The sequence below is a fragment of the Maribacter taeanensis genome (genome assembly GCF_047345145.1).
GTDB lineage: Bacteria > Bacteroidota > Bacteroidia > Flavobacteriales > Flavobacteriaceae > Maribacter_C.
On the sequence record NZ_JBLFER010000001.1, the window covers coordinates 912,791 to 1,143,476 of the forward strand.

205 protein-coding genes, 2 tRNA genes and 1 riboswitch (2 of these 208 cut by a window edge) are annotated in these 230,686 nt (G+C 37.1%); of the genes, 120 read left to right on the forward strand and 87 right to left on the reverse strand.

Annotated features, from left to right (window positions below; translation table 11 throughout):
* On the forward strand, positions 1-1,336 hold the 3' portion of the coding sequence (locus tag ACKWCD_RS04025; RefSeq protein ID WP_413982649.1) for a M28 family peptidase. It extends 227 nt beyond the left edge of the window; only the last 1,336 of its 1,563 coding nucleotides appear in the window; its start codon lies off the left edge, out of view; it ends in the stop codon at positions 1,334-1,336.
* A 172-nt stretch (positions 1,337-1,508) separates the two neighbouring features.
* Here the strand turns inward: ACKWCD_RS04025 and ACKWCD_RS04030 are convergent.
* A tRNA-His gene (locus tag ACKWCD_RS04030) sits at positions 1,509-1,584 on the reverse strand.
* 290 nt (positions 1,585-1,874) lie between these two features.
* Between ACKWCD_RS04030 and ACKWCD_RS04035 the strand changes: the two genes are divergently transcribed.
* Positions 1,875-3,968 carry an ATP-binding protein gene (locus ACKWCD_RS04035; RefSeq protein ID WP_413982650.1) on the forward strand — a complete coding sequence of 698 codons (2,094 nt, stop codon included), beginning with the start codon at positions 1,875-1,877 and terminating at the stop codon, positions 3,966-3,968.
* Here the strand turns inward: ACKWCD_RS04035 and bshB1 are convergent.
* The 5 genes from bshB1 to ACKWCD_RS04060 form a co-directional block, all read right to left on the reverse strand.
* On the reverse strand, positions 3,965-4,687 hold the full coding sequence (bshB1, locus tag ACKWCD_RS04040; RefSeq protein ID WP_413982651.1) for a bacillithiol biosynthesis deacetylase BshB1: 723 nt from the start codon (positions 4,685-4,687) through the stop codon (positions 3,965-3,967). The genes ACKWCD_RS04035 and bshB1 overlap by 4 nt on opposite strands.
* A gap of 27 nt (positions 4,688-4,714) precedes the next feature.
* Positions 4,715-5,890 carry a trans-sulfuration enzyme family protein gene (locus tag ACKWCD_RS04045; RefSeq protein WP_413982652.1) on the reverse strand — a complete coding sequence of 392 codons (1,176 nt, stop codon included), beginning with the start codon at positions 5,888-5,890 and terminating at the stop codon, positions 4,715-4,717.
* A 39-nt stretch (positions 5,891-5,929) separates the two neighbouring features.
* Positions 5,930-7,339, reverse strand: a complete 1,410-nt coding sequence (locus tag ACKWCD_RS04050; protein WP_413982653.1) for an MATE family efflux transporter — start codon at positions 7,337-7,339, stop codon at positions 5,930-5,932.
* A gap of 404 nt (positions 7,340-7,743) precedes the next feature.
* Positions 7,744-9,702, reverse strand: a complete 1,959-nt coding sequence (locus ACKWCD_RS04055; RefSeq protein ID WP_413982654.1) for a hypothetical protein — start codon at positions 9,700-9,702, stop codon at positions 7,744-7,746.
* A gap of 296 nt (positions 9,703-9,998) precedes the next feature.
* Positions 9,999-13,187 carry a cytochrome c biogenesis protein CcsA gene (locus ACKWCD_RS04060; protein ID WP_413982655.1) on the reverse strand — a complete coding sequence of 1,063 codons (3,189 nt, stop codon included), beginning with the start codon at positions 13,185-13,187 and terminating at the stop codon, positions 9,999-10,001.
* Positions 13,188-13,372: 185 nt separating this feature from the next.
* Between ACKWCD_RS04060 and ACKWCD_RS04065 the strand changes: the two genes are divergently transcribed.
* The 8 genes from ACKWCD_RS04065 to ACKWCD_RS04100 all read left to right on the forward strand — a co-directional run bounded on the left by ACKWCD_RS04065 (position 13,373) and on the right by ACKWCD_RS04100 (position 22,481).
* Positions 13,373-14,140, forward strand: a complete 768-nt coding sequence (locus tag ACKWCD_RS04065) for a Rossmann-like and DUF2520 domain-containing protein (protein WP_413982656.1) — start codon at positions 13,373-13,375, stop codon at positions 14,138-14,140.
* Positions 14,124-14,651 (forward strand): KdsC family phosphatase, encoded by a 528-nt coding sequence (locus ACKWCD_RS04070; protein ID WP_413982657.1) that lies wholly within the window; start codon positions 14,124-14,126, stop codon positions 14,649-14,651. Before ACKWCD_RS04065 ends, ACKWCD_RS04070 begins: the two co-directional genes overlap by 17 nt.
* Before the next feature lie 71 nt (positions 14,652-14,722).
* Positions 14,723-15,310, forward strand: coding sequence for a Maf-like protein (locus ACKWCD_RS04075; protein ID WP_413982658.1), 588 nt, complete (start codon positions 14,723-14,725; stop codon positions 15,308-15,310).
* Positions 15,311-15,347: 37 nt separating this feature from the next.
* Positions 15,348-16,295 carry a septum formation inhibitor Maf gene (locus tag ACKWCD_RS04080; RefSeq protein ID WP_413982659.1) on the forward strand — a complete coding sequence of 316 codons (948 nt, stop codon included), beginning with the start codon at positions 15,348-15,350 and terminating at the stop codon, positions 16,293-16,295.
* Positions 16,296-16,299: 4 nt separating this feature from the next.
* A complete protein-coding gene (locus tag ACKWCD_RS04085; RefSeq protein ID WP_413982660.1) occupies positions 16,300-16,860 on the forward strand; it encodes a mechanosensitive ion channel domain-containing protein in 561 nt (186 codons plus the stop codon).
* A gap of 78 nt (positions 16,861-16,938) precedes the next feature.
* Positions 16,939-19,473 carry a PIG-L family deacetylase gene (locus ACKWCD_RS04090; RefSeq protein WP_413983006.1) on the forward strand — a complete coding sequence of 845 codons (2,535 nt, stop codon included), beginning with the start codon at positions 16,939-16,941 and terminating at the stop codon, positions 19,471-19,473.
* A gap of 105 nt (positions 19,474-19,578) precedes the next feature.
* Complete coding sequence (locus ACKWCD_RS04095; protein WP_413982661.1) at positions 19,579-21,285, forward strand: sodium:solute symporter family protein; 1,707 nt, start codon at positions 19,579-19,581, stop codon at positions 21,283-21,285.
* Positions 21,286-21,446: 161 nt separating this feature from the next.
* On the forward strand, positions 21,447-22,481 hold the full coding sequence (locus ACKWCD_RS04100) for a substrate-binding domain-containing protein (RefSeq protein ID WP_413982662.1): 1,035 nt from the start codon (positions 21,447-21,449) through the stop codon (positions 22,479-22,481).
* Positions 22,482-22,608: 127 nt separating this feature from the next.
* On the opposite strand, the gene ACKWCD_RS04105 is transcribed toward ACKWCD_RS04100, so the two are convergent.
* Together ACKWCD_RS04105 and ACKWCD_RS04110 are read right to left on the reverse strand one after the other, a co-directional pair.
* The gene (locus ACKWCD_RS04105) at positions 22,609-23,460 is read right to left on the reverse strand and encodes a DUF2911 domain-containing protein (protein WP_413982663.1); all 852 of its coding nucleotides are present in this window, start codon (positions 23,458-23,460) and stop codon (positions 22,609-22,611) included.
* Positions 23,461-23,580: 120 nt separating this feature from the next.
* Positions 23,581-24,771, reverse strand: coding sequence for a T9SS C-terminal target domain-containing protein (locus tag ACKWCD_RS04110; protein ID WP_413982664.1), 1,191 nt, complete (start codon positions 24,769-24,771; stop codon positions 23,581-23,583).
* 186 nt (positions 24,772-24,957) lie between these two features.
* On the opposite strand from ACKWCD_RS04110, the gene ACKWCD_RS04115 reads away from it, so the two are divergent.
* The 9 genes from ACKWCD_RS04115 (at position 24,958) to ACKWCD_RS04155 (ending at position 32,840) form a co-directional block, all read left to right on the forward strand.
* Positions 24,958-25,455, forward strand: coding sequence for an SRPBCC family protein (locus tag ACKWCD_RS04115; protein ID WP_413982665.1), 498 nt, complete (start codon positions 24,958-24,960; stop codon positions 25,453-25,455).
* Positions 25,456-26,148 carry an SDR family NAD(P)-dependent oxidoreductase gene (locus ACKWCD_RS04120; RefSeq protein WP_413982666.1) on the forward strand — a complete coding sequence of 231 codons (693 nt, stop codon included), beginning with the start codon at positions 25,456-25,458 and terminating at the stop codon, positions 26,146-26,148.
* A gap of 1 nt (position 26,149) precedes the next feature.
* Positions 26,150-27,457: a cryptochrome/photolyase family protein gene (locus ACKWCD_RS04125; protein WP_413982667.1), complete on the forward strand. Its 1,308-nt coding sequence runs from the start codon at positions 26,150-26,152 to the stop codon at positions 27,455-27,457.
* 42 nt (positions 27,458-27,499) lie between these two features.
* The gene (locus ACKWCD_RS04130) at positions 27,500-27,916 is read left to right on the forward strand and encodes a DUF1801 domain-containing protein (RefSeq protein ID WP_413982668.1); all 417 of its coding nucleotides are present in this window, start codon (positions 27,500-27,502) and stop codon (positions 27,914-27,916) included.
* Positions 27,917-27,970: 54 nt separating this feature from the next.
* Complete coding sequence (locus tag ACKWCD_RS04135; protein ID WP_413982669.1) at positions 27,971-29,398, forward strand: amidohydrolase; 1,428 nt, start codon at positions 27,971-27,973, stop codon at positions 29,396-29,398.
* A gap of 15 nt (positions 29,399-29,413) precedes the next feature.
* Entirely contained in the window at positions 29,414-30,094 is a 681-nt protein-coding gene (locus ACKWCD_RS04140; protein WP_413982670.1) for a lysoplasmalogenase, read from the forward strand.
* Positions 30,084-30,491 carry a GNAT family N-acetyltransferase gene (locus ACKWCD_RS04145; RefSeq protein WP_413982671.1) on the forward strand — a complete coding sequence of 136 codons (408 nt, stop codon included), beginning with the start codon at positions 30,084-30,086 and terminating at the stop codon, positions 30,489-30,491. The genes ACKWCD_RS04140 and ACKWCD_RS04145 overlap by 11 nt, the downstream gene beginning before the upstream one ends.
* A gap of 22 nt (positions 30,492-30,513) precedes the next feature.
* Positions 30,514-31,515, forward strand: coding sequence for a pirin family protein (locus ACKWCD_RS04150; RefSeq protein ID WP_413982672.1), 1,002 nt, complete (start codon positions 30,514-30,516; stop codon positions 31,513-31,515).
* 77 nt (positions 31,516-31,592) lie between these two features.
* Positions 31,593-32,840, forward strand: coding sequence for a hypothetical protein (locus tag ACKWCD_RS04155; protein ID WP_413982673.1), 1,248 nt, complete (start codon positions 31,593-31,595; stop codon positions 32,838-32,840).
* A 205-nt stretch (positions 32,841-33,045) separates the two neighbouring features.
* Here the strand turns inward: ACKWCD_RS04155 and murA are convergent, their stop codons facing one another.
* From murA to ACKWCD_RS04170, 3 genes are all read right to left on the reverse strand, one after another.
* Positions 33,046-34,353 (reverse strand): UDP-N-acetylglucosamine 1-carboxyvinyltransferase, encoded by a 1,308-nt coding sequence (gene murA / locus ACKWCD_RS04160; RefSeq protein WP_413982674.1) that lies wholly within the window; start codon positions 34,351-34,353, stop codon positions 33,046-33,048.
* Positions 34,354-34,368: 15 nt separating this feature from the next.
* Positions 34,369-35,022, reverse strand: a complete 654-nt coding sequence (locus ACKWCD_RS04165; protein WP_413982675.1) for a DUF4290 domain-containing protein — start codon at positions 35,020-35,022, stop codon at positions 34,369-34,371.
* An 84-nt stretch (positions 35,023-35,106) separates the two neighbouring features.
* Positions 35,107-35,394, reverse strand: coding sequence for a DUF493 family protein (locus ACKWCD_RS04170; RefSeq protein ID WP_413982676.1), 288 nt, complete (start codon positions 35,392-35,394; stop codon positions 35,107-35,109).
* A gap of 87 nt (positions 35,395-35,481) precedes the next feature.
* Here ACKWCD_RS04170 and ACKWCD_RS04175 point away from each other — a divergent pair, with 87 nt between their 5' ends.
* From ACKWCD_RS04175 to ACKWCD_RS04195, 5 genes are all read left to right on the forward strand, one after another.
* Positions 35,482-36,048, forward strand: a complete 567-nt coding sequence (locus ACKWCD_RS04175) for an AAA family ATPase (RefSeq protein WP_413982677.1) — start codon at positions 35,482-35,484, stop codon at positions 36,046-36,048.
* Positions 36,045-37,943, forward strand: coding sequence for a RecQ family ATP-dependent DNA helicase (locus tag ACKWCD_RS04180; RefSeq protein ID WP_413982678.1), 1,899 nt, complete (start codon positions 36,045-36,047; stop codon positions 37,941-37,943). Before ACKWCD_RS04175 ends, ACKWCD_RS04180 begins: the two co-directional genes overlap by 4 nt.
* The gene (fmt, locus tag ACKWCD_RS04185; protein ID WP_413982679.1) at positions 37,936-38,892 is read left to right on the forward strand and encodes a methionyl-tRNA formyltransferase; all 957 of its coding nucleotides are present in this window, start codon (positions 37,936-37,938) and stop codon (positions 38,890-38,892) included. The genes ACKWCD_RS04180 and fmt overlap by 8 nt, the downstream gene beginning before the upstream one ends.
* A gap of 177 nt (positions 38,893-39,069) precedes the next feature.
* Complete coding sequence (locus ACKWCD_RS04190) at positions 39,070-39,342, forward strand: HU family DNA-binding protein (protein ID WP_138658570.1); 273 nt, start codon at positions 39,070-39,072, stop codon at positions 39,340-39,342.
* A 117-nt stretch (positions 39,343-39,459) separates the two neighbouring features.
* Complete coding sequence (locus tag ACKWCD_RS04195; protein WP_413982680.1) at positions 39,460-40,020, forward strand: YqgE/AlgH family protein; 561 nt, start codon at positions 39,460-39,462, stop codon at positions 40,018-40,020.
* On the opposite strand, the gene ACKWCD_RS04200 is transcribed toward ACKWCD_RS04195, so the two are convergent.
* Together ACKWCD_RS04200 and ACKWCD_RS04205 are read right to left on the reverse strand one after the other, a co-directional pair.
* Positions 40,017-40,871, reverse strand: a complete 855-nt coding sequence (locus ACKWCD_RS04200) for an aminotransferase class IV (protein ID WP_413982681.1) — start codon at positions 40,869-40,871, stop codon at positions 40,017-40,019. The genes ACKWCD_RS04195 and ACKWCD_RS04200 overlap by 4 nt on opposite strands.
* Positions 40,872-40,936: 65 nt before the next feature.
* Positions 40,937-41,320 (reverse strand): START-like domain-containing protein, encoded by a 384-nt coding sequence (locus tag ACKWCD_RS04205; RefSeq protein WP_413982682.1) that lies wholly within the window; start codon positions 41,318-41,320, stop codon positions 40,937-40,939.
* Between the two features lie 157 nt (positions 41,321-41,477).
* On the opposite strand from ACKWCD_RS04205, the gene ACKWCD_RS04210 reads away from it, so the two are divergent.
* The 3 genes from ACKWCD_RS04210 to ACKWCD_RS04220 all read left to right on the forward strand — a co-directional run bounded on the left by ACKWCD_RS04210 (position 41,478) and on the right by ACKWCD_RS04220 (position 43,754).
* A tRNA-Met gene (locus ACKWCD_RS04210) sits at positions 41,478-41,551 on the forward strand.
* A gap of 142 nt (positions 41,552-41,693) precedes the next feature.
* Complete coding sequence (locus ACKWCD_RS04215) at positions 41,694-43,334, forward strand: hypothetical protein (protein ID WP_413982683.1); 1,641 nt, start codon at positions 41,694-41,696, stop codon at positions 43,332-43,334.
* A 105-nt stretch (positions 43,335-43,439) separates the two neighbouring features.
* Positions 43,440-43,754: a hypothetical protein gene (locus ACKWCD_RS04220; RefSeq protein WP_413982684.1), complete on the forward strand. Its 315-nt coding sequence runs from the start codon at positions 43,440-43,442 to the stop codon at positions 43,752-43,754.
* Positions 43,755-43,757: 3 nt separating this feature from the next.
* Here ACKWCD_RS04220 and ligA read toward each other — a convergent pair whose 3' ends face one another.
* The 4 genes from ligA to prmC form a co-directional block, all read right to left on the reverse strand.
* Positions 43,758-45,752 (reverse strand): NAD-dependent DNA ligase LigA, encoded by a 1,995-nt coding sequence (gene ligA / locus ACKWCD_RS04225; RefSeq protein ID WP_413982685.1) that lies wholly within the window; start codon positions 45,750-45,752, stop codon positions 43,758-43,760.
* Positions 45,753-45,846: 94 nt separating this feature from the next.
* A complete protein-coding gene (locus ACKWCD_RS04230) occupies positions 45,847-46,428 on the reverse strand; it encodes an LOG family protein (RefSeq protein ID WP_413982686.1) in 582 nt (193 codons plus the stop codon).
* Positions 46,429-46,431: 3 nt separating this feature from the next.
* Positions 46,432-46,833: a Rid family hydrolase gene (locus ACKWCD_RS04235; protein ID WP_413982687.1), complete on the reverse strand. Its 402-nt coding sequence runs from the start codon at positions 46,831-46,833 to the stop codon at positions 46,432-46,434.
* Positions 46,834-46,882: 49 nt separating this feature from the next.
* A complete protein-coding gene (gene prmC, locus ACKWCD_RS04240; protein ID WP_413982688.1) occupies positions 46,883-47,761 on the reverse strand; it encodes a peptide chain release factor N(5)-glutamine methyltransferase in 879 nt (292 codons plus the stop codon).
* Between the two features lie 59 nt (positions 47,762-47,820).
* Here prmC and ribD point away from each other — a divergent pair, with 59 nt between their 5' ends.
* From ribD to ACKWCD_RS04260, 4 genes are read left to right on the forward strand one after another with little or no spacing between them, the layout of a single operon-like run.
* Positions 47,821-48,873: a bifunctional diaminohydroxyphosphoribosylaminopyrimidine deaminase/5-amino-6-(5-phosphoribosylamino)uracil reductase RibD gene (gene ribD, locus ACKWCD_RS04245; protein ID WP_413982689.1), complete on the forward strand. Its 1,053-nt coding sequence runs from the start codon at positions 47,821-47,823 to the stop codon at positions 48,871-48,873.
* On the forward strand, positions 48,866-49,471 hold the full coding sequence (locus tag ACKWCD_RS04250; protein WP_413982690.1) for an HAD family hydrolase: 606 nt from the start codon (positions 48,866-48,868) through the stop codon (positions 49,469-49,471). The genes ribD and ACKWCD_RS04250 overlap by 8 nt, the downstream gene beginning before the upstream one ends.
* Before the next feature lies 1 nt (position 49,472).
* Positions 49,473-50,336, forward strand: coding sequence for an EamA family transporter (locus tag ACKWCD_RS04255; protein ID WP_413982691.1), 864 nt, complete (start codon positions 49,473-49,475; stop codon positions 50,334-50,336).
* The gene (locus tag ACKWCD_RS04260) at positions 50,336-50,950 is read left to right on the forward strand and encodes an IMPACT family protein (RefSeq protein ID WP_413982692.1); all 615 of its coding nucleotides are present in this window, start codon (positions 50,336-50,338) and stop codon (positions 50,948-50,950) included. The genes ACKWCD_RS04255 and ACKWCD_RS04260 overlap by 1 nt, the downstream gene beginning before the upstream one ends.
* On the opposite strand, the gene ACKWCD_RS04265 is transcribed toward ACKWCD_RS04260, so the two are convergent.
* Positions 50,947-51,354, reverse strand: a complete 408-nt coding sequence (locus ACKWCD_RS04265) for an acyl-CoA thioesterase (protein WP_413982693.1) — start codon at positions 51,352-51,354, stop codon at positions 50,947-50,949. The genes ACKWCD_RS04260 and ACKWCD_RS04265 overlap by 4 nt on opposite strands.
* Before the next feature lie 208 nt (positions 51,355-51,562).
* Between ACKWCD_RS04265 and dnaA the strand changes: the two genes are divergently transcribed.
* Genes dnaA through ACKWCD_RS04280 form a run of 3 tightly spaced genes read left to right on the forward strand, consistent with a single transcriptional unit; the run spans position 51,563 to position 54,179 of the window.
* Positions 51,563-52,987 (forward strand): chromosomal replication initiator protein DnaA, encoded by a 1,425-nt coding sequence (dnaA, locus tag ACKWCD_RS04270; RefSeq protein ID WP_138659248.1) that lies wholly within the window; start codon positions 51,563-51,565, stop codon positions 52,985-52,987.
* 6 nt (positions 52,988-52,993) lie between these two features.
* A complete protein-coding gene (locus ACKWCD_RS04275) occupies positions 52,994-53,452 on the forward strand; it encodes a low molecular weight protein-tyrosine-phosphatase (protein WP_413982694.1) in 459 nt (152 codons plus the stop codon).
* 4 nt (positions 53,453-53,456) lie between these two features.
* The gene (locus ACKWCD_RS04280; RefSeq protein ID WP_413982695.1) at positions 53,457-54,179 is read left to right on the forward strand and encodes an SAM-dependent methyltransferase; all 723 of its coding nucleotides are present in this window, start codon (positions 53,457-53,459) and stop codon (positions 54,177-54,179) included.
* A 152-nt stretch (positions 54,180-54,331) separates the two neighbouring features.
* Here the strand turns inward: ACKWCD_RS04280 and ACKWCD_RS04285 are convergent, their stop codons facing one another.
* The 4 genes from ACKWCD_RS04285 to dapF form a co-directional block, all read right to left on the reverse strand.
* On the reverse strand, positions 54,332-54,970 hold the full coding sequence (locus ACKWCD_RS04285) for a lysozyme family protein (protein WP_413982696.1): 639 nt from the start codon (positions 54,968-54,970) through the stop codon (positions 54,332-54,334).
* Positions 54,971-55,119: 149 nt separating this feature from the next.
* Positions 55,120-56,163: an endolytic transglycosylase MltG gene (gene mltG, locus ACKWCD_RS04290; protein WP_413982697.1), complete on the reverse strand. Its 1,044-nt coding sequence runs from the start codon at positions 56,161-56,163 to the stop codon at positions 55,120-55,122.
* Positions 56,163-56,687 carry a GNAT family N-acetyltransferase gene (locus ACKWCD_RS04295; RefSeq protein ID WP_413982698.1) on the reverse strand — a complete coding sequence of 175 codons (525 nt, stop codon included), beginning with the start codon at positions 56,685-56,687 and terminating at the stop codon, positions 56,163-56,165. Before ACKWCD_RS04295 ends, mltG begins: the two co-directional genes overlap by 1 nt.
* Entirely contained in the window at positions 56,681-57,454 is a 774-nt protein-coding gene (gene dapF / locus ACKWCD_RS04300) for a diaminopimelate epimerase (protein WP_413982699.1), read from the reverse strand. The genes ACKWCD_RS04295 and dapF overlap by 7 nt, the downstream gene beginning before the upstream one ends.
* 132 nt (positions 57,455-57,586) lie before the next feature.
* Here dapF and ACKWCD_RS04305 point away from each other — a divergent pair, with 132 nt between their 5' ends.
* From ACKWCD_RS04305 to ACKWCD_RS04350, 10 genes are all read left to right on the forward strand, one after another.
* Entirely contained in the window at positions 57,587-58,984 is a 1,398-nt protein-coding gene (locus tag ACKWCD_RS04305; protein WP_413982700.1) for a S1C family serine protease, read from the forward strand.
* 114 nt (positions 58,985-59,098) lie between these two features.
* The gene (locus tag ACKWCD_RS04310) at positions 59,099-60,547 is read left to right on the forward strand and encodes a glyceraldehyde-3-phosphate dehydrogenase (RefSeq protein WP_413982701.1); all 1,449 of its coding nucleotides are present in this window, start codon (positions 59,099-59,101) and stop codon (positions 60,545-60,547) included.
* A 141-nt stretch (positions 60,548-60,688) separates the two neighbouring features.
* A complete protein-coding gene (locus ACKWCD_RS04315) occupies positions 60,689-61,309 on the forward strand; it encodes a tRNA (guanine-N1)-methyltransferase (RefSeq protein ID WP_413982702.1) in 621 nt (206 codons plus the stop codon).
* A gap of 43 nt (positions 61,310-61,352) precedes the next feature.
* Entirely contained in the window at positions 61,353-61,796 is a 444-nt protein-coding gene (locus ACKWCD_RS04320; RefSeq protein ID WP_413982703.1) for a GNAT family N-acetyltransferase, read from the forward strand.
* A gap of 18 nt (positions 61,797-61,814) precedes the next feature.
* Positions 61,815-62,489 carry a tRNA (guanosine(37)-N1)-methyltransferase TrmD gene (trmD, locus tag ACKWCD_RS04325; protein ID WP_413982704.1) on the forward strand — a complete coding sequence of 225 codons (675 nt, stop codon included), beginning with the start codon at positions 61,815-61,817 and terminating at the stop codon, positions 62,487-62,489.
* 141 nt (positions 62,490-62,630) lie between these two features.
* Complete coding sequence (gene rplS / locus ACKWCD_RS04330; protein ID WP_413982705.1) at positions 62,631-62,981, forward strand: 50S ribosomal protein L19; 351 nt, start codon at positions 62,631-62,633, stop codon at positions 62,979-62,981.
* 664 nt (positions 62,982-63,645) lie between these two features.
* On the forward strand, positions 63,646-65,862 hold the full coding sequence (locus ACKWCD_RS04335) for an NADP-dependent isocitrate dehydrogenase (protein ID WP_413982706.1): 2,217 nt from the start codon (positions 63,646-63,648) through the stop codon (positions 65,860-65,862).
* 125 nt (positions 65,863-65,987) lie between these two features.
* Entirely contained in the window at positions 65,988-68,384 is a 2,397-nt protein-coding gene (locus ACKWCD_RS04340; protein WP_413982707.1) for a TonB-dependent receptor, read from the forward strand.
* A gap of 4 nt (positions 68,385-68,388) precedes the next feature.
* Positions 68,389-69,249: a DUF4249 family protein gene (locus ACKWCD_RS04345; RefSeq protein ID WP_413982708.1), complete on the forward strand. Its 861-nt coding sequence runs from the start codon at positions 68,389-68,391 to the stop codon at positions 69,247-69,249.
* 2 nt (positions 69,250-69,251) lie between these two features.
* Positions 69,252-69,482 (forward strand): DUF6095 family protein, encoded by a 231-nt coding sequence (locus ACKWCD_RS04350; protein ID WP_413982709.1) that lies wholly within the window; start codon positions 69,252-69,254, stop codon positions 69,480-69,482.
* Positions 69,483-69,487: 5 nt separating this feature from the next.
* Here the strand turns inward: ACKWCD_RS04350 and ACKWCD_RS04355 are convergent, their stop codons facing one another.
* Positions 69,488-70,177 (reverse strand): DUF4294 domain-containing protein, encoded by a 690-nt coding sequence (locus ACKWCD_RS04355; RefSeq protein ID WP_413982710.1) that lies wholly within the window; start codon positions 70,175-70,177, stop codon positions 69,488-69,490.
* A 105-nt stretch (positions 70,178-70,282) separates the two neighbouring features.
* Between ACKWCD_RS04355 and ACKWCD_RS04360 the strand changes: the two genes are divergently transcribed.
* The gene (locus ACKWCD_RS04360; protein WP_413982711.1) at positions 70,283-71,371 is read left to right on the forward strand and encodes a M42 family metallopeptidase; all 1,089 of its coding nucleotides are present in this window, start codon (positions 70,283-70,285) and stop codon (positions 71,369-71,371) included.
* A 42-nt stretch (positions 71,372-71,413) separates the two neighbouring features.
* Positions 71,414-71,962, forward strand: a complete 549-nt coding sequence (locus ACKWCD_RS04365; protein ID WP_413982712.1) for an NUDIX hydrolase — start codon at positions 71,414-71,416, stop codon at positions 71,960-71,962.
* Here ACKWCD_RS04365 and hisS read toward each other — a convergent pair.
* The 5 genes from hisS to rpsF form a co-directional block, all read right to left on the reverse strand.
* Positions 71,957-73,333, reverse strand: coding sequence for a histidine--tRNA ligase (hisS, locus tag ACKWCD_RS04370; protein ID WP_413982713.1), 1,377 nt, complete (start codon positions 73,331-73,333; stop codon positions 71,957-71,959). The genes ACKWCD_RS04365 and hisS overlap by 6 nt on opposite strands.
* Positions 73,334-73,447: 114 nt before the next feature.
* Entirely contained in the window at positions 73,448-73,921 is a 474-nt protein-coding gene (locus ACKWCD_RS04375) for a DUF6495 family protein (RefSeq protein ID WP_413982714.1), read from the reverse strand.
* Between the two features lie 85 nt (positions 73,922-74,006).
* Positions 74,007-74,459 carry a 50S ribosomal protein L9 gene (gene rplI, locus ACKWCD_RS04380; RefSeq protein WP_413982715.1) on the reverse strand — a complete coding sequence of 151 codons (453 nt, stop codon included), beginning with the start codon at positions 74,457-74,459 and terminating at the stop codon, positions 74,007-74,009.
* 13 nt (positions 74,460-74,472) lie between these two features.
* A complete protein-coding gene (gene rpsR / locus ACKWCD_RS04385) occupies positions 74,473-74,769 on the reverse strand; it encodes a 30S ribosomal protein S18 (protein ID WP_138659270.1) in 297 nt (98 codons plus the stop codon).
* Positions 74,770-74,774: 5 nt separating this feature from the next.
* Positions 74,775-75,116, reverse strand: a complete 342-nt coding sequence (gene rpsF / locus ACKWCD_RS04390) for a 30S ribosomal protein S6 (RefSeq protein WP_413982716.1) — start codon at positions 75,114-75,116, stop codon at positions 74,775-74,777.
* A gap of 232 nt (positions 75,117-75,348) precedes the next feature.
* Here rpsF and ACKWCD_RS04395 point away from each other — a divergent pair, with 232 nt between their 5' ends.
* Positions 75,349-76,041, forward strand: a complete 693-nt coding sequence (locus ACKWCD_RS04395; protein ID WP_413982717.1) for a LytR/AlgR family response regulator transcription factor — start codon at positions 75,349-75,351, stop codon at positions 76,039-76,041.
* A 62-nt stretch (positions 76,042-76,103) separates the two neighbouring features.
* Here ACKWCD_RS04395 and priA read toward each other — a convergent pair whose 3' ends face one another.
* Genes priA through nadC form a run of 4 tightly spaced genes read right to left on the reverse strand, consistent with a single transcriptional unit; the run spans position 76,104 to position 80,837 of the window.
* Positions 76,104-78,560, reverse strand: a complete 2,457-nt coding sequence (priA, locus tag ACKWCD_RS04400) for a replication restart helicase PriA (protein ID WP_413982718.1) — start codon at positions 78,558-78,560, stop codon at positions 76,104-76,106.
* A 13-nt stretch (positions 78,561-78,573) separates the two neighbouring features.
* The gene (locus tag ACKWCD_RS04405; protein WP_413982719.1) at positions 78,574-79,014 is read right to left on the reverse strand and encodes a DUF2147 domain-containing protein; all 441 of its coding nucleotides are present in this window, start codon (positions 79,012-79,014) and stop codon (positions 78,574-78,576) included.
* Positions 79,011-79,979, reverse strand: a complete 969-nt coding sequence (locus ACKWCD_RS04410) for a YihY/virulence factor BrkB family protein (protein ID WP_413982720.1) — start codon at positions 79,977-79,979, stop codon at positions 79,011-79,013. Before ACKWCD_RS04410 ends, ACKWCD_RS04405 begins: the two co-directional genes overlap by 4 nt.
* Entirely contained in the window at positions 79,980-80,837 is an 858-nt protein-coding gene (gene nadC / locus ACKWCD_RS04415; RefSeq protein WP_413982721.1) for a carboxylating nicotinate-nucleotide diphosphorylase, read from the reverse strand. It lies immediately after the preceding gene.
* A 70-nt stretch (positions 80,838-80,907) separates the two neighbouring features.
* On the opposite strand from nadC, the gene rlmH reads away from it, so the two are divergent.
* Entirely contained in the window at positions 80,908-81,381 is a 474-nt protein-coding gene (gene rlmH / locus ACKWCD_RS04420) for a 23S rRNA (pseudouridine(1915)-N(3))-methyltransferase RlmH (RefSeq protein WP_413982722.1), read from the forward strand.
* A gap of 93 nt (positions 81,382-81,474) precedes the next feature.
* Here rlmH and serA read toward each other — a convergent pair whose 3' ends face one another.
* From serA to ACKWCD_RS04445, 5 genes are all read right to left on the reverse strand, one after another.
* The gene (gene serA / locus ACKWCD_RS04425; RefSeq protein WP_413982723.1) at positions 81,475-83,367 is read right to left on the reverse strand and encodes a phosphoglycerate dehydrogenase; all 1,893 of its coding nucleotides are present in this window, start codon (positions 83,365-83,367) and stop codon (positions 81,475-81,477) included.
* 187 nt (positions 83,368-83,554) lie between these two features.
* A complete protein-coding gene (locus tag ACKWCD_RS04430; RefSeq protein WP_413982724.1) occupies positions 83,555-84,334 on the reverse strand; it encodes an alpha/beta fold hydrolase in 780 nt (259 codons plus the stop codon).
* Positions 84,335-84,348: 14 nt separating this feature from the next.
* On the reverse strand, positions 84,349-85,047 hold the full coding sequence (locus ACKWCD_RS04435) for a DUF3307 domain-containing protein (RefSeq protein WP_413982725.1): 699 nt from the start codon (positions 85,045-85,047) through the stop codon (positions 84,349-84,351).
* Positions 85,044-85,655, reverse strand: coding sequence for a SatD family protein (locus tag ACKWCD_RS04440; RefSeq protein ID WP_413982726.1), 612 nt, complete (start codon positions 85,653-85,655; stop codon positions 85,044-85,046). The genes ACKWCD_RS04435 and ACKWCD_RS04440 overlap by 4 nt, the downstream gene beginning before the upstream one ends.
* 112 nt (positions 85,656-85,767) lie before the next feature.
* The gene (locus ACKWCD_RS04445) at positions 85,768-86,220 is read right to left on the reverse strand and encodes a methyltransferase family protein (RefSeq protein ID WP_413982727.1); all 453 of its coding nucleotides are present in this window, start codon (positions 86,218-86,220) and stop codon (positions 85,768-85,770) included.
* 67 nt (positions 86,221-86,287) lie between these two features.
* On the opposite strand from ACKWCD_RS04445, the gene ACKWCD_RS04450 reads away from it, so the two are divergent.
* From ACKWCD_RS04450 to ACKWCD_RS04465, 4 genes are all read left to right on the forward strand, one after another.
* Positions 86,288-86,872: a non-canonical purine NTP diphosphatase gene (locus tag ACKWCD_RS04450; RefSeq protein ID WP_413982728.1), complete on the forward strand. Its 585-nt coding sequence runs from the start codon at positions 86,288-86,290 to the stop codon at positions 86,870-86,872.
* 125 nt (positions 86,873-86,997) lie between these two features.
* Positions 86,998-88,791 carry a DEAD/DEAH box helicase gene (locus ACKWCD_RS04455; protein ID WP_413982729.1) on the forward strand — a complete coding sequence of 598 codons (1,794 nt, stop codon included), beginning with the start codon at positions 86,998-87,000 and terminating at the stop codon, positions 88,789-88,791.
* A gap of 77 nt (positions 88,792-88,868) precedes the next feature.
* Complete coding sequence (locus tag ACKWCD_RS04460) at positions 88,869-89,657, forward strand: carboxypeptidase-like regulatory domain-containing protein (RefSeq protein ID WP_413982730.1); 789 nt, start codon at positions 88,869-88,871, stop codon at positions 89,655-89,657.
* A 139-nt stretch (positions 89,658-89,796) separates the two neighbouring features.
* Positions 89,797-91,488, forward strand: coding sequence for an alpha-amylase family glycosyl hydrolase (locus ACKWCD_RS04465; RefSeq protein WP_413982731.1), 1,692 nt, complete (start codon positions 89,797-89,799; stop codon positions 91,486-91,488).
* A 9-nt stretch (positions 91,489-91,497) separates the two neighbouring features.
* On the opposite strand, the gene ACKWCD_RS04470 is transcribed toward ACKWCD_RS04465, so the two are convergent.
* Genes ACKWCD_RS04470 through ACKWCD_RS04480 form a run of 3 tightly spaced genes read right to left on the reverse strand, consistent with a single transcriptional unit; the run spans position 91,498 to position 93,097 of the window.
* Positions 91,498-91,863, reverse strand: a complete 366-nt coding sequence (locus tag ACKWCD_RS04470) for a VOC family protein (RefSeq protein WP_413982732.1) — start codon at positions 91,861-91,863, stop codon at positions 91,498-91,500.
* 5 nt (positions 91,864-91,868) lie between these two features.
* Entirely contained in the window at positions 91,869-92,396 is a 528-nt protein-coding gene (locus ACKWCD_RS04475; RefSeq protein WP_413982733.1) for an SRPBCC family protein, read from the reverse strand.
* A 44-nt stretch (positions 92,397-92,440) separates the two neighbouring features.
* Positions 92,441-93,097 (reverse strand): TrmH family RNA methyltransferase, encoded by a 657-nt coding sequence (locus ACKWCD_RS04480; RefSeq protein WP_413982734.1) that lies wholly within the window; start codon positions 93,095-93,097, stop codon positions 92,441-92,443.
* A gap of 36 nt (positions 93,098-93,133) precedes the next feature.
* Here ACKWCD_RS04480 and ACKWCD_RS04485 point away from each other — a divergent pair, with 36 nt between their 5' ends.
* Positions 93,134-93,829, forward strand: coding sequence for an SIR2 family NAD-dependent protein deacylase (locus ACKWCD_RS04485; protein WP_413982735.1), 696 nt, complete (start codon positions 93,134-93,136; stop codon positions 93,827-93,829).
* Here ACKWCD_RS04485 and ACKWCD_RS04490 read toward each other — a convergent pair.
* A complete protein-coding gene (locus ACKWCD_RS04490; RefSeq protein WP_413982736.1) occupies positions 93,792-94,265 on the reverse strand; it encodes a heme-binding domain-containing protein in 474 nt (157 codons plus the stop codon). The genes ACKWCD_RS04485 and ACKWCD_RS04490 overlap by 38 nt on opposite strands.
* A gap of 36 nt (positions 94,266-94,301) precedes the next feature.
* Here ACKWCD_RS04490 and ACKWCD_RS04495 point away from each other — a divergent pair, with 36 nt between their 5' ends.
* Both ACKWCD_RS04495 and purB read left to right on the forward strand, forming a co-directional pair.
* Positions 94,302-94,865 (forward strand): adenylosuccinate lyase, encoded by a 564-nt coding sequence (locus ACKWCD_RS04495; RefSeq protein WP_413982737.1) that lies wholly within the window; start codon positions 94,302-94,304, stop codon positions 94,863-94,865.
* 109 nt (positions 94,866-94,974) lie between these two features.
* Positions 94,975-96,318 (forward strand): adenylosuccinate lyase, encoded by a 1,344-nt coding sequence (gene purB, locus ACKWCD_RS04500; protein WP_413982738.1) that lies wholly within the window; start codon positions 94,975-94,977, stop codon positions 96,316-96,318.
* A gap of 71 nt (positions 96,319-96,389) precedes the next feature.
* Here the strand turns inward: purB and ACKWCD_RS04505 are convergent, their stop codons facing one another.
* The 6 genes from ACKWCD_RS04505 to ACKWCD_RS04530 all read right to left on the reverse strand — a co-directional run bounded on the left by ACKWCD_RS04505 (position 96,390) and on the right by ACKWCD_RS04530 (position 100,169).
* Complete coding sequence (locus tag ACKWCD_RS04505) at positions 96,390-97,193, reverse strand: mechanosensitive ion channel family protein (RefSeq protein ID WP_413982739.1); 804 nt, start codon at positions 97,191-97,193, stop codon at positions 96,390-96,392.
* 133 nt (positions 97,194-97,326) lie between these two features.
* On the reverse strand, positions 97,327-97,866 hold the full coding sequence (locus ACKWCD_RS04510; RefSeq protein ID WP_413982740.1) for a DUF4252 domain-containing protein: 540 nt from the start codon (positions 97,864-97,866) through the stop codon (positions 97,327-97,329).
* A 90-nt stretch (positions 97,867-97,956) separates the two neighbouring features.
* Complete coding sequence (locus ACKWCD_RS04515; protein WP_413982741.1) at positions 97,957-98,508, reverse strand: DUF4252 domain-containing protein; 552 nt, start codon at positions 98,506-98,508, stop codon at positions 97,957-97,959.
* 138 nt (positions 98,509-98,646) lie between these two features.
* Entirely contained in the window at positions 98,647-99,192 is a 546-nt protein-coding gene (locus tag ACKWCD_RS04520; RefSeq protein ID WP_413982742.1) for a DUF4252 domain-containing protein, read from the reverse strand.
* Positions 99,193-99,220: 28 nt separating this feature from the next.
* Positions 99,221-99,673, reverse strand: coding sequence for a hypothetical protein (locus ACKWCD_RS04525; RefSeq protein ID WP_413982743.1), 453 nt, complete (start codon positions 99,671-99,673; stop codon positions 99,221-99,223).
* Entirely contained in the window at positions 99,660-100,169 is a 510-nt protein-coding gene (locus ACKWCD_RS04530; protein WP_413982744.1) for an RNA polymerase sigma factor, read from the reverse strand. Before ACKWCD_RS04530 ends, ACKWCD_RS04525 begins: the two co-directional genes overlap by 14 nt.
* Positions 100,170-100,457: 288 nt before the next feature.
* On the opposite strand from ACKWCD_RS04530, the gene ACKWCD_RS04535 reads away from it, so the two are divergent.
* Positions 100,458-102,002, forward strand: a complete 1,545-nt coding sequence (locus tag ACKWCD_RS04535; RefSeq protein WP_413982745.1) for a S41 family peptidase — start codon at positions 100,458-100,460, stop codon at positions 102,000-102,002.
* Positions 102,003-102,073: 71 nt separating this feature from the next.
* Entirely contained in the window at positions 102,074-103,573 is a 1,500-nt protein-coding gene (locus ACKWCD_RS04540; RefSeq protein ID WP_413982746.1) for a S41 family peptidase, read from the forward strand.
* 58 nt (positions 103,574-103,631) lie between these two features.
* Here ACKWCD_RS04540 and ACKWCD_RS04545 read toward each other — a convergent pair whose 3' ends face one another.
* A complete protein-coding gene (locus ACKWCD_RS04545; RefSeq protein WP_413982747.1) occupies positions 103,632-105,491 on the reverse strand; it encodes a TonB-dependent receptor plug domain-containing protein in 1,860 nt (619 codons plus the stop codon).
* A gap of 86 nt (positions 105,492-105,577) precedes the next feature.
* Positions 105,578-105,799, reverse strand: a riboswitch (cobalamin riboswitch).
* Positions 105,800-105,905: 106 nt separating this feature from the next.
* Here ACKWCD_RS04545 and ACKWCD_RS04550 point away from each other — a divergent pair.
* The 6 genes from ACKWCD_RS04550 to ACKWCD_RS04575 all read left to right on the forward strand — a co-directional run bounded on the left by ACKWCD_RS04550 (position 105,906) and on the right by ACKWCD_RS04575 (position 111,203).
* On the forward strand, positions 105,906-107,051 hold the full coding sequence (locus ACKWCD_RS04550; protein ID WP_413982748.1) for an ABC transporter substrate-binding protein: 1,146 nt from the start codon (positions 105,906-105,908) through the stop codon (positions 107,049-107,051).
* On the forward strand, positions 107,052-108,083 hold the full coding sequence (locus ACKWCD_RS04555; RefSeq protein WP_413982749.1) for a FecCD family ABC transporter permease: 1,032 nt from the start codon (positions 107,052-107,054) through the stop codon (positions 108,081-108,083). It abuts the gene before it with no gap.
* Positions 108,084-108,100: 17 nt separating this feature from the next.
* Positions 108,101-108,862, forward strand: coding sequence for an ABC transporter ATP-binding protein (locus tag ACKWCD_RS04560; RefSeq protein WP_413982750.1), 762 nt, complete (start codon positions 108,101-108,103; stop codon positions 108,860-108,862).
* A 63-nt stretch (positions 108,863-108,925) separates the two neighbouring features.
* Positions 108,926-110,293, forward strand: a complete 1,368-nt coding sequence (locus tag ACKWCD_RS04565; RefSeq protein WP_413982751.1) for a DNA recombination protein RmuC — start codon at positions 108,926-108,928, stop codon at positions 110,291-110,293.
* Positions 110,290-110,655: a 6-phosphogluconate dehydrogenase gene (locus ACKWCD_RS04570; RefSeq protein ID WP_413982752.1), complete on the forward strand. Its 366-nt coding sequence runs from the start codon at positions 110,290-110,292 to the stop codon at positions 110,653-110,655. Before ACKWCD_RS04565 ends, ACKWCD_RS04570 begins: the two co-directional genes overlap by 4 nt.
* 2 nt (positions 110,656-110,657) lie before the next feature.
* Positions 110,658-111,203, forward strand: coding sequence for an acyl-CoA thioesterase (locus ACKWCD_RS04575; RefSeq protein WP_413982753.1), 546 nt, complete (start codon positions 110,658-110,660; stop codon positions 111,201-111,203).
* Here ACKWCD_RS04575 and pgl read toward each other — a convergent pair.
* Both pgl and zwf read right to left on the reverse strand, forming a co-directional pair.
* Positions 111,196-111,906 carry a 6-phosphogluconolactonase gene (gene pgl, locus ACKWCD_RS04580; RefSeq protein ID WP_413982754.1) on the reverse strand — a complete coding sequence of 237 codons (711 nt, stop codon included), beginning with the start codon at positions 111,904-111,906 and terminating at the stop codon, positions 111,196-111,198. The two genes, ACKWCD_RS04575 and pgl, sit on opposite strands and share 8 nt — an antisense overlap.
* Before the next feature lie 78 nt (positions 111,907-111,984).
* On the reverse strand, positions 111,985-113,514 hold the full coding sequence (gene zwf / locus ACKWCD_RS04585; RefSeq protein WP_413982755.1) for a glucose-6-phosphate dehydrogenase: 1,530 nt from the start codon (positions 113,512-113,514) through the stop codon (positions 111,985-111,987).
* 191 nt (positions 113,515-113,705) lie between these two features.
* Here zwf and gndA point away from each other — a divergent pair, with 191 nt between their 5' ends.
* Genes gndA through chrA form a run of 4 tightly spaced genes read left to right on the forward strand, consistent with a single transcriptional unit; the run spans position 113,706 to position 117,315 of the window.
* On the forward strand, positions 113,706-115,115 hold the full coding sequence (gene gndA / locus ACKWCD_RS04590; RefSeq protein ID WP_413982756.1) for an NADP-dependent phosphogluconate dehydrogenase: 1,410 nt from the start codon (positions 113,706-113,708) through the stop codon (positions 115,113-115,115).
* A gap of 26 nt (positions 115,116-115,141) precedes the next feature.
* Positions 115,142-115,822 carry a DUF6624 domain-containing protein gene (locus ACKWCD_RS04595; RefSeq protein WP_413982757.1) on the forward strand — a complete coding sequence of 227 codons (681 nt, stop codon included), beginning with the start codon at positions 115,142-115,144 and terminating at the stop codon, positions 115,820-115,822.
* A gap of 6 nt (positions 115,823-115,828) precedes the next feature.
* Positions 115,829-116,179: a GIY-YIG nuclease family protein gene (locus tag ACKWCD_RS04600; protein ID WP_413982758.1), complete on the forward strand. Its 351-nt coding sequence runs from the start codon at positions 115,829-115,831 to the stop codon at positions 116,177-116,179.
* Between the two features lie 14 nt (positions 116,180-116,193).
* Positions 116,194-117,315, forward strand: coding sequence for a chromate efflux transporter (gene chrA / locus ACKWCD_RS04605; protein ID WP_413982759.1), 1,122 nt, complete (start codon positions 116,194-116,196; stop codon positions 117,313-117,315).
* A 73-nt stretch (positions 117,316-117,388) separates the two neighbouring features.
* Here chrA and carB read toward each other — a convergent pair whose 3' ends face one another.
* Together carB and rpmH are read right to left on the reverse strand one after the other, a co-directional pair.
* Positions 117,389-120,241: a carbamoyl-phosphate synthase large subunit gene (gene carB / locus ACKWCD_RS04610; RefSeq protein ID WP_413982760.1), complete on the reverse strand. Its 2,853-nt coding sequence runs from the start codon at positions 120,239-120,241 to the stop codon at positions 117,389-117,391.
* Between the two features lie 116 nt (positions 120,242-120,357).
* Positions 120,358-120,525 (reverse strand): 50S ribosomal protein L34, encoded by a 168-nt coding sequence (rpmH, locus tag ACKWCD_RS04615; RefSeq protein ID WP_348370352.1) that lies wholly within the window; start codon positions 120,523-120,525, stop codon positions 120,358-120,360.
* A gap of 182 nt (positions 120,526-120,707) precedes the next feature.
* Here rpmH and ACKWCD_RS04620 point away from each other — a divergent pair, with 182 nt between their 5' ends.
* Both ACKWCD_RS04620 and ACKWCD_RS04625 read left to right on the forward strand, forming a co-directional pair.
* Positions 120,708-121,592, forward strand: coding sequence for a DUF6263 family protein (locus ACKWCD_RS04620; protein WP_413982761.1), 885 nt, complete (start codon positions 120,708-120,710; stop codon positions 121,590-121,592).
* 4 nt (positions 121,593-121,596) lie between these two features.
* Positions 121,597-122,112 (forward strand): DUF2892 domain-containing protein, encoded by a 516-nt coding sequence (locus ACKWCD_RS04625; protein ID WP_413982762.1) that lies wholly within the window; start codon positions 121,597-121,599, stop codon positions 122,110-122,112.
* Between the two features lie 107 nt (positions 122,113-122,219).
* Here ACKWCD_RS04625 and ACKWCD_RS04630 read toward each other — a convergent pair whose 3' ends face one another.
* On the reverse strand, positions 122,220-123,167 hold the full coding sequence (locus ACKWCD_RS04630) for a lytic transglycosylase domain-containing protein (RefSeq protein ID WP_413982763.1): 948 nt from the start codon (positions 123,165-123,167) through the stop codon (positions 122,220-122,222).
* Between the two features lie 68 nt (positions 123,168-123,235).
* Complete coding sequence (locus ACKWCD_RS04635; protein WP_413982764.1) at positions 123,236-123,898, reverse strand: alpha/beta hydrolase; 663 nt, start codon at positions 123,896-123,898, stop codon at positions 123,236-123,238.
* 164 nt (positions 123,899-124,062) lie between these two features.
* On the opposite strand from ACKWCD_RS04635, the gene ACKWCD_RS04640 reads away from it, so the two are divergent.
* Together ACKWCD_RS04640 and ACKWCD_RS04645 are read left to right on the forward strand one after the other, a co-directional pair.
* Positions 124,063-124,356 carry an N-acetyltransferase gene (locus tag ACKWCD_RS04640; RefSeq protein ID WP_413982765.1) on the forward strand — a complete coding sequence of 98 codons (294 nt, stop codon included), beginning with the start codon at positions 124,063-124,065 and terminating at the stop codon, positions 124,354-124,356.
* 126 nt (positions 124,357-124,482) lie between these two features.
* On the forward strand, positions 124,483-127,074 hold the full coding sequence (locus ACKWCD_RS04645) for a zinc-dependent metalloprotease (RefSeq protein WP_413982766.1): 2,592 nt from the start codon (positions 124,483-124,485) through the stop codon (positions 127,072-127,074).
* Between the two features lie 51 nt (positions 127,075-127,125).
* Here the strand turns inward: ACKWCD_RS04645 and mtaB are convergent, their stop codons facing one another.
* The 3 genes from mtaB to ACKWCD_RS04660 all read right to left on the reverse strand — a co-directional run bounded on the left by mtaB (position 127,126) and on the right by ACKWCD_RS04660 (position 130,118).
* Entirely contained in the window at positions 127,126-128,457 is a 1,332-nt protein-coding gene (mtaB, locus tag ACKWCD_RS04650) for a tRNA (N(6)-L-threonylcarbamoyladenosine(37)-C(2))-methylthiotransferase MtaB (protein WP_413982767.1), read from the reverse strand.
* 12 nt (positions 128,458-128,469) lie between these two features.
* The gene (locus ACKWCD_RS04655; protein ID WP_413982768.1) at positions 128,470-129,645 is read right to left on the reverse strand and encodes a GlmU family protein; all 1,176 of its coding nucleotides are present in this window, start codon (positions 129,643-129,645) and stop codon (positions 128,470-128,472) included.
* Positions 129,646-129,803: 158 nt separating this feature from the next.
* Positions 129,804-130,118 (reverse strand): type B 50S ribosomal protein L31, encoded by a 315-nt coding sequence (locus ACKWCD_RS04660; RefSeq protein WP_413982769.1) that lies wholly within the window; start codon positions 130,116-130,118, stop codon positions 129,804-129,806.
* 181 nt (positions 130,119-130,299) lie between these two features.
* Here ACKWCD_RS04660 and ACKWCD_RS04665 point away from each other — a divergent pair, with 181 nt between their 5' ends.
* The 8 genes from ACKWCD_RS04665 (at position 130,300) to ACKWCD_RS04700 (ending at position 137,955) form a co-directional block, all read left to right on the forward strand.
* A complete protein-coding gene (locus tag ACKWCD_RS04665; RefSeq protein ID WP_413982770.1) occupies positions 130,300-130,821 on the forward strand; it encodes a DUF4199 domain-containing protein in 522 nt (173 codons plus the stop codon).
* A 41-nt stretch (positions 130,822-130,862) separates the two neighbouring features.
* Positions 130,863-131,837: a glycosyltransferase family 2 protein gene (locus tag ACKWCD_RS04670; RefSeq protein ID WP_413982771.1), complete on the forward strand. Its 975-nt coding sequence runs from the start codon at positions 130,863-130,865 to the stop codon at positions 131,835-131,837.
* Positions 131,838-131,866: 29 nt separating this feature from the next.
* Positions 131,867-133,576, forward strand: coding sequence for a phospho-sugar mutase (locus tag ACKWCD_RS04675; protein ID WP_413982772.1), 1,710 nt, complete (start codon positions 131,867-131,869; stop codon positions 133,574-133,576).
* 163 nt (positions 133,577-133,739) lie between these two features.
* The gene (locus tag ACKWCD_RS04680; RefSeq protein WP_413982773.1) at positions 133,740-135,563 is read left to right on the forward strand and encodes an ABC transporter ATP-binding protein; all 1,824 of its coding nucleotides are present in this window, start codon (positions 133,740-133,742) and stop codon (positions 135,561-135,563) included.
* 320 nt (positions 135,564-135,883) lie between these two features.
* Positions 135,884-136,423, forward strand: a complete 540-nt coding sequence (locus tag ACKWCD_RS04685; RefSeq protein WP_413982774.1) for an RNA polymerase sigma factor — start codon at positions 135,884-135,886, stop codon at positions 136,421-136,423.
* 101 nt (positions 136,424-136,524) lie between these two features.
* Positions 136,525-137,037, forward strand: coding sequence for a hypothetical protein (locus ACKWCD_RS04690; RefSeq protein WP_413982775.1), 513 nt, complete (start codon positions 136,525-136,527; stop codon positions 137,035-137,037).
* Positions 137,030-137,491 carry a hypothetical protein gene (locus ACKWCD_RS04695; RefSeq protein WP_413982776.1) on the forward strand — a complete coding sequence of 154 codons (462 nt, stop codon included), beginning with the start codon at positions 137,030-137,032 and terminating at the stop codon, positions 137,489-137,491. Before ACKWCD_RS04690 ends, ACKWCD_RS04695 begins: the two co-directional genes overlap by 8 nt.
* Before the next feature lie 110 nt (positions 137,492-137,601).
* Complete coding sequence (locus tag ACKWCD_RS04700; protein ID WP_413982777.1) at positions 137,602-137,955, forward strand: DUF6515 family protein; 354 nt, start codon at positions 137,602-137,604, stop codon at positions 137,953-137,955.
* A 45-nt stretch (positions 137,956-138,000) separates the two neighbouring features.
* On the opposite strand, the gene ACKWCD_RS04705 is transcribed toward ACKWCD_RS04700, so the two are convergent.
* From ACKWCD_RS04705 to ACKWCD_RS04740, 8 genes are all read right to left on the reverse strand, one after another.
* Complete coding sequence (locus ACKWCD_RS04705; RefSeq protein WP_413982778.1) at positions 138,001-139,026, reverse strand: sialidase family protein; 1,026 nt, start codon at positions 139,024-139,026, stop codon at positions 138,001-138,003.
* A gap of 20 nt (positions 139,027-139,046) precedes the next feature.
* Positions 139,047-139,742, reverse strand: a complete 696-nt coding sequence (locus ACKWCD_RS04710) for an SCO family protein (protein WP_413982779.1) — start codon at positions 139,740-139,742, stop codon at positions 139,047-139,049.
* A complete protein-coding gene (locus tag ACKWCD_RS04715; RefSeq protein WP_413982780.1) occupies positions 139,717-140,325 on the reverse strand; it encodes a toxin-antitoxin system YwqK family antitoxin in 609 nt (202 codons plus the stop codon). The genes ACKWCD_RS04710 and ACKWCD_RS04715 overlap by 26 nt, the downstream gene beginning before the upstream one ends.
* 8 nt (positions 140,326-140,333) lie before the next feature.
* Complete coding sequence (locus ACKWCD_RS04720; protein WP_413982781.1) at positions 140,334-141,107, reverse strand: YHYH protein; 774 nt, start codon at positions 141,105-141,107, stop codon at positions 140,334-140,336.
* Positions 141,108-141,163: 56 nt separating this feature from the next.
* Positions 141,164-141,454 (reverse strand): EF-hand domain-containing protein, encoded by a 291-nt coding sequence (locus ACKWCD_RS04725; RefSeq protein ID WP_413982782.1) that lies wholly within the window; start codon positions 141,452-141,454, stop codon positions 141,164-141,166.
* A 223-nt stretch (positions 141,455-141,677) separates the two neighbouring features.
* Positions 141,678-142,184 carry a hypothetical protein gene (locus tag ACKWCD_RS04730; RefSeq protein WP_413982783.1) on the reverse strand — a complete coding sequence of 169 codons (507 nt, stop codon included), beginning with the start codon at positions 142,182-142,184 and terminating at the stop codon, positions 141,678-141,680.
* A 5-nt stretch (positions 142,185-142,189) separates the two neighbouring features.
* Positions 142,190-142,519, reverse strand: coding sequence for a hypothetical protein (locus ACKWCD_RS04735; protein ID WP_413982784.1), 330 nt, complete (start codon positions 142,517-142,519; stop codon positions 142,190-142,192).
* A 53-nt stretch (positions 142,520-142,572) separates the two neighbouring features.
* Complete coding sequence (locus ACKWCD_RS04740; protein WP_413982785.1) at positions 142,573-143,154, reverse strand: RNA polymerase sigma factor; 582 nt, start codon at positions 143,152-143,154, stop codon at positions 142,573-142,575.
* Positions 143,155-143,229: 75 nt separating this feature from the next.
* Between ACKWCD_RS04740 and ACKWCD_RS04745 the strand changes: the two genes are divergently transcribed.
* Positions 143,230-144,441: an RsmB/NOP family class I SAM-dependent RNA methyltransferase gene (locus tag ACKWCD_RS04745; RefSeq protein ID WP_413982786.1), complete on the forward strand. Its 1,212-nt coding sequence runs from the start codon at positions 143,230-143,232 to the stop codon at positions 144,439-144,441.
* Between the two features lie 134 nt (positions 144,442-144,575).
* Here ACKWCD_RS04745 and ACKWCD_RS04750 read toward each other — a convergent pair whose 3' ends face one another.
* Positions 144,576-146,174 (reverse strand): zinc-binding metallopeptidase family protein, encoded by a 1,599-nt coding sequence (locus tag ACKWCD_RS04750; RefSeq protein WP_413982787.1) that lies wholly within the window; start codon positions 146,172-146,174, stop codon positions 144,576-144,578.
* A 100-nt stretch (positions 146,175-146,274) separates the two neighbouring features.
* Here ACKWCD_RS04750 and ACKWCD_RS04755 point away from each other — a divergent pair, with 100 nt between their 5' ends.
* The 22 genes from ACKWCD_RS04755 (at position 146,275) to ACKWCD_RS04860 (ending at position 170,549) form a co-directional block, all read left to right on the forward strand.
* Entirely contained in the window at positions 146,275-147,087 is an 813-nt protein-coding gene (locus ACKWCD_RS04755; RefSeq protein WP_413982788.1) for an alpha/beta fold hydrolase, read from the forward strand.
* Between the two features lie 60 nt (positions 147,088-147,147).
* Entirely contained in the window at positions 147,148-148,203 is a 1,056-nt protein-coding gene (locus tag ACKWCD_RS04760) for a ligand-binding sensor domain-containing protein (RefSeq protein ID WP_413982789.1), read from the forward strand.
* Between the two features lie 10 nt (positions 148,204-148,213).
* Entirely contained in the window at positions 148,214-148,600 is a 387-nt protein-coding gene (locus tag ACKWCD_RS04765) for a hypothetical protein (RefSeq protein ID WP_413982790.1), read from the forward strand.
* A 184-nt stretch (positions 148,601-148,784) separates the two neighbouring features.
* Complete coding sequence (locus tag ACKWCD_RS04770) at positions 148,785-149,945, forward strand: hypothetical protein (protein ID WP_413982791.1); 1,161 nt, start codon at positions 148,785-148,787, stop codon at positions 149,943-149,945.
* Between the two features lie 152 nt (positions 149,946-150,097).
* Complete coding sequence (locus ACKWCD_RS04775) at positions 150,098-150,499, forward strand: endonuclease domain-containing protein (RefSeq protein WP_413982792.1); 402 nt, start codon at positions 150,098-150,100, stop codon at positions 150,497-150,499.
* Positions 150,500-150,764: 265 nt separating this feature from the next.
* Positions 150,765-151,367, forward strand: a complete 603-nt coding sequence (locus ACKWCD_RS04780; RefSeq protein ID WP_413982793.1) for a DUF6434 domain-containing protein — start codon at positions 150,765-150,767, stop codon at positions 151,365-151,367.
* Between the two features lie 92 nt (positions 151,368-151,459).
* On the forward strand, positions 151,460-151,750 hold the full coding sequence (locus ACKWCD_RS04785) for a YgaP family membrane protein (RefSeq protein WP_413982794.1): 291 nt from the start codon (positions 151,460-151,462) through the stop codon (positions 151,748-151,750).
* Positions 151,751-151,754: 4 nt separating this feature from the next.
* Positions 151,755-152,177 (forward strand): SRPBCC family protein, encoded by a 423-nt coding sequence (locus tag ACKWCD_RS04790; RefSeq protein WP_413982795.1) that lies wholly within the window; start codon positions 151,755-151,757, stop codon positions 152,175-152,177.
* Positions 152,174-152,593, forward strand: a complete 420-nt coding sequence (locus ACKWCD_RS04795) for a hypothetical protein (RefSeq protein ID WP_413982796.1) — start codon at positions 152,174-152,176, stop codon at positions 152,591-152,593. The genes ACKWCD_RS04790 and ACKWCD_RS04795 overlap by 4 nt, the downstream gene beginning before the upstream one ends.
* Positions 152,590-153,480, forward strand: coding sequence for an RNA polymerase sigma factor (locus tag ACKWCD_RS04800; RefSeq protein WP_413982797.1), 891 nt, complete (start codon positions 152,590-152,592; stop codon positions 153,478-153,480). The genes ACKWCD_RS04795 and ACKWCD_RS04800 overlap by 4 nt, the downstream gene beginning before the upstream one ends.
* 290 nt (positions 153,481-153,770) lie before the next feature.
* Positions 153,771-155,282, forward strand: coding sequence for an RNA-directed DNA polymerase (locus ACKWCD_RS04805; protein WP_413982798.1), 1,512 nt, complete (start codon positions 153,771-153,773; stop codon positions 155,280-155,282).
* A 134-nt stretch (positions 155,283-155,416) separates the two neighbouring features.
* Positions 155,417-155,953, forward strand: coding sequence for a hypothetical protein (locus ACKWCD_RS04810; protein ID WP_413982799.1), 537 nt, complete (start codon positions 155,417-155,419; stop codon positions 155,951-155,953).
* A 172-nt stretch (positions 155,954-156,125) separates the two neighbouring features.
* Positions 156,126-159,791, forward strand: a complete 3,666-nt coding sequence (gene purL, locus ACKWCD_RS04815; protein ID WP_413982800.1) for a phosphoribosylformylglycinamidine synthase — start codon at positions 156,126-156,128, stop codon at positions 159,789-159,791.
* 33 nt (positions 159,792-159,824) lie between these two features.
* A complete protein-coding gene (locus tag ACKWCD_RS04820) occupies positions 159,825-160,478 on the forward strand; it encodes a DinB family protein (protein WP_413982801.1) in 654 nt (217 codons plus the stop codon).
* A 999-nt stretch (positions 160,479-161,477) separates the two neighbouring features.
* Positions 161,478-163,250 carry an AMP-dependent synthetase/ligase gene (locus ACKWCD_RS04825; RefSeq protein ID WP_413982802.1) on the forward strand — a complete coding sequence of 591 codons (1,773 nt, stop codon included), beginning with the start codon at positions 161,478-161,480 and terminating at the stop codon, positions 163,248-163,250.
* A 42-nt stretch (positions 163,251-163,292) separates the two neighbouring features.
* Positions 163,293-163,541: a hypothetical protein gene (locus ACKWCD_RS04830; RefSeq protein ID WP_413982803.1), complete on the forward strand. Its 249-nt coding sequence runs from the start codon at positions 163,293-163,295 to the stop codon at positions 163,539-163,541.
* 102 nt (positions 163,542-163,643) lie between these two features.
* On the forward strand, positions 163,644-164,048 hold the full coding sequence (locus ACKWCD_RS04835; protein ID WP_413982804.1) for a hypothetical protein: 405 nt from the start codon (positions 163,644-163,646) through the stop codon (positions 164,046-164,048).
* 178 nt (positions 164,049-164,226) lie between these two features.
* Complete coding sequence (locus tag ACKWCD_RS04840; RefSeq protein ID WP_413982805.1) at positions 164,227-164,676, forward strand: MarR family winged helix-turn-helix transcriptional regulator; 450 nt, start codon at positions 164,227-164,229, stop codon at positions 164,674-164,676.
* A gap of 14 nt (positions 164,677-164,690) precedes the next feature.
* Positions 164,691-167,096: a 3-hydroxyacyl-CoA dehydrogenase/enoyl-CoA hydratase family protein gene (locus ACKWCD_RS04845; RefSeq protein WP_413982806.1), complete on the forward strand. Its 2,406-nt coding sequence runs from the start codon at positions 164,691-164,693 to the stop codon at positions 167,094-167,096.
* A gap of 37 nt (positions 167,097-167,133) precedes the next feature.
* Positions 167,134-167,487, forward strand: coding sequence for a four helix bundle protein (locus tag ACKWCD_RS04850; protein WP_413982807.1), 354 nt, complete (start codon positions 167,134-167,136; stop codon positions 167,485-167,487).
* 39 nt (positions 167,488-167,526) lie between these two features.
* Positions 167,527-168,717: an acetyl-CoA C-acyltransferase gene (locus ACKWCD_RS04855; protein WP_413982808.1), complete on the forward strand. Its 1,191-nt coding sequence runs from the start codon at positions 167,527-167,529 to the stop codon at positions 168,715-168,717.
* Positions 168,718-168,737: 20 nt separating this feature from the next.
* Positions 168,738-170,549 carry an acyl-CoA dehydrogenase family protein gene (locus ACKWCD_RS04860; RefSeq protein WP_413982809.1) on the forward strand — a complete coding sequence of 604 codons (1,812 nt, stop codon included), beginning with the start codon at positions 168,738-168,740 and terminating at the stop codon, positions 170,547-170,549.
* 63 nt (positions 170,550-170,612) lie between these two features.
* On the opposite strand, the gene ACKWCD_RS04865 is transcribed toward ACKWCD_RS04860, so the two are convergent.
* Positions 170,613-171,848, reverse strand: a complete 1,236-nt coding sequence (locus tag ACKWCD_RS04865; protein WP_413982810.1) for a hypothetical protein — start codon at positions 171,846-171,848, stop codon at positions 170,613-170,615.
* Between the two features lie 277 nt (positions 171,849-172,125).
* Between ACKWCD_RS04865 and ACKWCD_RS04870 the strand changes: the two genes are divergently transcribed.
* The 8 genes from ACKWCD_RS04870 to ACKWCD_RS04905 all read left to right on the forward strand — a co-directional run bounded on the left by ACKWCD_RS04870 (position 172,126) and on the right by ACKWCD_RS04905 (position 181,848).
* A complete protein-coding gene (locus ACKWCD_RS04870; RefSeq protein ID WP_413982811.1) occupies positions 172,126-172,911 on the forward strand; it encodes a hypothetical protein in 786 nt (261 codons plus the stop codon).
* Between the two features lie 51 nt (positions 172,912-172,962).
* Positions 172,963-174,405 carry a pyridoxal phosphate-dependent decarboxylase family protein gene (locus ACKWCD_RS04875; protein WP_413982812.1) on the forward strand — a complete coding sequence of 481 codons (1,443 nt, stop codon included), beginning with the start codon at positions 172,963-172,965 and terminating at the stop codon, positions 174,403-174,405.
* 6 nt (positions 174,406-174,411) lie between these two features.
* Complete coding sequence (locus ACKWCD_RS04880) at positions 174,412-175,938, forward strand: nuclear transport factor 2 family protein (protein ID WP_413982813.1); 1,527 nt, start codon at positions 174,412-174,414, stop codon at positions 175,936-175,938.
* A 6-nt stretch (positions 175,939-175,944) separates the two neighbouring features.
* Positions 175,945-177,108 carry an MFS transporter gene (locus tag ACKWCD_RS04885; RefSeq protein WP_413982814.1) on the forward strand — a complete coding sequence of 388 codons (1,164 nt, stop codon included), beginning with the start codon at positions 175,945-175,947 and terminating at the stop codon, positions 177,106-177,108.
* 62 nt (positions 177,109-177,170) lie between these two features.
* Positions 177,171-178,502, forward strand: coding sequence for a M28 family peptidase (locus ACKWCD_RS04890; protein ID WP_413982815.1), 1,332 nt, complete (start codon positions 177,171-177,173; stop codon positions 178,500-178,502).
* Positions 178,503-178,606: 104 nt separating this feature from the next.
* A complete protein-coding gene (locus ACKWCD_RS04895) occupies positions 178,607-180,217 on the forward strand; it encodes a M1 family metallopeptidase (RefSeq protein WP_413982816.1) in 1,611 nt (536 codons plus the stop codon).
* A 46-nt stretch (positions 180,218-180,263) separates the two neighbouring features.
* Complete coding sequence (locus ACKWCD_RS04900; protein ID WP_413982817.1) at positions 180,264-180,839, forward strand: Crp/Fnr family transcriptional regulator; 576 nt, start codon at positions 180,264-180,266, stop codon at positions 180,837-180,839.
* A gap of 589 nt (positions 180,840-181,428) precedes the next feature.
* The gene (locus ACKWCD_RS04905) at positions 181,429-181,848 is read left to right on the forward strand and encodes a DUF2147 domain-containing protein (protein ID WP_413982818.1); all 420 of its coding nucleotides are present in this window, start codon (positions 181,429-181,431) and stop codon (positions 181,846-181,848) included.
* 47 nt (positions 181,849-181,895) lie between these two features.
* On the opposite strand, the gene ACKWCD_RS04910 is transcribed toward ACKWCD_RS04905, so the two are convergent.
* Together ACKWCD_RS04910 and ACKWCD_RS04915 are read right to left on the reverse strand one after the other, a co-directional pair.
* Positions 181,896-182,843, reverse strand: coding sequence for a phosphoribosylaminoimidazolesuccinocarboxamide synthase (locus tag ACKWCD_RS04910; RefSeq protein WP_413982819.1), 948 nt, complete (start codon positions 182,841-182,843; stop codon positions 181,896-181,898).
* A gap of 4 nt (positions 182,844-182,847) precedes the next feature.
* A complete protein-coding gene (locus tag ACKWCD_RS04915) occupies positions 182,848-183,801 on the reverse strand; it encodes a PhoH family protein (protein WP_413982820.1) in 954 nt (317 codons plus the stop codon).
* Between the two features lie 288 nt (positions 183,802-184,089).
* Between ACKWCD_RS04915 and ACKWCD_RS04920 the strand changes: the two genes are divergently transcribed.
* The 3 genes from ACKWCD_RS04920 to dnaN all read left to right on the forward strand — a co-directional run bounded on the left by ACKWCD_RS04920 (position 184,090) and on the right by dnaN (position 186,637).
* Positions 184,090-184,920 carry an SAM hydrolase/SAM-dependent halogenase family protein gene (locus ACKWCD_RS04920; RefSeq protein ID WP_413982821.1) on the forward strand — a complete coding sequence of 277 codons (831 nt, stop codon included), beginning with the start codon at positions 184,090-184,092 and terminating at the stop codon, positions 184,918-184,920.
* Entirely contained in the window at positions 184,921-185,217 is a 297-nt protein-coding gene (locus tag ACKWCD_RS04925; protein ID WP_413982822.1) for a putative quinol monooxygenase, read from the forward strand.
* Positions 185,218-185,518: 301 nt separating this feature from the next.
* Entirely contained in the window at positions 185,519-186,637 is a 1,119-nt protein-coding gene (gene dnaN, locus ACKWCD_RS04930) for a DNA polymerase III subunit beta (protein ID WP_413982823.1), read from the forward strand.
* A gap of 71 nt (positions 186,638-186,708) precedes the next feature.
* Here dnaN and ACKWCD_RS04935 read toward each other — a convergent pair whose 3' ends face one another.
* Complete coding sequence (locus ACKWCD_RS04935; protein WP_138659374.1) at positions 186,709-187,071, reverse strand: DUF4870 domain-containing protein; 363 nt, start codon at positions 187,069-187,071, stop codon at positions 186,709-186,711.
* Between the two features lie 67 nt (positions 187,072-187,138).
* A complete protein-coding gene (locus ACKWCD_RS04940; RefSeq protein ID WP_413982824.1) occupies positions 187,139-187,630 on the reverse strand; it encodes a hypothetical protein in 492 nt (163 codons plus the stop codon).
* A gap of 23 nt (positions 187,631-187,653) precedes the next feature.
* On the opposite strand from ACKWCD_RS04940, the gene mnmE reads away from it, so the two are divergent.
* Positions 187,654-189,066: a tRNA uridine-5-carboxymethylaminomethyl(34) synthesis GTPase MnmE gene (gene mnmE, locus ACKWCD_RS04945; protein WP_413982825.1), complete on the forward strand. Its 1,413-nt coding sequence runs from the start codon at positions 187,654-187,656 to the stop codon at positions 189,064-189,066.
* Here the strand turns inward: mnmE and msrA are convergent, their stop codons facing one another.
* From msrA to msrB, 4 genes are read right to left on the reverse strand one after another with little or no spacing between them, the layout of a single operon-like run.
* Positions 189,067-189,561 carry a peptide-methionine (S)-S-oxide reductase MsrA gene (gene msrA, locus ACKWCD_RS04950; RefSeq protein ID WP_413982826.1) on the reverse strand — a complete coding sequence of 165 codons (495 nt, stop codon included), beginning with the start codon at positions 189,559-189,561 and terminating at the stop codon, positions 189,067-189,069.
* Positions 189,548-189,823, reverse strand: a complete 276-nt coding sequence (locus tag ACKWCD_RS04955; RefSeq protein WP_413982827.1) for a peptide methionine sulfoxide reductase — start codon at positions 189,821-189,823, stop codon at positions 189,548-189,550. Before ACKWCD_RS04955 ends, msrA begins: the two co-directional genes overlap by 14 nt.
* A gap of 46 nt (positions 189,824-189,869) precedes the next feature.
* On the reverse strand, positions 189,870-191,426 hold the full coding sequence (locus ACKWCD_RS04960; RefSeq protein WP_413983007.1) for a protein adenylyltransferase SelO: 1,557 nt from the start codon (positions 191,424-191,426) through the stop codon (positions 189,870-189,872).
* 17 nt (positions 191,427-191,443) lie between these two features.
* Positions 191,444-191,902, reverse strand: a complete 459-nt coding sequence (gene msrB, locus ACKWCD_RS04965; RefSeq protein WP_413982828.1) for a peptide-methionine (R)-S-oxide reductase MsrB — start codon at positions 191,900-191,902, stop codon at positions 191,444-191,446.
* 177 nt (positions 191,903-192,079) lie between these two features.
* On the opposite strand from msrB, the gene ACKWCD_RS04970 reads away from it, so the two are divergent.
* On the forward strand, positions 192,080-192,946 hold the full coding sequence (locus tag ACKWCD_RS04970; protein WP_413982829.1) for an aminotransferase class IV: 867 nt from the start codon (positions 192,080-192,082) through the stop codon (positions 192,944-192,946).
* On the opposite strand, the gene ACKWCD_RS04975 is transcribed toward ACKWCD_RS04970, so the two are convergent.
* The 6 genes from ACKWCD_RS04975 to ACKWCD_RS05010 form a co-directional block, all read right to left on the reverse strand.
* On the reverse strand, positions 192,943-193,299 hold the full coding sequence (locus tag ACKWCD_RS04975; protein ID WP_413982830.1) for a pyruvate kinase: 357 nt from the start codon (positions 193,297-193,299) through the stop codon (positions 192,943-192,945). The genes ACKWCD_RS04970 and ACKWCD_RS04975 overlap by 4 nt on opposite strands.
* Positions 193,300-193,376: 77 nt before the next feature.
* Positions 193,377-193,811: a COG2426 family protein gene (locus ACKWCD_RS04980; protein WP_413983008.1), complete on the reverse strand. Its 435-nt coding sequence runs from the start codon at positions 193,809-193,811 to the stop codon at positions 193,377-193,379.
* Between the two features lie 148 nt (positions 193,812-193,959).
* Entirely contained in the window at positions 193,960-194,679 is a 720-nt protein-coding gene (locus ACKWCD_RS04985; RefSeq protein ID WP_413982831.1) for a 4'-phosphopantetheinyl transferase family protein, read from the reverse strand.
* A gap of 10 nt (positions 194,680-194,689) precedes the next feature.
* Positions 194,690-196,015 (reverse strand): glycosyltransferase, encoded by a 1,326-nt coding sequence (locus tag ACKWCD_RS04990; protein WP_413982832.1) that lies wholly within the window; start codon positions 196,013-196,015, stop codon positions 194,690-194,692.
* Positions 196,016-196,039: 24 nt separating this feature from the next.
* Entirely contained in the window at positions 196,040-200,044 is a 4,005-nt protein-coding gene (locus ACKWCD_RS18955) for a non-ribosomal peptide synthetase (RefSeq protein ID WP_462037252.1), read from the reverse strand.
* 10 nt (positions 200,045-200,054) lie between these two features.
* A complete protein-coding gene (locus tag ACKWCD_RS05010) occupies positions 200,055-201,326 on the reverse strand; it encodes a HupE/UreJ family protein (RefSeq protein ID WP_413982833.1) in 1,272 nt (423 codons plus the stop codon).
* A 419-nt stretch (positions 201,327-201,745) separates the two neighbouring features.
* On the opposite strand from ACKWCD_RS05010, the gene ACKWCD_RS05015 reads away from it, so the two are divergent.
* From ACKWCD_RS05015 to ACKWCD_RS05035, 5 genes are all read left to right on the forward strand, one after another.
* Positions 201,746-201,973, forward strand: a complete 228-nt coding sequence (locus ACKWCD_RS05015; RefSeq protein WP_413982834.1) for a phosphopantetheine-binding protein — start codon at positions 201,746-201,748, stop codon at positions 201,971-201,973.
* Between the two features lie 16 nt (positions 201,974-201,989).
* On the forward strand, positions 201,990-206,132 hold the full coding sequence (locus ACKWCD_RS05020; protein WP_413982835.1) for an amino acid adenylation domain-containing protein: 4,143 nt from the start codon (positions 201,990-201,992) through the stop codon (positions 206,130-206,132).
* Between the two features lie 3 nt (positions 206,133-206,135).
* Positions 206,136-206,594, forward strand: coding sequence for a hypothetical protein (locus ACKWCD_RS05025; RefSeq protein WP_413982836.1), 459 nt, complete (start codon positions 206,136-206,138; stop codon positions 206,592-206,594).
* A 151-nt stretch (positions 206,595-206,745) separates the two neighbouring features.
* Positions 206,746-208,977 carry a TonB-dependent receptor gene (locus tag ACKWCD_RS05030; protein WP_413982837.1) on the forward strand — a complete coding sequence of 744 codons (2,232 nt, stop codon included), beginning with the start codon at positions 206,746-206,748 and terminating at the stop codon, positions 208,975-208,977.
* Positions 208,978-209,104: 127 nt separating this feature from the next.
* A complete protein-coding gene (locus tag ACKWCD_RS05035) occupies positions 209,105-209,845 on the forward strand; it encodes a tyrosine-protein phosphatase (protein ID WP_413982838.1) in 741 nt (246 codons plus the stop codon).
* A 71-nt stretch (positions 209,846-209,916) separates the two neighbouring features.
* On the opposite strand, the gene ACKWCD_RS05040 is transcribed toward ACKWCD_RS05035, so the two are convergent.
* The 6 genes from ACKWCD_RS05040 to ACKWCD_RS05065 form a co-directional block, all read right to left on the reverse strand.
* Positions 209,917-217,479, reverse strand: a complete 7,563-nt coding sequence (locus ACKWCD_RS05040) for a PKD domain-containing protein (RefSeq protein WP_413982839.1) — start codon at positions 217,477-217,479, stop codon at positions 209,917-209,919.
* Positions 217,480-217,813: 334 nt separating this feature from the next.
* On the reverse strand, positions 217,814-225,067 hold the full coding sequence (locus ACKWCD_RS05045; RefSeq protein WP_413982840.1) for a malectin domain-containing carbohydrate-binding protein: 7,254 nt from the start codon (positions 225,065-225,067) through the stop codon (positions 217,814-217,816).
* Positions 225,068-225,483: 416 nt separating this feature from the next.
* Positions 225,484-227,862, reverse strand: a complete 2,379-nt coding sequence (locus ACKWCD_RS05050) for a GumC family protein (RefSeq protein WP_413982841.1) — start codon at positions 227,860-227,862, stop codon at positions 225,484-225,486.
* Positions 227,863-227,885: 23 nt separating this feature from the next.
* Positions 227,886-228,665 carry a polysaccharide biosynthesis/export family protein gene (locus ACKWCD_RS05055; RefSeq protein ID WP_413982842.1) on the reverse strand — a complete coding sequence of 260 codons (780 nt, stop codon included), beginning with the start codon at positions 228,663-228,665 and terminating at the stop codon, positions 227,886-227,888.
* A 37-nt stretch (positions 228,666-228,702) separates the two neighbouring features.
* Positions 228,703-230,646, reverse strand: coding sequence for a polysaccharide biosynthesis protein (locus tag ACKWCD_RS05060; RefSeq protein ID WP_413982843.1), 1,944 nt, complete (start codon positions 230,644-230,646; stop codon positions 228,703-228,705).
* Positions 230,643-230,686, reverse strand: partial view of an aminotransferase class I/II-fold pyridoxal phosphate-dependent enzyme gene (locus ACKWCD_RS05065; RefSeq protein WP_413983010.1) — the 3' end only. Its footprint extends 1,048 nt past the window's final position; the window shows 44 of its 1,092 coding nt (coding positions 1,049-1,092); its start codon lies beyond the right edge, outside the window; it ends in the stop codon at positions 230,643-230,645. The genes ACKWCD_RS05060 and ACKWCD_RS05065 overlap by 4 nt, the downstream gene beginning before the upstream one ends.

Consider the following 230,686-nt stretch of genomic DNA (forward strand, 5'->3'; position numbering starts at 1 on the left):
TTTAAAAACGGCCTATGAAAAACTCGGTCTTCCTGCAGCTAAAAGTGATGGAAACTATTTTCAAAATGTTCCTTTAGAAGTGACTAAACTGCCAACAGGCTCAATGACTGTCGGGGAGCAAGAATATGTTATAGGAACCGATTTTGTAAGTTTTGGAGAATCACAAGCTTCTTTTAACGAAATTATTTATGTGGGTTATGGAATTGAGGAAGGTGAGTATTCAGATTATAAAGATTTGGATGTTTCTGGTAAATTGGTAATTTATAAATCAGGAGAGCCAATGAATGAAGATGGCACCTATGCCCTATCAGGAACTTCAGAGGCTTCTTCATGGGGAAGTGATAATGCAGTGCTTGAAACTAAAGTAAAATTAGCAGAAGAAAAAGGGGCAGGTGGAATATTAACGTATGCTCCAAAACTATACCCAAGAATTGCCGCTTATTACAATAGATCTGTCAACTCAGAGAGTGATCGTATGAGTATAAAAAGTGATGACAAGAGACTTTTTAGTGGCCTTATAAGTGAGAAAATGGCAAAATCAATAATAACTGATATTGACACCAATGCAATTCCGAAAGCGCAGTCAGTTGTATCTAAAGTAATGGCCGTAGGGAATTCAAAAACCATTAACTCCGAAAATGTAGTTGCCATTTTGAAGGGTTCCGAAAAACCAAATGAATATGTGGTAATATCATCACATCTAGATCATATTGGAGTTAATGCTGATGGAGAAATCAACAATGGCGCAGATGATGATGGCTCTGGTACGGTAGCATTATTAGAAATTGCTCAAGCTTTTAAAAAAGCAGCTGATGAAGGGAATGGTCCCAAACGCTCCATTGTATTCTTGCATGTTACAGGTGAAGAAAAAGGACTTTTAGGAAGTCAGTATTATACCGATTTTGACCCCATAGTTCCCTTATCCCAAACTGTTGCCAATTTAAATATTGATATGATTGGGCGCATCGATCCGAAAAGAGAGGGAAAGCGAAACTATATTTATTTAATTGGGTCTGATAAGCTTAGTACTGATTTGCATAGCCTTTCTGAAGAGGTAAATGCTAAATATGCAAATATTGAATTAGACTATACCTACAATGATGAAAATGATCCAAACCGTTTTTATTATAGAAGTGACCATTACAATTTTGCAAAGAACAATATTCCTATCATCTTTTATTTCAACGGTACTCATGATGATTATCATAGACCAACCGATACTCCTGATAAAATAAATTATGATTTACTTCAAAATAGAACAAGACTTATTTTTCATACTGCATGGGAGGTTGCCAATCGAGATCAACGGGTAATTGTTGATAAAGCTTCCAAATAAAATTATTAAAAAAACGAAGAGTAAAAAAAGCCTTATCTCAGGAGATAAGGCTTAAACTTTGGGTGGAAGACCGGGTTTACCTCGACTGAGCTCGGCACAGGCTTCTCACCCTTTCCTTTTAGTATAAAAACAAAGTCCCTACATTTTACTGCAAGGACTTTTACCAATTTCAGGGTGGAAGACCGGGTTCGAACCGGCGACTTCTGGTACCACAAACCAGCGCTCTAACCAGCTGAGCTACAACCACCATTTGTTAGCGGTTGCAAATGTAATTTTTTTTAATTGATCTTTCAAAAGAAACGCTTTAAAAAGAATAATGAAATAATCTAAATTTCTGATTAAGATTGCTCAGAATAGGCCTAAGGAAGGGAATTTTGAAAAAATTTCAATCAACAATTCCAGGTTCTTTTACTTCTTGCGAATTTAGTAAGTCATATGATAATCACCATCTTACATCTTATTTCAACCTTTTCACAACATAAATTGTTAGACCACACTCCTTTGAGCTACATTTATTTACCTAATGTACCCAAATCGGATGTATTTGACCAAAAGCAACGGAACGGCAGTATATTTTTCCAAACTAGTATTCTTTATACTTTTTTTGAGTTCCTTATTGTATCCTAATCTTTCGCGTGCCCAGCAGAATTCGAGGGATAGTTTAATCCGTTTGATTCAGAAAACTGAAGCCGAAAAAAGTTTCAGTAAAAAAGACTCTACGCATATAAATCTCTTAAATGATCTTGGGCAAAATCTACGTTTTTACAAAGCAGACAGCCTTTTAAGAGTAGCAGAACAAGCATTGAATCATAGTAAGTCAATTCAATATACCAAGGGGCATATCGAAGCCCTAGTTAATATTGGCCACTATTACTCAGACAAAGGAAATCATGACAAAGCAATAAAAAACTATCAAAATGCCTCTAAAATAGCGAATGAGTTGGGTGTTCTTGAGCTAATTCTCTCAACCCAAAATCAATTAGCAAATCAGTATACTTTTCATGGAGATTTTGAAAAAGCCTTAGAAGAGTATTTGACAGGTATTGAAATCGCGACCTCAGCAGATCATAAACCTATGATGGCAATTATCAATGAGAATATTGCTCTTCTATATGCTGATCAAAATGACTTCGATCAAGCCTTGGTTTACTTTAAAATTGTAAAAAAGCTAAACGAGGAAATCGGAGATGAAATTTCCACGGCATTTACTATCAGTAATATGGCCGATACGTATGCGGATATGGGTAATCTAGAATATGCCATGTTCCATATAACAAAGAGTATTACTGTCTTTGAAAAATATGAACTCATGGATTGGCTTGCATACGCTTTTGAGGTAAAGGGGAAAACGTATTTGAAGCAAGGCAAATACAAGTGGGCGATTTTTTGGTATAATCAAAGCCAATCGTTGCATAATAAAAGTGTAGAGGACGAGAGAAGTGAGATCAACCTTCTAAATGGAATCGCAGAAGCAAACATTGGCCTTGAAAAAGACAGTATATCTGAAAAGTATGCTCAAAATGCTTTGGAAATTTCTACTCGACTACAGGAAAGTAAGGGTATTCAAAAAAGTGCAGAAATACTATATAAAATCAGTAAGAAGAGAAATGATTATGTGAGTGCACTTAACTATCACGAGCTTTTTCAGAGGTTATCTGATACAATTTCGAAGAATGGCAGTAAGAAGAATCTTTTGATGTTGAAGACGAAAATGAATCACGAACAGCAGAAGAGAACTCTTATTGAAGAGAATGAAAAAGCACTCGCAAAGCAAAAAAACTATGTTTACGCCTCTGTTGCGATACTTTTGATTCTCATGGTTATTACTTTATTGGTTCGCAGAAACGAAAAAATTCAAAAGAACCTTAATAAAGAACTACACTCAAAAACCTCTGATCTTGAAAAAAATGAGGTAGAACTAAGGGCTATCAATGAAACGAAAGATAAAATGTTCTCTATTATTGGACATGATCTGAGAGGCCCTATAGGAGCATTTCAAGGACTTCTACAACTATTAAAAAATGGTGAAATTGATCAAAATGAATTTATACAGTTTATTCCAAAACTAAGAACTGATATTGATAATATTTCATTTACCCTAAACAATTTACTGTCCTGGGGACAAACACAGATGAACGGTACAATTACACAACCTACTGTAGTTTCTTTAGAACATTTGGTAAAAGATAACATCAATCTTTTGTCTGAAATTGCAGGAAACAAATCTATTAAAATGATCAGCCAGTTAAGCGAAAATACTTTGGCTTGGTCTGACGCCGATCAAATTGACATTGTGATTCGAAATCTGATGAGTAATGCTTTAAAGTTTACCCCTAAGAATGGAATGGTAACTATCAATGCAAAAGAAAAGAATAATTTCTGGGAAGTTTCGGTAAGGGATACAGGTGTTGGTATCGACAAAGAGGCTAAAGAGAAAATCTTCGCTAAAAACTCAAATGTGACTACTTACGGAACCGAAAATGAAAAAGGAACAGGACTTGGTCTATCTCTATGCAAAGAAATGGTAGAAAACAACAATGGTACTATTTGGGTTGAAAGTGTTCCTCGCAAAGGAACTTGCTTTTACTTTACCGTTCCTAAGGTAAAAAAGTCGTTTCAAAAAGCTAGCTAGATCAAATCACTCAGACTGTTGACAGCCGTATAGCGTTCCACATTAAAACCTTCAGCATGATCAACATTGATATACCTGCCTAAATCTCTTGCTCTGTACGTTACACTATCAATAAAATTTTTATTGCTGATTGGAGTTTCGGGCTCATCACTTTTCGGATCATAAAACTGAGAACTATAGGCTAAAATTGCTTCGTTCTTTTTTTCAATAAAACCAGAAACATCAACAATAAAATCTGGTTCTAAATTCTTCCATTGTATATAATGATACACCTGTTTTGGTCTCCAAGGTTCTTGCCACTGGTCATCACCTTCGAGTTTTGTATCTATTTTAACTAAACCACTTAAGAAACAAGCATCACTTACCAGTTTGCTTCCCTTTCCATGATCAATATGTCGATCTTCAATCGCATTACATAGCACAATTTCTGGGCGATACTTTCTTATCATTTTAATAACCGCTAATTGGTGTTCTTTATCATTAATAAAGAACCCGTCAGCAAACTCCAAATTTTCTCGAACTGATATACCTAAAATCTCTGCAGCGGCGGCAGCCTCTTTATCTCGTAGTTCAGCAGAACCTCTAGTACCCAATTCTCCTCTAGTTAAATCAACAGCCCCAACTTTCTTTCCTAAGGAAATCTCTTTGGCAATAGTGGCCCCTGCTCCTAATTCAATATCATCCGGGTGCGCGCCAAAAGCTAGTATATCTAATTTCATAATACTTGGTTTGATTAGTTCTACGGACTACTCTGTCGTAGTAACAACTTGACGCCTTACTTTTTGAAGCGCTTGTTCTATATCCGCAATAAGATCTTCTGACTCTTCGATTCCTACAGAAAAACGAATTAGTCCATCTTTAATTCCTTGTTCTGCTCTAACTTCAGCACTCATAAGGGCGTGGGAAGTATCAGCAGGTGAAATGAGCGTGCTTTCAACTCCTGCTAAACTCATTGATGATTTTATTAATTGTAAAGATTTTCGAAACTGCTTGGCATCATATGTTTCTTTCAATTCAAATGAGAGCATCCCACCAAAACCACGCATCTGCGATTTTGCCAATTCATGTTCAGGATGCGAGGGTAACCCAGGATAATATACAGCTTCAATATCCTCATTGTTATATAAATATTCCGCCATTCGCTGCGCATTAGCATTTTGTGCCTTAACTCGCAATCCCATAGTCTTAATACTGCGTTCTAAAAGCCAAACCGTATAATCGCTTAGACTTCCTCCAAAGTTCTTTGCCAATTGAAATATCTGCTCCATATGTTCTTCAGAAGCAGCAACTGCTCCTGCACAAATATCAGAATGTCCGCCCATATACTTTGTAGCACTATGAATTACCACGTCAATTCCAAAATCAATAGGGTTCTGATTTACCGGACTGGCAAACGTATTATCTATCATTGAAACAATACCATGCCTTTTGGTAATCTTCCCTATGGCATCTAAATCTGTTATCGTCAACAGTGGATTCGAGGGAGTTTCAATATATATCACTTTCGTGTTCCCTTGAATCTTGGCTTCAAAATCCTCTGGTTTCCATCCCTCCGTAAAAGAATAGGAAATTCCATATTTATCAAATTCCTCAGTTACTAAATTATATGTACCTCCGTATAGAGTCTGTTGAAGAACAATATGATCCCCAGCATGAAGGAAAGCCATCAATGATGTACTTACAGCAGCCATTCCACTTCCAAATATCAATGCGGACTCTGCATGCTCTAAAGCAGCGATTTTTTTAGCAAGTCCCTCTTGGTTTGGTGTGTTGAAATATCTCGGATAACGCTTCACATCAACATCTTCAAATGCATAGGAACTGCTCATATACAAAGGAGAAATAGCGCCTTTGAACTGCTCATCAACTATCTCTCCCACATGAGTACATATGGTATTCAGACCTTTTTTAGTATTACCCATCGTCACTAATTTATTGATTGTTAAAGTTACTAAAATCGATTAGACTTGAACCTTTTTCCATTTTCCTTTTTTAAACCAAATTATAGATACAATAGCCAAGAGAACTTCGGCAGCTGTTATAGCAATGAACACCCCCATGGCACCAAGTTCAAAAGTTATAGCCGCCAAATAAGCAAATGGTAATTGAAACATCCAGAAGGCAACCAGATTTATCTTAGTTGGCGTTCCGGTATCCCCTGCCCCGTTAAAAGCTTGAGTAACTACCATACCATAGGCGTAAAAGATATATCCGATGGCAATTATTTGAAGACAAAGTCCTCCATTTTCGATTACAACTGGATTATCATTAAACCAACCCACTAGGTCATGTGCGAAAAAGAGATAAATGATAGAAACTATTCCCATAAAATAGGCATTGTACTTTCCAGTTTTCCAAACGGATGTTTCTGCACGCTCTGGTTTTTTTGCCCCAAGGTTCTGCCCCACCAAGGTTGCCGCGGCATTACTCATCCCCCAAGAAGGCATTAGAGTAAAGAGCATGATTCTGATGGCAATCGTATAGCCAGCAAGCACTTCGCTTCCAAATTCTGCCATCATACGCATTAAGAATACCCAGCTGGAAGTACCAATTAAGAATTGGGCGATTCCACCCAGAGAAACTTTGATTAGGTTCATCATCACTTTCAAGCGAAGGACCATATCTTTGAACTTGATTTGAATCGTGCTCCATCCGAAGAACAAAATTGCCAACTGAAAAAGTACGGCACTTCCCCTGCCAATATTAGTTGCAATGGCAGCTCCCATTACTCCATATTCGGGAACTGGCCCCCATCCGAAGATAAAAATCGGATCTAGGATAATGTTTAATCCATTGGACAATACTAAAGTCCACATGGCGACAGAAGCATTTCCTGCCCCACGGAAAATCGCATTAATTAAGAATAGCAGAAGAATAGTAATATTACCCCCAATCAGGAGCTGTGTATATCCATAGCCCTCTGTAATAAGTTCTGGCTCAGCACCCATGAGTGCCAAAATTTCCTTGGCAAACAAGAATCCGAAAATGCCAACTACCAGCGATACTAGAACACCAAGTGCAATTGCCTGAACCGCAGCCTCTTTGGCGCCCTGTACGTCTTTTTCGCCAATTCTGCGTGCCACAACTGCAGTTGCTGCCATACTTAAGCCTATAGCAATGGCATAAACTAGCGTAATCACAGATTCAGTAAGGCCAATTGTAGCTACAGCATTAACACTGACTTGAGATACGTAGGCAATATCAACAATGGCGAAAATCGACTCCATCATCATTTCTAGAATCATGGGAATGGAAAGCATAAAAATTGCCTTGCGAATGCTTCCCGTGGTAAATTCATTTTCTTTACCCGTAATTGCTTGAATAAAATACTGGTATAATTTTTTAAATGTAAGTGTACTTGATGGTTTCATTGTAAAAAGAATTATGTGAGAAAAAGAGAAAGTATAGCGTCAGAGAGTACGACTGAAAGTCGACTAATTATTGGGCGAGAGCCCTATGACATCTATAAAAAACATAATTCTTATAACTTCATGATGAAACAAAGATGAATATTTTATTTTAGAATAAAAAATATATTGATTCAAGGGGTAAAGAATCAAGAACAAAAGAGCAAAGATAAAAGTCTCGTTTCATTATTCTTGTGGCCTAACAGTCTTGACTCTTTTAATATCACATCTTTGGGAGTTCTTTTTTTTGGATTTTCAATGAGATAATTAAACCCAATTTTGTCATACTCCCCATCATTCAAAAAATGTGGAAATCGATAAAACCTACCAAACTTTGCCCGTAAAAAATGAAGCTACTTACTTGATAATTATCTATTCAAAAACAAAATTATAGCTGTTCCCGAATTGGACGGCGATGGTGGTCCGTCCCCATTCTCAAGGCTCAATACGAGCGTATAGGTTTCGGTAGTGTCCTCTGGTATAATATAGGTCCCTGGCAATAGGTTGCCCGCACCATCAAAAAGTTCAATTTTCAATTTCACAGTTATAAACTGCACCCCCTTGCCTATGGTGGCCTCATCGAATTTAAATGTATATCTTATTTTCCGATCAGGTTCTCCTACCGGACCTCTGAGTGTTATGGATTCTCCAGTTGGTAACACGCCCAAATCGGTATCAGTATAGTCGGGTTGACGCAACATCAAGCTAAAATCAACCCTTGATAGAGCTGGACTCAAAAACCTTCCTTTATATGCTATGTAATAATCTCCAGGGGGAATGGACTCCTGGAAAACGGGCGAGATAAGTGTTCCGTCCGCATGGTATAACCCATAATTAATATATCCGCCACCTACATCTAATCTGCCCGGAAAATAGAGATAAGATCCTGTAGATCGATTAATTGTAAAATAATATCGGGCTTCCATATCAGGATCCAAACCGCTCTCATACTGCAAATTAAGTTGTATAGGATCCTCCAAGACACCTAAGTACTGATCTGAGGCTTTAAAATCGCCTACTTTAAGTTCAAATTCTTCTGGTACTTCTGTAAGTATACTTGGGTATACCTTTACTTCTATACGGTACCTTCCCTGCGCCAGATCTTCCCAGTAGACTGTACCGTAGTTGGCTTCGAGCGGCGGTATAGAAATCTCCATACCATCCCCATCATAAAAGGTATATGAATAGTCTGAGGGTCTATTGCTCATCTGCAATATGTGCAAAGCAAAATCTGCCGACTCGGCGAGTTCAAAAGAAATACTCTGTGTATCATTGGGTAAGGTCTCCGCAGTTGTAAACGCCCGGTCAAAGGGCAAGTTCAATGTCCCCAAATTCACATTGTTTTCAAGGGGTGTCATCAAGGTCAAAACCACGTTGCCATTTACCACTTCTGTAGTTTGGTTCTTTATCTCAATCTTATATGAACCAGGAGATAGCATACCCTCTTGGTTGTTACCCTCATAGACCGATTCCCCTTGGCTATTCAGCAAAACCAACGTTTCTGTGCCATTCGCGCTTAAGGAATATTCAAGGGTATCTAGAATAGAGAAGGCAAAATTAATTCTACTATCGGGTTCATCTGTCGTAATTTGATATTCCAAGGTTTCCGAATAAGGAGCTTCAAGTAATCCCAAGGTATTATCGGTTGCACCAAAATCAAATGTCCGGCTTATTTCTATCGGCTCAGTGCCTCCATCTGTTACCACAACACGAATCGTAATTGGATCTGAAACCAATGCTGAAAAATCTTCTTCATAGTTCACCGTACCTATTGATTGGCCATCAGGAATGGTACTATTCTCAGCAAGAACGATCTCATTTAGGTATACATTATAAAAGAGTTCATCGCCATCTGGATCACTGGCCGCTTTCCAACTTACCACCAGCGAACTGTAGGTGTCTGCGTTAAAGACAATTTCATCAAAATCAAAGTTGCTTGGGGATCTGTCTACAGTTACTGTTTTGCTAAATTTTCCCGTAGAATAAGCCCCTTCGGAATCATAGGCCTTTATCTCAATATCTAAAACTACCGTAATTCCTTTTGAGGTTTTATTAAAACCATCTAAATCAATTTCCAGTGATGTCTGTTTCCATGCCTTTTGTAGTACTTCATCATTAATGCTTATTTCATAAAGCACTTCTTGGTCATCTGGGTCAGTCGATGCCTCCCATGAAATAATAGCAGTTGCCGAATTGGGAAGTACAGTTACTATAATCTGTTCAGGTTCAGATGGTGAAAAGTTTTCCTGTTCGTCCGAATTGTTGTTACATGATAAAAGTGTCAATATTAGGAACCCGAGTACTAAAAAATGGAATTTCTTTTTCATTTTTAAACCGTTAGACAATTAAATATACCAAAAAAGTGTAAAAATTAAGGCGTGGATTTTCCATTTACCTATAACCAAGCCTAATTATTCGGCGTTTCTGACCCTTCATCGATTGCCAAGTGCCATTAGTACTGACGCCCTGAAAACTTTGTTTTATCTCAATTTCAATTCACCAAGCAATTCGATAGGGCCGCAAGTAGTCTTGTGTATGATTGTCATTCGACATCCTTTTCGGATGCTTATTTGTCACTACACTTTCAAGACTAATTAAATGGATCAAATAAGAAGAACGAAAGCTACTTTACTTTGGAATAATTGGCCTTATATCGCCAAAAGCTGACTCCACCTAAAACCAAGGCGGCTAAGACAATGTACCATACATAATCAGGCGTAATAGCTGCTGCCCCACTTTGTCCATAACTATGCAAACCGACCAAGTAATAATTTACACCAAAGTAGGTCATCATAATGCTGAAGTAGGCAATTACACTTAAAAAATTAAACGTCCATTTGCCACGTAAACCTGGAACTAATCTTGTGTGAATTACAAAAGCGTATACCATTATGGAAATCAAGGCCCAAGTTTCTTTTGGATCCCAACCCCAATAGCGACCCCAACTTTCATTTGCCCATTGGCCTCCTAAGAAATTACCAATGGTGAGCATAATTAATCCTACCGTCAAAACAATTTCGTTGATTATAGTCAGTTCTTTTATGTTTAATTCCATTCGCTTTCTATTGTTTTTAGTTGTCAAAATCATTAGCAATAAGCAGACAACACCTAAAATCATACCTACACTTAGTGGACCATAACTTCCAACAATAACCGAAGTATGAATCATCAACCAATAACTGTCTAACACGGGAACAAGTGTTCCAATTGTCGGATCCACCCAATTACGATGAGCAAAGAACAGCAACATTGAACACACAAAAGCTGCTGCGGATAAGGTCATTACATTTTTTCTTATAAAAATCATCCCAATGCCCATGGTAGCCCACGCTACAAACAACATGCTTTCGTAAGCGTCACTCCATGGGGCATGCCCTGAAACGTACCAACGTAGAATCAAACCAGCAGTATGCCAAAGAAATAAAATGATAATGGTTCCCTTTAGGACATATGAGGCGGCTTTCCATATTTCACGATCTTTAAAAATTTGTGAAATCAAAACAAAAAATAATATTACACCTACTAACGCATATAGTTGGTACAACAAATTGAATATGTTTAATTTATTGTAAATAACTTCAGTATTGATTTTGTTCTCTGAAGGTAACACCTCACTGCCGTGGTTTTCTTGGTTCTTTTTAAATGCCGCCAAAAGTTTATTTGCCTCAGCGTAATCGTCTGTTTTAATTGCTTTCCTCAAGGATATCAGGTAATACGGCACTGCATTTTTGATGAAATTACTGTAAAGCGAATCTGCTACAGGGTACTGTCCGCCACGGAATTCAATCGCCGATATCCATTTGTTATTCTCATCGTTAAGAAGTGGGAAAATTTTAATGATTTTTCCACTTAATGCTTGATCTAAAAGATTAAGTCGAATATTCGCATCTTTTAAATCTTGTTGAAATTTATTTGGAGCAAGTGCGGTAGTAGCGTCATCTAAGAATGGTGCCAATTTGTATTCCCCTTTTTCGTTGAAAAAATCAGTTGCTTTTATAAACTCTTGCCCTTTCGGAATGCCTAGGACGTTACGAATACTATCGTTTTTACCCTTTTTATCTACTGCAATGAACTCTGCGTTATACCATGCGGGAGGATTCAACATCATTGATAAAAAGACTTGGTCAGAATTCATATCACCAAACCTGTTTTTCAAACTTAATTTTCTGAGTAACTCAGAAGAAAAAGTATTAATAGGTTTCATACGACCAGCCTCGTCTTGAATCACCAACCTTCCAAAAGCTTCGGCATGTGCTTTAGAAACTATTGTAGTTTGTAAAATGGAATCAATTTGCGCCTGAGTTGGCGTTAAAGTATTATGGTCGTGGCCATCATCAGCAGTATGCTCTTGAGCTGATGCGGAAATTAAACTTCCAAAAACTACTGCAATTGTAAGTGCTGCCTTTTTGGCTTTTAATTTATCTAAAGACTTCGTTAGGTCTTTAAAGCGTGTTTTTCCAAAGAACATTATTCCCATCAAACCAATGTATAAAAGAAAATACCCTAAGTAGGTAATCCATGTCCCCCATTGGTCATGATTAACGGAGAGCACAGTACCTTTTTCATCAGGAGAAAAACTAGCTTGAAAGAAGCGATATCCTTTATGATCAAGAATATTGTTCATAAAAATATCGTAATCAAAAGGTCGTTCGTCTTCTACTGTGACCTTACTCATATATGATTTGTAACCCGCCTCTGTACCAGGGTACTTTTCGGCTATAAAATCGTTGAGTTTAACTTTAAAAGGCAGCTCATAAACTTTTGAACCATAAGCCAATGAAAAATCTAAACCTCCAACTGACAATTTCTCTGAAAAATTAGAAGTCCCTTTTCCACCTAACAACTTTTTTTGAACCGTTTCCCCATTTGAGGATATATCCACAACCAAGGCAGAAAGGCTATTTTTTGTAATTTCTTCCTCAGGAATTTCCACTACTCCATAAGAGCCTTTGGTTATAGGCTCGGGAATCACAAATTGCATTCCTGCCATGCTGTAAAGAGACCGCAATTGAAATTCTTGCAAGCTATCTTTTGTTAACTGACCTCGAAATTGATCAGCCATTCGCATGAAACTCCCTTCGAAAGTGGATTTTATCTGATATGTAGAATCAGTTGTGAATATATTGATTGCCCCGTCAGTGGGTTTATTTAGAGCGAAAAGAACATTGTGGACATTATTCACCTTATTATTTTCTAGATAATGTTCTTCACGCTGCCCTGTGCCCGCTTCAACAATTTTCAAAAATTCTTTTCCGTTCTCATCTAGAATCAGGCCTTCCTTTGCTCCTTTAATGAAATCAACATAAGAAATTGTGAACTCTTGTCCGTTATAATCAGATTTCCATGGTAGGTTAGATTTTAGAGCTTCCGGGGTTACAATTAAATCATCTTCTAAGACTTTTCTTTTGGGTTGTCCATCTATTTCACCGTCTACAAAAGCCGTTAAATATGTTTTATCAGAATAAAAAACCTTTTCTGAACTGCCCTCACGAATAGGCATCATTCCTTCGAAACTAATATATCGCGTCACAAAGGCGCCAATTATAATCAGAATCCACGACAAGTGTAATGTAAGTACTGGCCACTTTTTCCATGTAAATAATTTATATCGAAACATATTTCCAAGGAAATTGATGACAAAAAACACCATTATTGCTTCGAACCACCACGCATTATAAATCCAAATTCTAGCAGTTTCTGTACTGTATTTACTTTCGACGAAAGTCCCGATACCCATGGCGACACCAAAAACGATAAATAAGACAGCCATTAAACGGGTAGAGAAGAAAAATTTCTTAAGCAATTCTGTCATCAGAAGAAGCGTTGGTTTTCAGGATGCAAAAATACCAACTTTTTATGGTTTTCATTGCTGTAGCACCTTTTAAAAAGTTAAACAGATTTGTTAATCCTTTGTGAAAAATATAAACATGCCAAATATCCTAGAATTGTAGCACCACTGTTTTCGTAATTGGTAAATTATATACCTAAATTTACGATATGATAAAAGTCACCCTTATAGGAACGGGAACTGTCTCAACGCATTTGAAAGAAGTGTTCACAAAGACAGATAGTGTTGAGGTGATTCAAATCATTCCAAGTCGCGGAGACGCTTTGTCAAAAGCTCTAAAAATGTCACCAAGACATGACAAAGGTGAGCATAAAATTGAACAGTCAGACATTTATATTATTGCTGTAAGTGATGATGCCATAAAATCTGTTTCAGAGCAACTTAACAAATCAAATGTACTTATGGTTCATACTTCAGGGAGTGTTTCCATAGACGCATTACCCAGTGCCGTGAGAAAGGGAGTTTTTTATCCTTTACAGACGTTTTCAAAGGGAAGAAAAGTGGATTTTAAAACGATTCCTATTTGCATTGAAGCGGAAAAAAAAGGAGATTTGGAATTGCTTCTAAAATTGGCAGAATCCATTTCGGAATCGGTTTATGAGATTTCATCCGAACAACGGAAATCACTCCATTTGGCTGCTGTTTTCGTTAATAATTTCACCAATCACATCTATCAAATCGGAAATGAGATTTGCAAAGAAAACGATGTTCCTTTTGATATTCTAAAACCGCTTATAATGGAAACACTGCAAAAACTAGATACACTCTCCCCTCTTGATGCGCAGACAGGTCCAGCAAAACGAAGTGACCAACAAACCATTCAGCGGCATTTGGAGCAATTAAAGAACAAAACACACAAGGAAGTCTACCAGATACTAACCAAATCAATCAAAGAGACATATGCAGAAAAGCTATAAAGAATACCTGAAGAACATCACCACTTTTGTTTTTGACGTAGACGGAGTTTTTACTGATGGAACACTGCTAATTACGCCTGAAGGGGAAATGCTTCGTAAAATGAGCGTCAAAGATGGCTACGCACTGAAAACAGCTCTCCAAAAAGGATATAACGTCTGTATAATCACAGGCGGAACCAACGAAGGCGTGCGATTGCGATTAGCGGGATTGGGAGTAACAGACATCTATCTAGGAGCACATCATAAAGAAGAACCTCTAAATGAATATTTATCCAAACATGGAATAACTCCTGAAAATGTGCTTTATATGGGCGATGACATGCCTGACATTCCTCCAATGAAAATAGTCGGATTGCCTACCTGTCCGCAAGATGCCATTCCAGAAGTAAAGGAGGTTGTCAAATATATATCTCATAGAAACGGTGGCGATGCTTGTGTCCGCGATGTTATTGAGCAAGTTTTGAAGGTTCGTGGTGATTGGCATAGCAACTTTAGTGCTGCAAATGATTAGAAGATAGACCGTAGACCGTAGACCGTAGACCGTAGACCGTAGACCGTAGACCGTAGACGAAAAAATATAAAATGCTTCAAGACAAGTTAACCAATTATAAAATCATACTTGCCTCTGGTTCGCCTAGAAGGCAGCAGTTTTTCAAGGAATTGCAATTGGATGTGGAGGTGCGCTTAAAATCAGTTGATGAAGTATATCCTCCAGAACTTAAAGGAAGTGAAATCTCTGATTACTTGGCCCAATTAAAAGCATCTGCTTTTGAAGGTTCTTTGCTTCCAAACGAAATACTGATTACTTCTGATACCGTTGTTTGGCATAAGGGTGCTTCTCTGGCAAAAGCATCCGATGAAAACGAGGCTTTTCAAATGCTAAAAACCCTTTCTGGAGATTGGCATGAGGTGATTACCTCAGTTTCTTTTACCACTTCCGAAGAACAAAAAACAGTTCATCAAATCACTAAGGTGAAGCTAGCAGATTTATCAGATGACGAAATTTGGTTTTATATCAATACTTGCAAACCCTTTGATAAAGCAGGAGCATACGGCATTCAAGAATGGATTGGCCTCATTGCCATTGAAGAAATACAAGGCTCCTACACCAATGTGGTCGGATTACCCACGCATTTGGTTTACAAAACGTTAATTGAGATGGCGAGCTAGTTGGTTTTAAGTAACTTTATACTAAGAAAATCATATTATGAAAACATTTATAAAATCCGGACTTAGCCTTGTAGCAGCAATGGTTTTAGTTGCATTTACACAATCATGCAAAGAACAGACGACCAGCCAAAAGAAGGATTTAGCAATTAACACCGAGGTTGCACCTATGGTTGTTAAAAAGCCAATATCCGAGGAATTCAAAAAGTATTGGTATGCCGGAGAAGCTGAAATTACATCATACAAACTTGAGCAAGCGCGTTATGGTGAAATACGCGAAGGAAATTCCGTCTTGATATATGTTACTGAACCTTTCCACAACCAAAAACAGGTCAAAGCGGATAGAAGTAACACAGATAATATACCCGTTTTAAAACTGAATAGCACCAAGAATTACTTAACAGGCATTTATCCCTACTCAATTATGAGCAGTAGTTTTTATCCGGTTCATGACAATAGTCACGCAATAAAAGTTTCCTTTTCTTCGCAGGAATGGTGTGGACATGTTTATGCCCAATTAAATAACCGGGATGATTTCGAAATTATGTCACATTCTTATTTTGAATCCGAAAGTGATGTTAGTCGTACAATGGAGAAAACAATACTTGAAAATGAGCTTTGGAATAAGATTCGAATCAATCCTGAAGGTTTGCCAACGGGCAATTTAAAGATTATTCCTTCTTTGGAATATATAAGACTGACTCACAAAGAATTAAAATCGTATGATGCAATAGTTAGTTTAAGTACAAAAAACAAAATTACAACGTACAAAATCGAGTATAAAGAACTAAATCGAACACTTGAAATCAACTTTACTTCTGCATTTCCACATACTATAGAAAGTTGGTCAGATAGCTTTAAAGATGGCTACGGAGCAAATGCAAAAATGCTTACTTCTACGGGAACCAAATTAAAGTCAATCAAGAGTCCGTACTGGCGAAAAAACAGTAATGAATTTCTACCTTTGCGCGATAGTTTAGGACTTTAATTTTATGGAGGAATTTTTAATAGAGAATCAAAAGGAGCTAATCTGGACATTAGCCACATTACTTATTGTAATCATCTTTCGTTTCATTGGAAAAACAACGGTTCAACGTATTGGCCGTATGAGCGGCATTGCCGAAGCCCGAACCCTCTTAATCACCAAATATGTTTATGCAGTATTAAATTTTTTAGCCATCGGCGCTGTTACCTTTATTTGGGGTGTTAATTTTCAAGATTTAGGCCTACTATTTTCTTCTGTTTTTGCGGTAATTGGTGTTGCTCTTTTTGCACAATGGTCCATTTTGAGCAATGTAACTGCGGGAGTTATACTTTTCTTCTCTTTCCCCTTTAAAATAGGTGACTACATTCGAATTTTAGATAAAGAAATTATGGATGAGCAAGACGAAAATGAAAATATTTTTATCATTGAAGACATAAAGGCTTTTCATGTACATTTAAGAAGACATAGTGGCGAACTAATTACCTACCCAAATAATATGATGCTTCAAAAGGCTATTGCTTTAATCGAAACGCCCATTAAATCTGATGATGGCTCAGATGCTATTTGATTTGTTAAAGAAGTTCTAAAATAACATTTCTTCCCTCTTTATCTCTTTATCTTTGAGAGCCAACTTACAACAATAATGATGCGTCAATACCTAGTAGTATTTGTTTCCTTCCTATTCTCTATACAAATCGTTTTTGCTCAAGCCCCCAAAAAAGGGACTTCAGCTGAAATATATCATTCCGTTCAAAAACTGAATTTCTTAGGAAAAGCGCTATATGTAGCTGCGCACCCTGATGATGAGAATACCCGTTTGATATCCTATTTATCGAACAATGTTAAAGCAAAAACCGCTTATTTATCACTAACTCGTGGTGACGGAGGTCAAAATCTAATTGGTCCTGAATTACGAGAGTTGCTAGGGGTTCTTCGGACACAAGAACTTTTGGCCGCACGAAGAGTGGATGGTGGTCAACAATTTTTCAGCAGAGCAAATGACTTTGGCTACTCAAAACATCCTGATGAAACCCTTAAAATCTGGAATAAAGAAGAAGTGCTAGGGGATGTTGTGCAGATTATCAGAACCTTTAAACCAGACGTCATTATCAATCGTTTTGACCATAGGTCTCCCGGTTCTACACATGGGCACCACACTTCATCTGCTATGTTGAGTTTTGAAGCTTTTGATTTGGTAAATGACCCTAATGCCTATCCTAGTCAATTAGCGGCAACAGAGATTTGGCAACCAAAACGCTTATTTTTTAATACGTCTTGGTGGTTTTACGGAAGTAGGGAAAAGTTTGAAAAAGCGGACAAATCCAAATTAATGAATATGGATGTAGGCGTCTTCTATCCTACCCTTGGTGTTTCCAATAACGAAATTGCATCTTGGGCAAGCAGCCAACATTTATGTCAAGGTTTTGGAAGAATTACTTCTCGAGGAAGCGAAAACGAATACATCGAATTTTTAAAAGGTGATTTTCCTAAGGACAAATCAAACATTTTTGATGGAATCAATACAACTTGGTCAAGAGTTGTAGGCGGAGAAGCTATCGGAACCATACTTACCAAAGTTGAAGCAGATTTTGATTTTACAAACCCTGTGAAGCACCTTCCTCAACTTTTGGAAGCACATAAATTTATAAGTTCGTTAAGCGATGTCCATTGGAAAACCATCAAACTTGTAGAAATAGAGGCTATTATTCAATCCGTTGCAGGACTGTATTTGGAAGCCTCTGCTGATGCTGCAATAGCCAATCCTGGTAATGCTGTCAAGTTAAATCTTGACGTCTTAAATCGCAGTGATGCCAGAATTACCTTAAAATCGATAGGTATTTCCGACGTTGATGAAGGTCTTGAACCTCTTACTATTTTAGAAAACAACAAAAAGAACAACTTCGAGCTAAATCTCGATATTCCTAAAGAAACGAATTTCACGAGTCCGTATTGGCTTAATGAAAAAGGTAGCCTAGGCATGTATAAAGTGACCGACAAAAGTTTAATCGGCAAGCCCGAAACTCCAAGAGCTTTCCAAGCTAATTTTGTCTTAGACTTTGACGGTTATGAAATTACATTTCAGAAACCTGTGGTGTACAAATACGCTCGAAACGATAAAGGGGAATTGTACCAACCATTTGAAGTGCTTCCTGAGGCTACTGCACGTTTTGATGATAAGGTGGTCATTTTTGCAGATGGAAAGCCCAAGCAAATTGCAATAACTGTCAAAGCTCACAAAGATAATATCAAAGGAGATGTTCAATTTTGCTACTCCAAAGGATGGACGGTTGACCAAGAAATTAAACCCTTTGAAATTGCTAAAAAAGGTGATGAACAAATATTACAATTTACCTTGACTCCACCCACAAACGAGGATGAGAGTTACATTGCCCCTATTATCAAAATAGATGGAAATCAAATCACTAAGGAGTTAGTCACTATTGCCTATGATCATATTCCGACACAGTCGGTTTTACTTCCGGCAGAAGCCAAAGTAGTTCGTTTGAACATACAACGCTTGGGCGAAAACATTGGCTATATCATGGGTGCTGGTGACGATGTACCAACGAGTCTAAGACAAATTGGATATAATGTCGTAACCGTTGACCCGAACTCTATACAAGCGGGAAGTTTGGATAAATTCGATGCTGTAGTAGTTGGTATTCGTGGCTATAATGTTGTTAAAGAACTTCAATTCAAACAACGTTTTATATTGGACTATGTAAAGGATGGGGGAAACCTTATTGTACAATACAATACAGCTGGCAGATGGGACAAACAATTTAACAACATCGCACCCTACGAATTAAAATTATCTCGAGACCGAGTAACCGATGAGAATTCTAGTGTGAAAATTGTTGCTAAAGACCACGCGCTTGTCAATTTCCCAAATCCTATAAATGAAAAAGATTTTGAGGGATGGGTTCAAGAAAGAGGTTTGTATTTTCCAAACGAATGGAGTGATGAATTCTCCCCAATTCTTTCCATGAAAGATAACGGAGAATCGGCCAAAAAAGGAAGTCTTTTGGTTGCTCCCTACGGAAAAGGAAACTATATCTACACTGGACTAAGCTTTTTTAGAGAATTGCCTGCCGGAGTTTCTGGAGCCTACAAACTCTTTGCAAATATGCTGTCTATTGGAAAAGAAAACGTAGAAAAAAAACCAGCAGTTAAAGGATAAATATGCAAGATAAATTCATTTGGAAAAAAGAATATACTATGGTGCTTATCTTGAATGTGCTCTACATTTTAATCTTCTCCTATATAATGACTTCTTTTACTTGATATGGAAACAATAGACTGGATTGTACTGGCCGGAACTCTTTTATTTATTGTAGTCTATGGTGTTTGGAAAACCAAAGGAAGAAATAATGTCGAGGATTATGTTGGCGGTGGTAGAGATTCTAAATGGTGGACCATAGGCTTATCTGTAATGGCCACCCAAGCAAGTGCCATTACTTTTTTATCCACCCCTGGGCAAGCCTTTCACGACGGAATGGGCTTTGTACAGTTTTACTTCGGATTGCCTCTGGCTATGATTATTATATGTTTGGTATTCGTTCCCATATACCACAGACTTAAAGTGTATACGGCTTACGAGTTTCTTGAAGATCGTTTTGATCTAAAAACAAGGTCTCTTGCTGCTATTTTATTTTTGATTCAAAGAGGTTTAGCGGCAGGTATCACGATTTTTGCACCCTCAATTATCTTATCCGCGGTTTTAGGCTGGGATTTAAGAACCCTGAACGTAATCATCGGTGTTTTAGTAATTGCATATACTGTTTCAGGAGGTACAAAGGCAGTAAGTGTTACTCAGAAACAGCAAATGTTTATCATAATGACGGGAATGTTTATCGCATTCTTTTTTATACTTGGCTACCTTCCAGCCGACGTTACATTCTCTAAAGCACTTAAAATAGCGGGGGCAAGTGAGAAGCTTAATATTCTCGACTTCTCATTTGATACCAAAAGCAGATACACTTTTTGGAGCGGAATTACGGGTGGACTCTTCTTAGCCCTTGCATATTTTGGTACAGACCAAAGTCAGGTTCAACGCTATCTTTCAGGAAAGTCGGTCAGAGAAAGCCAGTTAGGCCTTATTTTCAATGGAATGCTTAAAATTCCAATGCAATTTTTCATTCTTCTTGTTGGTGTAATGGTCTTTGTTTTTTACCAATACAACCCTGCTCCTTTGAACTTTAATCCATCAGCAACTAAAATTGTTATGGAATCTGAGTATGCTGAGGATTACAAATTATTACAAGACGAACAAATAGAGTTAGAAGTTGAAAAGAAAATGGCTCAAAATAAATTTTCTGCGGCTTTAGAACTTAAAGAATATATTGCCATAGATGAGGCGAAGCAACAGATTATTACAATAAACAAAAGAGATAGCACAAACCGGGTAGCTGCAAAAGCACTTATTAGTCAAGCCGATAAAAATACTGAGACCAACGACAAAGATTATGTATTCATTCACTTCATCCTAAACAATCTGCCTAAGGGCCTTATTGGATTGTTGTTGGCTGTAATACTTTCTGCTGCAATGTCATCTACAGCATCAGAATTAAATGCTTTGGGTACCATTACCGCACTCGATTTATATAAGAGAAACAAAAAAGAAGAGGCCTCTGAAAAACACTACGTACAAGCGTCAAAATTTTTCACGCTAGTTTGGGGAATCATTGCAATTCTAATTGCCAATGTGGCTAACCTATTTGACAATTTAATTCAATTAGTCAATATAATTGGGTCTATATTTTATGGGAATGTCTTGGGAATTTTTCTTTTAGCCTTCTTCATCAAATATGTAAAAGGAAATTCCGTTTTTATGGCTGCTATTATAACCCAGATAATAGTGTTTATAGGTTTTTATTTCGACTGGATGTCATATCTATGGCTTAATGCTTTTGGTTGCGCTTTAGTAATGCTAATAGCAATTCTCTTAGAAGGTTTTGATCGTATGTTGAAGACCTCAAATATAGACTCGTAGTTCTGCAAACCTAAAGATCCTTGTTCATTTTAATTTAGTCCGATATATTCTTGATCCTATGTTAAACACAGAATGTTCTTAACAAATATTTAAGAATTATCTATATTTACAAAGCTTCTTGATAAGACATCCCCTTTTTACAGGCAAGATTAAAGTAATTAATGGATAAAAAATACACAATAAAAGATATTGCTGAGTTAGCAGGCGTTTCAAAAGGAACGGTAGACAGAGTTCTTCACCAACGGGGCAAAGTATCGTCAAAATCATTAGAGCAGGTTCAGAAAGTCCTTAAGGAAATAGATTACCAACCCAATCCGATCGCTCGCAATCTCAAGAATAATAAGGTTTATAAAATATGTATTTTGATGCCCGACCCTGAACAAGATGCCTATTGGTATCCAGCTGTTCAAGGAATTCGAAATGCAACAAATGAGTTCAAACCTTTTGGCTTGTCGGTAAGTAAGTTTTATTATGACCCTTATAATCGAGATTCATTCATTGAAAAATCTCAGAAAGCATTAAAGTCACCTTTAGATGCACTTCTAATAGTACCGCTTTTTCAAAAAGAAGCCCAAGATATTTATAAACAATGCCAAGAGAAAAAGGTATTGGTAGCTTCATTTAATAATACTATTGATACTTTTAATCCTGGAAATTTTATTGGTCAAGATTTGTATCAAAGTGGTCGAGTTGCAGCTAGTCTTATTGAAAAATTAGTAGATGAAAAGGCTATTATTGGTATTCTACATTTGGATGAAGAGGCGAATATGAAGCTAAGGGAAAAAGGGTTTAAAAGCTATTTTGAAAAGAAAACAAATCCTCCTAAAATTAGCACCTTCAGCCTAAGAACTTCGGATAGAGAAGCCTTTAAAAAAGAAGCTGTGGCCTTAGTAGAATCGAACTCTAAAATTTCCGCAATTTTCGTAACAAACTCGAAAGCTTATCATTTTATTCAGGCAATCGACCACTTATGCAAAGACATTACAATTGTTGGTTACGACCTTCTGGATGAAAACATCAATTTTCTTAAAACAGGTTGTATTGATTTTTTGATACATCAAAAGCCAAAACGTCAGGCCTATTTAGGTGTAGGTTATCTTGCAGAACATTTCCTTTTTGGAAAACCAATACCATCGGAAAATTTACTCCCAATTGATATCATAACTTCTGAAAATGTAGCATATTATTTGGATTGATTTTGAAGCTATCCTTATGGCGTATTTTGCATTGATAGAGCTGTAGAACATTTCACGAGGACAAACCATATTAACAAAAAAGCCCCAATCAAAAGGTTGAGGCTTTTTAATTTCATTAAATAAACAATTACATACCTCCCCACTCTTTCAAAGAGTCAGTATTCATTTTAACATAGTCCATATTACCTGCTTCTTTAGAAGCTGCCAAAGATTTCTTTGCAGTGGCAATAGCGCCTTTCTTATCCCCAGCTTTTGCCTGAATAAGTGACTGTTGACGTAACTGCCAAAAAGCCGGCTTTTCAGTCATTGCCATCGCTTTATCCATCCACTCTTTTGCTTTATTGATATCCTTTCCTTCGCTTGAGTAATATGTAGCTGCTGCATAATAGTCTCCAGCAGATGGCCCACCTAATGCTCTTGCAATGTCTTTCTCAACTGCCGCATCTGTTGGCACTTCAAAGTTCACAGCCACATAGATATCTGACCACATCATACCAAGATTGGCAGAGTTTGAAGTTAGATCATCAATTGTGATTGTGAAAGTTTCTATTACAACTCCCTCTGGCATCTTAATAGCAGGCACGTTTGCCTTAGCTACTACTTTACTGTCATCCCAGTCTCTTGGAGTTCCTCCCCCTTGAGTGTCCGTGTAGAAAAATACTTCCCATGAACTAGCTCCTGGTTTTGTAAAAACAGAGTAAGTACCTGCCTTTACATCTTGACCTCCAATTTTTATATCAGTACTGAAGGTGACAAGAGTATATCCATTAGCGCCTGTACGCCATAATTTATCATAAGGTACTAAATCGCCAAAGATTGTTCTTCCTCTCATAGATGGTCTAGAATAATCTATGGTAACGTCAGTAAGCCCGACCGTCTGCATCAATTTAGAAGCAGGACTAGGGGCTGGTGTGTTGATTTGAGCTTCTAAAGAAAAAGAAGCTAGAGCAACAAATAAGAATAAGGTAATTTTTTTCATTTCAAATAATTTTAATGTCATTCCCACAACGGTGGGAATTTGGTTTTTTGTGTATGACAAAGCTATACATAAACCATAGTCAGTATTGTTAAGAAAGTCTTAAATAAAGTATAACTAACCCTAGTCCTTGTAGAATGGTATGGATTTCTTACTATCTGAAAAATAGAAGGTTAAATAATAAATTCCATTTTGTAAGGTGGATAAATCCACACGATTATTTTCAATATCACTTCCCAAAACAAATTGTATTTCACGACCTAGAGGGTCGAAAATAGATCGCTTAAGGATGGTCTCTTCAAATCCAGATTGGTATTCTAAAAAATCAAACAATCTACCCTTATATAAGATAATCTCATCATTTCCCAATTCAGGTTCTGGTTCAGGCTCTGGTTCTGGTTCAGGTTCTGGTTCAGGTTCTGGTTCAGGTTCTGGTTCTGGTTCGGTTACATCAGTAATCTCAAACTTAAACAAGGTTGATTCTAAAGTAATTGATGGAGTTGTTCTAGAGAATGATTCCGAGGAAAAAAAATAGGTATCTTCATCTGAATATGTAATAGCCTCTACTTGTGCCAAACCAATATTCAAATTAGCTCGAACCGCTTCATTCGTAAATACTGATGTATTCGTAGTGGAAATTTCAAAGCTAGCGGTAAAAGGTCCTAATGTAGATGAATATCCGATTAGAAAAAGCACATTTGAAAGCGGATTATAAGTAGCTCCTGTCACTAAACCGTCAATGGCGTAACTATCAATCTTTCTGGCATTATGTTGGCCTGGAGTTTTGGGGATAGTGTAAGCATCGGTTCCGTTACTTTTCCATTGCTTCGTTAACACGATTAATTGATCATTCCAAATGAAAAATGCCTCAGCATCCCAATCACTATTTCCGGTATTCGTGAAATCAGTTTGATCTTCATAGCTGAAGTTGATTTGCTCCGCGGATACGGAATCACTTTGATCATAGTCTTGTTTGCTGATACGATGAATTCGAAGGTCGGTTCGGGTGCCAACATTATTCCCAAAATCGCCGATGTAGATATATTGATCATCCTGTGTTATATCCTCCCAATCGATATTTTCAACATCCATTATCGTCACGGTCCTTGTGATTTGATAAGATACCGTATCTATTTCAAAGAGTTGAGGGGTATTACCCGAGTCGTTGTGGGTTATAAGTTTTCCTCTATAAAATATCAAACCCGAGGTTTCAGAAACTTCACTAGGCAAAATACTCAGTACTTCTGCATTTTCTTGAGAAAATAAAGAAGCACTCCATAAAATTGCTAAAGAAAAAAGAAATCTTAGATTCATTGTCTAGGTTCTTGTCGAAAAATACAAAATTGTGGCCTTATGCTATAAAATATAAGCCCAACGGTACTCTTTTATCTAACGCTGGCAGAATTTCTAAAGTATTTAAAAATGAATCTCTTATATGTTGTTTAACAATATATATTTTTTGTTAAACAAAAAGATTCTATCTTTGATAAAATTGAATGAATGAAACTCTATCAACTCCACTCTAAACAAGCTATGCCTATTTCGCAAAAAGAAGCTTGGGATTTCCTTTCAAGTCCTTCGAACTTAAAAGTCATTACTCCTGATCATATGGGTTTCAATATCCTTGATGGAGCAGACAGACCTATGTTTCCCGGACAAATAATTCAATATAAAGTTTCCCCGTTTCCGGGATATTCTACCAAATGGGTAACGGAAATCACACATGTAAAAGAGGGAGAATATTTTGTTGATGAACAGCGCTTCGGCCCATATGCGCTATGGCATCATAAACATTTTATAAAACCAATTGAAGGTGGAGTTGAAATGGAAGATGTTATTGATTACAAGATTCCTTTCGGAATTTTAGGCCAGTTAGCACATCCTTTAATAGTAAAAAAACAATTGAAACAGATTTTTAAATATCGAGAAGAAAAATTACTCGAGCTTTTCGGTAAAATTGACGGAAGACCCAATGAACTTTATTTAAAATCCATATAAATGAAAAAAAATATACTTCTTATTGGAGGTTCTCAAGGCATTGGTTTCTCAATGGCTCAGAAACTTCATCAAGATCACAACCTTTATGTAGCATCTCGAACAAAGGAAGGACTAGAAGGGCTTCAAGCCAAACATATTCCTTTTGATGTCCTTACCGATAGCTTAGATGTCACTTTATTACCAGAAGAATTACACGGTTTTGCCTACTGCCCAGGCAGCATAAATCTCAAGCCGTTTAAGATGATGAGTTTGGAAACTTTTGAAGAAGATATGCAATTGAACTTTTTTAGTTTGGTAAAGGTTATTAAAACAGTTATTCCAATAATGAGCGAAGGTTCGAGCATGGTATTCTTTAGCACTGTGGCTGTAGGCACAGGAATGCCATTTCACACCAGTGTTGCCGCCGCAAAAGGTGCTATTGAAGGTTTCGCAAAATCAATGGCAGCTGAATACGCTCCGAAAATCAGAGTAAATGTGGTGGCACCTTCTCTTGTTGACACTCCCCTTGCAGGACGATTACTTAGTAATGATAGAAAACGTGAAATGATGTCTGAGCGGCATCCTCTAAAACGTGTTGGTGAAGCTGACGACATTGCCAACATTGCTGTATTTTTATTAAGTCAAAATAGCACTTGGATGACAGGACAAATTATTGGTGTTGATGGGGGAATGTCTACTTTGAATGTTAGCTAATATGAAGGAAAAAGTATCTATTTTCTGGTTTCGACGCGATCTAAGATTGCAGGATAATGTTGGGTTTTTAGCCGCCTTAAAAGGAGGATACCCAGTTCTTCCCATTTTTATCTTCGATAAACTAATTCTAGATAAACTTCCGAAATATGATGCTAGAGTAAGTTTCATTTTTGAGAATTTACAAAAAATGCGAACCCAACTGGCAGAATCTCACGCGAGTTCAATAGCTTTTTTTTATGGAAACCCAAAGAATGTCTTTAAAGCACTTACACAAGGTTATGACGTTCAATCTGTTTACACTAACAGCGACTATGAACCTTATGCCAATGAGCGAGATACCGCAATTGAGCAATTTTTAAAAACCAAAGAAATTTCATTTTCAAGATCAAAAGATCAGGTCATTTTTGAAAAAGATGATATTGTCAAAGGTGATGGCACTCCGTATGTGGTTTATACACCCTTCAAAAATAAGTGGAAAGAAACATTCAATGCTGATTATCTTGAGCCAAGTGACACGTATCCTTATTTCTCAAATCTTATTCAAAATACTAGTCTTCCAAACCTTACTTTGAGTGACATGGGCTTTACAAATTCTGATATCAGGGTACCGGATTACAATGCAAGTCCTGATGTAATCAATAACTACGAAGCAACCCGAAACTTTCCTGCAATACAAAACGGAACCTCTCGACTTGGTCCTCATTTGCGTTTTGGCACAGTATCCATTCGACAAATGATGACAAAGGCCATTGCAGAGGAGAATGAAGTTTTCTGGAATGAATTGATCTGGAGGGAATTCTTTATGCAAATATTATGGCATTTTCCGCATACCGTAAATAAATCCTTCAGAACAAAGTATGATCGCATTGAATGGAGAAACAACGAAGCAGAGTTCGAAAAATGGACAAACGGACAAACGGGTTATCCCCTGGTAGATGCAGGTATGAGAGAACTAAATGCTACTGGTTATATGCATAATCGTGTTCGTATGCTGGTAGCGAGTTTTTTGTGTAAACATCTATTAATCGATTGGCGATGGGGAGAAACCTATTTTGCTCAAAAATTGTTAGATTATGACCTAAGTGCAAACGTTGGTAATTGGCAATGGGCTGCTGGAAGCGGAGTTGATGCAGCACCTTATTTTCGAATTTTCAACCCTACCACCCAAATTGAAAAATTTGATAAGCAAAAAGAATATATCAATACATGGGTTCCTGATTTACAAGAGCTGACCTACCCTACTCCTATGGTTGATCATAAAATGGCACGCGAACGATGTTTAAAAGTCTATAAAGAAGCGGTCGCATAATCTCTTTTTACTATATTTAGGGACCTTGTAATTTGACCAACAATGTCCGAGAACAAAACCATAGCTACAACGGCTTCCGTACAGGCATTCTTAGATGCCGTCGAGAACGATACCCGGCGAAATGACAGCTATGCCTTACTAGAACTAATGCAAGAAATTACTGGATATCCTCCTGTCTTATGGGGCAATAGTCTCATCGGTTTTGGCAGTTATCATTACAAATATGATACAGGTCGCGAAGGTGATATGCTTATCGCAGGCTTTTCCCCTCGTAAGCAAAATCTTGCCGTTTACAATACGGGATTTGTACGATATCCTAAGATAATGGAAAGATTAGGAAAGTACAAAGCTGGCAAATCTTGCCTTTACATCAATAAGTTATCAGATGTGAATCTAGATGTGCTTTCTGAACTTATCAAAACCTCCTTTGAACATATGAATACAAAATATAATAGCTAACTCAAATAAATACAGATTCCTTGTTAAGCGGGAATTAAACTAAATCACTTAAGAATGAAAAAATGTACACTCCTGGGCTTACTACTGCTAACATTTTCTGCAGTATCGGCTCAAAAAATGACCAAAAACAAAAAAGCTGTTCAAGTATCTGTAGAAAAACACAAGGCCGAATTGATCAAAATTAGTGATTCGATTTGGGCAGCGGCTGAAACCGCATTTGAGGAATTAAAATCTTCAGAGATATTAGCCAGCTATGCAGAGAAAAACGGAATGACGGTAACAAGAGGTGTAGCCGATATACCAACAGCGTTTACAGCCACTTATGGCTCAGGCAAACCCATTATTAGTATTTTGGGAGAATTTGATGCCCTACCGGGGATATCTCAAAAGGCACAACCTGAAAAGGAACCTTACAAAGAAGGCGCAGCAGGTCATGGTTGCGGTCATAATATGTTCGGCACTTCAAGTTTAGGTGCGGCAATTGCCATTAAAGAGTTAATGGAAGCTGGAAAACTGACAGGTACAATCAAATTTTTAGGGACTCCGGCAGAAGAAAAATTTTTTGCTAAAGTATGGATGGTCGAAGCAGGTTTATGGAATGATGTTGATGTAAATCTTAGCTGGCACCCTGGGCCTCAAATTGAAGCTGATGTACAAAGTGGACTTTCCTTAATAGACTTTATTGTAGAATTTGAAGGACAGGCAGCACATGCTTCTGCTGATCCATGGAATGGGCGTTCTGCTTCCGATGCACTTGAATTGTACACTACAGGAATCAACTATTACAGAGAACATATTCTTCCTTCCTCACGTATTCATTATCATATTCAAGATGGCGGACAGGTAGTAAATGTAGTCCCTGATTATGCCAAATTATGGGTGCGTGTTCGCGATCCGAAACGTTCCAAAATGTTACCCACTTATGAGCGTGTAAAAGCAATGGCCGAAGGTGCAGCGATAATGGCTGATGTAGATTACAAGATTTCTTTGGTTTCAGGAATTTACGAAGTTTTGGTAAATCGTTCTGGAGGAGCCATTATGCAGAAGAACTTAGAGTTATTGGGACCTATCACGTACACGCCAGAAGAAGAAGCTTTCGGAAAAGCGATTCAAAAAGCTACGAAAAAACCGGAAGTCGGTATGGATGCTTCCATAAATCCTTTGCGAGAAACTCTTGAAACTCCTGGTGGTGGTTCTACCGATGTTGGTGATGTCAGCTGGAATGTGCCAAATATCAATTTAAGTGTTACTGTAGCTCCTAAGGATACGCCTTGGCACTCTTGGGCTGTTGTAGCCTGCGGAGGAATGTCTATAGGTCATAAAGGAATGGTTTACGCATCAAAAGCATTGGGAATGACAGCTGTCGATTTATTCGAAAATCCGAAACTAGTTAATGAAGTGAAAGCAGAATTTAAGCAGCGTAAAGGCGATGAAGTGTACAAGCCTATGATTGATGGGCCACCACCAATTCCTGCAAACTAAATTCTAGTTCAATAAATGCGGCTAAAAGAGAACTCATTTTTATGGGGCTATGTTCTATTGGTTCTTTTTGATTTAGCCTGCGGTTTCGAGGCAACTTCAAGTTTGCGGGTAATCAGTAAACCCTTGTTGTTACTCTCGCTTTTATTCTATTTTCTGAATAAGGCGAAAAGCAATCGAAACAGAACATTTTATCTCATGACGGGAGCATTATTTTGCTCCCTTCTAGGAGATGTCTTTTTGTTATTTGAAGACCGCTCAAGTATATTCTTCCCGCTAGGTCTCGCAGCATTTCTTATCGCACACCTCCTATTTGCATTGACTTTTACTAAAAAATGGAATAGAAAAGCATCTAAAAAAATTTGGTGGATTATACTATTGCTTTTTTCTTACGGAGGATTCCTATTCTATATTCTAAAGGATAATCTCGGCGCACTACAAATACCTGTGATATTATATATTTTGGGAATATTGACGATGGTCATTACCGCATATCGCAGAAAAGAAAACGTACCAAAATCTAGTTTTAATCTGGTCTTTATAGGTGCTCTTTTCTTTGTTTTATCCGATAGCGTTTTAGCTGTCAATAAATTTCTATTTACAATTCCCCTATCTCATATCATCATCATGGGAACCTATGCAACCGCTCAATATCTCATTACCATGGGAGTCTTAAAACAAGGAGATTTTGGAAATTAAACCTATATCCGCCAAAGAGACTTGGCCTTTGCGCCATGAGGTGATGTGGCCAAATATGCCCCTTGATTTTATAAAACTTCCTGAGGATTCAAATGGGAATCATTTTGGACTCTTCTTGTCTAATGAATTGGTAAGCATTGTGTCCCTTTTCGAAACGGGAAATCGTATCGCCCAATTTCGAAAATTCGCCACAAAAACTGAACTACAAGGAAAAGGGCATGGTTCAAAATTACTTTTGTACTTGATGGCCTTTGCTAAAGAAAATGACTTTCATACCCTATGGTGCAATGCAAGGGTTAATAAAACTCACTTCTACAAAAAATTCGGAATGGTCGAAACTGAAGAAACCTATGTAAAACAAAATATAAAGTTTGTGATACTAAGAAAGGTTCTTTAGCTTGTATCTCTAAATCATTAGAATGAAAAATGCTATCAAATCGGTTTTTCCCTTAGGATTTCCTTGGCAAACGCAAGACCCATTTTTATTTTGTGTCTATCATTTAGACCATTACCCAAAAGGAAATGAAGATATGACGCCAGCAGCCTCACTAGAAGGCCGCAACTTAGGCAACGATTTTGTTATCAAAGACGGATGGCGCATGTATCACGGACAAACCATTCCCGGTTTTCCTTCACACCCGCATCGCGGATTTGAAACCATAACCATTGTAAACAAAGGCTTCTGCGATCATTCAGATTCTTTAGGCGCTGCCGGAAGATTCGGTGAAGGAGATGTACAATGGATGACCGCAGGTCGAGGAGTTCAGCATTCAGAAATGTTTCCATTACTGAAAACAGAAGAAGAAAACCCTCTGGAATTGTTTCAAATATGGCTCAATCTTCCAAGCAAGAGCAAGTTCGTAGACCCGCATTTTGCCATGCTTTGGCATGAGGATATTCCAGTGATAAAAACAGAAAACGCGAGTGTAAAAATAGTTGCAGGAAACTATCAAAATACGAATGCTCCAAAACCTGCTCCCGATTCTTGGGCGGCAGATGCGGCAAATGAAGTAGCAATTTGGAATATTCATGTAGATGCAAATTCAAGCTATACCCTACCCAAAGCCGATTCGGAAGTGAGTAGAACCCTTTATTTTTATGATGGTTCAACCATTGAAATCGAAGAAAAAATCATTCAACCAAATCATGGTATTGAGCTCCACCCTTCAGAAGATGTAGAGATTAAAGTCAAAGGAGGAAAGGCACATTTTTTAATGCTTCAAGGAAAACCTATTGCTGAACCTGTTGTACAACATGGTCCCTTTGTAATGAACACTCAAGAAGAAATAAGAGCAACCATGAAAGATTATGGATTGACACAATTTGGCGGTTGGCCCTGGCAACATGCTGATAATGTGCACGATAAAGAAAAAGGTAGGTTTGCTAAGTATCCTGATGGAACTGTCGTTGAAAAAGAATAAATACTAGTTAACTTTATAGGAGGTATAATGAACATATGTTTATTATACTTACGTTGCCAAACATTTGAAAAAAACCAATGTATAGACATTCAAATCATTCAAAAATTTTTGGGACAGGTAGAATTGATGAAAGATTCCGCGCGATTTTCCAACGATTAAAACAAACAATTGAAGGAGAAACTGAAGATTATATTTTGAATGTAAATCCCACTGAATACTTAGAACATTTGACTGATTCAAATCAAATGGAAATTCCAGCAATTCACTACGAAGATGTTTATGCGGACAGCTATGAAGATGATATCCCAATGGAATATTTTTCGGCCAGATATGATAGATTTGGAGTTGATAAGGTTAGAAAAGAAATAATTCAATTTTTTATTCCAGTTAGTGGGAACGTTGATTTACTAAATTATAGTCCTGCTTCAACATTCTATCTTGGAGGTGGTGGAGATTTCAAAGTTAATAGCGATTCAATTTCTACAGAGTTCATAAATTTCGATAATGATGGACCAGCATTAAAAAAGCGTTTTGATAGCGAAGTAAGAGGTATTAGAAGTAATTACGACAGTTTGATAAGCGATATTGAAAAATTTAATAACTCTTTAAAATCTAACTTACATAGCGTTTTTAGTAAAAGAAAGAATGCACTACTAAATAAAAACAGTTTAATGTCTTCTTTAGGTGTGCCTTTAAAAAGAAAAAGCTCTACTACAAATACATTTTCAGTACCTAAACCACAACTGAAAGAAAAAATAAAAATCAGCAAACCAATAGTAACAGAAAAAGGATTTAAACCTGAACCAACTTTAAATGAAGAAAGCTACCGACACATTCTAAAACTTATAAATGATGTTGGAAAGAATTTTGAAAGAATGCCAAGTGTCTATAAAGGAAAAGGCGAAGAAGATTTGCGAGACCATATTCTAATGACTTTAGACCCTAATTTTGAACTCGGTAGCGCGAGTGGAGAAACATTTAATAAATCAGGTAAAACTGACATTCAGTTGCGTTACGATAGTTCTGTTATTTTCATTGCAGAATGTAAATTTTGGAGCGGAGAAAAAGGGTACTTAGGAACAATTTCACAACTATTGAACTACTTGACTTGGAGAGATACAAAAGCATCTGTAATAATGTTTGTTAGACAACAGGATTTTAGTTCTATTTTGGAAAAAGTTAAAACAAGTACAGAAAAACACGAGAATTATTTAAGTTATGTAAATAATACTGATGAAAATTGGTTTAATTATCGCTTTCACATTAACGGAGATAAAAATCGAGAATTAAAATTAGCAATACAGTTATACCACTTACCGAAATAAAAACGTGTGGCCACAATGTATATAAAAAATAGCGCAAGTCATTGCTAAAACTAAGGCTTGGGCGTTTTTGGAAAGTCGCCAAATTTTTAAATTTGACGATTTCCAATAAAAAAGATAAATAGTAAAATTTAAAAATTCGGCTTGTGTTTAATCCGAAAAGTAACGGCTTATTTTCAGCGCTACTTTTCATATACGGAGCCGTTAGCTATACCCGCTCAATCTTCGCCCCAATAGCTCTTAATCGCTCATCAATATTCTCATACCCACGATCAATCTGTTCGATATTATGAATAGTGGAAGTTCCTTTTGCAGATAATGCTGCAATTAAAAGAGAAACCCCTGCACGAATATCAGGCGAGGTCATTGTTGTAGCTTTCAATGTAGATTTAAAATCATGACCGATTACGGTAGCACGGTGTGGGTCGCACAAAATAATTTTTGCGCCCATATCTAACAGTTTATCTACAAAAAACAAACGGCTTTCAAACATTTTCTGATGAATCACCACTTCTCCCCTAGCCTGCGTAACCATTACCAAAATGATACTTAACAAATCAGGAGTCATTCCAGGCCAAGGTGCATCGGCAACAGTTAGAATTGAACCATCTATATAATTCTGAATCTCATAGCCATCTTTGTGAGCAGGAATGTAGATATCATCTCCTCTTCTTTCTAGTTGAATTCCCAGTTTGCGAAAAACTGATGGTATTTGCCCTAAATCATCCCAACTAACATCTTTGATAGTCAACTCACTTTTTGTCATCGCAGCAAGACCAATCCAACTTCCGATTTCAATCATATCAGGAAGCATACGATGTTCTGTTCCACCCAAAGCATCAACACCTTGTATAATCAACATATTAGAACCGACTCCAGAGATCTTCGCCCCCATTCGGTTCAACATCTTACACAACTGTTGTAAATAGGGTTCGCAAGCGGCGTTGTATATCGTGGTCTCACCTTCTGCAAGTACTGCTGCCATTACGATATTAGCCGTCCCTGTTACCGAAGCTTCATCAAGCAACATATAAGTTCCATTCAGTTTATCAGCTTCAACGCCGTAGAAAGATTCCTCTTTATTATATCTGAATGTAGCACCTAAATTGATGAAACCTTCGAAGTGTGTATCTAAACGACGTCTTCCAATTTTATCACCCCCAGGTTTTGGAATGTATCCTTTTCCAAAGCGTGCTAACAAAGGTCCAACCAACATGATAGAACCTCTAAGCCCTCTACCATCTCTTTTAAAATCGTCAGATTGTAAATAATCAAGATTGATATCATCAGCTTTAAAAGTATAAGAGCCTTTTCCTTTTTTCTCAACTTTAACACCCAAGTCTTTCAACAGGGCTATAAGTTTATTGATATCAATAATATCAGGAATGTTGGTAATCGCAACTTCTTCAGGGGTCAGTAGTACAGCGCATAGAATTTGTAACGCTTCGTTTTTTGCTCCTTGGGGCGTAATCTCACCTGAGAGTTGGTGACCGCCTTCAATTTTAAATGTTCCCATGTAAGATGGAGAATATTAGTATCGCTTCTTTCCGCGATTGTTATTATTTCTTTGGTTTTTCTTGTTCGAGCTCTTACGCACGGTTTTGGCTACTCTATTTTTCAAGAACTGCCCACTATCGGTCAAAACAGTTTCAGCGGTAAGATTGATTTGGCCATCAGATAACTCTACCAAATGCTTGAAAATTGCACTATCGTCAACTACATCTTTATTCCAGTTGAGATAGCACTTTTTCATGTGATTCGCAATGGCATACTCGAGTCCATCACGCATATCTCCTTTATCCCAACCAACAGCAACATCAATCATACGTTTGATATTATTACCGTAAAAACGATATTTCGGGTGGTTCTGTGGATATTCTAAAGGTTCTGGACGCTCTTGCAACGCTTCTTTCGAAGTAATTGGAAAAGGAGAATCAACATCTAATTTAAAATCAGACATAATGAACAATTGATCCCAAAGTTTGTGTTGAAAATCAGGCACATCACGCAAATGCGGTTGCAGATTTCCCATTACGTCAATAATTGACTTTGCAATCTTATTGCGTTCTTCTCTATCTGCAATAGATACCGCATGATCAACCATCTTTTGAAAATGACGACCGTATTCTGGTATAATGAGCTGTGAGCGCTCAGTATTATATTCTAAGTTTTCTACTAAATCCAAATTGAAATGTTTTTGTGTAAGAAGTAATAAGGAAGTGTTCTTATAACGCCTGCAAATTAGCAAAATTATAGTACAAATGCTATTTTAGAGTGATATTACCCCTTCTACCTTGCCGACCTCTTTATATTTCGCAATAACAGCATCAGGACTATCTAGGTTTACAGTCACTGAAATACTAGTGTAGGTTCCTTTCTTGGATTGCTTTGATTCGATGACAGCCCCTGTATTATCGAAGATATCTTGAATTTGCTTTATTTTATTTTCATCCGTGGGGACTATAAATTTATACAAGTAATTTGAAGGCCAAGAAGAAGTATCTGCCAATTGTCCTTTCAACTTTTTATAGAACTCGTCTGATTTGGTATTGTCCATACGTATTATTTTCTGCAAAGATAGTTCTTCAAAGTGTATTTTCTAATACTAATGGTTTCCGTACTTTTGTGCGTATATATAACACATTTGAATACCAAAAGAATAGTTGTCACTGGAGGTCCTAGCACAGGAAAAACAGCAGTCATAGAAGCTTTAGAGCAAAAGGGATATCATTGTCTAGAAGAAGTGATACGAGCTATGACCTTGGCAAAAAAAGCAGAAGAAAGCGAGGTTGTTTTTGAGTCCAATCCTATTGTGTCCGTGACTGACCCCATGGCCTTCAATCAAATGATTTTAAATGCTCGTGTTTCTCAATATGAATCTACATTAGAATCTACAGAAAAGTTTGTTTTCTTTGATAGAGGAATTCCTGATGTTTTGGCTTACATGGATTGTTTCAACCAAGAATATGACGAATCATTTACCAATGCCTGTAGTTTAAATAGATATGATTTAATTTTTCTAATGCCTCCTTGGAAGGAAATACATGTAGTTGACAATGAGCGTTTTGAAAGTTATGAGGAATCTCTTCGAATTAATGAATGCTTAGAGAGATCTTATACCGATTTGGGGTATAATGTTCAAATCGTTCCAAAGGATACGATTACAAATAGAGTTGATTTTATATTGGATAGCGTAAAGAATCTAACGTGAGTAAAAGTCCGAAGGAAGTTTTACAAGAATATTGGGGCTATTCGGAATTCAGAGGCTCACAAGAAAAAATCATTTCTGCCCTTTTACAAGAAGACGATGTTCTTGCCTTGCTTCCGACAGGAGGTGGAAAGTCAGTTTGCTTTCAAGTACCTGCACTAGTTAAAGAGGGAATTTGCATTGTTATTTCTCCATTAATTGCTCTTATACAAAACCAAGTTGATAGTCTAAAAGAAAAAGGTATGAAGGCTATTGCTTTGACCGGGGGAATTCCCTTCGATGAAGTCAGCAATTTGTTAGACAATTGTATTTTCGGAGGCTATAAGTTCTTATATCTGTCCCCGGAACGTCTTCAGCAAGAAATGGTTCAAGAACGGATTCAAAAAATGAATGTGAATCTAATTGCGATAGACGAAGCACATTGTATATCACAATGGGGACATGACTTCAGACCTGCCTATTTAGAATGTTCAAAACTACGAGGTTTACTTCCTGAAACTCCAATGATTGCATTAACAGCAACTGCTACAAAACAAGTTGCTTTAGATATTACGGATAATTTAAAGTTTCTCGACCCAGTTGTTTTCAAAGATTCCTTCTCAAGAAAGAACATTGCTTTTAAAATATATCATGAAGAAGATAAACGATATCGACTCAAACAACTCTGTTCAAAGTTAGAAAAGAGTGCCATCGTTTATGCTAGAACTAGGAGGTTGACGCAAGAAGTAGCCCAATATTTAATTTCAAACGGAATTAGTGCGTCCTATTTTCATGGAGGAATTCCGAAGGAAGAAAAAAAATCAAAACTCAACAAATGGCTTAACAATGAAATAAAAGTCATTGTGGCGACAAATGCTTTCGGAATGGGCATTGACAAACCCGATGTGCAGCTGGTTGTTCATTATCAGATTCCTGATTGTATCGAAAACTACTACCAAGAAGCAGGTAGAGCAGGTCGCGATGGAAAAGCAGCAGAAGCCGTTCTCATTACAAATAAAACGGATGAGGAATTGGTAAAGAAGCAATTTCTTGGTGTTTTACCAGATACTGCTTTTTTAAAACTAGTATACAACAAACTGAACAACTATTTTCAAATTGCCTACGGAGAAGGCAAGGATGAAAAGTTTCAATTAAACTTTAATGAATTTTGTTCTACATATAGTTTGAATACCTTATTGACGTATAATGCTATTCAAATACTTGATCAAAATTCTGTGATTGCCCGCAGTGAATCTTTTTCAAAAAGATCTAGCGTGCAATTTATCGCATCAAAAGATGTAGTTTTTGATTATTTCGAAAACAATAATTCCTTAGTGACAGTGGCACAAACGATATTACGCACCTACGGTGGAATTTTTGATTATGACACTAAGATCAATATTGATCTCATAGCCAAGAAAGTGAATACCAGTGAACGCAGGGTAACTGCGGTTTTAGAACAATTACAGAAAGATGAAATCATCAGCTATACGGCATCGCATAGCGATTTAGACCTTACTTTTCTTGTTCCTAGAGAAGATGATATTACCATAAATGTATTTGCAAGCAAGGTGAAAGAGCGGCAGCGCATAAAGACAGACAACCTAGAGCAAATGTTGAATTATATTAGTACTAATACTATATGTAGGAGCAAACAACTACTTTCTTATTTTGGTGAAACAGCACAAAATGATTGTGGAATTTGTGATGTATGTTCAAGTAAGGGAAGTTTAGATGATCAAACAACGACATCTCTTAGCAATCAATTACTTTTACTTTTAAGAGATGGAGCCAAAACATCTAGGGAATTAATTGAATTGAATGCTTCGGATAAAAAACACACCTTGTCTACTATTCAATTCATGTTAGAGGATGGTATCATAAAGATTAATACGAAAAATCAATACGAACTTGAGTAAGCAGGAAAAATTAAGAATTGTATTTATGGGTACTCCGGATTTTGCCGTGGGCACCTTGAAAGCATTGGTTGAAAATAAATATGAAATTGTCGGAGTAATAACTGCTCCAGATAGACCAGCAGGAAGAGGAAGAAAGTTACAAGAATCAGCAGTGAAAAAATATGCGGTTGAGAAGGACTTGAAAATACTACAACCTACCAATTTGAAAAATGAAGAATTTCTTGCTGAATTAGAAGCGCTCAAAGCTAACCTTCAAATTGTAGTAGCTTTTCGCATGCTTCCAAAACTGGTTTGGCAGATGCCAAAGTTTGGTACATTTAACCTTCATGCTTCCCTACTGCCTCAATATCGCGGCGCTGCACCAATTAACTGGGCAATCATTAATGGAGAAACTGAAACGGGAGTTACAACCTTCTTTATTGATGATAAGATAGATACTGGCGAAATTATCCTTCAGGAAAAAATTAAAATCGCTAAAGATGATACGGCAGGTTCACTTCATGATAAACTAATGCATCTTGGATCAGGTTTAGTCATTGAAACTGCGGCACAAATTGAAAAGGGTACAGTAAGTACTCAGAAACAAAGTGATGCTGAAGATTTAAAATCAGCGTATAAAATTTTTAAAGATACTTGTGAAATTGATTGGAATAAACCAATACATGAAATTTATAACCATATAAGAGGGCTTAGTCCATACCCCGCCGCTTGGACCACTCTTATAAATGGAGATGACTCTTTATTTCTAAAAATTTACCAAGTATCTGTAGTAATAGAAAAACACGACTTAAAAATAGGCGCGGCTATTTTCGATAAAAAAGAACTTAAAATTGCTGTAAATGGGGGGTATATAAAATTGAGTGAAATTCAACTACCTGGAAAGCGAAAAATGAAAACCTCAGATGTCTTAAACGGACTAAATTTAGCAAAATCAGCCTATGTCTCGTGAAGACCGATAGCCATTGGGCTGCGAGAAATGGCTAAAAACAGCCCACTTTATCAACAAACACCCTGAGTTATCAACAAAAACAGGGATTTCGCCCCTATTTACTTGCGTTCAACGCAAATCCGTATAAATTTGTTACAGGTTTAAAATTATTTTAACAACAATTAATTTAATCACATTATGAACAAAACAGAATTAATCGATGCAATGGCAGCTGATGCTGGCATCACAAAAGCAGCAGCTAAGAAATCTTTAGAGTCTTTCTTAGGAAACGTAGAAGGATCTTTGAAAAAAGGTGGACGTGTATCTTTAGTAGGTTTCGGATCTTGGTCTGTATCTAGAAGAAATGCAAGAGAAGGTAGAAACCCATCAACTGGAAAAACTATCCAAATTGCAGCTAAAAATGTTGTTAAGTTTAAAGCAGGTGCTGATTTAGGCAAAGCAGTAAACTAGTTCATACGAACACAATACTTAAAAAGCATCGGTCTTCTGACTGATGCTTTTTTTGTTATCTACCTTTTTGGTATTTGGAGGAAATATCCTATTTTAGAGTAAACTACTTATATACTAATGGTTCAGCTAAAGCCCAAAAAAGGAAAACTTCTCATTGCAGAACCCGCATTAACGGGAGATGTATCTTTCAATAGGTCGGTTGTTCTTTTGGCCGAGCATAATGAAGAAGGTTCGGTAGGTTTCATTTTAAACAAGCCTTTAGAGTATAACATTAGTGATTTGGTGACTGAAATTGTTTTACCCTTTCAAGTATACAATGGCGGACCAGTTGAACAAGACAATTTATATTTCATTCACAAAGTGCCACATCTTATTGGCAATAGTATCGAGATATCAAACGGAATTTATTGGGGGGGGGATTTTGAAAAGACCATACAGCTCATAAATGAAAAAACCATTTCAGAAGAAGATATTCGCTTCTTCTTAGGGTATTCAGGTTGGTCTTCTCTGCAATTAGACGAAGAACTCACTTCAAAGTCTTGGATTGTCGTTAAGAATGAATACGCAACTGAAATTATCAGAAAATCTTCAGATGCCTTCTGGAAAGAAAAAATGCTTGAATTGGGAGGCGATTATTTAATATGGTCTAATGCCCCGGAAAATCCTAGTTTGAACTAAGACAATCTTGCTACGGCGTTTAATTTGCCAATCAAATCTTTAGCTACCACATTGGTAAATTCTTTTTTTCTATATTTTGTTATGGAACGAATCCCGATAATGCTATTTGTCAAAAAAAGTTCATCCGCCTTTTGAAGATCGAATGGAGAAATGGAAGTTTCCTCAAGATTGTAATCTTCTAACTTACCCAGCAGACCAATTAGTTTTTTGCGTAGTATTCCATTAAGACATCCATCTCTTAAAGGAGGGGTTACGATGGTGTTTCCTTTTACCAGGAAAATATTCCCATTCAAAAACTCTACTACCTGCTTATTATGATTTAGAAGGATACAATTATCATAATCATTTTCCTTGGCAAACACACTTCCAACTACATTTATGATTTTATTATTCGTCTTTAGGTTGGACATCAGATCAGCATTCACATAGAAATCTTTGAACAATTCCACCTCATATCTTTCTTCTTCCAGAGCATAAAAATCTGAAGACAAGACGTTTGCCTCAATACAGTATGTAACTTCATTAGTTTCCGGAAGGTACAAGCCTCCATTATTTCTAAAAACAGTCAACCGAATTCTCGCCGTGGATTTTGACAGTCCATTTGAGGCAACAGTTTTTAGTATTTCTGCTTCAAGAAATTCCATTGTGAAATTCATGGGAATTTCCATCCGCAGAATTCGCATAGATGCCATTAGTCTCAGATAATGCTCTTCCCAAAAGAAAATTTTATCAGAAGAAACGCGTATGGCCTCAAACAAAGAATCTCCATAACGCAAACCTCGATTCTGATGGTTGAGGTAGTTCTCACTTTCAGGGAGTAGCTGCCCATTAAAATTGACACTTTTAATCATACACAGTCATAAAAAAAGCCTCGAAAAAATCAAGACTTAAATATATAGTATTTGGAATATTAAATTTATTTGGACCCCAATTGTTGTTTTAGGTCACCAACTTGATTCGTCCAAAGCATTTTTGCCTCTTCAACTTCATCTTCTTCGGCGAAATCAGTAATAAAAAGAGAAACATCTTTTGTTATTTCATCAACGATAATTTTCATTTCGAAATAGCTGTCATCTTCGCTTTCTTCCCATGCAAATTTTACAAAATCATCACTCTTCTTTTTGAGGAGCTTTGCTTCTTCCTCAGCACCATCCCAGATGAACGTAAACTTCTCTCCCCGGGAATTCACATCGTCAGCAAACCACTCTGAAAGTCCTGATGGGGTTGCCAAATACTGATATAGCATTTGGGGAGAAGACTGTATAACAAACTCTATTTGAAATTTAATTTTTTCGCTCATTCTAGTTAATGTATGTAGTGGCAATATATATATTTATAAATGATAAAAGAAATCAATCAAGAAGAATATTTTTAGCGAACTAAAGTTGATGAAGAAATAATTAAACTTTATATTTGCAGCCGTTAAAAAACCATGCCTAGAGCAGGCAGGTACCTTTGGCGAGGTAGCTCAGCTGGTTAGAGCGTCGGATTCATAACCCGGAGGCCGTGAGTTCAAGTCTCACTCTCGCTACTATAAAAACCCTTTCAAAAAATTGAAAGGGTTTTTTGTTTTCTTCAATGGTCAATCACTCCTAGTGTGAATCAAATTAAAAAGAGATTCGGATACCTTTTAGATTTGTTATCTTTCATTACTCTTTAAACCAACATCAAAAATGAAAAAGATACTACTACCGCTTTCAATATATCTATTGTTTTTCACCCTATCTGTAAAAGCGCAAAATGAATCTAATAACAAGTATCAAGATTTAGTAAGGCTTTTTAAGGAATGGCGTTCTTTCGAAACACCTCCAATAAAAGATGGAACTCCTGATTATACGGCAGAAACATTTGAACAGCGTTGGCCAAAATTTAAAGCATTACAGAAACAGTTAAAGGCGATTGATACGACGAATTGGGCAATTGAGAATCAGGTAGATTGGATGGTTGTCTGGGCTGAGATGAATGGTTATGATTTCAACCATCGAATTCTAAAACCCTGGACGCGCGATCCTGCATATTACAAAAGTGTTTGGACAAGTAGAAGCGATGTTCCAGCACATGAGGGGCCTACCAATCATGCAACGACGGAATTATGGACCTATTCCTTCCCATTGTCGAAAGAGGAAAAGAAAAGACTGTTGGCGGACTTAGCAGTTATTCCTTCTTTAACGACTCAGGCAAAGTTAAACCTGACCGGTAATGCCAGGGAATTATGGATAGCGGGAATCCGTGATATCGAAAGACAAAGCACTGTGCTGAGGAATTTCAAGGAAAAAGAAGAAATCAAAAATGATAAGAAAATTATCACTGCGATCAATATAGCAATGGAAGCGACTGATAATTTGGTGTCTTGGTTAAAGACAGAAGGAAAAAATAAGACGGGTCCTTCTGGAATCGGTAAGGAAAACTATACTTGGTATTTGCAAAATGTACATCTAGTTCCTTTGACTTGGGATGATGAGGTATTGCTTTTAAAAAGAGAGCTCTCCCGTGCTTGGACTGCCTTAAAATTGGAAGAGCATCGAAATCGAAAACTCCCTGAACTGCTTGACGCCGATTCACCTGAAGCCTATGATAAGATGGCTGACAATGCTGCAAAAAGTCTCATGGATTTCTTGGACCAACAGGAAATCGTGACCGTAAAACCCTATTTTGAACCTGCGCTACGGGAGCATTTAGGAGAATACATTCCCAGAGAAAAACGCAACTTCTTTTACATAGGAGAGCATTATGACCCTAGACCTTTGTACTCTCATTTTTATCATTGGTTCGAATTGGCTCGAATGGATCTTGAACCTCACAAAAGTGAAATAAGAAGGGGACCACTACTCTATAATATTTTTGATTCACGAAATGAAGGAACGGCAACCGCAGTTGAAGAGATGTTTTTGCAAGCAGGTTTATACGATGACAGTCCCAGAAGCAAAGAAATCGTCTATATCATGATTGCACAGCGAGCGGCCAGGGGGTTAGGTTCACTCTATGCGCATGCCAACGAAATGACTATGGAAGAAGCAGGAAGTATCCACTCGGAATATACTCCGCGCGGCTGGATGAAAACTGAAAAGGAACTATTGATTTTTGAACAGCATCTCTACTTGCGTCAACCCGGTTATGGCACTAGTTACATCACAGGGAAATATTTATTGGAAAATGCAATGGCGGAATACGCTAAAATGAAAGAGTCTCAAGATAAAGATTTTGCTTCACGAGAGTTTTTTGACACCTTAAATAGCATCGGGAATATTCCAATTTCTTTAGGGCATTGGCAAATGACCGGAAGCAATGCTCATCTTGCGTATCTTAAAAACTAAAAGCTTGATATAATGATAGGTACAATCTTAAAATATTGCTAAGAATTGGTTTGGAAACAAAAACCGATGTAAATATTTAGTATTTTTAATTCAAAGACCAACATCATGAAAAAGACTATTTTTATATTGTTACTCGTTTCTGGCTCATTGACCTTTGCTCAGCAATCACCAAATGAATCGAAGCTGAGTTTGAATATGCATCCTTTTGAACTAGAAGACTTTAAGTCAATTACTAATCCACTGAGCGAATTCCAAATAAAGCCAAACAAGGGGTTTCTAAAACCGTCAGACAACATGCCGATTTTTGAACCTAAAGGAAAGTTCTTTTTAGAAATTTATAAAGTAGAGGAGAATATCGACCATAAAATCAAAATTTTTGAGTTTGAGCAGTCAAAGTACAACTCGAGAAATCTTGGTTAACGCTTAAACCATCTCTAAAAAATCGTCTTCAGAAATAATCTGCACTCCTAAGGTCTCCGCTTTAGTCCGTTTGCTTGGACCCATGTTATCTCCCGCTACTAAAAACGATGTCTTTGAAGATACCGAAGAACCTACTTTGCCCCCATTATCTTCAATCAACTTTTTCAATTCATTTCGACTCACTTTCTCAAACACACCGGATACCACAAAAGTCTGTCCTTTCAGTTTCTCAGTCTGATTCTCTAGTTTCTCTGCGGATAATTCAAATTGTACTCCATAACTTTTTAATCGGGATATAATCTCCTTATTATTTTCGTTCTGAAAAAACTCAACAACACTTTGCGCAATACGTTCCCCAATTTCATCAACTGCTACAAGCTCTTCCTCTGACGCATCCATAAGAGTATCAATATTCTTGTAGGCTTTGGCTAATTTCTTAGCAACAGTTTCTCCCACAAAGCGAATTCCTAAAGCAAACATCACCCGCTCAAAGGGAATCTTCACAGATTCCGCAACGCCATTCACTAAATTTTCTGCTGACTTCTCAGCCATCCGCTCCAAAGGCATTACTTGCTCTTTTGTTAAGTTATAAAGGTCAGCGTAGTTTGTAATCAATCCTTCCTGAAAAAGAAGCGTTACGGTTTCACTCCCCATACCTTCAATATCCATAGCCTTACGGGAAATATAATGCTGAATTCGTCCTGTGATTTGAACTGGACAACCATAGTAATTTGTGCAATAGTGTTTTGCATCACCTTCTGTGCGAACTAGCTCGGTATGGCATTCGGGACAATGGTCAATATACTTTGTTGGCTCAGAATTTTGTGGACGTTTACTAAAATCTACACCGATAATCTTTGGAATAATCTCTCCTCCTTTTTCAACAAAAACAGTATCTCCTTCCCGAATATCGAATTTGGCGATTTGGTCAGCATTATGTAATGAAGCTCTTTTTACCGTTGTGCCAGCTAAAAGAACAGGTTCTAAATTGGCAACTGGAGTAATCGCACCTGTTCGCCCAACTTGATAGATAATCTCATTCAAAACCGTAGAAACCTGCTCCGCTTTGAATTTATAAGCCATTGCCCAACGAGGTGATTTTGAAGTATGCCCCAATTCATCTTGTTGTTGTAAACTATTCACTTTTATTACTACCCCATCCGTTTCGTAAGGAAGGTCATGTCGGTGCACATCCCAGTATTCAACAAACTCCATGACTTCCTCAGTTGTATTACAAAGCTTTGCTACAGTTGGGACTTTAAATCCCCAATCACGGGCTTTATCAAGCATTTGCCATTGCGATGTGATTCCCGTATTCTCACCAACAATTCCGTATAACAAACAATCTAAAGGACGTTTGGCAACTGCAGCGCTGTCCTGTAATTTCAGACTTCCTGAAGCCGTATTCCTTGGATTCATATACGGCTCTTCTCCGTTTGCAACTCGTTCCGCATTCATTTTGGCAAACCCCTCAAAAGGCAAAACAATCTCTCCCCGGATATCAAATTTTGGAGGGTAATCTCCTTTTAACTGCAAGGGGACAGAATTGATAGTTTTGATATTCGTGGTAACATTATCTCCCTGAAATCCATCACCTCTTGTAACCGCTCTCACTAACTGACCTCCTTCATAGGTAAGACTAATAGAAGCACCATCGTACTTTAACTCACAAGTAAATTCCACTTCAACATCGCCTAAACCTCTTTGAATTCGTTTTTCCCAATCTTCTAAATCTTCTTTGGAATACGAATTATCTAAGGAATACATTCGTTGGTCATGGGCAACCGTCTCGAAATTTTTGGTCACCATGCCCCCTACTCGTAAAGTTGGGGAAGTCGGGTCATGAAACTCGGGATGTTTTTCTTCCAAATTTTGTAACTCCTTTAGCTTCATATCAAAATCGTAATCTGATATAGTGGGCTTATCTAGAACATAATAGTTATGATTATGCTCACGGAGTTCTGTTCTTAGGGATTCAATTTGTTGTTTTATTTCCATTTAAATCTGTTCTTCTTTATAAACTAGGAGGAGTTTTGAAATAACCATTCTGCATGACCCACCCCGCCTTCGGCACCCCTCCTAGGAGGGGATACTAAACCTGTTCTTTTTTAATCCATTTGGGAACGGGCAATGGTTTGTAATTTTCCATTTGAGTCAATAAACCATCTATGGTATCGTCTACCAAAATCATATCGTAATTTTCTTTTTTCACAAAACCTTGGTCAACCATTTTGGCTAACATATTCATCAGCTCTGTGTAAAATCCGTTTGTATTTAATATTCCGATAGGGTATTGATGTAATCCCAATTGTGCCCAAGTCAGCATTTCGAAAAATTCTTCTAAAGTCCCGTAACCTCCAGCAAACATAATAATACCATCAGAAAGGTCATGCATTTTCAACTTGCGCTCATGCATGTCTTGGGTTACAATTAACTCGGTTAATCCCATATGAAACACCTCTCGGATTTTTAGAAAATCAGGAATTACTCCGATTACTTTTCCATCAGCTTCTAAAGCTCCTTGGGCGATTGAACCCATGACACCGATTTTGGCTCCCCCGTAAACCAACGTGATTTCTTGTTCGGCTAGGGTTTTGCCTAGGCTATATCCTTGCCGAATATATTCAGGGTTCGTTCCTTCACTGCTTCCGCAGAATACTACAATGCTATTCATAAGTTATTCGGTTATGATATCTTTTACGGCTGTCCCCGTTATTTTAATTTTTCCACCAAAGGGAAGTGCCTCTGCTTGGTATATGGTACGAGCAGGTCTTTTGCCTTCTGCAAAAAGCTGCATAAAAATCGTGTTTACTGTCGGCAAATCTTTTAAATCGTCGAATGCGATGTCAACAAAAACAACATCATCCTTTTCAAAACCAGCATTTGCCAAAGCAGCAAAAAAATTAGCGAAAGCGAGTTTGGTCTCCCTATGAACGGGACCTTCAACATAATTTCCGCTTGAGTTGACCGCTAGTTGTCCACTAACGAAACACATATTGTTGACCACCACGGCATGACTTATCGGATTGCTCCAGTTGGGCAAACCTTCCCCTTCAACAATATATTTTTTAGCTGACATTACTTTCTATTTAATCTTAGCAATTCTTAAAACCTAAACCTACTTCAACTCACCTACTACTATGCAGCATCGCCTTCAGCATTCGGTCATTGCCAAACATATCTTTTCGGAGTTCAATTTCAGAAAAATTATGGTTTTTAAGAAGCTGTTCGGTTTCTTTTCCAAAATATTGATTGATTTCAAAAAAGAGCAAACCATTTTCTTTCAGATTTTTGACCGCAAACGCTGTAATTCCCTTATAAAACACCAAAGGGTTTTCATCGGAAACAAACAAGGCCAAATCAGGCTCGTGTTCCAAAACATTAGTCTGCATTTCTTTCTTCTCCAATTCTCTCACATATGGCGGATTGGAAACGATAATATCAAAGTTCGTGTCCATTGATTCCAACGCTAAAATATCATCTTTTAAAAAGTCAATATCAACATTATTCAACTTAGCATTTTTTTGCGCTACTTCTAAGGCTTCCGCCGAAACATCCAAGGCATACACTTTTGCCTTAGGAAGGTTCTTCGCCAATGAAATGGCAATACAGCCGCTTCCCGTACCAACATCAAGTATTTTTAGCGTATTTCTACTTCGTACCTCGTACTTTGTACTATGTACTTCTTCAATTATCCAATGTACTAACTCTTCAGTTTCAGGTCTTGGTATTAGCACATTCGAAGTAACCTCAAAATCCATATCCATGAAATGAGTTGTTCCGATGATATGCTGAATGGGCTCTTGCAATTTTAACCTACTGAGGGCTTCAAAAAGCGGTGTTTCTTCTTCCTTAGAAATTATCAAATTCGGTTCCATAGCCAATACAAAACGTTCTAGTTCTAATTGATCTTCAATCAACATATAAAAGAAACTATCCACTTCTTCCTTGGGATAAAGTGTATCGAGTTCTGTATGGAATATATTTTTTATTTCCCGAAGAAGCATTCTTTAAATAGTAATCAGTCTGATGTAAAAGTTCGCAGAAAAAAGTCGATTTTTGTGAGGTGAAGATACACCAAAAATACATGTTGCGCTGTATTGAAATCGCTCAAAACGGATTGGGAAGCACGGCTCCAAATCCGATGGTGGGAGCGGTTATCGTTAACAATGGAATCATTATTGGTGAAGGTTTTACGAGTCCGTATGGTGGACCTCATGCTGAAGTCAATGCAATTCAATCTGTTCTAGATACTTCCCTTTTAAAAGAAGCTACTTTGTATGTTACCCTAGAACCTTGTTCACATTTTGGCAAAACACCACCTTGTGCCGATTTAATCATCAAACATAAAATTCAGAGCGTAGTAATTGGTATTCTCGACCCCCATGATAAAGTGGCCGGAAAAGGAATTCAAAAATTAAAAGATGCGGGCTGCAATGTTACCACGGGAGTTTTAGAGCAAGAATGTCGCAAACATCACAAACGCTTTTTGACTTTTCATAAGAAAAAACGCCCCTATATCATATTAAAGTGGGCTGAGACCTTAGATGGCTTCATCGCCCCGGAAAAAGAAAAACGAAATGACAAACTCCAGCCCTATTGGATTACAAGCCCCAACTCACTCCAAATGGTGCATCAATGGCGTGCTGAAGAACAAACCATTTTAGTGGGAACAAATACGGTTCTAGAAGACAACCCTAAGTTAGATGTGCGTCATTGGGAAGGTGAAAGTCCGTCTCGGATAGTTCTAGACCGTAATTTAAAAATCAGAGGGGATTATCATGTTTTAGACGGAAGTATTCCTACCGTAATTCTAACCGAGGTGACCGACACGTCTAAGCACCTCGAAGGCATTACATATAAATTAATAGATTTCAAAAAAGATATAGGACTGCAAATCGCTACTACCTTATGGGAAGAGAATTTCAATAGTGTTTTAATTGAAGGTGGCTCAAAAACACTACAAACCTTTATTGATGCAGGTCTATGGGATGAAGCAAGGGTTTTTACAGGGAATACAAACTTCAAAAAAGGAATAAAAGCTCCAGAATTTTCAGGAAAACTTATCAGCTCTAGAAAAATAGAACGTGACCATCTAAAAATCTACCGAAATGATTAAAAACATCATCTTCGACTTCGGGGATATTTTTATCAATCTGGATAAGGAAATTATTTTTCGAGAGATTGAACGCTTTGGAGGAAATCCTATTTTGAGTCCTGAAATGTATCAACTCAATGCACTTTACGAAACCGGACAAATATCTTCAGAGAAATTCATTTTAGATTTGGCTCAAGTTTACCCCAAGGCAACACCTGATGAAATCATAAAAATTTGGAATGATATGCTCTTAGATTTTCCTGATAAAAGGTTAGAATTTTTAGAGGAGTTTGCGCAAAAAAACACCCATTACCTATTTCTTCTCAGCAATACCAATGCCTTACATATTGAAGAAGTAAAGAAAAAAATGGGAGCCGAAAAGTTTAATAGGTTTCGAAACTCCTTTGAAAAATTCTATTTATCGCATGAGATTCATTTGAGAAAGCCGAATGCTGATATCTACAATTTTGTACTTCAAGAAAATAAATTGCAAGCAGAAGAAACTCTCTTTATAGATGACACCAAAGAAAATACAGATGCTGCTGAAAAGCTTGGTATCAAATGCTGGAATCTTCAAGTAGGCAAGGAAGATATCATCAATTTAAAAACTAGATTATAGTATGCTCGACCTCGCCTTAAGTGTTCTTTTTTCGAGTTTAATCTTTGTGATTTTCAAGCTTTTTGCCGTTTATAAAATTGAAACCCTTTACGCCATAATAACAAACTATGTGGTGGCCTGTACCGTTGGCCTACTTTTTTATGAAGGAGCTTCTAGCATAGTTGAAATTCCAGAAAAACCATGGTTCTGGGGAACCTTTGCTTTAGGTCTCCTTTTTATTATTGTTTTCAATCTAATGGCTGCGACCTCCCAGCGTTTAGGAGTTTCTGTCGCTTCGGTAGCAACAAAAATGTCTTTGGTGATTCCTGTTTTAGTTGGCGTCTTTCTTTATAAAGAAGAACTAGACACTATTAAAATATTAGGAATTCTTCTGGCCTTGGCCGCCGTTTACTTTGCATCGGTTAAAGAGAAGTCGGTCGCTTTTAAAAGTACTTCCCTCCTATTGCCATTTTTGACTTTTATGGGTTCTGGACTAATTGATGCATCGCTTGGCTATTTTCAAAAGGAATTTATTGCTCCCTCAGAATTACCCTTATTTTCAGCTACTGTTTTTGCTTGTGCTGCTTTCATTGGAATCCTATTTATTGTGTTTAAATCCTTTAAAGCATCATTAAAAATTAATCTCCGAAATGTTTTAGGAGGAATTTGTCTAGGCATTCCGAATTACTTTTCGATTTTCTTTTTACTCCGAGCGCTTCAAAATGATGATTTAAATAGTGCCTCCATATTTACGATTAACAATGTTGCCATTGTGATGTTTTCAACCTTGCTCGGTATCCTATTGTTCAAGGAAAAAATTAGCCTTAAGAATTGGGGAGGCATCGGGTTGGCAATTCTAAGTATAATTTTAGTTGCGCTATTTTGATGGACAAGTTTTCAGATACATATCGCACACTTTCAAAACCTTCAGAAGAAATCCTGTTTAAGGAAAAGAAAAGTAAATTCTTCGGATATGCTTTTCCTATTCAAAACGAGGATGAAGTAAAACCGATTATTGATTCCCTCAGAAAAAAACACCACACCGCAGGGCATGTGTGTTATGCCTGGCAACTAGGAACCGAGCAGATACGGTACCGCGCAAATGACGATGGAGAACCGAACAACTCCGCAGGGCTTCCTATTTACGGACAAATACAAGCTTTTAATGTGACCAATGTTCTAGTTGCGGTAGCTCGAATTTTTGGAGGAACCAAGCTAGGCGTAGGTGGGCTAATAAGTGCATACCGGACAGGAGCACAACTGGCTTTGGAACACTCAGAGATCATTGAAAAGACACTTGAAAAGCAATTTGAACTCTCCTTTGGGTATGATAACATGGACAAAGTTATGCGAGTTATAAAACAAAAAAGATTTACTATCTCATCTCAGCAATTAGAAATGCATTGCATATTAATCGTATCCGTTAGAAAAAATGAAGCAAATAGCTTTCCGAATTTCTTTGAAGGATTGCACAAGGTAAAAGTTAAAGAAATCGATTAAGACTGATTTTCAGCAATTGTGTCTAGCAAATATTGTGGACATCTTACTGGTCGATTTCGCTTCATATCCATAAAAGCCAGAACTACCGTTGCATCCGCTAAAATTTCGTGTGCCTCGTTATAAATTTCAAAGTCAAATTCTATTTTTACAGAGGGTGTTTTTTTAAGAATCGTTTTAACGGTAATCAGGTCATCGTAAACCGCTGGTTTTTTATAATTTACATGAAGTGAAATGACTGGCAACATAATACCGTTTTCTTCCATGGTTTTGTAGGAAATTCCCATTTCTCGTAGCCATTCTACCCTGCCCATCTCCATATATTGTGCGTAGTTGCCGTGATAGACAACTCCCATTTGGTCGGTTTCGCCATATCTGACTCGAAAAGAAATTTCGTTAAAATTCATGCTTTATCTGATAAAAAATGATACATTTAAAGAGGTCGTGAAATGGGCTCGTGAACATGAGAAAAAAAAAGCGAAAATTCAATACCATTTCATTTTTTTTTTAGCTTTTTTGTTCACATATTTGCTCAACCAGAAAATGAGGTTCGCTCCAACCAACTTTTCAACCTACTAGACGAATCACTAACCAACAAATAAGAGAAGTTTTAGAATGAGTGTAACTGCTAATTCCGTTTGGAACAATTGTTTGGCGTTTATCAAAGATAACATCCAACCGCAGGCATTCAAAACATGGTTTGAACCTATAAAGCCAATTAAACTCTCAGAGAATGCGTTGAGCATTCAGGTACCTAGCAAATTTTTTTATGAGTGGCTTGAAGAGCATTATGTGAAATTGCTTAAAGTTGCCCTTACCAAAGAGTTGGGTGAAACGGCTAAATTGGTCTACATCATTCGTATGGAGAACACCTATGGTAACAAAGAACCTTTTACCGAAAAGATTCCGAGTTCCAATAGAGGCAACTTGTTTCCTCAAGAAATGGATGTACCTATTAAATCTAAGAATCCAGAATTGCGTAATCCTTTTGTGATTCCAGGTATTCGAAATATTAAGATTGAATCTCAGTTAAATCCGAATTACAATTTTGATAATTTCCTAGAAGGAGATTCCAACCGCTTGGCACGTTCTGCTGGAATGGCGGTTGCCAACAAACCTGGAGGTACTTCTTTCAACCCACTTCTAGTATTCGGTGGTGTTGGTTTGGGAAAAACACATTTGGCCCACGCTATCGGTGTTGAGATAAAAGATAAATATCCTGAAAGAACTGTTCTTTATATTTCTGCGGAAAAGTTTACGCAGCAGTATATTGAATCTGTAAAGAAAAATACGCGGAACGATTTTATTCATTTCTATCAGTTGATTGATGTTTTGATTATTGATGATGTTCAATTTCTTTCAGGAAAATCAGGAACTCAAGACGTATTCTTCCATATTTTCAATCATTTGCACCAAAACGGAAAGCAAGTTATCCTGACTTCCGATAAGGCTCCGGTTGATATGCAAGATATTGAGCAACGTCTATTGTCTCGTTTCAAATGGGGATTATCCGCAGAATTGCAAAACCCTGATTACGAAACAAGAATTTCCATTTTAAAGAACAAACTGTATCGTGACGGTGTTGAGATGCCTGAGGATATAATTGAATATGTTGCCAAACACATTAAGACAAATATTCGTGAGTTAGAAGGTGCAATTATTTCCTTAATTGCTCAGTCTTCTTTCAATAAGAAGGAAGTTACTCTGGAATTAGCCCAACAAGTAGTTGAGAAATTTGTCAAGAATACCAAACGTGAAGTTTCTATCGATTACATTCAAAAAGTAGTTTCAGACTATTTCGAAATGGATGTAGCTACATTACAATCAAAGACGAGAAAAAGACATATCGTTCAGGCCCGCCAATTGGCAATGTTCTTCGCGAAGAAATTTACGAAAGCATCTTTGGCGAGTATTGGCTCTCAAATTGGAAAAAGAGATCATGCTACGGTATTACACGCTTGTAAGACCGTTGATAATCTTGCGGAAACTGATAAGCAGTTCCGTAAGTACATTGAAGATCTTACCAAAAAATTCTCCTAATCAAATATGATTACTAAGGTTTTAATGGTTTGCCTCGGAAATATCTGTAGGTCACCATTGGCCGAAGGTATTTTACAAAGTAAAGTTGACCCTGAAAAAGTTTTTGTCGATTCCGCAGGAACTACAGGTTATCATATTGGTAATGAACCTGATAGAAGAAGTATTGCAGTAGCCAGAAAATACGACCTTGATATTTCAAAGCAATGCTGTCGTAAATTCGGAGCCCAAGATTTTACAGACTTTGATAGGATTTATGTTATGGACCAAAGCAATTATGAAAATGTAATAGCCCAATCAAAGAACGAACTAGAAAAAACGAAAGTAAAACTCTTATTAAGCGAGGGCGATTCTGATATAGTAGAAGTACCAGACCCATATTATGGCGGAGAAGATGGATTTGAATCTGTTTTTCAAATGATTGACCATGCCTGTGAGGCAATTGCAGCGGAATTGAATACAAAATAGATGTATGGCAAACGAAACAAAGCAAAAAGGCAAACTGTATTTAATTCCAACTACTTTGGGTGACACAGCTCCTTTGGAAGTGCTACCTATTTCCATAAAAAGAGCTATCGAAAATATTGATTACTACATCGTAGAAAACGAAAAGACAGCTCGAAAGTCTATAAAAAAAATCAGTTCGGGTAAATCGCAGCCAAGTCTACATATTGAAATACTCAACAAATACACCGAACCACAATCTATTCCTGGTTTTTTACAACCTTGCTTAGACGGTCATGATATTGGTATTCTTTCAGAAGCAGGTTGTCCGGGTATTGCTGACCCAGGGGCTGATGTTGTGAAAATTGCGCACGAAAAAGATATTCAAGTAGTTCCTTTGGTAGGTCCCTCGTCTATTTTTCTGGCCTTAATGGCAAGTGGAATGAATGGTCAGAGTTTTTCTTTTAAAGGCTACTTACCAATTGATTCTAATGACCGAAAGAAAGCCATCAAACAAATGGAAAGAATTTCCATAGATCAAAAACAGACCCAAATATGTATTGAGACTCCATATCGAAATGACAAATTATTGGCAGAAATGCTAAAAACTCTTTCAAATCAAACCTTGCTTTGCGTGGCTTGTGATATCACGCTTCCCACTGAATACATTGCAACAAAAACAGTTTCAGACTGGAAAAAAACTCCTCTAGATCTACACAAAAGACCAGCTATATTTATTGTACAAGGATAAAGGTATTGCCTGGAATCTAAAGGCTGACTTTGTTTGAATGAATTTTTAATATCTTCAGCGATAGGGAAAATAAAAATTCACACCGTGTTGGTATAAAAAATAAGCCCCAACGTTTCCGCTGAGGCCTACCATCTTCATATATACATAGTATTTTAAATCTTTGAAACTTTCGGATTTCGCTTGGCTAAAACATCAGAAACATCATAACCTGAAAATTTCTTGATATACTTGGCAATACTAGTTCCGTAAGCATCTTTTACATCATATCTTCCATAAGAACGCAGGTACTTTTTCACATTACCAGCTCCTGCCAAATGTGCCGCAGCCAACATACCAGATTCAGTAACTTTAGTACCTTTAATTCGTTTTCCATCAAAACGTTTAATGTCTCTTCTTAGAATCCATTTGTTTCGCGCGATGTTTGTCTTAAAAACCTCTTCTTGTAAGGCAGGGTCATTTAAGAAACTAGTCGCATCATAAACTCCCATCAATTGAAGGGTACCGATTCCGAATTGATATTTCCCTAAATACCCTAGAGTATTTATCGAAAAGTAATCTCCGCTAGATTCTTTAAAAGCTAACGCTTCTTTAAAACCAATATAAGAGCTTCCTAAAAAAGGAGGAGCGACAATAGCGGTACTAAAAACAGCTTCGTTTTTGGGAAACAAAACTTCAGTAGGTTCAGTTACTTTAAGAGCTTCAGGGACTTTTACTTCTTTAGGCATAAAAGCCAAACTCACTAAAATACTGGTAATAATTAGGGGACTCGTAAAACGCATCCACTTATTCATCACATATGGTTTCTTAAGACTTACAGCAGATATGGGGCTTGCTTAAATTTCTCTTGACAAAGGTATTACGGTATGAAGCTATCTTTTGACAAGGCTTTGTTAAAAAAGCTTAAATTTAGTTGAGAGGTCTTAAAATTCAGATAAGTTGCTTATCTATTGATATTTTGAGAATTTATCCATCGGATGTATTGCACCTTATTTTGGTTATGTTGCGCCCCAGTTTTTGCGAATTTGTGGTATCCGAAATTCTCGACATTGGCCACCATATAGATATAATCGTGCTTTTCGGCATTCAACACTGCGTCCACCGCAGAAATATCGGGCATCGTTATGGGCCCAGGAGGAACTCCTCTATACTTATAGGTATTATAAGGAGAATCAAGCTCCAAGTCAGCGTACAAAACTCTTTTGATAACAAGATCAAAGTTATTTTGATGTTTTTTCATGGCGTAAATTACTGTAGGATCCGCTTGAAGTAGCATTCCCTTTCTTATTCTATTGAGATATAAACCAGCCACCCGTGGTCGTTCGTCAATTTTCGCTGTTTCTTTGTGAACTATTGCAGCTAATGACACAACTTCAGCCGGATCTAGATTTAAGGCTTTGGCCTTGCCCCTGCGATCATCGTTCCAAAATCGATGATACTCTTTGAGCATTCGATCTCTGAACTTTGTAGCTGAGGTATTCCAAAAAAATTCGTAGCTATTGGGAATATACATCGTCATTTGCGTTTCCGAATTAAATCCATTTTCCCTTAAAAATTCTTCATCTTGAAATGCATTTAGCAAAGTCAAACTATCTGGTTCGATTTGGCTAGCAATTCTTCCGGCTAAATTTGCTAACCTTTCTTGATTGTTAAAAGCAACTTTTACTGGAATATTCTTACTTCGAAGAGAATTCACAATATCATTATTGTTCATTCCTTTTCTGATGCTATATTTACCTGCTTTGATATTGCTCGAATACCCTTTTTTATTAGCAATTTGAACAAAAGTATCCATATCTTCCAATAAGGGCTCTAAAGAATTTTTCACATCTTCAAAAGTATCTTCAGAACCAATATAAATAGAGGCTTCATCATTATTAAAAACCGTATTCGGATTAAAAATGGCTCCATATACATTGTAAGCAAAAATTCCACCGGCAACGAGACCAGCCAAAACTATTATCAGTAAAATTCTTTTGATATACATTACTTCTTTATTTTTTGGAATAAAATCTCATTTTTATAAACACCCTCAGTAAAAATCCAGTCTTTTTTGACTCCGACGCGTTCAAAACCTAATTTTTCAAAAACATGAATGCTAATGTCATTACTTTCAGAAACGTTAACAAATAGCTGTCTTAAATTTAAGACAGAAAAAGCGTAATCACATAAAAGATCTATAGCCTCGACACCTACACCCTTATTCCTATTGCTTGAATCTTGGATTACGATTCCCAATCCCGCACGATTATTTTTAGGGTCAAAATCGAACAAATCGATAAGTCCCAATACAGAATCCTTGAGATCACAGATACATAACCTCAGTTGCTTAACATCGTAAATATCACGATGTGCATTATCTAGGTACAATTGTAAAACGTTTTTAGAATACGGAGTTGTGGTTCCGCTTATTTCCCAAATAGATGTGTTATTCTCCAATTCATAAAGAAAGTCCAAATCCTTAGGTTCTAAAGCTCTCAAATAGATTTGCTCTCCTCTAAGTTTCAACATTCTATTTCTCCTTTAAATACTTGTTCTGCAGGGCCAACTAAGTGTACTTCTGTATATCCGTTCGTGGTATCAAAATGAACTGAAAGTGATCCACCTTCAGTCTCAATTTCGATCTGGTTTTGTTGTGTTTTTCCAGCATTATGCATGGCAATAGCTACCGCCGTAACTCCCGTTCCACAAGACAATGTTTCTCCTTCCACTCCCCTTTCATAAGTTCTTACAGAAAATGTGGTTGCTGTTTGTTGTTCTACAAAATTGATATTACTCCCACTTTGTCCATAAACACCATATCTCAATTTGGCACCTTCCTTTTGAACATCAAAATCTTTCAAATTCTTCACCAATTGCACATGATGAGGAGAACCGGTATCTAAAAAATAAGAATTCGGTTTCTCAATGATTTCAGTGACATCCATCATTTGGAGACTTACAATTCCATTTTCAATTGATGCTGAATGCTTTCCATCAACTGCATTAAAGTAACAGGTATCTTCAATTAATCCTAAGAATTTAGCATATGCAACCAAGCACCTTCCCCCATTGCCACACATTGTACTAGGGTTTCCATCTGAATTATAATAGACCATTTTAAAATCAAGTTCAGTATCATTTTCTAACAAAATCAATCCGTCAGCACCTACTCCAAACTTTCGGTCACATATTGAAGCTACGAGCTCTGTATTTTCCTTTGGAAAAATCAAGCTCCGATTATCAATCATAACAAAGTCATTACCTGTACCTTGATATTTAAAAAATGTAATTTGCATAAGCTATAAATCGCTGGTAAAGATATAATTTTATTAAGGTTTTTTTGGCAGTTAAAAAGTCGTTAAAGACAAGAACATAAAAATCTCTTTTTTATATTTTTGAGTTGTAACCATAAACAGTACAAATTAAATATGAAGAAAATCGGAAGTTTATTATTAGTCTCCATTTTTGCAGGTGCAATAACTTTGGGAGCCTACAAATTATTTTTTGAAAACTCAAAATATGCCATCATTGACTCAAATGCCGATGGAATGGTTTTCAATACAAGTACCACCCCAACTTCTCCTAAAGGCTCGGGAATTAATGAAATAGATTTTACTGTAGCTGCGGAAAACACGGTAAATGCAGTAGTTCACGTTAAAAATGTAACCAAAGGGCTTAGCTCCAGTAGTCCCTGGGATTTCTTCTACGGATCGGATGAGTCAAGACAAAGAGCTCAAGTAGGGTCTGGGTCTGGCGTGATTATTTCTTCTGACGGATATATTGTTACCAATAATCATGTCATTGAAAAAGCAGATCAACTTCAAGTTACTTTGAACAATAATAAAACTTATGATGCGGAGCTTGTTGGTTCTGACCCAAATACAGATATCGCACTTTTAAAAATTGAAACAGAAGGAAAGCTCCCTTATTTAGCTTTTGGAGATTCTGATAATACTAAAATTGGAGAATGGGTTCTTGCCGTTGGCAATCCTTTTAATCTTACATCTACCGTAACGGCTGGAATTGTGAGTGCCAAAGCACGTTCTTTAAATAGAATTAATCAATCTTTCATTCAAACAGATGCTGCGGTAAACCCCGGAAATAGTGGTGGTGCCTTAGTAAATACCAATGGTGATTTAGTAGGTATTAATACAGCTATTAGTTCTCAAACGGGATCTTATGTAGGCTATTCTTTTGCAGTGCCTAGTAATATTGCTAGAAAGATTGTTGAAGATATCATGGAATATGGTTCTATTCAAAAAGGTATTATGGGGATAAGACCGGCGAATGTTAATTCGCCATACGCAATTGAACAAGGCATACATGAAATTGAAGGTGTATATATTTCAATTGTAGAAGAAGACTCTGGTGCGGCTGATGCAGACTTGCATGAAGGTGATGTTATTAAAATGCTAGACAACATTAAAGTTCGAAAGTTTTCAGATTTAACTGGATATCTATCAGCAAAAAGACCCAATGATGTAGTCAAAGTAACAGTAGAAAGGGATGGAGATCAGTTTGTTGTTCCAGTAACCCTAAAGGAAAGACAGACGCTTGTTGTTCCCATAATGGGATTAGAAGTTAAAAACCTATCCAAAGAAGACCGAAAGAAATTTGACACAAAAAATGGTGTGAAAATTATTGGGGTGCCCGAAACATACAGAGGTTATGGTTTAGAAGGTAAAGTTTTACTATCAGTTGACGATGAAGAAATAGAAAACATCGACAATGCGCGAACCCTATTTAGCGGTATTTCTAGATACGGAAAAACGGTAATAACTATGATCGACGAAAACGGCGAGCGTGAGCGGCTTATCTTCCAGTAGCATAATATAGCATTCTTAAAAAACACCTCAATTGAGGTGTTTTTTTTGCGAATAACTTAATCAAACACATATAAAAAATTTATTTTTGCAAAAAAATAAACAACACCATCCTGCATGCCTAATTCAAAATCATACGAGAAAGAGTTAGCTTTTCAAGCTGACCGAAGAAAAGCAACAACGGAGTTCATCAAGTTAACGAGCGATCTTTGGTACGATAAAGCCATCGAAATTGTACTCTTCAAAAATCAAATTATTGACAAAAATGTAAGCGATATTATTCACTTACATGAATACGCAGGTGAATTTGTTCAGAAGCCGATTTCGATATTTGATTCTGTTGAAATTTTAAGGGCAATTAGTGATATCAAATTGCCACCGTCAAAATTAGATATTGGTAAACTTACCTACGAATATCACTCCGATGACAATAGTTCTAATAATGTAAAAGCTTTTGTTATTTCAAAACTTAAGGAAGCCACAAAATCTGAAGAAATCAAACCTAAAGATGTTGTCCTATATGGTTTTGGTAGAATTGGTAGGTTACTTGCTAGAGAGCTTATGGCGAAAACTGGCAAAGGAAATCAATTGAGATTACGTGCTATTGTAACACGTGGTAAGATTGATGCAGCAATCCTTGAAAAAAGGGCCAACCTTTTAAGAACAGACTCTGTACATGGCAAATTTATGGGTACTGTTGATATCAATGCTGCGAAGAATGCCTTGATTATCAATGGCACGACTGTACATGTAATAAATGCGGCAAAGCCTGAAGATATTGACTATACAAAATATGGCATTTCTGATGCTTTAGTTATTGATAATACTGGTGCATTTAGAGACAAAAAAGAACTCAGCAGACATTTGAAATCTAAAGGTGCATCTAGAGTATTATTAACTGCCCCTGGAAAAGAAGTGCCAAATATTGTTCATGGTGTAAACCATACGGAATACGACCCAGATACGGTTACTATTTTTTCTGCTGCTTCTTGTACAACAAATGCCATCACCCCTGTTTTAAAGGTTGTTGAAGATTCCTTGGGAATTAAAAAAGGACACTTAGAAACCATCCATGCCTATACTAACGACCAAAATTTGGTCGATAACATGCACGGAAAATACAGGCGTGGTAGAGCCGCCGCTCTAAATATGGTAATTACAGAAACTGGCGCTGGTCAAGCTGTTGCAAAAGCACTACCTACTTTGAAAGGTAAACTTACCTCAAATGCAATTCGGGTTCCGGTTCCAAATGGATCACTTGCCATTTTAAATTTAGAAATAGAAAGTAAAACATCTCTTGATGGCATCAACACCATTCTTAAAAAATATGCACTAGAAGGTGATTTGGTAGAACAGATTAGATATTCGCTAAGCAAAGAAATGGTTTCTTCAGACATCGTCGGTATTTCAGCACCAGCTATTTATGACAGTAAAGCAACAATTGTAGACAAAGGTGGTAAAAATATCATTCTATATATCTGGTATGATAATGAGTATGGGTATTCGCATCAAGTAATTCGTCTGGCAAAATACATAGCCAAGGTGCGAAGATTTACGTATTACTAAAATTTAAAAGAAAAGAGCGTATACGGTAGTCCCTATATAATGGTTCTACCGTATATGTTTTAACAATTTTTTTTCTTTATTAATAATATTGAATTACTTTTGGATTCCCCTAAAAGAGTTTTAACCTCAAGACTTACATACATGAAAAGTTTTAGAACACTAATCATAATTTTATTTGCTTTCGCCCTAGGATCAGTATCTGCCCAAGAAACGGCAGTACAACCTGAATTATCTTTGGACAAAGGACCAATAACTAGTCAATTTGACTTTATTTATAAAAAATCAGGAAATTACCGAGCCGATGGCAAAAAGTATGAAGTCGTTCGCACCATTTCTTTGGATAAACTTCGTCAAAATGTGTTGGACAGCTTAAAAGGTTTCAACCAAAAAATTGATGAGCTAAATACAACCATCTCAGGTCATGAGTCTACGATTGCATCGCTCAATGGAAAGCTGGAGGAGACAACTAACAATCTAGTAGGCGTAACTGAAGAAAAAGATAGCATGTCTTTCTTAGGTATTCTAGTTTCGAAAGCAACCTATAATACCATATTATGGTCGGTCATTTTTGGTCTTTTAGGTTTGATGCTCTTCTTCATGTATAAATTCAGAAGAAGTAACATCTTAACGCAAGAAGCAAAAACATCACTTTCCGAAGTTGAAGAAGAATATGAAGATCATCGCCGCAGAGCTCTTGAAAGAGAACAAAAGATAAGCAGGCAATTGCAAGATGAGATAAACAAGTATAAAAAATCAAAATAATTTAAAAAGCTCCTTCTGGAGCTTTTTTTAGCACTAGGTATTCATGATAAAGATAGTTGAAGCTAATATTGATCATTTAGAAGATCTAACTCCCCTTTTTGATCAGTACCGAATATTTTATAAACAAGATTCAAACCAAAAGGCTGCCCGAAAATTCCTTAAAGAAAGAATCAATAATAAAGAAGCTGTCATATTTTTAGCTTCCGTCGATAACCAGCCTATTGGTTTCACGCAATTGTATACTTCCTTTTCATCAGTTTCACTTCAACCCGTATTTATTTTAAATGATCTTTATGTTTCGAAAGACGCTAGAGGAAAAGGAATTGGAGAAGCCCTTTTAAATCGAGCAAAAGAACTTTGTAGAGAAAAGAAATACAAAGGATTAGCACTAGAAACAGGAGTTGAAAACCCAGCACAGCAACTCTACGAAAAACTAGGTTGGAAAAAAGATACAGACTGTTTTCATTACTTTTGGACTTCAAAATAACTTCAAACCGATGCCTTCATGAGAATTGATATAATCACTGTTTTACCCGAATTGCTTAAAAGTCCGTTTGAGGCTTCTATCTTAAAAAGAGCAATCGAAAAAGGCTTGGTGGAAGTACATTTTCATAATATTAGAGATTACACCGATAAAAGTTATAATCAAGTCGATGATTATCAATTTGGCGGCGGAGCTGGAATGGTTTTAATGATCGAACCGATAGACAAATGCATCTCTAAGCTGAAAGAAGATCGCGATTATGATGAGGTAATATATATGACTCCAGATGGGGAAACTTTGAATCAGAAAATGGCCAATAGTATTTCTCTGCAAAAGAATCTGATTTTACTTTGCGGTCATTATAAGGGTGTTGACCAAAGAGTCCGAGATTTATTTATCACACGGGAAATTTCTGTAGGTGATTATGTACTCTCTGGCGGCGAGTTGGGTGCAGCCATATTATGTGATGCAGTTATTCGATTGATACCAGGAGTTTTAAACAATGAAACATCAGCACTTACTGATACTTTTCAAGATAATCTTTTAGCTCCTCCCGTATATACAAGGCCAGCGGAATATAAAGGAATGAAAGTTCCCGAAGTACTTTTGAGTGGGAACTTTCCCAAAATTGAAGAATGGCGTGAAAATGAAGCTCAGAAGAGAACGGAAAAGCTTCGTCCCGATTTATTGGAATAGATTTCAATTGGTAAATCCTACTAAAAAATCATCAAAATTCTCTTGTCCATTATAATTTATACACTATTTTTGCACTCGATTTGCTCAACCTCTGACGAGAATCGTGAATGTTGATTAAACTTTTATAGATAAATCAAAACCATGGAATCATTAATCCAATTTGTAGAAAGCGAGTTTGTTGCTAAAAAAGAATTTCCAAAATTTTCTGCTGGAGATACAATTACCGTTTACTACGAAATTAAAGAAGGTGAAAAAACACGTACTCAGTTTTTCAAAGGTGTAGTAATACAAAGAAGAGGTAGCGGTGCGACAGAAACTTTTACTATTCGTAAAATGTCAGGTACCGTAGGTGTTGAGCGTATATTTCCAATCAATATGCCTGCTCTTCAGAAAGTTGAAGTAAATAAAAAAGGTAAAGTTCGTAGATCACGTATTTATTACTTTAGAGGACTTACTGGTAAGAAGGCAAGAATCAAAGAAGTTCGTAAATAAACGAATACTGATACAATTTTTTTTAAAACCATCTGCTAGCGCGCAGATGGTTTTTTTGTGAACAATTGTTTATAACCTATGTTCATATTATGTTGATTATTAGAGTGTTAAAATTTACAGATCAATTAATTTAATTCTTATCTTTAAGTGTAGTTAGAAGGTAAAATCTGGATAGATTTTATTGAAAAGCTATTATAGAGTTTACGTTCTTTATATTATTGTTTAGTTATTTAAAATACAGTTGTAACCTAGTTACTTTTGAGATTTTAAAAAAACGAGCATAAAACCAGAAGGCTGTCGCTTTTTGATTGTTTTATGTGGATGCGCTTAATTCTAATAGCAAAACTTCGGTAACGCTATTAAAAGAAAACATTAAGACGATAGGAAGAAATATAAAACTGTTACTTGGTTTGATAATTAAGAACAGTTGATTATTTCAAACGTTGAAAAAGTGACGCAAATGCAATCAATGGTTGCGGTTTTGTCGCAAGACAAAACAAAATGTTTGTAAACTTTTTCTAGAAACCCATATCAATGTACTTGTACAATGATATGGGTTTTGTCATATATGGCATTCTCACCTTAAAAGATTCATGATTTACCACTTTCAATAGCCCGCAGAAATTGTATCTTTGCCACGCTTAAATTTAAACCTCAATTACAAATGCCTAAGATTTTATATACCAAGACCGATGAAGCTCCTGCCCTAGCAACGCAATCGTTCTTGCCTATCGTTAAAGCTTTTACCAAAACTTCAGGAATCAGTATTGAAACAAAAGATATTTCTTTAGCGACACGAATTATTTCTACTTTTCCAGATTTTCTAAAGGAAGAACAACGAGCTACGAATGATTTAATGGAATTGGGCGAGATGGCAAAAAATCCAGACGCTAATATCATCAAACTTCCAAACATAAGTGCTTCTATTCCGCAATTAAAAGAAGCGATTGAAGAGTTACAAGGCAAAGGTTATGCTTTACCTAATTATCCTGATGAGCCTGTTAACGATACTGAGAAGGAAATTAAATCTCGGTACGATAAAATTAAAGGTAGTGCTGTAAACCCTGTCCTAAGAGAAGGAAATTCTGATAGACGAGCCCCACGAGCTATAAAAAATTATGCTAAGAAGAATCCGCATTCAATGGGTGCTTGGAGTTCTGATTCTAATACGCATGTTGCCACAATGAGTTCAGGAGATTTTCGTTCTAACGAAAAATCAGTTACCCTTTCTAATGCAACTGATGTACATATTGAACTAGTTCAATCTAACGGTGGGACAACGGTATTAAAAGAAAATATTTCCCTTTTGCAAGGCGAAATTATCGATGCAACAGTATTAAGTAAAAGGGCACTTGTAGCATTTTTGAAAGAGCAAGTAGCAGATGCCAAAAACAGCGGAGTTTTGTTTTCATTGCATATGAAAGCGACCATGATGAAGGTTTCTGATCCTATCATTTTCGGTCACGCGATGGAAGCATATTTTGAAGACGTTTTCGCAAGGCATGGAGCGACTTTGGAGGCAGCAGGCATCAATCCGAATAACGGACTGGAAAATTTGTTAAACAAGTTGAATGAGCTTCCAGCAGACAAAAAGTCTGAAGTCGAAGCCGATATTAAAAATACAATTGCTAACGGTCCTGCATTGGCCATGGTGAATTCCGACAAGGGTATTACCAATTTACACGTGCCAAGCGATATTATCATTGATGCCTCTATGCCCGCTATGATCCGTAATTCGGGTCAAATGTGGAATGCAGATGGAAAGTCACAGGACACCAAAGCAGTTATTCCTGATAGTAGCTATGCAGGTATTTATACAGCTACTATAGATTTCTGTAAAAAGCATGGCGCTTTTGACCCTACAACAATGGGAACTGTTCCTAATGTAGGTTTGATGGCCCAAAAAGCAGAAGAGTATGGTTCACATGATAAAACTTTTGAAATAAGCACTGATGGTATTGTAAAAGTCATAGACGCTTCAGGAAACACACTTATTGAACATACTGTTGAGAAAGGTGATATCTGGAGAATGTGCCAAGTAAAAGATGCCCCAATACAGGACTGGGTCAAGCTGGCCGTATCAAGAGCGAGAGCATCTCAAACTCCCGCTGTTTTCTGGTTGGACGAAGATAGAGCCCATGATGCTGAATTGATTAAGAAAGTGAATGCTTACCTTCCTGAACATGATACATCAGGATTGGACATTCGTATCTTATCTCCTATCAAAGCAACAGAATTTACTTTGGAACGAATCAAAGACGGAAAAGATACCATCTCTGTTTCTGGAAATGTTTTGCGTGATTACCTAACGGATTTATTCCCAATCTTAGAAGTTGGAACGAGCGCAAAGATGTTATCAATTGTTCCTTTAATGAATGGCGGTGGATTATTTGAAACCGGAGCAGGTGGTTCAGCTCCCAAACATGTTGAACAGTTTACCGAAGAAGGTCATCTAAGATGGGATTCCCTTGGTGAATTTCTAGCCCTTGGAGTTTCTTTAGAGTTTTTTGGAGAAAAATATAACAATCAAAAAGCGAAAGTTTTAGGTGATGCCCTTGATGGTGCAACAGAGAAGTTCTTGCTAAATGATAAATCTCCCTCTAGAAAAGTTAAAGAACTAGATACACGAGGCAGCCATTTTTATTTAGCCATGTATTGGGCTGAAGCATTGGCCTCCCAAGATATCGATTTAGAACTAAAAGAGATTTTTAGCAAAGTTTCTGAGGATATCAAACAAAATGAAGATCAAATAACTGGTGAATTAATAAATGTACAAGGTGAAAGTCAAAACATAGGCGGCTATTACAAACCCGATACAAATTTAGTTTCAGTTGCCATGCGACCTAGCATTACTTTTAATAGTATTTTAGAAAAAATGTAAGTGTCTTAGCTAAAATTAACAAAAAGACCTTTGATTTAGTGATCAAAGGTCTTTTTGGTTTAAATAAATGTTAATGCCTTCTTATAGCCGTGTTTTCTGCCTATTTTTAACAAAAAATTGCTTGAATGATCCAACGCACCATAATTCTTCTTCTTTTTCTTAGTTTATCTTTTTCCAGTTTTGCCCAACAAAAGTTTACACTTAGCGGAACCATTTCTGAAGCGTCTAGTAACGAAACCCTTATTGGAGTAACCATAGCAGTTCCTGAATTACAAACGGGTGTTACAACGAACGAATATGGATTTTACTCTATAACTCTACCCGAAGGTGAGTATCAAATATTGGTAAACTACCTTGGATTTAAAGATGTTATTCAGACCATTTCTCTAACTCAAAATCAAAAAATTAATTTCCAACTAGTAGAAGCCGCAGAACAATTAGACGAAGTAATAGTTACGGAAGATGTGGAAAAAATGGATATTCGTACACCCCAAATGAGCGTCAATACCTTGTCCGTTGAGACCATAAAAAAAATACCTGTAATTCTTGGTGAAGCCGATGTTATTAAATCCATTTTGTTACTTCCGGGAGTAACAAACGCTGGCGAAGGAGCTTCGGGCTTCAATGTTCGAGGTGGTGCTGTAGATCAGAATTTGATTCTTTTAGATGAAGCTATCATTTTTAATTCTTCACACCTTTTTGGGTTCTTCTCTGTCTTTAATCCAGATGCGATAAAAGATATAAAACTTTACAAGGGTGGTATTCCGGCAAGATACGGAGGTCGGGTATCGTCGGTATTAGATATTTTTCAAAAAGAAGGTAATAGTAAAGAGCTTAAATTCAATGGCGGTATTGGTGCTGTCGCAAGTAGATTGCTAGTCGAAGGGCCTATTATAAAGGACAAAGCGGCATTTTTAGTTGGTGGAAGAGGTTCTTATGCGCATCTATTTCTTCCACTTTTCAATCAAGATAACACTGCATACTTCTACGATCTAAACACCAAACTGAGTTACAACATTAACGACAAGAATAGTATTTATTTATCTGGATACTTTGGCAGAGATGTTTTCGGAATTAATGACAGTTTTGTAAATACCTATGGAAACTCAGTTGGTAATTTCCGTTGGAATCATTTGTTTTCAGACAAACTGTTTTCTAATCTCTCTTTAATTTATTCAGATTACTATTACGGGCTCAAGTTAGACTTCGTCGGATTTGATTGGAACTCGGGAATTCAGAACTTTAATGTGAAGTATGATTTGAAGCATTATTTAAATGACAAACTTCAAGTCAATTACGGAATTAATAATATTTACTATAGTTTTAATCCAGGGAAAATTGCACCTAGTAATTCTGAATCAGGTATAATTGAAGATCAACTTACAAAAAAGTACGCCAATGAATTTGCAGCATATGTTGATGTTGAACATGATGTTACCAAAAATCTAAGCTTGGGATATGGGGTTCGATTCAGTAACTTCATACGTTTAGGGCAAGAGGAACTGAATGTCTATGAAAATGACAATCCCGTTCTTTTTGACCCTTTTCTTTTAGTTTATCAAGAAGCGGAACCAATAGAAACAGTAAATACAAGAGGAGGTGGAAACTTGGCGACATTTAATAATTTTGAGCCAAGAGCATCCCTTTCCTATACTTTTAACAACAATAGTTCGATAAAGGCAAGCTATACAAGACTGGCCCAATACCTCCATTTACTCTCGAACACTAGCTCCCCGACTCCTCTTGATGTTTGGACACCGAGTGGACCCTTTACCAAACCACAACTTCTAGATCAATATGCTTTAGGATTTTTTAAGAATATAAAAGATGGGGACTATTCCCTTGAGACAGAAGTGTTTTATAAGGACATTCAAAATAGAATCGATTATATCGATGGTGCGAATTTAATTGCTAATGATGCTATCGAAACCGTAATACTAAATGGAGAAGCAAGAGCTTATGGGTTAGAAATTTTACTTCGAAAAAACGAAGGGAAATTTCAAGGATGGCTAGCCTATACCCTATCAAAATCGGAACAGCGTACACCCGGAAGAGTCTCAAATGTGGACAACGGTAGGTCTAATTTGGAAACAGGTATCAATTTTGGCGAATGGTACAATACACCTTATGATAAAACACACGATATTTCTGTATATGCGAATTATGATTTGAACGACAAATGGAGCTTTAATACCAATTTTGTTTATCAAACTGGCCAGCCTACCAACTACCCTGTTGGTCAATTCGAATTTCAAGGCTTAGCAGTTCCGTACTACGGATTTCGTAATACAGAACGTTTACCCGATTATCATCGTGTTGATATTTCAGCTACCCTTACCCCAAAAAAGAACAAAAACCGAATGTTTAAGGGAGAATGGGTTTTTAGTGTTTACAATTTATATTCCCGAAAAAACGCAGCTTCTATAAACTTTAGAAGAAATGTTGATACTGGAGTCAATGAGGCAGTTCGGACTTCAATTTTTGGAATAGTGCCAGCGGTTACTTATAATTTTAAATTTTAGCAATATGAAGAGGATTTTTGGCATATTACTCATAATAATATACATTACAGGGTGCGAAGATGTAGTAGATATAGATACTCCAGTAACACCGCCAAGGCTATATATTGATGCAGTTGTTCGTTTAGATGAGACTTCAGCTGTGACGACCATTCAGGTTAAGGCAGGTACCACAAGCTCTTTTTTTAATGAAGTTGAGCCCGCAGAATTGACAAATGTCTCTTTAATAGGTGTTGGTTACGAGCCTACATCTGCATTAGATTTGAACATTGTAGTCTTCTCTGAAGTTTCGGCAGGAGTTTACGAAGGGAGTAAGTCTACAAATTTCTTTATATCATCAAGCGAGTTACAACTATTTATAGAACATGAAGGGCAGCGCTACTTGGCACGCACTCAATATGTGCCTTCTTCGCCGATAACTAATCTAGAACAAGGTAATGAGACTTTGTTCTCAGGCAATGAGACCGAAGTTAAGGTAGCATTTGTAGATAATGGTGATAGTAATGATTTTTACTTGTTTGATCTCGATTTTGGTGATTATTTGGTTACCGAAGATGAGTTTTATCAAGGACAAACCTTCGAATTTTCTTACTTCTATGATGACAAAGTCAAAGTAGGTAGTGAAATAAACATTAGTCTTTTGGGGGTAGACGAGCAATTTTACAACTATATGAATCAATTGATCGTTCAAGCTGGAGGAGATCAAGGTCCTTTTCAGACTCCCTCGGCTACGGTACGTGGAAATATTATTAATATTACCAATATTGATAACATAAATTCATTCGACAATGTCGAAGATTCAGACAATTTTGCTTTGGGTTACTTTGCGGTTTGTCAAACATTTACAGAGACCATTATCATAGAATAGTAATGCGAACAGATAAAGAATTACTAATAAAAGGACTCAAATATATCGCTTACACTGTAGCGCTTATGTTTGGAGCCCCTGTAGTCCTTTATCAAGCCTTTAAAAATGAAGGCCATCCTTTTTTTTTGCCAGTATTAGTGGTAGGATTTGTTTTAGCCATTCTAGCAATAGGAATGGGATTTTATAGTATCAAAATTATAATGGATTCCCTCTTCCAGAAAGAAAAAAAGTAATTTGACTATTTGTTTTTCTTTTCACCCACATTGCCCCACTTGTCATTAAGCGTAGCATAATCATAATCTAAGACCGATTTTTGACGTTCTAATTTTTCTGCTGTAAAGGCTCGTTGTAATATATCTTCAATAATGTAATCTTCATGCACATTTTCAGGATCATACTCTTCCTTTAAACTTATCTTAAACATCTTCGCTGTAGTACTGTACCAGAAAGCACGCCATCCACTTCGTAATTCTTTGACCAAGTTAAATGCGGTACTTCCCGTTTGCCGATAGATTAATTTAACCAAAATTTGACCCTCAGTACGAGTTAGCTTCTTAAGTTCTTCGGAAAACTCATCTTCAATATATTTCTGGATTTTCTTTGTATACCTCTTCCGCTTCGACTTCTTTTTGATTTTAACGATACTATCATTAAGCTCAACTAACCGTTCTGCCGCCAATTTCGCATATGGATAAACCTTTAAAGTTTTACGTCTTAAAATGTAATAGCGGAGTTTCGTTTTGTAGTCCGGAAACTTCAATTTTCCAAAAAGATATACTTCATCAAGGTCAATAGAGCTTCTAAAAATAGAATCCCCTTCAACAATAATCATCTTTTCAGCGATAGAATCCAAAGGCTTCTCCTCCACTTGACTCCATCCGTAGAAAGTGGACAATAAAAATATACTAAAAAGTATTTCTTTTCTCATGTTCGGTATTAAGAGCAAAAGCCCTGCCAAAATTAACGATAAATACAAAGGCTTATTATTAAATAACTGTGAATATTAGTAACTTAGTCTACTAAACCTTTATAAATGGCAAGCAAAAAGATTCTTACCAAAAAGTCGCTTGATTTTTTTGAAAAATACCTAAATAATGCAGCCCCAACGGGCTATGAATGGGAAGGACAGAAATTATGGATGGACTATCTGAAACCTTACGTAGATACCTTTATCACAGACACGTATGGTTCTGCAGTTGGAGTAATAAATCCAGAAGCGAAATATAAAGTCGTTATCGAAGGGCACTCAGATGAAATTTCGTGGTATGTAAATTATATTACTGACAATGGACTACTTTATGTAATTCGAAATGGAGGTAGTGACCATCAAATTGCGCCTTCGAAATGGGTAAACATTCACACAAAGAAAGGTTTCGTGAAAGGTGTATTTGGTTGGCCAGCCATCCACACCAGAAAAGGAGCAAGTGAAAAACCGCCTAAACTAGATAATATCTTTGTAGATATTGGTGCAAAAGACAAGGAAGAGGTAGAAAAAATGGGGGTTCATGTTGGTTGTGTAATTACATATCCCGATGAGTTTCAAATATTAAACAAAGATAAGTTCGTTTGTCGTGCAATTGATAATAGAGCCGGTGGATTCATGATTGCTGAAGTAGCTCGACTTTTGCATGAAAATAAAAAGAAATTGCCTTTCGGACTGTACATCACCAATGCCGTTCAAGAAGAAATCGGACTTCGTGGCGCTGAGATGATTACACAAACCATTAAACCCGATGTAGCCATCGTAACTGATGTATGTCACGATACTACGACACCAATGATTGAAAAGAAAACTCAAGGTCATACCGAAATCGGTGCCGGTCCAGTTATTTCTTATGCACCTGCGGTTCAAAATAAACTTAGAGAGCGAATTATTGAAACGGCTGAGGCTAAGAAAATTCCGTTCCAACGTATGGCGGCGTCTCGTTCTACGGGAACAGACACTGATGCCTTTGCCTATAGTAATGGAGGTGTCGCATCCGCTTTGATTTCTTTGCCGCTGCGCTATATGCATACCACCGTAGAAACTGTTCACAGAGATGACGTGGAAAATGTGATTCGTTTGATTTACGAAACGCTTTTGAATATAAAGGATGGTGAAACATTCAGTTATTTCGACTAGGCAATGCCTAGAGATAAGTATTAAATTATTTTATCTAACCTAATGGACGAACTAATTGAAATTTTAGATTCTGACGGAAAATTTACTGGAAAAACAGAATTAAAGTCCTATACACATCGCATGGGACTTTTTCATGCTACAGTTCATATTTGGCTCTATACTTCGGATGGAAGGGTATTACTTCAACAAAGAGGAAAAGAAAAAGACACTCATCCTTTACTTTGGGATGTCTCAGTTGCAGGCCATATCGGAGCTGGAGAAACAATTGAACTTTCTGCGCTGCGGGAAGTTGAGGAAGAAATTGGATTATCTATTTCTGAAAAGGAACTTGAGAAAATCGGAGTTTATAAATCCGTACAAAAGCATCGAGAAGATTTAGTAGATTGTGAGTTCCATCATACTTTTTTATGTGAATTAAAAGTTCCTTTAGAACATCTTAGAAAACAGGAAAGCGAAGTTGAGGCTTTGAAATTAATTTCGTTACTTCAATTTTCTGAGGAAACATGGGGAATGGCGAATCTTAAAAAATATGTGCCACACGACGTTTCCTATTACACCACAATCATCAAAGCGATAAAGGAAAGATTATAATTTGGCTATAAAATCATCTATGGCATCGAAATTATAAGTCTCTTGTTCTCCATTTGACATATTTTTAACCACAAAGGTTTTATCTTTTAACTCCTGAGCACCCAGTAAGATTACATAGGGCACATTTCGACTATTAGCAAACTTCATTTGCTTTTGCATTTTGGAGTCTGAGGGATAAATATCAGCTCGCACTCCAGCCGCTCGCATTTGCGTTGTCAAACGAAAAGCCGCCAAAGCTTCTTGCTCCCCAAAGTTTACGCAAAGAACATCTAAGGATTGTTCAATTGTTTTAGGAAACAAACCAAGTTCCTCCAATACCAAATAAATACGGTCGAGTCCGAATGAAATACCAACTCCACTTACATTTTTCAAACCAAAAATTCCCGTAAGGTCATCATAACGACCACCTCCGCCAATAGAACCCATTTGCACACCTTCTGGTGCAGATACTTCGAAAATAGCACCTGTGTAGTAATTTAAACCTCTCGCAAGGGTAACATCAATGGAAAGATTTGCCGATTGCAGTCCGACTTCTTCAATAAATTCAAGGATAAATCGTAGTTCTTCGACCCCTTTGGTTCCTATATCAGAAGAGGATAACAAATATTGAAGTTTGTCAAGCTGCTCTGTATTGCTTCCGTTTAAAGAAAACAAAGGACTTGCTTTTTCAATAGCCGCTTCAGAAATGCCTTTTGCAAGCATTTCATTTTTGACGCCTTCTTCGCCTATCTTATCAAGTTTGTCAAGTGCAACCGTGAAATTGATTAGGTTATTTCCTGCACCAATTACTTCAGCTATTCCAGCTAGTATCTTTCGGTTATTGAGTTTGATATTAACGCCCTCTAACTTTAAATCCGTAAAAACAGCATCGTACAATTGTACCAATTCAACTTCTTGCAATAAGGAGTCTGAACCTACAACATCTGCATCACATTGGTAAAACTCTCTGAAACGACCTTTTTGAGGGCGGTCAGCACGCCAAACCGGTTGAATTTGATATCGTTTGAAAGGAAAATCAATTTCATTCTGATGTTGTACAACATAACGAGCAAAGGGCACAGTTAAATCGTAGCGTAGTGCTTTTTCTGAAATTTTGGGAGTAAGTGAGCTTGAATTTTTAGAACTATAAGTTACATCATCGACCTTACTGATAAAGTCACCAGAATTCAATATTTTAAAAATCAAACGATCACCTTCATCACCGTATTTCCCCATTAAGGTGTCTGAGTTCTCAAAAGATGGAGTTTCAATAGGTTGAAATCCGAAGGTTTGAAAATGTTTTTTGACGATATCAAAAATGTAGTTTCGCTTACTAACTTCTGAAGGAGAAAAATCCCTAGTCCCTTTGGGAATGGATGGTTTTTGTGCCATTTGGTGTTTTAGTTCTTCCTTCGACTATGCTCAGGAACCTGTTTTTAGTATCAGAAACAAATATAATTCTTTAGGAGGGCATGACAATGCAAGCGGATGCAAAGTGTAAAATGATTATTTTACTTCAATCATGGTTTCAAACCATTTGTACAAATCTCCTTTCGTAATTAAAGCACCTTGTTCTATTAATTTGAACTTATCTAAATTCTCATCGATATAGGCTTTAGAAGCCGTAAGGTATTCCACAAAATCAGATTGCCAGTTTTTCTTGAACCAATTGAAACCAACTATAGTGGTTAAATCAATTTCAGGATTCATCACTTTGACCGAAATTAGTTTCATTTCCTTTTCTGCACAATGAAACAGATGCATATGCTGGGCAGAAACATTTTCGAGATAATCGACCTTAGTCAATACACCTTCCCATATCAAATCGCTAAAAACATCAACTTCATCTTCGGCAACCTCGGGTTTATCATCTTTAAGTTTTTTCCATTCATCACCTGTGATGGATTGGGTTGCTAAAAAATTGACAAACTCAGGTTGCAATTCTTCTAACTGTTGTTTTGTAAGTCGTCTGTATTTCAAAACTATACTTTATTAAATCTTATAAATAAAAAAACCGTTCCCTTTGATTAGCTCAGAGAACGGTAATTTCTTTATACTATTAAATCTACTTTTTCTCAGCAACAACCTCAAAAGGAAGTTCAACGATAACATCTCTGTGCAAACGAATTTGCGCGTTAGCCGTTCCAGTTCTTTTCACAGTTCCACCGTTAATACTGATATATTTCTTATCGATCTCATGACCATCTTTTGCCAAGGCAGCAGCCAAATCAATAGTAGTAACAGATCCGAATAATTTATCTCCAGCTCCAGTTTTTGCAGCTATCTTAACCTCTAAGCCTTTCAAAGCTTCAGCAGTTTTATTTGCAGCGTCCACAATCTTCTTCTCTTTATGAGCTTTTTGCTTCAAATTTTCTGCTAAAACTTTCTTCGCAGAAGGCGTTGCCATAGCGGCAAGACCTTGAGGAATTAAAAAGTTTCTTCCGTAGCCGTTCTTAACGTTCACCAAATCGTCTTTAAACCCTAGGTTTTCAACGTCCGCTTTTAATATAAGTTCCATGGTTTCGTCTCTTTTATTTTAATAAATCACCTACGTAAGGCATTAATGCAATATGACGTGCACGCTTAACAGCCTGAGCCACTTTTCTTTGGTATTTCAAAGATGTACCAGTAAGTCTTCTTGGAAGTAATTTACCTTGATCGTTTACCAACATCATCAAAAAATCAGCATCTTTATAATCAATATACTTGATACCGTTCTTTTTGAAACGGCAATACTTCTTTTTTGTATTGGTTTCGATGTTTAACGGAGTTAAATATCTGATTTCTCCGTCTTTCTTACCTTTTGCTTGTTGTTCTATTGATGCCATAGTACTTACGCTTTAGCTGTTTTTAACCTTGTTCTTCTCACTTCTGCCCACGCTACAGCGTGTTTATCTAATTTTACCGTAAGAAAACGCATGATGCGTTCATCCCTGCTAAACTCTTGCTCGTAAGGAGTAAGAATTTCACCTGGTGCGGTAAATTCGAACAAGTGGTAAAAACCACTCTTTTTGTGCTGAATGGCATAGGCTAATTTTTTTAGCCCCCAATTTTCTTTGGCTACCATTTTGGCACCATTCTTAATTAAGAAATCTTCAAATTTCTTAACTGTTTCCGCAATCTGAGTATCAGAAAGCACGGGATTCAAAATGAAAACAGTTTCGTAATGATTCATATTATATTTGTTTTAAGGAGTGCAAAAATAAGAATATTTACTACATGCCACAAGAAAACGTAAAAATCTTCGTTATAACAAGGTAACAGTAAAATCAAACTTAACCCAAATCTTAACCTATGGTCATTTACAACCTACACAGAAAACCACGTATTGTGAACAACTTTTGTTGCGCTTCATCGTGTTTTTTTAGTAATTTGTTGATGATTTAACCCCACAAATCAACCCATTTATGAAATTACGAAGTATTATCGTAGACGATTCATCTATGCAGCGGATGGCGGTGGCCAAATTGGTCAACAATCACCCGAATTTAGCTATGGTGGCCGAATACAGCAACGCGATCGAGGCGAAAAATGGTATCAAAAACAACGAAATCGATTTAATCTTTTTAGATGTTGAAATGCCTATTATCAACGGATTTGACCTACTCGAATCCTTAGAAAACAGTCCTCAGGTAATTTTGATTACCGGAAAACCTGATTACGCTCTTAAGGCTTTTGATTATGACGTAACTGATTATTTACACAAGCCAATAACAATGGCTCGTTTTGATGCCTCAGTACGCCGTGCAGTAGCCAAATATGAGCAAATGCACAGAGTGCATGAAGACGAAGAGCATATCTTTGTAAAGAGTAACCTCAAGAAAAGAAAGGTTATTTTAAACGATATTAAATGGATAGAAGCTCTTGGTGATTACATCAAATTAGTCACTGATGAAGCTAATATCGTAATTTTATCAACAATGAAATCTTTCGAAAAGCAATTGCCGGAAGATAAGTTTTTAAGAATTCACAAATCCTACATTGTGAACCTTGAAAAAGTTGAGAAATTCAATAGTAAAAACGTTGAAGTTAGTGGAAGATCAATTCCATTAAGTAGAAACAAAAAGACCGAATTGGCGGAAGCGCTAAGTAACGTCTAGTTTCAAACAACATAATTTCATAAAGAAAACCGATCGTCGAAAGATTATCGGTTTCTTTGCTTTTAGATGTGATCTACATTATAAATTACTCTTACACTTCTATAAAATGCAATCGCATTAAATGATTTCTCAATCCGTTTTATATTAAGTTTTACCTGACTTACAGATTGTTTTGAATCGATTTTTATCAAAACATGTTTCAAATATTGGTTTCGAATTCGCGCCACCGGCGGGAACTCAGGACCTAGAACATTCCCACTAAAAGCATTCCGTAATCCTTTTGAAAACCACTCCGCTGCTTCATTCAGTTTATTATACTCCTTGTGCTTAAAGGTTATTTTGATAATGCGATTTGCCGGTGGATATTTATACTGCTCCCGTTCATAAAGCTGTTCTTTGAACATTTCATCATAATCGTTAGTAGAAACCTGTTTTAAAATCTGATGATACGGGTTATAACTTTGGATGATTACCTTCCCCCTTTTCTTGGTCCGGCCTGCTCTACCTGCTACTTGCGTCAATAATTGAAAACTCCGTTCATGTGCTCTATAATCAGGAAAGTTTAGTAGGGAATCCGCATTCATAATGCCAACTAGATTCACATTTCTAAAATCCAACCCCTTGGTCAGCATTTGAGTTCCCACTAAAATATCGAGTTCTTGTTGTTCGAAGGCTGTAATGATTCGTTCGTAGCCATATTTCCCGCGTGTTGTATCTAAATCCATGCGCCCAACTTTGGCTTTTGGGAATAACTCATGAAGTTCTTGCTCTACTTGTTCGGTTCCAAATCCTTTAGTATCCAAAGTACTACTGCCACAAGCTTGACAACTCTCTTGCAAAGCCATAAGGTGACTACAGTAATGACAGCGCAATTGCTTTTTATACTGATGATAGGTCAAACTCACATCACAATTGGGACATTGTGGTGAATGTCCGCAGGTCGTGCATTCCACTATTGGCGCATAGCCCCTTCGATTTTGAAATAAAATTACTTGTTCTCCCGCTTCAAGAGTTTCTGTGATTTCTTCTAACAAACGTTCCGAAAAATGCCCTTTCATACGTCGTTTTCTTGATTGCTCTTTGATATCGACAATTTCCATTTTAGGCATTAAAACATTCCCATAACGTCGAGTAATTTTTGCATACCCGTATTTTCCAGTTCTCGCATTGTTAAAAGTTTCTATACTCGGTGTAGCCGAACCTAAGAGGATATTTGATTTGTGAAGTTTTGCCAAAACAATTGCTGCATCTCGTGCATGATATCTCGGAGCCGGGTCAAACTGTTTGAAAGACCCTTCATGTTCCTCATCCACGATGATTAATCCTAAATTCGAAAAGGGCAAGAACAACGATGAACGTGCTCCAATTACAATCTGTGCTTTTGGTTTTTGCACTACGATGTTATTCCAGACTTCTACACGTTCTTGAACACTATATTTGGAATGATATACAGAAACTTTTTCTCCGAAGTACTCTTGCAACCTTCCAATGAGTTGTGTCGTAAGTGCAATTTCTGGAAGCAAATACAAAGCCTGACTTCCCGTCTGAATACAATCTTCAATGAGCTTTACGTATACTTCTGTTTTACCTGAAGATGTTACCCCTTGTAAAAGCGTGGTTTTATTTTCTTTAAAGGCCGCTTGAATATCAACTAAAGCAATTTCTTGATATTCATTTAAGGATTTCAGATCAGCACTATCAATATTCCCATCATATTCAACGCGATCTCGTCGGATATGATATTCTTCAAGTATATCCTTATCAATCAAGGTTTTAATTACAGCTCTTGAACCACCGCTAGCTACCTCTAAATCAGAAACTTTAATCGGTTTCTTCACAGTGGCTTGCAGTTGGAATAAGGATAAAATCACTTGACTTTGTTTGGGTGCACGTGTCAGAGATTCTAATAAAAGTTCTAAGTTTTCTTCGGATTGATAATTAGTTCCCAATTTGACATAACGTACCAATTTAGGTTTATACTGCTCATATATTTCTTCCTTTAGAAGGATGACATTCTTTTCGATTAATCGATTTAAAATTGGTAGCACATTTTTTCTATCAACAATAGCGGCCACTTCATGAACCTTCAGGATAGATTGATGTTGCAAGGCTTCAAAAATCAAGAATTCGTCATCTTTCAAAGCACCTTCGTCAACTTCAGCTTTTTCGTTCTTTAGAATCAAAGTTTCACTTTCCAATAAGAAAGCACTTGGCAGGGCACTTCTGAAAACCTCTCCAACCGTGCACATGTAGTAATCGGCAATCCACTGCCAGTGTTGCAACTGGATTTCATTTACAATAGGCCTTTCATCTAAAATTTGATGAATTTCCTTGGCTTCATAAACTTCAGGAGCCATATTGTGTAAACTATGAACGAGTGCCGTGTAAATCTTTGATTTCCCAAAAGGGACCGCAACCCGCATTCCAGGTTGTAAAAAAGTCGCTTGTTCTGGAGTTACCTTATAGGTGAATAACTTCTCTAAAGGAATCGGTAAAATTACATTGATGAAGTTTTGCATAGTTACTCACCTCCTATCCTTCTGCTCTAACCCAAGTTTGGGTTCTATAAATAAAGGCCAAATAGCCTCGCACTTTCAACTCATCTGAATTTTCAGGATTCAGCCAAATTTTAAAACGAAAAGTCATCGCTTGCTCAGGGTCAAAAAGATACTTCCCTTTCCACTCGTCATCATCGTTCTTTTCGCCTTTTTTGATGATATGCATTCCTACCACCGGCTTATCTTTCATATCTCCATCGCATTTAACACAAAGTACATCTTCTCTACCTTCCTCAAGAACTTTTAAAATTTTACCAAACATCATTCCATCCTTCTCATAAATCTCAATTAGACCTTTCGGCTTGCCGGTTCGGTCATCAATGGTTTTCCATGTTCCGAACACACTTTGCGCATTCATGAACCCAACCGAGAGAAACAATAGTATTAATGTAATTTTTTGGGACAACTTTTTCATCTATTTCTGATATTTTTTCTTAGTTGGTTCAAGGTCGCGTTCAATTCAAAACCAAGGAGCAATATATTCGAATTTAACCAGATATAGACCATTAAAATTAATAATCCCCCTAAAGCCCCATATAATTCGTTGTAGCGGGCAAACTTTTCAACATAAACTCCAAAAAGATAAGAAGTCAATAAAAACAATAAGGCTGTCATCAATGCGCCGGCAGAGAAAAATTTTGCCTGTTTTCCTTCACGTGTCCCAAAGTAATATAAAATAGCAGTTGTAAAATAAGACAGAATCATAAAAAAGAGAATCTTCCCTATTTGCACGCCCAATATTTCACCTTCCTCGAGAACATAACCTCCTGTATTAGCTGCAAATTCTGTCAAATAACCCAACACATAGACTTGAAAATAAATAAAGGCTACAAAACCAACGATTATCAAAATAGAAAGAATCAAACCAACCATTAATGCATAACCGTACTGCTTGAAAAAATTACGTGTCAATTTCACGTGATACGAAGTCTCGAAACCTCCAAAAATTGCATTAACTCCGTTTGCCATCAAAAAAATCGAGAGTACAAAAGATGATGATAACAAACCACCGCGCTTTTGGTCTTTAATTTGTTGGTAAATCCCTTCAAAATAATCTCCTGTTGCAGAAGGTAAAAAGGACTCTAGGAATAATGGGAATTCAGTTTCAAAATTTGTACTCTCTATATTGAATGTATCTAAAATAAAAGGTACCAAAGTGACCATAAAAATCAAAAGCGGAAATAAGGCCAGAAATAAACTAAACGCAATTGAACTTGCTCGAGTAGATAATGCCCCTTCAACAATTCCCAAAATATACATCTCAATAAGGTCATACGCTGAAAGTCCTTCAAACGCTGGCAGTTTAATCTTTTTTAGCAAAGCAGCCAGCCAATTAATGACAGGAATTTTAGCGATGCGTTCCTCAATCTCTGCGGACATCTAAACTGCTTTAAGGCTAAGGTCCATATTGTAAACGGAATGTGTTAATGCTCCTGAAGAAATATAATCTACACCACATTCAGCATACTTACGGATGGTTTTTTCGTTGATGCCACCAGAGGACTCTGTCAAGCATTTATCACCAATCAACTCCACTGCTGTTCTCGTATCTGCATAGTTGAAGTTATCAATCAGAATCCGATAAACACCATCGGACTTCAGAATTTCTTTAATCTCCTCTAAACTTCTAGCTTCCACGATAATTTTTAAGTCTCGACCGGTTTCTTTCAAATAAGACTTGGTTTTGTCAATGGCTTTTGTAATTCCACCCGCGAAATCAATATGATTGTCTTTCAGCATAATCATATCATATAGGGCAAAGCGATGGTTTTCGCCTCCTCCAATTTTAACAGCCCATTTTTCTAAAGCTCGCAAACCTGGAGTGGTCTTTCTTGTATCTAGAATTTTAGTGTTTGTTCCTTCCAGTAATTCAACAAACGATTTTGTTTTGGTAGCAATAGCACTCATTCGTTGCATTGCATTTAATACTAATCGCTCTGCTTTTAGAATACTTTGAGAGCTTCCAGTAACATAAAAAGCGATATCGCCGTATTTTACGGGCGCCCCATCTGCAATTAAAATTTCAATCTCCATCTTCGAGTCTACATAGGCAAATACTTGTTTTGCAAAATCAATTCCAGCGATAATTCCATCATCTTTTACCAAAAGTTTTGCTTTGCCAGAAGCTGCCTCAGGAATACATGATAAAGAACTATGGTCTCCATCACCGACATCTTCACGAATGGCATTGGCAATAATTAAATCAACTTCTTTTTGGAATTGTTCTTCTGTAATCATGTATTAGTCTTGCTTTCGGCTAATTTAAGAAAAACAAAAGTCAATTAAGAAATTCAACTAACTTTGATAAATGACAATTCGACTTCTAGCTATTGGCAAAACGGATAATAAAGAACTTCAGCAACTGATATCACTATATCAAGACAGACTAAAGCATTACATAAAGTTTGAATTGGAAATCATTCCTGATATAAAAAATGCGAAGAACCTTTCGGAAGCCCAACAAAAAGAAAAGGAGGGTGAACTAATTCTTAAAAAGTTAAATGCAACCGATGTGCTGGTTATATTGGATGAGAATGGAAAACAATATTCCTCAGTAGATTTTTCAAACTATCTCCAAAAGAAAATGAATTCCGGAATTAAGCAATTGGTTTTTGCAATCGGCGGCCCTTACGGATTCAGCGATTTTGTATATCAAAAAGCTCAAGGAAAAATCAGCCTTTCAAAAATGACATTTTCACATCAAATGGTACGCTTGTTTATTGTGGAGCAGATATACAGAGGTTTTACGATTTTACGGAATGAGCCTTATCATCATAGATAAAGACAAACGCATATTCAAAAATCAAATTCAAAAGATTCCCGCCTTTACTGAAACGAGTTCAGCACAGGCGCGGGAATGACAATAGATCATTTTCTAATACAGCACTCTAAACTTAATCGTGTTTTCAATCTTCTTAAGCGCTTTGATAACGTCTTTGTTGTATTCCTTGTCCAAATCGGTAATCACATAACCGACTTCATTATCCGTAGAAAGATATTGTCCGGAAATGTTCATTTCGTATTTGGCTAACACCTCATTTATTTTTGCCATAATCCCCGGGACGTTCTTATGGATATGCAGAAAACGATGCGCTTTGTTTTGTTTTGGAAGTCGAATATTTGGGAAGTTAACCGCATCAACTGTGCTACCCGAATTCACATAATCCATGATTTTATTGGGAACGAAATCCGCAATATTACGTTGCGCTTCCTCCGTACTTCCACCTACATGCGGCGTTAATATTACATTGTTCAGGCCTTGCAATTCGGTATAAAACTCTCCATTACTTCTTGGTTCTTCAGGATACACGTCAATAGCAGCACCAGATAATTTACCAGATTTTAAAGCAGAAGCCAAAGCTTGAATATCAACAACGAAACCTCTGGCTAGGTTAACGAAAATGGCACCATCTCTCATCTGATTGATTTCACGTTCGCCAATAAAGTTTTTGTTTGCCTTATTATCGTCAATATGTAGTGTTACCACATCAGAAACGTTTAACAAATCTTCAAGTGTATTGCATTTTATAGCATTTCCTAAAGCTAATTTGTCATCAATATCATAATAATAAACACGCATTCCTATGGCTTCAGCCAAAACGGAAAGCTGTTTGCCAATATTTCCATATCCAACAATACCCAAATTTTTTCCGCGAACTTCTCGCGAACCTGCAGCCGTTTTTTGCCATTGCCCATTATGAATCTCCGTACTTCTCGGAAAAACACTTCGCATCAACATAATAATCTCACCGATAGCCAACTCAACCACCGAGCGTGTGTTACTATATGGCGCATTGAAAACAGCAACACCTTTTCTTTTACAGTTATCTAGATCTATCTGAGTGGTACCAATACAAAAAGCTCCGACAACCAATAATTTATTTGCTGCTTCAAGTACTTTTTTAGTGACTTGTGTTTTTGAACGGATTCCTAAAACATGAACTCCTTTTATTTTTTTAATCAATTCTTCTTCAGAGAGACTGTGTTTCACAAGTTCTACGGAAAAACCATCTTCTGAAAGATTATCGAAAGCATCAGGATGCACATTTTCCAATAACAAAATCTTAATTCTGTTTTTTGGATAGGAAATGTTACGAGGCAAATCATTTACGAACAAAAACTCATCTAAATTAGGAGTTACATGATCAGCATTGTTAGCCGCCTTATCTCGATGTACATTCTCAGTGTAAGCGAAAAATTTATCTGCTATACCTGCTTCTCGCATCACATAATCACTGTATCCGTCGCCAATCACCTGGACTTCTCCATCCAAATCCATTTGCTTTAGGCATTCTATTTTTCCGTTGTGTTGTGAAAGTGGGTTTTCTTCATCAAATCCGACTATATTTCCGTCTTCATCGAATTCAAACGTATTGGCATAAACGCGGTCTGAAGGGATATTATACTCTTCTACTATAGGGTCTATAAACTCTTTGAATCCGCAGGAAATTACATAAATATCATCTGAGAATTTTTCAAAGAATTCTTTATTTGATTCTATGGATTTTGAAATTTTCTGACGTAGTTCAGCAACTAAACCATCTAAATCGCTTTTGTTAGCGTTCAACAATTTGATACGTCTTTCTAAAGATTCTGTAAAGGAAATATCCCCATCAATTCCTAGATTGGTGATCTTCTGTATCTCTTCAATTATTTCTTCACGATTCGATTTTCCTTGCAGCGTCATTTCGGCCAAGACATCTAATGCCTCTACCCTAGTTAATGTGCTATCAAAATCGAAAACGTACTTTCTCGCCACGTCAATCATTTATTTAAAATACTTTGCTTAAACAAAGGCCTAAAAGTAAAAATTTATTCCGATGGATTTCGAGGAATGTTATTAAAAGTTATCCGAGTAACCAATTGACTTCTTGTTATTGTAGATTCCGTTTTTTTAGATATGAAAATTTATCAATTTCGCAATTGAAAATGTATAGAATCTGCTTGGAAGATTATTACAAAAATGAAATAATAGCCTTAGAAAAAGCTTCAGTTTTATAAGTACCATTATGGTCTCCAGGAATGATCTTAAGTTTACTCTTTGGAATAGCCCTAGAAAGCGCAGCCGGATCGCCATTGTCTTTATCTTCATCACCTGCTACAACTAAAACTTTTGCCTTAATGACTTGAAGTTGTCGCTTGGTAGTAACTGATTGATGTTTTTGTTGCAAATGCAAACATTTTAAATCAGCTCCTATGGATTTGGCATATTCCACAGCTCCTTTGGTTTTTTCGGTCATTTTTCCGTCGAAAGCATCTCTAAAAATGGCCCTTCTATGCCAATTCGGATTCGTGAAATCAACACCCATTCCTCCTAAAACCGCTTTTTTTACACGGCGATCTTTAGTCAATAACTTTGCTAAGAGAATACTTCCTCTGGAATAACCAATCGCCCAATATTTGCTAATTTTTAATTCAACCATAAGAAACATCAAATCAATTACTTCTGCGTCTTGAGAGTATGCGTCGTCTTCATGAGGCTTGTCAGAATCGCCATTTCCACGAAGATCGGGCACAATAACCCGATATCCTTTATCTAATAAATCTTTTTTTAGAACAGTATTATCCCAAGATTTTCGGGTGTTGATAAAGCCGTGAATTAGCAATATGGGTTTTCCTTCCCCTTCGTCGGTATAGGCAATTTTAGTATCATCAAAAGAGTTGAAGTATTTGGTTTGGGCAGAACTTGAAAAAATGTAAAAAAATAAAAAAATTGCTATCAACTTAATTTTCATAGGGTATTTGGGGTTTATAAGGAAGTATAAATAATTCCAGTAATTATAGCGATTCCAAAACTAATTAAGGTACCAATCAAAATATATTCCGTTAACTTTCGACTATTACTTTCCTTTAAATCATTAAAACGGAAAACAGACTTTGCAGTAATCAAAAGACCGATAGCGCCCCACTGATCGAGAATTATAAATGCCAATACAAATAGGCGCTCAATAATGCCAATATACTTCCCTGCGTTTGGCAGAGACTCATGATCCATTTCTAGTTGATCAGACATCTTTTCCAATAGCTTACTCATGATAATCGCAGCAGGAAAGGTTACAAATACAACTGCGGTTACCAAGTTCCAATCTAATAACGTTAATAATTCTTGTGTATGTACCCATAAATTATCAAAGTAGGCGCAGCAATACAAAACTATGATATGAAGTACCTGATCTATAAAAAAAGGAATGCTCTTATTCTCGAAGAATCGGTTTACATGGAGTTTGAGCAAATCAATGATATAATGAGATACTAAAATAACTAATACGATTTTCCAGTAGCTGAAATCCCAAAGCAATAGTAAGGTGGCCGCTGCATGAATCAATACATGAAAATAGAGGTACTTTGATTTCGCCTTTTTTTCTTCTTTATGAAGTACCCATTTATTGGGTTGCAATAAGAAATCACCAATTAAGTGTGCTAAAAACAGTTTTGTGAACAAGATCATGGTTTCATTCTTTTAACAGTTTGGGGATAATATTCTAATAATTTTAATACCAAATCTAAATTTGCTCTTTTCTGCCTTTGGCTTATCGCCGATTGTTGAACATGCAATTGTTTTGCAATTTCTTGTTGTGACAATTTTGGATTTGCCAGTGCTATAGCAATGATTTCTGCAGAAACAGACGTCCATTCATCCATAAAATCTAAAGCAAGCCTTATCATTAAGTTGAGACTTTGATCTTCCTTCCTATTTCCGGTAGCGATAGCAAGGTTCAATTTTTCTTCTTTCAAAGTCTCAAAAGTGCGTCCTGAACGTTGGTATGCTGTACCATTAGATTCGCTTACGCTGGAGCTCTGAAAATTCTCGGAACCTACACCAATTGCCATTCGAACATCTAAATCTTTAACGGACTTGATCGCTGCTTTTATTTGTAAAGCCGCCCATAATGCTTTCTTAGGAGCTACTTTGAGTTGAAATTCATCACCTCTATAAATTTCCCATTTTACGGGAGTTTCACCCCATTTTGAGAGTTGTTTTTTAAGTATATCAATCCATTCAGAAGCCTTATGTTCTTCTGAATTAATAATATCTCCTGTAATAATTGCTATCATAAAATATAAGCTAAAACGCTAATATATGAATATATTAGCTAATTCGATAATAATTAATAAATATAAGCTAATTAACTTATAAATAGATATTATAAGCGAATTCGCTTATATTTTAAAACCATCTACGAACTAAAGTGCAGTATTGTTTGTATTCTTTGCCAAATAATTTTGATAACATATCCTCTTCTGGAGCTATTTGAAAAGTATTCATATAAGCAACAAAACCAGCTGCTAGCAGTACATTGAAAGCATTGCCTAGCCACAATCCCCAAGCGAGAAGCATTAATAAAAGTCCCAAATACATAGGGTTTCTAGAGAATTGATAAATTCCCGAAGTGACTAATTTTGAAGCTTTTGAAGGCCTAGTTGGATCAACTGTAGTTTTAGATTTAAAAAACTGAAGCAGTGAAATAATACCAATTGTTCCAGCAATCACAAATAAAACGTACATCAGATACCTTCTTCCAAAGAAATCAAAATAACCTACTGGAAGAAATCGTGCTAATACATACATCAACCCTCCAAAGACAATAAAAACTAGAACAGGCGGTACTTTCAGTTGCATAGAAAATATTTATAGCTCCTAAAATTACTACTTTTGAACTCAGTTTTACACTCTGAACTTAAAATACATGAAACTAGTTTTTGCAACTCACAACCAAAATAAGTTTAATGAAGTAAAAGTACTGCTTCCCCCTTCTATAAAGCTAGTATCACTTACTGATATTGGTTGTCATGATGAAATACCAGAAACTGCCGAAACTTTAGAAGGCAATGCTCAAATCAAAGCAGATTTTGTGACAAAAAACTACAGTCTGCCCTGTTTTGCAGATGATACCGGGTTGCTTGTAGATGTCTTAAACGGAGCTCCTGGAGTCTATTCTGCACGTTATGCCGGTGAACAGAAAAACGCCAATGACAATATGAATAAACTGCTATCTGAATTAGAAGGCAAAAACTCACGTTCAGCTCGTTTTGAAACGGTCATTGCTTTAAATTTAAAAGATCTCCACATCTGCTTCACTGGTATTGCAAAAGGAGAAATTATTGAGACCAAAAGTGGACAAAAGGGATTTGGTTATGATCCTATATTTCAACCTGAGGGCTACAATAAAACCTTTGCAGAACTTCCTTTAGAGATAAAGAATAAAATCAGTCACAGAGGCAAAGCCATCCGACAATTAGTGACATTTCTAAAAGAACATCCATATAAATAAAATTAAAGTATCTTTGCCGCTTCAATTAATGCCGCTAGTATAGCATGTGTTGCGCCGAGTCTAATAGGTTATATCGATAATCGCTCTATGCAACAGACATATTTGCGATTAACGTAAAACATATTATGACAAAATTTGAAGCACTAGGGCTTGATAAGTCCCTATTAGATGCTATTGCCGATTTGGGATTTGAAAATCCCTCGGAAGTACAAGAAAAAGCAATTCCAATTTTATTAGAAACTGAAACCGATTTGGTCGCACTCGCCCAAACTGGCACCGGAAAGACGGCAGCTTTTGGTTTTCCAATAATTCAAAAAATAGACAGTAATAGTAGAACTACACAAGGATTGATCCTCTCTCCTACTCGTGAGCTTTGTCTGCAGATTACCAATGAACTCAAACTGTATTCCAAGTATGAGAAAAATATAAGTACTGTAGCCATCTATGGTGGTGCTAGTATTACTGACCAAGCACGTCAAATCAAGCGAGGTGCACAGATTATTGTTGCTACCCCCGGTCGTATGAAAGATATGATCAATCGTCGTTTGGTTGATATTTCAAAAATCGATTATTGTGTCTTAGACGAGGCTGATGAAATGTTGAACATGGGCTTTTTCGAGGATATTAAAGATATTTTATCCAACACTCCTGAAGATAAATCTACATGGTTATTTTCTGCAACCATGCCCAAAGAGGTTTCTCAAATCGCCAAAAAGTTCATGCATAGTCCGCAAGAAATTACTGTTGGAACTAAGAATGCAGGCACTTCAAACGTTCAACATGAGTTTTATGTAGTTGGTGGTAGAGATCGTTACCCTGCATTGAAGCGATTAGCAGATACAAATCCTGATATATTTTCAGTAATCTTTTGCAGAACAAAACGTGACACCCAAAAAGTAGCCGAAAAGCTAATTGAAGACGGATATAGCGCTGGAGCACTACACGGAGATTTAAGTCAAAACCAAAGAGATTTGGTAATGAACTCTTTCCGCAAGAAGCAGATTCAAATGCTAGTTGCTACCGATGTAGCAGCTCGTGGAATTGATGTAGATGATATTACGCATGTAATAAACTATCAACTTCCTGATGAGATTGAAACCTATACGCACCGAAGTGGTCGTACAGGAAGAGCGGGTAAATCAGGTATTTCTATGGTTATCGTTACACGCAGTGAAATGCGTAAAATAAAATCAATAGAAAATAAGATTCAACAGAAGTTCATTTCCAAAAAGATTCCAACAGGAATGGAAATATGCGAGATTCAGTTGTATCACTTAGCCAATAAGATTAAGGATACAGAAATTAATGATGATGTTGAAAATTATCTACCAGCTATCAATGATGTCTTAAAGGATGTTGATCGCGAAGAATTGATTAAAAAAATAGTTTCTGTAGAGTTTTCTCGTTTTTATAACTATTACAACAAAACTAGAGATTTAAACTCCCCCGATTCAGGAGATCGTGGAAGAGATAGAGATCGCCGAGGAGGTGATGCACCGAGTTCAGGCTCCGTTCGTTACTTTATAAATGTCGGAGAAAAAGACGGTTATGATTGGATGTCTTTGAAGGATTTTCTGAGAGAAACAGTTGGTTTAGGTAAAGATGATGTCTTTAAGGTTGATGTAAAGGATAGTTTTTCTTTCTTTAATACAGATGCTGAAGTTACTGAGAAGATTTTAGCCACTTTCACAGATCTTAAAGTTGAAGGAAGGTTCGTTAATGTTGAAGTTTCAAAAAACCCAGGTGGCGGCGGTGGTCGAAGAGATCGCAATAGAGGGAGCCGAAGCGGCGGCGGTCGCAGAGATCGTAATAGCAGTGGAAGCGGCCGAGACAGAAGCAAGAAAAGAGACCGTAGCTACGGTAAGAGTGAAAATTCTGGAAACAGAAGAAGTAAGCGCAAAAAAAATGACTTCTTTTAGTTAATTGTATATTAAAAAATACGCTTCGGCGTATTTTTTTGTTTTGTTTAGTATCTTTAAAATTGGATTTTAGATTAATGCAGAAAAACCTACTCCTTCTTATTTTATTTTTTGGTTTCTTCGGATTCTCGCAAGAGGATGAGAAAAATAACGAAACCCGTGAGTTCAAAGCCGTGGTCGTCAATGCGCAAACGGATGATGCTATGGAAAGTGTGCACGTGGTAAACTTAAATCAAGTAATAGGAACTATTACTAACAAAAAAGGAGAATTTTCAATTACTGCGACGGTTAACGATACCCTCTATTTTTCTTTCTTAGGTTATAAATCGCAAAAGATTCGAGTTACAAATGACATGTTCAAGTTTGAAGATACCAAAGTGGCACTAACTGAACTAGCATATGCCCTTGAAGAAGTTATAGTAAGACCCTATCAATTAACAGGCTATCTTGAGATTGATGTTAAAAATTTACCCATTAATAGTGGATATCAATATAGCATTTCTGGACTTTCAGTCGGATATGAAGCAGGTAATAAAAACCCAAGCGCTGTGACCAAAGTACTTGGGGCAATTCTTAATCCTGCAGATTTATTACGGAATCTCTTTGGAAAGAAACCTGCGCAAATGCGCAAGTTAAGACAAGTAAAAGAGGATGATGAGATTCGAAACCTTTTGGCATCTAAATTTGATCGAGAAACACTCACAGAATTATTGCAACTGGAAAAAATGGATATTGACGATATTCTAACCAATTGTAGTTATTCAAAATCGTTCATCAAAACCGCAAATGACCTTCAAATTCTTGATGCAATAAGTGGCTGTTACGAAGACTACAAAGTCTTAAATAGAAACAAAAAGAGCAAATAAAATTCTTAATAGAATACCCATCTTGTTGTTGTTTTTGTCAATTACTCTGATTATCAGCACTTCGGAACTAACAAACTTCTTCAGAAATAAATTTCCAAATTACGACTTCATTTTATAGCTTTAAAGAAAATAGATTCAAATGAAGAAAGGGCTGTTAGTCATTACCGTTTTATCACTTCTACTTTCCTGTAAGGAACAACAAAAAGCCCCAATAAAAGAGGATATCGCAAAGAAGGAAATCATCAAAGAACCCAAGAAACAAGTGCCTTTTGTTTGGGAGGGAGCCAATATTTACTTTTTACTGACAGATAGATTTCACAATGGTAATATAAAGAATGATACCACTTTAAATCGAACTAATCCAACAGGAGTCTTACGCGGTTTTATGGGCGGAGATATTGCCGGAATCACAGAAAAGATCAATGAGGGTTATTTTACCGAACTCGGCGTAAATGCCATATGGTTTACTCCTGTAGTAGAACAAATTCATGGTGACACTGATGAAAGCACAGGAAATACTTATGGGTATCATGGGTATTGGGCAAAAGATTGGACGGCCTTAGATCCTAATTTTGGAACTAAAGAAGATCTAGAAACTATGGTAAAGACTGCGCATTCAAAGGGCATTCGTGTTCTGATGGACGTCGTCTTAAACCATACGGGGCCAGTTACAGATGAAGACCCAGTTTGGCCAACTGAATGGGTTCGAACTGACCCCACTTGTCAATTTAGCACTTACGAAAACACAACAAGCTGCACGCTTGTAGATAATTTACCTGATATTCTAACCGAATCAGATGATGCTGTGGAGCTCCCAGATGCTTTATTAGCAAAATGGAAAGCTGAAGGAAGATTAAGCAATGAATTGGATGAATTAGCCGTCTTCTTTGAACGCACAGGATATTCAAGAAGTCCAAGGGCGTACATCATAAAGTGGCTCACAGATTATGTAAAAGATTTAGGTATTGATGGTTATCGCGTAGATACGGTGAAACATGCTGATGAAAAAGCTTGGGCAGAATTATATAAAGAGGCTTCATATGCTTTTGAGACATGGAAAAAGAAAAATTCAGACAAAGTTTTAGATGACACTCCTTTTTATATGGTGGGAGAGGTTTACAACTACGGAATCTCTAGTGGAAGGGAATTTGATTTTGGTGATAAGAAAGTAGATTACTTTGATTATGGATTTAATGGTTTGATCAATTTCGAATTAAAATATGATGCTAAAAACGATTATGAAACTATTTTTAAAAAATACAATTCGCTATTAAACAGTGAATTTAAGGGAAAAGGTTTTGTTAACTATCTAACATCTCATGATGATGGGCAACCTTTTGACAAGGACAGGACAAAATCTATTAAAACTGCCAATGTACTGTTATTAACACCTGGAACATCACAAATTTATTACGGTGATGAAAGTGCCCGTGATTTGACTATAGAAGGTACAGAAGGTGATGCCACCCTACGTTCGTATATGAATTGGGATGATATTGAAAATATAGATAGCACTAAAACTATTCTAACCCACTGGCGAAAGTTGGGTAAGTTCAGAAATAATCATCCCGCTATAGGTGCTGGAAAGCATAAGCAATTAGGCAAAAAGCCTTATGTATTCAGTAGAACTTATGCTAAGGATGACTTCAAAGATAAAGTTGTGGTGGGATTAGATTTACCAAAAGGAAAAAAGTCACTTTGGGTAAAAGGATTTTTTGGAGATGGAACCAAACTCTATGACACTTATTCTGAAACAGAAGTGATCGTTAAAAAAGGAAAAGTCATTCTTGAAAACGATTATAACATTGCGCTCCTAGAACTGGTTGAATAGTTCATTGATTTATGCTTGAGAGTGCAAGGCTATTCGATTGCCTTCCGTATCTTTTATTAAGGCCATAAAACCGTGTCCTTCCCCAATTTGGGTTTTGGGTTGTATGACTTCCCCACTGGCTCCTGCTACCCTACTCAATTCCGTATCTACATCTTTGCATGAAAAATAAAGCAACGGACCATCAGTCAAACTTGGTTTGTACATTTCATGTCGTACCAAAGAACCTGTGGCACCTGATTTTTCGGGGTCGTTGGGAAACCATCCCATTTGTAAAGCGCCAAATTCATGAACGCTAATAGTTATATTAAAAACCGATTCGTAAAAAGCTTTTGCCCGATTCATATCATTTACCGGAATCTCAAACCATCCTACCATAAATATTATTTTTCTAAAACTTCTTTAAGGCTAGCCATTCCTTCTTCAAAATCAGGCCCTACCATCGCATCCATACTTTTAAATAAAGAAATTATGTTCATGGGAAATTTATTATTCCCAGAAAAACCCCAAGTCACTTTAGTGCTGCTAACTCCAGTATCTTCAACTTTCATGTAGCAATCTGACGTTGATTTAAACGGTTTTAAAAAGCGTAATTCTGAATCTATACGCTCACCATCTAAAATTTTTTTGATTTCCTGTTCACCTTCCCCAACATCTTTATTACCATTCCAATAGCTAACGCAACCCACTTCACCATCGGTTCCGGTAAATTTCTTTTCCATGTTAGGGTCTTTTTTGGCCCAAGGTGACCATTCATCCATGTTTTTTAAGGACCGTAAGTAATTAAAAACTTCCCTTTTGGGTTTAGCTATCTCAACAGACCGCGAAACATTATACGTTTTAGGAGCAATGAGGGATAAAATAAGTACAAGAAAAACTATCCCCGCTAGGATGTAAAGTAGTGTATACATTTGTTTATCAATTGATTGGTTGTCCTTAAATGTAGTAAAAAAAATTATTCAGATGCTTTGTACCGTGTTAAAATATCATCGATGCTTTTGATACTTTTTTTGGTCCAATCCAAACGCTTTTCCAGTTTTTCATCAGAAGTCAAACCCCAGTCTAGATTGGTATTTCTCAACTTCGTAACTAAATCTTGTAATATGATGGCAGCCGAAACAGAAATATTCAAACTCTCTGTAAAACCATGCATTCCAATTTTAAGATAACCATCTGCTTCATTCAAAACGGTTTCACTGAGTCCATCTTTTTCTGTACCGAAAAACAAGGCAGTCTTTCCATCAATTTCAAAATCAGGTAATAGACAATCTTTAGTATGCGGTGTAGTCGCTATTATTTTATAACCCTGTTTTCGTAGTTTTTCGATGCACTTATCAGAATCGGGATAACTGTACACATCAACCCATTTTTCGGCACCCATGGCAATTTCCTTATCCAATACTTTTGCATTTTTGTTTTCAATTACATGGGCTTCCTGAATTCCGAAAACTTCACAACTTCGTATGACCGCACTAGTATTATGCTTTTGATATACATCTTCGATAGCAACGGTAATATATTTTGTACGCTCCTCAAGAACCTCTAAAAATCGCTCTTTGCGCTCCTCAGAAATAAAATCCTCTAGGTAGATCAAAAGTTGCTGGTCAATCATCTTTCGAATATAATCAAAATGGCTATTTTTAAACAAATGAAGAAAAAAATAGTAGTACTTACTGGTGCAGGAGTTAGTGCGGAAAGTGGTATCAACACCTTTCGTGATGCAGGTGGGTTATGGGAAGGACACGATGTTATGGAGGTAGCTTCCCCGCAAGGCTTTGCAAAGAATCCAGAACTAGTATTGGATTTTTATAACCAGAGGCGAAAACAGCTATTCGAAGTAGACCCAAATCCCGGACATCAATCTCTAGTAAAACTTGAAGAACATTTTGATGTTCGTATTGTTACTCAGAATGTAGATGATTTACATGAACGCGCCGGAAGCTCACAAGTACTTCATTTGCATGGAGAACTTCTAAAAGTGCGAAGTACAAAAAATGAAAATGAAGTGTTGAGATGGAAAAAAGACTTAAACCTAGGTGATACTTGTTCGAATGGCCATCAGTTGCGACCACATATCGTTTGGTTTGGAGAGCAAGTTCCTTTACTTGATGAAGCTATCAAGATTACTGAGACAGCAGATATTCTAATAATAATCGGAACCTCAATGCAAGTATATCCAGCGGCAAGCCTTATCAATTTTGTTTCCCCAAAAACTCCTATTTATTTCGTTGACCCAAAACCAAGTGTAAATACCTTGCAGTACAAGAACCTAAGTATTCTCGAAGAAACTGCGGTAAAGGGAGTGCCTACTTTGGTTGCTGATTTAATTGATACAAAGCCCTAGTTTGTTGAACCCATGCGACTATTGCCTTTCGCTGCTCATCAGTCAATTTGGCCTCTTGATGAGTCCAAGTATATTCTTTTAATGGCATTTCTCTTCCTTCCACTTCTTCAGCGAGTTCCTCAAGTTTATGGTCTTTTTTCTTTATATTATAGGTCTCCCAATCCGAAAAATTAAGATGTTTTTTACCATCCTTGATATGGTCTGATAACCAATATGAAATTGGTGCTACATTGTTATACCACGGATATTCTGTATTGTTGCTATGACAATCATAACAGGTCTGTTTTAAAATGGCTCTGATATCAGAAGGAGGGTTAGTTTCGGTTAAGAATTTTGCAGTATGTTCACCTTGAGCTTGATTTTTTTCGGGTCTATAAAATTGCATCGCAATAAAGACAAGCAAAAGAGCAAGCGCTACTTTTTTTACTATTTTCATATTCAAAATTTGAGGGATGTCTAAAGTACAATTTTTATGAATAAAGCACAATTGCTTGAAGCATTGAACTGTGTTAATCATTCGCGAGAAAAGCGAATGGAAATGGCTATGCTCATATCTAAAAATACACATTTGGTGAAACCTCTGCTCGAAATAGCCTTTGAAGATAAAAACCCTATCTCATCAAAAGCATGTTGGGTAATGGAATTTACAGCTAAGGAGAACCTTCCTTATTTATTTCCCCACATGAATCAATTTACAAAAGCAATCAGTTTACTTAGGTTAGATTCATCTGTACGACCTATGGCTAAAATATGCGAGTATTTAATAACTGGCTATTTTCAAAAAAAAGATGATAAAGTTAGAAAAGCCCTAAAGGAAGTACATCTCGAAGAAATCACAAGCGCTTGTTTTGATTGGCTCATCGGAGATCACAAAGTCGCTACGCAGGCTTATTCTATGACTTGTTTATTGCTGCTAGGCAGAAAATTTGATTGGATTCACCCTGAACTCAAAATGATTCTAGAGCAGAATTATGCCTTTGGCAGTGCAGCATATAAAGCAAGAGCGAGAATAACCTTGAAAAAGATAAAGGTTTAATTAGCAGTTAGGACAAAATATTTTTATAAGGTTAAACTGGGTTTTTGAATCTTAGCTTTTTTTAATCCTTATCTTTGCATCTTTCAAAAAATAACCAATTCCGCATAAGATGTCACTAGACCCATTGAACGCTATTTCTCCTATTGATGGACGTTACCGAAGCAAAGTAGAAAATTTAGCTCCCTTCTTTTCAGAGGAAGCTTTAATCAAATATCGGGTCAGGGTAGAGATTGAATATTTTATCGCTCTTTGTGAGATTCCCTTGCCTCAACTTGAGGCTTTTGATGTTTCTAAATTTGAATCACTTCGCGAAATCTATCAGAGTTTTGATTCTGCAGATGCACAGGTAATAAAAGACATTGAAAAAGTCACGAATCATGATGTAAAAGCAGTAGAATATTTTATCAAAGAAAAATTTAACGCTTTAGGATTAGCTTCTTTCAAGGAATTCATTCATTTCGGATTGACTTCTCAAGACATTAACAATACGGCCATTCCCCTTTCTTTAAAGGAAGCAATGAACGAAGTTTATGTTCCCGCATATTTTCAAATGCTAGAAAAATTAAAAGAATTAGTTTCGGAATGGGCGGACATTTCCATGCTGGCTAGAACTCATGGGCAACCGGCTTCCCCTACCCGCTTGGGAAAGGAAATTGATGTTTATGTGCAACGTTTAAAAGAACAGTTCAATTTACTAAATGATATTCCTAGTGCAGCTAAATTTGGTGGTGCTACCGGAAATTATAACGCCCATAAAGTTGCCTATCCTACTATAGATTGGAAAGCTTTCGGGCAACAATTTGTGCAAGAAAAACTGGGATTGCATCACTCCTTCCCTACAACGCAAATTGAGCATTACGATCACATGGCAGCTCTTTTTGATACGTTGAAGCGCATCAATACGATAATTCTAGATTTAGACCGTGATTTCTGGACCTATGTCTCAATGGATTATTTCAAGCAAAAAATTAAAAAAGGTGAAGTTGGGTCTTCTGCGATGCCCCACAAAGTAAATCCGATTGATTTTGAAAACTCAGAGGGAAACCTTGGGCTTGCAAATGCTATTTTTGAGCATTTATCTGCAAAGCTTCCCGTTTCTAGATTGCAACGTGATTTGACTGATAGCACTGTTCTACGAAATGTAGGCGTACCTTTTGCGCATACCATGATTGCTTTTCAATCCACTTTAAAAGGATTGAACAAACTCCTTTTAAACAAAGAAAAGTTCGAGCAAGACTTAGAAAACAACTGGGCTGTTGTTGCCGAGGCTATCCAAACTATCCTAAGAAGAGAAGGGTATCCGAATCCGTATGAAGCTTTGAAAGGTTTGACACGTACTAATGCAAAAATTAATCAAGCCTCCATTGCGGACTTTATAGATACTCTTGAGATATCCGAAGAAATTAAAGCAGAGCTTAAAGTAATAACGCCGAGTAATTACACCGGTATTTAGCAAAGACTTACTTATGAAAAGGGCGTCTCAAGTTAAACTGAGATGCCCTTTTGTATGATATATACTTATATCTACTTATTAATCTGTACTTCGTGTGGATATGGAATTTCGATTCCTGCCTTATCTAAAGCTATTTTACAGCCTTCCAGAGTTCCGAAATACACATCCCAATAATCTTCTGGTTTACAAAAAGGACGCACGGCGAAGTTTACCGAACTATCTGCCAACTCAGAAACATTTACAGATGGTGCAGGGTCATTCAACACTTTAGGATTAGATGTTAAAACTTCTAACAAAACTTCCTTGGTCTTCTTAATGTCTTCATCATAACCCACGCCAATAGTGGTATCCACTCGCATTTTACCTTCAGCGGTATAATTGATAATATTTCCGTTGGCCATTGCTCCGTTTGGAATAATTGCCAATTTGCTATCTGGAGTAGTCAGTTGCGTAGTGAAAATTTCAATCTCCTTAACTACACCCAAAACTCCTTGCGCTTCAACTAAATCTCCAATTTTGTAGGGTTTAAATATAATTAGTAACACACCTCCAGCGAAGTTAGCTAGAGAACCTTGTAGTGCCAGACCAACGGCTAAACCTGCAGCAGCAATTAGCGCCGCTAAACTCGTTGTCTCAACTCCTAAGGTTGAAATAACAGTGATAATTAAGAAAATCTTTAGCGCCCAAGAAACTAGATTCACTAAAAATTTTTGCAAAGAAATATCATAATCTTTAGCGGTCATTACTTTGCTCAAGACCTTCATTAATTTGCTAATGAGCCATGAACCAATCACAAAAATTGCAATCGCTTTTATTAGGGGTAAGCCATAAGTTTCAACATACCCGATGATAGTTTCCATTGATAAATTTTCCATAGTTAATTTCCTTTTTGGTTAATGAACAGTGTTTTTAAGACAAGTCCGAATATAAGGAATGATTAAAGAGTATAGAAACAAAAAACCGCTAAAGAAAATTCCTTAGCGGTTGATATAATTTGGATTGTGAGATTTATCCTTTGAGAAGCCCTTCTAACTTTTCGAGTCCTTCGCCCTTATAATCTGATTTTTGAATAGCTTGAAGCAATTGCATCATATTCGCAGGGTTCATCTCATTACCTAACACGCGAATTAGAGCAAATCCCTTCTCCTTACTATCTCCATAGATAATAACCTCGTCTATTGCATCTTCATCTCCTAGGTACTTTACAGTAGCCTTTCCATAAGGCGTGTTCATTTTCATAAGCTCCGTAAAGTCAGGGTTTTTCAATATTGCCTTTACGTTTGTTTTCTCAGCGGTATATTCTAAAGCATTCTCAGTGGTCTTCTTAAACGCTAGAATATCTAGTTTTTTTAAAGAGGATATCGCTTCTTTTTCCATAGCAGATAATTCCACCTCTTCAAGGTTCAGCAAACTAACTGGCACATCAAATGACAAAAAATTCGGATTCTCCGAATTGTCAACATAATATTCTTGAAGGCTTTGCGTAGAAGAACAACTAACCATTGTTACTACTAAGCTCAAAACTAATAATCGGATACTATTTTTCATCTTAATTCTACATTTAATTAGTAAGCAGTTGCAAAGTTGCAGTAAGCAGATTAAAAACTGCCAACTGCAACTTCCCACTGCAAACCTATTTTAGTTTCTACTATTTCTTTCAGCTTTCTTCAAATCGTCGGGCAAGTTCATTTTGTTTGTAATTGCACCGATTTTGTTCAGGTCAATATCTCCGGTCATCGAAACTAAAACAGTTTCAAATTTTCTACCGTTTACATCGACATCCATATTTTTCATGCCGGATACAAACATCAACAATTCTCTTACATGATCTTCATCCTTACCACTTTTGATGTAAAACTTTACGTTGACGTCTTTGTCTTTAACCCGCATCAGCTCTTCCATCGAAGATGATTTCAAGTATTTTTTGACTGTGGATGCCATACTTGAAGAAACACCTTTATCTTCTGTTATAAAGACTTTGATTCCATTAATACCTTTGGCCACCTCGGCAAATTCTCGCGCCTCTTCATCATCTGTCATACTTCCGATTTTGCTGACCAAGTCTATCATTCCTTTGTTGACTACTACGGTACCTACATTATCCATATCCTCATACTTATCGAAGATAGACTGTGAAAATCCGAATAAAGGTAAAATTGCAATTGCTACTACTAAACTAAGTTTTCTCATGACTGTTTTGTTTTTGTCCTGCCCCGATGCTTCGGGGGTTTCAGGGTCTGATTAAGATTTAATTAGATACCGAAATGAGTTCGGCATACATTGATTGATGATAATTATATACTGCTAACTGCAGCTGTTCACTGATTACTAATTTTTCTTCCCAGCTTTATTCAATTCTTCTGGAAGGTTCATTTTCTTGGTAAGAGCACCGATTTTATTCAAATCGATATCTCCCGTTAAGGATAATAAAACGGTTTCGAACTTTCTACCATTCACCTCAACATCTACATTCTTCATACCTGTAACGAACATTAACAATTCACTTACATGGTCTTCATCTTTACCATTTCTGATATAGAACTTGACATTGGCATCTTTATCTTTTACACGCATTAACTCTTCCATCTTAGAAGATTTTAGATACTTCGTGACCTCGCCTTTCATATCTGCCGAAATCTTTGGATTTTCGGTAATGAAAACTTTAAGACCACTTAGGCTCTGAGCCATATCCATATAATCTTGCGCTTCCGGATCATCAATATCGACATCCATCTTCGCTAAAAGATTAAACATGCTTTTGTTTACTACTACGGCACTCACATCATCTAAATCTTCGTACTTGTCGAAAATACTCTGTGAAAATCCTGTAAATGGCAATAAAGCCAATACTGTTATTACTAAATACTTTTTCATTTTGTTGTTTTTAATTATTTGAGGGATTTTACTTTTCATTATAAATTTTTTGTTTTGTTTCTTCAAATTGATTCAGGTAAGCAACTTTTTCGGTGCCGCGATTAAAATTCTCTGCTAAAAGATTTAATGCCTTCTTTGTTTCGTGATAAGCCATCTCTGCTTGTCTTTGCTGTTCACGTTGATTTTCGAAGTAACCATTACCAAAATAGATGCCAAACATGAGAAGTCCTACTGCTGCGACGGATAGCCATTTAAAATTGAATCGTTTTTTAGTAACGTTAGCGATAGTATCTAAAGGGACTTGTTTGGTGAATTTTTCTTCTTTAGCATTAGAAAAATATTGAAACATGGGTACATACTGCTCTAACTCAGGAGTAACACTTCCTTTTGAGAAATAAGCTCGAAGCGTTTCTTCTTCGACAACCGTGGTAGTTGCTTCAAAATACTTTTCTACTAATTCTTTGATGTTATCCGATTCCATAACTATGTTTTTGTGTCAATTTTTCTCTTACTGTTTTTCTTGCTCTTGATAATGCTACCCGAACTGCGGTAGGTTGCATATCTAACATTTCTGCAATCTCATCAAAATCATACTCTTCTACATCTCGTAATTGCAAAACCATTTTTTGTTGTTCAGGCAACTCTTCCATTATCCGTTCTACCCAACTGACGCTGTCTTTTGCTTCAATCTGTTTTTGTAAAAGGCTTCCCTTTTCTTGGTAGTTGCTGTGCACTAACTTTAGATTTCCAGCTTGTTTAGATTTCAATCTATCTAAACAGAAATTTTTTGTCATCGTCATTGCAAAAGCCTCAACACTTTTATACTTCTCGAATGAGGTATTCTTATTCCAAAGTTTGATTAAAATTTCTTGCGTAGCATCCTCAGCTTCCTCCGTTGAGACCAGCAAGCGTTTTGCTAGTCTAAAGAGCTTATCCTTAAAAGGCATTACTACATTTAAAAATTCTGACTGCTGCATTTTAGTTGGTATTGCTTTGCAAGCTGTTTTATCTGTTTATATAAGCAAGACGAAGTATAACGATTTTTGTTACAATTAATTTTTTATTCTTCGCAATGTCCCTATTTTAGGGCACAATAATTAAATGCCAATTATTGAACTTAAAGAAGTTATTATTAAAACTGACTCATATTCAGATATGGTAGGGTTTTTGCCGAATGAATTGTTAATCGAGTAGATTAATATTGCTACACTTTATATTTTTATTACCCTATTGATTTAAATAAGAAAACTACTAAAAAAAAGAAAATGAAAAAGTATCTCCTCCTATTGTTAGCCTTTGGGTTAATTGTTACTAGCTGTAAAAAAAATGATAATGATGTTCCTACTGAAATTGCAGAGGAGGAACAGGAAGAAACCCCTGTAGTAAAAACACGTGCTGATTATCGTACTCAAGATTTTATATGGCAAATTATGAACATCAACTACTTTTGGCAAGAAGATGTAGCTGACTTAGCGGATGACAAATTTACATCATTAGATGAAGACCCATCCTATGTAGAATTTTTAGCTCAAGGGGCTGATGACCCAGCTGATTTCTTTTATAACCTATGCTTTGAACATAAAAATATAGTAGGTGATGAAGCAGCTACCGATAGATTTAGTCGGCTAACTGATGATTACAATACGCTTTTGCAGAATCTTCAAGGAGTTTCAAAAAGTAATGGTCTTAAATTTGGCTTAGGTACGATTACAGGCACGAACAACTTATTTGGTCTTGTTCGATATGTCTTACCTGATTCAGATGCCGCTGGTAAAGATATTAAAAGAGGTGATTTTTTTACTGGAGTGAATGGGGTTGATCTTACCCAAGATAATTATAGAGAGCTTTTGTTTGGTGATGCTGACACCTACATTTTGAATTTGGCTAGACTAGATAATGGTTTTATTGAAAATACGGGTCAAGAGGTATCTTTGACCAAAGAAGAAAATTTTGGAGAAAACCCAATTCAACTTAATCAAGTAATTGAACGGGGTGGAAACAAAATTGGTTATTTAATGTACAACTCCTTTGCGGCTGCTTATGATGAAGATTTGAATAATGCTATTGGAGAATTGAAAACTGCTGGAATAAATGAACTTATTTTAGATTTAAGGTATAATGGTGGAGGCCGACTGACTTCTGCACTTCAGCTAGCAAGTTCAATCTATGGCACAAAAACGGATGAGTTGTTTGTGAGAAATAGATGGAACAGCAAAATTCAGCCACTAGTAAGTACGGAAAATTTAGAAACTAATTTCACCGACAAAACTATTGATGGTTCGGTAATAAATGAGCTTAATCTAACACAACTTTATGTAATAACAAGTGGTTCTACTGCATCGGCTAGCGAATTAATCATTAATGGGTTAGAACCCTATGTTAAAATTATTCAGGTAGGTGACAAAACTGTAGGCAAAAACGAATTTTCACTTACTTTTATTGATGATTTAGACGGAAATATTGTTTTAACAAACACTAGCACACCTAATGTTAACCCAGAAAATCAATGGGCACTTACACCCTTATGTGGCAGGGTTGAAAACGCTGATGGGTTTTCTGATTATACTTCGGGGTTTACACCTGAGCACCAATTGCGTGAAGATTTAGGTAATTTGGGAATTTTAGGTGATTTAAGAGAACCTTTATTAGCATTGACCCTTGCTGTGATTGATGGAACCGTCTCAAAAAGCAATTTTGAACCCATCTATCCCATTGAAACTTTTTCTAGTTCGGAAGAATTTAACCCTTTAAATAACGCTATACTCATGAATGATTTGGCTGACCCTGTTTTCATGCCAAATAGAAAATAGACCAAGTTAAATTTAATTTGTTGTGACCAATTAGTTTGCACTTTAGTTACAGTGATTCAATTTTTGATAATATGATGAAGAGTTTAAGTAGAGTACTATTAGCAGCATGTTTTTTACTAATCGCGTGTAGCAAAAATTCGGACGATTTTGCCATTCCACCTACCGTAGATGCAGAACCAAATGCTGGGGTTGATGTAGAAGATTTCATGTGGAAGGTCATGAATTACTGGTATTTCTGGCAAGAAGAAGTTCCTGATTTGGCAGATAGTCGGTTTCCAATTTCTGAACAAGGCACCCTAGATTATACCGAGTTTTTACTTTCCGAAGCTGACCCTGCGGATTTTTTTAATAATAAGCTAAAGTTTACTGAAGATCGCTTTAGCTTCTTTTCAGACGATTACACTACGCTTACAAATTCCTTATCAGGTATTTCCAATAGTAACGGTCTAAAATTTGGACTGATACGTTTCACGGGTAGCGACGATGTTTTTGGTGTCGTACGATATATCGTTGCAGGTTCCGATGCCGCAACAAAAGACATTAATAGAGGTGATTTATTTACGGGTGTCAATGGTGAAACACTTACCACCAGTAATTTTAGAGATTTACTTTTTGGAGAAGCTACAACGTACACCTTAAATATGGCCACCATTGAGGGTGACGAGGTTACGCCAAATGATGAAGAAGTTAGCTTAACTAAAACACAAGGGTTAACAGAGAACCCTATTTTCCTAGACAAAATATTTGAGATTGACGGTAAAAAGATTGGGTATCTGGTCTATAATGGTTTTGTAAATGAATTTGACGAACAACTTAATGAAGTATTTAATAGCTTCAAATCTGGTGGAGTTGATAATTTAGTGTTAGACATGCGGTATAATCCAGGTGGGAGTGTAAACACAGCTACTATGCTCTCAAGCATGATCTACGGTACAAATACCAATGATGTTTTTATTAGGGCTAGATACAATAATAAGTACCAGTCTGTATTGGAAAGAAACAATGTAGAGGTACGTAGTTTTTTTCTTGATAAAACCACAAAAGGGACAGGCATAAATACCCTAAATTTATCTAAAGTTTATATTCTTACCACTAGCGGAACGGCTTCTGCAAGTGAATTGGTAATAAACGGTCTTACTCCCTATATGGAGGTCGTTCAAATAGGTGATGTTACAAGAGGAAAGAACGAATTCTCAATAACTATGGTTGATGATAGAGAGAATAGATACGTATGGAACCCAGAACGCAGAAATCAAATTAAAAGGGGCAACAATTGGGCGATACAACCTTTAGTAGGAAGAAACGAAAACTCAGCTGGATTCTCTGACTATACATCTGGATTGGCCCCTAACTTTGAACTAAAAGAAGATTTGTCAAACATGGGAGTTTTAGGAGATCAAAACGAACCCTTATTAGCAAAGGCTATTGAACTTATCACAGGTGCTACATCAGGAAAAAGAGACTTTACAGTAAAAATGCCCGCTGAAATATTTATGGGATCAGAAATGTTTACACCTTTGAAAGATAATATGTATGTTACGGAAGTTCCTTTTATAGAAATGGAGCAGTAGGAACATACTTAATATGAATTAAAAAAGGCTTGAGAATTTTCTCAAGCCTTTTTTAGTGCTACAAGTTTAATGAAAAACCAACTCGAATATTTCTACCTCTGGCAGTAAAACCAATGATCTCGGTAAAGCTTTCATTCAAAAGGTTATTCACATTTAAAAAGACACGAAGTTTACTTGGTATTACTTCATGTGAAAAATAGATATCTATTAAGGAGAAAGCATCCAATGGGATATCCATTGCAGGAAAAGTCGAAAAATCGGAATCAAAACGTTGTCCAGTTAAGGCATAAGTTAAAGAAGCATTTGTTCGATCAGAAAATTGATAACCCAACATAGCATTTAACTTGTGCTTTGGAATGCGAATAGCATTATCCCCTTTTCTCTCTGTAAAGGTATAATTGAAATCAAATTGAAGACTTTCTAACGGGTTCCATCCTAACTCTACCTCTACTCCCTGGGCATCAATAGTATTCTCGGCATTTATGCTTCCAAAAGTTACCGGGTCAAAGGTGATGAAATTTTCTTCCTTTCGATTAAAGTAAAGTGCACTTAAGCGTAACTTTTTACTCGTATAATATTCAATACCTCCTTCAATGGTACGATCTTCTTCAGGCTCTAAATCAGGGTTCGCCCCAAAAGCCCCAAACAATTGGGTAAGGTTGGGTGTAATATACGCAGTAGCATAAGAAGCAAATACCTTCACATACCCTTCATCAGCTTTTAAAACAAAAGAAGGGTTGAAGTTGAAAACAAAGTTGCTTCCGTATTCTGAGTGATTGTTAAAGCGAGCTCCAGCGTTTAAATTAAGTCCGAAATCAGAAACGTACACCACATTTGCATATGGGTCCATGATTGTGAAGTTCTCGTCATTTTCTAAATCAGCTTTGTCATCAATGTAATTCAATCCGATAACCGTATAAAACTTGTCATTAAAATTGTACTTATTAAAAGCATCAACAACTAAATTTCGAGCCGTAAAAGTACTTGGAAAAGCACTTTTACTATCCGAATTATAGTCACTATATGCAGCATTTATGGTAAAAGAACCTTTGTTATAATCATAGACCGAAGCTATGCCAATTCTTTCTTGTTTTGCGGTAAAAGAATACGGAGCATCCGATAGACCAAAAGATTCATCAAAATCATTTTTAACTTTAGTTTGATTTGCATAAAGGTTCAAATGAAAACGATCTGAAAATCGATATCCTAGTTTAGCGTCTACACTTATTTTTGAAAATGGATCCTCTTCATCACCAGAAGTTACCAGAGCTGATAAGCCTTCAGCATAGGTGTTTGATCCACCGATGGAATATGAAAATTTATCTAAGGTTCCACTTACAACAGCACTGTTTGAAGAACGAGAAAGATTGTAATTTTGATTTTCTGCGGTTTGATTAGTTCCCGCACTAGAAGTAACATTTAAGGCTATTTTTTGATCTGAAGATTTCTTTGTTGTAATACTAATAACTGCAGTTGCAGCATTCGGGCCATAAAGCGTACTAGAGGCACCTTTAATGATTTCTATAGATTCTACATTCGCTGCGGAAAGCAGCCTCATATCGTATTCCGAAGAAAACGAAGACGGGTCTGATACACGAACACCATCAATAATAATCAAAACTTGTCTGCCTCTACCTCCTCTTGCAAAAACTCCTAAAATCGCTCCATCTCTTCCTCTATTTCCTGCAATCTCAAAACCACTTTTAGTGTTGATAATTTCTGGAATCGACTTTCCTTGATTCCGTTTCAGTTCTTCCGAAGAAATCTTAATCACAGTTTTTCCAGAATTTTCTCTCTTTAATTTAAACCGAGAATCACTTACTACTACTTCATCTAATTCTTGAATAGCAACAGAATCACTCTGTTGTTCTTGCGCATAACTACCTATGCATAACGATGTAGTTACACAAAGGCTCATAAAACATTTGTTCATTTCATTTAATTCGTAAACGGGTATACGGTATGTCTGTCACCATACGTTAACTTTTATCCCGAAAGTTTAACAATAGTTGTTTGAATAAGGCAGGTCTCCTGACTTGCAATTTGTTATTTTACCTTCCCATCAGCCAACCGGCGGACAGTGGTACTGCAGTAAATAACAGCTTTCCGTTTTCTTTGGAAAGATGCTGAAAATTAATCCAACACATGCTTACAGTTGCGGGAACAGTTCTGGATTCACACCAGATTCCCTTTTAATTAATGAGGTCAACCCTGAATTTGTTTCAGTATATATTCATTAAACCAAAATTCAGGGCGAAATTAAACATTTTGTTTAATCTTTAAACCCAAAGATTAAATAATACTACTTTTGAAGGCAACAAAATTTAAGAACTTGAAAAAACTAGTCCTTGTCTTAATTACAATTATTTTTCTTGCATGTAAACAAGAAAGAAAAGAACAACAGCCAGCATTAATAGCAATAGAAAACGCTCAAATCAATTACGCGAAGGGCTTTACCATTGAAAAATTGAATTCAGGAATTACGGTTATAAAAATCACCTCTCCTTGGCCCAACGCGGAATCCGCTTTTACGTACGCATTAATTCCCAAGAAAAAAATGGCATCTATAACCTTAAACAAAGAGGAGTATGATGCTATTGTTACCATACCTGTTGAACGAATTGTAGTCACTTCTACAACGCATATACCAGCTTTAGAAGCCTTGAATGTCGAAAATAAGCTTGTCGGATTTCCTGACACAAAATATATTTCCTCAGAGAAAACCAGAAAACGAATTGACGAGGGATTCATAAAGGAACTCGGTAACAACGAATCTCTGAATACAGAAATGGTTTTAGAGATGAACCCTGATGTGGTAGTTGGTTTTAGTATTAACAGCCAAAATAAAACCTATGAAACCATACAGCGGTCAAATATTCCGGTAGCATATAATGGGGATTGGACAGAAGAAACTCCTTTAGGTAAAGCAGAATGGATCAAATTTTTCGCTCCTTTTTTCGAAAAAGAAATTCTAGCAGATAGTATTTTTAAAAAAATCGAAACCAATTATATAAAGGCGAAAGACTTGGCAAAAACTGCAAAAAATCATCCATCAGTAATAAGCGGTGCAATGTATAAAGATGTGTGGTATCTTCCAGGGGGTAAAAGTTGGGCTGCCCAATTTGTAAAAGATGCAAACGCCAACTACCTGTGGAAAGAAACAATGGAAACAGGAAGCTTATCGCTAAGCTGGGAAAATGTTCTAGAAAAAGGTAAAAAAGCAGACTTTTGGATTGGCCCCTCGCAATTCACTAGTTATCTAAATATGTCTGATGCCAGCCCACATTACCAACAATTCGAAGCCTTTCAAAATAAAAAAGTATTTACATTTTCAAGTACCAAAGGGGCAACTGGGGGGCTATTATATTATGAACTTGCACCACAGCGACCAGATTTGGTATTGAAAGACCTTATCTATATTTTACATCCAGAACTTCTACCCAAATATCAATCTACTTTTTTTAAGCCTTTGGACTAGTTGAATACTACATCGAAATATCGCCTTTCCTTTTTACTATTGCTTTTAGCTTTGGTTATTTCATTTCTTCTAAATATAAGTTTAGGGTCCGTTTCCATTCCTTTTCAAAGCACCTTAAACTCAATATTCGAAAGTCAAATTGAAAATGAATCATGGAAGTATATTATATGGAACTATCGTATACCAAAAGCTTTTACTGCAGTTTTGGCGGGAAGCGCTTTAGCCCTTAGCGGATTATTAATGCAAACACTTTTTAGAAATCCTTTAGCTGGTCCTTTTGTCTTAGGCATAAGCTCTGGGGCAAGCCTTGGAGCAGCACTATTTATTATGGGCACCTCACTATTTTCAGGATTTATTGCCTTCGAATTCATAGGAAACCTATCTCTAGCTATAGCTTCAAGTTTAGGGAGTTTTTTAGTGCTTTTTTTAGTACTAACCGTTGCCGCTAGAGTAAAAGATACCATGGCTTTACTGATTATTGGTTTGATGTTTGGAAGTGTTACAGCCGCAATCGTTAGTGTGCTTTCCTATTTCACGACCTCTGAAAAATTACAGCAGTACATCTATTGGTCCTTTGGTAGTTTGGGAGATTTAACATGGACGCAGCTCTTTTTATTAGGAGGGATAGTTTTATTAGGAATAATACTAAGTATAGCATCTATCAAAACACTTAATGCATTGCTGCTTGGCGAAAACTATGCACAGAGTTTGGGAGTCCGCCTTAAAAAATCTAGATACATCATAATCATAGCAACCGCCCTACTGGCCGGTAGTGTAACGGCCTTTGCAGGACCAATTGCTTTTGTGGGACTTGCCGTGCCTCATCTAACGCGTCAAATCTTCAATACTACTGATCATAAAGTTTTAGTGCCTGCAGTTTTACTATATGGCGCCATTTTGATGCTACTTTGTGATGTCATAGCACAACTTCCAAGTTCAGCCAGTGTACTGCCGATAAATGCGATTACAAGTATTGTCGGAGCGCCGGTGGTTATTTGGTTACTAACTCGAAAAAGAAGAATGTTATTTTGAGTTCTAATAAGCAACATATGGCCATTTCTGTCAAGGATCTTTCCATTGGATATACAGATATTACGGTCGCTAGTGAAATTAACTTTGATTCCCTTACTGGGGAATTAATAGGAATTGTTGGCATTAACGGAATCGGGAAATCAACATTGCTACGAACATTAGCCAAAATTCAGCCTTCGCTGTCAGGAAGCATTTCAATCGAGGGCAAATCTTTAGAAACCCTTGATACATCAGTATTAGCCTCAGAAATCAGTATCGTCTTGACCGAGCCAATAGCTTCAAAAAATTTAACCGTTCAAGAACTTATTACTCTCGGAAGACAACCCTACACCAATTGGATAGGTAAACTCTCTGAGCTAGATAAATCAAAAATCATTGAAGCTATTCAAACGCTTCAGCTTGCTGATTTGAAACATAAAAAGTGCTATGAACTAAGTGACGGACAGTTGCAACGCGTTATGATTGCTCGGGCGTTAGCCCAAGACACGTCTATCATTTTGTTGGATGAACCGACGACCCATTTAGACTTATATCACAAAATTCAGATTTTAAAGCTTCTGAAATCTATTACGGTAGAAACAAAAAAGACAATTCTTTTTACCAGTCATGAAATAGAGATGGTAATACAGCTTTGCGATAAAATGTTATTATTAAATGAAGCCAATAATCCCTTTGGAAAGCCCAGTGAGCTTATTAAAAAAGGGGCTTTCGATAATTTATTTCCTTCAGACACAGTTGCTTTTGATGCTGATACGGGCACATTTCGCATAAAAAAGTAAAGGCAATACTTGTTTTATTTGGCAGGTCAATCTCGTATATTTACTAGCTCACTTTGAACACAAATGAACGAATACCTGATATATCTTTTAGTTGGATTAGTTTGCCTCGCAGTAGGCTATTTTCTTGGAAATTACATCCAAAGCCTAAAAACCAAATCGAGTCAAAGCGCTCTTACTGAACGGCAACAACAGCTTACCAATAACCTTTCTGTATTGGAGCAACGTCTTATTGATACCGAAGAAAGTAAAGCGCATCTACAAACTGAAAAAGAACAACTAGGCAACCAAATTGTCCGTTATGAAGCGGATATGGAGAACCTCCATCTAAAAAATAGAGAACAAAAAGAAGAGGTTGAAAAGCTACAAGAAAAATTCACCAAAGAGTTCGAGAATCTTGCCAATAAAATTTTAGAAGAGAAAAGTCTAAAGTTTACTGAGCGTAATGAAAAGAATATAAAAGACATTCTAACTCCTCTAAATGAAAAAATACAACTCTTTGAAAAGAAAGTAGAAGAAAGTCAAAAAGAAAATATAAGTATCCATTCCGCCTTAAAAGAACAATTACTAAATCTTCAAACTCAAAATCTAAAAATCACCCAAGAAGCTGAGAATCTTACGAAAGCCTTAAAAGGTGATAGTAAAATGCAAGGAAACTGGGGCGAATTAGTTCTAGAACGCGTGTTAGAAAAATCTGGGCTAGAAAAGGACCGAGAATATCATGTTCAACAAAGTTTTACCCTTGAAGATGGTTCAAGAGTACTCCCTGATGTCATTATCAATCTTCCTGATGGCAAGAAGATGATTGTCGATTCTAAAGTATCCCTAACGGATTATGAGCGTTTTGTAAATGCAGAAGATGACGATGAACAAGCAAAATTTTTAAAAGATCATATCAATTCCCTCCGAAGGCATGTCGATCAATTATCCGCCAAAAAATATGAAGATTTATACGAGATGGAGAGTCCAGATTTCGTATTGTTGTTCGTTCCTATAGAACCAGCATTCGCAATTGCAATAAATAACGATAACTCGTTGTATAACAAGGCTTTTGAACAAAATATTGTAATCGTTACTCCATCTACTTTATTAGCTACATTACGTACAATAGACTCTATGTGGAATAATGAAAAACAGCAACGTAATGCTATTGAAATTGCCAGGCAAGCGGGTGCGCTTTATGACAAATTTGAAGGCTTTGTAGGTGACCTAATGAAAGTGGGTAAAAAGATGGACGACGCCAAAGATGAGTATAAAGGTGCCATGAATAAATTAGTTGAAGGACGTGGTAATATCATTACCAGTATAGAAAAATTAAAGAAAATGGGTGCGAAAGCCAAAAAATCAATCCCCGAACCGATTTTAAAGAGAGCCCAAGAAGATGACCTGTTAGGCGACGAGGCAGGCTTTAAAGAATCAAAATTAGAATTATGAAACGTATACTAGTAGGAACACTTCTTATTGTTGGAACTCTTTTTATTGGAATTTATTCCTTTGTTTATTTTGTTCCGTATAGCACGGGGATGCGTTCGGGAGAATTAATAAAGTTCAGCAACAAGGGGGTTGTATTCAATACTTGGGAAGGTGAAATAAGTCAAGGTGTATCTGGAGCTCAAATATTTCAGTTTTCCGTGCTTCAAAAAGATCAGGAAGTTATCAAGCAGTTGCAAGATTATCAAGGTCAATATGTCAAACTCGATTATATAGAACGATATGCTACCTTTTTCTGGTTAGGTGATACAAAATACTATATCACTAAGGTTACGGAATCAAAATCACCACATTTAAGAAATTAGATATGGAAAAATTCAAGACTGCCCGCGAATCAAGACTCTCCATAACTGAGTTAATGCTTCCCTCCCATTCGAACTTTGGAGGAAAAATTCATGGTGGACATATTTTGAGTTTAATGGATCAAATTGCATTTGCTTGTGCGTCAAAACACTCACAGAAATATTGCGTTACCGCATCTGTAAACCGAGTCGATTTTCGAAGTCCCGTAGAGGTTGGTGAACTGCTTACTTTAAAAGCTTCAATTAATTATACAGGTAGATCATCAATGGTAGTAGGTGTTCGTGTGGAATCACAAAATGTTACATCTGGTAAAAAAAGACATTGTAATTCCTCTTACTTTACAATGGTTGCGAAAGATGATGATGGGAAAAGTGTTGAAGTCCCAGGACTTCTCATTCAAGACGAACAAGGAGTACGCCGATTTGCACGTAGTAAATTTAGGAAAGAAGCTGCCTTTCTTAGAGATACTAAATTTGATGAAAACAATTTTAAGGTAGCTGATTATTTAGAATCTTTATTTGATGATAACATCAAGATTGAACTCAAGTAAGACCGGCGGCAGCTTCATCTAAAAACCACAATACTCTTTTTGAAGTAGGCTTTACTAAACTAGCAGGGTATTTTCTAAAGTCACCGGTTTCGTTTTTGATTTCTGTATATTTTTCTGCTTTATTATCCCCGGTAACCAAAAACACTACGGTTTCAGCATTATTGATAACTTGTCCTGTAATCGTAATTCGTTTCTGTCCAGAATCAGGGTGCTCGGCAACTTCACATGATTTATCAGAATTCCATAGTTCAATTTCATGAGGAAAAATAGAAGCCGTATGTCCATCATCGCCCATTCCCAATATGACTAAATCAAACTGAGGAAGGTCTCCAGATTTAGGAAGATTTTCATCCAACACATCTGAATATCGCTTCGCCTCATATTCGGGTTCGTTTTCACCTTTAATACGATGAATATTATCTTGTGGAATATCAATTTTAGAAATTAAATGTTCAACCGTCATTTTGTAATTACTCTGATTATCGGTGGGTTCAACGCACCTCTCATCTCCCCAATACAGGTGAACATGCGTCCAATCAATGTCCTCTTGAAAATTAGCCGCTAATTCGTCAAATACAATTTTAGGCGTACTTCCACCAGAAAGTGCAATATGAACTTCTTCCCTATTTGCAATTAGAATAGCCAAATAACGGGAGAAGTTTAAAGCTACTTCTTGCTTAGTTTTTGATATTTTAAATTTCATTATTAGCCGAATTTATTTCAGTATCTATTTTCATTTAGCAAATCGCTTTTTTTAATTCCATAAGCCTCCACCTAGCGTCTAGCAAATAACACAAAATCCTGGATCATCCGCCAAATTCTGACCAGGATTACGCCACATACCAAAGCCTTCAATAAGTTCATCAGCATTTTCGGGACCCCAAACTCCAGCAGAATATCCATATACTTTTGCGTCAGATTTTTTCCAGTAGTCAAGAATTGGATCAACAAATTCCCATGCGGCTTCTACTTCATCAGCTCTAGCGTACAAGGTGGCATCGCCCTGCATAGCATCTAATAACAAACGCTCATAGGCTTGCATGACATGATTTTCTACCAAGCTAGAGTAATAAAAATCGAGATTCGCACGCTCTACTTTAAAACCTTGACCTGGTACTTTTACTCCGAATTTGATCAAAATCCCTTCATCCGGTTGAATACGAATAACAAGCTTATTATCCTTATTGAACATTCCAGAATCCTGAAAAATTTGATGGTGAGGTGATTTAAAATGAATCACGACTTCGGTAACTTTGGTCGGCATCCGTTTTGCAGTCCGAACATAAAAGGGAACGTCTTTCCAGCGCCAATTATCAACAAAAAACTTAATTGCAGCATAGGTTTCGGTGGTCGATTCCGGGTTAACCCCCTCCTCTTCACGATAGCCTTTTACTTTTTCACCCTCTATGCTAGAACTTACATATTGCGCTCTAATAGTATTCTTGTGAAGGGTATCGACATCCGTCATTATCCTTAAAGATTTTAAAGCTTTTACCTTCTCATTTCTAATATCCTCGGCTTTAGCGCTAATAGGCGGTTCCATTACAATTAGAGAAACAATTTGCAATAAATGATTCTGAAACATATCACGCAAAGCACCTGATTTATCATAGTATCCGCCTCGCTTTTCTACTCCTACACTTTCTGCATTTGTAATTTCCACATGATGAATGTAATTACGATTCCACAGAGGTTCAAATATGCTATTTGCAAAACGAGTAACTAGAAGGTTTTGCACTGTTTCTTTACCTAAATAATGATCGATACGATAAATCTGAGATTCCTTAAAATAGCGCTGAAGTCCGCTATTCAATTGTTTTGCACTTTCCAAATCATAACCAAAAGGCTTCTCGACAATCAATCTCTTAAAACCCCCACCTCTAGATCGATTGAGTTGTTGCCCGTATAAATTTTTGGCAATTGCTTCATATAAACTTGGTGGAGTAGATAAATAGAAAATGTAGTTGCCATCAGTACCATGTTTTGCATTCAGTGTAGTAATTCGTTCTTCAAGGTGTTTGTAATCTGTGTCGTACTGTGTACCAACATCTTCGTAGAAAAACTTTTTTGAAAAATCATTTATTAAATCTGAATCCGTATCTATCGAATCCTTTAGATAACTACTTTCACTGACCACTTTTTTTCGAAAATCTTCATCACTCATATAGCTACGACTGACCCCTAACACAACAAATTTCTCGGGTAGTTGGTTTTCCTTAAAAAGTCTAAACAATGCTGGCACTAGTTTTCGAGCCGTTAAATCTCCCGATGCTCCGAAAATAATGAGCATTTGGCTTTCTGTTTTCGTCATATACTTCTTCAAGATTTTCTAATGTTTTAAATATAACTATCTCATCGGAGTTTACAAGCCCAAACACAATCAAAACCGAATAATTTAATTTATTTTTGAAAGTGTCAGATTTGAACAGGTTTTTATTCAAATTTTATGAAACAAAACAGAGATTCCCGTCTTGACGGGAATGGCCGCAAATGAATTTATATATGAAGGATACTTACGATTTCGGATTGGTTGGTTTAGGGGTAATGGGACGCAATTTTATTTTAAATGTTGCCGATAAGGGATTCTCCGCTTTTGGCAATGATCTTGATTCAGAAAAAGTAAATGCACTTATAGAAGAAGGTGGAGACCTGCAAAAGGTAAATGCTTCCACCGATGCTAAAACCTTTATTGAAGCCCTGTCCACACCACGAAAAATTATGTTGCTGGTGCCTGCCGGAAAAATTGTAGATGCCGTAATTGAGAGTTTACTTCCTCTTTTAGATAAAGATGATATTATCATCGATGGAGGTAATTCGTTTTTTACGGATACCGATAGACGGGATGCTTATCTAGCGGAAAAAGGAATTCATTTCTTCGGCGCCGGAGTCTCAGGGGGCGCCAAAGGTGCACGCCTCGGACCAAGTATTATGCCTGGAGGAAATAGGGAAGCTTATCAACATGTAAAACCGATTTTCGAAGCTGTTTCTGCCAAATATAAAGGAGAGCCCTGTGTGGCCTATCTAGGACCAAAATCCGCTGGAAATTATGTGAAGATGGTTCACAATGGCATTGAATACGGACTCATGCAATTGACCTCAGAAATCTATGATTTGCTTAAAAAGGGCGGAGACTTCAATAATGACGAACTCCATCAAACCTATTCCCAATGGAACTCAGGAAGATTGCAGTCCTTCTTAGTACAAATCACGTCTGAAATTTTTGCACAAGATGATGATTTAGGCGATGGGAAATTGGTCGATAAAATATTAGACAAAGCCAAGCAAAAAGGAACTGGAAAATGGACGAGCCAAAACGCAATGGATTTAGGCATTCCCGTCCCTTCAATTGATATTGCGGTGAGTATGCGTGAGATATCCGCTTTAAAAGACGAACGTATTGCGGCTGACAAATTATATGATCGCCCTTCTATCCAACACATAGATAAGGCTCAATTGGAAAAGCTAGCCGAGGAGGCTTTGTATTTCTCTTTTATAATTACCTATGCCCAAGGCTTACATCAATTGGCAGATGCTTCTAATGAATATGGTTATGAATTGGAGATTGCGGAAATTGCTAAAATATGGCGTGCTGGTTGTATAATCAGAGCAGGACTCTTAGCAGATATTACCGAAGCTTTTAATGCGGACAAAAAACTTCCGAACTTGTTGCTATCGCCTTCTTTTATTGAGAAAATACAAGGTACAGTTGATTCCGCTAGGGCCTTGGTCGCTTATGCTGCCAAAAATGGAATTCCCGCACCCGGACTTTCAAATTCATTAACCTATTTTGACGCCTATACTTCCTCAAGATTACCGTTGAATCTAATTCAAGCGCAACGTGATTATTTTGGGTCGCATACGTATGAGCGTTTGGACCGTGATGGGGTTTTTCATACGGAATGGGATTCATAAAAACTCAAAGCAAATTCATTTAAATAATGAAATACTTACTGACATCATTTTTTGCAGTTCTTCTTTTCGCGCCCATTAGCGCCCAAGAGGATTTAAACAAGGATTTAAAAAAAACCTTGGATTCAATTCTTTATAAAGATCAAAAACTTCGTGAAGTTTTGATGGGAGACATTTCAGGAAATGAAAAAGTACAGGTCTTAAAAGAATTTGGCCTCACCATTGAGGAATTTGAAAATCAGACTTGGCCTATTATTGCTAGACAAGATAGCTTGAACCTAGTAGAAGTTGAAAAAGTTATACGAGAATATGGGTACCCAGGAAAAAGCTTAGTTGGCGAACCTACAAACAAAGCGGCATGGTATGTAATTCAACACTCAGACAAGATTGAAGAATACTTCCCGATAATTGAAACAGCAGGAAAGGTAGACGAACTTCCGATGCGTTTAGTTGCAATGATGCAAGACCGTATGCTCATGAATCAAAATAAACCACAGATTTATGGCACTCAAGTAGCTGGAAGAAAATTGGGAGCAAGCGATGAATGGTTCAATTTTGTCTGGCCCATTGAAGATGCAAAAAATGTGAATAAAAGACGGAAAAATGCTGGTTTTATCAATTCTGTCGAAGAAAATGCCAAAAGAATGGAGGTAGAATATCAAGTCTACACGATAAAACAAATTGATTCAATTTTGAATCAAAACAATTAAAGTATTTTGCCCAAAACCCAATACCGCATATACGTCATAGAACTCTCCAAAAAAGTATATACAGAGAACCGAAAGTTTCGTGAAGCCAATCCGCAATTCAATGGGGTTTTACAATGTTTGTATGTGGGTATGACAAGCAAAACACCCAAAGAACGTTTTGAGCAACATAAAACAGGTTACATCAATAAAAAAGGGCATAAGCTTTCTGCAAATATTGCGGAGAAATATGGTTTGTATTTACGGGGAAGTCTTTTCCAATATATCGACCCTGTTACCAGCAGAACTGAAGCACTAAAACTGGAAGAAAATTTAGCTTTGGAATTACGAAGACAAGGTTATGCAGTTTGGTTTAATTAGGTATTTTAGTTTTTATGTCTGAAGGTCAAAAACTCAAAGAAATCGCGGTACTATTTTTTAAGTTAGGAAGCATTGCCTTTGGTGGGCCAGCTGCTCATATTGCCATGATGGAAGATGAAGTCGTTCGCAAAAGAAAGTGGATGACTCAAGAACATTTCCTCGATTTAATGGGTGCCACGAATTTAATACCAGGCCCCAACTCCACCGAAATGACTATGCATTGCGGACACGAACGTGCTGGTTGGAAGGGCTTGTTTGTAGCGGGTTTCTGTTTTATATTTCCTGCTGTGGTCATTACTGGAATTTTTGCTTGGCTCTATAAAAAATATGGGCAACTACCAGAAGTTGAACCTTTTATTTACGGAATCAAACCTGCCGTAATTGCCATAATAATTATGGCAGCCTATAAGCTTGGTAAAAAGGCTGTAAAAAATACCAAACTAGCCATTCTTGGTATTGCAGCGATAGTTGTTTGTCTTTTGGGAGTCAATGAAATAATAGTGCTTTTCGGCTGTGGATTGATTGGCTTGCTTATTTATTTAATTACCAATAGAAACAATACGCTAAATAGCTTTATTCCATTTTTGATTTTTCAGGGAGCTTCTGAAACTTCCATAAGCAACATTAAAATACTTCTGACATTTCTGAAAATTGGAGCAATTCTCTATGGAAGTGGTTATGTGCTTTTTGCATTTCTAGACGCAGAATTAGTAGCCAATGGATGGCTTACACGTCAAGAATTGATTGATGCCGTGGCAGTAGGGCAAATAACCCCAGGCCCTGTATTATCGACAGCGACCTTTATCGGTTGGCAATTGAATGGAATATCTGGAGCACTGCTTGCAACTTTGGGTATTTTCCTTCCCTCCTTTTTGTTTGTGTTACTGCTTAATCCTTTGATTCCTAAAATGCGAAAATCGAAGATTATGCGCTCTATTTTGGATGCCGTAAACGTTGCCGCGGTTGCTTTGATTGTGGTCGTTTGTATTCAAATGTCGAAAGATACCCTTACGGATTGGCGTACGATTTTGATAGCGATTATCAGTATCGCAACGGTTTTCATATTCAAAAAAGCAAACAGTGCCTACATAGTTTTAGGGGGAGCACTACTAGGGTATCTGCTCAACTTTTTTTAGCAAACATATCCCAAAAAAAAATACGTCAAACTCCAATGTGGAATTTGACGTATTTCTTTATAGTTCGAAAAGCCTATTTCGATAAGTACATCTTTCTACGAGCATACAGATTGTAAAACTCATCATCCTTCAGACTATCAATAAATAGAATACTTTCTCCTGTACTCTTCATTTCAGGACCTAAGTTTTTATTCACATTAGGGAATTTATTGAAAGAGAACACAGGCTGTTTGATAGCAAAACCTTCCAGTTCTGGTTTGAAATCAAAATCCTTCACCTTCTTTTCGCCCAACATCACTTTAGTCGCATAGTTTACATAAGGTTCTTTATAAGCCTTCGCAATAAAAGGAACGGTACGAGAAGCTCTAGGGTTTGCTTCGATGATGTATACTTTATCATCTTTAATCGCAAACTGAATATTGATTAACCCAACTGTATTGAGGGCTAAGGCAATTTTCTTGGTGTGATCTTTTATCTGTTGCATTACAAATTCTCCTAAGTTAAAAGGAGGAAGTGTCGCATTGGAATCTCCAGAGTGAATACCACAAGGTTCGATGTGCTCCATGATTCCGATGATATAAACATCTTTTCCATCGCAGATTGCATCTGCTTCTGCTTCAATGGCACCATCTAAATAATGATCTAAAAGGAGTTTATTGTTCGGTATCTTACGAAGTAAATCTACCACATGCTCTTCAAGCTCTTCTTTGTTGATCACAATTTTCATTCCCTGACCTCCTAAAACGTAAGATGGGCGAACTAACAATGGAAAATCTAATTTATCCGCAAGAACTAAAGCTTCCTCTGCAGTTTCGGCAACTCCAAATTCTGGGAAAGGAATGTCATTCTGTTTCAACATTTCGGAGAAACTACCCCGATCTTCAGCTAAATCTAAAGCTTCAAAGCTAGTCCCGATAATTTTAATTCCGTATTTAGACAGTTTCTCAGCCAATTTCAAAGCGGTCTGTCCTCCCAGCTGCACAATAACTCCTTCTGGTTTTTCGTGTCTGATAATGTCATAAATATGTTCCCAGAAAATAGGTTCAAAGTACAATTTGTCAGCTGTATCAAAATCAGTAGAAACTGTTTCAGGATTACAGTTAATCATGATGGTTTCATAACCGCACTCAGCAGCAGCCAATACTCCATGAACACAGCAATAATCAAATTCTATCCCCTGTCCTATTCGGTTCGGACCTGAACCTAACACTACAATCTTTTTCTTATCAGTTACAATGCTATCATTCGCCACATAACGTTCTCCTTCAGGAGTTTCAATTTCCGCTTCGAATGTAGAATAATAGTAAGGAGTCATCGCCTTAAATTCCGCTGCACAAGTATCAACCAATTTATATACACGATTAATATTCAGTTCAGTACGCTTGCTATAAACTTCGCTTTCATAACAATCTAGCATATGAGCAATCTGTCTATCAGCAAAGCCTTTTTGTTTGGCCTCAAGTAACAACTCTTTCGAAAGGCTTGCGATTGTGTATTGTGAAATTTCTTTTTCTAACTGGTGCAATTCTTCATATTGTTTCAAGAACCACATATCGATTTTAGTGATCTCATGAATTCGACTCAGAGGAATCCCCATCTGAATAGCATCATAAATCACAAAAACACGATCCCAACTAGGAATTGTAAGTTTGCTAATTATCTGGTCATAATTTTTGTATCCTTTTCCATCCGCTCCCAATCCGTTTCTTTTAATTTCTAGAGATTGTGTTGCTTTATGAAGCGCCTCCTGAAACGAACGTCCTATTCCCATTACCTCTCCAACAGACTTCATTTGCAATCCTAAAGTTCTATCTGAACCTTCAAACTTGTCAAAATTCCATCGAGGAATCTTTACAATTACATAATCTAAAGTTGGCTCAAAGAGTGCTGAAGTCGATTTTGTAATTTGATTATCCAACTCATCTAAAGAATACCCGATAGCTAATTTCGTAGCAATTTTTGCAATAGGATATCCTGTCGCTTTTGAAGCCAATGCAGATGAACGAGATACACGCGGGTTGATTTCAATCGCTATAATTTCTTCATGCTCATCAGGACTAACTGCAAATTGTACATTACAACCACCTTCAAAATCACCTATACTTCGCATCATATGAATCGCCATATCACGCATTTTTTGATAGGTTTTATCAGAAAGCGTCATAGCTGGTGCTACTGTGATTGAGTCTCCTGTATGAATTCCCATAGGATCCATATTTTCAATAGCACAGATAATTACCACATTATCATTCTTATCTCGTAGAAGCTCCAACTCATATTCCTTCCATCCCATCATCGCTTTATCAATCATCACTTCATGAATTGGGGAAATTTCTAACCCACGACTTAAGAGTTCATCGAAATCTTCAGGGTCATAAACAATCGAAGCTCCTGCTCCACCTAAAGTATAAGAGGCCCTAATTACCAGAGGAAACCCAAACTCTTGAGCAATCTCTTTTCCTTTCAAAAATGAAGTCGCTGTTGCTTGTGGCGCCATGCCGACACCAATTTTCAACATTAACTCTCTAAACTTTTCGCGATCCTCTGTAATATTAATTGCAGCAATATCGACACCTATCATTGCTACTCCAAAATCTTCCCAAATACCTTTTTCGTCAGCTTCAATACATAAATTCAAAGCGGTTTGCCCACCCATTGTCGGCAATACTGCATCAATCTGCGGATGTTCTTTTAAAATCTCAACAATTGATTTGGTAGTCAAGGGCTTTAAATAAACATGATCAGCCATAGACGGATCAGTCATAATCGTTGCAGGATTACTATTAATTAGAATTGTCTCAATTCCATCTTCACGCAGTGAACGTAATGATTGAGATCCGGCATAATCAAATTCACAGGCTTGACCAATAACAATTGGACCCGAACCAATAATTAAAATGGATTTTAAATCTTCTCTTTTTGGCATGTTCTCAAATGTGCTTAAATAATTATATAATAAAGTGTTAGGTGTAATTAAGGCATAAAAAAAAGGTGCTACTTTCGAAAAAGTAACACCTTCAATATTTTAAAAATATCAATCATTTATTTCTTGTGTCTTGGCTCTGAGGATACACTAAGTTTTTTTCTTCCTTTAGCTCTTCTTCTGGCTAGAACTTTTCTACCATTTACTGAAGCCATTCGCTCTCTGAAACCATGTTTGTTTCTTCTCTTTCTCCTTGATGGCTGATATGTTCTCTTTTGACCTGGCATTGTTGAATTCTTTTCTAAATTGTTTGCTTCACAGAACCATCTGTAAAACTGGGCGCAAATATACGAAGAGTTTTTGCTTTGCCAAATACAAAATTAAAAAATATTTTTCCAAGCTTGCCTACTTCCCTCATCAAGCTTTTTATTACTTTTGCCACAGCCTATTTTCGGCAACTAGAACACTTATGAAACAAGCTATTACATTCCTTCTTATTGTATTGTGCTGTGGGACTTTAAGCGCACAAACAACGCTTGAATACAATCTCAAAATAGGAGATGTATTTGTAATTCAGCAAAATGCACATCAATCTATCATACAAGAACTTGATGGCGCAACTCATGAACTTACGAATGATTTGAATGGAATTCTAGAATTTGAAGTAACCAATATACTTGAGAATAGTTATGAAGTTGCCTTTTATTTTAGAGATCTAAACTTAGCAATGAATTCAAGTATTCAAGGAGAGCTAATGAATGTAAAAGCAAAAGAAGTCTCTGAGGAAGATATGCAGTCTCAGATTTTCAATAGCTTACTAAATACTCCAATAAAACTTATTCTTTCTAAAAATGGAGATATCCTAGAAGTAATTGGGGGCGATAGTTTGATTACTAAAATGGCAAATGCATCAGGATTAGAGGATGAGTTTTCAAAAAACATGATGAAAAAGGGTTTGGAAAAAGAATTTGGGTCAGAAGCACTTTCAAATAGCTATAAACAGCTTACCTATATTTATAGCGATAGCTTGGTCGCCAAAGACGCTACATGGCAAAATGAATATTTTGGCAAACTCAATGCTAAGAATACTTGGACACTAAAGGAAATAAGTGATACAAGTGCCACGATATCTGGTGTTGCAGAAGTTCTCATGGAAACAAATGAATCTGGCACCGTTATGAACTTGGCCGGTTCACAAACCACTTTAATTCAAACGGATTTAACAACTGGCTTTATTTTCAAAATGACTGTCGAAGGTCAATATGAAGGTGTTTCGAAAATGACGCAATTGGGCGATCAAGAAATACCAACAACCATTAGCTCAACAATAACCTACAAACAAATCAAAGACTAAATTTATGTTCAATAAAATATTTAAATTAATCATTGCAGGACTCATCATAGCGTATGCTATTTATCAATTTTGGGATGGTGAAATTGGCAATGGTATTTTTCTCATCTTACTTTCGTTAATATTTATTTTCCTTTATTTCAGAAATGAAATGATTTTACTCGCTTTTCTTCGAATGCGCAAACAAGATTTAATTGGCACCCAGAAATGGTTGAATAAAATCAGTAATCCTGAAACAGCACTAACTACGAAGCAACAGGGTTATTATAATTATCTACATGGAATAATATTTTCTCAAACAAATCTCACACAAGCGGAAAAGTATTTCAAAAAAGCATTGAAACTAGGTTTAACCATGGATTATGATGTAGCTATGGCTAAACTTAGCCTTGCCGGTATCGCCATGCAAAAGCGCCGTAAACGCGAAGCAACTATGCTACTCCAAGAGGCTAAAAAACTTGATAAGAATAATATGCTGACAGAACAGATTAAAATGATGCAGCAACAGATGAAGAAGATATAGTGGCAGTTGGTAAAAATCACTAAATTTTATAAAACAAAAAGCACTTCTCAAATAGAAGTGCTTTTTGTTTTACTGGTATTCAACTGATCAACGCAACCAATGAATACTTATTTAGAATCTTTATAGTATCCTTTGTTGGGAATCTCAATCGTATATTTTTTTCCGGAGGCGTTATTCAAGTGAGGTTCACGCAACCAAGGATTGTGTCTCTTTAAAACTTTATAGTTGATTCCATACTCTTTAGCGAAGTCCGCGAAATTGGCTACCGGTTTATCTACTTCCACGGTGAAAGTTGGTACCGCAGAGTATAGATCTTCTTTATCAATATCAAAACCATATTTCTCAGGATTACTTAGGATTTCTTTTATTGCCATAATTCTAAAAACGTAGCGACCTGTCTCCTGTCCAAGCAAAAGGTCATAATAGCTGTTTACCTTTTGTATTCTTAAGTATTTATCAACGGAACCTGTACCCGTATTGTATGCGGCCGCTGCTAAAGTCCAGGAACCATATTTCTTCTTGTATTTATTCAAATATCTACAAGCAACCTCGGTTGATTTTTCCAAATGATAACGTTCATCAACATTAGTATTGATTTCCAATCCGTATTCTTTACCTGTAGCTTTCATTATTTGCCAAAAACCAGTTGCTCTGGCACTAGAAACCACGTTCTGCAAACCACTTTCCGCAACTGCTAAATATTTAAAGTCTTCAGGTATGCCATTCTTGGCCAAGATTGGCTCAATAACAGGAAAGTACTTGTGTGCGCGTTTCATTAATAACAATGCGTTGGATTGCCAATACGTATTTACTAGAAACTCACGATCAACACGCTCCATGATTTCAGGATCATCTTGAGGAACAGGTTCACCTGCAAAATTTAAATCTTCAGGAATGTCAATGGCAGATATTCTATATCCCTCCGAAACATTTTTCTCAACTTCATTCTCTGCTACATCGTTGGCATCATCAGTCTTTGATTGCACCGCAAAAATTAGAGTGCTAACCACAAAAAGGACGCCTAGTCCCATCAAAATATTCTTTAAAATCTTCATTTCTATCGATTTAATCTGTTATTCAAAGGTATAGAACGAATTCTAAATCCAACTTATATACAACTCATTTAATCTAAAATAATTGTGGGTAAATGCTCATTAAACCACTTTGCGCGATGAATAATCATAGTATGTGTACCGTTTGGTACCGAAATACAATTCTCTATATTACCAATAGGAAAAACATTATCCTTCTCACCGTGTATATGTACTAGACAATCAGGGCAATAACTTTGTTTCCAATTAACAATTTGATCAATAGACCAATCTATATAATATTTGTCCTTTACAGAAAGATACTCTTCGTAAAGCTCTAATCGTTTATTCACAGTTTCACCAAAGGCATATTTTGCCAATAGTTCAACGTTATTCACTAAACCTGTAGGAAGTAATTTATGCACTTTTGTATATTTTGCAAAAAGCATGCGCTTAGGTAGTTCTGACTCGTGTTTCACGCTTGACACGACGATCACTTTACTCGCTGTAATATGTTTAGCCATTTCTTGCACCAGCATACCTCCAAAAGAAACCCCTACTAAAACAATGTTTTTATGAGCTATGTTCTTGGTCATTTTTAAAGCATAGGCTTCAAGGGTCATATTTTTATCAGGAATAAACCATGATAACAAATGCTGCTCAAACTGGTCTTTGGGCAATTGAATATGTTTAAAAATTGATGGATTCGCAGCCATTCCAGGCATGAAGTAAACATGAATCTTATTATTAATCATATAGGATAATACAGGCTTTAACTAGGAAATTCGTAATTTTTTCAGTACTTTTGTATGCTGCTTTTAAAAAAGCCCCTAGAGTTAACTTTTGTAAAAGTATATAAAATTACGGTTCGAGAACCCCGTAATTTTTTTGTCTTAAACCAACTTTAAAATCAGACTATATGAATGAAGTAGAAATTAAAGACAACAGTTTCTTGCGTCAATTCGAAACTAGCGTGGAAGGACACCTAGCTAAAATCGAATATTCATCTCAAGAGCGTAAAGTCTTTCTAACCAAACTGGTAATTCCTGAGGCAATTACCAAAGATGAATTTAAAGAGGATTTCATAAAATCCGTTTTACATCACATTCAAGAGAAAAACCTTAGAGTTGTACCTACCAGCCCGCAGATTGCAGGTTTTTTAAGAAAAAACAGACAGTACAAAGAAATGTTACCTGTTGGAATACGTATCTAACATTTCATATCTTTAAAAATTAAAGCTCAACTATCTACTTAAATAGTTGAGCTTTTTTAGTTGTAACTTTCATATATTTATCATTCTACTTTTAAAAAATTCATCAAACCATTAATGAACAGCTCAATGAGAACTACTTTTTTACTTTTCAGATTAATCAGTATTACGTGCATTTTTATTTTAGTAAGCAATCCGTTAAATGCTCAAAAAAAGAAGAAAAAAAACAAGAAGGCTTCAACCGAAATGGTTGATTCTGCTAAGAAAGATAAAAAAAAGACTATCGCAGAACTGGTTAAATCAAGTAAAAAGTCGGAAGGCCTTTTTACTATTTACCGAGACACAATTTCTGGTTCACTACAAATGCTTATCGATAAAAATCAACTTAATCAAGAACTTCTCTATTTCAATCAAATTTCTGATGGGGTTACTGACGCTTTCAGTTTTAGAGGTGCTTATGACAGATCACGCATTTTCAAAATCACGAAGTTTTACAATAGAATTGAATTTACATTTCAAAATACCTCCTATTTTTTTGATGAGAACAACGCCTTATCTAAGTCAAGCAAGGCCAATATAAGTGAAGCCCCACTTGCGAGTTTTAAAATAGAGGCAGAAGATACTAGTAAAGGACATTATTTAATTAAAGTTGACGACCTTTTTAAGCAAGAAAAACTCACCCAGGTTAAACCTCCAAAATTTCCGAATGCGAAGCCAACAGATTTCGCCTTAGGTAACCTCGATAAGAATGCCACAAAGGTTAAGGAAATCCGTAATTACGAAGAAAATACTGATTTTTTAGTATCCTACATTTATAACGCACCTTCAATTTTAAATGGTGGAAGCAATGCTGTAACCGATGGTCGAAATGTTAGCATAAACATTCATCACAGCTTCATTAAACTAAATGAAAGCAATTATGAACCGCGACTAGATGATCCTCGTGTTGGTTATTTCTTAACGCAGACCAATGACATGACTTCAGTAAAAGCCACAAATTACAGAGACAAAATTCACCGATGGCACTTAGAGAAAAAAGATCCATCATTGGCTATTTCTGAACCAATTAAACCGATTACTTGGTGGATTGAAAACTCTACCCCTAAGGAGTTTAGAGAAACTATCAAAGAGGGCGTTGAGCGATGGAATATAGCGTTTGAAAAAGCAGGCTTCAAAAATGCAATAGTAGTTAAAATACAACCTGACGATGCTACGTGGGATGCGGGTGATATTCGTTACAATGTTTTACGTTGGGCCTCCTCTCCTAACCCACCTTTTGGGGGCTACGGTCCTAGTTTTGTAAATCCGAAAACTGGTGAGATAATCGGGGCAGATATCATGTTAGAATTTGTTTATCACACCAATAGAGTAAGGGTTGAAAGACTATTTGATGATATCACTGGAGAAAATCAAAATACGAATTTAAACTGGCAGAATTCAAAATATAATATGACCTGTTCTTTTGGACATATGATGCAATTCAACACCTTGTTTGGAAAAACAGCTTTGACAATCGCAAATGCAGATGATTTAGCTATGGAAGGTTTGAGAAAAGAGGCCATGTTAGAGCTCATAATGCATGAAGTAGGTCACACATTGGGTTTAAATCACAATATGAAAGCAAGTCAATTGTTTAGTCCTGAAGAGTTAAGAAATCCAGAATTTTTAAAGGGAAAAGCTCTTGTAGGTTCTGTAATGGATTATACGACGATAAATGTTTCGAACGATCCTAGCAAACAAGGACCTTACTATTCAACAACTGTTGGACCTTATGATATCTGGGCAATTCAATTCGGATATCAAAATTTTGATTCAGAAAAGGATATGCAAGACCTACTCAACCAATCTACTAAGCCTGAATTACAGTTTGGCAATGACGCAGATGATATGCGATCTCCAGGCAAGGGTATTGACCCTCGTGTTAACACGGGTGATTTGTCAAATGACCAAATTGCTTATTCCATTGAACGTATTGCTTTAGTCAATCAGATGTTTGGAAAGTTGAAAGATAGATACACTATAGAAGGTGATACTTATAACGACCTGCGCATAGCCCATAGCATTCTTTTAGGACAGTATGCTCAGGCTGGTAATGTAATGTCAAGATTCATTGGCGGCGTTTATGTTGATCGGGCCATGGCAGGTCAAGAAGGAGCTACCAAACCTTTTACCCCTGTTAGCTATGAAGATCAAAAAAGAGCAATGAAAGCTATCAATACTCATATTTTTGGAAAAAATGCTTTTAATTCGCCAAAAGAGTTGTACAACTATTTAGCAAGACAACGTCGGGGATTTAATTTCTTCGGGGGTCCGGAAGATCCAAAGATTCATGAGACAATTCTACGTTTTCAAAAAAATGTATTGAGACATATTCTTCATCCAAACACCTTACAGCGTATTTCAGATTCGGAACAATATGGCAATTCTTATGATTTGGGAGAGTTTATGACGGATTTAAATAAGGGTGTTTTTGCTGCCGACATTTATGGAAATGTAAATTCGATGAGGCAAAACTTACAACAAGAATATGTTAAAATGTTAATCGAAGTTGTTTCAGGAAATTCAAAAACTAGTTATTCGAACAATGCTGTTACTATGGCCTTGTATAATTTGAAGGCAATTAACAAAATGGTCTCCAATTCAACAGGAAACACTTCAACAAAAGCGCATAAATATCATTTAAAAACTTTGATTAACAATACAATCAAAGAAGTGAAATAAAAGGTAAGTGTTGAAGAAAACTCTCAAGGGTAACTTCTTTTGAGAGTTTTTTTATGCCTTTACCGCACTTGAAACGAATTCAAATCGCACCGCACCATCTTCATCAATATATGTTAACTCCACCTCATGAAGTGTATTTACCAATTCAGGATTCCATGGTGCTTTGACTTTTACATAGTTCTCGGTAAATCCGTGGATGTACCCTTCTTTATTCTCTCCTTCGAACAAAACCGTTCTTTTAGTACTCAACTGAGTCTCGTAAAAGGCTCTTCTTTTCTTAACAGAAAGTCCCCGTAACATTTTACTACGTTTGCTACGGACATTTTTAGGTACTACGCCTCCCATTTCAGCTGCAGCCGTATTATCACGCTCAGAATACGTAAACACATGCAAATACGAAATACCTAGTTCATTCAAGAAATGGTAGGTTTCTAGGAAATGCTCATCAGTTTCTCCTGGGAATCCAACAATCACGTCCACGCCAATACATGCATGTGGCATCACTTCTTTGATTCGTTTAACTCTGTCAACATACAAATTGCTTAAATAGCGTCGACGCATTAACTTAAGAATAGCATCGCTTCCACTTTGTAAAGGAATATGAAAGTGCGGCACAAATGAATTACTGTTTGCCACAAAATCAATCGTCTCATTTTTCAAAAGATTGGGTTCTATTGACGATATTCGTAATCGATGTATCCCTTTTACATCATCCAAAGCCCTGACCAAATCTAAAAAAGTATGCTCGTGTTTTTTGTTTCCGAATTCGCCTTTTCCGTAATCTCCGATATTAACTCCTGTGAGTACAATTTCTTTAATTCCCTTAGATGATATCTCGGCAGCATTCTTCAAAACATTTTCTACCGTATCACTTCTTGATATTCCTCTAGCTAATGGAATCGTACAATAGGTGCACTTATAATCACAACCATCTTGAACTTTCAAAAAAGCTCTCGTTCTGTCCCCTATAGCATAACTCCCTACATAAAAATCGGCATCTTCTATTTCACAAGAATGCACTTCGCCCATGTCATTTTTAGACAGGTCGTTGATATAATCGGTAATCTTAAATTTTTCGGTAGCTCCTAAAACCAAATCCACTCCATCAACAGCAGCTAACTGTTCTGGTTTCAGCTGTGCGTAACAACCAATGGCCGCCACAAAAGCATCAGGATTCACCTTTTGCGCTTGTTTTACAATGGTTTTAAATCGCTTGTCTGCATTCTCGGTAACTGAACAGGTATTGATAACATACATATCGGCATTTTCAGAAAAGTCTACACGGTCAAAGCCCTCTTCTTGAAAACCTCTTGCAATGGTTGACGTCTCAGAGAAGTTAAGCTTACAGCCTAATGTATAAAATGCGACTTTCTTTTTCTCCAATTAATTACTTCTTTAATAGTTTCGCCATTTTTTAGTCAACTCAAATACATGTTCTAAGATTCTAGCCTCCACATCATCAAATTCAACGCCACGTCTAGCCATCATCACCTTAGCTACATCAAATGCTTTTCTAGGCAAGTAACTTGAAAAACCCGAAGCGCCACCCCAGCTAAAACTAGGGACAAAGTTCCTTGGAAACCCTGGTACATAAATATTACAATTTACACCGATTACAGTGCCTGTATTGAACATCGTATTGATTGCAGTTTTACTATGGTCGCCCATCATAAGTCCGCAGAACTGCAATCCGGTTTGGTCAAACTTTTCAGTAGCGTAGTTCCATATGCGCACTTTTGCATAATTATTCTTCAGGTTGGAATTATTCGAATCTGCCCCAATATTACACCATTCCCCTAAAACCGCATTACCCAAATACCCTTCATGCCCTTTACTTGAATATCCAAAAATAACCGTATTGCTTACTTCTCCACATACTTTCGAATACGGTCCTATGGTAGTAGCGCCATACATTTTACCACCCATTTTGACTGTGGCATTATTACAAAGTGCAAAAGAACCTCGAATAAGGCTGCCTTCCCAAACTTGGGCATCTTTCCCTATATAAATAGGTCCGTCGGTAGCATTCAAAATACTGAACTCTACACTTGCACCTTCTTCCAAAAAGATATTCTCCGGATTAATTAAATTATTGGTACTAGAAATGGGTTGGCTTTTTCTTCCCTCAGTGATAAAATCAAAATCCGCTTGTATTGCTGCTTCATTTTTTGAAAAGATATCCCAGGTATATTCAATCCGAAGAACATCTCCTTCATATTCAATCTGATTAAATGAACTAAAGTCGATATCATCTTGCGCCTCCTTGGCGTAAAAAGCAACAACATCATCTTCATAAAAAACAGCTTCGTTCTCGCCTAGCGCTTTTACCATTTCTACAAGTTCTGAATTCGGTAAAAAAGAGGCATTAATCAAAACATTCTGCTCCATTTCTACCATAGGATACTTTTCAGACAAGTATTCCTCAGTAATCGTTGTGGTTGTATTTCCTAAGTATTTTTCCCATTTCTCTCGTATGGTTAAGATACCAACGCGAATATCAGCAACTGGTCTTGTAAATGTAAAGGGAAGCAATGCTTCTCGAACAGGACCATCAAAAAGAATGTAATTCATGTATAAGATTTATAAGTCGCTACAAAAATAGGTAATCTAACTATTCTAATTATTGGATTGAAATTCCCCTCCTTGAGGAGTGGTTGGGGGAGGACAAAAAAACGCCTCCGATACTAGGTATCAGAGGCGTAAGGTATATTTTATCTGTAAAATACGGTCTATTCTTCTTCTTTACTCGCAGCAGCCTCAACTTTTGGGGCCTCTTCTGCCTTTGGAGCTGCTTTCTTTTTGAACTTATCGTATTTGCTTTTGAACTTGTCAATTCGACCAGCAGTATCCAAAAATTTGGCTTTACCAGTATAGAAAGGATGTGAAGTTCTTGAAATTTCTAATTTTACCAAAGGATATTCAACACCATCAACTTCTAGTGTTTCCTTTGTATCAGCTGTAGATTTTGTCAAAAACACTTCGTCGTTTGACATGTCTTTGAAAGCTACTAATCTGTAATTCTCTGGGTGAATCCCTTTTTTCATTGTAATACACTTTAACGCACCCATTCCGACAGGCACTAAATTCAGGCTGCAAATTTAATTCTTTTTATTTAATCCGCAATTTTAAATTCTAAAAAAGAAAGTTGAAAAATTGTAACTTTAGATTGTAACAAAACTAACAATTAGACAACTAACCAAAGTAATAACCTAAAAACAACTAAAAATGGAAGAAAATCAACCTAAAATTGGAAAATTCTCATGGACTTACGGCCTTTTATTGGGAGGTGTCAGTGTTATTTTTAGCCTTATGTTATATAGCATGGACTTGCACTATGAACAAGGCTGGGATATTAGATCTATTGGAATAGCTTTAACAATTGCAGCAATTGTTTTCGGAATGATACAATTCAAAAAAGCCAATGGCGGCTATTTGACAATTGTGCAAGGCCTAAAGTTAGGAGCTGGTATAGCATTGATTTCAGGAATTTTAGGGCTTATTTGGTATGCTCTTCTTTCGAATGTAATTGAGCCTGACTTTTTTGATAAATCTATGGAAATCGCCAAGGTAAAAGTTCTAGAGGAAAACCCTAAAATGACTGATGAACAATGGAATCAAGGTGTTGAAATGCAGAAAAAATTTGCATGGATGGCCTACCCCATCATTCTTATTATAAATATCATTACAGGTTTGGTCATCGGTTTAATCGCAAGTCTGTTCTTAAAAAAACAAAATCCACAAGATTAAGGTCAAAATCGTACTTTTGAAAAGACAATCAGAAGTAACCAATGAATTTATCCGTAGTAATTCCTTTACTTAACGAAGAAGAATCACTAAAAGAACTTCATGATTGGATTGCAGATGTTATGCAATCCAATCATTTTTTATATGAGATTCTTTTTATTGATGATGGCAGTACAGATGATTCATGGAATATCATTTCAAAATTAGCAAAGGAGAATCCCTCAGTTAAAGGAATTCGGTTTCAGCGTAATTTTGGCAAGTCACAGGCTCTTCATGCTGGTTTCAAAGCGGTAAAAGGAGATGTGGTTATTACTATGGATGCCGATTTACAGGATAATCCTGAAGAGATTCCTGAGCTTTACAAAATGATTCAAGAAGAAGGCTATGAATTGGTATCTGGCTGGAAGAAAAAGCGCTACGATTCCGTATTGTTTAAAAACATGCCTTCAAAACTCTTCAATTGGGCAGCACGACGAACTTCAGGGGTGAGATTGCATGATTTTAATTGCGGACTCAAGGCCTATGACAAAAAAGTGGTCAAAAATATTGAGGTTTCTGGAGAGATGCACCGCTACATTCCGGTATTGGCAAAAAATGCGGGCTTCTCAAACATTGGAGAAAAAATAGTGCAACATCAGGCTCGTAAATACGGCAAAACAAAATTTGGAATGGAACGATTTATAAATGGATTTTTAGATTTAATAACTATTTGGTTCGTATCTAAATTCGGGAAACAACCCATGCACCTTTTTGGCGCTTGGGGCGTACTCATGTTTATTATCGGTTTTGGGTTTGCCATTTATTTAGGCATTGACAAGCTATTCATCAATCCTACCGGAAGACTGATTACTTCACGTCCGCAATTTTATATCGCACTGACGTCAATGCTGATTGGTTCGCAATTGTTTTTGGCCGGTTTTTTAGGAGAAATGATTATCCGTTCCAAAAAGAATGAAGCGCGTTATTCGGTTTCTGAGGAAATCAATCTCACAGTCAAAGAAGAGCAATATTCTTCTTAAATTTGTACCCTTAAACACAATACATTTATATGGATTCCATTCTAGAAACCGCCAAAAGTTGGTTGACTGATTTTTTTGACGATGCCACCAAAAAAGAAGTCCAAAACCTTATTGACACAAATACCGAAGAATTAAAAGACCGTTTCTACAAGAATATGGAATTCGGCACCGGTGGAATGCGCGGAATGATGGGTGCAGGAACCAATAGAATCAACAAATACACTTTAGGAAAAAGCACACAAGGTTTAAGCAACTACCTGAGAAAATCCTATACTGAAGAAGAAATAAAAGTTGTAATTGCCTACGATTGCCGTCACAATAGTGATACCCTGGCAAGAACCGTTGCAGAGGTATTTTCAGCAAACGGAATCAAAGTCTTTCTCTTTTCAGAATTACGAACTACTCCCGAATTGTCCTTCGCAGTTCGTCATTTGAATTGCCACGCAGGAATCGTTTTAACGGCATCTCATAACCCGCCTGAATACAATGGTTATAAGGTATATTGGACAGATGGCGGACAAATCGTACCACCTCAAGACGGAGAAATCATTTCAGAAATCAATTCACTTTCTTTTGAGGATATTAATTTTTCTTCGGATGATAGCCTTATTGAACTCATTGACAAAGATGTGGATGAAGCTTTCATTTCACAGTCCGTTGAAAAGGGAAGCTTTGGAGCGGCAGGAAAGGATGATTTTAAAATTGTTTTCACCTCTTTACACGGAACTTCGATTACGGCTATTCCGGAAGTTTTAAAACGCGCCGGATACAACAATGTTACTGTAATTGAAGAACAGGCAAAACCTGATGGAGATTTTCCCACGGTGAAATCTCCAAACCCTGAAGAGCCAGAAGCTCTGTCAATCGCTGTTGCAAAAGCAGAGGAGATTGGTGCTGATATGGTGGTTGGTACAGACCCAGATAGTGACCGATTGGGAATCGCAGTTCGTAACTTAGAAGGTAAGATGGAAATCGTAAACGGAAATCAAGCAATGGTCTTAATGACCAAATTCCTTTTAGAACAACAAAAAGAAAAAGGCTTTCAAGGCAATGAATTTATTGCTACAACCATAGTTTCCACACCTATGATGGAAGCGATGGCAAAAGCCTACGGTGTAGAATTCAAAACCGCTTTGACTGGGTTCAAATGGATTGGTAAAATGATTAAAGACTTTCCACAATCGAAATTTGTTGGTGGTGGAGAAGAAAGTTTCGGGTATATGGTTGGTGATTTTGTTCGTGATAAAGATGCGGTTACCTCTACTCTACTCGCTTGTGAAATTGCTTCTCAGGCCAAAGCAAACGGAAGTTCTTTCTACAAAGATTTGATTGATTGTTATGTCGATTACGGATTTTACAAAGAACATCTTGTTGCTTTAACAAAAAAAGGTATGAGTGGCGCCGAAGAAATTAAGCAGATGTTGAAAGATTTTAAAGAAAACCCTGTTGAATCTGTTGCCGGTTCAAAAGTAAAATGGATTGAAGATTACAATACTTCGATTGCTACTAATGTGATATCCGGAGAAGAAAAGACAATCGATTTACCAAAATCAAATGTGCTGATTTATGAAACCGAAGACGGAACCCGGGTTGCTGCAAGGCCTAGTGGTACTGAACCTAAGGTGAAATTTTATATCAGTACCAACACAACTTTAGAAAACGCTTCAGATTTCAAAAGTGTAAGCGCAGCTCTTGACATCAAGATTCAAACCATCCTTTCGGAACTCCAACTGAGTTAATGAATTTATTCTTGATACTTTTATTCAAGCGAAAAAGCATGCTTTTGTGCTGTAATGAAACCTTTTTTGAGTTTCATAGCACCGCTACGAAAGGAAAAAAAGGTGAAATTAGAGTGCAAAATGATGTTTTTGTAGGTAATAAAAAGTTTCAAGTATAAATTCAATGGACTATTTTAAAAAAATTCTTCGCTTTGCGAAACCATATTCCAAATATGGTTATCTGAATATCTTTTTTAATATTCTGTATGCCCTTTTCAGTGCCTTGTCCTTTGCTGCTTTGATTCCGATGCTAAACGTTCTATTTGGAAAAGACAAACCCATCACCAAACTTCCTGAGTTTACGAGCATAGGCGGAACCAAGGACTATATTATGGACTATCTCGGCTACCACGTAACCCAATATGCAGGCGATGACAAAATGAAAGGTTTGGTTTTGGTTATTGGGCTAATTTTGATTCTATTTCTACTCAAAAATCTTTTTAATTATCTAGCAATGTATTTTATCACCTTTCTACGGAATGGAGTTTTAAAAGACATTCGTAATCAGATGTATGAAAAGATAACAGAACTTCCCATATCCTACTACTCTGAGAAGCGAAAAGGGGATGTAATTGCCCGAATTACCTCAGATGTACTTGAAATTCAACATTCTTTTCTATCTGTACTAGAACTAATCGTGCGTGAACCGCTAACCATTCTTTTTACCATTCTCATCATGTTTGGCATTAGTGGTAAGTTGACACTTTTCGTTTTCATTTTTATTCCAATTGCGGGCAGTATTATTTCATGGATTGGAAAATCTCTAAAAAAACAATCCGATAACGTACAAAAAGAGCAAGGCCAGTTTCTGTCTATTGTAGAAGAAACGCTGGGAGGTTTGCGAGTAGTGAAAGCCTTTAATGCCGAATCAAAATTCTATAAGACATTTTCAAATTCAACAAAACGGTTTTTCGATTTTAGCAACTCCCTATTAAATCGTCAAAACCTAGCTTCGCCAACGGGCGAGTTCTTAGGAATTCTGGTTATTGGAGTACTTCTCTGGTTTGGGGGAAAAATGGTTATTGTTGATGAAACATTAGATGCTGCTGACTTTATTGCATACATGGGCTTGGCGTATAATATCCTAACTCCTGCAAAATCTATTAGCAAAGCGTCCTACGGAGTTAAAAAAGGAAATGCTGCGGCAGAACGTGTGTTAGAAATTCTAGAAACTAAAAATCCGATTTCGGAAATTGAGAATGCCATCGACAAATCCGATTTTGATTCACAAATAGAATTAAAGAACATCTCCTTCAAATATGAAGACGATTATGTTCTAAAGGATTTTAATTTGAAAGTTCCGAAAGGTCATGCAGTGGCACTGGTTGGACAGTCCGGCAGTGGCAAAAGTACCATCGCAAATCTTGCCACCCGATTTTACGATGTAAATGACGGAACAATCGAGATTGATGGTATCAACATAAAGGACATGACTAAAAAATCCCTTAGATACTTAATGGGGTTGGTTACGCAAGACTCCATCCTCTTCAATGACAGCGTTAAAAACAATATCGGTTTAGGAAAAGAAAACGCATCCGAAGAAGAGATTATAGAAGCAGCAAAAATTGCAAATGCTCATGAATTTATTACTGAATTACCGGAAGGCTATAACACCAATATTGGTGATAGCGGAAACAAGTTAAGCGGCGGACAAAAACAACGACTATCGATTGCTAGAGCCGTTTTGAAAAATCCACCGATAATGATTTTAGATGAGGCAACTTCAGCCTTAGACACAGAAAGCGAACGTTTGGTTCAAGATGCCTTGGAGAAGATGATGCGCAACCGGACTTCCATCGTAATTGCCCATCGCCTATCTACTATCCAAAATGCAAACACTATTGTTGTCCTTCAAAAAGGAGAGATTGTAGAACAAGGTTCTCATGAAGAATTACTTGCCAAGAATGGCACCTATAAGAAGTTGGTTGATATGCAGTCGCTGGGGTAAAATTTCAGATTTAATATAGAAAAAGTGAAAAAGCTCCCCTCCTAATTCTAGGAGGGGAATGAATTCCCTGCCAACCTGCAGGGAAGAAAGGGGTGGTTACTTCGTGAGTTGAGAAGATCCATTTTACCTAAAAAACTTGTAAGCGGGTTCTGCGTTTAGAAAGTAAGTTGGCACCTTAGGGAAAGGCTTGGGCTTAACCACCCCGTCCACTAAAGTGGACACCCCTCCTAGAATTAGGAGGGGAGCCTGTAAAATTTCAATAACACACTAAACCTTTCCTTAACTTTAGAGTCCAATAAAGGAATTCAAACAAATACCTATTGCTCGCTGAAGCCGATTTAGTAGAAGAATTAAGGAATCCGAAAACCCAATCGAGGGCCTTTGAGGTGTTGGTAAACACCTATAAAGAAAGGCTCTATTGGCATATCCGTAGGATTGTATTGAACCATGACGATGCTGATGATGTTTTACAGAATACCTTTATAAAAGTGTATCGGAATATTGAAGGGTTCAAAGGAGATAGCAGATTATATTCTTGGATGTATCGCATTGCGACCAATGAAGCGCTGAGTTTTTTAAAGACTAAATCGAAAAAGCAAGGCATCGGAAATGAAGAATTGCAAAACCAGTTGTTAGATAACTTGCAAGCAGATGTCTATTTTGAAGGAGATGAAATTCAATTAAAATTGCAAAAAGCAATTGCAACATTACCGGAGAAGCAAAAGTTGGTTTTTAATATGAAATATTTTCAGGAATTGAAATATGAAGAAATCTCAGAAATTTTAGAGACCTCTGTTGGAGGATTGAAAGCTTCATATCATTTAGCAGTAAAGAAAGTAGAGGCATATTTAAAAAAATAGACATAACATCATCATAAACTCATAAACTCATAAACTCATAAACTCATAAACTCATAAACTCAAATTAAACCTTTTAAAGTATTGACAGTCAAATACAAGTAATGGAAGCGTCAAATAAAAATAATCCGTTTAAAACACCCGAAGGTTACTTTGAGAACTTTACGGATGGGCTCATGGATAAATTGAACGACGAAAAGAGCGATTTACCCAAGGAGGATGGTTTTGCTATTCCTGAGAATTATTTTGATGGACTGCATAAAAACATTCAGGAAAAGTTAAATCTGGAGGAAACTAAGGTCATTCAGTTAAACCCATGGAAGAAATATTACATCGCCGCGGCTTCTGCAGCTGCAATTGTTTTGATTTTCTTAGGATTCAATTGGAACGCAAACGAAAAAATTACCTTTGAAGACCTAGCAAGTACAGATATTGAAAATTATTTTGAATACAATGAATTGGGATTGACCACCTATGAGATTTCGGAAGTGCTCCCACTTGATGAATTGGAAATCAACGATATACTAGAAAATCAATTCGAAGAAGAAAACGTCATCGACTATTTAAATGATAATGTTGACGCTATCGAAGACCTAAACCTTGAAGATTATGAATAACATAAAAAATATAGCACTTGTACTTTTCTTTTGCGCCACTACTCTTGGTTTTGGTCAGAGAAGCGAAGAACACAGAGATAAAATAAAGTCATTGAAAGTAGGATATCTTACTGAAAGACTCGATTTATCAAGCACTGAGGCACAAGCCTTTTGGCCCGTTTATAATGCCTATGAAGTGGAACGAGAAAAGCTTAGAAGACAAGAAAGAGCAGAAATAAAGCTCAAAATACGAAAAACAGCTACTCTTACTGATGCGGAATCAGAAGGTTTACTCACCCAATACGTGGAATTGAAAAAGAAACGTGAAGAATTAGATGCTGATTTCTTAACTGAAATTAGAGGAGTGATTTCAGCAAAAAAAACCTTGTTACTTATTCGTGCAGAAGAAAGTTTTAAAAAACGCTTATTAGAACAATACAGAAAAAAGCGAAGCGGCGGCGGAGGATATCGGTAAAATCAAAAATTCGATAAAATGCATAAAAAAGGGGCCTTTCAGCCCCTTTTTCTATTAAACCCTATTCTAAATTGAGAGTCAAAAAAGTATAACCCATAAATTTTATACCTATGAAAAATTTAAAATTAGTATTCGTTCTTCTGTTTCTATTCGGAATAGTATCATCAATAACTGCACAAAGAGAAGTGGTTCAAGTGTATCCCAAACATGGAACTGTCGTTACCAAGGTTCATAAACCAAAAGTCGTTGTACATAATAAAGTCAATTTTCGTTTCGCTGATGGAGTGTGGTACAAGCCAAGAGGCAGCAAATTTGTTGTTTGTGCTGCCCCCGTGGGAATCCAAATAAGACATTTACCAAGAGGAAACAAAGTGGTAAAACTTAGAAACGGAAGAAAAGTGTACAAATACAAAGGTATTTGGTATAAAAAACAAGGGCGAGGTTATGTCGTCGTAAATGTTTAAGCCGGATCCAAAATATCAAAAAGGGAAGCGTAATTGCTTCCTTTTTTACTTAAAGACAAGTTTCGCTATTCTGTTTTTTCCAGCAGCATAAGCAATAGAATCATTTAAAAATCGGATGGTGTAGAATGATTCATCTGAAAGTTGTTTCCAAGAATTTCCTTGGTCACTTGAATAGGAAATTCCCGTAAAACCTAAAGCTACAATTTCTTTACCGCTAGTATTAGGAACGAACTGCACACAGCTTTTATACTGCGGGTTTTTTCCGTCGGCAATAAGTTCCCATGTTTTTCCACCATCGAAAGTCATTGCCTTGTTTGCACTATTCCCATCCGGATTGGTATAATCGCCCCCGACGGCGATTCCTAGATATTCTGTCCAGAAATCGATTGAATAAATGCCTTCCGCTTCTCCTTTATTTAAAATTGGTGTTTCAAAGGCTTCCCATGTTTTTCCTTTATCCGGAGAAAACAAAATGCGTTTGGTTGTGGCAACCCAGGTTTTGTTTCCAATAGTTTTGATATTGGTATCGCTGGCGGCAAACGCTCCTTCTCCTTCTATAGCTTCAGGAAGTACGTTGCAGGACAACTTATTCCAAGAATTCCCTCCATCCCTAGTAATAATTATTGAAAAACAGCCATCAACAGTATCTCCTATTGCTATTCCTTCTTGGTCATCCCAAAAGGTCATGGAATCATAGAAAACGCCATCACCTTCTTCCATATAAACCAACTTCATTTTCCCTTCTTCTCCCGTTTTATAAAGTAAAGCAGGATTTCCCACGGAAAGCATAAAAAAGTCCGTTGAAGAATGCGTCATGGCCCTAAACTCCGGAATACTGGTATGATACTTTTGAATGCCCTCCATAATCTTTCCAGTTCGCAAATCTATATTTCCAAAAGTTCCTTTATTCGCAGCATACCGCAAGGTGTTTCCAACGATATCAATTGCTCGAATACTTAGCGTATCTACATAAATGGGTTCAATTTCTACGGATGTAAACGGAAGTCTATTTTCTTCTTCAACACAAGAAAACACAGAGGCAACAATAAAAAGTAATAGGAATTTGCGCATACTCAAAAGTAGCATAAAAATCAGAGCTCTTTTTTCAATGCTTTGACATCGGTTATCAATTGCGCAATAGATGCCCTATTCAAACCATTATAGATGCCGCGAATATGCTTGTTATTATCTACGAGTAAGAAATTCTCGGTGTGTAAAAAATCATTAATATCTTTCGGAATTCCTAAATCGTTCTCTACAAAATATTGGTTTCTTCCCAAATTGTAAATCTCCGTTTTATCACCTGTAACCAAGTGCCATTTATTAGCAATGATTGCGTTTTTATCCGCATAATTTTTAAGAACGGACACCGAATCTATGGAGGGAGTAACCGAATGGGACAAGAATAGGATTTCATCATCATTCTTGAATTCTTCTTGTAATTTCAGCATATTCCCCGTCATTTTTAAACAAATACCCGGGCAGCTGGTAAAAAAGAAATCGGTAATATAAATTTTGTTTTCAAAAGTCTTTTGGGTGATAGTATCTCCCAACTGATTCACCAGTTCGAAATCGGGAATCTTATGAAACTGTTTCTCGGCTTCACTATTGGGAGTGAGCCAATTAGGTGTAAAAGAGGCATCACCATAGTAAGGAAGATGTTCTACCCTACTCGTTTCAACCACCTCAGCCTTTTCTTTCTTTATTTCTTGTTTGCAACTTGCAAAAAGTGTAAAGCAAAAAATCAGAAATATGCCTAAGCTATTTACTTTGAACAACTGTTTCATCTTCTAATTGATAACATGAATTTGCTCTTCGCATACCAAAAATACGTCCGTTTTTTGCCTCGTAATTCACATAGAGCGTTCCGTTTTTTAGCCAGGCTTTCTGGAGTCCTTCTTCCTTTCCATTTACCAACTGCCGCTCCTTAGAGAGCTGACCTGTTGGATACCACTTCTTCTCAAATCCACTAAGTTTTCCGTCACGATACGTTGTTTCAGAAGCTAGAGCTCCGTTTTCCCACCAGCTTTTATAGCTTCCGTTTAAACGGTTCTGTTTATAGTGTGATTCAACTTGAAGTTCGCCATTTTGGTGCCAGCGCTTGGCAATTCCCTCCCGCTTTCCTTTATAAAAACCGAGTTTTTCCGCTAAAGTATCGTTGGAATGGTATTTTAAGGAATATCCATTAAATGGCTGTCCTTTATAATACCATTTGCCCTCATTTTGATTGAGTAACAGTTCCTTTTTCAATACGGCAATACTGTCGATGATAATTTGTGTATCGACAACACTTTTGGCATCGAGAGTTTCCTTGCAACTAATGCTGGTGCAAGCAAACAATACTAAAACTACGAGATGAATTGTTTTCATTGATTGTATTAATAGCCTTGAAAGGGGCCTGCGAAAGCAATATAGGAACCTGTTGTGGAATAAATTTCATTGATAATATGGTAATGGTATTCTTCTTCGCCATCCGAATATTGTGTAGAGCTTGTGTGACCTCCTGAAGAATCTAAATCCGTAGGATAGTCTGCTATAGCGTTACATTTTCTACCGTAAAGAAAAACACCGTCTAACAAAATACCAGCCAATTCATCATCATCATTGGTAAATGCTTTTGGTTCTAAATGGTAGTGGTAAACACTTGGTCCGATATGAGCTCCTGTCCAGTCCAAACTCCCCGCAGCTTGGTCTAAAGTTCCATTTCCTTCTTGATCATTAAAAATATACGAGCCACTTACTGCGACCCCAATAATACCTAATTCTGTGGCGACTGTACTTCCTGTTAAGTTGGGACTGGCATCAACCGTAATTGTCGCCGATTGATCACGGTCAGGGATTCTGGTAGGCGTAAGACGTACATCTGGTTCCTCCCGATAAAGGTCATTATCCTCACCCCAATAAACGGTTTCATGGTTTGGTAATCCCGTTGTTTCTATAACCACCTCTGAACCATCTAAAAATATGGTTGTGGCTTCTTCGTTGAATACAGCAAAAGCAGCGTGAAGTTCTGTAACTACTTCGTCATCATCGGTTCCTTCCTCATCGAGAGGGATGTCGGTAACACTATCACTACTGCAAGCAACAAAGCCGATTAAAGCAAAAAAAATTGCTGGAAGTAGTACGGGTAAACTTTTAAATCTCTTTATCATGATAGTATATTTTATTTTTAGATGTATTATTTCTTAAAAACTTGTGCCTAACTTCTTTAATTTCTTCTTTCCCTTCTTTTAGGTCTTGGAGCCTTTTCAAATTCTTCAGCTGTTATAAATCCATCCTCATCTAAATCTACTTTATCAAAATTGTCCTTGAGGGGACCTTTTAGTTCTTCCTTAGAAAGTTTACCGTCTTCATTGGCATCCATCTGTTCAATCATTTCTTCGAAGGTGGGTGGCTTTCTTCTTTCCTGTCTATTTTGAGATTGTCCAAAAGAGCTATTGAAAAAAAGTAATGCGAAGCCAAAAACCAATACTACTGTTTTAAATGTGTTGTTTTTCATACTATGGAATTTTATGTATTTGACAGTTTAGATGTAATCGATTTTACAAACTTGTGCCCTCCTATGTTAAAAAAAGCACAAAAAAACCCTAACATAAATAACCTCCGGGCAAGCCCGCGAGACATTAAAAGGAAAATTAACTTTGATTTCGACGCAAGCGTCAGAGCATTTTAAATCTCGATTATCGAGTAAAATCAGGGTCTAATCCTATAGTAATGAAATTTCAGTGTCTTGGTGGAGGTGGCCTACCTTCCTCACCTGGTCCTCTTCGTGGAGGTCCATTTCGACCTGGAGGCCCTTGACGATGTAAAGCATCTTTTATGATGGACTTCAGTAATTCCTTTTGATTATCATTACATAACGCACCTACGGCTTTGAAAAATCGAAAGGTTTCCAATTCCTTTATTTTCTCCTTAGCAGCAATCTGAGTAGCTATTGCATCAACTTCCGAATCGTCAACCGTCTCATCCGATAATCTATCAAATAAGGAATCCTTTAATTCACGAATATCAGCTAGAAGTCCTTTTATATTTTCTCGATGCTCCATTTCTAAATCTTCGAACTTTTGTGTTTGTGATTCATCAAATTCCAACTGTTTGGCAATAAAGTTACCTGGACCTGGACCTCTTGGTCCATTCTTATCTGTGGTACTAAAGTGTTTGAACAAGAAGAAAGCGTTCATTAGCACAAGTAAACCCAATAAGATATATAAGAGTAAATTTTTCTTCATATCGTCTAGTTTTGGTACAGGTATGAATCGGTAGTTGTTTCCGACAATCCGTAGACTTCGGCAAAATTTTCCACATTCTCGCCATAGTCACTATCTGAGTTATACGATAACAAAGCGAATGCATTTAAAATTACAAAACACAAGAGAGCAGCAGCTTGATATCTTGGGGTAAACCAATTTAAATAACGCACTCCTTCTGCCTTTTCAACATCTTGCTGTGCCATTCTATTGAGCACTTTTTCTTTGAAGAAAGGTGGTGTTTTAGCGGTATCAATATTTGAAACACTATCTAGTGCGTCTTCTACTAACTGGTCGATATTTGGTCTATTTTTCATGTGTCTAGGCCTTTGGTCTTCTCTTTAGATGCATAATTTTCAAAAAACTTGCGTCAGTATCCTTCTTTTTTATAATAGTCATATAGCAAGGTCTTCAAATTTTTTTTCGCTCGGAACAACAATGATTCAATGGATGAGATACTCTTCTCCGTTATCTCACTAACTTCTTGATAACTCAAATCATCAATCTTATTTAAAGTATAAACTATTCTTTGGGATTCGGGCAATTTGTTTATTGCTGCGAATAGGATTTCACTTTTCTCCTTGTTCTCCAATTGTATACCGGGGTGATTAAACTCTGTGAAATACGAACTCCGGTCTATTGGGGTATCGTTTCCTAACAGGGACTGCATAAATCCGAAGCGTTTTTTGGTGTTTTTCTTACGGATGAATTCCAAACATTTATTCGTTGTGATTCTATATATCCAAGTGGATAGTTTTGAATCGCCCTTAAATTTTTCAATGGAATTAAAAACCTCGACAAAAACCTCCTGTGCAATATCCTCAGCATCTTCTTGGTTGGGCACAAAAGAAATGCAAGTACCAAAAACCTTTTGCTGGTATTCATCCAGTAGCTGACCATAGGCCTGATTCGTTCCTTCTTGTAAAGCCGCAATGAACTTTTCTTCTTCCAATAGCAAGATTTGAAGTCCAAATTACATAAATTAAACGATTTCAAAACCCTACCTTTGCAGCCTTAATTTTTCAGAATGAAATTGCATAGAAACTTAGTATTTGCCGTGATAGACGGACTCGATTTAATCTTCAATGAAGGAGAATATGCCGATAAGGTGGTACAAAAAGTTTTGAAAATTGATAAACGCTGGGGCAAGCGCGACCGCGGATTTATCGCTGAAACCATTTATGAAATGGTACGATATAAAAGGCTCTATACGGAAATTGCAGATGTAAAAGCACCGTATCGTAGAACGGATTTATTCCGTATGTGGGCCGTTTGGGCCGTTTTAAAAGGATACCAACTACCAGATTGGAAACAAATCGAACCCACCCCAGAACGTCGTATCAAAGGAAAGTTTGATGAGCTTTCAAAAATCAGAAAGTTTCGTGAATCCGTTCCGGATTGGATTGATGAATTGGGCGAGAAAGCCCTAGGCGATAAACGATGGACCGAAGAATTAGCAGCCTTGAATAAAAAGGCAGAAGTCATTCTAAGAACAAACACCTTAAAAACGACGAAAGAAAAATTGCGCAAGGCCTTGTTGGAAGAAGGAATCGATGTGGAACCTATAAAAGGCTACGCATCTGCATTAAGACTGCCAGAACGTGCTAATGTCTTTCAAACGGAATCTTTTCAAAAAGGTTATTTCGAAGTCCAAGACGCTTCTTCTCAATTGGTAGCAGAAATGCTTGATATCAAACCTGGTCAGCGCGTGGTAGATACTTGTGCTGGAGCTGGAGGAAAATCGCTTCACCTAGCAGCCTTGATGGAAAATAAAGGTCAACTGATTGCCATGGATATCTATGGTAGCAAACTCAAAGAACTTAAACGTCGTGCCAGAAGAAATGGAGCCCATAATATTGAACCACGCGAAATTACCTCAACAAAGGTTTTCAAAAAACTCTACGGAAGCGCAGACCGCGTCCTCATCGATGCCCCATGTACAGGATTGGGCGTGCTAAGAAGAAACCCAGATTCCAAATGGAAAATGCAACCGGAGTTCTTAGAGAAAATCATCAAAGTACAGCACGAAATTATTCGTTCTTATAGTAAGATTGTAAAATCAGGTGGCAAGATGGTTTATGCTACTTGTTCTATTCTTCCGCAAGAGAATAACGACCAGGTAATTTCATTTTTAGCTTCTGAAGAAGGTAAAGATTTCACTTTGGTAAAAGAGAAGAAGATTTATGCTTCTAAAAGCGGGTATGATGGGTTTTATATGGCGTTGTTGGAGAGGGCTTAGGAATTAAGGGGCAGCTCTTCGAACCAACACCTCCCTTAATCCCTCCTTGTTAGGAGGGAAACTCAAACGCAAACATATACAGTTTCCCCTCTAATAAGAGGGGATTAAGGGGTGTGTGAACACCAAGTAAATTTCTATTCCTCCCCTTTCAAAGTAGGATACTCCACACCTAACTGCTCCAAATACGAATCATACTTCGTTTCATCATAATAGAATTTTTCCAATTCAGTACGGAACTGCCCTTGTTTGTCGGTGTTCAAGTAAACAGGTGGTAAGTCATCCGCGGAAATCATGGGCTCGTATTTGTCTTCCTTGCTCTGTACATCATTAAAATAGGTCCAAGCGTCTTTTAGCAGTTGTGGTTTTAGTAGGAAATCCAGAATGGTCATGGCTTCTGCTTTTGCTCCTGCAGTGACACCTTTATGGGCAATCGGAGTAGCCATGGCGATGGCATTGCTCCAGTGATGTCCTTGGAGTCCTGGGATGTTAGAAGGATAACGCATCGTAACCGTCGGAATCTTCCAAGAAATATCTCCGATATCATCAGAACCACCACTAATAGGCTCAACTTGTGGCAAGCCTAACTCCATTAGCTCCGTTGCCAAGCCTTCAATTTTATTTGAATTCACTTCGGTCTGAACCGCTTTTGCCAAAGCTTGATCTTCTGATGACCATTGCGGCAGTCCCACTTTTTTGATGTTATCATACATTGTTTCCGCAATGACTTTGTTGAAATGTCTTGGCCATGCAGCTCCTAAAATACGTGAGGTCATTTTAGTTCCGGTCATCAAAGCGGCACCTTTTGCCATATCATTCGCCTCGGCATACATTTCCATAATACCTTTGTATTTGATATCTCTAAAGTAGAACCAAATTGCTGCTTTTGAGGGAACGACATTAGGTTGGTCTCCCGCGTCTGTGAAGATGGAATGGGAACGTTTTAAGGGGTGTAAATGTTCTCTTTTATAGTTCCAACCAATATTCATAAGCTCAGCCGCATCGAGGGCACTTCTCCCCCTCCATGGTGCTCCTGCAGAATGCGCGGCTTCTCCCTCAAACATATACTCTACGGATATCAATCCCGTACCTCTTGTTGGTCCGTAGGATACTCCTAGGTTACTGCTCACATGGGTAAAGATGCACATATCGATTTTATCGAAAAGTCCATCACGTACATACCAAGCTTTAGAACCTAACAATTCCTCCGCAATTCCTGGCCATACCAAAAGTGTCCCTCCGATATTCTCACGTTCCATGATTTGCTTTACGGCCAACACCGCTGTGATATTCATGGGGATTCCGGAATTATGTCCTTCTCCATGCCCAGGTGCTCCTTCGACCATTGGTTTGTGGTATGCCACTCCTGGATATTGCGATGCCTTCGGAATACAATCCACATCACTACCAATAGCGATTACAGGACCTTCCCCATTACTCCATTTGGCAAACCATGCGGTGGGAATGCCAGAAATGGAATTCTCAATGGCGAATCCGTTTTCTTCTAAGATTCCCGTTAGGTATTTCGAAGATTCGAATTCTTGAAAACCGAGTTCCGCAAAACTGAAGATTTTATCCACCATCACCTGCGATTGCTTATGGTTCGCCTGAACGATAGCAGCCACTTCAGTCTTTAATTTTTCAATTTGTTTGTTAGATTTTTTCTTTTGGGCAAATACGCTTGCAGTGAAAAAGAGCATACAGCTCCCAAGCACTAAAATTTTGGACATTTTCATACGGTTGGTTTTTAAAATTCCCTATCTCTTAAAAGTATGAAAAGTATTGGAAAGTTGTTAACCTGAATTCCCTAACTTAGTGAGTAAAAATACCCCTTTTATGAAGAAGCTTTTAGTTCGCATTGCCTCAACGCTATTTCCCGCTGCAATTACTTCCTATGCCTACCAACAGTTAACCAATCCACAAGTTCGAAAATTACGCGAAAGTGAATTGGGTATTTTGGATAAAGCAGACAAAGAAAAGTTGCGATTCAAAAATTTTGACATCCAGCTGTACACTTGGCCGGGTGGTACTAAAAAGATTCTTCTTATCCACGGATGGGAAGGCCAAGCAGGTAATTTTACTGATTTGATTACACCCCTTCTAAATGCCGGATACACGGTATATTCTTTTGACGCTCCGTCGCATGGCTTTAGTAGTAAAGGAGAAACCAGTCTTTTCGAGTTTACGGAATTGGTCGGTCTCTTAATCCGTAAATATGAGCTTAACACTTTAATAAGCCATTCGTTCGGTGGCGTGGCAACAACCTACGCACTTTTTGAAAACCAAGATTTACAAATTGAAAAGTACGTACTACTTACCACTCCCGATAAGTTTAGTGAACGTATTGATGACGTTGCCGATATGGTGGGGATTACCGAAAAAGTAAAAAGTAGATTAATCAGTCGCCTAGAAAAAGAAACAGGAATGGACCTTAAAATACTGAATGTCAGTAAATTTGTGCAGTCAATTCATGTGAAAAGCGCCTTGATAATTCACGATACTAACGACAAGGTCATTCCGATTGCGCGTTCAAAAAATGTCCATAAAAATTGGCCTGAAGCTAGGTTTAAAGAAATTGAAGGCACGGGACATTTTCGTATTTTAAGAACCAAATCAGTAATTGATGCTATTGTAGATTTTTTAAATTAACTAGGAGCTTCACTTTCGAATGTAGAAAAGCCTCCTTCATCACAATTCAATACTAAAAATATGAAAAAGCAAGTGCTGATTTTCGCTTCACTACTGATTACAGTTTCCATAGTCTCCTGCAACGGGCAACAAAAAAAAGCTCCCGAAAAAGTCACCGCACCTATACCAAAAGAAGCAGAAGCTGACACTCTAGATTTCGACCCTTATTTCACAGAAAGCAAATCCATCACTTCTGATTATGGTCCAAACAGTATTACTCGAAACATCCTTCAAGACAGAAACGGAAACATTTGGTTCGCCACATGGGAGGGAATTATTAAATATGACGGCAAAACCTTTACCAATTTCACCAATAAAGAAAATCTCAGACGCTTTCATGTTTTTAGCCTTCTGGAAGATTCTAAAGGAAATATTTGGTTCGGCACCATAGGCGCTGGCGTATACCGCTACGATGGAACATCATTTACCAATTTCACTACCAAAAACGGATTAGCTAATGACAGCATCGGCTGTTTTATGGAAGATAAAAATGGCCTTCTATGGATTGGCACCATGAATGGCATAAGCACCTACGATGGCACGAATTTTAGCAATTTCACTATAGCAGGAGGTCAACTGAATAACGATATTAATTCCATAATTGAGGACAAAACTGGAAAATTATGGATTGGGGCTAGAGGCGAGACTTCTGTTTATGATGGAAAAATAGTTGCAAAATTCACCAAACCAGATGGGCAAGCTTTTCAAAACGTAAGGTCAATCATAGAAGACAAAGAAGGAAACATTTGGTTAGGTGGTAATAACGGACTTTGGTCCTATGATGGTAGCGATTTCACCCATTACACCAAAAATTTTGTTGGGTACATCTACCAAGACAGCAAAGAGCAAATATGGACCAGTTCCGCTGAAGATGGCAATCCCCAAAATTGGGAACTCACCAAATATGATAAACTGGCGCAGGGAAACAAGGGAGCCACAGCACAACTAATGTTGAATGAACAAAATATGTTTTTTGGCATTGTCGAAGATAAAGATCGCGGCATTTGGCTTGGTACTTTAAATGGCGTGTACCGTTATGATGGTTTACTTTTTAATGCTTTTAAAGACAACAATTAATCTATTGTAAATGAAACCTAGCATTGCAATCAAAATGGTACTGGGCATTATTATAGCCGTGATCCTATTTCATCTCTGTATTCTTCTAAAAGTCATTCCCTATGAAATCACTTGGGGCGGACGCTTGACCAACGATACAGAAATGTATATTTTCGAGACCTTCTCTATAGGACTAAATTTGATTCTGGGGCTAGCAGTGCTCATTAAAGGAAAACTAATCAAACCATTTCTGTCAATAAAAGTGGTTAATGTTGTTCTATGGATATTCCTTGTACTTTTTGTCCTTAATACCGTCGGAAATTTATTTGCCAAAACGAACTTTGAAAAAGCATTTTCAATCCTTACGCTTGCTTTGTCGGTTTTTCTTTGGATGATTTTAAAAAAAAAGACCTCCTAGAAATCAACTTATAAACCTGCTGCTAGCTAGACTTTTTTTTAATTATATTGTCCATGGTGCAATCAATCAGAAATATTCATTACCCTACCTAATCTTTTAATGTTACTAGAATCATAAAATATTAATCCCTGAGCCAAGTTATAGTACTATACACTATTTTGTTGCGGTAATTAAACTAGAAAGCATGAAAGTCCCCTTTAAAACAAATTTCAATAGCCAATCAAACCATCTTAATTCAGCTACTTTCCTCTGCTTTTTAGTTGGGTCGTTTTTCATTTTAAATGCCTGTAGTAGCGATGATGAACCAAAAGTTGTTACGCCAGAACCCATAGTAGCAGACATTTCGGTGAGTGCAGCTACTAATAACATCACCTGGACCGAGGCCAACGAACTAACACAGAAAATAAATGATGCCTTAACTTACAACTATAGTAGTGCCACCGAAATAAAAACTCAAAAGACATTAACTTTTGCCACGGATTCTACCTCTGTAACGGCTACCATTCAATTTAAAACAGCATTTCAAGACTATTATAACGACCCAAATGCTTCGAATAATTCCGTAACCATCACCTTGGAAAAACAGGTTGTTACAGGTAATGCAGTAATACTGAGTGCTGATGGCCCCGGTGACACCTATGAATTGATTACCTCGGTATTGGCGCCGAATCAAAATCCGGTTGAAGTGCCTGACTGCAATCACATGGACTTTGGTCGACACATAGATGAAATATTCGATACTGATTTGGATGCCAATGTGTTTCGTTTTTTCATTCACACGGACCCCGACAACGACCGTTGCATCAATTTTGACCGTCAGCGGAACGAGATAAAAACCTACGACCAATCCCCAGATAATTTATTGGGCGTTGAAAGTGAAACGGTCATCTACAAATGGAAATTTAAACTCCAAGACGGCTTCCAATCTTCGCCAAATTTTACACACATTCATCAGTTAAAATCGGTTGGAGGGGATTTAGATGCCATGCCCATGTATACCTTGACCACGAGAAAAAGTAGTCCCGACCGTTTGGAGTTGCGCTATGCTGAAACCAATAGCCAAGTCACCCTAAAACAAACCGATTTGGCACCCCTTATTGGTAAATGGTTAGAAGTTACCGAAACAATAACCTACGGATTTTCAGGAACATACAGTATTTTAATCCAACAAATAAGTGATGCTGCTGTTTTGTTCGAATATGCGAATGACAACATCATCAACTGGAGAGACGGTGGCACCTTCGTACGTCCAAAATGGGGCATCTACCGCAGCCTTATCAATGCACAAGACCTCAGAGATGAAGAGGTTTTATATGCCGATTTTAGCATCGAAGAAATAGACTAGTGGTAAAGGCTTTTCAAATATACTAGCTACTATTAAAACAATGGCAGACTGAGTAATCGCAACAAATTCAATCCCGATTCTTTTGGGTAGAGCCAAAGCGTTGGAGTTTATTGTATAGACGAAATGTTTATATTTGATTGTATTCGTCACTCATGAAAATCAAATACAATCCTAAACTAAAAGAGCTTGCCAGACAACTTCGAAACAACTCGACAAAATCTGAAATTCGTTTGTGGCAGAAGCTAAAGCGGAGTCAGATGTATGGTTATGACTTTCATAGACAGAAACCCATTGATGATTATATCGTGGATTTCTTTTGCAACAAGTTGCAACTAGCCATTGAATGCGATGGGTATTCTCATGAAATCTTGGAAGTCTGGAAAAAAGATGTCAAGAAAACAAAACGATTGAACGAATTAGGTGTTCGAGTGCTTCGTTTCTCTGACCATCAAATCATGAATGATATTGAAAATGTGCTAAGACATATTGAGGATTATATATTGACTTTTGAAAAGAATGGCTTTACTCCGCCGCCGATTGAAGATTTGGAATAGATTTACATTTTAGACATGTTCACCGACACCTCCCTTAATCCCTCCTTTCTAGGAGGGAAAGTCAAACACAGCAGTTTTCCACAACAGTTTCCCCTCTATCAAGAGGGGATTAAGGGGTGTGTAGAAACCAAGCCCATCATCATGAAACACATCAGTTTATTTGGCGTATCAGGCTCCTAACAGAGTTTAAAAGCTACTATAAAGATGATATCTTTGTAGAAAGCGGTGAACCTACGCGAGACCAAAAAGTAAGAAAAGAGTAAAAGTGCAAAGACCAAAATTTGAACATATTAAATCGGGTGCAGAGTTCAATCGCTGGTATTGGCTTAAGGAAGAACTCGTAGAAATCTGCAAACGCGCCAATTTACCAGCCACGGGACGAAAGTTCGACCTTCGCGACCGCATCATGTATGCGCTCGACAACCATGGAAAAGTAAAACCACAGCCCAAAAAGAAGAAAGCGAGCTCGAAATTCAATTGGGCGAAAGCAGATTTACAGCTTGATACCGTAATTACCGATAATGTCTCTTTCGGACCAAACTTTCGAAAATTTATGACGAGTGAAATCGGCCCTTCATTCTCCTGTAATAGTGATTTTATGGCTTGGGTAAAAGCGAATACCGGAAAGACCTTGGCCGATGCCGTTGCCCAATGGCACACCCTAGAAAAGCGAAAAGAAAATCCCGAATTTCGACGTGACATTGCCGCCAACAATATGTACAATCAATATACGCGGGACTTTCTAGACGACAACCCCAATAAAACTATCAAAGATGCCAAAAGCTATTGGCTTTTAAAAAAACAATTACCTACCGCAGACGGATTCATAAGATATGAGTCATCAGATTTAAAATTGGGAAAAGTATAAATAAAACACCTCCCAAGTTTTGTCACACTTTCAAACTTCTCTTGTTTCATTATAAACACCTCCAAAGAGAGCGTGCTGAAAAATGAAACCCTATGAATAAGTTTATCAAAGGAATTACCTATTCCTATAATAGAAACATCGGTTGGCAAGACCGAACCATACGAACAGTTGTAGGCATACTCGCCACAGCGGGAGCAATTTATTTTCTCAAAACCAATATGACAGCCTCCGTATTACTAGGTATTTTTGCAATTGCCCAATTCGGAACCGTGCTATCCGCTCGTTGTATCATGTGCTATTTTGCGGGACAATGCACTATCGGCAAACAAGAGAAAAATTCCCTTGAAGCAAAAGCTATTCCCTACGAAAACCCTAAAAAATAAAGAGATGCATAAAAAAACGGTTCAGACTTCCCATATACTTAGCGCAAAAACAGAAAAGGTATGGGCAACTATTTCTAAGGCTTCGGGAGTGAATGAGTGGCTTCCTATAATCACCGCTTGCCGCTTAGAAGGCAAGGGAGAAGGAAGCAAACGCATTTGTACGACAGCGCAAGGTGATATGAAAGAGACGATTCTAAAAATTGATGAAGAGCACAAAGTTTTCCAGTATGCAATTGATGAACAACCACTGCTGCCCATTGGTAATATCGTGGGAACAATGAAAGTGAATTCAAAAGATGAACGAACAGAATTGTTATGGGATTTGGATTTTGAAATCTCCGATGAAAGTCAATTTCCCATGGTAAAGCAGGCCGTAGAAGAAATGTATCGAGCAGGTGCTACCGGACTTGAAACCATATCACAATGAAAAAAGCATCCATAGTACTTGTATTCTTAAGCATCTTCCTTCATAGTTGTAACACCAAAGCTCAAAATACAATGAAACAATCCGAATTTGCGGAAACCTTTATTACGGACTTCAAAGCATATGAAATGGATATTCAAGCGGCCGGAATAGCAAGTATTCCTGTCGCTAGATTATCCGAAGGAAAAACACTTTATATTGAATATGTTTACGCATCGGGTGGAGAAAATAGGAACGGAAAAATGACACTCATGCTAAACCCTAAAAGCAAACGGTTTGAAGGCGGCTGGAAAACGCTTGCGGATAATGGGAATAGTTATGAAGGCGATATGTACTTTGTTTTTACCGCGGATGGCCAAGCAAGTGGGTTCTATACATTTGGTGGCGCCGATTATAAAATCACGATATTTAAGAAATGAAAAAAGACCATCCTTTTCGCCTAGCAGACTATTCAGACCAAAAAGATTTGGAATTGATTCAGTTGGCCGTAAACGGAAATCGGAATAGTCTGAGTCAACTCATCGAAAGGCATCAGCAGTATATCTACAATATCGCCTTGAAAATGATTAATAATGTTGCTGATGCTGAAGATATTACACAAGAAATATTGATAAAACTAGTTACCAATCTTTCAAAGTATGATAGCACAAAAGGAAAATTCAGAACTTGGCTCTACCGCATCACTTTCAACCACTTTTTAAACACCAAGCAACAGAAATATGAAAAACTGGTAACTGGTTTTGATGTGTTCTTCAATTATATAGAAGAAACGCCTGAGATACCATTGACCGCTATTGAGGAGGCCGAATTACAGCTCGAAATTGAGGAAAGTAAGGTTTCCTGTATGGCGGGTATGTTGATGTGTCTGAACAGAGAACAACGCCTTATTTATATTGTGGGCGAACTTTTTGAAATCGACCATACTTTAGGAAGTGAAATTTTCGAAATCAGTCCCGCTAATTTTAGGCAAAAATTAGCGCGGGCACGAAAAGACCTCTACCAATGGATGCACAATAAATGTGGATTGGTCAACAAGGAAAACCCCTGCCGTTGCCCAAAAAAGACCAAGGGCTTTATTGCCAATGGATGGATAAATCCAAAAGATTTGAAATGGCATAGTGACTATCAAGAACGCATCAAAGATTTCTCAAAAGAGAAATTACCAGCTACCCTCTTGACCGTTGATAGTATCTACACCAGCCTTTACAAAGAACACCCGTTTAAAATTTCGCGAAATACAGAAAATATCATTGAGAAGATTATCAATAATGATACGCTGAACTCCACTTTTGATTTGGGTAATTAACGCGTAGCACTCAAAACTTCAAAACAAACCCCACTCCCGACTCCTGACTTCCGACTTCCGACTTCTAACTTCCGACTTCTAACTTATCAAACCCCAACACCTCCCCCAACCCTGCTTTCTATTAAGCTTAAAACTAGGTACCTTATAACCCCTACAAAACTGTTAATAAATAAAGCCATTATGTGAGACTTTCTGTTTTTTAATTATTCATCAAATTCCTACATTTAGCTCTCTATGAGATATAAGCTTTTATCACAAAAAGAAGGTATTTGTAATCATAGTATTCAGTTATGAACCTACCTCAAAAACACTTCAGAGAAACTAAAAAGCTAGTTTCAGCTATATCCAAGAGGAAAATAGCGAATTGGTTATTACGGGAAGGTTTCTTTCCAGAGCAATATGTTTTACCACCTTGTTTTACGGTTGAAAAGTTTACATACAAGAAAAATCCTTACTTCGATTTTACAAAAAAAAGCAGCGTACCAATTTCAGAAATTTGTGAAATAACTTTTCCAAAATCTCAGTTGACTGAAAGAGCATTTGGAATAATTAACCATAAGATTTATCACGATTTAGTTTGGCACTTAATGGACAAATGGGCTGATGTCAAACCCCTCTTGTTCAATTCAAAAAATAAAATTTACTCTTATTCGTTTCCCATTCCTTTAAACAAACAAAGTATCGGGGTCTTAGGGGCGTTACGCTCTGGAAGAATGATTTATGAGTTCATTGAAATGTCCGAAAGTGACATAGTATCCGAAGGGCATAAATATAATTTGGTAGTAAAATCAGATATCAAAAACTTTTACCCTTCAATTTACACTCACAGTATTGCCTGGGCAATAAATGGAAAAGTTGATGCACGAAAAGACAGATTTAAATTTAAACTTTTAGGAAACAAACTCGATAAACTATTTCAAAATTCAAATGATGGTTGTACCAACGGAATTGCAATCGGACCTGCAATCTCGGATTTAGTAACTGAAATTATGCTTTCAGTTATTGATGCGGAAATATCAAAGCAGTTAAAAAAAGAAAATGTAGACTTTATTGGCGTCCGTTTTAAAGACGATTACAGATTTCTTTGTCAAACGGAATCTGATGCACACGAAATTTTGAGTATAGTACAAAGAAATCTAAAGGGTTTCAATCTTTCAATTAGTGAGGAAAAATCAACAGTTTCAAAACTGCCAGAAGGGCTGTTTAGGGAATGGACAAGTGAATATCATACCTACTCATTAAGGCATCACTACCCTATAAATTATAAAGTGTTTGAAAACACTTTTAGAAAAGTACTTCTCATTGATAAAAATTATCCCAATACAGGCGTAATAGATAAATTTTTGAGTGAACTTATTTCAAAGAATTATAATCTTAAATTAAAATTAACCTCAAAAGAAATATATAAGGTTTTTAGTTTGCTTTTAATGTTAAAAGAGAAACGTTCAAAATCTTTACCACAAATATTGGCGATAACCGAGCTTTTGATTTCAAAATACAAAAAAGAAAAGGTAGTAACTAAGCGAATTTTTAAATCTCTAAATGAGTTAACCGAAAGAAAATTTAGAAAGGAAAGTTCCAATGTTTATGACTTAATATGGCTCACGTATTTCTTGAAGTCACATCGCGAATTGTCCTTAAAATGGCCGAGAAAAGTAAATTCAGACTTATTACAATCAATAAAATCAAACAAACAGAAGTTTGATACTGAAACTACTTTTTGTAAACTTTTTAAAAAAATTAAAGCCCCTAGCATGAATATACTATTAGCCAAGCATTTGGCGATATTTCCAAAAGAATAAGAATATGAAGAGCACTGTGTGCAAGTGCCATAGGTAATTACTTTTTCCAATCTAATGGAAATAAGAACTAAACAAGCAAACTATTGGTATTGAAGTGAAGGTTAGGCGTAAATTGTTGAAAAAGATTGTTAAATATGAGTTTTATTCAAGAATACTGGGAAGGCTTAGTAGCATTGTTAGCATTAATTGTTTCCATTTCAAGTACTGCAATTGCATACTATACTTTTAAACTCCAAAGGACACATAATATTAAATCCGTAAAGCCAATTTTACATATTGGTCAGTGGGATTATGAGAACAGAATATACGTCACTCTAAAAAATGTTGGTTATGGCATAGCAGTGATTAAGAAAATGAACATTTACGACGTAAAAGGTGAAAGTAAAACCTGCATTTATGATTGGTTACCAAATAGTTTGCCTGGGGACATGAACTATAAAGAATATTGGACGCCTTATGCTGAATTCGTGGTGCAAGCAGGTGAAACAATTAAACTTATTGAAATACCTATTGACACATCCAAATCTAAACAAATTAAGACAAGAGAAAAGCTTCGTAAAATGTTAGGGCAGCTTACAGTAGAAGTTACCTGCAAAGATGTTTATGAAAATGAAATGCCGATTAAAAGATTACAGCTAACCCACTTCCTTAGACTTGATAACGAAAATTAATCTGCAACAAACAATTCATGCGAAAGATTTTCTTATCGGAAATGAATATATCTGAATCATTGTTTCAATTTTATCAACATCCCCCGTTCAAAACTGTTTCAAATTGATTCAAAAAAAGGATTAAAAAAAGCTAAATTTGTGCCTTTATTAATCTACACAAGGTACACGGTCAATGATTCACTTTTTCGGAGAGCAAACCACTAAAGTTTTTGCAGTACAAACCAGCCAAGAACTTTCTCAAGAAGACACAAAAAAACTTACATGGTTGTTCGGCAACCTACCACAAATAAACGCGGCGTCTCTTGACGCCTTTTTTATTGGCCCACGCGCTGCCATGATTACGCCTTGGAGCACCAATGCCACGGAGATTACCCAGAACATGGGCATTTCAGGCATTGTACGTATTGAGGAGTTTAAAGCGGTCGACGAAGCCTTTAGCGATTTCGACCCGATGATTTCGCAAAAATATGCGGCACTCACACAAGACATTTACACGATTGATGTTAAGCCTGAGTCAATTTTGGAGATTGATGATGTTGCCTCCTATAACCAACAAGAAGGTTTGGCGCTTAACGAAGAGGAAGTGGCCTATTTGAATCAACTCTCCACCAAAATGGGTCGCAAACTGACCGATTCTGAAGTCTTTGGTTTTAGTCAGGTGAATTCCGAGCACTGCCGTCATAAAATATTCAATGGCACCTTTGTCATTGACGGCAAAGAAAAACCAACTTCGCTTTTTAAATTAATCAAAGAGACTTCAAAGCAAAACCCGAACGACATTGTTTCTGCCTATAAAGATAATGTGGCTTTTGTAAAAGGTCCGACCGTGGTGCAATTTGCACCCAAAACCGCAGACAAACCAGACTTTTATCAAGAAGAGGAATTTGATTCTGTAATTTCCTTAAAAGCAGAAACGCATAACTTCCCCACCACCGTGGAGCCTTTCAATGGCGCTGCAACCGGTTCAGGAGGTGAAATACGAGATAGATTAGCAGGTGGTAAAGGTTCCTTGCCCTTGGCAGGTACCGCGGTGTATATGACTGCCTATTCCAGATTAGAGCAAGAGCGTCCATGGGAAAACGGAATGCCAGCCAGAGAATGGCTCTACCAAACCCCAATGGACATTTTGATAAAAGCATCCAACGGAGCATCCGATTTTGGAAATAAGTTTGGGCAGCCTTTAATTACGGGGTCTGTTTTGACTTTTGAGCATGCCGAAGACGACAGACGTGTTGCTTACGACAAGGTTATTATGCAAGCCGGTGGAATCGGCTACGGCAAAGCAGACCAAGCACTAAAAGACAAACCTGAAACCGGAGATAAAATCGTCATTTTAGGTGGTGACAACTACCGTATTGGAATGGGCGGCGCAGCCGTTTCCAGTGCTGATACGGGCGAATTTAGTTCGGCTATCGAATTGAATGCGGTACAACGTTCGAATCCTGAAATGCAGAAAAGAGCCGCCAATGCCATTCGTGGTATGGTGGAGAGTGATGTGAATTCAATAGTATCCATTCATGACCATGGTGCGGGGGGGCACCTCAACTGTCTTTCCGAATTGGTTGAAGAAACCGGTGGAAAAATCGATTTGGATAAACTCCCCGTCGGAGACCCTACCCTATCCGCCAAGGAAATTATCGGAAACGAATCTCAAGAACGTATGGGCTTGGTCATCGGTAAAGACGATGCCGCCTTACTCGGTAGAATCGCCGAGAGAGAGCGTTCTCCAATCTATGAAGTCGGCGATGTAACTGGTGACGACCGTTTTACCTTCGAATCAAAAACTACAGGTGAAAAACCGATGGATGTCCATTTGACAGACATTTTCGGAAGTTCTCCAAAAACCATCATGACCGACACCACAGTCGAAAGAAGCTATGCAGACGCGGAATATTCTTTGGAATTCTTCCATGACTATTTAGAGCAAGTATTGCAATTGGAAGCTGTTGCCTGTAAAGATTGGCTTACCAACAAAGTCGATAGATGTGTGGGCGGCCGTGTTGCCAAACAACAATGTGCTGGTCCCTTACAATTGCCTTTAAACAATGTAGGCGTCATGGCTTTGGATTTTAAAGGAAAAGAGGGCATCGCCACGAGTATCGGCCACTCCCCCATTTCAGGACTCATTAATCCATCCGCAGGAAGTAAAAATAGTATTGCCGAAGCCTTGACCAATATCATCTGGGCACCACTGAAAGACGGATTGAAATCCGTTTCCCTTTCCGCCAACTGGATGTGGCCTTGCAAAAATGAAGGTGAAGATGCCAGACTCTATGAAGCGGTACAGGCTATTTCTGAATTTTCGATTGCTTTGGGCATCAATGTCCCTACCGGAAAGGATTCCCTTTCCATGAAACAGAAATACAAAGATGGCGATGTGATTAGTCCGGGTACGGTGATAATTTCCGCCGCAGGAAACTGTGATGACATCACCAAAGTAGTAGAACCCGTACTTCAAAAAGACGGTGGAAGTATCTATTATATCAACCTATCTAAAGACAATTATAAACTCGGGGGTTCTTCCTTCGGACAAGTATTAAATGCTGTTGGAAGTGAAGCTCCGACTATCGAAGATGCTGCTTATTTCAAGACGGTTTTTAATTTAATTCAAACTTCAATTAAAAAGGGTCAAATCATTGCAGGTCATGATGTTGCATCAGGAGGATTAATTACAACGCTTCTAGAATTGTGTTTTGCAGATAAAGACTTAGGAGCGGAATTAGACCTATCAAGTTTAGGTGAATCCGATACTATTAAAGTCCTATTTTCAGAGAATGCAGGCATTGTTTTTCAGTCCAAAGATGACAGCATAGAACAAATCCTAAACACAGCTCAAGTCGGATTCAAAAAAATCGGAGAAGTTCTTCCAGGAAATGAATTAATCATCCGAAATGGCGGTATGGAAATGGGCTTGAATATTTCTTCATTGAGAGATACTTGGTTTAAGACTTCCTATTTGTTGGATGACAAGCAAACCGCAAACGGTTTGGCAAAAGATAGATTTGATAATTATAAGGAGCAGGCTCTACAATACAACTTCCCAAGCCAATTCACGGGTATGAATGTCACCCTGAGCTCGTCGAAGGGCAAGCCTAAGGCCGCCATATTAAGAGAAAAAGGCAGCAACTCCGAACGTGAAATGGCAAATGCGATGTATTTAGCAGGATTTGATGTAAAAGACGTCCACATGACGGATTTAATATCCGGTAGGGAAACTTTGGAAGACATTCAATTCTTAGGTGCCGTTGGCGGATTCTCCAACTCAGATGTACTTGGAAGTGCCAAAGGATGGGCGGGTGCTATCAAATACAATGAAAAAGCAAACAAAGTCATCAATGATTTTTTTGCGCGACCTGATACCTTATCCATAGGCATCTGTAACGGTTGTCAATTATTCATGGAATTAGACCTCATCAATCCCGATCACGAAACCCATGGGAAGATGACTTATAATGATTCCGTAAAGCATGAGAGTAATTTTACATCTGTGAAGGTGCAAGAGAACAATTCCGTAATGCTATCGAGCTTAGCAGGAACAACCTTAGGGGTTTGGATATCCCACGGGGAAGGGAAGTTCAGTCTCCCACATTCCGAGGAAAACTATGATATTGTAGCTAAATATGGTTATGAAGGCTATCCTGCAAATCCGAATGGAAGTGATTTCAACACCGCCATGCTTTGCGATTCCACCGGAAGACATTTGGTCACCATGCCACATATCGAACGCTCCACTTTCCCTTGGAACTGGGCGTACTACCCTGCGGATAGGAATGATGAAGTTTCGCCTTGGTTAGAGGCTTTTGTGAATGCTAAAAATTGGGTTCTGGAAAATAAATAAGTACCTTAAGGTCTAATTTTTAACTCTTAGAAAATGGACCATCAGTCAAACCAAGTCAACAGAAGAAATTTTATTAAAAAATCCTCTTTACTAACCCTTGGCACCTTAGGCACAGCAAGTGCTTTCGCCGCACCTCATGAGGCACCGTTAAACTTTACACAAGACAGTGATGTAAATATTGTCGGCCCTAAAGAAGGTTATACCCCGCAAATAGGCACATTAGTCTCTATGCTGAACTGGATGCGCATGGTCATCTTAGCGCCCGTAAGGAATATGAGTGTTTCTGATTTGGATTATTTGGTAGATGAAAATGCCAATAGTATTGGCGCCATGTTAATGCATTTGGCCGCTACTGAACGTTTTTATCAAATACATACGTTTGAAAATAAGAAATGGGGCGATTGGTCAAAAGAAGATAAAGACAAATGGTCAATACCTTCTGGTCTTGGAGAAAAGGCTAGAAAGGTTGTTAAAGGAAATAATTACGATTATTACCTCAACGAATTGTCTCAGATACGAGAAAACACTTTAAAGGAATTGGCCAATCGCGATGATGAATGGCTAATGAGTGTTGATAAAGACTTTCCGTGGGGACCAACTAACAACTATTGTAAATGGTTTCATGTTTGCGAGCATGAATCTAATCATAACGGGCAATTCAAATTTATCAAAAGTCGTATCGTTTAGTAAAATGATCAGACCTGGTGCTAGAACTGGACGCACTACCCTTCCGCTCGTAACGATGAAGTTTCGACTTGATTGGTGGCTTTTATGAATGCAGAATATGGGTTGAGGAGAATAGTTAAAAGTAGGCTTAAAACAAAAAAAGAGGGCTTTCGCCCCCTTGGTTTACTATACTGATTTGTTAAGCAAATCGAATTAATTTTAATCCCGTATGCCTTCGGTGATTTTTCCAACTTGCGTGACGGGTTAACGCTCTATCTACACTTGCGCTGTTTTCTTTATGTTGTCTCTTTGTATCTTTCATTATAACTTCTTTAATTCTTTGTTGTGATGGATGCAATAAGCATCCTTATGTACACATCCTATTAGACGTAACAAAAGCCCAAATGTTACAAAATTGTGAGGAGTTTAACACTTCGAAAAGCCCCATAAATAAAGACATAAGAGCTATTTTGCCTACTTAATTTTCAATTCCGCTTTTCTACCGATAGTAGCACTCTAAAGCTTGATATCACCATAGCCGTATTTCCTGCTCTTAGAGTGACTCTTTGTTGCTTAAAAAGCCTATTCAATTTAAAAATAGGACTCCAAAAAGGACGGAAGCTAATTTGAACAGAAGTCTCATATTACTTCCAAAATGTGCTGTTATTTCTTTACTCCATTTTACAAATCTTAGCTATTTATGGCCAATCATTAAGGCTCGAAATATCAGCTCGAACAAATCAGAAAACATTGGACTTATGATTAAGCAAGTAATTTTCGAATTGGGAATTGATTTCTTCGGAATTTTATTATCCCATTCCCTTTTCCTATTTTGCGATTACTTAACAGAAACCTAGTATTGTGTTTAGTCTGTTGTGTTGGTTAAGCAGCGGTTATTTTTTGTCAGATCAAGGCAGAAAATTATTGCATAGCCATAGCTACGGAATCATTTTTTTAACGCAGGACTGGTAAAAAAGAACAAAGCTTGGGCCAGCAAGACAAGCTTAACACAATACAATTATGCAAAATATTACCAGACTCTTTGACTTTCCCTATTACCAATTAGAAAAATATAATCTACCTAACTGTTTTTTAGACAAAAGAAATGGTGAATGGGTACCAATGTCAACACAAGAATATGTAGACAAAGCAAATGCAATTAGCCGTGGACTGCTCAGACTTGGAGTTCAGGCAAATGATAAGGTCGCCCTTATTTCAATGACCAATCGTTCGGAGTGGAATGTTATGGATACTGGCGTTTTGCAACTGGGCGCTCAAAATGTACCTATTTATCCAACGATTTCAGAAGAAGACTACGCGTATGTATTGAATCATTCCGAATCAAAATATTGTTTTGTATCCTGTTCAGAGGTATACACCAAGGTAAAGTCAGTTCAAGACCAAGTGCCTAGTTTGAAGGAAGTTTACTCATTTGATGAATTGGACAATTGCAAAAACTGGAGCGAAGTTCTCGAACTAGGAGCTGATACGTCAAATCAAGATGTTGTGGAAGATAGAAAGGCCGGTGTAAAACCCGAAACCCTTGCTACCTTAATATATACCTCAGGAACTACCGGACGCCCAAAAGGTGTAATGCTCTCGCATGAGAATGTGGTTTTTAATGCCTTGACAAGTTCAGAGCGTTTACCAATTGAAAAAGGGAACTCCCGTTGTTTGAGCTTTTTACCTGTATGCCATATTTATGAGCGTATGATGGTGTATTTATATATGTATAACGGAGTAAGTATCTATTATGCGGAGTCTATGGAGAAAATCACGGACAATCTTAAAGAGTCCTCTCCACATGTGATGACCGCCGTGCCCCGTCTATTGGAAAAAGTGTATGACAGCATTTTGACCAAAGGAAGCGACCTTACCGGACTCAAAAAGAAAATCTTCTTTTGGGCTGTTGACTTAGGATTGAAATATGAGCCTTACGGACAGAATGGCTGGTGGTATGAGAAGAAATTAGGAATCGCTAAAAAATTGATTTTCAGTAAATGGAAAGAGGCTTTAGGAGGCGAACTTCAAGTTATCTCCTCAGGTAGTGCCGCACTTCAACCAAGACTTGCACGCATCTTCAATGCGGCTGGACTTGGAGTAATGGAAGGCTACGGATTAACGGAAACCTCTCCTGTAGTTTCCGTAAACGATATGCGCAATAAAGGTTTTAAAATAGGAACCGTTGGAAAGTTGCTCCCGGGTGTCGAAGTAAAAATTGCCGATGATGGTGAGATTTGTGTCAAGGCCCCAAGTGTGATGCAAGGGTATTATAAGGATACGGAAAAAACCGCTGAAGTAATGAAAGATGGCTACTTCCTTACAGGAGATATTGGTGAGATAGATGCGGATGGATTCTTAAAGATTACCGACCGTAAAAAAGAAATGTTCAAAACTTCGGGTGGTAAATATGTTGCTCCGCAGTTACTTGAAAATAGATTTAAACAATCCAGATTTATTGAACAATTAATGGTTGTTGGTGAAGGAGAAAAGATGCCTGCTGCCCTAATCCAACCAGATTTCCCATACTTATTTGATTGGGCCAAGGAAAACGGAATTACGATAAGTGAGAATTCTGATATTGTTACGAATGAAAGGGTTTTGGCCAAATACCAAGAAGAGGTAGATATGGCCAATGAAGCTTTCGCAAAATGGGAAAAAGTGAAGCAATTTCGTTTGACTCCCGATGTATGGAGTATCAATGAAGGACACCTCACACCAACTATGAAACTACGCCGTAAAATCATTAAAGAAAAGTACATGGATTTGTACAATGATATTTATGGGCACTAAGTTGATTACTGCTGAAGCTGCCTTAAACTTAAAGAGATAGATATGGCATTCGAAAAATGTTCCACGGAACAACTAACAAAATATAAAAAAATCCTTCTCATCTCAAGTATCGTTGCATTAGTAATAATGTGTTTTGCCCTTGGATTTGGTGTTTATCAAAGTTCTAAATACGATAATAATACATTAGTGTTTTTAGTTCCAACGGTATTTGGTCCCTTAGCGATGATACCTTCTCTATTTTCAGCAGGCATTGAGAAGGAAATGAAAAAAAGACAAAAAGAAAACGGGTAGAATTCCCTAGTAACAGCACTCCAACTTTCCCCTTTTTCAGGGATATCCTCTGATGTCCCTTTAGATAAGTTTGTACCATAATAACAAACAAAATCTAAAATCATGAAAAAAGTATTTTTAACCTGTGCTGTAATAGCAGCACTTGTAATCTTGTCTTGCAAAGACAAGTCAACAACAAGTTCTGATACTGAAACCAGAACAGAAATAGCTACAGAAGAAACTACAACTGAAACATCTAGCTCGGAAACTGGGGTTCCCAGTTTTGGGGATGCGGATGTACAGGCTTACGTAGAAAGCTATGAGTCTTATTTAGAGGACTATAAAAAAGCAGTTGACAGTAAAGACATGACCGCTTTTGCCAATCTAGCAACTAAGGGACAAGATCTAGCTACAAAAGCACAAGAAGTTAGCGGTAAAGTTTCTGGTGCAGATGCTGAGAAACTTACGGCTTATATGACAAAGAAAGCTGAAGAGCTTCAAGAATTATCAAAGAAGATGATGCAGTAGTACTAGCTCTTAACGATTTCAAAACCGTCTTGGCGTCATTGCTTTGACGGTTTTTTATTTTCCTTTTATCCCGATGATATCAATTCATCGAATATATTACATGAGCCGTCTTTTTTATTAAAATTTATTATGCATGCATAATAAATTTCTTTATATTTGACTTCCCACAACCAGATTTATGAAAGATGTTACGATAGATTATATCCTCCGCGCTACATGGCAAGCAGTTGCCAGAATGTACAATGAAGAGGCTAAAGAATTTGATTCGACGATGGCAGTTGGGTTTACCTTATTAAGTATTGACCCTAAAACCGGAACACCATCAACGGCCTTAGGTCCCAAAATGGGAATGGAAGCAACGAGTCTATCACGCATACTGAAAAGTATGGAAGAAAAAGGTTTGATTGAACGCAAGCCCAATCCGAATGATGGTAGAGGTGTCTTAATTCATTTAACCGACTTCGGTCTAGAAAAAAGAAATTATTCAAAGGATGTAGTAATTCGATTTGATGATGTGGTAAAAGAAAATGTTTCCGAAGAAAAACTGAAACACTTTTTTGAAGTAATGAATACCATCAACAGCTTAATCGCTGAAAAGAAGATATACACTAAAGAAACAACTAATTAACAGGAATCCCATACATGAACAAGCACATTAAAAAAGTAGCGGTAGTCGGTTCGGGTATTATGGGAAGCGGCATAGCCTGCCACTTCGCAAATATCGGAGTTGAAGTCTTACTCTTAGATATCGTTCCAAGAGAACTGAATGCTAAAGAAAAGGCGAAAGGACTTACTCTAGAAGACAAAGTAGTTCGTAATCGATTGGTCAATGACTCATTAAAGGCAGCTTTAAAATCAAAACCCTCTCCTATTTACAATCAAAAATTCGCAAATCGAATTTCTACAGGAAACTTGGAAGATGATATTTCTAAGATTTCTAAAGTAGATTGGATTATCGAAGTGGTAGTTGAGCGATTGGATATCAAAAAAATCGTTTTTGAGAATATAGAAAAGCACAGAACGCCTGGTACTTTGATTACGTCGAATACTTCTGGTATTCCGATTAAATTTATGAGCGAAGGAAGAAGCGATGATTTCCAGAAGCATTTCTGTGGAACACACTTCTTCAATCCTGCTCGTTACTTAAAGTTGTTCGAAATTATTCCTGGTCCGAAAACTTCTCCTGAAGTATTGGATTTCTTAAACGGATACGGGGAGAAATTCTTAGGAAAAACATCTGTTGTTGCCAAAGATACTCCCGCGTTTATCGGAAACCGTATCGGTATCTTTAGTATTCAAAGTCTCTTTCATGCTGTGAAGGACATGGGAATGACCGTTGAAGAAGTTGATAAACTAACAGGTCCGTTAATCGGGCGACCAAAATCTGCAACCTTTAGAACGGTTGATGTAGTTGGTCTAGATACTTTAGTTCATACTGCAAACGGAGTGCACGACAATTGTCCTGACGACGAGAAGCGCGATGTGTTCCAATTGCCAGATTTCATCAATACAATGATGGAAAACAAATGGTTGGGAAGTAAAACCGGACAAGGCTTTTACAAGAAAACAACAGGTGAAGGCGGAAAGAAAGAAATCTTGACTTTGGATTTAGATACGATGGAATATCGTTCTAAAAAAAGTGCCAAGTTCGCTACGCTGGAATTAACAAAGCCTATAGATAAGGTTGTAGATCGTTTTCCTGTATTAATTGACGGAAAAGATAAAGCAGGTGAATTCTTTAGAAAGAGTTTTGCAGCTTTGTTCGCCTATGTATCGCATCGTATTCCTGAAATTACAGATGATATTTATAAGATTGATGATGCCACAAAAGCCGGTTTCGGCTGGGAACACGGACCTTTCCAAATCTGGGATGCCATCGGTTTAGAAAAAGGCTTGGAAATCATGAAGGCTGAAGGTGAAGTTGCTGCCCCTTGGGTTGATGAGATGTTGGCTTCGGGTCAAAAATCTTTCTATGCGGTAAAGGATGGAGCAACGTATTGCTATGTTATTCCTAAGAAATCCGTAGAGAAAATTCCTGGACAAGATTCCTTTATCATTCTAGATAACATCCGCAAATCGAAAGAAGTATTTAAAAATGCTGGAGTTGTAGTTGAAGATTTAGGCGATGGTATTTTAAATGTGGAATTCCAGTCTAAAATGAACACCATTGGCGGTGATGTTTTAGCGGGATTAAACAAAGCCATTGATATGGCTGAAAAAGATTTCCAAGGTTTAGTTGTTGGTAATCAAGCAGCCAACTTCTCCGTTGGTGCAAACATCGGAATGATTTTCATGATGGCTGTTGAGCAAGAATATGATGAGTTGAACATGGCTATCAAGATGTTCCAAGATACCATGATGCGCATGCGTTATTCATCAATCCCAACAGTGGCCGCCCCGCACGGAATGTCCCTAGGTGGTGGTTGTGAAATATCACTGCATGCGGATAAGGTAGTTGCCGCGGCAGAAACTTATATGGGACTTGTTGAGTTCGGTGTTGGTGTGATTCCTGGTGGCGGTGGTTCCAAAGAAATGGCACTACGTGCTCAAGATACTTTCCTTAAAGGTGATGTTGAGTTAAATGTTCTTCAGGAATATTTCTTGACTATCGGAATGGCAAAAGTATCCACTTCAGCTTATGAAGCCTTCGATTTGGGATTGCTTCAGAAAGGAAAAGATATTGTTGTCGTTAATAAGGACAGACAAATTGCAACTGCAAAAGCACATGCAAAACTAATGGCAGAAGCGGGTTACACGCAACCTCCAATGCGAAAAGACATCAAAGTTTTAGGTAAGCAAGCTTTAGGAATGTTTGTCGTAGGAACTGATTCTATGGAAGCCAGTCACTATATCAGCGAGCACGATAAGAAAATCGCTAATAAACTAGCCTATGTAATGGCTGGTGGTGATTTATCGGAACCAACGCGCGTATCTGAGCAATATCTACTGGATATCGAACGTGAAGCTTTCCTTTCGTTATGTACCGAGAAAAAGTCATTGGAAAGAATTCAGCACATGCTTAAAACAGGTAAACCATTGCGCAATTAGACTTTAGATTTGAGATGTTAGATTTTAGACTATAAATATGCACGACTTTCAAAAATTGATTATTTGGCAAAAATCCATGAATATCACTGAAGATGTGTATCGTCTTTCAGCGGAATTTCCAAAGGAGGAAAAATATGGATTAACAAGCCAAATTAGAAGAAGTGCCGTTTCAGTTCCTTCAAACATTGCAGAAGGAGCTGGAAGAAATAGTGATAAAGAGTTTAGACAATTTTTGGGAATATCAAGTGGCTCATCCAATGAATTGCTTACCCAGTTACTATTATCCAGTAGACTAAATCTAGTTTCAGAAGAAAAAGTTTTACCCATTATCGACCAATTGGTTGAAGTGCAAAAAATAAATTATTCATTAATTAAAAAATTCTCAAAGTGAGAAGTCTAAAATCTCACTTCTAAAATCTAAAATCTAGTTATGAAAACTGCATATATAGTTAAAGGATATAGAACTGCTGTTGGAAAAGCGCCAAAAGGTGTTTTCCGTTTTAAGCGAACAGATGAATTGGCCGCGGAGACCATCGAACATATGATGAAGGAGCTGCCTAATTTCGATAAGAAACGTATTGACGACGTTATTGTCGGAAACGCGATGCCAGAAGGTGCTCAAGGTTTAAACATGGCGCGTTTAATTTCATTGATGGGATTGGACATTGTTGATGTACCAGGAGTAACCGTAAATCGTTTTTGTGCCTCAGGTTTGGAAACCATAGGTATTGCAGCTGCAAAAGTGCAAGCTGGAATGGCAGATTGTATCATCGCAGGTGGTGCAGAAAGCATGAGTGCTGTTCCCATGACAGGAAACAAACCAGAGTTGAATTACGATTTAGCAAAGCAAGGCCACGAAGACTATTATTGGGGAATGGGTAATACTGCCGAAGCAGTAGCAAACGAGTACAAAGTATCTCGTGAGGACCAAGATGAGTTTGCCTATAATTCACATATGAAAGCTTTGAAAGCGCAGGCAGAAGACCGTTTTCAAAGTCAAATCGCTCCCATTGAAGTGGAACAAACCTATTTGGATGCGAATGGCAAAAGAGCAGAAAATAAATATACGGTTACGAAAGATGAAGGTCCAAGAAAAGGAACTTCGGTTGAAGTTCTGAATAAACTAAGACCAGTATTCGCTGCTGGCGGAAGTGTTACCGCAGGTAACTCCTCTCAAATGAGTGACGGCGCGGCTTTTGTTTTGATTATGAGCGAAGAGATGGTGAAAGAATTGAATCTTGAGCCTATCGCACGTTTGGTGAATTATGCCGCTGCGGGTGTGCCACCCAGAATTATGGGTATCGGTCCGGTTGCTGCTATTCCGAAAGCCTTAAAACAAGCAGGTTTAAAACAAGACGACATTGAATTGATTGAATTAAACGAAGCTTTTGCATCACAGTCTTTGGCCGTAATGCGCGAGTTGAACTTGAATCAAGATATCGTTAATGTAAATGGCGGTGCAATTGCACTCGGACATCCATTAGGATGTACAGGCGCTAAATTGTCCGTACAGTTATTTGACGAAATGAGAAAAAGAGAGATGCAAGGAAAATACGGTATGGTTACCATGTGTGTGGGAACTGGACAAGGAGCCGCTGGTATTTTTGAGTTTTTGAATTAAAAAAGAGAAAAAAAATAGTTATGAGTACAGAAGTAGCAAGCAAAGAAATATTAAGAGGCGGTCAATTTCTTGTCAAAGAAACGAGCTGTGATGATGTTTTTACCTTAGAAGACCTTTCTGAGGAGCAAAAAATGATGCGTGATAGTACCAAAGAATTCGTGGACAGAGAGATTTGGGCACATTGGGAACGCTTTGAAGGCAAAGATTATGCATTCACTGCGGAGACCATGCGTAAAGCAGGTGAACTAGGACTTCTAGGTATTGCCGTACCAGAAGAATACGGAGGAATGGGAATGGGCTTTGTGTCTACCATGTTAGTATGTGATTATATTTCTGGAGCTACCGGCTCTTTTAGTACTTCTTTCGGAGCACACACAGGAATTGGTACAATGCCAATAACCCTTTACGGAAACGAAGAGCAAAAGAAAAAATACGTTCCTAAACTTGCCTCTGGTGAGTGGTTAGGTTCCTATTGCTTAACGGAACCTGGAGCAGGTTCTGATGCAAATTCTGGAAAAACAAAGGCTGTTTTATCGGATGACGGTAAATACTACAGTATTACTGGTCAGAAAATGTGGATTTCAAACGCAGGCTTCTGTAATCTTCTAATCGTTTTTGCTAGAATTGAAGATGATAAGAATATCACCGGATTCATTGTAGAGAATGACCCTGAGAACGGAATCACCATGGGCGATGAAGAGAAGAAATTAGGAATTCACTCTTCTTCTACACGTCAGGTTTTCTTTAATGAAACCAAAGTCCCTGTTGAAGACATGCTTTCTGAAAGAGGAAACGGATTCAAAATTGCAATGAACGCCTTGAACGTTGGTCGTATCAAACTAGCTGCTGCTTGTTTAGATGCGCAAAGAAGAGTAATTGGCGAAGCTGTAAATTATGCGAATGAGCGAATTCAGTTTAAAACTCCTATCATAAATTTTGGAGCAATTAAAGCAAAAATTGCTGAGATGGCTACAAACACCTATGTTGGAGAATCAGGAAGTTATAGAGCTGCTAAAAATATAGAAGATAGAATTTCAATTCGTGTAGCGGAAGGTAACTCGCATCAAGAAGCCGAATTGAAAGGTGTTGAAGAGTATGCCATTGAATGTTCGATATTGAAAGTAGCTGTCTCTGAACATGTACAGTTCACTTCCGATGAAGGTCTGCAAATTTATGGTGGTATGGGCTATAGCGCTGAAGCACCTATGGAATCTGCTTGGAGAGATTCGCGTATCGGTCGTATTTATGAAGGTACAAATGAAATCAATCGAATGCTAGCAGTTGGTATGTTGGTGAAGAAAGCCATGAAGGGTCATGTGGATTTATTAGGTCCCGCAACTGCAGTTGGTGAAGAATTGATGGGAATTCCATCTTTCGACGCTCCTGATTTTTCTGAGTTGTTTGCTGAGGAAAAAGACTTGGTAGCACGCTTGAAAAAAGTATTCTTGATGGTTGCCGGTTCTGCGGTTCAAAAATTTGGTCCGGAATTAGAAAAGCACCAGCAATTGATGATGGCCGCTTCGAACATTCTGATTGAAGTCTATATGGCGGAAAGTACCATCTTAAGAACAGAGAAAAACGCAAAACGTTTTGGTGAGGAATCACAAGCTACGCAAATAGCAATGGCTAAATTAAACTTGTACAATGCGGTTGATGTTATCCTTAAAAGTGGAAAAGAAGCCATTGTTTCTTTCGCAGAAGGTGACGAGCAGCGTATGATGCTTATGGGTCTTAAACGTTTTACAAAATATACCAATAACCCTAACGTAGTAGCTTTACGCACACAAATTGCCGATAAAGTAGCTGCGGATAACGGGTATACCTTTGACTAATTCAGATTGAAACTTTTGTTGAGACAGAAGTGAAAACCGCTCGCCTTATGGTGGGCGGTTTTTTTATAACTTGAAACCTACTGATACTGTAAATCTTTCCAAATTATTAGACTCTGCTGCGTCGGTATTTACACTGGCACCTAAAAAATACTTGCCGGTAACATAAATACTTTGGTTGAAACTATAACCTCCACCTATAAATGCTCCAAAATTTACTTTCGTTATATCTGTTAATGGAGTTATAAAAGATTGTGCTTCTTTAAATTCTGCATTTAAGTTGAAATCGAAAACAATTCCCCCTGCGATATGAATACTATTCTTTTCATTTAGGAACATATAGTGTCTACCTCCTAAATTAAAAATCAATTGATTCAAGTCTATAGACGCAATATCTTGGGAATTTAAAATTCCAACTGCACTATACTTCGCAAATTGTGCAGAAACAAAAGTTGACCACTTGCCGTTATTAAATGGGAAGATGGATTCTAATTCAACTCCTAGGGATGGGCTTATTTTACTTTCGAAAGCTGGTTCTATAGGAACAAAAATTGCATCAAAACCTGAGCCGACTATCCTTTGCAGCGTTGTGTTAAATTTATAACTCACTAATCCACCAAAAACAATTACTCTTAATTCCGCTTTTTGTTTTTCGCTTTTATTCAAAATGCTTTTTCCTTCAAATGCTCTTCTCGAGCAAATGTTATAACCAGTTAGGTAATCAATCAAGGAACTTTTGGTATAAAGAACTTCTTGAATTGACAAAGTATTGTTACAATTAAAAAATTTGAACAATTGTCTCCTAAAAATCGGGTTCTCAGCATTCTCGTTAGAAGGAGGCTTGGAATATTGTTTGTATTCCAAGGGTTCCATTTTACCTAAGCCTTTTGAAACAAAAAACACTAAATCATTATCCGCCCTGTACTCATATAATGATCCTTCTCCTTCAAGTATTTGTTTTACAAATCCTTTTTTGAAAACTTTTCTAGGATACTTCTCAATAGTTTTATTCTCAACAAACTGTTGAGTTACTGGCAAACTATCACTAAAGGCTAAATATAAAGGTCCATTGACTACTTGGAATTTTTGAATAAAATCAACACCAAGCTTTTGCTCATCAGCATTTAGATCAGACTTAAACTGGATCGTTTTGGGTGCTGACAACCATTTTAAGTTCTTAATATATCCTGAAATACTATCACCCCTTTTGTTAATTACATACCCTCGTTCAAATTTTGTTTGAGCAGTAAGAAAACAAGAAACAGAAAAAAATAATACTACAAATGAGACTTTGTAATTCATAAATCACAAGAATTAAATTATCAAATATAGTTTTAACGACTTTAGAAATAACTTGTTGCATTTGACTAGAAATTTGCTCTTTTCAATGAAAACAATAAGCAGCGCCAGAAAGTAGATAAAGGTGAGACTTGTATATTTCTGTTTTGAATCATTCAGTTTGAAACTTTTGTTGAGACAGAAGTGACAACCGTCCTCCGTTTGTTGGGCCCTTTTTTATATCCTTTTCACTGTAAACAGGGATTCCCCTTAACAAACATCATAGTATCTTCAAAGTATTATGAAACAACAACTAAAGGAAAAACGAAAGCCCTATATCTTTATATTAACGCTACTCTTTTTAGGTAGTCTTTTATACGCGGTTTATAATACTTTCGGGTCTTTTGAATTGAAAAAAGAAGCTGGAACACCCAAAGAAATTGTTCCTGAATATTTTGATTATGGTGTGATTACCAATAGTACTTATTGCAATGATTTTTTTAGATTTAGAGTGCCAGTTCAAGCTAAGCACAAAGGCAATTATAAAGTTTACGACTATATCGAAAAAAGTATTTACGAAAGAGATTCCGTTCTTGCCAAGCCAAAACTATCCTCCAAAGTAAAGAATCAGTCCCTACTCATAATTGAGCCTGAGTTGGTAAAAATTGATTGGATGCAAAACATTAAGGAAACCAAAAACCTTGATGCATGGAACGATTACCTTTCCAAAAAATCAAGAAGAGAACGTTTTGGAGCCGATTATCAAATGATTATTCAAACCCATAACCTTTCCGGAAAACCCTTGGGTTCCTATATCCGTTTATTCGAAAACCTACATCATCCGAATTATACAGAACCGAGAACTAAGGTAATTTCAAATGTAACATTCCAAGAGTACGTAGGTGTAGAAACTCAAACCACTTCAATGGAAAGCGTTACGTTTCGTCTTCTGGGAGGAGAAAATAGAAATATTTGCTCTTATATAACAGAAATCAATGGTTTTGCCCTATCTATTGATTTATTCTACAAAACCGAAGAGCAAAAGTGTATTCTTATGGGTATGATAGAAGAAATCACATTCCATTAAAATTTAAAAAGTGACGATGTCGATTCCTCCTAAAATCAATAACTTTATCCTATGGATAAATCGTTGCTTCAAAAGGCCTATTCTCCTCAAGATTTTAGAAAGCGAGGGCATATATTAATTGATCAACTCGCTGACCATTTGGATGCTCAAATTAACGAGGAGAGCACTGCAACATTAGACTGGCATATTCCTGAAGACGAGCGTGCATTCTGGAATGATTTTCTTGAAAATGGAGATGAAAACGAACTCTTCGCACAGATTCTAAAACGTACAACTTCAGTCCACAACCCCAAATGCATTGGACATCAGGTCACCCCCACTGCCCCTATTACGGCGCTTACTGCTATGATGAGCGGTTTTTTAAACAATGGAATGGCCATCTACGAAATGGGTATGGCTCCGTCCGCCATGGAGCGTATCATCACCGATTTAGTTTGCAAAAAAATAGGATACAATTCTGATTCAAGAGGTTTTCTAACCTCAGGTGGAACCTTAGCAAATTTGACGGCTATACTGTCCGCGAGAAAAGCAAAAGTCCAAAATGACATTTGGAACGAAGGACATGAACAGTCCTTAGGAATTATGGTCTCCGAAGAAGCGCATTATTGTGTGGATAGGGCTGCAAAGATTATGGGCTTGGGCGAGAAGGGAATTATCAAAATTCCGGCAACGGAGGACTTTAAAATGAACACTTCCACGCTAGAAAGCGAACTTGAAAAAGCAAGTGCTAATAACATAGAAGTTTTTGCGATAGTCGGAAGTGCTCCCTCAACTGCAACAGGCGTTTACGATGATTTAACAGCTATTGCGAACTTTGCCCAAAAACACGATTTATGGTTTCATGTAGACGGTGCCCATGGAGGCGCTGCAATCTTCTCTGAAAAATATAAATATACCGTAGCGGGAATTGACCAAGCAGATTCCGTGGCAATAGATGGACATAAAATGATGATGTTACCCACCATCACTACTGCCCTACTCTTTAAAGATGGGAATCATTCGCATGCCACTTTCAGTCAAAAAGCGGATTATCTTTTGGTACAATCCGATGATGAGGATTGGTATAACAAGGCCAAACGGACTTTTGAGTGCACCAAAACGATGATGAGCATTCATTGGTATACGATGCTAAAGACCTACGGAGAAGGTATTTTCGATGAATATGTTACCCAATTATACGATTTGGGAAAGGCCTTTGGAAATCTTGTTCAAAATGAACCCAACTTCGAATTGGCCATTGAACCGAATTCAAATATCATTTGTTTTCGATATGTTGATGCTAATTTAAATTTGAATACCTTAAATGACTTAAATGCAAACATCCGTCAGCAATTGCTGGAAGAAGGAGAATTTTATATTGTACAAACCAAATTGAGAGGAGTACATTATTTACGATGTACGGTGATGAATCCTTTTACTACTGAAGAACATTTTAGAGTTTTGCTAAAAAAAGTGAAAGAAAAACTAGAAGCTATTTTATCTCCAAACAATTAAGAACCTATGAAAAATATACTATTTCTTGTCCTATTACTCACATGCATTCAACTTTTTGCTCAGCCCGATACTGAGGTCCATTTAGTTGATATTGAGACCATTGATGGAAAAATACAACTATCAAACCCTAGAAATATTTCAAATAATCCGGGGTATGACAATCAGCCTTCCTTTTATGACCCAAACTCCATTTTGTTTGCCTCAACCAGAGATGGGCAAACTGATGTTTTAAAGTTCAATATTGCAGAAGGAAGCACATCAAAATGGCTTACCGACACTCCGACCGGCGGTGAATATTCACCGTTAAGAATTCCAGAGAAAAATTCGGTTTCTGCCATCCGCTTAGATATGGATGGCTTGCAACGCCTATATGAGTATAATCCTGAGGATGGTTCATCAAAGGTTATAATCGAAGGAGCAAAAATCGGCTACCACGTCTGGTATACTCCAGAGATATTGGTGGCAACACTATTGGTTGAAAACCGAATGAATTTAATTCTTTGCCATCTTGACGAAAATGGAAAGTATAGAACCATACAGAAAAATGTAGGGAGGTCACTGCAAAATATTCCTAATACGGAATTGGTAAGTTATATCAGTAAAGAAAATTCGGAAAGCTCAGAATTAAAATCTCTAGACCCAATAACTGGCGCGACTAAAAAAATACTAGATATTGGTAAAACTGAGGATGTTTGCTGGCTCCCAGATGGCACTTTGGTGGCAGGAATGGGTAATGCGCTTTATAAATTCCATCCAAAAAATGATGAAAACTGGAGTCTTCTGCAAAGCTTTCCAGATAAAAATATTACTAATATTAGCCGTCTTGCCGTGAATGTAGACGCCACAAGACTGGCTTTTGTAGCGGAACCCTCACCGGCAAACATCGTTCAAAAACAGGTTGATTCGTATAATGCCGGCGACCTCGACGCCTTTGTCAACTGTTACGCAGAAGATGTGCTTGTGAGTAATTTTCCAATGGATATTCGTTATAGGGGACATGAAAAAATGCGGGAGAATTATAGTAGTTTATCTCCTGAGAATAAAGTCTACGATGTGGAAGTAGTGAAGCGCATAACTATTGGTAATAAAGTAATTGACCAAGAAAAGGTAACCGGAAATGGAAAAATTCAGATGCAAGTCGCACTATATGAGGTTGAAAACGGAAAGATTTCAAGCATGAGGTTCATTTTTGATGATAGTACCGTTTCAAATCCTGAACCTATAGTTCAGACCCAAATGGACGCATATAATGCCCGAGACATTGATGCATTTTTAGAAACATACACTACGAATGTAGAAGTTTATAATTTTCCCCATGAAGCCCAATACACCGGAAAGGGAAAAATGAGAGAAGGCTATTCGAAATTTTTTGAGTCCACTCCAGACCTCAATTACATTGTCAAAAATCGAATTAGTATCGCCGACTATGTAATTGATGAAGAGTATATTACGGCAAATGGAGGTAATTTTAGCGCTGTAGCTATCTACAAGGTAGAAGACGGTAAGATTGCAAAAGTTACTTTTATACAGTAGGTGCTTTTGAAACCCAAAGCACATATTCTTCCGATAATCATTCTTTCACAGTTTGCCTGTACCTCTTTATGGTTTGCCGGCAACGCTATTGTAGACGAACTAACCATTAAGACAGGACTTGGCTCTGAAATCATTGGTTATGTCTTGTCCTCAGTACAATTTGGTTTTATCACAGGAACTTTAGTTTTTGCTGTCCTGATGATTGCAGATCGATTTTCTCCATCTCGAGTTTTTATGGTTTGCGCCTTGCTTGCTGCAGCTTGCAATTTGATTTTATTATCCGAAGAAATCTCAAAATGGACTTTACTCTCCGCGCGTTTTGGCACTGGTTTTTTCTTGGCAGGGATTTATCCCGTAGGAATGAAAATCGCAGCCGATTACTATGAGAAAGGATTAGGAAAAGCACTTGGGTTTTTAGTTGGGGCTTTAGTTTTCGGAACCGCACTACCCTACTTGGTTAGTGATACAGACTTTGGAAGCAATCCGGATGCAGTTGTAAAAACGGTATCGCTACTATCCGTTTTAGGGGGAGTTTTACTTTGGATGTTCGTCCCCAATGGTCCTTTCCGGAAACCGAGTACCAAACTACAGTTAAACGCTGGTTCCAAACTTTTCAAAATCTCAGGATATAGAAAAGCTGCTTTCGGATATTTCGGTCATATGTGGGAACTCTATGCCTTTTGGGCATTTACACCATTGGCAATTCAAACCTTTAATCTCCTGAATTCAGAAACACTTTCAATCCCCTTGTGGACGGGCATAATCATTTTCTTAGGGGGATTATCATGCAGTATTGGAGGACTTATCGCTCAAAAAACAGGAAGTCACAAAGTTGCCTCCAGAGCCCTTGCCTTGTCAGGATTATTATGTCTTCTTTCACCCCTACTTTTCCAAATACCAACCCCACTATTTTTATTGGGATGGTGCTTGTGGGGAATGGCCGTTACAGCAGATTCGCCTCAGTTTTCTAATTTGGTAGCAAGCTCAATTCCGACTGAATTAAAAGGAACTGGTTTGACATTGGTCAATTGTATCGGTTTTGCGATAAGCATTGTTAGTATTCAATTGCTGTCTTATCTATCAGAAAGTATCAATCCGAAACACTTGTTTTTAATCCTCGCAATAGGACCTTTACTTGGCTTAGTCAGTCTTGGAAGGAAATCTTCTTAGAAACCGTTTTAATGGTTAAACTCAAAGAATTACCGTATTTTAGAACGGACAAAATATGTATCATGAAAAAAATTCTTTTACTATCAATTTTACTGGTTTCGACCTATTCATTTTCTCAAACCGACCAACGTATTTATGACATTATCGATGCGATTTCCGCAGAGCGTATTGAAAAGGATGTCACTACCCTTGCGAACTTTGGCACCAGACACACTTTAAGTGATACGGTCTCGACCACACGCGGTATAGGCGCTGCAAGACGATGGATTAAAAGTGAATTCGATAAAATTTCATCAGATTGCAATAATTGCTTAGATGTTTCCTTCCAAAGAGACTTGGTGGAAAAGGGAAGAAATAATCGCATCGTCAATGATGTGTATATCGTAAATGTGGTAGCGGTTCAAAGGGGAACAAAATATCCAAATCGATACATTATTATGAGTGGGGATATTGATTCTCGCGTAAGTGACCCGACCAATTTTACAGATGATTCACCAGGCGCAAATGATAATGCCAGTGGAATGGCAGGAACCATTGAAGCAGCCAGAGTACTATCCAAATACAAATTTGAAAGCAGCATCATTTATTTGGGACTTTCTGGGGAGGAGCAAGGTTTATTCGGTGGACAAGGATTGGTAAAACAAATGAAAGCAAACGGTTGGGAAATCACCGGAATTTTTAATAATGACATGATAGGAAACATCACAGGTGTAGATGGCGTTATTAGCAATCGCGATTTTAGAATTTTCTCAGAACCGGTTCCCGCCACAGAAACAGAAAAACAAAGAAGAGCAAGACGTTTTTATGGTGGAGAAGTTGATGGCGTTTCGCGTCAACTCGCCCGTTACGTGCATAAAACAACCAAAACCTATATGCCCGAAATGAACCCCATGATGATTTATCGTTTGGATAGATTTGGTCGTGGTGGTCACCACCGTCCGTTTAATGATGCAGGCTACGCAGGTATTCGTATTATGGAGGCTCACGAAAACTATACCCAACAACACCAGGATATTCGCACCGAAAACGGAATCAATTACGGCGATGTTTTGGAGCATGTAAACTTTGATTACGCGAAAAAGTTGACTGCTGTTAATGCAATAAATATGGCATCACTAGCTTGGGCTCCAGCCGCTCCAGCAAAAGTTGAAATCGGAGGAATAGTCGAACCATCAGCTAAGTTTAAATGGAGCAAAGTAGATGGCGCTGTAGGGTATAAAATCTATTGGAGAGATACCACTTCGCCAACTTGGGACAATAGCCGATTTGTTGGTGATGTATCTGAATACGCCTTAGATGGAATCGTTATTGATAATTTCTTTTTCGGAGTTTCAGCTGTGGGGAAAGATGGATTTGAAAGTCCTGTAGTTTTTCCAAATGCTGTTTTTCGATGAAAAACAAATACCAACTCTTAAAGTCCAAATTCCAAAATCCTATATTGGAATTTGGTGCTTGCTATTTGGAATTTTAAATTTTTGACTTACTTGAAATTATTATCATGAAGAACACATTATTAATTCTATTACTAACATTTACCACTACAATATTCAGTCAAAAATTTACGGAACAAGACACCCTGCGGGGAAGCATCACTCCCGAACGTGCTTGGTGGGATTTGAACTATTATCATCTCGATATCGAGGTAAAACCTGATGAGAAATATATTTCGGGAAGCAATACCATTCGTTACAAGGTTTTAGAGAAACAAGATGTCTTACAAGTTGATTTGCAACCACCGTTGAAAATTAAAAAAGTTACACAAGACGGAAAAGAGTTGGAAGTCAAGTCTAATGGAAATGCACATTTCATCCATCTAAAAAAAGAGCAAAGAAAAGGAGACTTCAATGAGGTCATAGTTCATTATTCAGGGAAACCAAAAGAAGCTGTTCGTGCCCCTTGGGACGGCGGTTTTTCATGGAAGAAAGATAGCAATGGGAAACATTTTGTGGCAACCTCTTGTCAAGGTTTAGGTGCAAGTGTCTGGTGGCCCAACAAGGACCACATGTACGACGAAGTAGACAGCATGGCTATAAGTGTGAAAGTCCCGAAAGGTTTAATGAATGTTTCAAACGGTAGGTTGCGAAAAGTTGATGAAGCCACAAATACCTACCACTGGTTCGTGAAAAACCCTATAAATAATTACGGGGTTAATGTCAATATAGGCGATTATGTGTATTTCGGGGAAAAATTTGAAGGTGAAAAAGGAACCTTAGATATGGATTATTATGTGCTCCGTGATGATTTGGAAAAAGCAAAAGAACAGTTCAAAGATGCGCCTAAGATGATGAAAGCTTTTGAGCACTGGTTTGGACCTTATCCTTTTTATGAGGATAGCTTTAAGTTAGTTCAAGTGCCTTATTTAGGAATGGAACACCAAAGTTCAGTGACTTATGGAAACCAATGGCAACAAGGCTATTTAGGTCGAGACTTATCTAGCACCGGTTGGGGATTAAAATTTGATTTTATCATCATACATGAAGCGGGTCATGAATGGTTCGCCAATAACATCACTTATAAAGATGCTGCAGATATGTGGGTACATGAAGGGTTTACCTCCTATTCTGAAAACATCTTCTTGGACTATCATTATGGAAAAGAGGCTGCTGAAGATTATGTAATTGGACTACGCCAAAACATCGTTAATGATAAACCTGTTATTGGTCCTTACGGAGTCAATCAAGAAGGTAGCAAGGACATGTATTACAAGGGTTCAAACCTGTTACATACCATCCGTCAATTGATAAACGATGATGAAAAATGGCGGCAAATCCTTCGGGGATTAAATAAAGATTTCTACCATCAAACGGTGACAACACAAGAAATTGAAAACTATATTTCGGAGAAAGCAGGAATGGATTTTTCCAAGGTCTTTGACCAATACTTACGGACCGCTGATATTCCCGTTTTGGAATACGAATTGAGTGAGAATGTTTTAAAATATAGATATACAAATGTTATCGATGGTTTTGATATGCCATTACAGGTATTTTTAGGAGACCAAGCACATGCTCTTATTCCAAGTACGGAATGGAATACAAATAAAATAGAAGGATTACCAGAATTTAAGGTAGACCGTAACTATTACGTAAATAGCAAAAAGTTAAATTAATTCTCTAATATTTTTTCTATTTCATAAATCGTTGTAGCACCTAACAATGAAGGACTTCCAAAAGTATATTGATGAAATCAGTCCCCTTGAAAAGAAAACTTTTGCAGTGCTTCAAGAATGCTTTAGACCTGAACAACTTTATAAAAATGACTTTTTTGTAAAAGAAGGTGAACGCGCGCATCAAATCGGATTTCTTAAAAAGGGTATTTTACGAGCCTATTTTCTAAATCCTGAAGGTAAAGAGTATAATAAACAATTCTTTATTGGTCCCGCGATAATTGGGGCGTACTCCTCCCTACTAACCAAGGAACCAAATAAAATAGCCCAGCAAGCCTTATCCGATAGCGAAATTCTTGTGGCTGATTTTCAAGAGTTGGAAAAACTCTATGATAAATTTCATGACTTGGAAAGATTGGGAAGAAAGATTGCCGAGTTTTATTTCTTAGAGAAGGAGCAAAAGGAAATTGAAATGGCTCTGCTAGATGCCGATAAACGGTACTTGAATATGAGAGAACGTTTTCCAACAATAGAATCTATTGTTCCACAATATCATATAGCTTCTTATTTAGGTATATCTCCAACCCAATTAAGTAGGATTAGAAGAAAGTTGAGTACTTCCTAATTTTCTTTACATATGTAAATGTGAGCATAAAAGGAAATCTTGAAATTTGGAATCTATTTAAATTGATTTCAAATACAACATCAAATGCATCATATTTTAAGATATGCTATAATTGCAGTTTACTCTATTTTTTTGGGAAGCCAGATTACCGAGGGATGTTTATTAGTTCCGTATTGGAAAACCTTATCTGCTATGAAATTTTACGAGTACTATTCCATTTTTGGCTTGAAGATTGGAAGATTTTACACAATCCTAACAGTTATTTCGGTTGTGTTAACCACGTTTATTAGTGTTTATTGTTTTTTGAAAAAGTCTCGAGCACTAAATTATTCTCTTTTATCCATGTTTTTTAGTTTTTTGGTTATTGCTCTATTCTACGCTTATTTTAAAGATGCAAATCAACTGTTCTACGATGCAAATTTAAGTGCTACACAACTCCAATCTGAATTAGTAACCTGGGAATATCTGCATTGGACCAGAGTATTATTCGAATTCTTATCTTTAAGCTTCTTAAGCATAACTTTTAATAATTTAAATAGCAATAGCACTAATTCACATATTCACAAAACAGTTTAAAAATTATTGAACAATGAAATATCTCTATATAATTTTCATCGCAACTTTAAGTCTTACAACCAATGGTCAAGGTATTTTAGGGCAATGGGAAACCTATGACGATGAAACCAACCAGAAGAAAGCACTAATAGAAATCTATCAAACCAATGATAAATACTTCGCTAAAATTGTGGAGAGCTATGTTAAAGGTACAAGTGGTATCTGCGAAAAGTGTGAGGGAGCGAAAAAAGACCAACCCATAAGCGGATTGGTTATTATAGAAGACTTGCAAAAGGACGATGATGAATTTAATGGAGGTACTATTCTAGACCCCGAAAATGGAAAAACCTACAAGTGCTATTTACAGCTTGAAGAAACCAATAAATTGAAAGTAAGAGGGTATTTAGGGTTTTCACTTCTTGGGCGTACGCAATATTGGCGTAGAAAAGAGTAAATTTTTAAAACCCACCCCTAGGCCCTCCAAGGAGGGGAAATAAAAGGTTACTTTAAATACTCCAAAACGTTATTCTCAATACGCTCTTGAATATTAGAGATATCAGCTTTTATAAAGGTTTCTCCAGTAATATTCTCATACAATTCAATATAACGTTCCGAAACGGTCTCGATATATTCATCGGACATATGAGGCACAGTCTGACCTTCTAATCCCTGAAAATTATTTGAGATAAGCCATTGTCTAACAAACTCTTTCGAAAGTTGTTTTTGAGCTTCTCCCCTATCTTGGCGCTCTTGATAGCCATCCGTATAGAAATAACGGGAAGAGTCTGGCGTGTGAATTTCATCTATTAGAACAATCTTACCTTCTTTAGTTTTTCCAAACTCGTATTTGGTGTCTACCAAAATCAATCCGCGTTCTGCGGCGATTTCTTTCCCACGTTGGAACAAGGCTTTGGTATACTTTTCTAGAACTTCATAATCTTCAGCGGATACAATACCTCTTTTTAAAATATCTTCTTTAGAAATATCTTCATCGTGGTCTCCCTGCTCTGCTTTGGTTGCGGGAGTAATAATAGGTTCAGGAAATTTGTCATTCTCCTGCATTCCGTCTGGCATCGGCACACCACATAACATTCGTCTTCCCGCCTTATACTCACGTGCGGCATGTCCGGACATATAACCGCGGATTACCATTTCCACCATAAAGGGTTCACAAGCAGCTCCTACCGCCACATTTGGGTCCGGAGTAGCACTTAACCAGTTTGGTACAATATCTTCTGTAGCCGCCATCATTTTGGTTGCTATCTGATTCAAAATCTGACCTTTGTACGGAATCCCTTTAGGCATAACCACATCAAAAGCTGAAAGCCTGTCTGTAGCTATCATCACGAGGACATCATCTTCTAAAGCATATACTTCTCTGACCTTTCCTTTGTAGACACTTTTTTGATTTGGGAAATTAAAATTGGTATCGATAATCGTATTACTCATGTACTTAATTTTGATGCTCTATGCTTTTATAGGCCGAAATAACTTTTTTGACTAGTTTATGACGGATAACGTCTTTGTCATCCAAATGAATCACTGAAATACCTTCTACATTTTGCAATACGAGAATGGCTTCCTTTAAACCTGAGGTTACTCTTCGTGGTAAATCTATTTGTCCCGGGTCACCAGTGATTAAGAACTTGGCATTCTTTCCCATCCGTGTTAAGAACATTTTCATTTGAGCATGAGTGGTATTCTGTGCTTCATCCAAAATAACAAAAGCATTGTCTAAAGTACGCCCTCTCATAAATGCCATAGGTGCAATTTGAATGGTTCCGTTTTCGATATAATGGGTTAGCTTTTCCGGAGAAATCATATCCCGTAAGGCATCGTATAAAGGCTGCATATACGGGTCTAGCTTTTCCTTTAAATCCCCAGGTAGAAATCCTAAATTTTCACCCGCCTCTACTGCAGGTCTAGTTAAGATAATTCGTTTTACCTGTTTCTCTTTCAGTGCTTTAACTGCCAAAGCAACTCCCGTATACGTTTTGCCAGTTCCCGCAGGACCAATGGCAAAAACCATATCGTTTTTCTTAGAGGCATCGACCAATTTCCGCTGGTTGGCCGTTTGTGCTTTTATTAACCTACCAGCAACACCATGCACCAAAGTTTCTCCCGCTTTTTCAGAGGATTTATTATCGTCAGAATCATTTGCAGTAAGCACTCGTTCTATAGCATTTTCATCAAGTTTATTGTACTTAATGTAGTAATTCGCTAGCATCTCAAAACGCTTGTCAAACTCCTCAAGCAACTCTTCATCGCCATAGGCTTTTATTTTACTACCGCGGGCGACAATCTTAAGTTTTGGGAAATATTTCTTTATTAAATTGATATTCTCGTTCCCTTGTCCAAAAAATTCTCTGGGACTGATATCGGTAAGTTCTAGTATAAGTTCGTTCAAAAAGTGAGGTGTTTGCGTTATGCCTTGAAATATAATTTCGCTAGGCTGTTTTTTTGATTAATTTTACAATACGAACTAATTCGTACTGCCCGTATTCGCTAAAAAATTGCTCTTTTACGCCCATTTTTCCTCTTTTTATCCTTCCGTAGCCCAGCTATGCAAATCTAAAAAGACTTCAAATGGTCAAAAAATATCTAATTTTCGCTTGAATACAAACACCACAAATTAGTTCGATAAAAGTAATCAAATTATACCTTTTATTAACCAAAAACATATCAACATTGCTGCATGGCAATCATCACCCTCACTACTGATTTCGGACTTAAAGACCACTTTGTAGGCGCCCTAAAAGGCAGTATCTACAAAGAACTGCCCGACGCCAAAATTGTTGATATTTCGCATGGTATTAGTCCGTTCAACATTCAAGAATGCGCTTATATTTTAGAGAACTCGTATAAAAGCTTTCCTGATGGTACTATTCATATTATCGGAGTAGATTCAGAACCCACTCAGGAAAACCAGCATATCGCGGTATTTCTTGATGGCCATTATTTTATCACATCCAATAATGGCGTAATTGGTTTGCTGACTTCGGAAATCAATCCAGAGAAAGTTGTGGAGATTAATATTCCCAATCCACTTCATGGTTCTTTCCCGGTAATGGATGTTTTTATTCAAGTCGCCTGTCATATTGCCCGTGGTGGGACCTTAGAGGTTGTGGGTAAAGCCTTTGACCAACTAAAAGACCTTACTGGATTTCAGCCCATTGTAACCGATAGCGGAAACAAAATCATTGGGAGTGTGATTTATATCGATAATTACGGCAATGTGGTTACCAATATTCGAAAGAAGTTCTTTGACGCTTACCGCAAAGGCAGGGACTTCGAGCTGAATGCACGAACTACCAAAATCAAACAGATTCATAACAAATACAGCGATATTATCAATTTTAGCCTTGAAAAAGAAAAACGCAAAGGAGCTGGTGATTTGTTGGCACTTTTTAACTCTTCGGAATATATCGAGCTTGCTATCTATAAAAGTGATTTGAATACTGTGGGAGGAGCCTCTTCCCTACTCGGACTCGACTACAGAGATACCATAACCATCAACTTCCTATAAATGTTTGTTCGCATTGTAAAAATGAAGTTTGAAAAGGAAAATATTCCTTTGTTTAAAGCTGTTTTTGAGGAGAGCAAGGAAACCATTCGAAGTTCTGAGGGATGCACTTTTCTCGAGCTATATCAGGACAAAAAAGACGAAACCATATTTTTCACCTATAGCTATTGGGAAGAAGAAGCGAATCTGGATGCGTATAGAAATTCAGACTTCTTCAAATCCGTTTGGGCTCGTACCAAAGTTCTATTTTCTGCTAAGCCAGAAGCTTGGAGTGTAAACAAGATTGAAAGTTTGCCTTGAGGACTTTCTACGAAGGGAATAATCCACAGTTATAAACATTTCAGTTTTGAAATAAAACCTCGTTTCTATTGCGATTCATTGTCTTGACAAATATTCTCATTGGAAATCCTAGTATTTCAAAGCATTACCTTCTATTTACATATTAAGATTCCGTATTTTTAAGTTTTCGAAATGAGCCCAGAAGTGTTAATAAGTTTGTTTCGATAAAAACCCGAATTCAAATATCTTTGTTTGCCTAGGAGACGTAGTAAATTGCATCTCTTTTGTATCAAAAAAACGAACTCAACTAAAGAAAGCGCACATGAAATTTATAGTATCCAGCACTTATTTACTGAAACAACTACAAGTTTTGGGCGGTGTTATCAATAATAGTAACACATTGCCTATTTTGGATAATTTCTTGTTCGATTTAAAGCAAAACAAATTGACTGTTTCCGCGTCGGATTTAGAAACTACGATGAGTTCTGTTCTGAACGTAGATTCTGATAATGAAGGAGTTATCGCAGTTCCTGCACGTTTGTTATTGGAAACATTAAAGACTTTTCCTGAGCAACCTTTGACTTTTGTTGTTGAGGATAATAATACGGTTGAAATAAGTTCTAACCATGGTAAATATGCTTTGGCCTATGCGGATGGAGCAGAATTCCCAAAAGCTGTGGAATTGGCAAACCCGAGTTCAACAACCATTTTAGGGGATATTCTTGCTACGGCTATAAACAAGACGATTTTTGCCGCTGGCAACGATGATTTACGCCCTGTAATGAGCGGTGTGTTCTTCCAGTTTTCTCCAGAAAACTTGACTTTCGTTGCAACTGATGCCCATAAATTGGTAAAGTACCAACGCGAAGATGTTTCTGCATCTCAGGTTGCTGAGTTTATTATGCCCAAGAAACCTTTAAATCTTTTGAAAGGTATTTTAGCGGGAAGCGAATCAGATGTAGTAATCGAATACAATGATAGTAATGCCAAATTCAGTTTTGATGATACGGAATTGATTTGTCGTTTGATTGATGGGAAATATCCGAACTATGAAGCGGTAATTCCGAAGGAAAATCCAAATATGCTTACGATTTCAAGAAACCAGTTTTTGAGTTCTGTACGCAGGGTTTCTATTTTCTCTAATAAAACCACGCATCAAATCCGTTTGAAGATTGCCGGGGCGGAATTAAATATATCTGCAGAAGATATCGATTACAGCAACAAAGCGGAAGAACGTCTGACTTGCGCCTATCAAGGTGACGATATGCAAATCGGATTCAACTCACGCTTCTTAACTGAAATGTTGAACAACCTCACTTCCGATGAAGTTTCGTTAGAAATGAGTTTGCCAAATAGAGCGGGAATCTTAACGCCCTCAGATGGTTTAGACGAAGGCGAACATGTAACTATGCTAGTGATGCCAGTGATGCTGAATAGCTAGAAACACTTTAAAATATAGAAAAACCCTGAAGCAAATGCTTCAGGGTTTTTTATTTGAAATACTATTGTACTCTAGATAAACTTGATTGTTGAGAAGTAACTAGGAGCTTCTCCGTTTGCAGCTCTTACGGCATTTACTATCGGAAGTATAAATCCGATTATACCAACGTAAATAAAGCCTAGAATTCCGAGTCCGAATAATAATATAGCCGGAAAGCTTAATACGAACAATAAAATCATGGTCAACTGAAAGTTGATGATTGACCTACCGTGTTCGTCCATTCCATGAACGGAATCCTTTGAGCTTAACCATATTACTAGTGGTACTATTAGTCCACCAAAACCGGTAAGGTATGTTAGTAATTGAGATGCGTGTGTCAAGGCTAACAATTGATTGTCAGTCCTTTGAATTGATTTTTGATTGATGATTTCCATAATATCTATTTTAGGGGTTCTTACCTATAAGACAGATTTTAGGGGAATTTGTTACAGTTTTCTTTAATTATTGTTTTTGTTGAAGTTTGGTAAGCTTCTCTTTGTCTTTGGCAATCGATAGTTCTAGCTTCTTAACCTTTTGATTAATTTTCGATTCATCTGCGGGAGACATCTTTCCTTTGGTTCTTCCTTTAGCTAATTTACTTTGCAATTTTCGGATTTTCATCTCGCTTTTCTCAATTCCTTTTTTCTTAGCGCTTATTGCAGCAAGCAGTTTTTCTTGCTTTTTTACAGCCTTTTCGGCTTTTTTTTGAGCCTTTTCAGCTTTCTTTTGGGCTTTTTCTGCTTTATCGATTTCCTTTTGCTTTTGCTTAGCTTCCTTCAACTCTTGTTTTTGCTTTTCAATTTCTTGCTGTGCAACTAACACGGAGTCAGAAGCTTGTTCAGTTTCTTGAGCGTTTCCAAAATGAACAAAAGCGAATAATGTCGTTAGTATTAAGAGGGATTTTATCATGATATCAACCTTAGTTAGTGAACCCCTAAGATATAAAATAATCAAACCTATTTTAGCTATTTTTGCCTATGCTTTTAAAAGACACTATTATCGCCTTGGCCACTCCCTCAGGAGCTGGGGCAATCGCAATTATTCGTGTTTCAGGTGTAGATGCCATATCTACAGTTGGGGATTTCTTTAAATCCATCCATGGAAAAAATCTAACCAAGCAAAAAAGCCATACCATATTATTGGGTCATATCGTGGAAGGGAATAAAACCTATGACCAAGTTTTAGTTTCAATTTTCAAGAATCCACATTCCTATACGGGAGAAGATGTTGTCGAGATATCCTGTCATGGTTCACAATACATACAACAACAAATCATTCAACTATTCCTTCGGAATGGTTGCCGAATGGCAGATGCAGGTGAATTTACCCTTCGTGCTTTCTTAAACGGAAAACTAGATCTAAGTCAAGCAGAAGCAGTGGCGGATTTAATTGCATCCGATAATGAAGCAAGTCACCAAATCGCTATTCAGCAAATGCGAGGTGGTTTTAGCAATGAGATTAAGGCTTTGCGAGATGAACTTTTGAACTTTGCATCACTTATTGAGTTAGAGCTTGATTTCGCAGAAGAAGATGTTGAATTTGCAAACCGTGACCAATTCAAAGATTTGTTGCATCGGATTCAAAGCGTACTCCGAAGATTGATTGATTCTTTTGCTGTCGGAAATGTTATTAAAAACGGAATTCCCGTAGCCATTGTCGGAGAACCCAATGTTGGGAAATCCACCTTACTCAATGCTCTTCTGAATGAAGAAAGAGCCATAGTTTCGGAAATTGCTGGTACCACGCGGGATACTATTGAAGATGAAATTTCGATTGGTGGTTTAGGTTTTCGTTTTATAGATACTGCGGGAATTCGAGAAACCGAGGATGTTGTGGAAGGCATAGGTATTCGAAAGACCTTTGAAAAAATCGAACAAGCCCAGGTTATATTGTATTTGATTAATGCAGAAGAAGTTCAGGCCAAAGGAAATCCACTGGAAAATTTAAGTATTGAATTACGAAAACTTAAAAACAAGTATCCACAAAAACCCATTATTGCTCTAGTCAATAAGAATGATCTCATCAACGCTAAGACAAAAAGCAATCTAAATGTCATCCTGAGCGAAGTCGAAGGACTTACAGTACAGTTTTTATCAGCAAAAACAGGTGAGGGTATCGAAGAATTAAAAAATCAACTACTCAATTTCGTTAATACCGGATCACTAAGAAATAACGAAACTATTGTCACTAATACCAGACACTATGATTCTCTAATCAAGGCCTTAGAAGCCGTTGAAAAAGTAAAATTTGGAATGGATGATGGTGTTTCGGGTGATTTACTTTCCTTGGATATTCGAGAAGCTTTGGATCATTTTGGGGAAATCACTGGTGAGATTACCAATGATGATTTACTTGGTAATATTTTTGCTAATTTCTGTATCGGAAAGTAATCAAACAAATGGCTCCTTAAACCTTTCAAAATGACAGGTATACCCATTCGGAATCCGCACCAGATAGTCTTGATGTTCTGGCTCTGCCGCCCAGAAAGTAGTGTACGGTTCTAAGGTGGTTACTACCCTACCCTCCCATTTATTGGAGTCTTCCACTATTTTTATAACTTCCTCGGCAATTACTTTCTCTTCTTCGTCTTGAAAAAATATAGCAGAACGATAACTAGACCCTCGATCATTTCCTTGTTGGTCAATTGTTGTGGGATTGTGAATTCTAAAGAAATAGTCTAATATTTCTTTGAAAGAAGTTACCTCAGGATTATAAATCAATTCAATACCTTCTGCGTGACCTGGGTGATTTCTATAGGTGGGATTATCATTTTCTCCACCGATATAACCAACTTCAGTGTCTAATATTCCCGGACGCGTTCGAAACAAATCCTCCATTCCCCAAAAACAACCTCCTGCGATATATGCTTTTTTATTTGTGCTCATCTGTATCTTCTATCTTTTTAATTTCAACATTTTTTAAAAACGCTATTACCTTTTCCTCCGGCATTTCACAAGGTTTTAAAAGTCCTTCAGATGCTGTACAGTAATAATTCAAACTGATAAAATCTGTGCCGCCTAATTCTTCCGCATACACCTTGAAAGATTTTCCATCATTAAAAGTGGTCTTTGAAATGCCATATCTTTTGTCAAGGTACTTTCCTTCTGAATACCCCTCTGGCAAGCTTTGAATCTTTTCTAAAACCATTTTAATTTATACAATAGTCTAATTTTATAGCAATTAATTACAAAATCTAAGAGCTACAGGAAAGCATGGAACATCCCACTTTGTGACGCGCCCAATCGGGACGCCGCGCAAACCATTTTTGGTAGGTTTTCTGCTCATCATAAGGCTTTTTAAGCATAGTGAACAATTCATCAATAATTGAGTAATCACCATCCTCAGCTGCATCAATAGCGAGTTGTGCCATATAGTTTCGCAATACATACTTGGGATTTACCGAATTCATATGCTTGGAACGTTCAGCAACACTTTTCGATTCTTTTTCAAGACGCACGGCATATTGCGAGAACCATATCTTCCATTTTGCTTCTATTTTTCCCTTAATCTCATCAGGATTATAAAAGGCATCCTTAACTGCTTCAAGCGCTTTTTCTGCTTCTCCCTTGAAATCCGCAAGTAGCCTGAAAAAGATAGTCATATCCGTTTCAGAAAGCTCCAATACTTCTTCCAAGTCTTCAATCAGTTTTCGGTCATCCTCTTCCTTATCAAAAAGGCCTAACTTCGATTTCATCATCTCCAAATACGCTTCTTGAACTTCCTCTTGATACTCATTCAAAATATCTTGTAGCAGTCCAGCATCTTCTATTAGAGGGTAAATCGCATTTGCTAATTGCAACAAATTCCAAAGTACAATCTGTGGTTGTGTTCCGAATCGATAGCGTTTATGAGCACTATCCGTGGTATTAGGCGTCCAATCTAAATTGTAATCCTCCAACCATCCGTATGGTCCGTAATCAATAGTTAATCCTAAGATCGACATATTATCGGTATTCATGACGCCATGCACAAAACCAACACGTTGCCAATGTATCACCATATCCATACTTCGTAAACAGACTTCTTTGAAAAATCTCAAGTAAGTACCTTTCGAAGGTTTTCCTAAATGAGGATAATGATGCTTGATGGTAAAATCCATCAAAGTCTTTAATGTTTTATCATCTCGCTGCGCTGCTAATATTTCAAAATTTCCAAAACGTATAAACGATGGCGCTACTCGAGCTACAATGGCTCCTTTTTCATTGGCAGGATTTCCATCATACATTACATCACGTAAAACCTCATCACCACTCAGCGACAAAGACAAAGCCCTAGTAGTAGGAACTCCTAAATGAAACATTGCTTCACTGCACAGATATTCCCTAATAGAAGAACGTAAAACTGCCAAACCATCTGCATTTCTTGAATATGGCGTTTCTCCTGCCCCCTTAAGTTGCAAGGCCCAACTCTTATCTTTATTTTCAATTTCAGCAAGGTTGATAGCCCGACCATCACCTAACTGACCTGCCCAATTTCCGAATTGGTGTCCACCATAACACATGGCATATGGATTCGTATTGGGTAAAACCTTTACACCTGAAAATACTTCAAGAAAGTTAGGAGTCTTTGCAAATTCCTCGAATCCAAGTGTTTCAATCATTTCTGATGAAACATGAATTAATGATGGCTTAGAAGGTTTTTTCGGAGTGACAAATGAAAAACAAGCATTCCGGACCTGTCGCCTCGAATTCTCAAAAATAGGATCCGAAGGAAGATCTTTGTTAAACTTATCTTTTATATTTAGTTTGATATCCAAAAATTTCTCAATTATTTTTCTTCACTAATCGTTTCTAACTGCATAGATTCAGAATTAATGCAATACCGCAATCCACTTGGTTCTGGTCCGTCAGGAAAAACATGTCCTAAATGTGCATCACAAGTGTTGCACATCACCTCAACCCTTATCATACCGAAGGTAGAATCTTTCTCATATTTGATAGCATTCTCCTTTATTGGCTGTGTAAAGCTAGGCCAACCAGTACCCGATTCAAATTTTATAGTTGAATCAAATAACGGAGTATCACAACAAACGCAATTGTACTTACCAGCTTCGTGAATACTACACAAGGCACCAGAATGCGGTGCTTCAGTTCCCTTTGCTCTTGTAATTCTGAATTGCTCTGGTGTTAACTGCGCTCTCCATTCCTCTTCTGATTTTTCAACTCTTCTATCCGGTTCTGGATTTCCATTTACACTAAAACTTATTAGATCTTTCCAAGTTAACATAGCAATATTTTTTTCAAATTATACTGCAAATTTACCGGTTTTTAAATGATTCGAACAGGCCTATTTAGTTATTATCTAGATGTTTGTTTGAATTGGAATTGGTCTTAGCCCTTAAAATTTTATTGCCTTATTTTTGTTTGGAAGATGATCTAGTAAGACTATCAAAAATCAATTCATATGGCAGGCTATCCGGAAAAAGTGTTCTTAAATGGTAAAATTTTAGCGCATAGTGAAGCCAAAATATCGGTATTCGATCGTGGTTTTCTATTTGGTGATGGCATCTATGAGGTCATGCTTCAAATTAATGGCAATTTTTTCTTCGGTGCCCAACATTTAAAGAGGTTAGATGAATGTCTAAAAAAAATAAATATTGAATATGACACATTCAACCTTCCTGAAAGCATCGGTAAATTATTAGAAATCTCTGGATTAGATAAAAAAGACTGCCTGTTATACATACAAATTACTCGAGGAACTGCGCCAAGAAAGCATTCATTTCCAAAGAATATTGCGCCAACAGTTTTTATGTACGCTCTACCTTTCATTCTGCCAGAGATAAATGACAAACCCATTTCAGTTATCACTCAAAAGGATTTCAGGTGGCACCGTTGTGATATTAAAATGACCTCACTTCTAGGTAACGTTATGGCTAATGATACTGCTATAAAAAGTGGTCATTATGAAACAGTTTTTTATAGGAATGGAAATGTTACTGAAGCATCACATTCAAATATCTTTTTCGTTCAAGGTGAAACGGTATTTACACACCCTGCTGATGAGAAAATTTTAAACGGAATAACACGTGAGATTGTAATCCAACTCTGTAAGGACAATGGTATTCCAATTCATGAAAAAGCAATTGCACATGAAGATATTTCTAAAATGGATGAAGCTTTTTTAACAGGTACATCTACACAAATTGCGTCTATCAAGCAAATAGACCAGCATCAGTATTTTAAAGGTTCAACACCTGGAAATATTACCCAAAAATTACAGAAGCTCTTTTTAGATCTTAAGCAAAATTACGCCCCTGAGGTCAATTAGAATGGTTCTTCTGATTTTTGAAATTCCTTATAAATAATATGTTTTTCCTCTAAGGTGAATTCTTTAGCTTCGAACCAATCATGAACTTTGATTTTTTGATTCTCAATTTGCGCTTTTCGAATCGCTTGCAAAGAAACCAAATGCCAATGCACCCCTTTTTGTCTAGAAACACAGTATCCAACGTCTTCCATTATATAGGAAACTCGGGGTTGGTTATATAAGCGAATACCATTTTTTAGTATGGCCAAAGTCTTGGTTAGTTCTACAACTTCAGAAAAAGAATAACGGGCAAAGTCAGCAAAACCATCTTGTTTTACATTATACACTTTATCACCTACTTTTAATTCGCGCATTGTCTAAAAGCTTGCAAAAATAAAGGGACTTTTAAGTTAAAAAAAAGAAGTGTTTTAGTACTTATCAACAAAAGGCACTATTCAATGATTCCCATTGTGATGAGTGTTGTAATCCAGACGATTACCGAAGAAATAAAAATACCAATTGTATTGGCTATAAAAGCTTTTCGTCTTTCAAATTTGAATATATAGCTTGCAATACTACCTGCATAAACACCTGTGCCAGGTATGGGTAACATCACGAAGAATATCAATCCCCAGAAACCATACTTCTTTATTTTTTCACCTGAACCGATCTTTGCCTTCTTGGCAACATAAAGCGCGGCTTTTTTATAGAATCGTAATCGCAATAGATACTTATTGATATTGTCAAGAAAGAAGAACATCAATGGAAAAACTAGGACGTTTGCTAGAAAGCAAGCTAGGAATACAAGATAGATATTAGCGCCGGTATACATTCCAAATGGTATACCCACTTTGGCTTCACCAAAAGGGGAAATACTCCATAACATAGCTATTAAAATATCATTAACCACAGCGCATTATTTGAATCTTCGAAGCTAACGCTGAAATAACCAATTTTATGTTAGGAATACCTTAAAATTTAGATTTAATTAAGAATACTTTAAGTGAAATAGATTACCCTATGTTATTTCCGTTTTAATCTTCGCTATCGAAATTCATAAATTGAATATGATCCACTTGATGTTTTACAGATACTGCTCCAATATAGCCTGTTGAAGGAGTAAATGAATAGAGTTTCCATTCTTGTTTTTCGTTTTCATTCCATTTCGTTTCAAGTAATTCGGCTGTGTCGTCTGAATCTAATGAAACCGCAAACTGATCTAAGGGAAATGAAAGTCCACTTCCTACAGCTTTAATGAAAGATTCCTTCCGAGTCCAGCAGCGAAAGAAAGCTCTTGGCAATATATCTTTGAATTGTTTTTCTAAGGATGTAATTTCTGTTTTTGAAAAGAAATTTTGTGCCAATTCAAGCACATCAAAGTCGTCTTTTATTTTCTCAATATCAACTCCTATTTCTTGATTTTGAAAGAAGGCAAAACTCGCCATGTTTCCCGAATGAGATATATTGAAGTTTAATGTGTTTTCAAAGGATAAATAGGGTTTCCCATAGGATGTGTACTCAAATTCAATCTTCTTGGGGTGTAATTTTAAATACTTTCCTAATAATAATCTAAGGATTCCTCGGGAAATTATATAGCATTCTTTGTCACGATTAAATTTGAACCTTTCACTTCTTATTTTTTCATCCGAAGAAAGCAATATCAAATAAGAGTCAAGTTTGGTTAAATGTTGCTCAAAGTCACAATACCAAACATGTATTGTCTTTTCTGGAAGGTTTACAACTTTTGTGTTCATTAACAAATACTTACAAAAAAGGTGTTATAGCTCTCTCACAATACTCCTTATAAATATCATTCATATTAGCTATGTTATCTTTAAAAGAAGATTCATTCAAAATTCGAGAAATATTCATTTTGATGATCGTACTATCATCGAGATCTTTATTACCTCTAATACCTATGCCGTGATACGCCATTCTTGCCGCATTACCATCTTCGTCAGTATATCCGCCCGAATATAGGAGCATAGGCACTTTAAAATGAATACACTCATTAATACTATTGATTCCGCAATGCGTAATAGCGCAATCTGATTCTTCAATGACCTTCAATTGGGGAACCCACTTAAATATGTGCGCATTCGGTGGAAGGTCTGTAAAACTTTCGAGATCCATTTTTGGGCCTATTGACATTACCAATACCCATTCATTATTCTCTGCAACCGCCTCAACAACTCTTTTGAGGAAACTTAAATTTCCTTTAGCCAAAGATCCAACAGAACAATAAATAAGTTTCTTCTGCTCAAAGTTTTTAAGCTTTAAAATTTGACCTAACCGCTTTTCATCATCAGATTCAGCAGTCTTATCGACCCTTTGACTATATACCATCGGGCCCAAATATTTAATGTTTTTTCCAAATTTATGAGGAAATTCAAACTCTGACATCACCGTGGTTAAAATGGGAAGTTTGGTAAAACTGAATAAAGGCGGTAATGTATTTACCAAAAGGCCGCTTGTGTCAAACCCAATTTCACGAGCATATTTTTTAAAAACTGATCTTCTGTAATTATTAAAAGTAAGTTTATTCAACACTACCCTTCCATTGATTTTTAAACGCATTAATATCCAAGACCATAATATGCCCATTTTGCTCCCACTGAAATTTTGACCAGGAATTATGTTTGTGCGTATAGAGGGGGAATTGATGCTAATGGTATCAGAAAACCAAGTATGAAATAGTGCTACCGGAATTTTTGCGGCTATTGCAGAAAAAATTAGATCATGTAATTCTACATCAACTACAACCCTATCTGGATTAAGTTCAACTATTATACGTTTATATTCATCAAGGTGAAGTATTTTCTTTCCGTTAGCATAGTGCTTGCTTAAATTTTTGAAATGAAATTTAAACTTTGAGAACCATGAAGACAGTTCTTTGCGATTTGGGTCTTTAAAATTAAAATTGATCGTTGGGATTTCAACATACTCAAATCCCTGTTTTAGAACTTTCGGAGCAATGTCAGCAGAACAAAGGTAGGTCACCTCATGCCCCTCATTTTCCAATCTTGAAACTAGTTCAAAAGTGGAATTAAGCCTACCCGTCAAACTAGGTGCTGCTATTGCAATATGCATGTTTTATCTTTTGAAAGGACTCTTTTAAATTGCAAACTCATCAATCTTTTCTGAAACCGTTTTAATATCGGGTTCTTCGAAAAGATTGCGATGGACTCCTTTTGTTCGTGTCACTTTAATTTCTCCAGAAATCAATTCTTTCCATGAATCTACGATTTCTGTATTTATACTTTCTTCAGCCTTTTCTGTAAGCACTATTGAGACTTTACCTGAAACACTGCGCCAATCATATACTTTACAGATTTTAGCCAAATTAGCATTCATTTCAAGTAATGCCTTTTCCTCTGGCGTGACTATTCGTTTTCTTAATTTTAATTTGAAACGAATCCATCGGTCCCCTAACATGTTAGATATGGCACTAACTGGGTTTCGCAAAGATCGTTTTACAAAACCCTTAATTCGCATTTTAAGGCGTTTGGGGGTGTTCAAATTCCAAGGATCAGCCATCGTATCCATAACTATTAAGTTCGCAACTTCCCCTTGTAAACTAAGCTGATGCGCAATTTGATGTCCAACAGCTACACTAAAACAATATACTACAATATTATAAGGCCCTTCAGGTTGAACTGATTTCATGGCGTTCAGATAATCTGTAGCCATTTCTTCTATGGTCTTATGCATATTTTGGTTTGCATATACCCCAGAAGCTTGCAAGGCGTATATCGGGCGATCTACTTCAATATGCTTCGTAAGTACATTATAAAAGAAAATGTGGCCTCCGCCTGCGTGTATACAAAACAGGGGGTTTTTAGAACCTTCTTTCCGAAGCGCTACTAAATAATCCCATTCTTCTTTTTGTGTTTTCTTAGAAGATAGAAAGGTCGCTAACTTCGAAATAGTCTGATAATCAAATATTTGATTCGGTGAAAGTACCATTCCCGCTTTGCGAGCTTTGGCTATAAATTGAATACTAAGAATAGAATCGCCTCCTAGATCAAAGAAGTTATCATGAATACTGATTGAATCTATTTGTAAAACTTCCTTCCATAATTCAAGAAGTTCAGATTCTAGGTCGTTAGACGGACCTACTATTTCAGTAGCATCTTCTATTTTCTCTTGCTTTGGAATATTTTTCAAAGCGTTGTTATTCACTTTCCCATTCGGTAAGGTTGGTATTCTTTCCACCAAGGAAATCGAAACAGGTACCATATAATCAGGCAAACGCTCTTTTAAACTAGCCTTAAGATCATTGATATTAAGATTTTCATCAGAAATCACATATGCGGCTAAGCGTTTCGAATCGTTTTTGCCATAAGTTTCAGCTAATACTACAGCTTCTTTTACATCTTTATGCTCTTCTATCGACCTCTCGATTTCACCTAATTCAATACGATATCCTCGTATTTTAATTTGCTGATCTGATCTTCCTAGAAATTCAATAGTGCCATTGGTTCTATACCTTCCTAGGTCTCCTGTTTTGTATAATTTTTCTTCCTCAAAATTTCCGAATGGATTTGTTATATATGTTTTTGCCGTTAAATCTGGACGTTTATAATACTCCCCTGCAAGTCCTGCACCGCCAACATATATTTCACCAACAGCACCAAATGGAACTCTATTTAGAAATTCATCCAGCAAATATATTTCGGCATTTGCCACAGGATTTCCCAAAGGAATAGTGCCTGTTGCATCGGCTTTCTCAATCTTATGAGCTATACACCAGACCGTAGCTTCGGTAGGTCCGTATTCATTGTATAATTCAACATCATCGAATTTCTCAAAATGAGCTGCACATAAAGAAGGTGGACAAGCCTCACCTGCAACCATTATAGTTTTTAGGCTTTCTAGTTTGTTTTTATCTCCATGCTCAAGAATCAGCTTGTAGAGCGAAGGAAGCATCAAGGTATGTGAGACTTTATTCTGATGAATAATTTCTTCAATTCTTGAAATATCTTGTTCAATACGATTCTCCGTAACCACAAGATTACCACCAGTACATAAAGTCCAAAAAATGCCCGCCTTTGAGCTATCAAATGAAATTGAAGATAATAGTAAAAAAGCTTCAGGAATCTTATTATAAAATTCCAATCTTCCTCCTGTAGAACTTAAAATATTTTTGTGTGTAATAGGCACTCCCTTCGGATTACCCGTACTACCTGAGGTGTAAATCATATACGCCAAATCATTCTGATTAGCCTCGGGAAGTAGTAAGTCTTGATTGGTTTCAGCATCAGCCTGAGCATCAATTTCTATAAGCTGACTTTCACGTTCTAAAAACAAAGGTTTTAGTTTTGATTCGGTGACGACTAAGCCTACCCCGGCGTCATTCAACACAAAGTCAATACGCTTTTTTGGATATTTAGGATCAATAGGTAAATAGGCACATCCTGCTTTCAAAATAGCAAGTAGACCAACTATCATTTCTTTAGATCGATCAATACACAGACCTACAATTTCATTTCGTTTATTGGTCTTACTTAAAATGTTTTTTGCCAAAAGAGTAGCTCTTTCGTCAAGCTCTTTATATGTTATAGAATCATCTTTAAAACTAACAGCAATAGAATCAGATTGTTGTTTGCCGATATCTGCTATTACGTCATGAATGCCTTTATAATTTTCAAAGGGATTCACAACTTTGTTTTTTTGTTTGTGGAAAAACTCCTCTTCTTTTTTCGTTAGCATGGGTTGAGCAGAAATAGATTGATTTCTATTCTCTACAATCCCTTCCAAGAGTTTTTTAAAATGTTCTTGAAACCTTTCAACTGAGGATGCCTTAAAAAGGTCTGAAGTATATTCAAAGGTTGAAGAAAGTATGCCCTCTTCTTCTGAAATGTATAAGGTGAGGTCAAACTTGGAAACTCCTGCGTCAAAAAAGCCATGTTCTAATTTAAGATCAGTACCAAATGAAGGTGTTTCAGGCACAGAATGATATAAGAACATTACCTGAAAAAACGGGTTAATAGAAAGAGACCTTTCTTGTTTTAGCTCCTTCACCAAGGTATCAAATGGTACATCTTTGTTTGAAAATGCTTCAAGAGTATTTGCCTTAACTCTTTGAACCAATTCTTTAAAAGTCATATCAGCCGAAAGTTCAGTTCTAAGCACAACCGTATCATTGAAAAAACCAATAAGATCTTCAATAGCCTTTTGATCACGACTTGCTACAGGCGACCCCACTAATATGTCTTTTTGTCCGCTGTATCTGAATAACAATATGTAATAGACCGAAAGAAATAAAACATAAGGTGTAACTTCAAGCTCTTTGGCCAAAACCAAAATCTTGCTTGATAATTCTTTGTCAAAATATTGTGTAGGACTTGCTCCCCCTTCAAAACTTGGCTCTGAAGGTTTTGGAAAATCCGTAGGTAGATTAATAAAAGGAATCTCCCCAGAAAGCTTATCCCTCCAATACCTTAATTGCTTCTCATCTACTTTTTGATTTTGTTGCCAAAAAGTAAAATCAGAATATTGAATATCAAACATTCTCCTTTCAATAGAAGAACCAGACTTTAGTTTTTCATAGTATCCGGCCCATTCTTTGCGCAAAAGACCCATCGACCATTTATCAGTTGAAATATGGTGAAGTGTAAGCAATACCATATGTTTTGCCTCATGAATTTTAAAGAGAGACACTAACACAATGGGATGCTCAGCAAGTTCAAAAGAGTAACGTGCTTCAGAGGTCATGATTTCTTTTGCTGAAGCTTCGGCTTCTAAACTGTCAAGTTTGCTTAAATCATGCTGAGTTATTTGAATATTAGCAGTTGGAGCGACTTTTAGGAAAAGTTGTCCCTCCTCCATATGATATGTTGATCGTAAAATATCATGATCATTACAAACCAACTTTAAAGCCTCGAAAAGCTTTTCGACCTCCAACTGCCCATCAAAAACATAACGTTCTGAATAGTTATAAAAAGGACTTTTTGGGTATAGTTGTTGCAAAAACCAAAGTCGGCGCTGCCCATGAGAAAGAGGTATAACAGTCCCTTCTGGAGCTTTAGGTATTTTAGAAATACTAACTTCAGATTTATTTTTTGACTTCCATTGACTTAGCAATGAAGCCTTGTCTATATTTCCTTTCTTTTCCAATGGCAAACTTTTAGCCTACCGGCCTTCTAAGGCCTAAAGCTCTTAAAATATCACCTCCAAATGTTCTAATACTCTCGTCGAGAGGAAGATCTATATCAAATGCACGCTCGACAAGCCAGTATAGTGATACCACTATCAAAATGGCTGATAAATACACCAAAATTTTCGGGTATGATTTTAAGTTTCTTAAAAAGTAAAGAATAGGAAAAATAAGGGCGATAATAAGTACTTGCCCTATTTCTACTCCAACATTGAAACCTAATAAAGTGAGTGTTAAAAACTCTCCTTTAAAGCCTAGCTCTCCCATAACACTAGCAAATCCGAAGCCATGAAAAAGTCCGAAGACAAAAGCAATAAGCCAATCTTTTCCTTTAAAAATAGGCTTGATATTATGATACGCCGCCAAGCCTATAGACAAAGCAATAATTGATTCTACGAGCCTTGAGGGCAGTACAATGATGTTCAGAGCCGCTAGACTTAATGTAATTGTATGGGCAATTGTAAAAAAGGTGATTATTTTTAAAATGTATAAAAACGCAGGACGAAACCTATCTACGGGAGCCCAGCCCCAAATATTGAATTTACTTTTTCCCACCTCCATGTTTGAGCCTACTGTAGCAGTTTGAGTACGTCGTACTACTGACGGTAAGATTAGAGCCAACAAGAAAAGAATATGGTCTAAACCTATCCAAATGTGCCAAATACCCTGTTCGACCATAGCGACAAAACCTTTCCAATAAGATTTTTCCGTAAGATCAAGAGTTTTGGTGACAGCTCCTTCTTTAAAATCAAGAGCAAACATAGTCTCGTTGTTTACCAAACCAGCTTTCCAGTTGTACTCCATTGTCAATAAATTCCGAGTATTCGGATTCTCCTTGATAAATGCAGAATAGGTAACTAGCAAATCATCCGGTAAAGTTTCAGAATTTTCAAGATGGAAAGGTATTTTAACGAAATAGCCGAAACTTGTCCAAACCATAGAGCTATCAACATCTGTGAAAAGTATCTTATGATCGCCATATTTAGAAGAAAAAGAAGTGTTCTTTAGTAAATAGGCCTTTATCATATCAACATGTGGCTCAATATCTGCCCATTTCGGATACTTTGGTAAATTCAAACCAAATGCTTCGTTTAGCTGATTCACATTGATTTCAAACCTTGCATCAATACCAGCTTCTTCATAAACACGCATGTATATGATGCTTTGATCTGGTTGATGAGAATACGATATAATAGGGAACAACAAAAAAGCCCAAAGAATGAGCGCTAGTAGTTTTTTCATAGTTATTTTTTTATTTGAATCAAATAAGAAAATAGATAGCTTGTGATTTAGGGTGGCTATTATTTCCTATAAAATTAATAATAAAACCTAGGCAAACGCAACGTTTTGGTATAAATCGAATCTATTGCCTATAATGTTAGCCATAGGAACGACCAAAGCAGATGGGTTTTACGTAAATCTTAAAATATGCTTGTAAATATGGTACTATTTTAAAAATAGTGAAGCTGAAAATGTTAATTTTTCGATGATTGAACATTATTGATGGTTAACTAACCCTCCGATTTTTAAAATGATTCATGAGCTTGACTTAACTTTGTAATCAAGTTTTTTTTGCGGTTTAATCACTATCTTTTACTGCGATAATGGTTTAATAAGCATTTATTTTGACCTGAATAAATTAAAAAATTGCTCCAACAATAATGAACGAAACAATAATTAGCTATATCAAGAATGAAATTACATCCGAACCTACGATAAAGATTGCAACTAATGATAGTCTTTTAGATACAGGAATTGTAGATTCAATGGGAATGATGAAACTCATTCTATTTCTTGAAAAGCAGTTTAAGAAGCGTGTTCCCTCTGGGGATATGACCCTCGAAAACTTCGAAACTGTAGAAAAAATAGCTAAGTATTTTTCAGCCTAGAAACCAATCTTACGCTATGGAAGAAAGAAAAGAGAGTGCTTTTGCGCTGACTCAAAGTCAGTTGCAACTTTGGGCGGGACAAAAGTTAAACCCTGATTCTCCACTACACAATACTGCACATACCTTTAAAATACATGGAAAAATTGAAGAAGAAGTTTTTCAAGATGCATTCCAAGAATTAATCCGTAAGATAGATGCCTTGCGCACCATTTTTGGTGAAGAAAACGGTATCCCCTTCCAGTCTGTTTTATCAGAATTAAAACATAAAGCCGATGTTGTTGATTGTACTTCGATGTCAGCGTCTGAAATTGGCGATTTATTACACAACAGGTCCAAAAAAACCTTGGACCTTTCAAAAAAGGCGTTTGATACTGCTTTATTAAAAGTTGATGAACAAAAATATACATGGTTCCTAAATATGCATCATTTAGTGACTGATGCTGTTTCTGCAACCCTTGTCTTTAAATATCTATCTAGCATTTATCAGCATATTAGAGAAAATCGATTAGAGGAAATGGTTGCTATCCCTTCCTTTAAAACTTATGCTGATTTTGAACATGAAGAACGATCTAAATCTGAAAATGATGATAATAAGAAGTATTGGCGAGAGAAAATCGAAACGATAAAGGAACTTCCTTCTCTATATGGATCTCGATTTAATCAAAAAACAACAGAATCCACAAGAATATCGGTAAAGCTTGGTGAACAACGTACTGAAAAACTTAAGCAACTTGCTGAAAACCCTGAAATTAAAGGGTGGACACAGAATTTGACTTTTTTCAATTTACTATCCGCGGTTTACGCTTCTTTTATTTATCGAGTTAGTGGACAAAAATCTTTTGCTTTTGGGGCTCCCATGCATAACCGAACGAATAAAAACTTTAAAGAAACTGTTGGCCTATTCATTGAGATATTTCCGGTGCTAGTCAAATTTGAGGAAGATGACACCTTCGCCGATATTCTGAATCGCATAAAACTTGAGAGTAATGACTATTTACGTTTTGCGCAACCGGGAATGGTAACTCCTGAAATTAGCAGTAGCTTCAATTGTATTCTAAACTTCATTAATGCCAGTTTCGCTGATTTTGATGGAAATAAAGTAGAATCAGAATGGATGCACCCGGGCCATATAGATATTTCGCACCAAATGCGATGTCATGTAGTAGATTTTGATGATAAAGGGGAATTAGAACTTTTATTTGATTTAAATCATGGTGTATTTAATGAAAGTTTGATTGAAAAGGTTCCGAATCATTTCTTAAAATTGTTTGATGCCTTTTTGGAAGATATCCATACGCCTATTCATAAAATAGGTTTATTGACAGCCGAAGAAGTAGAAAGTAAAACTCGACTGAAAAACCAAGAGCCTACTCAAACTTTGGTTTTGAATGCTTTCAAAAAAGCAGTTGAAACTAATTCTTCAAAGAATGCTATCAGTCAAAAAACAATTGGCCATACTTTCAAAGAGCTTAACGAAAAATCGAATCAGCTAGCTGCTTTTTTGATGAAGTGCGGCGTTGAAAAAGGTCAAAAGGTGGCAATTCATATGCCTCGTTCTATTGATTATGTAATTAGCGTTATTGCGACTTTAAAAACGGGAGCTGCTTTTATCCCGATTTCATCAGATCAACCGTCAGAACGCATAAAATATATAGTTTCTGATGCCAAATGTGCCTTACTCCTCACAAATTCTGAGCTTGAGATTCATTTGGATGAAAGCTCTATGCCTGTAATATCCTTAGATAAAAATAGACAGGAGATTGACGAATTTAGTACTAAGAATTCAAATATAGCTCCACTTAAAGAGGACTTAGCTTACATTTTATATACTTCTGGCTCTACAGGAAACCCTAAAGGTGTTCTAATTTCACATGGAGCCTTAGCCAATTATCTAACATGGGCAAAGTCATATTATAAAAATGATGACCCTTTCGTTTTTCCATTGTTCACTTCAATAGGCTTTGATTTGACAATTACATCCACATTTTTGCCTTTAATTACTGGAGGAGAATTAATAGTTTATAAAGAAAGTAGTACCGGACCAGATATTGCTCTAATGGAGGTTTTGGAAGAAAATAGAGTTAATAGTATAAAACTAACACCTTCTCATTTAGCATTGATACAAGGAAGCGATTATACCCAATCGCAAATAAAAACCATGATTGTAGGTGGTGAGGATTTTAAAACTAAGATTGCCAAGGGAATTCAACAGAACTTCAATTCTGAGCTTCAAATTTTTAATGAATATGGTCCAACGGAGTCAACCGTAGGTTGTATCGTTTCACAATTCTCAGAAAATCAACATAAAAGTATATCTGTACCAATAGGTGCTCCTATTGCTAATGTTCAGGCGTATATTTTCGATGATCATATGAACTTGGTTCCCGAAGGAGTAGTTGGACTTTTGTATTTGGGAGGAGAAGGCTTAGCAAAAGGTTACTTGAACTTGCTTGAACTAACTTCAGAAAAATTCATTTCGAATCCATTTAATAAAGAGGAAAAATTATACCAAACCGGCGATTTAGCTCGTGTTAACTCACAAGGAGATTATGAATACTTGGGAAGAGTAGACGAACAAGTTAAACTAAAGGGTTTCCGAATAGAATTGAATGATATCGAGGCTAACTTATTAAAGCATCAAGGTATTGAAAATACCGCGGTCGTTGTAATTGAGAATGAGAAAGCTATCCCAGAAAACGAGGTGATTAATTGCTCAGAATGCGGACTGCCTTCCAATTATCCAAATACCGATTTTGATGAACATGGTGTTTGTCATGTATGTACCGCTTTCAAAGGCTATAAAGAACAGGCCCAAAAGTATTTCAAAACTGAGGACGAACTTCGAAGCATATTAATGTCTAAGAGAGGAAAAAGCCCGAATTATGACTGTATATCTTTATTAAGCGGAGGAAAAGATAGCACTTACATTCTAGCTCAATTAGTAAATATGGGCTTAAAAGTACTTGCCTTTACTTTAGACAACGGATACATCTCTGATCAAGCAAAAGGTAATATTGATCGCATCGTAGGTAAACTAAATGTCGACCATGTGTATGGAACAACCGAACACATGAACAAAATATTTGTTGATAGTCTACATCGTCATCATAATGTCTGTAATGGTTGTTTTAAAACTATATATACCCTTGCCACTCAAATTGCATTAGAAAAACGTATTCCGTTTGTAGTTACAGGTCTTTCGAGAGGTCAGTTTTTCGAAACAAGATTGACAGAAGAGTTATTTTGGGATGAAGAGGCAGATGTTGAAAAGATTGACAAAACCATACTAGAAGCACGAAAACTCTATCATCAAGAAGAAGATGCCGTTAAAGACCTTATGGATGTTTCGGCATTCGATAATGACGAAACCTTTGACAAAGTTCAATTTGTTGATTTCTACAGATATAGTGACGTTAGTCTAGAGGAAATGCTAATATTTTTAAAAGAAAAAGTAGATTGGGTAAGACCAACAGATACTGGTCGTTCTACAAATTGCTTGATCAATCAGTTGGGTATTTATGTACATAAAAAGGAAAAAGGATATAGCAATTATTCCTTCCCATATAGTTGGGATGTCCGTATGGAACATAAAACCAGAACAGAAACTCTTGAAGAAATAAATGAGGTCATTGACGAAATTGCCGTTAAGAAAATCATGCAAGAAATCGGATATACCGAATCAAGCGAAAGTGAGTTAGAACAAAAAAAACTTGTGGGTTATTATACTGGAAAACAAAAGCTTAGCTCAGCAGAATTAGCAAATCACTTAAAGAGAGAGCTTCCGGAATACATGGTGCCAACTCACTTTAAACATATTGATGAATTACCATTGACTCCCAATGGAAAAGTAGACAAGTCAGCATTAAAAGCCCTAAACGTCTCACAATTAGAAATGGATACTCCATTTGTTGCCCCTGAGGGAGAAATTGAAGAACTTTTAGCTTCTATTTGGAAAGAAGTTCTGCGTTTAAAACAAGTAGGTGTGCAAGATGATTTTATCACCTTGGGCGGTCATTCGCTGGCAGCAATTCGAGTAACCGCAAGAATTAATGAGGAAGTGGAAATGAAATTTCCACTAAATAAAATTTTTGAACTGCCTACTATTGCGCAGTATGCAAAATATATCGAAGAAACCTTAGTAGCACTTTTGGAAAAATAATATATGCAAGTAGGATTCTTAAAAGGCTTAAAGCCACTTTTAATACAACGAATAGCAATGCTTATGGCCATCTGCTATTTACTGAATCCGCTGCACCAGCAAATTACATCGGTGATACATGAAATTTCTCATAGCTTAGAAATTCCAGATTATGTGATGTCGCATAACACAAATTCACATCATGAATATGAAACTCATGATTATAGTATGGATGAAATTGAACATGATCATAATTTGATTGATTTGTTAGATTCGGTTTTAGCAGCTTCAAACGATAAAGATGATTCTGAAAATTCAAATGTTGTTAAAGTGAAAATTGACAAACATATTTCTAAATTTCAAATCGATCTTCAAAATCATTTCTCAGATAAAAGCCAGCATTCTTTTTCGATAATTCAAGAAAACAGGAAACCAGGTTACCTTGGAAAAATGGAAAAACCCCCGCAACTCCCTTTGGGATAGATTCATTGGTACTAATCAAAACTAAGTTTTTGATACAGGTAGAATCGCTCCTACTCCACTATAACTATTATTTATTCAAAGCACCCAGGATTTGTAGGCATGTAGGCCTCAAATAGTACGTTGGTGTTCATTACCACACAAAAAATTCATTATGAAAAAATATATTACATTCTTAGTACTCATTAGTTATATAGGTATTATTAACGCTCACGAACTAAGTGGAACTGTTGTTGATGAAAACAATATTCCAATAGATGGAGTCGGAGTTTTTAATAAAACTACTGGTGGTTATACCTATACGAATGTTGCTGGCTATTTTGAGCTAGACGACATTTCTATCGGTGATTTAATTATTTTCAATAGTCTGGGTTTTGAAACTCAAGAAATAACCATTGCTGAAAATCAACTAGATAGCACCATTAAAATCACTCTTTTAGAATCCGCAGTATCCTTAGATCAGGTTGTTATTGTTTCCAAAGTGAATGCCTTAAGTCAGTTGGTCAATATCGATGTAAAAGCAAGCCCCGTAAAATCATCACAGGAGATTCTTAGGAAAGTTCCAGGTTTAATTATTGGCCAACACGCTGGTGGTGGTAAGGCAGAACAAATATTTTTAAGAGGATTTGACATTGACCATGGTACAGATATTACAATTAACGTTGATGGACTCCCTGTAAATATGGTATCACATGCGCATGGTCAAGGCTATGCTGATATGCACTTTATCATTCCTGAAACTATCGATAACATTGACTTCGGAAAAGGAGCATACTACGCTAGTAAAGGAAATTTTAATACTGCCGGATATGTTGATTTACAAACCAAATCCCGTATTGACGAAAATCAATTATCGTTAGAAGCAGGAATGTTTAATACCATTCGTACGGTCGGCATGTTTAAAATTACTGAAGGAGATAACAGCAATGCCTACGTTGCTTCTGAATTAGTATTAACTGATGGTGCTTTCGAATCTCCTCAAAATTTTAATCGCTTGAATTTAATGGGGAGATATAACTTCAATAATCACGAAGACCAAGAACTAACGCTGTCCGTTTCACATTTTCAAAGTAAATGGGATGCCTCTGGTCAGATTCCGCAACGCGCCGTGGACCAAGGCTTAATTACCAGATTTGGAGCGATAGATGACACCGAAGGGGGTAATACTAGTAGATCAAACTTTTGGGTGAATCATAGTAAACAACTGGACGAGCATTCAAAAATCAAATCGAAAGCTTTCATTTCAAAATATGATTTTGAATTATTTTCAAATTTCACATTCTTCTTGGAAGATCCGGTAAATGCTGATCAAATTCGCCAAAAAGAAGATCGTACTATTATCGGGGCAGAAACACTTTATGAGCATTCAATCCATGTTGGTGATCATGATTCACAGTTACGCTATGAAACCGGCTTAGGCTTTCGATATGATGATGTAAATGATGTACAGCTATCAAGAACGAAAAATAGACAAGAACTATTACAGCGACTTGCTTACGGAAATGTAGACGAATTGAATGGTTACGGATTTTTTGATTTAACCTATAAGAAAGACAAATGGACCATCAACCCAGGACTTCGATTGGACTACTTCAAATTTGATTATGTAAACCTTCTTTCAGAAACATATGACAGTAAAAGTGAAAACAAATTGTTTTTGGGCCCGAAATTGAATGTGATTTACGCAGCTTCCCCAGATCTTCAAATATTTGGGAAAACAGGAATAGGATTTCACTCAAACGATACCAGGGTAGTTGTTGCCAACAGCGGTGAAGATATTCTCCCTGCTGCATATTCTGCTGATTTGGGAGCAATCATTAAACCATATAAAAAGTTGATTTTAAATGCGGCTTTATGGAGTCTTTTCCTTGAACAAGAATTTGTGTATGTTGGGGATGCAGCTATTGTAGAACCTAGTGGTAAAACCCAACGGTATGGTGTAGATTTTGGAGCTCGTTATCAGCTTACAGATTGGTTGTATGTGAATGGGGACATCAATTATACCTATGCCCGAAGCACCGAGGAACCTGAAGGTCAAGATTTTATTCCTTTATCACCAGATTTAACATCATCAGGTGGATTATCATTTAGAGATTTAGGAAACTTTTCAGGAGGTATCAACTATCGTTTCATCAAGGATAGGCCAGCTAATGAAGATAATTCAATTGTAGCTGAGGGCTACTTTATTACTGATCTAAACTTAAACTATGCTTATAAAAATTGGACATTTGGCGTGATTGTTGAAAATCTTTTCGATCAAGAATGGAATGAAACCCAATTTGCAACTGAAAGCAGACTGCTTAATGAGACAAATTCTTTTGAAGAAATTCATTTCACACCAGGTACTCCCTTTTATTTAAGAGGAAAAATATCTGTTTCATTTTAAAAGTAAATAATCTAGTTGTCAAATTTTTTAATTGGTCATGAGCGACTTGGAATTTGTAGAATCATACTAAATCAGGAAAAGATGTGTTTACTTAAATGTATTATTTTTACAACCCAAGCTAGCATATATGGTAAGTTTCTTTAGTAGAAAAAAGTATTTAGTGGATCTTTTAGAAGGATTCATAGATATTCATAACCATATTCTCCCTGGCATTGATGATGGAGCTCAAACGGTAGAAGATTCAATTGCTCTTATAAAAGGATTTTCCGACTTTGGAGTTACCCATTTTATTGCTACTCCACATATCATGCATAATTATCATGATAACACCCCAGAGACCATTGGTAATTCGCTAAAGGTCCTAAAAAGTGAATTGATAAAACATGATATGAACGAGGTTTTTATCGAAGCATCTGCCGAACATATGATTGATGACAATTTCGAAACTATTCTTGAAAATAAAAAAGTGATGCCACTATGTGAAGAGCACCTTTTAATTGAAATGAGCTATTTGCAACGTCCCATAAACTTTGACGAATCTGTAGTTGCAATAACGAGTAATCGGTTCTTTTCGATTTTGGCGCATCCTGAACGATATAACTTTTTGCATGGTAGAGCCCGAAAGTATTTTGAATTCAAGCAACAGGGCATTCTATTTCAATTAAATATGCTATCGCTATCTGAATTTTATGGTAAAGAGGTGCAAAAGGTTGCATTCAGATTGCTAGAAGAGGGCATGATTGATTTTATAGGTTCTGATGTTCATAACATGAACCAATTGAATTCACTTAAAGAACTGACTATTTCCAAGAAAACAATCAAACATCTCGTTCCAATAGTTGAAAATACAATCAGTCGTTTTAAATAAATCATTACCGTTATAAATTAGAAAAGCCCGAATCATTTAAGTTTCGGGCTTTTCATTTAGGTTGGTTAGTGCTAATTTTTAATTATAAGTTTTAGTCTGTAATTTTCACCTGAATTTATGGAAACCAAAACCATGTATATTCCGTTTTCAATTCCTATCAAATCAAGTTCAATTCCGCTTTGAGCTACAATAAATCTACTTTCGTCATAGACTCTCACCATTTTTCCCGTCAATTCAAATAAGGATATGTTTTTGATATTTATCCCTCCTGAAGGAACTCTTAGGGTGGTATAAGCCTTAGCTGGATTAGGATATAAAACTGGTATCAAAATACGAGATGAATCGGTAGATACTATATTCGTAATTTCATTTTCACTCTCAGAGCTACTAGACTTGCTACTAGCTCCACTTGAACAATTTGTAGCTGTATCACCAAATCCACTTGGTAATTTTGTAGTTTTAGTCACATAAAGTTTGTCAAGACCAGCACCATCTTCACGATGTGCAATATCAATTGTGTTTGACCCTTCTGGTAAATTAAAACTGAGAAATACCGTATTTAATTCCCTATCATGCACTTGATGCCAGCTGAAAGCACTGCCTCCCGGTATTAAATTCCAACGCAGCCAATTACCCCCATTAACCCTTACCCAAAAACTATCATCTTCCACACTAGGCACTTTTACATTAGCATAGATTTTATAGGTTCCAGCTGCTGCGTTAAAATTAAAGGTGATTCTTGAACTACTAGCTGTTGGGGCACTACTGTAATTTGCACCGAAAGGTGGAAGCAAATATTCTCCTCCTGAAGCGGTTACATCATTTATAAGACTCCAACCTGAACCGACTACAGCACATTCTGCCTCTAACCAGATTTCGCTTGGATTGGTGATGCTCTCCGGATTTACTGCGACACTAACTTCATCAAATCCTGTTTCATTCTCATCGTCAGTTACTGTCAAACGGAAAACATACGTGCCTTCTAAAAGGTTATCTGCTATAAGATTGGAAGTATTCGCCCCGGATAACGAAGCCGTACTTGGTCCATTCTGTTGCGTCCATTGATAGTTTGCTATCGATCCGCCATCAGGATCATTACCAGAACCATTTAACGTTATATTATTTGTAGGAAGGGTAATACTCTGATTTGAACCAGCATTAGCCGTTGGTGGACTGGTTGTGCTTCCTGATCCTAGAATCTCTATGGCATTTATTATCGGATGACGATTTCCGCCAGCTGCATCCGTAGAGTTGAAATCAATATTGAGAACACCTCCTGAAACATTTACAGTATGGGTTCTGACTAACATCGCATCTGCTCCCACTTCATCAAAGACATCCAAATTATCTTCAACCAATTGTCCTTCAATGCTGACATCAAAAACACGACTGCCTACTCCACCTGAACCTCCACCTGTGGCTCCAAACCATAGTTCTGCAAAGTGAAGTCGTACGGTATACTCCCCATCAGCAACAGGAATATCATAACCCATCACCTGTGACCTACTAAAACGGAAGGTCTGATAGGGCTCTGGAAGGCCTGTTTGAGGTCTATCTAAAGTATTTCCGGTATCGAAGTACTGATCCCCTATGAAATCCTCTCCGGAGTAATTCGTTGCTGTTCCACCAGTATTAATGCGAAGTGCAAATCCGCCGACAATAACTTCTGGGTTTACTGTTACCGAAACCTCATCAAAACCTGTTTCATCTTCATCATCGGTTACCGTCAAACGGAAAACATAGGTGCCTTCTGCAAGATTATTTGCTGTAAGACTAGCCGTGGTAGCTCCGGACAAAGAAGCGGTACTTGGCCCACTCTGCTGGGTCCATTGATATGCTGTAATCGAACCACCATCAGGATCGTTACCAGAACCCGTAAGCGTTACACTATTCATTGGTAGCGTAATACTCTGATCTGAACCAACACTAGCTGTTGGTGATTGGGTGCCGACTTCAGGACTCACAATTACCGATACTTCATCAAATCCTGTTTCATTCTCATCATCAGTTACAGTCAAACGGAAAACATACGTGCCTTCTAAAAGGTTATTTGCTGTAAGGTTAGAAGTATTCGCTCCGGATAGCGAAGCCGTACTTGGCCCACTTTGTTGCGTCCATTGATATGCTGTAATCGAACCACCATCAGGATCGGTACCAGAACCATTTAAGATTATGCTATTTGTAGGAAGGGTAATACTCTGATTTGAACCAGCATCAGCCGTTGGTGGGCTAGTTGTGCTTCCTGACCCTATAATTTCTATGGCATTTATTATCGGATGACGATTTCCGCCAGCCGCATCAGTGGAGTTGAAATCAATATTGAGAACGCCTCCTGAAACATTTACAGTATGGGTTCTGACCAACATCGCATCTGCTCCCACTTCATCAAAGACATCCAAATTATCCTCAACCAATTGTCCTTCCATGCTAACATCAAAAACACGACTGCCTACTCCGCCTGAACCTCCACCTGTGGCTCCAAACCATAGTTCTGCAAAGTGAAGTCGTACGGTATACTCCCCATCAGCAACAGGAATATCATAACCCATCACCTGTGACCTACTAAAACGGAAGGTCTGATAAGGCTCTGGAAGTCCTGTTTGAGGTCTATCTAAAGTATTTCCGATATCAAAATATTGATCCGCTATGAAATCCTCTCCGGAGTAATTCGCTGCTGTTCCACCAGTATTAATGCGAAGTGCAAATCCGCCTACAATAACTTCTGGGTTTACTGTTACTGAAACCTCATCAAAACCTGTTTCATCTTCATCATCGGTTACCGTCAAACGGAAAACATAGGTGCCTTCTGCAAGATTATTCGCTGTAAAGCTAGCCGTGGTAGCTCCGGACAAAGAAGCGGTACTTGGCCCACTCTGCTGGGTCCATTGATATGCTGTAATCGAACCACCATCAGGATCGGTACCAGAACCATTTAACGTTATACTATTTGTCGGAAGAGTAATACTCTGATCTGAACCTACACTAGCTGTTGGTGATTGAGTGCCTGTCGGCACTGATTGATTTTCGTAAATTCTAGGGAAGTTATGTGGATTTGCACCTACAAACCAGCCATTCGAAATAATGTCTAAATCACCATCATTATCAATATCTGTTACTCGTGCTCCGTCGTGATGCTCTTGACCAGGTATACCTGCATTTATAATTTGCTTTACAAAAGTTCCGCTATCGCATAAGTCATTTTCAAAAGCTATCAATCGGTATTGATCTCTCCACTCTCCTACCACAATATCTTTATCCCCATCAAAATCAATATCTGTCGCGAAAACACTTAAACTACCACTTACATCAGTATCCAATACATTTCTAACCCAAGGTTGCGTTGGGTCCGCTGGAGCAGCAAACCATGAGAATTCTTTCCGGTCAGGGTCAGTAGAAAAAGCACTTAATTGACCAACAACAGCATCTAAATCTCCATCGCGATCAAAATCAGCAATTTGCACTCTATCTGGTGTTGTGGCATACGTTATTCCCGTATTAAATGTGGTCCAACCTCCTCCTGTACTCAAATCATTTCTAATCCAATTACTTCCTTGAAAAAGGTCTAAATCATTATCTTGATCAATATCACCGACTTGAATGTCTTCTCCTGTAGAATCCATCGTAAGGGTTTCCAAGGTCCATGTTCCTGTTGTAGGATTCGCAGATGGCGTTAACAATTGCATAGGAGAACCAGTAGCTTCGGCTCCATTCCAATTGATTGCCATTTGATAAGGACCACCAACTGTAAATATTCCACCCCCAACACCCGCAACAAAAGGCTCACTGTAAGTTGTGTCACCCGAAGGAATGTTAGTAAAAACCGTAAAAGCACCTGTACCATTATTTTGTGCCCAAACTAGGTCAGAACCTTCATAACCACGAGGATCTAATCCATTTTCAGTCGTTCCTAAAAGATCAAGGTCTCCATCATTATCAAAATCGTATATCCAAACCACATTGTCAAAATCGGCACCTATAGTGCTTCGTACCCAATTGCCTTGAACGGACCCTGGGTTTTTATACCACCAGGCACCTGTTACAATATCCTTTAAACCATCGCCATCAAGATCAAAATCTGCAAAGGTATACACCGAAACCGTTGGTAGTGATGTTGTTTCTAACTGCTTTACTCCCCATTGATCTGGAAAGGGTGTTGTGTTACAAGTGATATCTCCGGTAACATTGACCGTTACTTCATCAAAAATTCCAGTTCCTGTATGGTTTATATTAAATAACTCTAGTTTGATTTTATGAGTGCCTAAGCTAAGTCCGTCAATGCTTATAGGATCATAACTATAATGAGGGCCAACCATAACATCATCGATATAATAATGCATATGTGTATCCCCTTCGGCAATTGTCCAATTGTCTACAACAAAGGACACGTCGAATTGCTGATTCACATTTGAATTTTGAGAAGGTGAATTAATCGTAATATTAGCATTGGTTTGCTCACCAAATGTATTTTTATCTAATATTTCTATTCCGCTAATTTTGGCCCTTTGCGTCACACCTTCAAATTGGATACTTGCAAAACCATCATTTACTTGAATATTATTGAATTCTTTTATCAAGGCAGTCGCTGGGGCAACTTCACTTAGAATATCAAAATTTGAAAGTACTGTTGCCCCTTCAATTGAAACATCAAAAACTCTAGAACCTAATCCTCCAGACTGAACTCCAAAATACAACTCGGCAAAATGAAGTCTAATATCATACTGATCAGACCCCTCAACGGGTATTTCATATGTGAATGGACCAACTGCAGGACCATAAATTTCGGTTTGATAAAGGGCATCATCGGTAGTATTATTTATAGGAAAGTTCACTGTATATACTGCCCCTCCTGATCGGTATTCATCTGCTATAAAAGTATCTCCTGCCAAACTAACCTCAGGGCCACCTGAATTAATTCGCACACCTCCTATTAAAGTGAATGGATAGCTATTCGATACTATAGCTAAGCCAGAAGTATTTTGAACATTTGCAACCGTTAAATTGTAATTACTACCTGAACCTAAATTTGAAACTGTTAAAAACACGGTACGATCATCTTCTTGTAAAACAGCGGATGATATTGATCCATTATTATCTATCGTATAATTACTAAGCGTTTGGGCAGTAGCAGCATTTAGATATTCTGAAAATTGTACAGCTACAGTTGTCGAGTTGAGTACAGAAACGCTTTCTACCGTGGGTGGAGTATTGTCAATAGATATTCCGTCTCCTAAGAACTCCACATAATTCAAATCAAAAATTCCTAATCCTGATCCCTTAAATACAAAGTATAAGTCATTTTGGCCTCCAGGGTCCGTAAAACTGGATTCTACACTTACCCAGTTAGCTAATCCACCAGTTGCTGGAACCTGTGTTGTTGCTAATAGCGGTCCCGTTGTACTTCCAACCCTTAGTTCAATACTACCTCCTGCCGAAGCCGCAGCAACCTTGTATTTTACCCCAGTCATATTTTGCAGATTTCTACCGGCAAAAGATATAAATCCTTCTGAGTTTACTCGAAGTACTTCCTGGCCTCCCTCAAGGGGATCATTATTAGGAAAAACAGTTGTCCCGCTTTGTGTGTCATAGAATTCCGCTTCTTTCCTTTTCGGATGAAGTTGGAGTAAGTCTCTTGATATCAAACCACCCGTATCGGTATATTCCATTGATATAGAAGCAAAAATGTCTAGTTCACCATCCGTACCATGATTTGCATCCGCTTGAAGTCGTAATACCTGAGGGCAACCATTCAAAGTAGATTCTGGATGCACATGATTTAAATGTCCAAAACCAGGTACAAGAATAACTTGATTGCAATCTACCGCACCATCTTCATTGTCTTGAACAGTAACATTTATATTCACATCATCTCCCCAATTGAAAAAGCCTCCATTCGCTGGTGAATTAATGCTGAACTCTGCCAGATTATTTCCAGCATAAATCGTAACATTTTTTATGCTTTGACCATTTGTTGGATTGCCATCACTTACTTTTAGCTGAGCATTAAAAGTTCCTGCTGTAGAATAAGTATGTGTTGGGTTTGGGTCAGTAGAATCGACATTTCCATCGCTGTCGAAATCCCACTCATAAGTTAACGGAGAATCATTATTCGGATCGGTAGTACCTGCACTCGAGAAATTTACAACCAGTGGCAAATCACCATTGGTAGGTGTTGCGCTAAGTTGAACAACTGGAGGACTATTTGTTACGATTCCTGTATAATCAACTCTAATTAGTTTCCCAGTGGGCCCTGAATCGGAACCACAACAAGGAACTCCGTAAGCCAAAATATACATTTTACCATCAGGACCTAATTCCATATCAATAAACCCTTCTGAACCTACCGGAAATACCGAGGGCGCAAATTGGGGAACTGTACCGATACTACTTGTATCTTCTACAATACTTCCATCAGGATTCAGTGTTACCACCCAAATTCTGCTTGAATTAAAGTCGTAAAAGAAGAATTTTCCATCGAATTCGATTGGTAATCTTTGCACATCCTGCAGGTTATTATCATGATAATATCGAAAACCTACCAAATAACTTTTATTGTCAAAATCAACCCATGCAGGTTGCGCTTCAGGAAGGTTTGTAACTCCAGTATTAAAAACAGAAGTGTTGAGGGGAGCAAGGGGATCATTATAAAAAGGTGGTGAACCATTATAAACAATTTGATAGGGGTCATTGTTTTTTCCTAGAAAGTAAGGCCAACCCGCATTCTCTGCACTTTTAGTTAAATTTAACTCATCCCTTCCTGAAGGTCCTAAAGTAGATGCGTTTGCCGCATCCGGCCCTACATCGCCCCAATACAGCCAATCGTTGGCTTCATCATCAACAAATATTTTATAGGGGTTTCTGGCACCCATTACATAAATTTCCGGTAAACCTCCTGTACCCCCTGGAAAGAGGTTACCCAAAGGAATAGTATAGCTTCCATTTGCCTGAGGAGTAATTCGTAAAATTTTTCCTCGCAAGTCATTTGTATTGGAAGATGATTTTTCTGCAGTATCTATTTCGTGGGCTGGAGTATCTGTATTTACGAGAGCGATTGCTGTAGAGGTATTCGGATAGGTGGTATTATCACCCGTAGCGATATACAAATTACCCTGAGAATCAAAGTCCATATCACCTCCAGAATGGTACTTAGCTATCCGGTTGGTTGGCCACTGTAAAAGTGTGATTTCGGAACCTAAATCAAGGTTATCACCATTCATTGTAAATCGAGATACTCGATTTCCTTCAAATGAATTACCAGCAGGTGAATAATATAAATAAATAAAATTGTTGGTTGTAAAATTTGGGTCAAAGGCAATACCCAATAACCCATCTTCCAATTCATGAAAAACGGGAAGTGTACCTGCGGAAATAGGTACTCCTACGCTTGACTTATATACTAAAAGTTCTCCATAACGATCAAGTATAAAAATACGACCGTCAGGTGCGAACTTAAAAGTCGTAGTGTTGGATAATCCACTAGCTATTTCAACTTTTTGAAAACTTGTGGGTAATTGTGCTTTGGCGCTAGTAAACGCCGTCAAAATAAATGTAAGAACAAACACATTGATTGCACTCTTATATGATGGTATGCAAAAATTGATTTTTTTCTGCGAGTTTACTCCTGGAATAATTCCCATAGCTAATTGTCTAAACAACACTGGTTAGTTAAAATACTTACAAAATAAGGGGGATTGATTATTCTACAAAAATATCCCGTTTTAAACCTAAAGAATAAGGTCAAGCGACTTAATACTAAATAAACGGGGGCTAATCGATGAACTATATCCCATTAATAAAACACACTTTAAAATGGACTTTATTTGGATATTGACCATTTGGATAAAAAATAGTCCTTGGTAGAATTGAGGTCTAAATTAATACAAATTATCGTGAATTACCTATTGAGTAATGGTATTTCAACGAAAAAGGCCCATTAAAATGGACCTTTTCAAAATATTGGATACTTATTCTTTAGTTATTTATCCACAACTTAATTAGTGTGGTTTCACCTTGACTCATCGCAACTCGAACGAAATAAACTCCGTCTCCCAAAGTAGATATAGGTATTCTATATACTCCATTTTGCTCAATTTCATCAGCTAAAAAACCAGCAAGATAACGCCCACCTACATCATGTAAGGTAATGTTCATCACCCGCACATCAACGGGTTGATTCACAACTTGTATGTGCGCAAAACCAACATCCATAGGACTTGGAGGGTTACTTGTCAAGATTATATTCATTTTTCCTGTCGGATCATCAGCAACCGTTATGGTAAGTGAGGCAGTGTCCGTCAGTCCTCCGTCATCAGTTACGGTTAATAATACATCATAGGTACCCGGTATTGTATAAATATGTTCAGGATCAGCTTCCGTAGAAGTCATTCCATCTCCAAAATCCCATAAATAAGAGACAATACTAATATTATCTGTAGAATTGCTTCCGGTAAAAGTGACCAATAAAGGTGCTCCGCCCGAAGTGGGAGTCGCTTCAGCAACCGCAACGGGTTGATCTCCCATCTCTGCAACCGTTATTGTCAAGGTAGCCGTATCAGTCAAGCCTCCTTCATCGGTAACAGTTAATACTACATCATAGGTACCTAAGGTGCTATAGGTATATTCTGGATTTGCTTCTGTTGAAGTCATTCCGTCGCCGAAATCCCACATGTAAGAAGCAATGCCAACATCATCAGTTGAATTAGCTCCTGTGAAACTAACTAACAGCGGTGCTGATCCGGTAGTAGGTGTCGCCTCTGCAACCGCTACAGGTGGCATATTTCCACCGGTTTCTGGGGTAACTATAATAGTTGCTTCATCGAAGGCAGTTTGTGTTTCATCATCTGTAACTGTAAGTCGGAAAACATATTCACCCGCGACGAGATCATTTGCTGTAAGGTCTGCCGTATTTGCGCCAACCAAAGTAGCCGTATTAGGTCCACTTACTTGCGTCCATTGGTAAGTTATCATACCACCATCTGGATCATTTGCAGTTCCATTTAAAACGGCATTATTCGCTGGCAAAGTTATTGTTTGATCTGCTCCTGCATTAACATCCGGTATTCTAGTTTCAAATACACCAATACCCGATATTTTAGGAAAATCTACGGTAGAGATCAGGGTAATAGTTAACATGCCATCAGTGACTGGAACATTCACTAGACTTTCAATCACCGCTGCGGCACTTTCACCTGCTTCGGCAATTATGTCATAGTTGCTAATTTGGGGTTGGTTCTCAACTTGAATATTAAAAACTCTTGAACCAATTCCTCCTGCTTGTGAGCCAACACCATAAAACAACTCCGCAAAATGGAGGTCAACATTATAGCTGCCATTTATAACAGGAATCTCATAAACCAAAGTACCTGTCGTACTAAATCTTTCCGTCTGATACAACTGGTCATTTTCAGTATTTGCTATTGGAATAGGATTAGGAGTTGTTGGGAAAGGTGTTCCTCCAACAAAATATTGGTCTGCAGTCCATTCTTCAGTGTTAAAAACATATGCTGGTCCCCCAGAATTAATCAAAAGCGTTGATGGTTCACTAGCCACAGTAACTGTAACCTGATCGCTGCCCATGTCACCCTCATCGTCAGTTGCTGTTAAACTGAAAACATAATCACCTTCTACTAAATCACTTATAACTGGATCTGCAATATTTACATCGCTAAATGTAGCTGTCGTTGGTCCACTAACCTGACTCCACAAATAAGACGCAATAACACCACCATCGGGATCAGTTGCAGAACCATCTAGGGTTAAAGTGTTATTTGGTAAGGTGATTGTTCGATCATCTCCTGCAAAAACTATCGGTGGGTTACTACTGCCTGGCACGATAACCTCAATACCTGATATTTTAGGAAACTCCACTACGCTGGTAAGCGTAATTGTTAGACTACCATCAGTCACCGTAATATTTGTAAAGTTTTCTATGATCGCAGTTGCACTTGCACCAGCTTCGGCTATAATATCATAATTAGTTAATGTTCCTTCTCCATTTTCAATATCTACATTAAAAATTCTTGACCCAATATCTCCACTAGCTCCAGGACCAGAAACTCCGTAATAGATTTCAGCAAAGTGTAAATTAACATTATGATCTCCATTACTAACCGGTATCTCATATACCAATGGCCCTAAATTATTAAACCTTTCCGTTTGATAAAGTTCATCATTTTCTGTATTTGCAATTGCGATAAAATTCTCTTCGGGAGTACCGGCATTAAAATATTGATCTGCTGACCATTCTGTACCATTGAAAGTATAGGTTGGACCACCTGAATTAATTCGAATGGCGGAGGATTGATTTGAAACTGTAATTGTTGCCTCATCAAAATTTGTATCACTTTCATCATCAGTTACCGTAAGTCTAAATACGTAAACACCTTCCTCCAAGCCTGATGCAACTAGAGTTTCGGTAGTATCGCCTGTTAAAGTGGCTATACTAGGGCCACTCTCTTGAGACCATTGATAAGATGTAATTGAACCCCCGTCAGGATCGCTCGCTGAACCATTTAAAGTGGCTGTATCAGGTAAAATATTTTGATCAGGACCTGCATCAACAATAGGCTCATCATTTGCAGGTGGAATTGTTTGATTTTCGTAAATTCTAGGGAAGTTATGTGGATTTGCACCTACAAACCAGCCATTCGAAATAATGTCTAAATCACCATCATTATCAATGTCTGTTACTCGTGCTCCGTCGTGATGCTCTTGACCAGGTATACCTGCATTTATAATTTGCTTTACAAAAGTTCCGCTATCGCATAAGTCATTTTCAAAAGCTATCAATCGGTATTGATCTCTCCACTCTCCTACCACAATATCTTTATCCCCATCAAAATCAATATCTGTAGCGAAAACACTTAAACTACCACTTACATCAGTATCCAATACATTTCTAACCCAAGGTTGGGTTGGATCAGCTGGAGCAGCAAACCATGAGAATTCTTTCCGGTCAGGGTCAGTAGAAAAAGCACTTAATTGACCAACAACAGCATCTAAATCTCCATCGCGATCAAAATCAGCAAGTTGAGCCCTATCTGGTGTTGTCGCATATGTTATTCCCGTACTAAAGGTGGTCCAACCTCCTCCTGTACTCAAATCATTTCTAATCCAATTACTTCCTTGAAAAAGGTCTAAATCATTATCTTGATCAATATCACCAACTTGGATATCTTCACCAGTGGAGTCCATGGTAAGGGTTTCCAAAGTCCATGTTCCAGTTGTAGGATTCGCCGATGGTGTTAGCAATTGCATAGGAGAACCTGTAGCTTCGGCTCCGTTCCAATTGATTGCCATTTGATAAGGACCACCAACTGTAAATACTCCACCGGCAACACCGGCAACGAATGGTTCACTGTAGTTTGTATCACCTGAAGGAATGTTGTTATAGACCGTAAAGGAACCTGTACCATTATTCTGTGCCCAAACTAGGTCAGAACCTTCATAACCGCGAGGATCTAATCCATTTTCAGTAGTTCCTAAAAGATCTAGATGTCCATCACCATTGAAATCATGTACCCAGGCCACGTTATCAAAATCAGTACCTATAGTGCTTCTCACCCACTCTCCTTGTATTGTTCCAGGGTTTTTATACCACCAGGCACCTGTTACAATATCTTTTAAACCATCGCCATCAAGATCAAAATCAGCAAACGTATACACCGAAACCGTTGGTAGTGATGTTGTTTCTAACTGCTTTACTCCCCATTGATCAGGAAAAAGTGTTGTATTACAAGTGATATCTCCAGTAACATTGACCGTTACCTCATCGAAAATTCCAGTTGCTGTATGGTCTTGATTAAAAAGCTCAATTTTAATAGTATGACTCCCAAGGCTTAGACCCTCAATTACAATAGGCTCATAACTATAGTGCGGTCCTATCATCATATCATCAATGTAGTAATGAACGTGGGTATCACCCTCTAAAATTGTCCAATTTTCTACGTTAAATGCTACCTCAAAAGGTTGGTTTACATCCCATCCATTCGATGGTGAAGTTATAGAGATACTTGCATCAGATGGCTCACCAAAAGTATCAGGTGATAAAATTTCGATACCATTAACCTTTGCACTTTGTACGCCATCAGTGAATACAATAGTGGCAAAACCATCGTTTATCGTTACGTTATTGAATTCTTTCACCAAAGCAGTAGCAGGAGCAACTTCGCTTAGTATATCAAAATTTGTAAGTACTGGGTTTCCTTCTATACTCACATTAAAAGTTCTTGATCCCGGACCACCGCCAATTCCAGCTCCGGGTAAACCAAAGAAAATTTCTGCAAAGTGTAGACGTATATCATACTCTCCTGCTACTCCAACCGGTATCTCGTAAGAAAATATTCCATTGCCGGTAGCATAGCGCTCTGTTTGGTATAAATCATCATCAGTGGTGCCAAGAATATCAGCTGTTGTTGAAAAAAAATCTCCTCCATCAAAATAATTATCAGCAATAAACGAATCTCCATTAAATACAACTTGCGGTCCGCCAGAATTAATTCGAACTTCTCCTATCAAACTAAAAGGGTAGTTATTTGTAACTATTGTTAAACCAGAAATATTTTGAACATTACTGACTGTCAAACTATAATTTGTACCTGCACTAATAGTAGATGTTGTTAAAAAAACAGTTCGTCCATCATTCTGTAAGTCAGCAGAAACAACACTAATACCATTGTTTATTGCATAGTTTGATATCAGTTCAGCAGAAGTTTGATCCACATACTCTGAAAAATTAACTGAAACCAAGGTTGGACTAAGAGCCTTAACAATTTCTATTAAAGGTGGTGAGTTATCTGTAGAAACTCCGTTTCCTAGAAATTCCACGTAATTCAAATCAAAAATATTAGACCCTGAACCAGTGAAAACAAAAAATAAATCATTTCTTCCTCCGGGATCTGAAAAGTTAGATTCTACACTTATCCACGAGCTTGTCCCTCCAGTTGAAGGTACGGCAGTTGTAACTAATAAAGGTCCTGTTGGGCTCCCTAAACGCAGTTCGATACTTCCACCCGCGGCAGCAGAAGCTACCCTATATTTTACACCCGTAATATTTTGAAGATTTCGTTCTGAAAATGAAATATAGCCTCCGGCATCAACTCTTATCGCTTCTTGCGCTCCTTCAAGTGGGTCATTATTTGGAATTATGGTAACTCCGCTTTCAGTATCAAAAAACTCTGCTTCTTTCCTTTTCGGATGAAGAGTTAATAAGTCTCTTGAGATAAGCCCTCCTGTATCAGTATATTCCATAGAGATGGAAGCAAAAATATCAAGCTCGCCATCAGTACCATGATTTTCATCTGCCGCTAACATTAATGTTTGTGGACATCCATTTGTGGTAGGTTCAGGATGAACATGATTTAAATGACCAAAACCTGGCGTGAGGATAACTTGGTTACAATCAACCAACCCATCTTCGTCATCTTCAGTAATTATATCAATATTAACATCATCACCCCAATTAAAGAAACCCCCATTTGCTGGCGAATTAATGGTAAACTCTGCTAGATTATTTCCAGCGTAAATTGTAACATTTTTAATACTTAAACCATTGGTTGGGTTGCCATCGCTAACTCTTAATTGGGCATTAAAAGTACCCTCTACTGTATAAGTATGGGTCGGATTAGGGTCACTAGAATCGGGCATACCGTCACCATCAAAATCCCATGAAAATGTCATAGGATCGCCATTAGGGTCTGTGGTTCCAACACTTGAAAAATTAACAACTAATGGCAAATCTCCATTAGTGGGTGTAGCGCTAAGCTCTATGACTGGTGGACTATTGGTAGTAATACCGGTATAATCAACCCTGTAAAGTTTACCTGTTGGACCTGCATCTGGATCACAGCAAGGCACGCCATAGGCTAAAATATACATTTTCCCATCTGGGCCTAGTTCCATATCAATAAAACCTTCCGTACCAGGAGGGAATACCGCGGGGGCAAATTGAGGTACTGTGGCTATTGTACTTGTGTCATCTAATATATTTCCATTTGCATCCATAGTTACTACCCATATTCTGCTCGAATTGAAATCATAGAAAAAGAATTTATCATCAAACTCAATAGGTAGTCTTTGCTGATCGGTTAAATTGGTATCATAATAATAGCGAAACCCAGCTAAATAACATTTATTATCAAACGACATCCAAGCCGGTTCTGCCGGCGGAAGATTCGTAGCACCTGTGTTGAAAATTGAGGTGTTTACAGGAGCCAATGGGTCATTGTAAAACGGAGGTAAACCATTATAAGCGACTTGATATGGAGCGTTATTCGTTCCTAAAAAGTATGGCCAACCTGCATTTTCAGCATTCTTGGTTAAATTTATTTCATCCATCCCCATCGGTCCGGCAGTACCTGGAACAGACGCATCGGGCCCCACTTCTCCCCAATAAAGCCAATCGTTAGCCTCATCATCAACAAAAATTCGATATGGATTTCTAGCTCCTAGAACATATATTTCTGGTAATCCACCTGTGCCTCCTGGAAAAAGATTTCCCGGGGGTATCGTATAAGTTCCATTTGCTTGAGGGGTAATTCTTAAAATTTTACCTCTTAAATCATTTGTATTTGAAGAGGATTTTTCAGCACTAGCCTGCTCATTAGCAGGAGTATCAGTATTTGTAAGACTAATGGCCGTATATGTATTTGGATAAGTAGTATTATCTCCTGTCGCGACATACAAATTTCCTTGAGAATCAAAATCCATATCTCCGCCTGAATGGTACTTAGCAACTCTATTGGTGTCCCATTCCAAAAGAGTTACTTCAGAAGCCATATCTAGGTTATCGCCAACCATGGTAAAACGGGATAACCTATTCTTATTAGCCCCTACGGGTAATGGAGAATAGGTAACATATATGAAATTATTAGTCGCGAAATTTGGATCGAAGACAATACCCAACAAACCGTCCTCTAGCTCATGAAAAACTGGTATTATTCCAGCTGATTGTACAAACCCAGTGCTGTTTTTATATATTAATACTTCACCATACCTATCTAAAATAAAAATTCTACCATCAGGAGCGAACTTAAATGTAGTTGTGTTTGAAAGCCCACTAGCCAATTCAACCTTGACAAACTCATCCGGTAACTGCGCATTTCCGGTAAAAACGCTGAATAGAACTGTTGAAAATAAAAGCAAAAAAAGGCTTTTTGTTTTTTCTCCAAACAAAAGCCCTAGGGTAGGAATATGTAAATTAAAAAACGAATTGTAGTTTTTTTTCATAGCAATGCTTTGTTAAAGGCGCAAGTTTATTCATTATAGGTCGGGGTCTGTTTGGACCACAAAGATAAATCAATAACAATTAATGCAGAAAATACCCTAATTCTTTTCGTCTAAAAATAGGTGTTAATCGATAAAATACAGTTTGAATCGTTAACGCCATCTTTTCGTCGAATTTTTATTGATTATAGTAAATACACGACCAATCTCTCACCTCGAAACAAATAACGAAAAATAGCAAGTTTTATTTGGCGAAGTCCTGATGATTATAAGGAATCTCGGAAATCAATTGATTGGTAAACAAATACTTGAAGTATTCAAATCAAGACGATTTTATCAATTCTAGGAAATTAACCAACTACAAAAAAAGCCTTGAAATAATTTCAAGGCTTTTTTATCTAATTTTTTAAAAATTGAAGTCAAAACTTCCACCATTTTTTCTGTGACTTACCATAGCCATAGCCATATTTACCACCATAACCCAATTCTGAGCTCTTTACATCATTAACAACAAAGCAAAGCCCCTTGATCTTACCTTCTTCTTGAAGCTTTAGCGGATATCCTACAGCCTTGTTTTCGGTCACACCGGCTCTTGTAACATAAATCAAATGATCTGCATGAGAACTAATTAACAGAGTATCTGTAACTACCATTAAAGGAGCAGTATCTACAATAACGTAATCATACTTTTCTGAAACTTCATCAAAAAGATCTTTGATTCGATCGCTCATCAATAATTCTGCAGGGTTCGGAGGTATTCTTCCAGAATAAATGACATCAATTGTATTGTGGTGCACCAACATAGGGTTGATAATATCTTTGGAATTCAAAGTATTGTCATATAAATATTCTGTTAAACCAGCATCTTTATTTCTACTTGGCTTGGACATTTTATCGACATTACTCCCAGTAAAGAATGTGTAAATTTTAGGATTTCTAATATCAGCACCAATTAAAAGTACTTTCTTATTAGTACTTGCAAGAATCATCGAAAGGTTCGTAGACAAAAAAGTTTTACCCTCACCTGGCACACTTGAAGTTACAAAAATCATATTATTCTTGCCCTCCTTTGATCTTTTTGTTTTTATTAAATAATCTAAGTTTGTACGAATTATTCGTAAAGATTCAGCCAAAACGGAGCGATCTTCTTTTATTACAAGTTTGTCTTCTTTACTTGATAATTTTGGAATTTCACCCAGCACTGGAGTGTCGGTAGTGATCTTCTCTAGGCTGTTCATATTGTGTACTTTATTATCTAGTAAGTCCTTACTATAGATAATTGAAAAGGGCACTAACAGTCCTAAAATTAATGAAGCTAGATATACAATTTTCTTTTTCGGTGATACGGGAAAAGGGCTAACACTATACCCGCTATCAATAGTTTTTGATTTAGGCGCCTGTGAGGCAACTGCAATTTGCGATTCCTCCCTTTTCGTAAGAAGATAAAGATAAAGTTCCTCTGTGGTTTGCTGTTTTCTAGTTATATCTCTAAGAGCTCTCTCGTTTTTTGGAGAGGAATATATTCTAGAATTAAAACGCGCACGTTGACCACTAAGAGAATTAACCGTTGTACTCAAGCTACTAACCGTTCCTTTTAAACTTGAAGACAAACTCTGTTTCAAGTTATCTAACTGTTGATCTAAGTTTACAATTATTGGGTTTTTTTCGTTAGAACTCTCCAAGAGACGTCTTCTTTCAGATACCAATTGATTATACTGCGCAGTTGTACTTGCTATTGCAGGACCACCTATATTGGCCGGTAACACTTCATATTTACCTCTTTGCCCTTCAATGATGCTACTCATCTGAGCAGCAATAGTCAGCTCGTTCTGAGCAGCAGCCAACTCTTGTTGAGTAGCAACACTTGCACTCAAATTTATATTGGTTTCAACTGGTATATCAGTAACTCTTTGATCCGTTTTAAAATCTTCGGCATTTTGATCTACTGAAGACAAACTACCAGAAATATCAGTAATTCTATCGTTTATGAACTTTGAAGTCCTATCAGCTATAATTTGCTTATCCTCAATTGCATTTTCATTATAAACTCTTATGAGAGAGTTTACAATATTTATGGCCTTTTCTCTTATTGGATCTTCTAAGCTTATGTCAACAATGTTCGATTTATCATCACTATTGACAATACTCATTTTCTTTTTATATCCCAAAGCAACACTCTCAACTGGTCGCATAGATACTTTTATCTTCTTGTCTTTGTACTTTTCAAAACTTTCTATGTTAGGAGTAATAACAATATCTCCCACTTCTGAAGAAATATTCTTACCAAAAGAAAATACCTTAACAGGTTTATCCTCTTCTTCGCTATATCCAAATGTAGTCGACGAAGATAGGGTTATATAAAAATCAAAATAGGCATTGTTTATGGTTGAGTCTTCTGCTATAAAACTCAAGTTTATTGGCGGGTCTTTGTATACTTCAGTACTGATGACATTGCCAAGAACAGAAATTCTGGTATTCAATTTCAGCTCTTTAACTACATCAATAAAATTAGACCTTGATCCTATGAGTTCAATTTCATCAATCACTTTATTTTTTCCTCCACCCAATACATCCAAATCTGAGAATGCCGCAAGGCCAGAACTGGCATTTTCATCCTCAAGAATTTGAATTTTCGCAGCAGCAGCATACTGAGGAGTAGTGTACCTTATGTACACTGAAGCCAAAAGCAAGGCTATAATTCCTGAAATAACAAACCATTTCCAATGTTTTGTATAGCCAGAAATAACCTCTTTTAGCTCTATACTATCACCCTTTAATATTTGATTTTCAGGACTCATATAAACTTTGATTTCTTAAACCACTAATTTCTGGTAAGTAATAAAACGGATGAAGTAATAAGTACAGAAGCAATTGAAATGGCTATTGTAGCACGATTATCCAAGCTTGATGCCGAAATTGCTGATTGGTTGGGTTCTACATAAACCACATCATTCTGCGTTAAATAATACACAGGAGAACTTAAAGCCTCCTTTTGCGTAAGATTAATTCTCTGAGATACTTTTGTACCATCGAAATCGCGAACTACCAAAATATTGTCTCGAACACCTTTTACGGTTAAATCACCTGCTAGACCCAAGGCTTCCAAAATACTAATTCTTTCTCCATTTACAGGATATGTACCCGGTTTACGGACTTCTCCAAGAACTGTTATGGTAAAATTTTGCAATCTTATATTTATAATCGGGTCTTTTAAATAGTCTGCTAATTTTTCTCTTAATAAGACTCTAAGCTCTTCTGAAGATAAACCAGAAACTTTAATCTTTCCGATAACCGGAAAATCGATTTCACCCTCCTTGTCTATTAAATAATCTACCTGCTCTGCAACAATACCACCTTCAGAGGCACCTCTAAATAAATTAAAAGGCACACTCGCCTCACTATTTAAAGTAGATATATGTATGTTGATTAAATCATCAACTTTGAATTTAGGAGTAAAACTGTTCTTATCAACTAAGGTTTCGAAACTTCCTGTATTTTGAAAATAAACTACATCCTTTTTAGAGGCACAAGAAGATAAAATAAGAATTGATAAAATCAGAAAAGAAGATATCATTCCAAAACGTCTATTAATTTTAATCATAATACTATAGTGTTGTTTTTGTGCAATATTAGTAAAATTATTTTTGGAAAATTTTCTTTTCTTCTTCTCTTATCGGCAAGGTTGACTTTTCATCTTTTGGGGAATCCAACTTACAAAATTCTGAATTATTAGAGACATATTCAGGTACTATCTCTTTCATTAGTGCCATGGTATTTCCATTAAAAAACATATTTGAAACGCAAAGCTCATCTATCTTAGATTTCACGAGGGCATAATCCAATTCCTTGACCTTACCTATCAATATTTTCTTGTGATACGTAGGCAATGTATTCTCTCCATTCGCAAGGAGTTCTTCATATAACTTTTCTCCCGGGCGAAGTCCTGTAATCTTAATATCAATGTCTTCTGGATATTTGAGACCAGATAGTTTAATCATGTTCTTTGCTAGGTCAAAAATCTTAACTGATTTGCCCATATCGAAAATAAATATCTCACCACCTTCACCCATTACGGCCGCTTCTAAAACCAATTGAGACGCTTCAGGAATCGTCATAAAAAATCTTGTGATATCCTTGTGGGTTACGGTTAGAGGTCCTCCTTTTTCTATCTGCTTTCTAAACAGAGGTATAACTGATCCGTTAGATCCTAAAACGTTTCCAAATCTTGTGGTTATAAACTTGGTTTTATTCTCTTGCTGCACACTACTTATGTACATTTCAGCAATACGCTTTGTGGCTCCCATTACGTTGGTGGGATTAACTGCCTTATCAGTAGAAACAAATACAAATTTGCCCACATTATGATTCATTGCCAAATCAACTATAGTTTTTGTGCCAGCCACATTGATTTTTATAGCTTCATAATAATTGTATTCCATTAAGGGAACATGTTTATAAGCGGCAGCATGAAATACCATAGTTGGTTTATGCTCTTGAAAATAGGTATTCATTCGATTTTTATCTCGAATATCTCCAACTATTGGCACAAAATTATGAAAGCCATTTTGTTTTAATTCTTGCTGCAAATCATATAATGCTGACTCGGCTTGATCAACGATGACCAAGGACTTGTAATCATAATTGGCTATTTGTCTGACAATTTCACTTCCAATAGAACCTGCTCCTCCAGTTACCAAGATCACCTGATTCTTTAGTTGTTCAGAAACCTTTGATTTTTTAATATCGATAGGAGATCTATCTAAAAGATCCTCAATTTGAACTTGTTTAATCTGCGAGACTTTAAGCTCTCCATTGATCCAACTCTCTACAGGTGGAACAATTTTTACTTGTACTGGATACTCTACAAGACTCTCAACCAGTTGGCTAAGTTTTTGGCCATCAACATTATTGATAGAAACTATTATTTCTGAAATATCTTTTGAGCTAATAAAATATTCTGATAGAACATCTTTACCCAATACCATCACACCATTAATAATTTTTCCAACCTTTTTAGGATCATCATCCAAATATGCAACCACTCTAGCGTTACTACTAGTTTGATTTGTAATAGCGTTATAAGTCAGAATACCTGATTCTCCAGCTCCATAAATGAGCACATTTTTAGTTACTTTAAACTTCTTGACAAGATTAAAAAATGCGGTTTTAAAAATATAGCGGGAAGCGATAAGTGCAATAAAAGCTAATAAACTGTGAATAATTATAATTCCCAAGGGAATTGTAAAATCATCCATAAAGACAAACTGTCTATTTATAATTACCAGAAAAATGGTAAGTATACTCGATAAGCAAATGGCATTAAAAATCTTGTATACATCGCGCACACCTGTATGTCTTACAACACCTTTATAAGATTCGGTAAACAAAAAGGATAATATTGCAATTATGGCAACAACCGGAAGTTGAAGAAACAACTTATCACTATCAAAATCAAAGGTTAAATTAAAGCGGATTATGTAAGATAGTACGAAGCAAATCGATATTAATAAAACATCAATTGCTAGTACCAACCACTTTGAAGCATATCTGTGGGCGTTACTTACAAGGTAATTCTTTATCATTTAGTAAGTTCTTTAATTATTAAAGCAACTATTCTCTCTA

What these genes read in the sequence shown, in the direction of transcription:
- ACKWCD_RS04035 (WP_413982650.1), top strand. Translation starts at nt 1,875, where the DNA reads ATGTATTTGACCAAAAGCAACGGAACGGCAGTATATTTTTCCAAACTA.
- bshB1 (WP_413982651.1), bottom strand. Translation starts at nt 4,687, where the DNA reads ATGAAATTAGATATACTAGCTTTTGGCGCGCACCCGGATGATATTGAA.
- ACKWCD_RS04045 (WP_413982652.1), bottom strand. Translation starts at nt 5,890, where the DNA reads ATGGGTAATACTAAAAAAGGTCTGAATACCATATGTACTCATGTGGGA.
- ACKWCD_RS04050 (WP_413982653.1), bottom strand. Translation starts at nt 7,339, where the DNA reads ATGAAACCATCAAGTACACTTACATTTAAAAAATTATACCAGTATTTT.
- ACKWCD_RS04055 (WP_413982654.1), bottom strand. Translation starts at nt 9,702, where the DNA reads ATGAAAAAGAAATTCCATTTTTTAGTACTCGGGTTCCTAATATTGACA.
- ACKWCD_RS04060 (WP_413982655.1), bottom strand. Translation starts at nt 13,187, where the DNA reads ATGACAGAATTGCTTAAGAAATTTTTCTTCTCTACCCGTTTAATGGCT.
- ACKWCD_RS04065 (WP_413982656.1), top strand. Translation starts at nt 13,373, where the DNA reads ATGATAAAAGTCACCCTTATAGGAACGGGAACTGTCTCAACGCATTTG.
- ACKWCD_RS04070 (WP_413982657.1), top strand. Translation starts at nt 14,124, where the DNA reads ATGCAGAAAAGCTATAAAGAATACCTGAAGAACATCACCACTTTTGTT.
- ACKWCD_RS04075 (WP_413982658.1), top strand. Translation starts at nt 14,723, where the DNA reads ATGCTTCAAGACAAGTTAACCAATTATAAAATCATACTTGCCTCTGGT.
- ACKWCD_RS04080 (WP_413982659.1), top strand. Translation starts at nt 15,348, where the DNA reads ATGAAAACATTTATAAAATCCGGACTTAGCCTTGTAGCAGCAATGGTT.
- ACKWCD_RS04085 (WP_413982660.1), top strand. Translation starts at nt 16,300, where the DNA reads ATGGAGGAATTTTTAATAGAGAATCAAAAGGAGCTAATCTGGACATTA.
- ACKWCD_RS04090 (WP_413983006.1), top strand. Translation starts at nt 16,939, where the DNA reads ATGCGTCAATACCTAGTAGTATTTGTTTCCTTCCTATTCTCTATACAA.
- ACKWCD_RS04095 (WP_413982661.1), top strand. Translation starts at nt 19,579, where the DNA reads ATGGAAACAATAGACTGGATTGTACTGGCCGGAACTCTTTTATTTATT.
- ACKWCD_RS04100 (WP_413982662.1), top strand. Translation starts at nt 21,447, where the DNA reads ATGGATAAAAAATACACAATAAAAGATATTGCTGAGTTAGCAGGCGTT.
- ACKWCD_RS04105 (WP_413982663.1), bottom strand. Translation starts at nt 23,460, where the DNA reads ATGAAAAAAATTACCTTATTCTTATTTGTTGCTCTAGCTTCTTTTTCT.
- ACKWCD_RS04110 (WP_413982664.1), bottom strand. Translation starts at nt 24,771, where the DNA reads ATGAATCTAAGATTTCTTTTTTCTTTAGCAATTTTATGGAGTGCTTCT.
- ACKWCD_RS04115 (WP_413982665.1), top strand. Translation starts at nt 24,958, where the DNA reads ATGAAACTCTATCAACTCCACTCTAAACAAGCTATGCCTATTTCGCAA.
- ACKWCD_RS04120 (WP_413982666.1), top strand. Translation starts at nt 25,456, where the DNA reads ATGAAAAAAAATATACTTCTTATTGGAGGTTCTCAAGGCATTGGTTTC.
- ACKWCD_RS04125 (WP_413982667.1), top strand. Translation starts at nt 26,150, where the DNA reads ATGAAGGAAAAAGTATCTATTTTCTGGTTTCGACGCGATCTAAGATTG.
- ACKWCD_RS04130 (WP_413982668.1), top strand. Translation starts at nt 27,500, where the DNA reads ATGTCCGAGAACAAAACCATAGCTACAACGGCTTCCGTACAGGCATTC.
- ACKWCD_RS04135 (WP_413982669.1), top strand. Translation starts at nt 27,971, where the DNA reads ATGAAAAAATGTACACTCCTGGGCTTACTACTGCTAACATTTTCTGCA.
- ACKWCD_RS04140 (WP_413982670.1), top strand. Translation starts at nt 29,414, where the DNA reads ATGCGGCTAAAAGAGAACTCATTTTTATGGGGCTATGTTCTATTGGTT.
- ACKWCD_RS04150 (WP_413982672.1), top strand. Translation starts at nt 30,514, where the DNA reads ATGAAAAATGCTATCAAATCGGTTTTTCCCTTAGGATTTCCTTGGCAA.
- ACKWCD_RS04155 (WP_413982673.1), top strand. Translation starts at nt 31,593, where the DNA reads ATGTATAGACATTCAAATCATTCAAAAATTTTTGGGACAGGTAGAATT.
- murA (WP_413982674.1), bottom strand. Translation starts at nt 34,353, where the DNA reads ATGGGAACATTTAAAATTGAAGGCGGTCACCAACTCTCAGGTGAGATT.
- ACKWCD_RS04170 (WP_413982676.1), bottom strand. Translation starts at nt 35,394, where the DNA reads ATGGACAATACCAAATCAGACGAGTTCTATAAAAAGTTGAAAGGACAA.
- ACKWCD_RS04190 (WP_138658570.1), top strand. Translation starts at nt 39,070, where the DNA reads ATGAACAAAACAGAATTAATCGATGCAATGGCAGCTGATGCTGGCATC.
- ACKWCD_RS04195 (WP_413982680.1), top strand. Translation starts at nt 39,460, where the DNA reads ATGGTTCAGCTAAAGCCCAAAAAAGGAAAACTTCTCATTGCAGAACCC.
- ACKWCD_RS04200 (WP_413982681.1), bottom strand. Translation starts at nt 40,871, where the DNA reads ATGATTAAAAGTGTCAATTTTAATGGGCAGCTACTCCCTGAAAGTGAG.
- ACKWCD_RS04205 (WP_413982682.1), bottom strand. Translation starts at nt 41,320, where the DNA reads ATGAGCGAAAAAATTAAATTTCAAATAGAGTTTGTTATACAGTCTTCT.
- ACKWCD_RS04215 (WP_413982683.1), top strand. Translation starts at nt 41,694, where the DNA reads ATGAAAAAGATACTACTACCGCTTTCAATATATCTATTGTTTTTCACC.
- ACKWCD_RS04220 (WP_413982684.1), top strand. Translation starts at nt 43,440, where the DNA reads ATGAAAAAGACTATTTTTATATTGTTACTCGTTTCTGGCTCATTGACC.
- ligA (WP_413982685.1), bottom strand. Translation starts at nt 45,752, where the DNA reads ATGGAAATAAAACAACAAATTGAATCCCTAAGAACAGAACTCCGTGAG.
- ACKWCD_RS04230 (WP_413982686.1), bottom strand. Translation starts at nt 46,428, where the DNA reads ATGAATAGCATTGTAGTATTCTGCGGAAGCAGTGAAGGAACGAACCCT.
- ACKWCD_RS04235 (WP_413982687.1), bottom strand. Translation starts at nt 46,833, where the DNA reads ATGTCAGCTAAAAAATATATTGTTGAAGGGGAAGGTTTGCCCAACTGG.
- prmC (WP_413982688.1), bottom strand. Translation starts at nt 47,761, where the DNA reads ATGCTTCTTCGGGAAATAAAAAATATATTCCATACAGAACTCGATACA.
- ACKWCD_RS04250 (WP_413982690.1), top strand. Translation starts at nt 48,866, where the DNA reads ATGATTAAAAACATCATCTTCGACTTCGGGGATATTTTTATCAATCTG.
- ACKWCD_RS04255 (WP_413982691.1), top strand. Translation starts at nt 49,473, where the DNA reads ATGCTCGACCTCGCCTTAAGTGTTCTTTTTTCGAGTTTAATCTTTGTG.
- ACKWCD_RS04260 (WP_413982692.1), top strand. Translation starts at nt 50,336, where the DNA reads ATGGACAAGTTTTCAGATACATATCGCACACTTTCAAAACCTTCAGAA.
- ACKWCD_RS04265 (WP_413982693.1), bottom strand. Translation starts at nt 51,354, where the DNA reads ATGAATTTTAACGAAATTTCTTTTCGAGTCAGATATGGCGAAACCGAC.
- dnaA (WP_138659248.1), top strand. Translation starts at nt 51,563, where the DNA reads ATGAGTGTAACTGCTAATTCCGTTTGGAACAATTGTTTGGCGTTTATC.
- ACKWCD_RS04275 (WP_413982694.1), top strand. Translation starts at nt 52,994, where the DNA reads ATGATTACTAAGGTTTTAATGGTTTGCCTCGGAAATATCTGTAGGTCA.
- ACKWCD_RS04280 (WP_413982695.1), top strand. Translation starts at nt 53,457, where the DNA reads ATGGCAAACGAAACAAAGCAAAAAGGCAAACTGTATTTAATTCCAACT.
- ACKWCD_RS04285 (WP_413982696.1), bottom strand. Translation starts at nt 54,970, where the DNA reads ATGAATAAGTGGATGCGTTTTACGAGTCCCCTAATTATTACCAGTATT.
- mltG (WP_413982697.1), bottom strand. Translation starts at nt 56,163, where the DNA reads ATGTATATCAAAAGAATTTTACTGATAATAGTTTTGGCTGGTCTCGTT.
- ACKWCD_RS04295 (WP_413982698.1), bottom strand. Translation starts at nt 56,687, where the DNA reads ATGTTGAAACTTAGAGGAGAGCAAATCTATTTGAGAGCTTTAGAACCT.
- dapF (WP_413982699.1), bottom strand. Translation starts at nt 57,454, where the DNA reads ATGCAAATTACATTTTTTAAATATCAAGGTACAGGTAATGACTTTGTT.
- ACKWCD_RS04305 (WP_413982700.1), top strand. Translation starts at nt 57,587, where the DNA reads ATGAAGAAAATCGGAAGTTTATTATTAGTCTCCATTTTTGCAGGTGCA.
- ACKWCD_RS04310 (WP_413982701.1), top strand. Translation starts at nt 59,099, where the DNA reads ATGCCTAATTCAAAATCATACGAGAAAGAGTTAGCTTTTCAAGCTGAC.
- ACKWCD_RS04315 (WP_413982702.1), top strand. Translation starts at nt 60,689, where the DNA reads ATGAAAAGTTTTAGAACACTAATCATAATTTTATTTGCTTTCGCCCTA.
- ACKWCD_RS04320 (WP_413982703.1), top strand. Translation starts at nt 61,353, where the DNA reads ATGATAAAGATAGTTGAAGCTAATATTGATCATTTAGAAGATCTAACT.
- trmD (WP_413982704.1), top strand. Translation starts at nt 61,815, where the DNA reads ATGAGAATTGATATAATCACTGTTTTACCCGAATTGCTTAAAAGTCCG.
- rplS (WP_413982705.1), top strand. Translation starts at nt 62,631, where the DNA reads ATGGAATCATTAATCCAATTTGTAGAAAGCGAGTTTGTTGCTAAAAAA.
- ACKWCD_RS04335 (WP_413982706.1), top strand. Translation starts at nt 63,646, where the DNA reads ATGCCTAAGATTTTATATACCAAGACCGATGAAGCTCCTGCCCTAGCA.
- ACKWCD_RS04340 (WP_413982707.1), top strand. Translation starts at nt 65,988, where the DNA reads ATGATCCAACGCACCATAATTCTTCTTCTTTTTCTTAGTTTATCTTTT.
- ACKWCD_RS04345 (WP_413982708.1), top strand. Translation starts at nt 68,389, where the DNA reads ATGAAGAGGATTTTTGGCATATTACTCATAATAATATACATTACAGGG.
- ACKWCD_RS04350 (WP_413982709.1), top strand. Translation starts at nt 69,252, where the DNA reads ATGCGAACAGATAAAGAATTACTAATAAAAGGACTCAAATATATCGCT.
- ACKWCD_RS04355 (WP_413982710.1), bottom strand. Translation starts at nt 70,177, where the DNA reads ATGAGAAAAGAAATACTTTTTAGTATATTTTTATTGTCCACTTTCTAC.
- ACKWCD_RS04360 (WP_413982711.1), top strand. Translation starts at nt 70,283, where the DNA reads ATGGCAAGCAAAAAGATTCTTACCAAAAAGTCGCTTGATTTTTTTGAA.
- ACKWCD_RS04365 (WP_413982712.1), top strand. Translation starts at nt 71,414, where the DNA reads ATGGACGAACTAATTGAAATTTTAGATTCTGACGGAAAATTTACTGGA.
- hisS (WP_413982713.1), bottom strand. Translation starts at nt 73,333, where the DNA reads ATGGCACAAAAACCATCCATTCCCAAAGGGACTAGGGATTTTTCTCCT.
- rplI (WP_413982715.1), bottom strand. Translation starts at nt 74,459, where the DNA reads ATGGAACTTATATTAAAAGCGGACGTTGAAAACCTAGGGTTTAAAGAC.
- rpsR (WP_138659270.1), bottom strand. Translation starts at nt 74,769, where the DNA reads ATGGCATCAATAGAACAACAAGCAAAAGGTAAGAAAGACGGAGAAATC.
- rpsF (WP_413982716.1), bottom strand. Translation starts at nt 75,116, where the DNA reads ATGAATCATTACGAAACTGTTTTCATTTTGAATCCCGTGCTTTCTGAT.
- ACKWCD_RS04395 (WP_413982717.1), top strand. Translation starts at nt 75,349, where the DNA reads ATGAAATTACGAAGTATTATCGTAGACGATTCATCTATGCAGCGGATG.
- priA (WP_413982718.1), bottom strand. Translation starts at nt 78,560, where the DNA reads ATGCAAAACTTCATCAATGTAATTTTACCGATTCCTTTAGAGAAGTTA.
- ACKWCD_RS04405 (WP_413982719.1), bottom strand. Translation starts at nt 79,014, where the DNA reads ATGAAAAAGTTGTCCCAAAAAATTACATTAATACTATTGTTTCTCTCG.
- ACKWCD_RS04410 (WP_413982720.1), bottom strand. Translation starts at nt 79,979, where the DNA reads ATGTCCGCAGAGATTGAGGAACGCATCGCTAAAATTCCTGTCATTAAT.
- nadC (WP_413982721.1), bottom strand. Translation starts at nt 80,837, where the DNA reads ATGATTACAGAAGAACAATTCCAAAAAGAAGTTGATTTAATTATTGCC.
- rlmH (WP_413982722.1), top strand. Translation starts at nt 80,908, where the DNA reads ATGACAATTCGACTTCTAGCTATTGGCAAAACGGATAATAAAGAACTT.
- serA (WP_413982723.1), bottom strand. Translation starts at nt 83,367, where the DNA reads ATGATTGACGTGGCGAGAAAGTACGTTTTCGATTTTGATAGCACATTA.
- ACKWCD_RS04430 (WP_413982724.1), bottom strand. Translation starts at nt 84,334, where the DNA reads ATGAAAATTAAGTTGATAGCAATTTTTTTATTTTTTTACATTTTTTCA.
- ACKWCD_RS04435 (WP_413982725.1), bottom strand. Translation starts at nt 85,047, where the DNA reads ATGATCTTGTTCACAAAACTGTTTTTAGCACACTTAATTGGTGATTTC.
- ACKWCD_RS04440 (WP_413982726.1), bottom strand. Translation starts at nt 85,655, where the DNA reads ATGATAGCAATTATTACAGGAGATATTATTAATTCAGAAGAACATAAG.
- ACKWCD_RS04445 (WP_413982727.1), bottom strand. Translation starts at nt 86,220, where the DNA reads ATGCAACTGAAAGTACCGCCTGTTCTAGTTTTTATTGTCTTTGGAGGG.
- ACKWCD_RS04450 (WP_413982728.1), top strand. Translation starts at nt 86,288, where the DNA reads ATGAAACTAGTTTTTGCAACTCACAACCAAAATAAGTTTAATGAAGTA.
- ACKWCD_RS04455 (WP_413982729.1), top strand. Translation starts at nt 86,998, where the DNA reads ATGACAAAATTTGAAGCACTAGGGCTTGATAAGTCCCTATTAGATGCT.
- ACKWCD_RS04460 (WP_413982730.1), top strand. Translation starts at nt 88,869, where the DNA reads ATGCAGAAAAACCTACTCCTTCTTATTTTATTTTTTGGTTTCTTCGGA.
- ACKWCD_RS04465 (WP_413982731.1), top strand. Translation starts at nt 89,797, where the DNA reads ATGAAGAAAGGGCTGTTAGTCATTACCGTTTTATCACTTCTACTTTCC.
- ACKWCD_RS04470 (WP_413982732.1), bottom strand. Translation starts at nt 91,863, where the DNA reads ATGGTAGGATGGTTTGAGATTCCGGTAAATGATATGAATCGGGCAAAA.
- ACKWCD_RS04475 (WP_413982733.1), bottom strand. Translation starts at nt 92,396, where the DNA reads ATGTATACACTACTTTACATCCTAGCGGGGATAGTTTTTCTTGTACTT.
- ACKWCD_RS04480 (WP_413982734.1), bottom strand. Translation starts at nt 93,097, where the DNA reads ATGATTGACCAGCAACTTTTGATCTACCTAGAGGATTTTATTTCTGAG.
- ACKWCD_RS04485 (WP_413982735.1), top strand. Translation starts at nt 93,134, where the DNA reads ATGAAGAAAAAAATAGTAGTACTTACTGGTGCAGGAGTTAGTGCGGAA.
- ACKWCD_RS04490 (WP_413982736.1), bottom strand. Translation starts at nt 94,265, where the DNA reads ATGAAAATAGTAAAAAAAGTAGCGCTTGCTCTTTTGCTTGTCTTTATT.
- ACKWCD_RS04495 (WP_413982737.1), top strand. Translation starts at nt 94,302, where the DNA reads ATGAATAAAGCACAATTGCTTGAAGCATTGAACTGTGTTAATCATTCG.
- purB (WP_413982738.1), top strand. Translation starts at nt 94,975, where the DNA reads ATGTCACTAGACCCATTGAACGCTATTTCTCCTATTGATGGACGTTAC.
- ACKWCD_RS04505 (WP_413982739.1), bottom strand. Translation starts at nt 97,193, where the DNA reads ATGGAAAATTTATCAATGGAAACTATCATCGGGTATGTTGAAACTTAT.
- ACKWCD_RS04510 (WP_413982740.1), bottom strand. Translation starts at nt 97,866, where the DNA reads ATGAAAAATAGTATCCGATTATTAGTTTTGAGCTTAGTAGTAACAATG.
- ACKWCD_RS04515 (WP_413982741.1), bottom strand. Translation starts at nt 98,508, where the DNA reads ATGAGAAAACTTAGTTTAGTAGTAGCAATTGCAATTTTACCTTTATTC.
- ACKWCD_RS04520 (WP_413982742.1), bottom strand. Translation starts at nt 99,192, where the DNA reads ATGAAAAAGTATTTAGTAATAACAGTATTGGCTTTATTGCCATTTACA.
- ACKWCD_RS04525 (WP_413982743.1), bottom strand. Translation starts at nt 99,673, where the DNA reads ATGGAATCGGATAACATCAAAGAATTAGTAGAAAAGTATTTTGAAGCA.
- ACKWCD_RS04530 (WP_413982744.1), bottom strand. Translation starts at nt 100,169, where the DNA reads ATGCAGCAGTCAGAATTTTTAAATGTAGTAATGCCTTTTAAGGATAAG.
- ACKWCD_RS04535 (WP_413982745.1), top strand. Translation starts at nt 100,458, where the DNA reads ATGAAAAAGTATCTCCTCCTATTGTTAGCCTTTGGGTTAATTGTTACT.
- ACKWCD_RS04540 (WP_413982746.1), top strand. Translation starts at nt 102,074, where the DNA reads ATGATGAAGAGTTTAAGTAGAGTACTATTAGCAGCATGTTTTTTACTA.
- ACKWCD_RS04545 (WP_413982747.1), bottom strand. Translation starts at nt 105,491, where the DNA reads ATGAGCCTTTGTGTAACTACATCGTTATGCATAGGTAGTTATGCGCAA.
- ACKWCD_RS04560 (WP_413982750.1), top strand. Translation starts at nt 108,101, where the DNA reads ATGGCCATTTCTGTCAAGGATCTTTCCATTGGATATACAGATATTACG.
- ACKWCD_RS04565 (WP_413982751.1), top strand. Translation starts at nt 108,926, where the DNA reads ATGAACGAATACCTGATATATCTTTTAGTTGGATTAGTTTGCCTCGCA.
- ACKWCD_RS04570 (WP_413982752.1), top strand. Translation starts at nt 110,290, where the DNA reads ATGAAACGTATACTAGTAGGAACACTTCTTATTGTTGGAACTCTTTTT.
- ACKWCD_RS04575 (WP_413982753.1), top strand. Translation starts at nt 110,658, where the DNA reads ATGGAAAAATTCAAGACTGCCCGCGAATCAAGACTCTCCATAACTGAG.
- pgl (WP_413982754.1), bottom strand. Translation starts at nt 111,906, where the DNA reads ATGAAATTTAAAATATCAAAAACTAAGCAAGAAGTAGCTTTAAACTTC.
- zwf (WP_413982755.1), bottom strand. Translation starts at nt 113,514, where the DNA reads ATGACGAAAACAGAAAGCCAAATGCTCATTATTTTCGGAGCATCGGGA.
- gndA (WP_413982756.1), top strand. Translation starts at nt 113,706, where the DNA reads ATGAAGGATACTTACGATTTCGGATTGGTTGGTTTAGGGGTAATGGGA.
- ACKWCD_RS04595 (WP_413982757.1), top strand. Translation starts at nt 115,142, where the DNA reads ATGAAATACTTACTGACATCATTTTTTGCAGTTCTTCTTTTCGCGCCC.
- chrA (WP_413982759.1), top strand. Translation starts at nt 116,194, where the DNA reads ATGTCTGAAGGTCAAAAACTCAAAGAAATCGCGGTACTATTTTTTAAG.
- carB (WP_413982760.1), bottom strand. Translation starts at nt 120,241, where the DNA reads ATGCCAAAAAGAGAAGATTTAAAATCCATTTTAATTATTGGTTCGGGT.
- rpmH (WP_348370352.1), bottom strand. Translation starts at nt 120,525, where the DNA reads ATGCCAGGTCAAAAGAGAACATATCAGCCATCAAGGAGAAAGAGAAGA.
- ACKWCD_RS04620 (WP_413982761.1), top strand. Translation starts at nt 120,708, where the DNA reads ATGAAACAAGCTATTACATTCCTTCTTATTGTATTGTGCTGTGGGACT.
- ACKWCD_RS04625 (WP_413982762.1), top strand. Translation starts at nt 121,597, where the DNA reads ATGTTCAATAAAATATTTAAATTAATCATTGCAGGACTCATCATAGCG.
- ACKWCD_RS04630 (WP_413982763.1), bottom strand. Translation starts at nt 123,167, where the DNA reads ATGAAGATTTTAAAGAATATTTTGATGGGACTAGGCGTCCTTTTTGTG.
- ACKWCD_RS04635 (WP_413982764.1), bottom strand. Translation starts at nt 123,898, where the DNA reads ATGATTAATAATAAGATTCATGTTTACTTCATGCCTGGAATGGCTGCG.
- ACKWCD_RS04640 (WP_413982765.1), top strand. Translation starts at nt 124,063, where the DNA reads ATGAATGAAGTAGAAATTAAAGACAACAGTTTCTTGCGTCAATTCGAA.
- ACKWCD_RS04645 (WP_413982766.1), top strand. Translation starts at nt 124,483, where the DNA reads ATGAGAACTACTTTTTTACTTTTCAGATTAATCAGTATTACGTGCATT.
- ACKWCD_RS04655 (WP_413982768.1), bottom strand. Translation starts at nt 129,645, where the DNA reads ATGAATTACATTCTTTTTGATGGTCCTGTTCGAGAAGCATTGCTTCCC.
- ACKWCD_RS04660 (WP_413982769.1), bottom strand. Translation starts at nt 130,118, where the DNA reads ATGAAAAAAGGGATTCACCCAGAGAATTACAGATTAGTAGCTTTCAAA.
- ACKWCD_RS04665 (WP_413982770.1), top strand. Translation starts at nt 130,300, where the DNA reads ATGGAAGAAAATCAACCTAAAATTGGAAAATTCTCATGGACTTACGGC.
- ACKWCD_RS04670 (WP_413982771.1), top strand. Translation starts at nt 130,863, where the DNA reads ATGAATTTATCCGTAGTAATTCCTTTACTTAACGAAGAAGAATCACTA.
- ACKWCD_RS04675 (WP_413982772.1), top strand. Translation starts at nt 131,867, where the DNA reads ATGGATTCCATTCTAGAAACCGCCAAAAGTTGGTTGACTGATTTTTTT.
- ACKWCD_RS04680 (WP_413982773.1), top strand. Translation starts at nt 133,740, where the DNA reads ATGGACTATTTTAAAAAAATTCTTCGCTTTGCGAAACCATATTCCAAA.
- ACKWCD_RS04690 (WP_413982775.1), top strand. Translation starts at nt 136,525, where the DNA reads ATGGAAGCGTCAAATAAAAATAATCCGTTTAAAACACCCGAAGGTTAC.
- ACKWCD_RS04695 (WP_413982776.1), top strand. Translation starts at nt 137,030, where the DNA reads ATGAATAACATAAAAAATATAGCACTTGTACTTTTCTTTTGCGCCACT.
- ACKWCD_RS04700 (WP_413982777.1), top strand. Translation starts at nt 137,602, where the DNA reads ATGAAAAATTTAAAATTAGTATTCGTTCTTCTGTTTCTATTCGGAATA.
- ACKWCD_RS04705 (WP_413982778.1), bottom strand. Translation starts at nt 139,026, where the DNA reads ATGCGCAAATTCCTATTACTTTTTATTGTTGCCTCTGTGTTTTCTTGT.
- ACKWCD_RS04710 (WP_413982779.1), bottom strand. Translation starts at nt 139,742, where the DNA reads ATGAAACAGTTGTTCAAAGTAAATAGCTTAGGCATATTTCTGATTTTT.
- ACKWCD_RS04715 (WP_413982780.1), bottom strand. Translation starts at nt 140,325, where the DNA reads ATGAAAACAATTCATCTCGTAGTTTTAGTATTGTTTGCTTGCACCAGC.
- ACKWCD_RS04720 (WP_413982781.1), bottom strand. Translation starts at nt 141,107, where the DNA reads ATGATAAAGAGATTTAAAAGTTTACCCGTACTACTTCCAGCAATTTTT.
- ACKWCD_RS04725 (WP_413982782.1), bottom strand. Translation starts at nt 141,454, where the DNA reads ATGAAAAACAACACATTTAAAACAGTAGTATTGGTTTTTGGCTTCGCA.
- ACKWCD_RS04730 (WP_413982783.1), bottom strand. Translation starts at nt 142,184, where the DNA reads ATGAAGAAAAATTTACTCTTATATATCTTATTGGGTTTACTTGTGCTA.
- ACKWCD_RS04735 (WP_413982784.1), bottom strand. Translation starts at nt 142,519, where the DNA reads ATGAAAAATAGACCAAATATCGACCAGTTAGTAGAAGACGCACTAGAT.
- ACKWCD_RS04745 (WP_413982786.1), top strand. Translation starts at nt 143,230, where the DNA reads ATGAAATTGCATAGAAACTTAGTATTTGCCGTGATAGACGGACTCGAT.
- ACKWCD_RS04750 (WP_413982787.1), bottom strand. Translation starts at nt 146,174, where the DNA reads ATGAAAATGTCCAAAATTTTAGTGCTTGGGAGCTGTATGCTCTTTTTC.
- ACKWCD_RS04755 (WP_413982788.1), top strand. Translation starts at nt 146,275, where the DNA reads ATGAAGAAGCTTTTAGTTCGCATTGCCTCAACGCTATTTCCCGCTGCA.
- ACKWCD_RS04760 (WP_413982789.1), top strand. Translation starts at nt 147,148, where the DNA reads ATGAAAAAGCAAGTGCTGATTTTCGCTTCACTACTGATTACAGTTTCC.
- ACKWCD_RS04765 (WP_413982790.1), top strand. Translation starts at nt 148,214, where the DNA reads ATGAAACCTAGCATTGCAATCAAAATGGTACTGGGCATTATTATAGCC.
- ACKWCD_RS04770 (WP_413982791.1), top strand. Translation starts at nt 148,785, where the DNA reads ATGAAAGTCCCCTTTAAAACAAATTTCAATAGCCAATCAAACCATCTT.
- ACKWCD_RS04775 (WP_413982792.1), top strand. Translation starts at nt 150,098, where the DNA reads ATGAAAATCAAATACAATCCTAAACTAAAAGAGCTTGCCAGACAACTT.
- ACKWCD_RS04785 (WP_413982794.1), top strand. Translation starts at nt 151,460, where the DNA reads ATGAATAAGTTTATCAAAGGAATTACCTATTCCTATAATAGAAACATC.
- ACKWCD_RS04790 (WP_413982795.1), top strand. Translation starts at nt 151,755, where the DNA reads ATGCATAAAAAAACGGTTCAGACTTCCCATATACTTAGCGCAAAAACA.
- ACKWCD_RS04795 (WP_413982796.1), top strand. Translation starts at nt 152,174, where the DNA reads ATGAAAAAAGCATCCATAGTACTTGTATTCTTAAGCATCTTCCTTCAT.
- ACKWCD_RS04800 (WP_413982797.1), top strand. Translation starts at nt 152,590, where the DNA reads ATGAAAAAAGACCATCCTTTTCGCCTAGCAGACTATTCAGACCAAAAA.
- ACKWCD_RS04805 (WP_413982798.1), top strand. Translation starts at nt 153,771, where the DNA reads ATGAACCTACCTCAAAAACACTTCAGAGAAACTAAAAAGCTAGTTTCA.
- ACKWCD_RS04810 (WP_413982799.1), top strand. Translation starts at nt 155,417, where the DNA reads ATGAGTTTTATTCAAGAATACTGGGAAGGCTTAGTAGCATTGTTAGCA.
- purL (WP_413982800.1), top strand. Translation starts at nt 156,126, where the DNA reads ATGATTCACTTTTTCGGAGAGCAAACCACTAAAGTTTTTGCAGTACAA.
- ACKWCD_RS04820 (WP_413982801.1), top strand. Translation starts at nt 159,825, where the DNA reads ATGGACCATCAGTCAAACCAAGTCAACAGAAGAAATTTTATTAAAAAA.
- ACKWCD_RS04825 (WP_413982802.1), top strand. Translation starts at nt 161,478, where the DNA reads ATGCAAAATATTACCAGACTCTTTGACTTTCCCTATTACCAATTAGAA.
- ACKWCD_RS04830 (WP_413982803.1), top strand. Translation starts at nt 163,293, where the DNA reads ATGGCATTCGAAAAATGTTCCACGGAACAACTAACAAAATATAAAAAA.
- ACKWCD_RS04835 (WP_413982804.1), top strand. Translation starts at nt 163,644, where the DNA reads ATGAAAAAAGTATTTTTAACCTGTGCTGTAATAGCAGCACTTGTAATC.
- ACKWCD_RS04840 (WP_413982805.1), top strand. Translation starts at nt 164,227, where the DNA reads ATGAAAGATGTTACGATAGATTATATCCTCCGCGCTACATGGCAAGCA.
- ACKWCD_RS04845 (WP_413982806.1), top strand. Translation starts at nt 164,691, where the DNA reads ATGAACAAGCACATTAAAAAAGTAGCGGTAGTCGGTTCGGGTATTATG.
- ACKWCD_RS04850 (WP_413982807.1), top strand. Translation starts at nt 167,134, where the DNA reads ATGCACGACTTTCAAAAATTGATTATTTGGCAAAAATCCATGAATATC.
- ACKWCD_RS04855 (WP_413982808.1), top strand. Translation starts at nt 167,527, where the DNA reads ATGAAAACTGCATATATAGTTAAAGGATATAGAACTGCTGTTGGAAAA.
- ACKWCD_RS04860 (WP_413982809.1), top strand. Translation starts at nt 168,738, where the DNA reads ATGAGTACAGAAGTAGCAAGCAAAGAAATATTAAGAGGCGGTCAATTT.
- ACKWCD_RS04865 (WP_413982810.1), bottom strand. Translation starts at nt 171,848, where the DNA reads ATGAATTACAAAGTCTCATTTGTAGTATTATTTTTTTCTGTTTCTTGT.
- ACKWCD_RS04870 (WP_413982811.1), top strand. Translation starts at nt 172,126, where the DNA reads ATGAAACAACAACTAAAGGAAAAACGAAAGCCCTATATCTTTATATTA.
- ACKWCD_RS04875 (WP_413982812.1), top strand. Translation starts at nt 172,963, where the DNA reads ATGGATAAATCGTTGCTTCAAAAGGCCTATTCTCCTCAAGATTTTAGA.
- ACKWCD_RS04880 (WP_413982813.1), top strand. Translation starts at nt 174,412, where the DNA reads ATGAAAAATATACTATTTCTTGTCCTATTACTCACATGCATTCAACTT.
- ACKWCD_RS04890 (WP_413982815.1), top strand. Translation starts at nt 177,171, where the DNA reads ATGAAAAAAATTCTTTTACTATCAATTTTACTGGTTTCGACCTATTCA.
- ACKWCD_RS04895 (WP_413982816.1), top strand. Translation starts at nt 178,607, where the DNA reads ATGAAGAACACATTATTAATTCTATTACTAACATTTACCACTACAATA.
- ACKWCD_RS04900 (WP_413982817.1), top strand. Translation starts at nt 180,264, where the DNA reads ATGAAGGACTTCCAAAAGTATATTGATGAAATCAGTCCCCTTGAAAAG.
- ACKWCD_RS04905 (WP_413982818.1), top strand. Translation starts at nt 181,429, where the DNA reads ATGAAATATCTCTATATAATTTTCATCGCAACTTTAAGTCTTACAACC.
- ACKWCD_RS04910 (WP_413982819.1), bottom strand. Translation starts at nt 182,843, where the DNA reads ATGAGTAATACGATTATCGATACCAATTTTAATTTCCCAAATCAAAAA.
- ACKWCD_RS04920 (WP_413982821.1), top strand. Translation starts at nt 184,090, where the DNA reads ATGGCAATCATCACCCTCACTACTGATTTCGGACTTAAAGACCACTTT.
- ACKWCD_RS04925 (WP_413982822.1), top strand. Translation starts at nt 184,921, where the DNA reads ATGTTTGTTCGCATTGTAAAAATGAAGTTTGAAAAGGAAAATATTCCT.
- dnaN (WP_413982823.1), top strand. Translation starts at nt 185,519, where the DNA reads ATGAAATTTATAGTATCCAGCACTTATTTACTGAAACAACTACAAGTT.
- ACKWCD_RS04935 (WP_138659374.1), bottom strand. Translation starts at nt 187,071, where the DNA reads ATGGAAATCATCAATCAAAAATCAATTCAAAGGACTGACAATCAATTG.
- mnmE (WP_413982825.1), top strand. Translation starts at nt 187,654, where the DNA reads ATGCTTTTAAAAGACACTATTATCGCCTTGGCCACTCCCTCAGGAGCT.
- msrA (WP_413982826.1), bottom strand. Translation starts at nt 189,561, where the DNA reads ATGAGCACAAATAAAAAAGCATATATCGCAGGAGGTTGTTTTTGGGGA.
- ACKWCD_RS04955 (WP_413982827.1), bottom strand. Translation starts at nt 189,823, where the DNA reads ATGGTTTTAGAAAAGATTCAAAGCTTGCCAGAGGGGTATTCAGAAGGA.
- msrB (WP_413982828.1), bottom strand. Translation starts at nt 191,902, where the DNA reads ATGTTAACTTGGAAAGATCTAATAAGTTTTAGTGTAAATGGAAATCCA.
- ACKWCD_RS04970 (WP_413982829.1), top strand. Translation starts at nt 192,080, where the DNA reads ATGGCAGGCTATCCGGAAAAAGTGTTCTTAAATGGTAAAATTTTAGCG.
- ACKWCD_RS04975 (WP_413982830.1), bottom strand. Translation starts at nt 193,299, where the DNA reads ATGCGCGAATTAAAAGTAGGTGATAAAGTGTATAATGTAAAACAAGAT.
- ACKWCD_RS04980 (WP_413983008.1), bottom strand. Translation starts at nt 193,811, where the DNA reads ATGTTATGGAGTATTTCCCCTTTTGGTGAAGCCAAAGTGGGTATACCA.
- ACKWCD_RS04985 (WP_413982831.1), bottom strand. Translation starts at nt 194,679, where the DNA reads ATGAACACAAAAGTTGTAAACCTTCCAGAAAAGACAATACATGTTTGG.
- ACKWCD_RS04990 (WP_413982832.1), bottom strand. Translation starts at nt 196,015, where the DNA reads ATGCATATTGCAATAGCAGCACCTAGTTTGACGGGTAGGCTTAATTCC.
- ACKWCD_RS05010 (WP_413982833.1), bottom strand. Translation starts at nt 201,326, where the DNA reads ATGAAAAAACTACTAGCGCTCATTCTTTGGGCTTTTTTGTTGTTCCCT.
- ACKWCD_RS05015 (WP_413982834.1), top strand. Translation starts at nt 201,746, where the DNA reads ATGAACGAAACAATAATTAGCTATATCAAGAATGAAATTACATCCGAA.
- ACKWCD_RS05020 (WP_413982835.1), top strand. Translation starts at nt 201,990, where the DNA reads ATGGAAGAAAGAAAAGAGAGTGCTTTTGCGCTGACTCAAAGTCAGTTG.
- ACKWCD_RS05025 (WP_413982836.1), top strand. Translation starts at nt 206,136, where the DNA reads ATGCAAGTAGGATTCTTAAAAGGCTTAAAGCCACTTTTAATACAACGA.
- ACKWCD_RS05030 (WP_413982837.1), top strand. Translation starts at nt 206,746, where the DNA reads ATGAAAAAATATATTACATTCTTAGTACTCATTAGTTATATAGGTATT.
- ACKWCD_RS05035 (WP_413982838.1), top strand. Translation starts at nt 209,105, where the DNA reads ATGGTAAGTTTCTTTAGTAGAAAAAAGTATTTAGTGGATCTTTTAGAA.
- ACKWCD_RS05040 (WP_413982839.1), bottom strand. Translation starts at nt 217,479, where the DNA reads ATGGGAATTATTCCAGGAGTAAACTCGCAGAAAAAAATCAATTTTTGC.
- ACKWCD_RS05045 (WP_413982840.1), bottom strand. Translation starts at nt 225,067, where the DNA reads ATGAAAAAAAACTACAATTCGTTTTTTAATTTACATATTCCTACCCTA.
- ACKWCD_RS05050 (WP_413982841.1), bottom strand. Translation starts at nt 227,862, where the DNA reads ATGAGTCCTGAAAATCAAATATTAAAGGGTGATAGTATAGAGCTAAAA.
- ACKWCD_RS05055 (WP_413982842.1), bottom strand. Translation starts at nt 228,665, where the DNA reads ATGATTAAAATTAATAGACGTTTTGGAATGATATCTTCTTTTCTGATT.
- ACKWCD_RS05060 (WP_413982843.1), bottom strand. Translation starts at nt 230,646, where the DNA reads ATGATAAAGAATTACCTTGTAAGTAACGCCCACAGATATGCTTCAAAG.